This window comes from Sandaracinobacteroides hominis (genome assembly GCF_016464365.1).
Lineage (GTDB): Bacteria > Pseudomonadota > Alphaproteobacteria > Sphingomonadales > Sphingomonadaceae > Sandaracinobacteroides > Sandaracinobacteroides hominis.
Map to the genome: position 1 here is coordinate 447,632 of NZ_JADCUC010000001.1, position 220,595 is coordinate 668,226.

Sequence of the window (220,595 nt, forward strand, 5' to 3'; positions counted from 1 at the left end):
ATCGCGGCGCCAAGCCGGTGATGTGGTCTCCGGTGGAGCAGACGGCGCTGGCCGAAGCCGAAGTCGAGTATGACGACATCACCTCCACGCAGGTGGATGTGGCGTTCGAGATCGTGGAAGCGCCGAATGCGCCGGAGCTGGTGGGGGCGTTTGCGGTTATCTGGACGACAACGCCTTGGACGCTGCCGGTGAACCGGGCTTTGGCGTATGGGGCGGAAATCGAATATGTTGCTAGGCGATATACGCTGTCTACCCTGATTCCTACGCAGCCAAGAAGTTTAACGCACCGGCCGTCTGCACAACCGGATCCGAATATTGTCTATGTTCTCGCATCTGATCGTGTTGCCGAGTTTGACGAGAAGATAGAGTTAGCAGGCTACTTCTTTGACCAGGAGGTGTGGAGAGGCCACGGCCGAAATCTAGAAAATGCCGTCGCTTTACATCCTTGGAATCACCTTGGCGGATTCTTCGCCGAACCGCGCCGGCTGCTCGCTGGCGATTTCGTCACCACGGACGCCGGCACAGGCCTTGTCCACATGGCGCCGGATCATGGCGAGGACGATTTCTATCTGTGCAAGGCGCACGGCATCGACCCGAAATTCGTCGTCGGGCCGGACGGCACCTATCAGGCGGACTGGCCGGTTGTGGGCGGGATGCATGTCTATAAGGTGAATGCGCTGGACGGGCCGGTTTGCTCGGCGCTGCGCGAGGCCGGGGCCTTGCTGGCGGCGTCGGAAGACTACAAGCACAGCTATCCGCATTCGTGGCGATCAAAGGCTAAGCTGATCTATCGCTGCACGCCGCAGTGGTTTGTGGCGATGGACCGCGATCTTGGTGACAGCTCGACGCTGCGCGGGCGGGCGCTGAAGGCGATTTCGGATACCAGCTGGTATCCGAGCCAGGGTGAAAATCGTATCCGGGCGATGGTGGAAGGGCGGCCCGACTGGGTGCTGTCGCGCCAGCGCGCGTGGGGCGTTCCGATCACGCTGTTCGTGAAGAAGGGGACTGGCGATTATCTGCGCGACCCTGAGGTGAACGCGCGGATCAAGGCCGCCATCGAGGCGGACGGCGCGGATGCCTGGTGGACGCGCGACCCGCAGGAGTTCCTCGGCAACGCCTATGCCGCCGACGACTATGACCAGGTGACCGACATCCTCGATGTCTGGTTCGACAGCGGCTCGACCCATGCTTTCGTCACCGAAGCCCGCCTTGGGGCGGAGCAGGCCGATCTGTATCTGGAAGGCTCCGACCAGCATCGGGGCTGGTTCCAGTCCTCGCTGCTGGAAAGCTGCGGCACGCGGGGCAGGGCGCCCTACAAGGGTGTTCTCACCCACGGGATGACGCTGGACGACAAGGGCCGCAAGATGTCCAAGTCGCTGGGCAATGTCGTCGATCCGCAGACGATCATCCGCGAGTCCGGCGTTGATGTGCTAAGGCTGTGGGTGGCCTCCACCGATACGTCGGAGGACCAGCGCTTCGGCAAGCTGGCCATGCAGACGACGGTGGATGCCTATCGCAAGCTACGGAATACGCTGCGCTATCTGCTGGGTGCGCTGCACGGGTTTTCCGCTGATGAGGCGGTGCCGGCGGCCGACATGCCGGAGCTGGAGCGCTATGTGCTGTCGCGGCTGGCAGCGCTGGACGCCGAGGTTCGCGCGGCGGTGCATGTGCATGGCTATAACCGCATGATGGCGGCGATCACGAGCTTCGTGAACCTCGATCTGTCGGCCTTTTATTTCGATGTCCGCAAGGACAGCCTCTATTGCGATGCCCCCGGCAGCCTGACGCGGCGGGCCTATCGGACGGTTCTGGCGACGCTGTTCGATGCGCTGGTGGGATGGCTGGCACCCGTGCTGGTGTTCACCGCCGAAGAGGCGTTTGAGTATCGGCATGGAGCGGAGGCCGGTTCGGTGCATTTCGGCACCTGGCTGGAAATCCCGACCGATTGGCGCGACGAGGCGCTGGAAGCAAAGTTCGAACGGCTGCGCGAATTGCGGTCGGTCGTGACGCAGGCGATCGAGCCGATGCGGCGCGAGAAGCAGGTCGGATCCTCGAACGAGGTGCGCGTGCTGCTGCAGCTGCCGGAAGCGGCGGATGTGGCGCTGGTCAATTCGGTGAATTTCGCCGAGCTGTGCATCGTATCTTCGGTGGAGGCCGTGACCGGGGCCGAGCAGGTGCGGGTGACGATTTCCGATGACGCGCGTTGCGCGCGCTGCTGGCGCTATCTGCCGGATGTCATGCCGGAAACGCAGCTGTGCGGGCGCTGCACCGAAGCTGTCGATGGGAAGGCCGCGGCATGAAGGCGGTTGCCTATATCCTGGCCGCGATCGTGTTCGTGGTGGACCAGCTGGTGAAATATTGGGTGGTGAACATCGTCCAGCTGGAAACCCGGGTGAGTATTCCGGTGCTGCCCTTCTTTTCGCTGACCTGGGTGGAAAACCGCGGCGTTTCCATGGGGATGATGACGGCCGACACTGAGGTAGGCCGCTGGCTGCTGGTGGCGCTGACGGCGCTGATCGCCGTTGTCGTCGCCGTCTGGATCCGCCGGGAAAAGCAGTGGCCCGAGGCGCTGGCGCTGGGGCTGGTGCTGGGCGGCGCGCTGGGCAACATCGTGGACAGGGTGCGTTTCGGCTATGTAGTCGATTTTGTGCACCTCCATGCCGGACGCTGGTCATTCTATGTCTTCAACGTCGCGGATGCTGCCATTACAGTCGGCGTCGCGATCCTGCTGATCCGGGCGTTGTTCGGTCGTTCGGACAGCCCCGGTTCATCGAATTCCAGTGAAAGAGTGCGTGATGCATAAGGCCGTCTTCCTCCTTCTCCCCGCTGTGCTGCTTGCCGGCTGCAAGAGCAGCGATATCGCCGATCGCAAGCGGCCCGACGAATTCGCCATCGGCAAGCAGGCGCCGCTGGTGATCCCGCCGGATTATGCGCTGCAGCCGCCGCGCCCCGGTGCACCCCGTCCGATCGGAGCCGACAGCCAGCAGCAGGCGCTGGAAGCGCTGTTTGGCCCCGGCGTGCAGCTGCCGCCGAAGTCCGAGATCGAGAACAAGATGCTGAGCGATGCGAAGGCAGTTCGTACCGACACAGGCATTCGCTCGACTGCCGACGATGCCCCCGGGCCGAACGGCACGGCCGTCGTCGACAAGGGCAGCTTCCTGCGCGAACTGCTGGATGCCCCCGCCGGCACCCGCAACGCCGACATTGCCCGCGTGACCGTGGGCGGCACCGGCAACTGATCCGGTTGGCCGGGCGGTGATGCCCGGCCCCGATATGCTCAGCGTCGCTTGAAAAGGCTGCCGAGCAGGCCGCGGACCAGGCTGCGGCCGGCCTGTGTTGCCATGGCTGCTGCCGCGCCTACTGCGACCTTCTCCAGCTGGCCCATAGGCGAGGCCTTGTAGGCGCGGGCTGCTGCGGCGTCTTCCTTTGCCTTGGCGACATTTGCCTTGCGGGCTTCAATCTCGGCCTGTTCGGTAGCCTTGGCTTCGGCTGCGGCGTTGGCCTTGGTGGACAGCATTTCAAAGGCGGATTCGCGGTCGACCGTTTCCTCATACTTGCCCGCATATGGCGAGCTGGTGACGATCACCTTGCGCTCGCCATCGACCAGCGGGCCGCAGCGGGAGCAGGGCGGGCGGATCAGCACCCGCTCGACGGGAGAGGGGGCGCCGTCGGCCATCAGCAGCGAAACCAGCGCCTCGCCGGTTTTCAGCTCCAGGATTTCGCGCTCGACATTCACCTGTGGGTTGGGGCGGAAGGTGGTGGCTGCCGCCTTCACGGCCTTCTGGTCGCGCGGGGTGAAGGCGCGGAGCGCGTGCTGGACGCGGTTCCCGAGCTGGCCGGCGATGTCATCGGGGATGTCGATCGGGTTCTGGGTGATGAAATAGACGCCGACGCCCTTGGAGCGGATCAGGCGGACGACCTGCTCGATCTTGTCGAGCAGGGCCCTGGGCGCATCGTCGAAGAGCAGGTGGGCCTCGTCGAAGAAGAAGACCAGCTTGGGCTTGTCCGGGTCGCCGACTTCGGGGAGTTCCTCGAACAGCTCGGAAAGCATCCAGAGCAGGAAGGTGGCGTAGAGCTTGGGGCTGGCCATCAGCTTGTCGGCGGCGAGGATGTTGACCTGGCCGCGGCCGTCTTCGCCGACCGTCAGCAGGTCGGTGATGGCCAGTGCCGGCTCGCCGAAGAATCGGTCGCCGCCTTGCGATTCGAGGCTCAGCAACTGGCGCTGGATGGCGCCGACGGACTGGGCGGTGACATTTCCATAGGCCGTCGCCAGCTCCTTGGCATTGTCGGCGCAATAGACCAGCATCTGCTTCAGGTCCTTCAGGTCCAGCAGCAGCATGCCCTGATCGTCGGCGACCTTGAAGGCGATGGCGAGGACACCCTCCTGCGTTTCGTTGAGGCCGAGCAGGCGGGCGAGCAGCAGAGGCCCCATTTCGGAAACGGTGGTGCGGACAGGGTGGCCCTGTTCGCCGAACAGATCCCAAAAGACGACCGGGTTGTCCACATAGGTAAGTGGCGCGACGCCGAGGTCGGTTGCGCGAGCCTGGAAGGCTTCGTGGGTTTTGGACGTGGGCGAGCCGGGCATCGCCATGCCGGCAAGGTCGCCCTTCACATCGGCCATGAAGACCGGAACGCCATCCTTGCTGAAGCCTTCGGCCAGCACCTGCAACGTCACGGTCTTGCCGGTGCCGGTGGCGCCGGCGATCAGCCCGTGGCGGTTGGCGCGCTTTAACACCAGTGCCTGCGGATTTGCCCCGCCTGACTGTGCGCCGATGAAGAGTGTGTCGGTGTCCGCCAAAATTTGCCTCCGCTGCCTGTATCTTCGGTCAGGCTAGCGGAGGCATGGAACAGATAGAAGTGCTTACTGGATTTTCACGCCGATGAATCGGCCGGGCGTGTTCCCGCGCTGCACGAACATCAGCACCGTGTCGCGGCCGGCCTTGCGGGCGGCGCTGACGGCATTCGCGGCTTCCTGCGGGGTTTTCACCGGCTGCTGGTTCACCGAGACGATAATGTCGCCGCGCTGGATGCCTTCCTCGGCTGCGTTGGACGAGGGGTTCACCTTGGCGACCACCACACCCTGCACTTCGGCAGGCAGGCGGAGCTGCTGACGAATTTCCGGGGTGAGCGACTGCAGCGTCAGGCCGAGCGACTTGCGCGCGGCTTCGGCGCCGGGCTGGTCTCCGGCGGCGGGATCCGACGGCTCTACCTGCTCGGGCTGGCCGAGGAGCGAGGCTTCCGTCGGGCGTTCGCCGATGGTGGCCGTGAGCGTCATCCTCTTGCCGCCGCGCACCACCTCCACCGGCACGCGGGTGCCGATCGGGGTGTTGGCGACGATGTAGGAAAGGCTGTTGTCAGGCGTGACTTCCTGGCCGGCGACCTTCAGCACCACGTCGCCCTGCTGGATACCGGCGGCGCGCGCCGGGCCGGAGGGCTCAACCGCGGCGACGATTTCGCCGCGATCCTTGGGCAGGCCAAGCGAGGAGGCGATGGCCGGCGTCATGTTCTGGATCTGCACGCCCAGATAGCCGCGCTTCACCTTGCCGGTGTTGCGGAGCTGTTCGATGACAGGCTGGGCGAGTTCGGCGGGGATGGCAAAGCCGACGCCGACGTTGCCGCCGGTGGGCGAGAAGATCGCCGTGTTGATGCCGATTACATTGCCATTGAGATCGAACAGCGGGCCGCCGGAATTGCCCTGATTGATGGAGGCGTCCGTCTGGATATAGCGATCATAGGCGCCGCCGCCCTGGATGCCGCGATGCAGGGCCGAGACGATGCCCGCCGTGACGGTGCCAGAGAGGCCGAAGGGGTTGCCGATGGCGATCGCCCAATCGCCGGGACGGATGCCCATCGAATTGCCGAACTGCACATAGGGCAGGTTCTGGCCATCAATCTTCAGCACGGCGAGATCCGAGAGCGGATCGCGGCCGACAACGCGCGCCTTGTATTCGCGACGGTCTGACAGGGTGACGGTGATGGTATCGACCAGCTTCTGCCCGTCGCGGCCGGAAATCACATGGTTGTTGGTGACCACATAGCCGTCGGGCGAGATCAGGAAGCCGGAGCCGAGCGAGTTGGCTTCACGGGTGACGGGCTGGCCGTCCTCCGTCTGCTGCTCCTGGAAGCGGCGGAACAGTTCCTCCAGATTGGTGCCGGGGCCGAAACGCGGGAAGCTGCCGACTTCTACGCGCTGGGTCGTGGAGATGTTCACCACGGCCGGCTGCAGGCGGGCCGTGAGATCGGCAAAGCTGACGGGCGCGCCGCGCGGCGCCATCCCGGCGGGCCCGGCGGTGACCGGCGCGGCGGTGACCGGCCCGGCGGTGACCGGCGCGGCAACCGGGGCAGCAGGCACGGCCTGCGGGGCCGCGGTCTGGGCGAGGACCGGTATGGTGGCAGCGACCAGGGCAGCGACGCCGGCTGACAGGCCGGCCGTCAACCAGCGCGAGCGACTTTCGCCGCGGCCAGTCTGGCCTTCATTCTGCCCGGCAGACCGGTCTTGATTCAGTTGGGGTTCGAGCACCAGCAATCTCCGAAAGGACGAATTAAGTTGTCGCCTGTTGGGCGGAGCCAATTTAATGCCCGCTGAATGGTGCTTCCCACACGACGAGCCGTGTGGGAAGCCCCGTTCAGCTGAGTAGGCCGCGTGCCATCAGCCGCCGCGACGGCCCTGGAACTCGCGCAGGAATTCGTTCGACGGGCTCAGCACAACCGAGCTGTTCCCTTGCGCGAAGCTCTTCCGATAGGCTTCCATCGACCGGTAGAAGGCATAGAAGTCGGGATCCTTGCCAAAGCTTTCCGCATAGACGCGGGCGGCGTCTGCGTCGGCGGTTGCGCGGATGATCTGCGCTTCCTTTGCGCCCTGCGCGCGGATGGTGAGAGCCTCCTGCTGGCGTGCGGTGCGCATCCGCTCGAATGCGGCTTCGAGCGGGGTGCCCGGCGGAAGGTCTGCACGCTTGATGCGCACGTCGATGATTTCAGCTCCATAGGCCTTGGCCGAGCGGTTCACCGCCTCCTGGATATTGTCCATCGAACGGCCGCGTTCCGGCGACAGCAGCAAGTCGAAGCGTTGGGCGCCGAGCTCGTTGCGGATGCGCGAGGAAAGGATGCGCGAAAGCTCTTCCGAGAGGCGCTGCTCGTTTTGCACGGTCTGGTACATGCGGACCGGATCGACGATGCGGAAACGGGCATAGGCATCGACGACGAGGCGCAGCTGATCGGTGGAGAGCACCGTCTGCGGCGCAATGTCGAGGGACATGATGCGCTTGTCGATGAAGATGGCGTTCTGCACGAACGGCTTTTTCAGGACCAGGCCGGCGCCGGTCTGGCCGAAGGTTTCGCCCTTTTCGTAGGTGTTCACGGTCGCGACCGGGCGACCGATCTGCAGGATGATGGCCTGCTTGTCCTCGGGGACGCGGATCACCGAGAAAAACAGGAGGAGCAGGATGAGGGCGAGGCCGGCACCGCCGGCTATCAGGGTGCGCTGGGTCATTTCGCTGCCTCCTGCTCGGCGCGGGCTGCGGCATTTGCCTGTGCCCGGCGCTGCACTTCAGGAAGCGGCAGATAGGCCTGCACGCCCGGGGTCTCGATCACCGTCGTATCCACCTTGCCAAGCACATTTTCCATGGTTTCCAGATACATGCGTTTGCGGGTAACTTCCGGCGCCAAGCGATATTGTTCATACACCTTGTCGAAGGCGGCGGTAGCGCCGCCGGCCTGCGCCTGGATCTGCTGGGCGTAGGCGCGCGCCTGGTTGAGGAATTGCTGGGCGTCCTGCTGGGCGGCCGACACGTCCTTGAACGCTTCGTCGACGGCGCCCGGCGGGTCGGCCTTGTTGATGTCGACGCCCTGCACCAGGATACCGGCGCCATAGCTGTCGAGAATCTCCTGCACCCGTTCGCGCACCTGCTCTGCAATGGCGGCGCGTTCGGGGCCGATGGCGTTGTTGAGCGTGGAGCGGCCGACGACTTCGCGCATGGCGGATTCGGTGGCGTCGCGCACGGTGCCGCTCTGGTCGGCTATCTGGAACAGATAATCCTCGGCGTTCTTGATACGCCAGCGGACGGCATAGGCGATGTTGATGACATTGCCATCGCCGGTGATCATCAGATTTTCCGCGTCGCCCTCTGCATTGCCGATGGGAGTCGTCTGGATATCCTCGAACGGCACCTTGGTCACCAGATCGATGGGAGCAGGCAGCTTCAGATGGAAGCCGGGTGTTGCCGTGTGGGAGAATTTGCCGAGCCGGGTAACCACGGCGCGTTCGCCGGCGCCGACCTGATAGCCCGACGTGAGGGCGAGGAGTGCGAAAACAAGGCCGCCCGCCATCAGCCCCCAGGGAAGGTTGGGCCGGCCGCGTCCGCCGCCGCCACCGCCCGAGCCACCCGTTCCGCCGCCGAGGCCGCGGAGCTTTTCCTGGCTGCGGCGAATGAACTCATCGAAATCCGGGCTGCCGCTGCTGCGCTGGCGATCCTCGCCGCCGTTGCGCGGGCGGGGCGTATCGCCCCATGGGCTGCGCGGGCCGGAGCTGTTCTTGCCGGACTCGGGCTTGCCCGGCTTTCCGGGCTGATTCATGCCACCCCAAGGGTTGCGACGCTTTTCTCCTTCGCCGTCGCGGTCTGAACCATCATCATTGTTCCAGGGCATGTACGCCTTTCCCAAACCCCTCTGGCCGTCAGGCCGTGTACCGACACGCCAACCAGCCGGAAACTGGCCGGATTGCAGCGCTGTAATCCGGGATATAGGGGCATGGCCTTTGGAAAGCGAGGGCTGCAATGACGGATCGGGAGCAGGCGGTGGCCGCGCTGCAGGAAATGACGGATCCGAAGCGGTCTGCAGGGTTGATGCAATCGGGCCGGGTCTCCGGGCTGACGGTGCGCGAGGACGGCACCGCGGGGCTGGTGCTGGCGGTGGACGACCTGACGCGGGCCGAAGCGCAGGCGCTGGAGAGCGCTGTGGGGGCGCGGCTGCGGGCGGCGGGGTTTGCGGCGGTGCGGATCATCCAGACGTCGGAGCGGGGCGCGGCGCCTGTGGCGGACGCCGGGGCGGTGGCGGGCGTGCGGCATGTGATCGGCGTCGGAGCGGGGAAGGGCGGCGTCGGCAAATCGACGGTTGCCGCCGGGCTGGCGCTGGCGCTGAAGCGGCGCGGGCTGGCGGTGGGTCTGCTGGATGGGGATATCCAGGGACCTTCTCTGCATATCCTGCTGGGCGTGAAGGAGCGGGCGAAGGCGACCGCTGACAAGCAACTGCTGCCGGTGGAGGCCCATGGGCTGAAGATGCTGGGGATGGGGCTGATGGCCGATCCCGACAAGGCGGTCGCCTGGCGCGGGCCGATGGTGGCCGGGGCACTGGTGCAGATGGCGACGGTCGCCGATTGGGGCGCTCTGGATGTGCTGGTGGTGGATTTGCCGCCGGGGACGGGTGACGTGCATTTGGCTTTGGCGCAGAAGCTGAAGCCTTCGGGGGCGCTGGTGGTGACAACTCCGCAGGCGCTGGCGACTGCAGACGCGCGGCGCGCGGTTTCCTTCTTTGGCGTGGTGCAGGTGCCGGTGCTGGGCGTGGTGATGAACATGGCCGGGATGCCGGCGCCGGATGGGACGATGCTCTATCCGTTCGGGAAGCCGGATGGGGCAGGGCTGGGCGCCGAGGTGCTGGCGGAACTGCCGCTGGACCCTGCCGTGGTAGAGGCGTCCGATGCCGGGCGGCCTCTGGCGACGGGCGCGGTCGCCGAGGGGCTGGATCTGGTGGCGGCCAGGCTGGCGGCGCAACTGGGGCTTTAGCTCTGGCCTGCGACTGTCATGCCGTCGATGCGGACGGTGGGGGCGTTGGTGGACTGGCGGAATTCCAGGTCGTTGGCCGGGATCAGGGCGCGGAACATGTCGGCGAGGTTGCCGGCGATGGTGGCTTCGCTGATCGGCTCGGCGAGCTGGCCGTTGCGGATGCGGAAACCGCCGGCACCACGGCTGTAATCGCCGGTGAGCGTGTTGACGCCCATGCCGATCAGTTCCGTGACGTAGATGCCGTCCGCTATGTCGGACATCAGATCGTGCGGGCTGGCTGTGCCCGCATCCATCCAGAGGTTTGACGAGGAGACGCCAGGCGGGCCGGCGCTGCCGCGGCTGGCGTGGCCGGTGGGCTGCAGGTTGAGCTGGCGGGCGGACGCGCTCTCGATCAGCCAGCCGGTCAGGTGGCCATCGGCTATGATGTCTCGCGGGGCGGTGGGGAGGCCTTCGCCGTCGAAGGCGCGGGAGCGGAGGCCGCGCGGCAAGTGCGGGTTATCGCGGATGTGGATGCCGGGGGCAAAGAGCTGCTCCTTCTCGCGGCCGAGGAGAAAGCTGGTCTTGCGGGCGATGGAGCTGCCGGTGATCGCCGACAGCAGATGTCCGAGCAGGCTTGGGGAAACGCGCTTGTCGAAGATGACCGGCATGGCGCCGGTGGGGGCGCTGGTGGGCGACAGGCGTTCGAGCGCGCGGCTGGCGGCGCGATAGCCGATTTCGGCCGGCGATTCGAGGTCGGCAAGGTGACGGGCCTGATGCCAGTCGTAGTCGCGCTGCATGGTGGCGCCTTCGCCGGCGATTACGACGGCTGAGGCGGAAACGGAGCTGCCGTAGGCGGCGCCGCGGAAGCCGGTGGAAGTGGCGAGCGCAGAGCTGCTGGTGCCGCAGCTGGCAGAGCCGCCTTCGCTGTTGGTGATGCCCTTGACGGCGAGCGCGGCGTTTTCGGCTTCCAGCGCCATTTCATGCAGGCGCTCGGCGGAGACGTTGGCGGCGGCTTCGTCGTGGAGATCGAAATCGGCGAACGGACCGCGCGAGAGGAGATTTGCAGCGGCAAGGCCCGCGAACGGATCCGGCGTGGCTTCGCGGGCCATCGAGGCGGCTCGCTCGGCGGCTTCGGCGAGGGCGGATGGCGAGAGATCGGAGATGGAGACTTGTGCCGAGCGGTTGCCGAGGAACAGGCGCAGGCCGATTTCCTCGCCTTCGGAGCGGCCGATGTCTTCCAGCTTGCCCAGACGAACGCTGATTCCGGTGGAGGTTTCGCCGAAATAGACGGCGTCGGCGCTGTCGGCCCCGGCCTTCCTTGCAAGCGAGAGGAGGTGGTCGAGGCGATCCAGCGCGGCGTCGGAACTTAGCATGGCAACGACTTAGGCGGCGTGCCGCTGGGCTGCAAGAAGGGCCGGCAGCTACGCTGCAAGAAGGGCGGGCGAGAGTGCTGCAAGGAGGATGGGCAGCACAAGCAGGGCGCCGGCAAGGCGATTGGAGCGGAAACGGCTGAGGGCCGACGGTGTGCTGGCTGGATCGAAGCTGGTGGCCTGCCAGCCGAGATGGGCGGCGGCTGGGATCATGCCGAGAAGGGCGAGGGGGTGGCCCCAGCGCCAGAGGGCGGCACCGAGCAGGAGGATGGTAGCGATATAGAAAAGGCCGACGCCGCTCTTCAGGTTCGGGCCGAGGGCCCGGGCAGAGGATTTGACTCCGGCGAGCGCGTCGTCCTCGATATCCTGCGCTGCGTAGATGCTGTCGTAGCCGAGCGTCCAGGCGATGCAGGCGGCGTAGGCGAGGAGCATGACCGGGAGGTCTGCGCGCAGATTCGGGTCGGCTGCGGCCCAGCCCACCGGGACACCCCAGTTGAAGGTGAGACCGAGCCACGCCTGCGGCCACCAGGTGATGCGTTTCATGAACGGGTAGCCCGCCACGAGGGCGAGTGAGCCGAGGGCGACCAGTTGTGCCTGCAGGGGGAGGGCGAGGAGGACGGCGAGGCCGATCAGCGAGAGGGCGACGAGGAAGGTCCAGGCGTGGCGGACGGGAATTGCACCGCTGGCGACGGGGCGGCTGGCCGTGCGGGTGACTTGGGCGTCGAGGTCGCGGTCGATGATGTCGTTATAGACGCAGCCTGCGGCGCGCATGGCGATGGCACCCACTAGGAACAGCGGCCAGAGCGGCCACCAGCCCGCAGCCGGGCTGAGGAAGGCGCCGATGAGGCAGGGCCAGAACAGCAGCCAGATGCCGGCGGGGCGGTCGAACCGGGCGAGGCGGGCGTATTCGGCGGCTCGCGGTGGCAGGCGATCTACCCAGGTGGCGACGGCGTCGGGGGTCATGTGGCTGGCCTTAGGGGATGTGGGCGCTTCTTGACAGCTGCGGTTTTGGCGACGAGCCTGCCGATATGCCGCTGGGGGATTATCAGCTTTCGGATTTCACCGACGGACCGTGGACGCGGCCGGTTTATCGGCGCGGGAGCGGGCCGGCGGTGATCGTGATGCACGAGATTCCGGGGCTGCATCCGCTGGTGGTGCGGTTTGCCGACCGGCTGGTGGAATCGGGGATGACCGTGTTCATGCCCAGCCTGTTCGGGACGCCGGGGAAGCAGTTGAGCACCGGCTATATGCTGGGGCAGATGTTCCTGAATGTCTGCATCCGACGGGAGTTTTCGACCTGGAAGGGTGGCAAATCGAGCCCGATTGTCGACTGGTTGCGGGCGCTGGCTCGGTTTGCCCATGCTGACTGCGGTGGGCCGGGGGTTGGGGCTGTGGGGATGTGTTTTACCGGTGGGTTTGCGCTGGCGATGATGACGGAGCCCAGTGTCGTTGCTCCGGTACTGTCGCAACCGAGCTTGCCGTTTCGGGATCCGGGTGGATTGGATGCTTCGGAGGCTGAGATCAGTTGTGCCAAGTTGCGGATGGAAGCGGAAGGGCTGACGTTGCTGGGGTTGCGGTTCAAGGGGGACAAGTTTGTGCCGGCGGAGCGGTTTGCGCGGTTGCGCAAGGAATTTGGCGAGCGGTTTGAGGATGTTAGTCTGGAACCTGAGGATGCCCGGCAGGTTCCCGGGATGGCACCGCATTCGGTATTGACGATTCACCTGGCCGAAAGCGGGCCTTCGAAGGAAGCCGAGGTGCGGACCATCGGCTTCTTTCGGGAGCGGTTAGGGATTCACGCCGCTACATCGAAGGGGATGATTTCGCCGGACAGGTAGAGCTGGCGGGCTTTTACCCGGCTGAGCTTGCCCGACGAGGTGCGCGGCAGCGTGCGCGGCGGGACCAGTTCGACGACGCAGTTCATGCCGGTGATGGCGCGGACCTTGGTGCGGATCGCTTCCTTCAGGCGGGCGCGTTCGTCCAGATCGGTGGTGCGGCACTGGACCAGCACCGCGGGGGCTTCCTCGCCCTGCGGGGTGGTGATGGAGAAGGCGGCGATGTCGCCGGCCTTGAAGCCTTCGAGCTGCTCAATCGCCCACTCGATATCCTGCGGCCAATGGTTCTTGCCGTTGAGGATGATCATGTCCTTGGCGCGGCCGACGATGAAGATGTGGCCGTCGACGAGATAGCCCATGTCGCCGGTGTCGAGCCAGCCGTCGGCGGAGAGGCAGGCGGCGGTGGCTTCGGGATCGCGGAAATAGCCCTGCATGATCCCAACGCCCTTTACCAGCACGCGGCCGATCTGGCGATCCGGCAAGGGCTTGCCGTTTTCGCCGCGGATTTCGATGGTGAGGCCTTCGAGCGCGATGCCGCAATCGACGATGGCGCGGTAGCGGACGGGCTTGGAGGCATCTGAAGGACCATCTGCAAAGCCTTCGCCTGCAAGCCTTTTTTCGTCGATCAGATCGCAGACGATGCCCTGGCCGACCGGGGCGACCGAGACCGCGAGCGTGGCTTCGGCGAGGCCGTAGCTGGGGGTGAAGGCTTCAGCGCGGAAGCCTGCCGGGGCGAAGGCATCGACGAAGGCCTGGCAGATGTCCGGGCGGATCATGTCGGCGCCATTGCCGGCGATGCGCCAGCGGGAAAGGTCAAAGCGGCCCTCCACGTCGGTCTGCGTCGAGACGCGGCGGGCACAGATGTCGTAGCCGAAGGTGGGCGAATAGCTGAGGCTGTTGCCCGGATTGCGGCTGATGAGGGTGAGCCACGACAGCGGACGGCGGGCGAAATCGTCTGTCGCGATGTAATCGACCGACATCTGCACCGCCATCGGCGACAGCAGCGTGCCGACGAGGCCCATGTCGTGATACCAGGGCAACCACGAGACGCCGCGGTCTCCGGGCGCGATTTCCATGCTTTTCGCGTGGCCGGCGAGGTTCGCCATGACGGCGCGGTGGGTGACCGCGACGCCGTGCGGGAAGCGGGTGGAGCCGCTGCTGTATTGCAGATAGGCGATCGCGTCCGGATCGGCCTGCGGCAGCCCGGCGGCCGGCGCGGGGAGGGCGGCGAACTCTTCCCAGCCGAGCGTTTCGGCAATGCCTTCAGCGGCTTCGCCGAAGATCGACTTCAAACTGTCTGGTCCGAGCACGAGGGCCGGATCGGAGCTGGTGAGCTGGACGCGGATCTGCTCGACATAGGCCTGGCGGCCGCCGAAGGATGTGGGCAGCGGCAGCGGCACCGGAAGCACGCCGGCATAGAGGGCCGCGAAGAAGGCGGCGCAGAATTCGGCGCCGGTTTCGGCGATGAGGGCTATGCGATCGCCGGGCTGCACGCCCTTCGCGATGAGGCGCAGCGCGCCTTCGCGGGCGTCGGCTGCGAGCATGGAATAGGGGTAGACGCGCACAAGATTTGCCTTGGCGTCGTAAAAGTTGAAACCGGTGGCGCCCGTTGCAGCGTAATCGAGGGCTTCGGTGAGGGTTTGATAGCGGCCGGTGACGAACTCGATTCCCGACATCAGCGGGGTAGCGGCAAGCGTTGCAGGCGCATCGGGAGCATTGGTCCCGCTGGTCTGGTTCGTTTCCACTGCAGTCATCTCTGGCTTACCTTCATGATCAGCGACCTTGCGACACGGATTTCCGCATCATTCGGCCGCCTATCTGGCGTGGATGATGGTTCAAAAGAGGCCCGAACTGTGGCAGCAAGGTGGCAATGGCTGAGAACCGGCAAACAAAGGCCCGCAAAGAGCGCACACGAAAGCCTCCCCCTCCTCTTGATCCTGTCATGCTTGATGCCATCGCCGTCAGATATGTCGAGCGTTTTCAGACAACGCGGGCGAGGTTGGTGCGGCTTCTTCGGCAGAAATTGCGGCAGCGGGGCTGGGAAGAGGGCCTGCCGGCTGCCGATCCGGAGGCGGTGGCCGAGCGGATGGTGCAGTTGGGCTATGTGAACGACCAGGCCTTTGCCGAGGCGCGGACGCGGGGGCTGGTACGGCGCGGGATGGGCGCGGGGCGGGTGAAACAGGCGCTGGCGGCCTATGGGGTGGATAGCGAGCTGGTAGCCGCGGCGGTTTCGGACGTGGATGCGTTGGGCGCGGCGGTGGATTTTGCCCACCGCAAGCGGTTGGGCCCGTTCGGACCGCCGGTGACGGAGCCGAAGGCGCGGATGAAGCAGCTGGGGGCGATGGCGCGAGCCGGGCATGGCTATGAGGTGGCGAAACGGGTGGTGGATGCCCGGAGTGAGGAGGAGCTGGAGGATTGAGCTGGCGTTCCTTCGCCTTTTGGCGGAGGGGGCGCCGCGAAACTTCCCAAACTTCCCAGGGAGTCGCGTGTACGGGCGGGTGCGCGCGTAGCTTTTGGGCTTGGTGTAGGACAGCGGAAATTTCGGAAGCTTTGCTGCTGTTTGCACCTGGCGGGGTTTGGCATGGAATGGGGGTGTAGGACAGGGCTGGAGCGGCCGACGCTTTTGGCGAAGCCAAAACGCGCGAGTCCGCGCAAGCCCGGCCGGCGGGGCGTGGGCGACTGCCCACGAACCCGTCCGACGGGCGGGCTTTGCCCGCAATCTTACTTCTCTTGCTGACTTCAAGCGGACTCGGCGGCTTAGCCGCCGGCCGCTTAGCGCGCTCAATTGCTGACCTTGGCAGACAGTGGAATTCACTGTGGATGGAAGTTCAGCTTAGCGATGCAACGGGTTGCCTGGCTGAGGTCGCGATTTCACTGATCGAGCCGACGATGCTGACGTCATCGCATCGTTGTCAGACTGTTATATTTTTCCAATCTCCATAGAAGCTGGATCCCGGGTCAAGCCCGGGATGACGGGAGGGTTGGGCTTGCGGGGAACGGTTTTGCGGGTCGTTTGCTCTGTGGATCCCAGCTTTCGCTGGGATGACGGTTAGGGTGGACGTGCGGGTTTGCGCTCGGTTGGTTTTTTTGCGGCGCGTCCCCACCCCAACCCTGAGCCGTAGGCCACCGAAGGTGAACGGGAGGGGCGTTTTTTCAGTGATGTCGCCCGAAGTCCGGGTCAGCCGTGTCCTGCCCGGCGTCGATGATCGCGCGGCGGATGTCGCGGCTGCTGGTGAAGCGTTGGAACAGGGTGTCGGCGTCGCCCCAGCGGATGGCGCGTTGGAGGGCAGCCAAATCCTCGGTCACGCGGCCCAAAATCTCCAGCACCGCTTCCTTGTTCGTCAGGAACACATCGCGCCACATCGTCGGGTCGGACGCGGCGATGCGCGTAAAGTCGCGAAAACCCCCGGCGGAATATTTGATGACTTCGCCGCGGGTTACGCCTTCGAGGTCCGCCGCTGTGCCGACGATGGAATAGGCGATGAGGTGGGGGATGTGGCTGGTGACCGCGAGCACCAGATCGTGGTGGCGGGCGTCCATGATTTCGACGCGGGAGCCGAGGCGGGTCCAGAATTCGGCGAGGCGGGTGACGGCGGTTTCGTCTGCGCCTTCCAGTGGTGTCAGGATGCACCAGCGGTCTTCGAAGAGCGTGGGGAAGCCGGCGTCGGGGCCGGAGCGCTCGGTGCCGGCGACCGGGTGGGCCGGGATCAGGTGGACGTTTTCGGGGAGGAGGGGGCGGACGGCGTCGATCACGGTTTGCTTGGCGGAGCCGACGTCGGAGACGATGGCGCCGGGCGAGAGGTCTGCGGCGATGTCGCGGGCGACGACCGCGAAGGCGCCGAGCGGCACGGCCAGGATGACGAGATCGGCGTCGACTACGGCGGCTGCGGGCGTGTCTGCTACGTCGTCGAGGAGGCCGAGGTCTATCACGCGCTGGCGGACGGCCGGGTCTGCGTCGGTTCCGGTAAGGGCGACCGTTGGCATCTTCGCCCGCACCGCGCGGGCGACCGATGAGCCGATGAGGCCGAGGCCGATGATGGCGACGCGGGAGAAAGGCAGCATCAGGCGCTTTCGGCGATCTCTGTCAGCGCGGCGATGACACCGGTGGTTTCTTCCTCGGTGCCGACCGAAATGCGCAGCGCGTTGGCGAGGCCCTGTCCGGGGAGCCAGCGGGTGAGGTATCCGCGCTGGGCGAGGCCGTTGTGGAAGGCCTCTGCCGTGAGCGGGCCGGTTTCCGGGCAGGCCATGAGAACGAAGTTCGCCTCGGACGGGATGGCGCGGAGGCCGCCATTGCCAACGCGGTTGCCGAGGCGGGTGATGGCGTCGGCGAGGCGGGTGCGCTGCTCGCGATTCTTGCGCCGGCAGTCGGCGACGAACTGCTGGTCTTCGAGCGCGGCTTCGGCGGCGGCGAGGGCCGGGACCGAGATGGGGAAGGGGGCGCGGACGCGGTTGATTTCGTCGATGACGGCCTGCGAGCCGGTTGCCCAGCCTACGCGGAGGCCGCCCAGGCCGTAGATCTTGGAGAAGGTGCGGGTGACGAGCACGTTGGGCCGGGTGCGGGCGAGCTCCAGGCCGCCGTCCGGGTCTGCCTCGTCGAGATATTCGGCATAGGCCTGGTCGACGACGAGCAGGATATCGGAGCGCAGGCCCGCGTGCAGGCGCGCGACTTCGCTGGCCGGGATCATCGTGCCGGTGGGGTTGTTGGGGTTGGCGAGATAGACGACGCGCGTGTCTTCGCGGACGGTGGCGAGGAGCGCGTCGATATCGGCGGTGTAGTCGCTGTCGGGCGCGGCGAGGGGTTCGGCGCCGGCGCGGCGGGCGGCGATAGGGTAGACCATGAAGCCGTGGCGGACGTAGGCGACGCTGTCGCCGGGCTTGCAGTAGATGAGCGGCAGGAGCTGCAGGATTTCATCCGAGCCGGTGCCGCAGACGATGCGGTCTGCATCGAGATTGTGGTGGGCGGCGATTTTCTCGCGCAGGCGTTCGGCCGTGCCGTCGGGGTAGCGATTGGAGCCGGCGGCATGGTCCTGCAGCGCCTTGATGGCGTGCGGGCTGGCGCCCCAGGGGTTTTCGTTGGAGGAGAGCTTTACCGGCTTGATGTGCCCGCCGCCCTTTGAAGAGCCGGGCTTGTAGGCTTCGATCGCAGAGATCCAGGGATTGGGGGTGGGCGTTTTCATGGCTGAACCCCCTAGTTATGCGGGGCAGTTGCGGCAAGCGCTTTGCCAATGCTAACGCGGGCGCCCTGTGGCGAAGACTGTTTCCCATAATTTTTTGCGGCTGCCGCATGACCTGCCGCTGGACAGCGGGCAGGTGCTGCCGGCGCCTGCCGTGGCATTCGAGACGCTGGGCGAGCTGAATGCGGACCGGAGCAATGCGATCCTGATCTGCCATGCGCTGACGGGTGACCAGTATGTGGCGACCGAGCAGCCGCTGACGGGGAAGCCCGGTTGGTGGGTGCGGATGGTGGGCGAGGGGAAGCCGATCGATCCCAGGCGGCACTTCATCATCTGCACCAATGTGATCGGCGGCTGCATGGGGAGCGAGGGGCCGGCTTCGCTGCATCCGGTGGATGGGGAGAGCTGGGGGCTGCGCTTTCCGGTGATTACCATTGCCGACATGGTGCGGGCGCAGGCCGGGCTGATGGACCTGCTGGGGATCGAGGTGCTGGCGGCGGTGGTTGGCGGATCGATGGGCGGGATGCAGGCGCTGCAGTGGGCGGCGAGCTATCCGGGGCGGGTGCGCTCGGTGGTGGCGATTGCCTGTGCGCCGCGGCATTCGGCGCAGAATATCGCCTTTCACGAGGTGGGGCGGCAGGCGATCATGGCCGATCCGGCGTGGAAGGGCGGGGCCTATGCGGCGGGGAACGGGCCTTCGAAGGGGTTGGCGGTGGCGCGGATGGCGGCGCACATCACCTATCTGTCGGAAGCGGGGCTGACGGCGAAGTTCGGGCGGCATCTGCAGGAAAAGACCGCGAAGAGCTTTGGCTTTGATGCGGATTTCCAGATCGAGAGCTATTTGCGGCACCAGGGGCTGAGTTTTGTCGACCGGTTCGATGCGAATTCCTATCTGTATATCACCCGGGCGCTGGATTATTTCGATCTTGCAGAGGCTTATGGTGGGCAGCTGGCGGGGGCGTTTGCGGAGACGCGGGCGCGGTTTTGCGTGATCTCGTTTGACAGTGACTGGCTGTATCCGACGGCGGAATCGCGGCGGATCGTGCAGGCGCTGGTGGCGGCGGGGCGGCATGCGAGCTTTGTGGAGCTGAGCAGCCCGTTCGGGCATGATGCGTTTCTGCTGGATACGCCCGGGCTGGATGAGGTGGTGGATGGCTTCCTGAAGGCGGGGGAGGTCGCTTGAACGGGCTTTCCGTGCGGCTGCGGCAGGTGGCGGAACAGGTGCCCGCCGGCGCTTCGGTGCTGGATGTCGGCTGTTCGGACGGGCGGCTGCTGGCGTATTTGCGCGATGCGAAGGGTGTGGACGGGCGCGGGATCGAGATCGATCCGACGCGGGTGGCTGCGGCCGTGGCGCGCGGGCTTTCGGTGGTGCAGGGCGATGCGACCAGCGATCTTTCGGCCTTTCCCGACCAGTCGGTCGACTATGCCATTCTTTCCGAGACGCTGCAGGCGATGGACCGGCCGGCGCTGGTGCTGGGCGAGCTGGTGCGGATCGGGCGGAAGGCCATCGTGGCCTTTCCGAACTTTGGCCACTGGCAGGTTCGGCGGAGCCTGATGTTCACCGGGCGGATGCCGGTGACGAAGAAACTGCCGACCAACTGGCACGACACCGAGAATATCCATCTGTGCACGATCGCCGATTTTCGCGCACTGGCGGCGGAGATGGGGCTGACCATCGAGGGACAGGCCTATCTTTCGGGCGAGACGCCGATCCACGCGTGGCCGAACTTCAGGGCCGACCACGCTCTTTTCATCCTGAGCCGCTGAGCGGCTCGTTCGGCACCGGCCCGCTCCCCCGCCCGACCACCCCCATGCTGTAGCGCAGGGTGTTCAGGCGGGGGAGCGGGCCGATGCCGAAACGCGTCAGACCGTCGCGGTGGCGAGCTTTGCCATAACCGCCTTGTGCAGCCAGATGTTCATTTCGGCGCTGCCGTCCAGCGCGCCGGTGTAGCCCAGCTCCTGCGCGAGCTCCTTGCGGTTGGCTAGCGAGCTGTCCATGCCGACGAGCTTCATCAGATCGACGATGGAGGTCTTGTAGTTGGAGGGCTGGCCCCGCTTTTCCGCCATGTAGGCGAGGGTTTCATCGAGATCGACCGGCTGCGGCACGGGCGGCGGCGGCGGGGTCGCGGCTGCCGGCGGCGGCGGCGGAGCCTTTTTCACGGCCACTTCCTTTGCCTCGGCGCTGCCGAAGATTGCGTCTTTCAGGCTGGAAAAAATCCCCATGTTCGCTTCCTTGCTGTGGTTACCCATCCCGGAGACTGCGACAAATCCGGGTGCGGAACAAGCTGGTGCCGGATGCATATTACGCTCTTGTGACAACGCCACAGCTGGGATAGCTTTCGCGCCGCCCTGGAGGGGAGGTGCTTGATGGCCGTGGGTCGCGACGGTCGCCAGGAGTCGGGTCTTCTGGAACCTGAACGTTTGGCGTGTGCAGTGCTGCAGAAGATCAAGGGCCGGGATCTGCCCGGAGGCATGTTTTTGAAACCCGACAATCTGGCGCCTGTGCTGCAGGCGAGCGTGGCGGACGTTCGCGCGGCGCTGAAGCTGCTGGAGGAGAGGGGCGCCACGGTTCGCGCCGGTGACGGCTGGATGGTGCGATCGGACCGGCGGATGCCGCAGCGCGATTTCCTGATGCGGATTCATCCGTTGATGGGCAATCTGGTGCGATTGGCGGCAACAAACATCACGCCGGAACAGGCGGCCGCCGTGGCGGATGCCTATGACCGCTTTTACCTGCCGTCATCCGGGCTGGACACGGCAGGCCGGAGTGAAGCGTATCGGGAAATGCTGATGCTGATCGCGGAAGCGACCGGCAGCGCCTTTCACCAGACTGCCGTGACGCGGGCGCTGAAGGAAGCCGGCCCGCTGGTCGACATGATCGTGGCCGACGTGATGCGCCTGCCGCTGGAACATGATCCGGACGATGAACTGGCACGACTGGTGAATGCGCTGAAGGCCGGCGACGTGGTCAACGCGGTGCAGGCCGTGGAGGATCATGTGCTGGTGGTGGGCGTGCGGATGGACCGGTTGTTCTGAGTTAGGACGTGAAAGGGCCGGACGCGGAGCGCCAAACCAAGACCGGGCGCAGCCCGCAAGCGCGACCGCGCGCCCGCGCCAATGCGCGGAACCGGCGCGAAGCGCCAAACCAAGACCGGGCGCAGCCCGCAAGCGCGACCGCGCGCCCGCGCCAGTGCGCGGAACCGGCGCGAAGCGCCGAAGGCAAGACCGGGCGCAGCCCGCAAGCGCGACCGCGCGCCCGCGCCAGTGCGCGGAACCGGCGCGAAGCGCCGAAGGCAAGACCGGGCGCGAAGCGCCGCAGGCAAATCAGTTACTGCGCGTCAGGCTGCGCATGGCGCTGTCGAGACCTTCCAGCGTCAGGGGGAACATGCGGTCTTCCATCAGCGTCTTGATCATCTGGATCGACTGGCTGTGGGCCCAGTGCTTTTCCGGGATCGGGTTCAGCCAGGCGGCGGAGTGGTAGACGCCGGTGAGGCGCTTCATCCAGGTTTCGCCGGATTCCTCGTTCCAGTGCTCGACCGAGCCGCCGGCATAGTTGATCTCGTAGGGGCTCATCGAGGCGTCGCCGACGAAGATCAGCTTGTAGTCGTGCGGGTATTTGTGGAGCACGTCGAATACCGGCGTGCGTTCCGACCAGCGGCGCTTGTTGTCCTTCCAGACGGCTTCGTAGGGGCAGTTGTGGAAGTAGAAATATTCCAGATGCTTGAACTCGCTGCGGGCGGCGGAGAACAGCTCTTCCATGACCTTGATGTGCGGGTCCATCGAGCCGCCGACGTCGAGGAACAGCAGCAGTTTGACGGCGTTGTGGCGCTCCGGGCGCATGACGATGTCGAGATAGGCCTTGCGTGCCGTTCCGCGGATGGTTTCGGCAAGATCCAGCTCGTCTGCGGCGCCTTCGCGGGCGAATTTCCGGAGCCGGCGGAGCGCCACCTTGATGTTGCGGGTGCCGAGCTCGACGGTGGCGTCGAGGTTCTTGAACTCGCGCTTGTCCCAGACCTTTACCGCGCGGTTGTGGCGGTTCTTGTCCTGGCCGATGCGGACGCCTTCGGGGTTGTAGCCGTTGGCGCCGAAGGGCGAGGTGCCGCCGGTGCCGATCCACTTGTTGCCGCCCTGATGCCGTTCCTTCTGCTCCTCGAGGCGCTTCTTCAGCGTCTCCATGATTTCCTCCCAGGAGCCGAGCGCCTTGATCTTCTCCATCTCTTCCTCGGAGAGGTAGAGTTCGGAGAGCTTGCGCAGCCATTCCTCGGGGATTTCGGCCGTGCCGGTTTCGATGCTGGTTTCCAGCCCCTTGAAGACTTTGGAGAAAACCTGATCGAAGCGGTCCAGAAGGCCTTCGTCCTTCACATAGACCGAGCGGGCGAGATAATAGAAATCCTCCACCCGGCGGTCGATGACGCCCTTTTCCATCGCCTCCAGCAGAAGCAGATGCTCCTTCAGCGAGGCGGGAATCTTGGCTGCGCGCAGCTCGTCTAGGAAGTGCAGGAACATGGGCGGAGACTAGACCGCGTGGAGGCGGCCCGCCAGCCCGCCAAATGCGGGAGGCGGGCGGCCCGATAGCGGAGCCTTTACTGGAGGCGGGGCATGGGACGTGGAGCGGATTTCCAGTCCTGCCGTTCCCACTGTTTCACTTCCTTTTCGGCGGCGCCGGAAGTGATGACGATCTCGGTGCTCTTGCCATCGTCGGACTTGCTGATGGCGATCAGCGCGCCTTCGGTCTTGTCGCCGCTGTTTCCAGTTCCGAAGATGCGGACGGCGCTGTCGTTGTCGTTGACGACCATGCCGGCCTTCAGGCCCAGTTCCTTTGCCTTTGCATCATAGAAGGCGGCGACCTTGGCGATCGGATCGGCAGTGGAGAAAATGACCAGGCTGCCTTTGGCCTTGCCGTCGGGCGAGGCAGTGTCGCCGATCTGGGTCTTTACCGTGGCGCCCGGATAGGCGGGGGCAAAGGCCGGGAGTTGGGCGGTGAGCTCGAGCGATTCGCCTTCGCCGGCGGTGGAGACGACGGTGCCATTGGAAATGACGGCGCCGTTGGAGACCACGACGGTGCCCTTTCCGTCGGTTTCGGCGACGGCGACATCCTCTGTCTTCTTGCAGGCGGTGAGGAGCGAGCCTGTGGCGACGAGGGCGGGGAGAATCAGCAGGGCGGGCCTGAACATGCGGGCGCGCGAAGGACTGGCGGTCAATGTAATCTCCTGTTCGTCTGGCCGACGCGACGCGTGCAGCCCCTTTCCCAGCGGTTACGCCGGTGGCCGTCCCTCTCTCGGCGGTTTCCATGACGCAGAACCGAATGCACGGCAAGACTTTGCGCCCGCCCTCATTTTTGCCCGCCCTCACTTTCGGCAGTCGCTGGCGGGCGCTTTCCGGCCTTTATCTGGCGCGCAGCAGATAGGGAGTGTGGAAGATGGCGAGCAATTGGCCGGAGTTCAAAGGCAAGCAGGTGCTGGTGACGGGCGGAAGCCAGGGCATCGGCTTTGCGGCGGCGGCGGCGTTTGCCAAGGCGGGCGCAAAGGTGGCGATAACGGGGACGCGGGCCAATGCGTCGGATTACAGCGACGATCTTTCCGCCTTTACCTATGTGCAGGCGGATTTTTCCAAGCCCGGCACCGTCGCTGACGTGGTGGCGAAGGTGGGGCCGCTGGACGTGCTGGTGAACAATGCCGGCATGGGGCATCCGAACGAATTTTCGGACGAGGGCTTTCGCACCGTTATCGAGGTGAACCTGAATTCGGTGATGAGCCTGTGCACGGCGTTTCATTCGGGATTGAAGGAGCGTGGGGGCTGCGTGGTGAACGTCGGATCCTTGGCGAGCTTTCTGGCACTGAAGGATGTGCCGGCCTATACGGCTTCGAAGGCGGGGCTGCTGGGACTGACGCGGGCGCTGGCGGACAAGTGGGCCCCCGACGGTGTCCGGGTGAATCTGGTGGCGCCGGGGTTCATTCGCACGCGGATGACGGAAGTTCAGCGGACGGATACGGATTATGAGAAGCGGCTGCTGAAATCGGTGCCGATGCGGCGCTGGGGGGAGCCGGAGGAAGTGGCGGAGACGATCCTGTTCATGGCTTCGAACCGGGCGCCCTATATTACCGGGCAGTCGATCGCGATCGATGGCGGGTTGATGCTGCGGTAGGTCTGGTTGGGTCGACCCATCCCCGGCCCATCCAGGCCGGGGAGGTCAGCCTTCTATTTCCTCGACCTGCTTTTTGGCGGCCCTGGCGACAGGCTCGGGCTCTTTCACCTTGCCGGTGAGTTCGGAGATGGTCCTGGATTCGACGACCGGGGCTGCGGCGGCAGCGTCTGCGGCGCGGATGTCGGCGACGGAGCGGTCTATGCCGCGCTGAACCGAGGCGTCTGGCGTTTCATCGGATTTCTTGCCGCAGGCAGTGAGTGCGGCGGCGAGGATGAGGAGGGTGGCTGTGCTTCGCATGGGCGCGGCCTTCAGGATTGGGGCTGGGCTGGCGGCGTGGGCTCTGCTGCCGGTTCCGGAGTTTCGGCCGGTGTTTCTGCCGGTGCTGGATCGGCGGCCTGTTCATCCGGTAGCGGCGGGAGCGGCGGGAGGTCTTCGCTGTCGTCCGTCTCGTCGGGCAGGTTGCCGTCGAAGATTTCGTAGCGGCGGTTTTGCAGCCAGGCGGAACGGACGGTGGCATAGGGGTCTGCCGCGCCGACCAGCAGTTGCTCGCCGTTGTCGCGCAGGCTGGCGCGGGTGTCGACGAGGCGGATGCCGAGCTTCACGATCTGTTCGTCGGGGGCGAGGACGCGGCCTTCGACATAGTCCATTGGATCGAGGATGAAATCCACGAAGAAGCCGACGCTGTCGCGCGCGGTGGAGGGCCCGAGGAAGGGGAGCATGACATAGGGGCCGGAGGGGACGTTCCAGACGGCGAGGGTCTGGCCGAAATCATGCTTTTGCACGTCGAGGCCCATGCCGGTTGCGTGGTCTGCGACGCCGAGGCCGAGGACGGTGTTGATCATGATGCGGTCGAGGGCTCGGAAGGCGCTCTTGATCTTGCCCTGCGCGACGGCATTGGCGAGGTAGGTGGGTTCCTGGAAAAGGTCGTAGGCGTTGGAAATGCCGCGCCGGGGCGCCTCTGGCATGGCGAAGCGATAGACATCGGTGACCGGGCGGAGCACTGCCCTGTCGAGCGCCATGCTGACGCCGTAGATTTTGCGGTTGGTCTTTTCCCAGGGGTCGGCGCGTGCGGTATCGGTGATGGCGACGCGATCGAGCTTTTCGCCGCCATGGGCGCAGGCGGAGAGCAGCAGGGCGGCGAGAAGGGGCAGGGCGACACGCGACATTTCCCTGCGCTAGTGGGTGGGCGGGCGCGAGACAAGCTGTCGACGAACGGTTGACCAAATATAAAGACATGTTTAAGTCTTTTATCCATGACGCGCGTGCATGATTTTTTTGCGGCTTTGGCGGACCCTACGCGGGTTCGTATCCTGCTACTGGTGCGCGATCTGCAGCTTTCGGTGGGGGAGCTGGCGGAGACGCTGGACCAGAGCCAGCCGCGGGTTTCCCGGCATGTGCGAATTCTGGCCGAGGCCGGGCTGGTGCGGCGGCACAAGGAAGGCGCTTTTGTGTTCGTGGGCGTCGGGGAAACGCTGCCGGTGAAGACGCTCTATCATCTGGTGGATGAACTGCTGGTGGGGGAGGACCTGATTGCGGGCGACCGGGCGCGGTTGGCGCAGGTGCGGGCCGATCGGCAGAGGGCGGTGGACGAGTGGTTTCGCGCCAATGCCGGCGAGTGGGACATGTTGCGCCGGATGGGCGGGCAGGACCAGGCGGTGGAAGCGGCGCTGGTGGCGGCCGCGCGGGTGCCGGCCGTGGGGCGGTTGCTGGATATCGGCACCGGGACCGGGCGGGTGCTGGAGTTGCTGGCCGATGAGGCCGTGGCGGCTACCGGGATCGACCGGTCGCCGGAAATGCTGCGGCTGGCGCGGGGGAAGCTGGCGGCTGCCGGCAACCAGCAGGCGGCCGTGCAGCAGGCGGATATGCGGCAGCTGCCGTTTGAGCCGGGCAGTTTCGATACGGTGACGCTGAACCATGTGCTCCACTATGCGGATGATCCCGCCGCGGTGATTGCGGAAGCGGCGCGGACGGTGGATGTCGGCGGCAAGCTGCTGGTGGCCGACTATGCGCCGCACAGGCACGAGGAATTGCGCAGCCGTTTTCACCATAGCCGGCTGGGGTTCGAGGATGAGAGCGTGCTGGGATGGATGCAGGCGGCCGGGCTGGAGGCGGCGCGGCTGTCGGTGCATCCGGGGCCGGAGCTGGATGTTGTGATTTGGGAGGGGAGGCGGTGAACGCGGTTCAACTGGAAGCGCAGCGGGCGCATAACAGTCCGCTGTTTGCGGACCTTCCCGGCGATATCGAGGTGAGCTTCGAGTTTTTCCCGCCGAAGACGGAGAAGATGGCGGAGACGCTGTGGAATTCGGTGGAGACTTTGGCGCCGCTGAAGCCGCGCTTTGTTTCCGTGACATATGGGGCGGGCGGATCGACGCGGGAGCGGACGCATTCGACCGTGGAGCGGATCGTGCGGGAGACCGGAATACCGGCTGCCGCCCACCTGACCTGCGTGGGGGCCAGCAAGACCGAGATTGCCGAGGTGGCGGAAGCCTATTGGGATGCGGGCATCCGGCATATCGTGGCGCTGCGCGGCGATCCGCCGGTGAAGGACGGAGTCTTTCAGACGTTTGCGCCGTATCCGGAGGGCTATGCGGATTCGGCGGACCTGGTTGCCGGGCTGGCGAAGCTGCGGCCGTTTGAACTGAGCGTTGGCGCCTATCCGGAGAAGCATCCGGAGGCGGCGAGTGCGGCGGCCGACCTGGCGCATCTGAAGCGGAAGCTGGATGCCGGGGCTTCGCGGGCCATTACGCAGTTCTTTTTCGAGCCGGAGACGTTTTTCCGCTTTCGCGACGCGGCGGCGGGGGCGGGGATTTCCGCCGATATCGTGCCGGGTATCCTGCCGGTTGCGAGCTTCGCCAATGTGCAGCGGATGGCGGCGCAGTGCGGGACCTGCGTGCCGGAGTGGATGGCGCGGCTGTTTGACGGGCTGGATGACAAGCCCGAGGCGCGGCAGCTGGTTTCGGCGACAATTGCCGCCGAAATGGTGCGGCGGCTCTATGCCGGCGGCGTTCGGCATTTCCATTTTTACACGTTGAACCGGGCGGAGCTTGCCTACGCCATTTGTCACCTGCTTGGGGTTCGCCCGAAATGATAGCTGCCTCTGCTGCCGAAACCGCCTTCCGTGCCCTGGCCAACGCGAGAATTCTTGTGAAGGATGGGCCATATGGTACTGCCGTTCAAGCACTTAATCTGGTGGAAGCCGATTATCGTGGAAAGCTGACGACCAACCACGACCAGAAGGGCAACAACGATATCCTGAACCTGACGCGGCCGGATGCGATTGCCGGGATCGGGCGCAGCTATATCGAATCCGGGGCCGATCTGCTGGCGACGAACACGTTCAACGCCAACGCCATCAGCCAGGCGGATTATGGCACCGAGGGGCTGGTCCGCGAGATCAACCTGGCGGCGGCGCGGATCCTGCGGGCGGAAATCGACCGGGCATCCGCCGAGGACGGGCGGCCGCGCTTTCTGGCAGGCGCGTTGGGCCCGACCAACAAGACGCTGTCGTTGAGCCCGAAGGTGGAGGATCCCGGCTATCGGGAAGTCGATTTCGACGGGATGAAGGGCGTTTATCGCGAGCAGATCGACGCGTTGCTGGAAGGCGGCGTGGATTTCATCCTGATCGAGACGGTGTTCGATACGCTGAATGCCAAGGCGGCGGCCTTTGCGGCGATGGAGGCGGAGGAAGCGCTGGGGCGGCGGGTGCCGATCATGCTGTCGATGACGCTGACCGATCTCGCCGGGCGGAATCTCTCCGGGCAGACGGTGGAGGCGTTCTGGGTGTCGCTGGAGCATGTGCGGCCGATCACCATCGGGCTGAACTGCAGCTTTGGGGCGACCGAGCTGAGGCCGCATGTGCAGATCCTGGCGAAATCGGTGGATACGCTGCTGATGGTCTATCCCAATGCCGGATTGCCGAACGAGTTCGGCGGCTATGACGAGCTGCCGGATACGACCGGGCGGCTGATCCGCGATTGGGCGGAGGCCGGGCTGATCAATGCGGTGGGCGGCTGTTGCGGGACTACGCCGGCGCATATTGCGGCGATTGCAGGCGCTGTGGCGGGGTTGCCGCCGCGCGAACCGCCGGTGCGCGAGCCGGCGCTGCGGCTTTCCGGGCTGGAGGCTTCGGTTTTCGTATGAGCGCGACGCAATTCATCAACATCGGTGAGCGGACCAATGTGACCGGCTCTGCCCGGTTCAAGAAGCTGATCGTGGCGGGCGATTATACGGCGGCGCTGGAGGTGGCGCGCGACCAGGTGGCGGCCGGGGCGCAGGTGATCGACGTGAACATGGACGAGGGGCTGCTGGACAGCGAACTGGCCATGGAGACGTTCCTGAAGCTGCTGGCGGCGGAACCGGACATTGCGCGGGTGCCGCTGATGATCGATTCGTCGAAATGGTCGGTGATCGAGGCCGGGCTGAAGTGCACGGCGGGCAAGGCGATCGTGAATTCGATCAGCATGAAGGAAGGCGAAGAGCAGTTCCTGCACCATGCGCGGATCGTGCGGCGCTATGGGGCGGCCGCCGTGGTGATGGCCTTTGATGAAGTGGGGCAGGCCGATACGGCGGAGCGGAAGCTGGAAATCTGCGCGCGGGCCTATGACCTGCTGGTGGCGGATGGTTTCCCGCCATCGGACATCATCTTTGATCCCAATGTGTTTGCCGTGGCGACCGGGATCGAGGAGCATGACCGCTATGCCATCGATTTCATCGAGGCATGCCGGGCGATCAAGGCGCGCTGTCCGCATGCGCGGATTTCGGGCGGGCTTTCGAACCTGAGCTTTGCCTTTCGCGGCAATGAGGCGGTGAGGCGGGCGATGCACTCGGTATTTCTGTATCATGCGATCCCGGCCGGGATGGACATGGCGATCGTGAATGCCGGGCAGCTGGAGGTGTATGACCAGCTGGATCCGGAGCTGCGCGAGGCGTGCGAGGATGTGATCCTGATGCGTCGGCCGGATGCCACCGACCGGCTGATTACGCTCGCATCGCGTTTCAGCAATCAGGTTCAGGTTACCGAAAAACTTACGGAAGAGTGGCGAAATCTGCCGGTGAGTGAGCGGCTTTCGCATGCGCTGGTGAATGGTATCGATGCCTATGTGGTGGCCGATACGGAGGAAGCGCGCCTGCTGGCGGACCGGCCGATTTCGGTGATCGAAGGCCCGTTGATGGACGGGATGAACAAGGTTGGCGACCTGTTTGCCGGCGGCAAGATGTTCCTGCCGCAGGTGGTGAAATCGGCGCGGGTGATGAAGAAGGCGGTCGCGCATCTGGTGCCGTTCATCGAGGACGAGAAGGACGAGGGCGCTGCCCCCAAGGCGCGGATCGTGATGGCGACCGTGAAGGGCGACGTGCACGATATCGGCAAGAACATCGTCGGCGTGGTGCTTCAGTGCAATAATTTCGAGGTGATCGACCTGGGGGTGATGGTGCCCTGGACGAAGATCCTGGAGACGGCGAAGGCGGAGAAGGCCGACATGATCGGCCTTTCCGGGCTGATCACGCCGTCGCTGGACGAGATGGTGACCGTTGCCAGCGAAATGCAGCGGGCCGGGTTCGAGATGCCGCTGCTGATCGGTGGGGCGACGACTTCGAAGGTGCATACGGCGCTGAAGATTGCGCCTGCCTATGCCGGGCCGACGATCCATGTGCTGGATGCGAGCCGGGCGGTGGGGGTGGCCTCTACGCTGGTTTCGGAGACCTTGTCGGACGACTATACCTCTGGAGTTGCCGCGGAATATGCCGATATCCGCGTGAAGCGGGCGGGCGGGCAATCGGCTTTGGCTGCTCTGGACCAGGCGCGCACCAACGGGCTGCATGTCGATTTTGCCGAGCAGCCGCCGGTGAAGCCCGCCGAGACCGGCCATTGGGTGATCGACGATTGGCCGTTGGAGGAGCTGGCCCCCTTCATCGACTGGACTCCGTTTTTCCGGGCGTGGGAGCTGCACGGCAATTATCCGGCGATCCTGGAGGACAAGCTGGTTGGCGAGGCGGCGCGGACGCTGTGGCACGATGCGCAGGTGATGCTGGAGCAGCTGATCGCCGGCAAGTGGCTGACAGCAAAGGCGGTTTCGGCGATCTGGCCGGCGCGGCGCGATGGCGATGATATCCTGGTGTTTGCCGATGAGGCGCGCGGCGAGCCGATTGCGCGCCTGCCGATGCTGCGGCAGCAGGTGGTGAAGCGCGAGGGCAGGGCGAATGCCTGCCTCGCCGATTTCGTATCGCCGGACGCCGACTGGATCGGCGGATTTGCCGTGACGGCAGGGCATGGAATCGAGGCGAAGCTCGCGGAGTTCAAGGCCGAGCATGATGATTTCTCGGACATTTTGCTGAAGGCCCTGGCGGACCGGTTTGCGGAAGCCGCGGCGGAGGCCCTGCATTTCCGGATCCGGACGCAGCAGTGGGGGTATGAGAAGGCGCATGTGCCGGATTATGCGGCGCTGATCCGCGAGCAATATTCGGGGATTCGACCGGCTCCGGGCTATCCGGCCTGCCCGGATCATAGCCTGAAGCCGTTGCTGTTCGATCTGCTGAAGGCGACGGATGCGACCGGGATCACGCTGACGGAGAGCTTTGCGATGCTGCCGACGGCCGCCGTTTCGGGGTTTTACTTCGCGCATCCGGCCAGCCACTATTTCGGCGTGGCGCGGGTGGGGGAAGACCAGCTGGTGGAATATGCGGCGAGGCGCGGCGTCAGCCTGGAGCAGGCGCGGCAATGGCTGCGCCCCAATCTGGACTGACGCCGCGCGCGCGACGGACGGGGATTATTTCGGCGTGTCGCCCTTTGGCGCGGATTCCTTCTTCTCGTCTCTGGGCGCCTCGGCGCTGGAGGGAGCGGAAGTTGTCGGCGCTGCGTTGGCTTCGGGCGGGGGCGGCTGATCGGCCGGGGTGGACTGGCTGCTGGGGGTCGGCGGAGGTTCGGGCGCGGCCTGCGCCAGAACGGGGCCTGCAAGCAACAGGGCACCGGCGGCCAGAAGGCCGTGATTGAATCGAATCATTTCAGGTTTCCAATCCATTGGACGCGACTGCTCATGTGTCGCTGGAACTAATGTTAATGGCGGAAACGGGATTGTCTTGCCGGTGAGGGACGATCCGACCGCTCTGCGCGGCGAAGCGATCGCAGCTGCGATGAACGGAATGGGACGGTGGGACGAGGCGTTTCGCGCTGTGGCGCGAATCCGCGGCGAATCGGGCGTTAGAGGGCGCGGCCGGGCATGTTGCGGGTCCAGCGCCAGAAGGGGGTGGTTTGTGGGCGTTGGCCGGAGATGTGGAGATCCACCACGTCGAGGACGGCGCGGGTTACCGTGGGGAGGTCCAGCTCGCGCGCTTCGGCGGTGGTGAACCAGGCGAGGTCGTTGAGTTCGCGGCTGTCGGTGGGTTCGAGGGTTTGCAGCCCGCTGGCATCTGCGAGGAGGAAGCGGGCGTCGAAGCGCTTGTGCCGGGCCGGCGGGGTGATGGCGCGGGCGATGTAGCTGAGGCCGGAGAGATCCGAGTGGAGCGTTTCGCCGCTCCGGTGGCCGAAGATGAGGCCGGTTTCCTCGAAGGTTTCGCGGACGGCGGTTTGCGCCAGCGCGCGGGCGAGGCGGGCGCCGTCCTGCCGGGAGAGGCGGGCGGTGGCGGCGAGTTCCTCGGCTACTTCGGCGCGGAGTTCGGATAGGGCGGCGGCGCGGTAATCGGCGCGGTCTATGCGGCCGCCGGGGAAGACCCATTTGCCGGGCATGAAATCATGCCCGCCGGAGCGGCGGCCCATGAGGATCGCGGGCTGTGCGCTGTCGCGGCGGACGAGGATGAGCGTGGCGGCGTCTCTGGGGCGGGGAGCTGGCATGGTTTTGGCATGCGCCTGTGCGGCCGAAAGGCCTAGCTGCAGCATATGGGAGTGGCGGATGCGCGCACCCCCTACCGGTGGTCTTGACTGTTTTCGGCCTGTGGATAACTTTCTCCCGCATCCTCAAAGGGGTTAAAGACGTTGGCACAAACCAGCGAACAGACTTCACGGTGGCGGTTCTGGGCGGCCCTGCTTTCGGGCATGGCGACCGGATATGGCGTGTGGCTGCTGACATATCTGGGCTGAGCTGAGGGTTTGCGGCGCATTGCCGTTACGCGCTGAACCGCTTAAGGCCTGACCCCGACATGGCCATTCATTTTCATGAGAACGATCTTCCCGGAGATCCCTTTGCGCCCGGCCCGATTGCGGTCGATACCGAGACGATGGGCCTGAACCCGCTGCGCGATCGGCTGTGCCTGATCCAGCTGTCGGACGGGCAGGGCGATGAGCATCTGGTGCGCTTCCGTGGGGATTATTCGGCGCCGAACCTGCGGAAGGTGCTGGCCGATCCCTCGCGGCTGAAGCTGTATCACTTTGCGCGTTTCGACCTGGCGGTGATCCGCCAGTATCTGCAGACGACCGCGGCGCCGGTTTACTGCACGAAGACGGCCAGCCGGCTGATCCGCACCTATACCGACCGGCATGGGCTGAAGGACCTGGTGCGGGAGCTGCTGGGAGCGGAGATTTCCAAGCAGCAGCAGAGCTCTGACTGGGGCGCGGTGACGCTGTCGGATGCGCAGAAGGATTATGCGGCATCCGACGTGCGGTTCTTGCACCGGATGATGCCGATCCTGAACGAGCGTCTGGCGCGGGAAGGGCGGACGGAGCTGGCGCAGGCCTGCTTTGACTTCCTGCCGTGGCGGGCCGAGCTGGATCTGGCCGGATGGCCCGAAGTGGACATTTTCGCGCATGTCTGAGGCTGCGGCCCGGGAGAGGGAGGCGCGCCGGCGCTCCATGCTGCCGGGTGGGCCGCGCGACGCGCTGGTGGCGATTGCCAAATGGGGGTTTCCGGCGGCTTCGGTGCTGTTGCTGGTGGTGCTGATCGCCTTGCCGCTTTCGTCGACGCAGGAGTTCAGTTTCCTGCTGTCGAAGGACAGTGCGGCAAGGGCCGGCGAGCGGATGCGGATGCAGGAAGCGACCTATCGCGGCGAGACCACGCGTGGGGAGCCGTTCGAGATCCGGGCGGAATCCGGCGTGCAGAAAACCAGTTCCGTGCCGGTGGTGGTGCTTTCGGGCTTGTCGGCGCGGCTGGAGCAGGAAGTGGGGCCGGCGACGGTTACCGCGCCTTCGGGCGAGTTCTTCATCGACGAGAACAAGCTGAGGGTTAACGGGCCTGTGGTGGCACGTTCTGCCTCTGGCTATAGCCTGGACGGCAATTCCATCGATGTGGATATCAACGAGAATCGGGTGACGGCGACGCAGCCGGTATCCGGCACGCTGCCGATGGGGGAATTTTCCGCCAACGCCTTTACCGCCGACATTTCGGGCCGCACGGTGAGCATGACCGGCGGCGTGAAGCTGCGCATCACTCCAAACCGGACGTTCAGATGACCCTTTTTTCCAGAACCTTTGCCGCACTGTTGCTGGCCGGGCTTGCTGCCCCGACGATGGCGCAGGGGATTTCCACCTCTGCCCTGCGCGGGATGGACAGCAAGGCGCCGATTGATGTCGATGCCGACCGCATTGACGTGCTGGACCAGCAGAACCAGGCGATCTTCACCGGCAATGTGCGCGTGCGGCAGGGCAATCTGACGCTGGAGGCAGACCGCATCAAGGTGGCCTATAGCCGACCTGCGAAGGGCGATCCGGTGATCCAGAGGCTGGATGCCGACGGCAATGTGCGGCTGGCGACGCCGACCGAGCGGGCGACCAGCCGCTTTGGCATCTATGACGTGGACAAGCGCGTGCTGACCCTGATCGGCAATGTGGTTCTGACGCAGGGCACGACCAAGGTGAACGGCAACCGGCTGACCATCGATCTGGCGAGCGGGCGTTCGACCCTGGACGGGCGGACTTCGAGCGGGCAGCCGGGCAGCCGGGTTAGCGGCCGGTTTGCGGTGCCCGATCGGAAATAGGCTTGAGGGTGGGTTTGGCGTTCAGGTTCGACCCACCCCCGGCCCCTCCCTGCCCGGGAGGGGAGATTCAGAAGCCTCTTTCGTTTAGCCAGTTCTTCACGGTTTCGACGGCCTGCGCGAGGTGGGCGGGCTGGCGGGCGTAATAGTGGGTGGCGCCCTGTATCGTGATCAGGGTCTTGTCGGTTGCGGCGACGGCGTCGTGCAGGCGATGGGTGTGGGTGGGGGTGCAGGCGTCGTCTGCGGAATTGCCGATGACGAGGGTGGGAATGTGGCAATCGGCGGCGCACAGCGGGCCGTCTGCGTTGGAGGTGTCGATCCCCCATTGCGAGAGCCAGGAGCGGAGCGTGGAGTAGCGACCGAGGCCGCCTGGTGCGTCGTTGATAAGGCGCGGGTCGCCCAGATAGCATTGGCCGGGGACGCGGTCGTTGGGATCGATCGAGGGATCGAGCCAGCGCGGGTCGGCCATGGTGCCGTGGATGATGAAGCTCTGTTCGGCGTTGGGGCCATCCTTGGCCTTCACATGATCGAGGCGCTGCCGAGCCCAGGCTGTGATGCGGCGGTTTCGCGCCTTCTGGCGGTCGCGGAATTCGGCCAGCCAGTCGGCGGAATAGGGCGGGGTGACCGTGCCGGCGTAGAGGTTCCACAGGGGATCGCGGGCATCGGTGGTGGTCTCGTCGGTGATCGACGGATCGAGCCATTCGGTGAGCGTGTGCGCGCGGCTGACGTGGGCGGCGAGCAGCATCATCGCGTCGGCCGGGATGAGATTGCCGAGGTCCACCGGGTCGCCCGACGGGGTTTCGGTGATGCGGGGGCGGACGGCCTGCGAGTGGTAGAAGAGGCTGAGGGAGCCGCCGCCGGACCAGCCGCCGAGCACGATTTTGCTGTAGCCCAGTTTCTCGCGGGCGTGGCGGATCCATTGGCCGAGATCTGCGAGGACCTTTTCCATGAGCAGCGCATTGTCGTTGTTTGGATAGCGGGAGACGGCACTGAGGACGTGGATGCCGGCGCCCGCGAGGCCGACCGGCATCGGCAGATAGTGCATCACCCCCATCGGGTGCATGAAGACGACCAGCGTGTCGGAGGGGGTGTCGGGTTTCAGCAGATGCGCCTGCAACTGGATCATGCCGCCGATGCCGCCATAGGTGGAGCGGACGGTCTGGACTTCGTCGAAAACGATGTGAAGCGGGATGCGCTGGAAGTTGCTCACGCCTGCAGCCTCGCCTTTTCCGTGGCGGTGCGGGCGGTCCAGTCGGCGAGGATGGCCTCTGAATTTGCCTTTTCATGCGCCATGATCGGATCGTGCTGGCTGGTGCGGGCGGTGATTTCGACCTGCAGGCCGTTGGGATCGTACATGTAGATCGATTGCACGAAGTGGTGATCGACCGGGCCGACGCATTCGACGCCCCTGGCCGCGAGGGTGGCCTTCCATTCGTGGAGCTTTTCGACACTGTCGGTTTCGAAGGCGACGTGCCGATCGAAGCCGTGCGCCTTCACGAAATGTTCGGGCCTGGCGCTGCTGGGGGCGTCGAAGAAGGCGATATAGTTGCCGTCGGGCATCTCGAAGAAGATGTGGACATAGGGGTGCGCCTTGCCGCTGCTCGGCTCCTGCTCGATGAAGAGGGCGGCTGCGACCGGCAGACCGAGCTTGCCTTCGTAGAATTCGCGGGTTTCGGCGGCGTCGCGGCAACGGAAGGCCGCGTGGTGAACGCCTTTCAGACTGTTGGTCATGGAACCTCTCCTTCGTTGGAGAGAGAATGCTTCAGTTCCTAAGGGTTTTTCAAGTGCTCGAAAGCGGAGGAGCGGGTCAGGCGTGAACCGCGGTGCCGATATAGTTGATGCGCAGGTCGTTGGAGATATGGAAGCCCCTGGTGGGTGACCAGCTGAGGCCGCTTAGCGTCTCGGTGCGGAGGCCTGCTGCGGCGAGCTTTTGCGTGAGTTCGTCCGGTGTGACGAACTGCTTCCAGTCGTGGCCGTGTTCGGGGATGAGGCGGGTGATCTTTTCGGCGCCTGCAATGAGCACGGCCCAGCTGATGGGGGTGCGGTTCGGGGTGGAGAAGACGAGCAGGCCGTCGGCGGCGAGAAGGCGGGATATCGATGACAAAAATGCTGGTATATCCGTTACATGTTCCATGACCTCAAGACAGGATATGAAGTCAAACCGGGCGGTTTCCTGCGGTTCGAAATCGGAAATCTGGGCGCATTCGTAGCGAATCGGCAGGCCTTGCGCGGCGGCGTGCGCGCGGGCTGCGGCGATGACTTCCGGGCCGGCGTCGAGACCGGTGACGTCTGCGCCCATGCGGGCCAGTGGTTCGGCAACGAGGCCTGCGCCGCAGCCGATATCGAGGGCGCGCAGGCCGGTGAGGGCGCGGCGGGATTTCGGATCGCGATCAAAGTGGGCGACGGCCGCATCGCGGATATAGGCAAGGCGAATCGGGTTGATCCGGTGCAGGAGCCGGGAACTGCCTTCGGGATCCCACCAGTCTGCAGCGAGGGTTCCGAAGAGGGCGATGTTGGCGGCGTCGGCGGTCACGGGATGGCTGTTAGCCCGAAAATGGCGTTCAGTCGATTGGCTCGAGATTGGGCGACGCGGTGGGCTGGGGTGGCAGCAGGCGCCAGCCGTGCGGGGTGAGCATCTCCAGCGGCGAGAAGCGGCGCTTGTAGTCCATGCGCGGCGAACCATCGACCCAGTAGCCGAGATAGACATAGCGCATGCCGACCTGTGCGGCGCGCAGCGCGTGATCGAGGATCATGAAGGTGCCAAGGCCGGGGCGTGCGCCGGGGCCGGTTTCGTAGAAGCTGTAAACCATCGAAAGGCCATCGGATTGCTTGTCGGTGAGGCAGGCGCCGATCAGCTTTCCGGGGCGGCCGTCGGTGGAGCGCTCGCGATATTCGACGACGACGGTATCGACCGGCGAGGTTTCGATCATTTCGGCGAAATCATAACCGTCCATGCTGGCCATGCCGCCGCGCGGGTGGCGATCCTTCAGGTAGCGGCGGAGGAGATCGAACTGTTCCTCTGTGGCCCAGGCATCGCAGGCTGCGACATCGAGATCGGCGTTGCGGCGGATCAGCCTGCGCTGGGACTGGCTGGGGGTGAACTGGCTGGCGACGATGCGCACCGATACGCAGGCGTTGCAGCCTTCGCAACTGGGGCGATAGACGACATTCTGGCTGCGGCGGAACCCGATGCGGCCGAGGCCCTCGCTCATGCGCTGGGCGTCGGCGCCGCGAAGCTCTGCGAAGACCTTTCGTTCGGTGCGGCCCGGAAGATAGGGGCAGGGGCTCTCTGCAGTGACGAAGAATCGGGGGAAGCGTGTTGGCTGGTCGGTCATGGCGCGACCTTTGACTGGAAGGCTTGCGGTGCGCAGGCGGAAGCCTTCGGGGCGGTTGGCCCGACGGTGCTTCTGGTCCTGGTCTGCCGCTGCTGCGCCTTCATATCACCTCACAAGGCCCGCGCCCCGGATCGCCAAGGCGCCGCGGCAAATCATGCACAAGTCGTGGAAGGGGCGCAATGCAGGAGTGTACATGCCGGCCAGCCCCGCGGGGCGGCCGGTGCTGACAAGGCGCAGCCTTATGAGATCGTCCGACAGATCCCGGCAGGCCATTCGACTCCGCACGACCCCTTCCGCCGTGCTCGCTTGCTTTAGCGGGATCGGCTGGTTGCTCCAATCCGGGGAGGAGGAGAAGGAACCGGAACGGCTGTAGTTATGGCATTTGGGATGCGAAAACCCCGCCCGGTTTCCCGGACGGGGTCTCAGTTCCGGCCTGTGCGTGGTTCAGGCGGCGGCGCGGGCGAGGGTGGTGCGCCGGCGGCGCGCGGTGGCGCCGATAAAGCCGAAGCCGAGGATCAGCATCGCCCAGGTGCCGGGTTCCGGAAGGACCGGCGGCGGTTCGGTGCCGAATGGGACGTTCGGATCGAAGTTCTCGAGGTGGACTTCTCCGCCCTGGTTGAAGATCGCGGTGACCAGCGTTCCCTCGATCGGGGTGCGGTTGGCGACCTTCAGGAAGGGGGCGAGGATGGAACCCTGAACCTGCCGGTCGGTGGTGAGGGTGTCGTTCAGATCGTAGCCGCTGGCGAAGTTGAAGAGGACGTTGTCGTTGTAGAGCGTCTTGCTGCCGAAGGCGCCGTCGATCGTGTTGAAGCCCCAATTGTAGTTGACGGCGGCCGCGGGATCGCCGCCGATGCCCTGTATGTTGACGATCGTCACAAGATTGGGATCGAAGTTGTAGCTGATCGCCCGGACCTTGTTGCTGTCGAAGAAGTCGGAGGCGTTGACGTTGAGGACGGCGTAGCCGTCGGCGCCGGCGACTGCCGTCAGCTTGACGTTGTTGCCGTCGCTATAGTCGATGCCGCTGCCGGCGGTGGTGGAAAAGCCGTTCAGGGTCGTCGAAAACAGCGTGAGATCTGCGATCAGCTTGTCGCGCTGGAGGACGAGCGCGTTTTGCAGCGGCACCGAATAGGCTGCGCCGAGGTTCTGGTTGATCACGGCGCCATTGTTGCCGCCGGAGAAGCTGCCGCCGACATTGACCGTCGAGCCGGAGGGCGCGTTGAAACTGGCGTTGCCGCCGATGTTCACGATCATGTTGCCGGGGTTGAGGCTGCCGGAGAAATTGCCGCCGATGGTGAGGGCGGGGGGCGTGCCGATCTGGTTGCCGGTGGTGCCGTCGGGGCCGTTGTTGATGTTGCCGATCGACGTGGCATTGCCGACCACGGTGAGGATGGGCAGGCTGGACGCGAGGCTCTGGCTGTAGGTGGGATTGCCGATGCCGTAGATGCCGGAGCCGCTGAGCGAGCCGCCGACGAAGGTCTTGCCCTCTACGTCGTGGCCGCCGGACATGTCGCCGAAGACGATGACGTTATATTCGTTCATCGCCTTGACCGCGTCTACGACGCTGCCGGTGGCGTTTGAAGGAATGGCGATCGCCATTGCGGCTGCGCCCACCAGAATCCTGGCGAGAATCTTGACGTGCATCTATCTGCCCCTGAACAGAGAGAATTGATATGCGAAGTTCCGATACTTCGCATCTGCAATAGATCAGAAGACGCCAAATTGTCTATCGGGCGCGGAGCCGTTAACCAAAATTGTTACTTAAGGTAACAAGGGGAAACCATAGGCTTTGCGCCGGCGGATCCTATCCCAGTTCGACCTTTGTCACCTCGTAGCCGGCACCGCGCAGCGCCTCGATCAGCCGTTCGAGGTGATCGCCGCCGCGGGTCTCGCACTCGATTTCGGTCATCAGGCCCTTGGCGGGCAGGTTGGTGAAGACGCGGTGGTGCGCGACCTCCAGGATGTTGACCTGCTGCTGGTCGAAGATGCGGGCGACGCCGTAGAGCTGGCCCGGGCGGTCCTTCAGGCGGATGCGCAGGCGGGCGAGGCGGCCCGAGCGCGCGAGATCGCGCAGCAGGACGTTGGCGAGAAGGCGGGTGTCGATGTTGCCGCCGCACAGCACGAGGCCGACGGTGCGGCCGCGGAAGCGGCGCGGGTTGGCGAGGAGGGCGGCGAGGCCGGCGGCGCCAGCGCCCTCCACCACCGTCTTCTCGATGGAGAGGAGCATGGCGACTGCGCGCTCCAGATCGCGTTCGCCGACCAGCAAGACGTCGGAGACGAGCTTGCGGACGACGGGCACGGTGAGCGAGCCGGGCGACTTGACGGCGATGCCTTCGGCCAGCGTATCGCCGTCTGCGACGACGGGTTCGCCCATCAGCGTTGCCTTCATCGACGGGTAGAGTTCGGCCTGGACGCCGACGATGTCGCATTTGGGGGAGAGTTCGGAGGCGATGACCGAGCAGCCGGAGATGAGGCCGCCGCCGCCGATGGGGACGACGAGGGTGTCGATCTCCGGCGCGTCGGTGAGCATTTCGAGCCCGACGGTGCCTTGCCCGGCCATGACGAGCGGATCGTTGAAGGGGTGGACGAAGACGAGGCCGCGCCGCTCGGCGATGAGCTGGGCGTGGGCGGTTGCTTCCTCCAGCTTTTCGCCGTGCAGGATGACTTCGGCGTCGTGGCCCTCGGTCTGCTGCACCTTTATCAGCGGCGTGAAGCGCGGCATGACGATGGTGGCGGGGATGCCGAGGCGCCTGGCGTGATAGGCGAGGCCCTGCGCGTGGTTGCCGGCCGACATGGCGATGACGCCGCGCTGGCGTTCGTCGGGCGTGAGGGCGAGCAGGCGGTTCAGAGCGCCGCGCTCCTTGTAGGCGGCGGTGAACTGCAGATTCTCGAACTTGAGGAAGACGCGGCTGCCGGTGAGCTGGCCGAGCGTCCTGGATTCGAGGGTGGGCGTGCGGACTACCTGGCCGGCAATGGCCTCTGCCGCCCGCATGACGTCGGCCGGCGCGATGGCGAGCGCGGCGTCGGTGGCGAGGTCGGGAGAGGTGGGCAGGCTGGCCATGTCCTTGGGTTCCGTTTGCTGTGAAGCGGAGGGCCTAGAGGATACGGCGGCGCGGCGCAAACCCGGCGTGGCTTGCGCAGGCGGCGGGGGCGCGGCATGGGGGCGACATGGGGAAAGGCGACATGGGGAAAATCGCATTTGTCGGATTGGGCGTGATGGGGTGGCCGATGGCCCGCCATCTGGCTTCGGCGGGCCATGAGTTGCGGCTGTTCAACCGGACTGCGGAGAAGGCCGGGCGTTTTGCGGCTGCCTATGGCGGGCTGCCGTGTGCGACCGTTGCCGAGGCGGCTGACGGCGCCGATGCGCTGGTGACCTGCGTGGGCAATGATGCCGATGTGCGGCAGGTGACGGCGGACGGGTTCCGCACGCTGCCGGATGGCGCCTTGTTCATCGATCACTCGACGATTTCGGCGCGTCTGGCGCTGGAGATTGCCGGGACCAACCCGCGGCTTCGCTGTGTGGATGCGCCGGTTTCCGGCGGGCAGGCCGGGGCCGAGGCCGGGCAGCTGGCTGTCATGTGCGGGGGGACCGACGCGGCTGTGGAAGCGGCGCGGCCGATCGTCGAGGCCTATGGGCGGCGGATCGTGCGGATCGGGCCGGCCGGGCATGGGCAGCTGGCGAAGTGCGTGAACCAGATCGCCATCGCCGGGCTGGTGCAGGGGCTTTCGGAAGCGATGGCCTTTGCGGTGAAGGCCGGGCTCGATACCGAGGCGCTGCTGGACGCCATCGGCAAGGGCGCGGCGCAGAGCTGGCAGATGGACAATCGGGCGCGGACGATGGTGGAGGGGAAGTTCGACTTTGGCTTCGCCGTCGACCTGATGCGGAAGGACCTGGGGCTGGTGCTGGACGAGGCGGCCGGGAATGGCGCGCAGCTGGAGGTGACGCGGCTGGTGGATGGCTATTATGCCGAGGTGCAGGCGATGGGCGGTGGGCGCAACGATACCTCTTCGCTGATCCGGAGGCTGCTGTGATGCGGGCGATGTTGGCGCTGCTGTTGCTGGGCGCTGCGACGTCGGCGGAGGCAGCGAAGACGCTGGTGGTGAACGCCAACGGCTATACGCTGGAAGCGAATGGGGGGTTGCGGCGCTTTTCCGGGCTGCTGGTGGGCGATGACGGCAAGGTTCTGGCGTTGCTGCAGCGCGGGGCGGCCGAGCCGAAGCTGGTGGCGGGCGATTTCCGGCTGGATGCGAAGGGGCGGACGCTGATCCCCGGGCTGATCGATGCGCATGGGCATCTGATGGCGCTGGGGTTGCAGCTGCGCAGCCTGGACCTGAACGCTGCAACCAGCCTTGCCGATGCGCAGGCGAAGACGGCGGCCTATGCGGCGAAGGATACATCGTCTGGCTGGATCCGCGGCGGCGGCTGGAATCAGGTGAGCTGGGGCACTGGCATGCCGACGGCGGCTGATCTGGATGCGGCGCATGCGGCCCGGCCCGTGTGGTTGAGCCGGGTGGACGGGCATGCAGGCTGGGCGAATACGGCGGCGCTGAAGGTGGCGGGGATCACCAGGGCGACGAAGGACCCCGCCGGCGGGCGGATTCTGCGCGACGCGGCGGGGAACCCGACCGGGGTGCTGATCGATGCGGCGATGGACCTGGTGGAGAAGGTGGCGCCACCGCCGTCTGCCGGCGAGATGGAGAAGGCGCTGGAAGCGGCGCTGAAGCATCTGGCGTCTGTCGGCCTGACAGGCGTGCACGACATGGGTGTCGAGCCGCAGGCCTGGGCGCTGTATCGGGCCTTTGGCGACGATGGGCGCCTGAGCCTGCGGATTACCGGCTATGCGGCCGGGATGCCCTCGATGGAGGCGATTGCGCCGCTGCGGCCGACGCCATGGCTGTATGGCGACCGGCTGCGGCTGCAGGGCGTTAAAATCTATGGCGATGGGGCGCTGGGGAGCCGGGGGGCGTGGCTGCTGAAGCCCTATTCCGATGAGCCGGGGTCGCGCGGGCTGCAGTTTCTGGACGACACCAAGGAAAAGAACCTGTTCAGCCGAAGCAACTATCTGGGCTATCAGGTGGCCGTGCATGCGATTGGCGACGCGGCCATCCGGCAGGCGCTGGACAGCTTTGCAGAGATCCGGCCGACCTATGGCGACAAGCTGCGCAACCGGATCGAGCATGCGCAGGTGATCGATCTGGCCGACATCCCACGCTTTGCCGAGCTGAAGATCACCGCCTCGGTACAGCCGACGCATGCGACTTCGGACAAGGCGATGGCGGAAAGCCGGATCGGGCCGGACCGGTTGCAGGGGGCCTATGCCTGGGTGAGCCTGCTGAAGGCGGGCGTGGCGCTGGCGTTGGGATCGGATTTCCCGGTGGAGCCTGCGAACCCCTTTTATGGTCTGCATGCGGCGGTGACCCGGCAGGATCGGCAGGGCCAGCCGCCGGGGGGGTGGCATCCGGAGCAGGCACTGACGCTGCAGCAGGCGTTTTCGGGCTTTACGCTGGATGCGGCGAAGGCGGGGCTGGCCGAGGATAGGGTAGGGACGCTGGAAGTGGGGCGCTGGGCGGACTTCCTGCTGCTGGACCGCGATCCGTTCACGATCGCCCCGGCCGAGCTGCCGCAGGTGGTGGTGCAGGAAACCTGGCTGGGCGGCGCGCGGGTGTTTGTGCGCGGGGCTGCCGGCGGGCAGTGAAGCCGCCGTCTGCGGTGACGGTATCGCGCGGGACCGGGCGCGCGCCTAGGCGGCGGCCGACACTGTTGCTCCGCCGTCCTTTGCGACCCTGAGCCGGGTGAGGCCCTTGCCCAGAGACGGCAGGGCCGCGGCAATGGCGTCGGCGACGGTGTCCGGCGTTTTCAGGGACATGGGATCTTCGCCGGGGAAGGCGCGGGCGCGCATGGTGGTGCGGGTGCCGCCCGGATCGACCAGAAGGACGTTGACGCCGAGCGCCTGCATTTCGGCGGCATAGACGCCGACGAGGTTTTCGAGCGCCGCCTTGGAGGCGGAATAGGCGCCCCAATAGGCCTCGGCGCGGGTGGCGACCGAGGAGGTGACGGCGACGATGGTGCCGCGCGCGCGGCGGAGCATCGGATCGAAGGCGCGGATCATCCGCCACTGGGCGGTGACGTTCAGCGCCATCACGCCCTCGAACTCGCGCGGGCTGGCATGGGCGACCGGCGAGAGGGTGCCGAGCGTGGCGGCGTTCAGGACGAGGAGGTCGAGGCTCTCCCAGCGGCCGGAGATGGCGGCTGCCAGCTTGTCGATTTCGTCGCCCTTCAGGAGGTCCACGGGGGCGATGGTGGCCGTGCCGCCTGCCGCGTGGATCGCATCTTCGGTCTTGATCAGGTCATCCTCTGTCCGGGCGGTGAGGATGACGTGGTAACCCTCTGATGCGAGGCGGATGGCGGTGGCGGCGCCGATGCCGCGGCTGGCGCCGGTGACGAGAGCGAGCCTGGGGGCAGATATCTGATCCGACATCAGGCGTTGGCTTCCGAGACGAGGCGGAGCTGCGGGATAGTCTCGCACTGTTCCTGATCGGTGAGGCGGGTGGGATAATCGCCGGTGAAGCAGGCGTCGCAATATTGCGGGGCGGCGGGTTTGCGGGACTGTTCGCCCAGCGCGCGGTAGAGCCCGTCTATGGAGATGAAGGCGAGGCTGTCGGCGCCGATATAGGCGCGCATCGCCTCCACATCCATTTGTGCCGCGAGCAGCTTGGAACGCTCGGGCGTGTCGACGCCGTAGTAGCAGCTGTTGGTGGTGGGCGGGCTGGCGATGCGGAGATGGACTTCGGCGGCTCCGGCGTCGCGCAGCATCTGCACGATCTTCACGCTGGTGGTGCCGCGCACGACGCTGTCGTCGATGAGGACGAGACGCTTGCCGTGGATCATCGCGCGGTTGGCATTGTGCTTCAGCTTTACGCCGAGGTGGCGGATCTGGTCGCCCGGCTGGATGAAGGTGCGGCCGACATAATGGGAGCGGATGATGCCGAGCTCGAAGGGGATGCCGGCGGCCTGCGCGTAGCCGATGGCGGCCGGCGTGCCGGAATCGGGGACGGGGACGACCATGTCGGCGATGACCGGCGATTCCGCTGCGAGTTCGGCGCCGATCGATTTGCGCACCTGATAGACGGAGAGGCCATCCGAGAAGCTGTCGGGGCGGGAGAAATAGACCTGCTCGAAGATGCAGGGGCGGGCGTTCTGGCGCTCGAACGGCTTCAGCGACTTCAGGCCGTCGTCGTTGATGACGACGAGCTCGCCCGGCTCGATGGAGCGGATGAAGCTGGCGCCGACGATGTCCAGGGCGACGGTTTCGGAGGCGAGAATCCAGCTTTCGCCGAGCTTGCCCAGCACCAGCGGGCGGATGCCGAGCGGATCGCGGCAGGCGATCAGGCCTTCGGGCGTGAGGCAGATGAGCGAGTAGGCGCCTTCGACCTGTTTCAGCGCGTCGATGATGCGATCGAGCAGCGTGCGGAAGGTGGAGGTGGCGACGAGGTGGATGATGACCTCTGTATCGGACGAGGACTGGAAGATGGAGCCGCGGCGGATGAGTTCCGACTTCAGCGTGAAGGCGTTGGAGAGGTTGCCGTTGTGGGCGACGGCGAAACCGCCCGAGGCGAGATCGGCATAGAGCGGCTGGACATTGCGCAGCGCCGTTTCGCCGGTGGTGGAGTAGCGGTTGTGGCCGATGGCCGTGCTGCCGACCAGGCGATCGATCACGTCGGGGCGATCGAAGTTGCCGGCGACATGGCCCATGGCGCGGTGGACGTGGAATTCGCGGCCGTCGTGGCTGACGATGCCGGCGGCTTCCTGGCCGCGATGCTGCAGGGCGTGGAGACCAAGCGCGACCATGGCGGAAGCCTGGGTGGCCCCCCAGACACCGAAGACGCCACATTCTTCGTGGAGCTTGTCATCCTCAAAGGGATCGGTGGAGAGCGGGATCATCCCGTCGCCTGCGATGGAAGCCATATGGGGTCTGCCTGTCTTGTGGGCCGACTGTCTTGTGGGCCGAATACTATTGTGGGGTGGGCGCTGGCCAGCCATGTAGGGGTTTGGGCGCCGTTTGTCGCTAGTTTATGTGTCATTGAAAGGTCATTCTTTTCCGCATGGCTGACATGTTCCAACCGAAATTCGATCTTCAGGGGCTGGTGACGGCGGTGGTGACGCATGCCGAAACAGGCGAGGTGCTGATGGTGGCGCACATGAATGCCGAGGCCATTGCCAGAACGCGGGAGACGGGGCGGGCGCATTTCTGGTCTCGCAGCCGCCAATCGCTGTGGTTGAAGGGCGAGACCTCGGGGCATTTCCTGAATGTGCGGGAGGTGCTGGTGGACTGCGATCAGGACTGTTTGTGGGTGAAAGCGCTGCCGGAGGGGCCGGCGTGCCATACCGGGGCTGACAGTTGCTTCTTCCGCCGGCTGGAGCCCGAGGGTTTGGTGCCGGCGTGACCGTGCTGCTGGCAGGCGGGACGGGGCTTGTGGGCGGGCTGGTGCTGGACAGGTTGCTGGCGCGCGGCGAGGCGGTGGTTTCGGTGGGGCGGCGGAGGAGCGGGAAATCGGGCACGGGCCTGACCGAGCTGCAGGTGGATGTTGCGCAGCTGCCGCCGCTGCCGGCTGCGCGCGCTGCGATTTGTGCGCTGGGCACGACGATGGCGACGGCCGGGAGCCGCCAGGCCTTTCGGGCTGTGGACCAGGTTGCTGTTCTGGCTTTTGCCAGGGCGGCCTTGCGGGCGGGCGCCAGGCAGTTTGTGCTGGTATCGGCCGTTGGCGCGGACCCTGGGGCGGGGGCTTTCTATTCGCGTGTGAAGGGCGAAGTGGAACGGGAAGTTCGCGGCCTGGGATTCGCGCGGGTGGATGTGATCCGGCCGGGGCTGATCCTCGGGCCGCGGAAGGAGCGGCGGCCGGCGGAAGCTGTTTTTCAGTGGCTGGCGCCGAAAATCGATTTTCTGTTGGCCGGGGAGCTTTCGCGGTTTCGTTCGGTTTCGGCTGGAACTGTGGCGGATGCAATTGTTGCCATTCTTCAGGAAGATGAGCCGGGCGTATTCATGCACCACTACAAGGAGTTGGTGCAGACATCAGAGATAGCGGGATTCTAATGGCTTAACCAATGCCAGAATTGATGACTTAAGAATTCTGTGCCATTGTCGTTGCTGGCAGTGTCGGTTCGCCGGCTATTGCCAGAGCTTCCGCACTATTCAGGGTCGGACTCCACCGTCCCGCTGCATCGGATTTATCCGGTGCGGCGGGCGGCAGTGGTTTTCTGCAATATCCTTACCATATCCGTTGTCGTGCTGCCGGCTGGTCCGGCATTCGTTATTGACGTGCACGTAAAGGTAAGAATATGATCCGGGCCATGGGAGAGGGATCAAAAGGGGAGTCGGTTATGGCTCGGGGGAGTGCTGCGGCCGCGGCGAGAGCGGCCACTTTGGGCGGCAGCGATTCGCAGTTCAGCATTACGGATCTGGCGCGGGAGTTTGCCGTTACCTCGCGGACGCTTCGTTTCTATGAGGACGAGGGTCTGATCCATCCGATGCGGCGGGGCACCACCCGCCTCTATTCACGGGCCGACCGTGCGCGGCTGGCGTGGATCCTGCGCGGGCGGGCCGTTGGATTCTCGCTGGCCGATATTCGCGAGCTTCTGGACATGTATGCCCCGGGCGAGGCCCGGCGGGCGCAGCTGGAGGCGACCTTTGCCAAATGCCGGGAGCGGATCGTGGCGCTGGAGGCCCAGCGTGCGGCGATCGACGCCACCATCGCCGAAATTTCCGAATTCTGTCGCAGCATCGACGAAACGATCAACGGAGACTGACGAATGCCGACCACCTATCGCGCCCCGGTGAAGGACACCCAGTTCGTGCTGAAGCATGTGGTGGGGCTGGATCGTTACAGCAATCTGCCGGGCTTTGCCGAAGCGACGCCGGACATGGTGCAGGCGATCCTGGAGGAGGGGGCCAAGTTCGTGGAGGGTGTGCTGCACCCGTTGAACCAGTCGGGCGACCTGGAGGGCTGCACGCGGCATGACGATGGCAGCGTGACGACCCCCAAGGGGTTCAAGGAGGCCTATGCGGCGTTCGTGGAGGGCGGCTGGGGCACGTTGATGTCGCCGAAGCAGTATGGCGGGCAGGGGTTGCCGCATGTGCTGGGGTCTGCGTTCGAGGAGTATCTGGCGTCTTCGAACATGGCCTTTTCCATGTATCCGGGGCTGACGCAGGGGGCGGTGAGCTCCATCTATGTGGCCGGTTCCGACGAGCAGAAGGCGACTTACCTGCCGAACATGATTTCCGGCCGCTGGACGGGGACGATGAACCTGACGGAGCCGCATTGCGGGACCGATCTGGGGCTTATCAAGACCAAGGCCGAGCCGAAGGCCGATGGGTCTTGGAAGGTGACGGGGACGAAGATCTTCATCTCCTCTGGCGAGCATGATCTGGCCGAGAATATCGTGCATCTGGTGCTGGCGAAGACGCCGGGGGCGCCGGACAATGTGAAAGGCATTTCGCTGTTTATCGTGCCGAAGTTCCTGGTGAACGGGGACGGCTCGCTGGGGGCGCGGAACAGCCTGTCGTGCGGATCGATCGAGCACAAGATGGGCATTCACGCCAACAGCACCTGCGTGATGAACTATGATGGCGCGACCGGTTATCTGGTGGGCGAGGAGATGAAGGGCCTGAAGGCCATGTTCATCATGATGAACGTGGCGCGGCTGGGCGTGGGCGGGCAGGGGCTTTCGCAGTCCGAGATCGCCTATCAGAACGCTGTCGCCTATGCGAAGGACCGCTTGCAGGGGCGGTCGCTGACCGGGCCGAAGAACCCCGAAGGCAAGGCTGACAGCATTCTGGTGCACCCGGATGTGCGGCGGATGCTGTTGAATGCGAAGGCCTTTAACGAGGGTGCGCGGGCTTTGTGCCTGTGGGCGGCGCTGCAGGCCGATCTGGCGCATGGGGCGGAGACGCCCGAGGAGCGCGAGGCGGCGGACGATCTGCTGTCTCTGCTGACGCCGGTGATCAAGGGCTATCTGACCGACGAGGGCTATGCGAACGCGACCAACGCCCAGCAGGTGTTTGGCGGGCACGGCTATATCGCCGAGTGGGGCATGGAGCAGTTCGTGCGCGATGCGCGGATTGCGATGATCTATGAGGGTGCGAACGGCATCCAGGCGCTGGATCTTGTCGGCCGGAAGCTGGCGCAGAATGGCGGGCGCGGGCTGCGGGCGTTTTTGGCGCTGGTGGATGGCGGCATTGCCGATGCGCGCGCTATCGAGGCGCTGAAGGGGCAGGCGGATGCGCTGGCGGCGGCCAAGGGCAAGCTGGAGGGGGCGACCTTCTGGCTGATGCAGCATGCGATGGCGAACCCGGACAATGCGGGCGCCGGCTCCACCGCCTATCTGCGGTTGCTGGGGCTGGTGACCTTTGGCCATTTCTGGCTGCTGATGGCGAAGGCGAGCAGCGAGGCGCTGGCCGAGGGGGCTGACGACAAGGCCTTTTATGAAGCCAAGCTGCTTACGGCGAAGCATTTCTTCGAGCGGCAGTTGCCGGATGTTCACAGTCTTGCGGCACAGGTGGAAGCCGGAGCGGAGACGCTGATGGCGATGCCGGCGGACGCTTTCTGACCTTTGCGCCAGCTTGCCGTGCGGGTTGGCAACTGTATCGAGCGATAGACTTATTGGAGGACATCATGGCCGAAGCCTATATTTACGACACCGTCCGCACGCCGCGCGGCAAGGGCCGCAAGGACGGCAAGCTGCATGAGATCACGCCGATCCAGCTGGCGACGCAGATGCTGCAGGCGATCCGCGACCGGAACCAGATCGATACGGCTGATGTCGACGATGTCGTGCTGGGCTGCGTCTCTCCGGTGGCGGAGCAGGGCGCGGATATTGCCCGCGTGGCGGCGCTGAACGCGGATTATGCCGAGACGACGGCCGGCGTGCAGGTGAACCGCTTCTGCGCTTCGGGACTGGAAGCCGTGAACATGGCCGCAGCCAAGGTGATTGCCGGCGAGGCCGAGTTTGCCATCGGCGGCGGGGTGGAGAGCATGAGCCGCATTCCGATGGGCTCGGATGGCGGCGCCTGGCCGATGGACCCGGCGGTGGCGTTCAAGACCTATTTCGTGCCGCAGGGCGTGGGGGCGGACTTGATCGCGACCAAGTTCGGCTTTTCGCGCGATGATGTGGACGCCTATGCGATGGAATCTCAAAAACGGGCTGCAAAGGCTTGGGAAGAAAAGCGCTTTGCGAAGTCCATTGTGCCGGTGAAGGATGTGATCGGCGAAGTGGTGCTGGGGCATGACGAGTATATGCGGCCGGGCACGGACATGCAGTCTCTTGCCAGCCTGCAGCCGGCCTTTGCCGCCATCGGCGAGCAGATGCCGGGCTTCGACGCGATTGCGCTGATGCGCTACCCGGAGATCGAGCGGATCAACCATGTGCACCATGCCGGCAACTCGTCGGGGATTGTCGATGGCGCCTCTGCCGTGCTGGTCGGCAACAAGGAAATCGGGGCGAAATATGGCCTGAAGCCGCGGGCGCGGATCAAGGGCATGGCCTCGATCGGTTCGGAGCCGGCAATCATGCTGACCGGGCCGGCCGATGTGACGACCAAGCTGCTGAAGCGGCTGGGGATGACCGTTGCCGACATCGACCTGTTCGAGCTGAACGAGGCGTTTGCCAGCGTGGTGCTGCGGATGATGCAGGCGCTGGATATCCCGCATGAGAAGATGAACGTGAACGGCGGCGCGATTGCCATGGGCCACCCGCTGGGCGCCACCGGCGGCATGATCCTGGGCACCGTGCTGGACGAGCTGGAGCGGACGGGCAAGCAGACCGCGCTGGTGACACTGTGCGTCGGCGCCGGGATGGGCACCGCAACCGTTATCGAGCGCATCTGAATTAGTTGAGGGACCAAGAACATGACCGATCAAGCCATTCGCCAGGATCTCGACGCCGACGGAATCCTGCTGCTGACCATCGATTGCCCCGGGCTGTCGATGAATGTGATCAATGCCGATCTTTCGCGCGATCTGGCGGCCGCCGTGGAGCGGATCAAGACTGACGCTGCTGTGAAGGGCGCGGTGCTGACGTCGGGCAAGCCGTCCGGGTTTGTGGCTGGCGCCGATCTGAAGGGCATGAACTTTCAGGGGGATGCGGCGGCTGCCGCGAAGAACAGTGGCAAGTCGAAGATGGCGGTGCTGTTCGAAGGCGTTTCCGGCCTGCAGAATCTGCTGCGCTCGCTGGAGACGGCGGGCAAGCCGGTTGCGGTTGCGCTGAACGGGCTTGCGCTGGGGGGTGGGCTGGAGATCGCGCTGGCCTGCCATTACCGCGTGGCTGCGGATAATCCCAGGATCGTGTTTGGCCTTCCGGAAGTGCTGGTTGGGCTGTTCCCCGGTGCGGGTGGGACGCAGCGCTTGCCACGTATCATGGGTGTGCAGCCGGCGTTAATGTATCTGCTGCAGGGCAAGAATATGAGCCCGCAGGAAGCGCTTGGCTTTGGCGTGGTGCAGGAAGTGGCGCCTGCTGCGGAGATCGTCGACCGGGCGAAGGCCTGGGTGAAGGCGAACCCGACGAAGTTCACCCAGCCTTGGGATGAGAAGAGCTTCAAATTCCCCGGTGGCGCCGGTGCGACGAACCCGAACTTTGCCCAGACGTTCATTGGCGGCAATGCCATGGCGCACAAGCAATCCAATGGGAACATGAACCAGATCAAGGCGATATTGAGCGTTGTTTATGAGGGTGCTCAACTTCCCTTTGATACGGCGCTGCGTCTGGAATCGAAATATTTCGCCAAGGTGGTGGCCGATCCGCAATCCTCTAACATGATCCGCTCGCTGTTCGTTTCGAAGCAGGCGGCGGAGAAGGGGGCGCGGCGGCCGAAGAATGTGCCGCCGATGAAGACGAAGAAGGTGGGCATGCTGGGCGCTGGCCTGATGGGGGCAGGCATTGCCATGGTGTCGGCGCAGGCCGGGATCGACGTGGTGCTGCTGGATCGCGATCAGGCGGCTGCCGACAAGGGCAAGCAATATACCGCCGACCGGCTCGCCAAGCGGCGGACGTCGCCGGAGAAGACCGCCGAAGTGCTGGGGCGCATCCATGCGACGACCGACTATGCCGACCTGAAGGGTTGCGACCTGATCATCGAGGCGGTGTTCGAAACGCGCGAGATCAAGGCGGACGTGACCAGGGCGACCGAAGCGGTTGTCGGTGCGGACACGATCTTTGGCTCCAACACGTCGACGCTGCCGATCACCGGGCTGGCGGAAGCGTGGAGCAAGCCGGAGAATTTCATCGGCATCCACTTCTTCTCTCCGGTGGAGAAGATGCCGCTGGTGGAAATCATCGTCGGCAAGAAGACCGGGCCTGAGGCGATTGCCAAGGCGCTGGACTATGTGGCGCAGATCAAGAAGACGCCGATTGTCGTGAACGACAGCCGCGGCTTCTATACCTCGCGCTGCTTTGGCACCTTTGTGCAGGAGGGCCTGGCCATGCTGGGCGAAGGCGTGACGCCTGCGCTGATCGAGAATGTGGCAAAGCAGATGGGCATGCCCGTCGGCCCGCTGGCGGTGAACGACGAAGTCGGGCTCGACCTGTCCTATAAGGTGGGGCAGCAGACGAAGAAGGATCTGGGCGACGCCTACAAGCCCGGCCCGGGCGAGGCTGTTATCGAGAAGATGATGGAGCTGGGCCGGCATGGCCGGAAGAATGGCAAGGGCTTCTATGCCTATCCGGAAGACGGCAGCCCGAAGCATCTGTGGCCCGAGCTGTCGGCCAACTTCCCGGTTTCGGCCGAGCAGCCGACGCCTGCCGACGTGAAGGAGCGGTTGCTCTATCGCCAGCTGGTGGAAACGGCGCGCTGCTTTGCCGAAGGCGTGCTGGAGACGCCGGAAGACGGCGATCTGGGTGCCATTTTCGGTTGGGGGTTCATGCCGCAATCGGGGGGGCCGTTCAGCGCGATGGACACCATCGGACTGCCGACCGTGGTGCAGAATCTGGACCGCCTGACGCAGACATATGGCGAGCGCTTCGCACCGCCGCAGCTGCTGCGCGACATGGCGGAGAAGGACGAGAGTTTTTATGGGAATGCCGCGAAGAAGGCGGCCTGATCTGCGATAATGGTTGGAAGGGGTGGCAGGCGACTGCCGCCCCTTTTTTTTGCGCAATTGGCTAGGTTGCGCGGGCGCCGGGGGCGTGGCTTTTCGAGATGTAGATAATCAATTCGAGGGATGGGGAACATGATCAGGACGCCGCTGTGTGACATGCTTGGTGTGGAGCATCCCATCATGCTGGCCGGGATGGGGGGCGTTTCCTATGCGGAGGTTGTGGCCGCGGTTTCCAATGCCGGCGGTTTCGGCACGCTGGGGATGGCCGGCACCAGCGCGAAGTTCATCGAGGCGCAGATGCAGAAGGTGCGCGAGCTGACGGACAAGCCCTTTGGCGTGGACCTGCTGTCTGCGCAGCCGGAAAGCCTGACGGCTGCCATCGACGTGATCATCGCCAATGGCGCCAAGGCGTTCGTTGCCGGGCTGGGCGTGCCCTATCCGATCGTGAAGCAACTGAAGGACAATGGCGTGCTGGTGTTTGCCGTGATCGGCAAGGTGGATCATGCGGTGAAGGCCGAGCAGGCCGGTTGCGACGGCGTGATCGCGCAGGGCACCGAGGGCGGCGGGCATACGGGGCAGGTGGCATCCGTGGCGCTGTGGCCGCAGGTGGTGGATGCCGTGAAGATCCCGGTGGTGGCCGCCGGCGGGCTGTATGACGGGCGCGGGTTGGCGGCTGCACTGGCGCTTGGCTGTCAGGGCGTGTGGATGGGGACGCGCTTCATTGCCTCGAAGGAGGCGCATGCGGGGCAGCTCTACAAGGACGCCATCGTGGAGATGAACGAGGCGGACACGACGATTTCGCGCGGCTTTACGGGGAAGACGCTGCGGGCGCTGAAGAATGCGACCACCGAGAAGTATGAGAAGGAGGCTACGAAGCCGTTCCCGGCGCAGGCGATGGAATCGGCGCAGCTTAACCGGCTGGGGCCGATTGCCGGCGTGACCGAGAATCTGGACCGCGACACGATGTGCTTTGCCGTGGGGCAGGGCGGTGGCGGTGTCCGCCAGGTGTTGAGCTGTGCGGAGATCGTGACGCAGACGCTGGCGGAGGCGGAGGCGACGCTGGGACGGATCGGGAAGCTGGCCGCCTAGCTGTTCAGTCGACCAGCTTCATCAGTTTGCGGGATACCGGGGCGAGGATGACGGCGAGGTCGTTGCCTCGCTTCAGGGTTGCGCCGATTTCGGAGACGAGGGCGAACTGGCCTTGTCTCAGGCGCAACGATGGGTCTTTGACGACGCGGTACTCCGGGCGCTCCGAGGCGCGGCGGAAGGCGGAGAAGGTGGCGACTTCGCGGCCGAGATCGATGGCATAGTCCCGCCAATGGCCGGCGGCGACCATCCGGCCATAGAGCTGCATGAGCTGATCGAGTTCCTGGCGAACGAAAACGACCTGCCCGGAGTTGCCGAACAGGGGCGTGACGCTGTTCAAGCGGCTTCACCGTCCTTGTTCTGGCGGATTTCCTCGCCGCCTGTCGATTTGCGCGTTTCCCGCTCATAGGCGTCGAGGCGCGCGCGCATCGTTTCCAGTTCGCAGCGCAGAATTTCGTAGCGCTGGGTCACCGGATCGAACTTGTCGCTGCAGGGCGTGCCGTAGGGGATGAAGCTGGGCTCTTCCTTGACGAGCATGGGAACGGGCTTGGCCGGGATGCCGATCATGGTGGCGCCCGCCGGCGCATCCCTGGTGAGGACGGCGTTGGCGCCGATCTTGGCGCCGTCGCCGACGGTGATCGGGCCGAGGACGGCGGCACCCAGCGAGATCACCACATCGTTGCCGATGGTGGGGTGACGTTTGCCGGCGATGCCGTTGGTCGGGTTGGTGCCGCCCAGCGTCGCGCCCTGATAGATGGTGACATTGTCGCCGATCTCGGAGGTTTCGCCGATGACGACAAAGCCGTGGTCGATGAAGAGGTTGCGGCCGATCCTGGCACCCGGATGGATGTCTATCGCGGTGAGGAAGCGGCTGAAATGGTTCACTATCCGGGCGAGCAGGAACAGATCCGCCCGATACAGGCCGTGCGCGATGCGGTGGAAGCCAACCGCCCAGACGCCCGGGTAGGTGAGGATTTCCCAACGCGAGCGCGGCGCCGGATCACGGTCGCGAATGCTCGATAGATAGGTGGTCAACCGTCTGAACATACCCCGGCCCGCATTTCCTGCATGCTTCGCTTGTCTGTCACATAATCCCAAGTGCGGCTCAATTCCAGTGTCCGCGGATTTGCGATTTCCGCCCTTAGTTGCAATGGTGGGTGTGGATGGAATTTGACAGCTTTCTCCTGCTGTTCGTTCTGGTGGGGTTTGTTGCCCAGCTGATCGACAGCTCGCTTGGCGGTGGATTCGGCGTGATCTCCTCGTCGGTGCTGATCGCGACCGGCGTGCCGCCGGCTGCGGCTTCGGCCGGAATCCATGCGGTGAAGGTGGTGACGGCGCCGATTTCCGGGCTGAGCCATGCGCTGGCGGGGAATGTCGACTGGCGCCTGTTCTGGAAGCTGGCCTTGCCGGGGGTGCTGGGGGCGATTGCCGGGGCGTGGCTGCTCACGGGGCTTCCGGTGGAGATGGCAAAGCTGCTGATCCAGATCTACCTTGGAACGCTGGGCGCGGTTCTGTTGCTGCGGCAGCCGATGCGGCACGGGCATCATGGCGAGCCCAAGGTGGTGGGGCCGTTGGGCTTTGCCGCCGGTGCGCTCGATTCGGCGGGCGGCGGTGGCTGGGGGCCGATCGTTACCCCGAACCTGATCCTGCAGGGCGCCTGGCCGCGAAAGGCCGTGGGCACGACCAACATGGCGGAGTTCCTGGTGGCGCTGGCAAGTTCGGTGACGTTCATTTCCGTGCTTGGCTGGGAGTCGCTTGGGAAGGCCGTGCTGGGCCTGCTGGCCGGCGCCGTTGTGGCGGCGCCGCTGGGCGCGCTGTTGGCCAAACGGCTGAAGGGCGCGCATCTGGTGCGGCTGGTGGGCGGGTTGCTGCTGGTGACCAGTCTGGCGGGGCTCGGCTCGCGGTTCTTCTGAGCACCGGCGCAAAGCAATGGTATGGCCTGAAACAGGCCAGCTATCTTGCCCAAAGACAGTTCCGCTGCCAGCTATGCGCACCATGGAGCTTGGGCCGGAATTCTTCACCTTCGTCGCCGTCGGCTTTTTTGCGCAGCTCGTCGATGGCGCGCTGGGCATGGCCTTTGGTGTGATCTCAACGAGCGCGCTGGTGGCTCTGGGCGTGCCACCCGCCGCTGCCTCTGCCGGCGTGCATGCGGTGGAGACGGTGACGACCGCCGTATCGGGCGCCAGCCACGCCATTGCGCGCAACATCGACTGGAAGCTGTTTACGCGCATCGCGGTGCCGGGAATCATCGGGGCGGTGCTGGGGGCGTATCTGCTGACCAGCATTCCGGCGGACAAGGCGAAGCCGCTGATCCAGGCCTATCTGGGGATCCTGGGCATCTGGATCTTCTGGAGAGGGTTCCGCCATATCCATGTGGAGCGCGAGCCCAGGATCGTGGAGCCGCTGGGGCTTGTGGGCGGGTTCATGGACGCGGCCGGTGGCGGCGGGTGGGGGCCGATCGTGACCTCCAACCTGATCGTGCAGGGCAAGGCGCCGCGCCAGACGGTGGGCACGGTGAATGCCGCCGAATTCCTGGTGACGACGAGTGCCGCCATCACCTTCATCTATCACCTTGGCTGGGAAGTTGTGACGACGGCGACGCTGGGGCTGCTGGCAGGCGGCGTGATCGCGGCACCATTCGGGGCGATTCTGGCCAGACGCCTGAAATCGGATGTGCTGATGGTGATGGTGGGCGCCGTGCTGATGCTGACGAGCGCGTTCGGGATCTGGCGCTATTTCGCCTGAGCTGTCTGTCGGGTTGGCGGCATGAGATTGCAGATATCGGCGCCGCCGGCGGGGCGTAGGAAGAAGTCGTCGCGCCGGTTTGCGCGGGCGTCGACCCATGCGGCAAAGCTGGGGGTGTCGCTGCGCATCACCTGATAAGCGGGGCGTTCTGCTGGCGGCAGCGTGGAGGCGAGGATGGCGCGTTGCAGCGGGATTCGTTCGGCTTCGGTCTTGTACATGCCCAGCGCTTCTGTGCCGCGGGGAAGCGACGAGAGCGATTCCATGCCCGAGAGCAAGCGGCCGACGAGGGCTATGTTGCGATCGAGGTGGCGCGGGCCGTGGCCGATGACGACGTAGAGCTCTGCGCCGCTGCCGGTATCCGGCGGCATGTTGCGGCCGACGCCCAGCATTGTGGGGCAATGCGGCAGCCAGTGCGCCGTGCCGTCGGTGGCGACCGGCCAGCCGTCTGCGTGGCCGATGCGGGCGTTATAGGCATCGGCATAGGGAAGGGCGGTGAAGCCTGTCGGTTGCCCCGGTTGTTCATAGCCATCCGGGGGGGATTTCACGACGCCGGCGGGGAGGGGGGCCTTTTCCGTTGGATCGCCCCATTGCACGACATAATTTTCCTGCACGCGGACGATGGCGGCGTGGCGCGGGAACCATCCGTCTGCCACCAGCTTGCGGATGTTGGCAACATGGCCGGGGGCGAAGTGGGGAGCCAGTTCGATTGCGACCTGGCGGCCGCCCGCAAATTCGAGGAGCAGAAGGTTTTCGGGTGCGACGGCGCGCCAGGCGGCTGCAGGGCTCGACGCCAGGATCGCTTGCGGGGACGGAGCCGGGCCGGCGGCGGCAAGCAGGAGGGCCAGGGCTGCGGCTGCGAATTGCTGTTTCATTGGGGCAACCTGCCATGCGGAGGAGCTGTGTTCCATAGGCGCAGTTATCGATTTCCCATGCGAGGGTGGTTGAACAGATTGATTGCGTCGATTACCTGCTCGCCATGATTTACCTGCCTACCATCAAGCAGTTGCAGTATCTGGTGGCGTTGCACCGCTCGCGGCATTTCGGGAAAGCAGCCGAGGCCTGTTATGTGACGCAATCGACGCTGTCGGCTGGATTGCGCGAGCTGGAGACCTTGCTGGGCGTGACGCTGGTGGAGCGGAACCGGCGGGTGGTGCGCTTTACCCCGCTGGGTGAGGCGGTGGTGGAGCGGGCCTGGCGGATCTTGGCCGAGGCGGACGGGATTGCCGAGCTGGCGCGAGCGGCGGGAAAGCCGCTGGCGAGCGAGCTGCGGCTGGGCGTGATACCGACGATTGCGCCGTTTCTGTTGCCGTCTCTGCTGCCCGGTTTGCGGAAGCAATGGCCGGAGCTGAAGCTGTTCCTGCGGGAAGAACAATCCGGGCAGGCGTGCGAGGCGCTGGCGCGGGGGCAGCTGGATTGCCTGTTGCTGGCCCTGCCCTATGCCTGCGGCGAGATCGAGTTTGAGCCGTTGTTCGACGATCCGATCCGTCTGGCGTTTCATCCGGAAGATCTGCCCAATCCGCCGGCCAGCATAGCGCCGGAACGTATCGATGAGTCGCGGCTGCTGCTGCTGGAGGACGGGCACTGCCTGAAGGACCATGCCCTGGCAGCGTGCAGCCGGGCGACGTTCCGCCCGGATCAGTCGGTGCTGGGCACTTCGCTGCATACGCTGGTGCAAATGGTGGACAATCGGATCGGCATGACGCTGTTGCCGCAGATGGCGATCGATGCCGGGATTCTGACGAACACCAGCATCGAGACGCGGCCGCTGGCGAGCCCGAAGGCGATGCGGAGCATTGCGCTGGCGTGGCGGCCGAGCAGCCCGCGTGCTGACGAGTATCGGCTGTTTGCGCGGGCGTTGCGGGATGCGCGGGCAGGCTAGGCTTTGCGCAATTCGGCGAGGAGGGCCGCGGCCTTCAGCGGCGGGGCGCCCTGTTCGGCGGCGCGGACCAGTTCCACGAGTCGGGCATTGACGGGTGCGGCCTTGCCCAGGCGTTGGGCAAGGCGGACGAACTCGCCCTGCAGATAGTCTATCTCGGTGGGGCGACCGCGTTCCAGATCGTCGGCCATGGAAGAGCGGGCGTGTGGATCGACGCGGACCTTGCCGCCGGAGGCTGCGCTGATGACGTAGCGATAGAGGGTGTCGGGCAGGCGCATGATCGACGGCATCAGCTTCAGCGGCATCGGGAGGGGATCGACGGGTTCGATCCCGGCTGTGGCGAGCAGTTTCATGCCTTCCGTCATCGACATGGCCCAGGCGGTGCGATAGCCGCGCTGGCCGAGTTCCCGGGCGAGGCTGATGCCGGACAAGGCGTTGATGGCATTATTTAGGTTTATCAGTAACTTGCCCCACTGTATTCCAATTATGTTAGAAGACAGTTTCAAATCAATTCCAGTGGTTGCGAAGGTTTGTTCATATTGTGTGAGAGCTTCGGCGGCTTCAGCGACCAACCCTCCTCCTGTTCCGCGGTGGAAGTGGGCGGGGCCGCGCTGGGCGACGTTGAAGGGCACCATGCCGGCGAGGACGGTGCGGCCGGGGAGGGCGGCACGCAAGGTATCGCTGTTGGAGACACCGTTCTGGAAGGAAATGATCGGGGTGGAGGGCGGTGCGTGGGCAGCGATGGCTGCTGCTGCCTCTGGAGTTGCCATGCTTTTCACGGTGACGAGGATGAGGTCGGCGCTGGACAGGGCGGATGGGTCGGCCGTGGTTGCATAGGCGCTGGCCGGGAGGTCGATATCCATGCCATCGGAATCCGTGAGGCGGAGGCCGTTTGCGAGCGGATCGAGCATGGAGGGGCGGCCGATCAGCGTGACGTCTGCGGTTTGCGCCAGTTGCCCGCCGAGGAAGATGCCGATCATGCCGGCGCCGAACACGGCAATCCTTGGCGACACTGCATCTGTTGGCGTCGCCTTTGGCGACACTTCAGGCGTTGGCCTCGCCTTTGGCGACACTGCGATTTTTGGGCGGGTAGCCCCCGATTGCGCGCTTTCCATTTCCTGTTCCTCTCCCTCCGGCCTATCTGGCCTTCATAGGCGAGGGAGATACGCATGAAAGCGCTTGTTTGTGTGGAGCACGGGCCTCCGGAAAAGCTGGTGGTTCAGGAGCTTCCTGAACCGGAGCCCGGCAAGGGCGAGGTGCGAATCCGCATGCAGGCGGCAGGGGTGAATTTCCCCGACGTGCTGATCATCCAGAACCTGTATCAGTTCAAACCGCCGCTGCCCTTTTCGCCGGGCGGCGAGGCTTCGGGCTTTGTCGATGCGATCGGCCCTGGCGTTACCCGCTTCAAGGTGGGCGACCGGGTGATCGCGATGATTGGCAACGGCGCGTTCCGCGAGTTTTTCTGCGCCGACGAAAGCCGCGTTCTGCCGATGGTGGACTCTATGCCGTTCGATGTCGCGGCCGGCTTTACCATGACCTATGGCACCTCTCACCACGCGTTGAAGCAGCGGGCGCGGCTGCAGCCGGGCGAGACCTTGCTGGTGCTGGGCGCGGCAGGCGGCGTGGGGCTGACCGCAGTCGAGCTGGGCAAGGTGATGGGGGCGAAGGTGATCGCCGCCGCTTCTTCCGACGAGAAGCTGGCGCTGTGCCGGGAATATGGCGCCGACGAGACGATCAACTATTCGACGGAAGACCTGAAGGAGCGGGTGAAGGCGTTGACGGGAGGCCGGGGCGTCGATGTGATCTACGATCCCGTCGGCGACAAATATGCCGAGCCGGCGTTTCGCTCGATCGCGTGGAACGGGCGCTATCTGGTGATCGGCTTTGCCGCCGGCGAGATCCCGAAGCTGCCGCTGAACCTGCCGCTGATCAAGGGTGCCTCCATCGTGGGGGTGTTCTGGGGGGCCTTCACCGCGCATGAGCCGGTGCTGCATGAGGCCAACATGCGCGAGCTGCTGACCTGGTATGCGGAAGGCAAGTTGAAGCCGCATGTATCGGTGCAGATGCCGCTGGAGCGCGGGGCGGAGGGGATTCGCCTGCTGATGGATCGGAAGGCGAAGGGGAAGGTTATTCTGACGGCCTGAAAATGCTTATGTCGAACTGGGTTATCTAGCGATCTTCCCATTTCGATGCAGCTTGCTCGTCGCTTTCCCTTGCGCTGACCCAGCCATTTGCGTCCTTCTTCCAGAAGGGGGCGCGGGTTTTCAGCCAGTCCATCAGGAATGCTGCGGCCTGGAAGGCTTCGGCGCGATGGCTGCTGGCGGTGAGCACCAGTACGATGGGTGCGCCTGTTTCCAGGCGGCCGTGGCGATGGATCAGGAGGGCGCCCTTGAGCGGCCAGCGGCTGCGGGCTTCTGCCAGCAGCTCTTCCATCTGGCGCTCCGCCATGGCCGGATAATGTTCGAGTTCGAGCGGTTCGTCGCGGACCTGGCCGGTGAAGCTGACGATTGCGCCGACATCCGGGCCGATTGCGGCGAGGCGGGCATGTTCGCTGGCGAGATCGAACATGTGGCGCTGAACTCTTACTTCGAACATTAATTTCCACCTGTAACCGGTGGAAATATGGCGACTTCGTCGCCCGCATTTACCGGCGTATCCCAGCCGGCGAAATTCTGGTTGATGGCCGCTCGCAGCCTTGTTCGATCAGCCAGCGCCTGCTTGTGGCCGGGGCTGAGCGTCTGGAGTTGCCCGAGAAGTGCGCCGAGCGGAACAGGGGTTTCCGCGTCCACCACTTCTTCGCCTAGTCCGACCTGTTCGCGTACCCAGGCGAAATAGAGCAGACGGACCGTCATTCGATGCGGCTCACTCGATTTCGGCAGTCATGTGGCGGATGCCGATGCGCAGATAGTCCCAGCCGGTGATGAGCGTGAGGACGCCGGCGAGCCAGAGGGTGACGAGGCCGACCTCCTGCGAAGGGAGGAAGGGTGCCCAGTGCGCGCTGGCCGGCTCCAGGATGAGGGCGCCGAGCGACACCATCTGAAAGGTGGTTTTCCACTTGGCGAGCTGCGAGACGGGCACGGAAACGCGGGCGGTGGCGAGGAACTCGCGAAGGCCCGACACCGTTATTTCGCGCAGGATGATGACGAGCGCGGGAATCACATGCCAGCCGATGATCTGGTTGTTGTGGATCAGCATGACGATCACGGCGGCCACCATGATCTTGTCTGCGACGGGATCGAGGAACACGCCCAGCTTGGAGACGGTGCCCTGCGCGCGGGCCAGATAGCCATCGATATAGTCGGTGAAGCCGGCCAGGCAGTAGAGCACGAACGCGGCCGTGTAGCCGAGCCAGGTGGCGTTCCACATCAGGATAACGAACAGGGGAACCGCTAGGATCCGGCTGAGGGTCAGCAGATTGGGTAGGCTGGACATATGCCCCCACCCTTAGGCAATCGCGTTGCAGCTAACAACCATGCGGGGTGAAGGATGAACGTCTCTGAAGCTGTTGCCAGCCGCCGGTCTGTTCGGGGCTTTTTGCCGACCCCGGTGGATGGGGAGGTGTTGCGCCGCGTGGTGGAGAAGGCGGGAAGGGCGCCTTCGGGCGGCAATTTGCAGCCCTGGCACATCGATGTGGTGGGCGGCGCGAAGCTGGACGAGCTGAAGGCGATCATGGCGACGCGGGTGATGGAAGCGCCGCGCGGAGAGCCGACCGAATACGACATCTATCCCAAGGAGTTGCCGAGCCCCTATCGCGATTATCGCTTTCAGGTGGGCGAGGATCTCTATGGGGCGCTGGGGATTCCGCGGGAGGACAAGATGGCGCGGATGATGTGGTTTGCGCGGAACTATCAGTTTTTCGGGGCGCCGGTTGCACTGTTCTGCACGGTGGCGCGGACGATGGGACCGCCGCAATGGTCGGATCTGGGGATGTATCTGCAGACGTTGATGCTGCTGTTGCGCGAGGAGGGGCTGGATAGCTGCCCGCAGGAGTGCTGGGCGATCTATCCGGAGACCATCGGCAAGTTTCTGGAAGTGCCGGAAGGACGGATGCTGTTTTGCGGGATGGCCATCGGCTTTGCGGATGAGGGCGACAAGGCGAACCAGTTTGCAGCCAGGCGGGCGCCATTGGAGGCGTTTGTGCGGTTTCAGGGGGTTTGAGGCGCTGCATGGCTGCCCGTGGATTGCCCGCGGGGGTTGAAAACCCTATGTCCCCGGGATGACTGACAGCATGCTTCCTGTGCAGGAACCGGCCGCCAAGCCTGCAGAGCGCGTCCGCAAGCCGGAATGGCTGCGTGTTCGTGCGCCGACTTCGCCTGCCTTTGCCGAGACGCGCAAGCTGATGCGGCGGCTGAACCTGAACACGGTTTGCGAGGAAGCGGCCTGCCCGAACATCGGCGAATGCTGGCAGCAGAAGCATGCGACCGTGATGATTCTGGGCGATACCTGCACCCGGGCCTGCGCGTTCTGCAATGTGAAGACGGGGATGCCGGGCAAGGTGGATCCGCTGGAACCGGCGCATGTCGCCGAGGCGGCGGGCGAGCTGGGGCTGGAGCATATCGTGATAACGTCGGTGGATCGCGATGATCTGCCGGACGGCGGTGCCAGCCATTTCGTGCAGGTGATCCAGGAGCTGCGGCGGCGGACGCCGAAAACGACCATCGAGATCCTGACGCCGGATTTCCGCAACAAGTCGGCAGAAGCGGTCGCGCGGATCGTGGATGCGCGGCCGGATGTGTACAATCACAATCTGGAAACGGTGCCGAGGCTGTATCCGACGATCCGGCCGGGCGCGCGCTATTACCACTCGCTGCGGTTGCTGGAGCAGGTGAAGCGGCTTGATCCGACGATTTTCACCAAGTCCGGCCTGATGGTGGGGTTGGGCGAGGAACGGCAGGAAATGCACCAAGTGATGGACGATATGCGGTCTGCCGACATCGATTTCCTGACCATCGGACAGTATCTGCAGCCGACGCCGCGCCATGCAAAGGTGCTGGAGTTCGTCGAACCGAAGACATTCCAGAGCTATGCGGCGATCGGGCGGGCCAAGGGCTTTTTGCTGGTGGCATCGAGCCCGCTGACGCGGTCGAGCTATCATGCGGGGGCGGATTTCGCCAGGCTGCGCGATGCTCGGATGGCAAAGCATGGCAAGCAGGTGGCGGGTGCCCCGGCATAGCGAAACGCGCGTTCTGCCCTGGACGCCGGCGGAAATGTTCGATCTGGTGGCCGACGTGCGGAGCTATCCGCAGTTTCTGCCGTGGGTAGCGGCCGTGCGTATCCGGGAGAGCAGTCCGACCTTGCTGGTGGCGGATATGTCTGTCGGGTTTCGATCGTTGCGGGAGACATTCACGAGCCGCGTGGGGCTGGATCGACCGGGTCATATCGATGTGGAATATGTTTCCGGGCCTTTGAAACATCTGCACAACGACTGGCATTTCAAGCCGCATGAAAGTGGCGGGACGCGGCTGGAGTTTGACGTCGATTTTGAATTTAAATCGAAGATATTTGAGCGAGTTGCTGGCGCTTTCTTTCATGAAGCATTTAAACGAATGGTCGCCAGCTTCGAGGGGCGGGCGCAGAAGCTCTATGGCAGCAGGAGCCTGAGCGCGACGAGCGCGGCCTGACGGCGGATTTCGCTGCGGCCGAGGTCTCCGAAATGGTGCGTGTCGGCGATGACGGGCGAGTTCCCTGCATCTCTTAAGGCGCGAGCAAAAACTACTGTTCCTACGGGTTTTTTATCCGTACCGCCGCCCGGTCCAGCGATGCCGGAAATGGCGACGCTGATGTCTGCATGGCTGCGCTGCAGGGCGCCCTGCGCCATTGCCCAGGCCGTGGCTTCAGATACGGCGCCAAGAGTCGACAGTATGTCTTGAGAAACGCCCAATAATTCGGATTTGGATTCGTTGGAATAGGTGATGAAGGCGCGGTCGAAAACGTCGGAGGCGCCGGATACTTCTGTGAGAGCGGCGGCGACGAGGCCGCCGGTGCAGCTTTCCGCTGTGGTGATGCGTCTGCCCGCGGCGCGGTTTTCGTCGACCACTTTTACAGCGAGATCAAATAGTTCTTGATCGATGCTCATTTCGAAATCCAGCAAGGAAGCTTGACCGTAGCGATCGCCTGGGCAGCGATGCCTTCGCGGCGGCCGGTGAAGCCCAGACCTTCGGTGGTTGTTGCCTTCACGCTCAGGCGTGGCTGGTGGTCTGCCAGAATCTCGGCGATGCGGGCGACCATCGCCTCGCGGTGTGGGCCGACCTTGGGCGATTCGCAGATCAAGGTGATGTCGCAATGCACGATGCGGCCTCCTGCGGCCTGCACAAGGCTTGCGGCGTGGGCGAGAAATCGGTCGGAGCTTGCGCCCTTCCATCTTGGGTCGCTGGGCGGGAAGTGCGCGCCGATGTCGCCGTCTCCGAGTGCTCCGAGGATGGCGTCGGTGAGGGCGTGCAGGCCGACGTCTGCATCGCTGTGGCCGAGAAGCCCTGCAATATGGGGAACTTTTATTCCGCAGAGCCAGACATGGTCGCCGGGCCCGAAGCGATGCACATCGTAGCCGGTGCCGCTTAGGGTTTCCCAATCGAGCAGACGCTCGGCCATCTCGAAATCTTCGGGAAGGGTGACCTTCATCGCGCGTGCGTCTCCTTCGACCAGCTTCACCCGGTGGCCTGCCGCACGCAAGACCTCAGCATCGTCGGTTGCGCCTTCTGCAGCGGTTTCGTGCGCCTGCAGGAGCAGCGCGAAGTCGAAGCCTTGCGGTGTCTGTACCCGCCACAGCCGGTCGCGGGATACTTCGCCTTCGATTGTTTCGGCGCCGGACCGCAGGCTGTCCACGACGGGGAGGGCAGGGCAGCTGCCGGGCGCTTCGCGGAGGCCGGCGAGGACGCGGTCGATCAATTGGCCCGACAGCAGCGGCCGTGCGGCATCGTGCACCAGCACCGATGCCGGGCGCGATCCTGCAAGTTGCCTGAGGCCGTTCAAAACGGACGCCTGGCGGGTGGCGCCTCCTTCGCCGACGGTGACCGGGAGTTCGGACAGCAGGTCGAGCAGCTGTTCCCGCTGGCCAGGCGCCACGACCACATGCACGCGATCGACGCCGGGGTGCCGGACGAACGCCTCGGCTGCCCAGGCGACGAGCGCCTTTCCGCCGAGCCGCCGGAACTGCTTGGGGATGTCGCCGCCCGCGCGGACGCTTTTCCCTGCCGCGACGATCAGTGCGGCCGTGCCGGAGGGCCTGTTTTCTGGACTGTTGTTGATCACGATGCTGCCATAGGGCGTAGCGCCCTTGCCGAAAAGGGGGGCTTCGCCTATGTCCGTGCCGCATTTTTAGGCAGATTCATGGTCAAACTCTCCCCTCTGTCGATCGGGCCCGTGCATATTCAGGCTCCGGTCGTTCTTGCGCCGATGACGGGCGTGACGGATCGTCCGTTCCGAACGCTGGTAAAGCGCTTCGGTGCCGGGCTGACTGTGACCGAGATGATTGCGTCCGAAGCGATGGTGCGGGAAACCCGCCAGTCGTTGCAAAAGGCGGCGTGGGATCCAAGCGAGGATCCCGTTTCCATGCAGCTGGCGGGTTGTGAGCCGGGCGTGATGGCCGAAGCTGCAAAGCTGAACGAGCAGCGCGGCGCCGCCATCATCGACATCAACATGGGTTGCCCGGTGAAGAAGATCGTCAACGGGCATGCCGGCTCTCATTTGATGCGTGATCTGAAGCTTGCATCGCAGTTGATTGAATCAACTGTGAAAGCTGTTTCAGTTCCGGTGACGTTGAAGATGCGCATGGGTTGGTGCCATGACAGTCTGAACGCGCCGGAACTGGCGCGCATAGCGGAAGATCTGGGCGTGAAGATGATTACGGTTCATGGCCGTACGCGCAACCAGCTCTACTCGGGCACGGCGGACTGGGCATTTGTCGCGCAGGTGAAGCAGGCGGTTTCGCTGCCGGTGATCGTGAACGGCGACATCTGCTCCCCTGAGGATGCGCAGGAAGCCTTGCGGCAATCGGGGGCCGACGGGGTGATGGTGGGGCGTGGCGCCTATGGCAAGCCGTGGCTGCTGGGACAGGTCATGGCCTCGATCGAGGGCGAGGAGGTTCCTGCCGCGCCCGAGCTTGCAGAGCAGCGCGACCTGGTGCTGGAGCATTATGAAGAGATGCTGCTGCTGTATGGGCGAGAGCATGGTGTGGGCATCGCGAGGAAGCATCTTGGATGGTATACCAAGGGCTTGCCTTCATCGGCTGAATTCCGAAATCAGGTTAACATGATTGCCTCGCCCGACAAGGTGCTGGCGATGCTGGCCGATTTCTACGCCATGCAGCTCGATCGGGCGACATCGCTGGCGCAAGCTGCGTGACAGGGGGACTGGCTGAAGTTCCGAGCCTTCGGCCGGCATCGTTTCCGCAGCCTGCCGATATCTGGAATGCGCTGCCGGCGCCGATGTTGCTTCTGGCGCCGGACGGGCGGGTTGCGCTGGCCAACAGCGCCGCGGAAACCTTTCTCAACGTGAGCCAGCCGCAGCTGGTGGAACGGGGTTGGGAGTGGCTGTTTCCGGAGGACAGCCCGGTTCGCTCTCTGGTGCAGGAGTCGCGGGAGAGCCGGAACGACATTGCCGCCTATGATCTGGTGGTCGAGTTCGCCGGCGGGCGGCGCGCCCGTACGGATGTGCTGGTCGGCCGGCTTCCGGACCAGGAGGGCTGGCTGGCGCTCAGCTTTCAGCCACGGGCGGTCACCTCGCTGGTGGAAAAGCAGAAGGGGCAGCAAGGTGCTGCACGCTCTGCGATTGGCGTCGCGGCCATGCTGGCGCATGAAATCAAGAACCCCTTGTCGGGCATACGGGGAGCGGCGCAGTTGCTGGCCGAGGCGGCGGATCGGGACGGCAAGGAATTGACCGGACTGATCATTTCCGAGGTCGATCGCGTTCGGGCGCTCATCGACCGGATGGAGGGGTTTACCGATACCCGTCCGCGCACGTTGCAGCGGGAAAATATTCACTCAGTTCTGGGACATGTGCGGATGCTTGCAGAAGCTGGTTTCGGCAGCGATCTGAAGTTTCGCGAGCGCTATGATCCCTCGCTCCCGCCGGTGATGGGGGATCGCGACGGACTGGTGCAGACGTTCCTGAATCTCATCAAGAACGCGGTCGAGGCATCGCCTGCGGGGGGAACCGTGACGATCACCACGGCTTTCCGCCAGGGCTTCCGGATGCGCGCGCATGGCACGAGTGCGCGGGTTTCGCTGCCGTTGGAGGTATGCATCATCGATGAGGGCGAAGGGGCGCCCCCACAGATCGCGGACCATCTGTTCGAGCCGTTCGTGAGCGCTCGGCGCGGCGGCACCGGGCTTGGATTGGCGCTGGTGGCCAAGATTGTGGGCGACCATGGCGGTATCGTGGAATATGACCGGCGGCAGGGCAGGACGGTTTTCCGTGTGCTGCTGCCGCTGGCGCCGGACGAGGAATGAGCTTGCAAACGCGTACGATAATCGTCGTTGATGATGACAGCGGCATCCGCACCGTCGTGCGGCAGGCGCTGCAGCGGGCCGGCCATGTGGTGCGGACGACCGACAGCGCGGCCGGCCTGTGGAAGCTGATCGACGAAGGCGTAGGCGATGTCCTCGTGACGGACGTGCTGTTGCCCGATGCCAACGGTCTGGACATGATTCCGCTGGTGACCGCACGGCGGCCCGAGTTGCCGGTGATCGTGATGAGCGCGCAGAATACGCTTTCCACGGCGGTGCGGGCGACGGAGCAGGGGGCATTCGACTATCTTCCAAAACCCTTTGATCTGAATGAACTGACGCGTTCTGTTAAGAGCGCGATAGAGAGTGCGGGGAAACCCGTCGTGGCAGGCGAAGTTCGGTCTGATGGCGATTCCCTGCCGATGATCGGTCGCTCCTCAGCGATGCAGGAGGTCTATCGCACACTTGCGCGGGTGATCCCCACGGACCTGACCGTGATGGTGCTGGGCGAGAGCGGGACCGGCAAGGAGCTGGTGGCGCGTGCGCTGCATGAACTGGGGCCGCGGCGGACCGGGCCGTTCGTGGCCATCAACATGGCGGCGATCCCGCGCGAACTGATCGAGACGGAATTGTTCGGCCATGAGCGCGGGGCGTTTACCGGCGCTGCTTCCAGATCGACGGGGCGCTTTGAGCAGGCGCAGGGCGGCACGCTGTTCCTGGACGAGATCGGCGACATGCCGATGGATGCGCAGACCCGGCTGCTCCGCGTGCTGCAATCGGGTGAATTCACGACGGTGGGTGGAACGCGGGCGTTGAAGGCGAATGTGCGGATCGTGGCGGCGACGCACAAGGATCTGCGGCGGCTGATCGATAGCGGGTTGTTCCGCGAGGATCTCTATTACCGGCTGAATGTGGTGCCGATCCGTTTGCCGCCGTTGCGGGCGAGGGTTGAGGACATCCCCGAGCTTGCCCGGCATTTTCTGGATCGGGCAGCATCGGAGGGCTTGCCGCGCAAGCTGCTGGATAGTGGCGCCATCAATTGGCTGATGGAGCAGTCCTGGCCCGGGAATGTGCGCGAGCTGGAAAATGCCATGCGCCGCCTGGCCGCTCTGGCCCGCGACGAAGTTGTGACGGCGGCTGCGGCCGAGCTGTGGATTACCAAGGCCGACGGTGGAATGCTGCCGCCCGAGCGGGCGCAAGGGGCCAAGATCGAAGGCGATGAATCGCTGGAGACCATCATCCTGCAATGGCTTCAGCGGCATCTGGTGCAATCCGGGCGAGAGCCGGAGGACGGCCTGTATAACCGGCTGCTGGCCGAGTTCGAGCGGCCGGTGCTGGAAATCGCGATGCTGCTGACGCGCGGAAACCAGCTGAAGGCGGCGCGCATGCTGGGGGTTAATCGCAACACGCTGCGGAAGATGCTGACAGATCGCGGCGTTGAGCCGGGGACTGGCAGAAGGCAGGGCTGAGCCGCGAAAAGAGTTACAAATGCGACACAGCGTGTCGCAAACTGTGTTCCTAATGCCACTCGGCTCTGCTAGATACTGACGAGATGTCCAATCTTTCCGGGCCATACAGTGAACGTATCGCGATCCGGTGGCGGCTTGCGCGGCGGCGTCTGGGAAGATGGGCTGCAAGTCCGGACCGTTTTCCCAGCCTTGAGATTGGTCTCGCGGCCGTTGCGCTGACGGTCGGGCTGGCGTCCTATGCCATCCTGACCGGTCAGAGGGCCCCGGCAGAGGGGTTTTCTCCGCAGCTGGTGACGCTTTTGCTGATGGCTAACCTGTTGCCGTTGCTGGCATTGCTGATCCTGATCGCGCGGCGTGTCGCGATCCTGATCGCGAACCGGCGTGCCGGACGGGCGGGCGCGCAGCTGCATGTGCGGCTTGTGGCGCTGTTCGCGGGGCTTGCGGCGGCGCCCACCATCCTCGTCGTCATTTTTGCCTCGTTGCTGTTCCAGTTTGGCGTGCAGTTCTGGTTTTCGGAACGCGCCAAGACCGTGCTGGATAATGCGGATCGTGTTGCCCAGGCCTATGTTGATGAAAACAAATCGCGAATCCTGGATGACATCGTTGCGATGGGCCAGGATATCTCGAACTACAGTGTCGATTTCGGGCTGGGTTCGCCGGCTTTCAGGCAGGGGCTGGAGCTGCAGGTCCAGTATCGAAACCTGTCCGAGGCTGCGGTGTTTCGTCCGGGTGCTGCCGGGCCGGACATCGTTGTTGCGGTAAGCCTGGACGCGCCTCCTCTGGCGCAGCGGACTGCTGCCTTGAACCTCTCGAGCATTCGGCCTGGTGAGGCGCTTGCAGTGGCTTCGGCGCGGGATCGTGTGGAGGCGGTGGTGCGGTTGCGGACGCCGACGCCGCTTTTCGTCTATACAAGCCGCAAGGTGGAGCCGCGGGTGCTGGAGCAGGTTGCACGCACCCAGACGGCGCTGACCGACTATAACGCGCTGACGGAGCGCTCGCGCGACCTGCAGTGGCGCTTCAACCTGATCCTGCTGGTCGTGTCGCTGCTGGTGGTGGCGGTTGCGATCTGGTTTGCGATCCTGCTGGCCTCGCGAATCGTTACGCCGATCGGGGAGTTGGCTGAGGCTGCGGAGCGGGTGGGGAAGGGCGATCTGGATGCGCGGGTGAATCCCCAGGGGACTGGTGACGAAATTGGTGTTTTGGCGCGCAGTTTCAACCGGATGACGGCGCAACTTAAGGCGCAGCAAACAGCTCTGATCGGGGCAAACACGCAATCCGAGGTTCGCCGGCGCTTTATGGAGGCTGTGCTTTCCGGGGTTTCGGCGGGGGTGCTGTCGATCGATTCCGATGGTGTCATCCGCCTGGCCAATGCGCGGGCCGAAGCCCTGCTGGATTGCGGACCGCTGGGCCTTTCCGGTCGCCCCCTGGCGGATGCCGTGCCGGAATTTGCCGAGCTGATGGAGACTGCGAGGACGGAGGGGATCGCTGCCGCAGAAATCAGCCGGGCCCGCCCGCATGGGCGCGCCGGGCCGGACACCCAGACGCTTGCGGTGCGACTGACCGCGGATGCCGGGCAGGCCCGCAACTATATCCTGACTTTCGATGACATTACCCAACAGCTGGCGGATCAGCGGCGGGCGGCCTGGTCTGACGTTGCGCGGCGGATTGCGCATGAAATCAAGAACCCACTGACCCCTATTGTGCTTTCAGCGGAGCGGCTGAAGCGTCGGTTCGGGCCGGAAGTGGAACGCGGGCGCGATATTTTCGACGAGCTGACCGACACCATCATCCGGCAGGTGGGGGATTTGCGGCGGATGGTCGACGAGTTTTCCGCCTTTGCGCGGATGCCCACCCCCAGCTTTCAGCCCGAATCGATCACCGACATAGCCCGGCAGGCCATGTTCCTGGCGGAAGTGGCGACGCCCAATGTGAAGTTCCGGCTGCAGGCGATCGACGACCTGCCATCTTTTGTTTGTGACCGGCGGCAGATTGGGCAGGCATTCACGAATTTGCTGAAGAATGCTTCAGAAGCGATTGCTTCGATGTCGGAAACTGCGACCGGCGAAGTCGATGTGCAGATTTTCCTGCAGGCCGGTGATCTGGTCGTGGAGATCGCCGACACGGGCTGTGGCATCCCCGGCGAGCTGCGCGACAGGCTGTTTGAGCCCTATGTTACCACGCGTCAGCGCGGGACTGGGCTGGGCCTCGCCATCGTGAAGCGGATCATCGAGGACCATCACGGCCATCTTGCGCTTGCCAACCGGGCAGGCGGCGGGGCGGTGGCGCGGATGGAATTCAACCTGGCCGCCAATCGCGCGCTCGATTCTCACCCCGAACCAGAACAGGTGCACAGCTAGATGCCGCTCGATATTCTCGTCGTGGACGACGAAGCCGATATCCGTTCCCTGATCGCCGGCGTGCTGGAGGATGAGGGGTATCGCCCGCGAACTGCAGGTGACAGCGATGCCACGCTTGCGGCGCTGGCGGAACGTCGTCCGGCGCTGCTGATCCTGGATATCTGGCTGCAGGGGTCGCGACTTGACGGTCTGGAATTGCTGGATGCGGTGAAGGCGAAGGACCCCGGGCTGCCGGTGCTGATCATTTCCGGGCACGGAAATCTGGATACGGCGGTGGCGGCGATCAAGCGCGGTGCCTGGGATTTCATCGAAAAGCCGTTTCAGGCCGACCAGCTGCTGATGGCGGTGGCGCGAGCGACCGAAACGGAGCGGTTGCGGCGCGAAGTGGACGAACTGCGGAGCATCGCTGGACTGGAAAATGAGCTGACGGGTACGAGCCAGCAGATCAACGCGGTGCGCGCGACGATCAAGCGGGTGGGCGCGACGGGCAGCCGGGTGCTGATCCAGGGGCCGGCGGGTTCGGGCAAGGAAGTTGCCGCGCGGCTGTTGCACCGCTGGTCGAACAGGGCGGACCGGCAGTTCGTGGTGGTTGCGGCCGCGCGGATGGAGCCGAATGATGTGGAGGATGTGCTGTTTGGTGCGGAGCAGGGGGGGGAGCTGATCCGTCCGGGCCTGCTGGAGGTGGCGGACGGCGGCACGCTGTTCATCGACGAAGTGGCCGACATGCCTATGACGACGCAGGCGAAAATCCTGCGCGTGCTGACCGAGCAGAGTTTTCAGCGATCCGGCGGGACGCGATCGATCAAGGTGGATGTGCGGGTGGTTTCGGCGACCGCGCGCGACCTTGCGGCCGAGATCCAGGCGGGACGTTTCCGGGAGGATCTCTATTACCGGCTGAACGTGGTGCCGGTGCGGTTGCCGCCGCTGGTGGAACGGCGCGAGGATATTCCGCATCTGGCCGAATATTTCCTGGCGCGGCTTTCTGCGGAACGGCGGGTGAAGACGCCGAACATTTCCGACGATGCGATGGCGGCGCTGCAGGCCTATGGCTGGCCGGGCAATGTGCGGCAGCTCCGGAATATCGTGGAGAGGACGCTGATTTTGGCGCCGTCCAATGCGACCGAACGGATCGAGCTGGACCATCTGCCGCCGGAACTGACCGTGGAGCCGGCGCGGCTGCTGCCGGATCAGGCGGCGAAATCGATCATGGGAACGCCGCTGCGAGAGGCGCGTGAAGCGTTTGAGCGGGAGTATCTGAAGGTTCAGATTCGTAGATTTTCGGGCAATATCAGTAGGACAGCGGCGTTTATTGGGATGGAACGTTCGGCACTGCACCGGAAATTGAAGGCGCTTGGTATCGCCGAACATGATCGGGACGAGCTGGAATAGATCTGACGCGGCGGCTTCCGTCGCCGAATAGGCAGATAGCGTTGCTTAGCCTGTTGTGCGGTGCGCAAACCCTCCCTACATTCGTGGAAGGCGTGCATGTGCGCGCCGGCCGACGCCGGGCAACGGTGCGGATGCAGGTGCAACTGCCTGCCAAGACTGCTAGAAGGCAACCAGCATGGCCGAAAAGGCGAAGACGACGGACAAGGCGAATAATCTGCAGGACGTGTTCCTGAATGCCGTGCGCAAGCAGAAGATTCCGGTAACCATGTTCTTGGTGAACGGCGTGAAGCTTCAGGGCGTTATTACCTGGTTCGACAACTTCTCGGTCCTGCTTCGGCGCGATGGTCATTCGCAGCTTGTCTATAAGCACGCGATTTCGACTGTAATGCCCGCAGCTCCCGTGCAGCTGTTCGAACCGGAACGGGTGGACGAGGAAGATTGAACAACGATGAGCAACCCGTAGCCGAACTGGATCGGCGCGGGTTCGATCAGGCGCTTGGAACGAGTTTCGGCGCGCCTGCCATAGTCGTGCACCCGGTTTTTCCGGGGCGCCCGGTGGCGAGCGCGCGCTCTCCTGAAGCGAGGCTGGAGGAAATCGCCGGCCTGGCGGCTGCCATTCGACTGGACGTCCGCGGTGCCGAGATCGTGCGCCTGCGGGCCATGGCGCCGGCTACGCTGCTGGGCAAGGGCCAGTTGGAGCGGCTTGCGTCGCTGGTGCAGGCGCATGAGGCGGAAGTTGTGGTGATGGATGCCGCGATCACGCCCATTCAGCAGAAGAATCTGGAAACGGCACTGAAGGCCAAGGTGATCGACCGGACCGGCCTGATCCTGGAGATTTTCGGCGAACGTGCCGCGACGGCCGAAGGCCGGCTGCAGGTGGAGTTGGCGCATCTGGAATATCAGGCCGGGCGGCTTGTACGCAGCTGGACCCACCTGGAGCGGCAAAGGGGCGGCTTCGGCTTTCTGGGTGGCCCCGGTGAAACGCAGATCGAGACCGACCGCCGGCTGCTGCGAGATCGGATCGCGCGGCTGAAGAAGGAACTGGAATCGGTTCGCCGGACGCGCACGCTGCACCGGACCCGGCGGCAGAAGGCGCCCAGCCCGGTGATTGCACTGGTGGGTTATACCAACGCCGGGAAATCCACGCTGTTCAACCGGCTGACCGGTGCAGAGGTGATGGCGCAGGATCTGCTGTTTGCAACGCTGGATCCGACGATGCGCGCCATTCATCTGCCGGGGGCACGGGGTGGAACGAAGGTGATTCTTTCCGATACCGTTGGTTTCATTTCAGACTTGCCGACGGAACTGGTGGCGGCATTCCGGGCGACTCTGGAAGAAGTGATCGAGGCGGACCTGCTGGTGCATGTGCGCGATCTTTCGCATCCGGACACGGAAGCGCAGGCCGCGGACGTGATGGACATTCTGCAATCGCTGGGCGTGTTGGAGGGTGAGGGCAGGGTGCCGATCGTCGAGGTGCTCAACAAGGCTGACAAGCTTGACGTGGAAACGCATGATGCAGCTGTAGAAAGAGCGCAGCGCGATCCAGACGTCATTCTGGTATCCGCGCTGACCGGCGAGGGGGTGTGGGACCTGAAATCGCTGTTGGCGAACCGGCTGCAGGCGCCGGGCGAAGTTCGGGAGATACGGCTGCATCCCTCGGATGGGCAGCGCCTTGCCTGGCTGCATGCGCATGGGGAAGTTGTTTCGCAAGCCGATGATGGCGGGCAGGTGCTGTTGCGGGTGCGGTTGACGAGCGATGCGGAGCGAAGGTTCAAGGCACTCTGAAGTCTGTTTCATAAGTATTTGAAATACAATATTTATGAAAGTTCTATATTAATCTGGATCGCTTTGGGTAACTGCCTGCCGAAGAATTCATGGCGGTATGGAGTTTTACCCTGTCGCTCGCGACTTGTACGACTGCCACAGAGCCTCTTGCTGCTCGAGATTGAGGCTGGAAAAGCCCGGCGTTGCTTCGATGGCGCGAAAGCGGCGTTCGAATTTGCGATTTGCAGCGCGCAGGGCGTCTTCCGGATCTATCTTTAGCTTTCTCAGATAGTTGGCTACTGCAAAGAGCAGATCTCCGGCTTCCTCGTGGCGTTCCGTATCCGTGCCGGCAGCGGCGATCTCGGCAAGTTCTTCATGGATCTTGTCGAGCGGGCCTTGCGCATCCGGCCAGTCGAAGCCGGTGCGGGCTGCCCGGGCGGCGAGCTTTTCGGCGCGGGTGAGGGCGGGCAGGGGCAGGGCGATGCCGTCCAGAGCAGACGCGCGGGGTTTTTCGGCCGCCTTGATGGTTTCCCAATTGGCCTTCACTTCTTCGGCGCACAGCGGAATGTCGGTGCGGAAGATGTGCGGGTGTCGACGCTCCATCTTGTCGCAGATTCCCTGGGCGACGTCGGCGAGGGTGAAATGGCCTGCCTCTGACGCCATCTGCGCGTGAAAGATCACCTGGAGAAGCAGGTCGCCGAGTTCTTCCTGCAGATCCGGTATATTGTTACGAGCTATGGCGTCGGAAACTTCATACGCTTCTTCAAGGGTATAGGGCGCTATGCTCGCGTAGGTTTGGGCGCGATCCCATTCGCAGCCATCGGGACCTCGCAGCCGTTCCATGATGGACGCGAGGCGTGCAATCTGCGCCAGCGCCTGTTCCCTGTCGTCTGCGTTCATGCCACTCTCCTGATGCGTCAGCGCGAGGGAAACTTCATGCCAGAGCCGAAGACGAAGCCAACGGAAATTTCGGTCCCAGCCTTTTTGGATGGCGTGGAGCCGGAGCGGTGGGCCGAGGAGGGAAGGGTGCTGGATGCCCTGTTCCGGCGGGTTACGGGTGGGAAGCGCGGATGTGGGGGCCGACGATCGTTGGCTATGGACGCTATCGCTACAGCTATGCGAGCGGGCACTCGGGTGAGATGTGCGCCACCGGTTTTTCGCCGCGGAAGGCCGAGATCGTTGCTTATGTGATTGGCGAAACGGGGGATTTCGAGCCGTTTCTGGCGCGGCTGGGCAAGTATCGGAGGGGAAAATCCTGCCTGTATTTCAAATCCCTGGCGGATATGGACCTGGCCGTGCTGGGCGAGATCGTTGAACTGAGCGTCGCGGAGCTGGAGAAGCGCTGGCCCGTTTCTGCGACTTAGGCCTGGGCTGCCGCCATCGCCTGCAACTGCGCGCCCATCAGCTGGTGCAGAAGGTTAACGGCCTTCAGCGGGCGAACCATAACCTTGAAATTGGTGATGAGGCCGTCCGTATCGAAGGTGATCATGTCTATGCCGTTGATGCGGATGCCTTCGATCTCGTTGGTGAACTCCAGGATGGCGCCGGTTTCGTTCAGCCATTCGCCCACATATGCAAAGCCAGGGCCGCCGAGCACCTTGTCTGCACTGACGAGATATTTGAAGGTGATGTCGCGGCCGCGCTGGGGCGTATGCACGACCGGGCTTTCGAACACGCAATCGGGGTGCAGCATGTCCCACAAGCTCTGCTTGTCGTGCGAGCGAAGGATATAGTCCTGCCAGCGGTCGAGATTGGCGCGGGTTGTGGCGGTGTTTCCCATGCGTTGAGGCTAGCAGGAATCGGGGTAGGGATTGACTGGCAAAGGGGATGGCTTCGATCTGAGTGTGCAATCCGATAATCCATATTATGTAAAATACGCTTGGAACCCGGGCTTTGATCTCGGCGCGGCTATCCGGATATCAGTCCGGTATCCGTTTCTGAGCCGGCGGGCGATTGATTTGGCGGGATTATCCCTGCAGACCGGGAGAATGGCGCCAAGGGAGATCTGAATGAGCTGGAACAGCCGAAAGAGTTTTGAGGCCGCGGGCGATCTGCACGCGGATCATCGCCTGGTACCAACTCTTGGATGGGTGCATCTGGTGGCGCTGGGTGTTGGCGCGATCGTCGGCACCGGTATCCTGACGCTGATCGGCGTCGGAGCTGACAAGGCCGGGCCTTCCGTCATCTTCTCGTTCGTGATTGCGGGCGCCATCTGCGCCTGCGCGGCGCTTTGCTATGCCGAGATGGCGGTGATGATACCCGCCTCCGGCAGTGCCTATACCTATAGCTATGTGGTGATCGGTGAATTGCTGGCCTGGGTGATCGGGTGGAGCCTCATCCTGGAATACAGCCTGGTTGTCAGCGCCGTGGCTGTTGGATGGTCGGGGTATGCCGCGCCGTTGTTGCAGGCGACCTTTGGCATTCCGATGGAGGTGATGCAGGCCCCCGAACTGGGCGGCGTTGTTAACCTTCCTGCGATATTCATCATCGCGGTGGTTGCCGGATTGCTGATGGTGGGGACCAAGGAAAGCGCCAATCTCAATGCGTTGCTGGTGGTTGTGAAGATCGTTGCGCTGGCGGTGTTCGTGGCAGTCGCCCTGCCCGCGTTCAATGCCGCAAACCTTCAGCCCTTCATGCCGTTCGGCTTTGGCAAAACCGTCTCGCCGGACGGTGTCGAGCGGGGGGTGATGGCGGCCGCTGCCATCATCTTCTTTGCCTTCTATGGCTTCGATGCGATTGCAACCGCTGCCGAGGAGACCAGGGATCCGGCGCGCAACCTGCCTCGGGGCATTGTGGGATCGATGGTGATTTGCGTGCTGATCTATATGGTTGTTGCCGCCGTTGCCGTCGGCGCCTTGCCCTTCAAGGAATTTGCCAACAGCCCCGAGCCACTGGCGCTGATCCTGCGCGAGCTGCAAAGCCCGATGGCGGCAACCTATCTGGCCGGATCGGCCGTAATTGCCTTGCCGACGGTGATCCTGGCCTTCTTCTATGGGCAGAGCCGGATCTTTTTCGTGATGGCCCGCGACGGCCTGCTGCCGCGTGGAATGGCCAAGGTCTCCAGTCGCGGTACGCCGGTTCGCAGCACTATTTTTACGGCGATGGTGGTGGGGCTGGTGGCCGGCTTTTTCCCGCTAGCGGAAATTGCGGCGCTCGCCAATGCGGGGACGCTGGCGGCCTTCGTGGCGGTCGCCGTCTGCATGCTGGTGATGCGCCGGCGGGCTCCTGAGCGGCATCGGCTGTTCCGCGTGCCTGCGGCGCCGCTGGTGGGCGGGATCGCGATCCTGGGCTGTCTCTATCTGTTCTTCAGCCTGCCATCGAAGACGCAGGAATATTTCCTGTTGTGGAATGTGATCGGGCTTCTGCTGTATCTGGTTATTTCTCGGCGGCGTTCTAGAAGCCGAACAGCCTGAGGATCAGGAACAGGGCGGCGATGACGACGCCCCAGATCAGCACCATGCGCAGGATCTGGCCGGAGCCCATTTGCTGAAATCGGTTCCAGTTCAGCGCGAGAATCAACGCCAGACTTGCCAGAACGCTTACCAGTGCAAAGGTCATGCCCTGCCCTCCCATATGCGGCCGTCATAGCCCGGGGTTATGCCGGGCGGCAATTCGGCCGCCAGACTGTCGTGGTCCATCGATTGGTCCATGTGGGTGAGCCAGGCTTCGTGCGGTTTGGCCCGGTCGATCCATTCAAGCGTCTGTGCGAGGTGGCTGTGGGTGGGATGGGGCTGGCGGCGAAGGGCGTCGACGACCCAGAGATCGAGATTGGCGAGCAGCGGCCAGGCGGCTTCGGGAAGTGCGCTCACATCGGTCGAGTAGGCGATCGCCCTGCCCTCTGCCTCGAAGCGGAAGCCGAGCGAGTGAACCGGGCCGTGCTGTTGACGGAACGCCCTTACGCGGATGGAGCCGATCTGCAGGTCACCTTCGATGAGATGCGCCTTTGCCGTTGGCGGGTAGCCGGCGCGGCCGGCGAATACATAGGCGAAACGACTGCGCAGGCCGGCGCGGGTTTCGCGATCCATGTAGCAGTCGATTTCGCGGCGGGCGGCGTGGAATAGCGCGCGCAGGTCGTCGATGCCGTGGCAATGGTCGGCGTGATCGTGGGTGTAGAGGACGGCGGTTATCCAGCCGACATTGGCGTCCAGCAGCTGTTCGCGGAGGTCCGGGCCGGTATCGACGAGCAGGCGCGTGTCTGCGGATTCGACCAGGATGGATACGCGACGGCGGCGATTGCGGGGATTGGCGGGGTCGCAATCGCCCCAGTCTCCCCCGATGCGCGGAACTCCGGACGAGGTGCCGGAGCCGAGCATGGTGAGTTTCATCAGGCGGACAATCTTGTGAACAGTTTCCGTGCGTTGGAGGCGGTAGTTGCGGCAAGTTCCTGCACATCCGTTTCGCGCAGCTTGGCGAGGAAGCTGGCGGTGTGCGCCACATAGGCGGGCTCGCAGACCTTCCCACGCATCGGCACCGGCGCGAGGAATGGCGAATCCGTCTCGATGAGAAGCCGGTCGGTCGGGATGATGCGGGCGGTTTCCTGGAGCTCGCGCGCATTCTTGAAGGTGACGATTCCCGACAGCGAGATATAGGCGCCCAGATCGAGGCAGGCCTCCGCCAGACGGCGGCTTCCGGTGAAGCAGTGGATCACCATCGGAAAGGCGCCGTCGCGGCTCCCCTGCCTCAGCATGTCGATGGTGTCGTCTTCGGCGTCGCGGGTGTGGACGATCAGCGGCAGACCCGTCTGACGGCTTGCACTTATATGTGCATAAAAACTTTTACGTTGTTGGTTTCTATCGGACTTGTCGTAGAAATAGTCTAGGCCGGTTTCGCCGATTCCCACCACTTTCGGGTGCTGCGCGCGGTCCACCAGCTTTGCGGTGTCGATGTCCGGATGCTGGTCTGCCTCGTGCGGGTGGATGCCGACGGTTGCGAACACATCTGCATGACGTTCGGCCCCGGCGATCACATCGTCCCACTCCCGCTCGCGGGTGGAGATGGAGATCATTGCCGAAACCCCAGCCGCCCGGGCGCGCTCGACTACGCCGTCCTCGTCTTCGACCAGGCCGGGATAGTTCAGGTGGCAGTGGGAATCGATCAGCATCGCCTGCATGTGGCGTGGATGCCGCAGGGTTTCAATTACCGATCGTCAGGCTAGAAGAGCCGCATGCTACGCTTGATCAACAAGATTCCGTCGGAGGCCTGGCCCGGCATCGTGCTGCTTGCCTGCGCCGTTGCTGCCATGCTGCTTGCGAATTCGGAGTGGGCGCCGATGCAGACGGAGGTGCTGAAGACAGTCGGCACCTTCAGCTTCGGCTCGCTGTCGATCTCCATGACGACAGCCGAATGGGTGAAGAACCTGCTGATGGCGGTGTTCTTTTTCTATGTGGGGCTGGAGCTGAAGCGGGAGCTGATGGAGGGGGCGCTTTCCAGTGTTTCCACCGCCATGCTGCCTCTGGTGGCGGCGTTGGGGGGCGTGCTGTGCCCTGCCCTCATCTACCTGCTCGTGACCAACGGTACCGGCTTTGAGCATGGTTGGGCCATACCGGCTGCGACCGATATTGCCTTTGCGCTGGGTGTGGTGGCGCTGCTGGGAAGCCGCGTGCCGCCGGCATTGAAGATATTCCTTCTGGCTGTTGCCGTGGTGGACGATCTGATCGCCATTCTGGTGATCGCCTTTTTCTATACCGATACGCTGCACCTGGGCTGGCTTGCCATGGTGGGGGTTTTCTATGCGCCGATGCTGGTGCTGACGCGGCTGAAGAAGAACTGGCATGGCATGTACATGCTGCTGGCGATGCCGATGTGGGCGTGCATGCAGATGAGCGGCGTGAACCCGACCATTGCCGGCGTGCTGGCGGCGCTGGCCATTCCCATGCGGAACGGGGACGGGGAATCGCTGCTGATCGAGCTGGAGCACAAGCTGCGGCCCTATGTGCACTATGGCGTTATGCCGGTGTTTGCGCTGGCAAGTGCGGGGGCTGCCGTGGGCGGTGGGCTTGCGGCGACACTGGGGCACCCCGTTTCGCTGGGCATCATCCTGGGCCTGTTCCTGGGCAAGCCGCTGGGCATCACGATTGGCACGATCCTCGGCAGTTTGCTGATGAAGGCGGAGCGGCCGGGCACCTTGCCCTCGATCGTGGGCGTCGGCTTCGTGGCCGGCATCGGCTTCACCATGAGCCTGTTCATCGGCAAGCTGGCCTTCCACAATGTGGAGGCCGAACTGGCAGTGAAGATCGGTGTCTATGCCGGATCGCTGCTGTCTGCGGTGATCGGCTTGGCGGTACTGGCATTCGTGCACCGGACGCCCAGCGAAGGCACCGATGAATCGGATATCTTCACTGGCGGCGAAGACGCCGATAAGGTTCACTGACGGCAGGGACGTCGACGAGATTCACTGTCGGCGGGGACGCCGACGAGATTCACTGTCGGCGGGGACGCCGACGAGATTCACTGTCGGCGGGGACGCCGACGAGGTGCGACCTAGTCGGCGGTTTCAGGCTCTGCCCAGCGCGGGAAAACGCCTTCGGGTGCCGGGAGCGGCGTGCCGGGGATCAGTCGATTGCCGTAGGTGGCGAAGCTGCGGTCGCCCCCCCCTGTTCCGAGCTGCCCTGTTCCGAGCTGGTCCAGCAGGCGGTTGGCGCTGATGGGCATGGCCGGTTGCACGAGAAGCGCGATACGGCGGATGCATTCGGCGGCATGGTAAAGCACGACGTCGGCGCGGGCCGGATCGGTCTTGCGGAGTGCCCAGGGGGCGTTCTCGTTCAGATAGGCGTTCACCATGCCGACGCGGGCCCAGATCGCATCGAGCGCGATGTCCGGGCGGACGGCTTCATGCGCAGCGCGGGTTTCGTGCAGCATGGGTTCCACCTGCGCCAGAAGTGCGAGGTCTGCTTCGGTTGCCGGTCCATCGGCGGGGACGGCGTTGGCGCAGTTCCTGGCGATCATGCTGAGCGTGCGCTGGGCCAGGTTGCCCAGATCATTGGCGAGATCGGCGTTGATGCGGCGGCCGATGGCCTCGTGGCTCCATTCGCCGTCCTGCCCGAACTGGATCGCGCGCAGCAGATAATAGCGGAGCGGATCGACGCCGAAGGTGTCGGCGAGGCCCATCGGCTCGACGATGTTGCCGAGCGACTTCGACATTTTCTCGCCGCGGTTGAGGACGAAGCCATGGCCAAAGATGCGCCCCGGCAGCGGCAGGTTTGCCGACATCAGGAAGGCGGGCCAGTAGATGGCATGGAAGCGCACCACATCCTTGCCGATCACGTGCAGGTTGGCCGGCCATCGCGCCTCCCAGCCGGCAGCTGGCCAGCCAGACGGCGTCAGATAATTGGTGAGCGCATCCATCCAGACATACATCACATGGCCGGGCGAGCCCGGCACGGGAATGCCCCAATCGAAGCTGGTGCGGCTGATCGACAGATCTTTCAACCCTCTCTCAACAAATGCTCGCATCTCGTTGAGACGATTTGAGGGTTGTACGAAGTCTGGCTGCTCTGCATAGAGCTTCAGCAGCGGTTCCTGGAAACGCGACAGGCGGAAGAACCAGCTCTCCTCGACTGTCCACTGCACTTCGGTTCCGGTCGGGGCGAGCCTGGTGCCATCGTCGGCGACGACCAGATCTTCCTCGTCGTAATAGGCTTCGTCGCGGACGGAGTACCAGCCCTCGTAGCGGTCGAGATAGATGTCGCCGGCGGCTTCCATCTGCGTCCAGAGTGCCTGCGCGGTTGCCTTGTGGTCGGCATCGGTCGTGCGGATGAAGCGGTCGCGGCTGATGTCGAGCCGGTCGCACATGGCGACGAAGTGGGCCGACATGCCGTCGACGAATTCCTTGGGGGAAATATCGGCGGTGCGGGCGGCCTGCGCGATCTTCAGCCCATGTTCGTCGGTGCCGGTGAGAAAATAGGTGTCGCGGCCGTCCAGGCGGGCGAAGCGGGCGAGCCAGTCGGTCGCGATCACTTCATAGGCGTGGCCGATGTGCGGCCGCCCGTTGGGATAGGAAATGGCGGTGGTGACATAGTAGTGGCTCATCGTGCTGGCCCTGAATCCTGTATGCGGCCTGCGCGGGCCATGATGTCGGCCAGCGCCAATGCCACTTGCGCGGGCACATAGGCAAGATGGAGGGCGTCGCGGACGATGATCTGGGCTTCGTCGTAGAGCGCGAACAGCGCAGGCTGCGGGTTGCGGCGGGCGGCTTCGGCCAGGCGGCGCGGTACGAGCGTGAGCAGGGCATCGAAGCGTGGGCCGGCTGCTGCCGTGGAGACGCTGCGGGCGAACTGCAGCGGATCGGCACCGCCGGAGATGCGGCTGAGCGCGGTCTCGAGGCCGGTGAGATCGGCGCCGGCGAGCGCGGCAACGGAACCCGGCGCACCGTTCGCGAGCTGTGCGAGGGAAGCGAGCTCGGCCTGCGGCAGTTCGGGGAATTGCGCCTGGAGCACCGTTTCCGTTTCGCCCGGGCTGAGCGGCGACATGCGCAGCGTGCGGCAGCGCGACCGGATCGTGGGCAGAAGGCGGCCGGGGGAATGGCTGACGAGAAGATAGACCGTTTTTTCGCGCGGCTCCTCAAGTTCTTTCAGGAAGCTATTGCTTGTATTTGTATTCATGTCGTCGATAGAGTCGACTATCAGGGTGCGCCGCGGGGCGATGGCCGGGTAGCTGTGGAGGAACTCGGACAGTTCGCGGACATGATCGATCAGGATCGAATGGGTGGCACTGCCCTTCCCTTCCGTCGGTGGCTCCAGCACGCGATGATCGGGGTGGGAACCTGCCTCTACGAGCGCGCGCGCCACATGATCGGCGGGGCTATCGGCCTGGCCGCTGAGCAGGGTCATGGCGGCCCAATCGGCGAAGGCGCGCTTGCCGATCCCGTGGGGCCCGGCGATCAGCCAGGCGTGGTGCAGGCGCCCGCTATCGAGCGCTTCGAGGAATTGCGCCTTTTGATCTGCGTGGCCGATGAGCATCACCTTGGGTGGCATCTGAACGGCATTGACGCAACCGGCAAAAGCCTTTGCGCATGGGCCGTGGGAAAGCTACACTCGGATCGTACCCCGGGGGGCCGCTTGTGCGCGGCTGAGAGGCAGGCAGCAGCCCGCGACCCGTCGAACCTGATCCGGCTGACACCGGCGTAGGGAGGGAGCGGCACATGCGCCAAACCTTCCGTTGAAAGAGGAGATTTCGCATGGCCGACATTCCGTCTCACCTGGAATCCGCGACCGTGACCACGGGGCCGCTGCCGGCCTCGCGCAAGATTCATGTGCCAGGCACGCTGCATCCGGAGATCCGGGTGCCCATCCGCGAAATCGAGCTGGAAGCATCGGCGCTGGAGCCCCCGGTTCGGGTGTACGACACGACCGGCCCCTATACCGATCCGACGGCACGGATTGATATTTCGGCAGGACTTCCGCGGTTGCGGGAGGCATGGGTCGAGGCGCGGGGCGATGTGGAGCGCTATGACGGGCGACAGGTGAAGCCGGAGGACAATGGGCTGGTGCGGGCAGGTTCGCGCGAGGTTCGGCCCTTTCCTTCGCCGAACGTGCGGCCGTTCCGGGGGACGGGCGCGGCGGTGACGCAGCTTGCCTATGCGCGGCGCGGGATCATCACGCCGGAGATGGAATATGTGGCGATCCGCGAAAATCTGGGCCGGGCGAAGGCGCTGGAAGCGGCGCAGGGCGGAGAATCGTTTGGAGCTTCGATTCCGGCGCATGTGACGCCGGAGTTCGTGCGCGAGGAAATTGCGCGCGGGCGGGCGATCATCCCCTGCAACATCAACCACACGGAGCTGGAGCCGATGATCATCGGCCGCAACTTTCTGGTGAAGATCAACGCCAATATCGGTAATTCGGCCGTCGCGTCTTCGGTGGCGGATGAAGTGGAGAAAATGGTCTGGGCGATCCGCTGGGGCGCCGACACGGTTATGGATCTCTCCACCGGCAAGAATATTCACGACACGCGGGAATGGATCCTGCGCAACTCGCCGGTGCCGATCGGGACGGTGCCGATCTATCAGGCGCTGGAGAAGGTCGGCGGAATTGCCGAGGATCTGACGTGGGAAATCTATCGTGACACGCTGATCGAGCAGGCCGAGCAGGGTGTAGACTATTTCACCATCCACGCAGGGGTTCGGCTGCCCTACATTCCCATGACTGCAAAGCGGGTTACGGGAATTGTTTCGCGCGGTGGATCAATTCTGGCGAAATGGTGCCTGTCGCACCACAAGGAGAATTTCCTCTATACGCATTTCGCGGAAATCTGCGAAATCATGCGGGCTTACGACATTTCTTTCAGTCTTGGTGACGGGTTGCGACCCGGCTCCATCGCCGATGCCAATGACGAGGCGCAGTTTGCGGAGCTGCATACGCTGGGCGAGCTGACCAAGGTGGCCTGGGACATGGATTGCCAGGTGATGATCGAGGGGCCCGGCCATGTGCCGATGCACAAGATCAAGGTGAACATGGAAAAGCAGCTGGAGAGCTGCGGCGAGGCGCCCTTCTATACGCTGGGGCCGCTGACGACCGATATTGCGCCGGGTTACGACCATATCACCTCGGGCATCGGGGCGGCGATGATCGGTTGGTTCGGCTGTGCGATGCTTTGCTATGTGACGCCGAAGGAGCATCTGGGCCTGCCTGACCGGGACGATGTGAAGGTGGGGGTCATTACCTACAAGCTGGCGGCGCACGCGGCCGATCTTGCCAAGGGCCATCCTGCCGCGCAGCTCCGGGACGATGCGCTTTCCCGTGCACGGTTCGACTTCCGCTGGCGCGATCAGTTCAACCTGAGCCTGGATCCGGAAACCGCCGAGCAGTTCCATGATGAAACGCTGCCTGCGGAGGGCGCCAAGACGGCGCATTTCTGTTCCATGTGCGGGCCAAAGTTCTGCTCGATGAAGATCACGCAGGAAGTGCGCGACTTTGCGGCGAGACAGAATAGCGACAGCTTTGTGGCGGCCGATGAAGGGATGGCCCGGAAAGCACAGGAATTCCGGGATCTTGGAAGCGAGATCTATCTGAAACAGTAGGCCTCAGCCGCCCGGTTCCCAACCGGGTGGCGCCAGTTCGAAGCCGCTGAATTCGAAGCCCGGCGCAACGACGCAGGAAACCAGCGCCCAGCCGAAGCTTGCCTGCGCTGCCTGCCAGTGACCGGCGGGAATGACGAGGTGCGATTGTTGCCCTGCCAGCACATCGCCGCCCAGCAGGCATGCGTTCCGTCTTCCATCCGGCGCGGCCCGGAGGAGTTGCAGCGCGCTGCCGGCGTGCCAGGCCCATAGCTCGTCTGCGTCGACCTTGTGCCAGTGCGATCGCTGGCCGGCTTCCAGAAGAAAGTGAATTGCCGTCATCGCGGAACGTTCACCGGGCGCGGCGGGCGATCGCCATGTTTCGCGATACCAGCCTCCCTCCGGGTGCCGCTGCAGGTCCAGCAGCTCGATGATTCCTGTCGGTTCCATGCAAATCCCGACCCCCGCCTGCATTGCCTGCCCTGAAATGTTGGAATAGTCTGAAGGGGATCGAGGGGCCATAGGGGACGATCATGAAATTCTATCTGCTTCAGGCATCCGTGCTTGCGCTTGCTCTTGCCGTGCCTGCGACCGGGCAGTCGCAGAAGGTTTCGCCGCCGAAGACGGTTTACTGGATGTCTGCTGCTACGCAGAGCGGCTTCGGGATGGGGAGCGCGCCTTCCACCAGCGACATGATGCGCATGGCGATGGGTGGCGGCGGAAGCAGTGTGATCAAGACGCTGAACCTGGACCTTGGATCGAAGCTGCCGCCCTCCCCCGCGCCCGGTGCAGCCGATCATGCCGTGCCTCCGGGGATGAACATGGGCGCCAACCTGCCCTTGCGGGCGCCGAAGAAGGGCACGCCATCCCAGGGGACGGAAGAATTCGAGCGGCCGAAGGGCAAGCTGCTGTTGTTCTGGGGATGTGGTGAGACGGCAAAGCCGGGCCAGCCTGTCGTCTTCGATTTTGCCAGGATTGCGGCGGGCGAGATGCCGGCCAATCTTTTCGGCGGCGAGCGGGTTCGGCTGCAGCGCCCGCCCAATGCCTCGACCTGGCCGACCTATGTGTATTGGCCCAATACGGACAAGCAGAACGGCAGCCGACAGGTGCCGTCCAATGCGTCGCTGGTGGGGCCGCACAAGGTGACAGGCAATTTCGCGCCGCAGATGGATTTCAGCCTGCAGCAGGACTGGATGCAGGGCGTGAACATGAAGCAGCAGAAGAATGCGTCAGGTTCGGTCGGGCTGCAGTGGAATGTGGTGCCGGGGGCAACGGCGCATTTTGCACAGATGGTGGCCGGCCGGGATGAGGGTGGCGCACCGGTTATCGTGTTCTGGGCTTCGTCCGAAACGCAGACCTTCTTCTCGGGCATGTCGGACTTCATCTCGCCTTCGGAAGCCTCGCGGCTGGTAGGCAAGAAACTGCTGATGCCGCCGTCGCAGACGAGTTGCGCCATTCCCAAAGAGGCTGTCGCAGCGGCGAAGGATGCCGGGCTGATCCTGCTGACCTCGCATGGCCCGGAGCAGAATATCGTCTATCCGCCGCGTCCGAAGGATCCCAAGGTGGACTGGGTGCAGGAATGGAGCGTGAAGGCGCGATTTGTCTCTCGCACGGGCGCCATCATCGGGATGGAAGACATGGGCGGTGCTGGCGGTGCGACCGCAAGCGGCAAGCCGAAATGCAAGCCCGATGCCGCGACCGAGGCGGGCAAGGCAGCAGGTGGCGGCATCGGCGGCAGCGTCGGTCGGGCGATGGGTGGCGCCCTGGGAGGCCTGATGGGCAAGAAGAAGCCCAAGGAGGATTGCGAGCCCTGACGCGACGGGTTGCGCCGCATCGGATTCCATTTGGGCGGCAGATGCTTTAGCCCATGGGCGATGACTGATGGGAACAATGCGCAGGCTTCCGTTGAAGGCCGCGATTCGACTTCAAAATACGTCCGGCAGTTGAAGGCCTGGCACCGGCGTACGGTTGTTGCGGGGGTGGATCATGCCGCCCTGCTGGACCGGGCCAATGCGGAAGGGGGCTGGTCGGCGCGGTTCGCCTTCATGATTGCCATGTCTGCCGGCATCGCCATCCTGGGCATGCTGCTGTCGTCGCCGGCAGTGGTTATCGGCGCGATGCTGATCTCTCCGTTGATGGCGCCGATCGTGAACGCCGGTTTTTCGCTCGCGACCTTTGACTGGCCGACTGTGCGGTCGAGCTTGCTGGCGCTCGCCGCAGGGACGCTTCTGGCGATTGGATTCACCGCGCTTCTGGTGCTTGCATCCCCCTTGCAGGACCTGACGTCCGAAATCCTGGCGAGGACGCGCCCAAACCTGTTTGACCTGCTGGTGGCGATTTTTTCGGCACTGGCGGGCGGCTACGCGACGGTGCGCGGGCGGGGCGAGACGATTGTGGGTGTGGCGCTTGCGACCTCGCTGATGCCGCCGCTGGCCGCAGTCGGCTATGGGTTGGCGACCTGGAACATGGCGGTTGCCGGTGGCGCATTTGCCCTGTTCCTCACGAACTTCATTGCCATCGCCCTGTGCATGGCGCTGGTTGCGCGCTTCTATGGGTTCGGCGCCTTTCTGACGCCGCGCCAGACGCAGCGGCAGGCCTTTGCGCTGTTGGTCGTGCTGGTCGCCCTTGCCGTTCCGCTGGGCTTTTCCTTGAGGCAGATCGCCTGGGAGGCGTGGGCGACGCGGACCATACGCAATGCCGTCGCGCAGGAATTCGGCCACAACAGCCGGATCGTGGCGCTGGATCCCGACTTTGCCGGCGGCAAGCTGGTTGTCCGCGCGACAGTGCTTTCGGATCGGCTGCACAGCAAGGCGACGGCCGACCTGGAGCGGCGGCTGGGGACGACGCTGAGGCGGCCGGTGCGGATGCAGCTGAGCCAGGTTCTGGTGAATCAGGGGGGCGCGCAGGCGGAGCTGAACCGGGCGCGTGCGGCCGAGGCGGGATCGAGCACGGCAGCGCGGCTGGCGCAGGCCGACCTTGCCGTGCGATTGCAGTTTGTCGCCGGGGTTCCGGCGTCTGCGATAACGGTGGATAGCGCGGCCCGACGGGCGCTGGTGGCTGTGGGTCGCGACCGGCAGATTCCAGAGCTGTTCCTTCTGGAGCAGCGCTTGCGGGAAGAAAACCCGGATTGGGATGTGCAGCTGACGGTGCCGACGATGGCGTTGCCGCCGATCCTGTTCGAGGACGGAAGTGCAGAACTGGATGCACGCGCGCAGGCGCAGATCAAATCCTACCTCTGGGCGCTGCAGAGCTGGGGGATGAACGGTATCGTGCTGGCGGGGGGCCGGGCATCGAACGAACCGCAACGACTGGCGGCGGCACGTATGGACGCGGTTGCCCCGCTGTTCGAGGCTTGCGGCTATCGTGTGGAAGAGCGTGCGGCGCGCGCTTTGGATCGGCGGGAGGAAAGCGAGCTGGGGCGGTCGGCCCTGAGGCGGGTGGAGGTCTCACCGCGTGACGTGGTGGCAGGCCCGGGCGAAGAGAGCGCGCCTGAAAACGCGCAAGCCTGCCTGTTGCCGCGCGGCGGCGGGAACGCGAGCGACCCTGCGCCGGCGGAAGACCAGACGGCGGGCGTTTCGAAGGCGGCTTGAGGTCCGAAGATGCAGCGGGCGGGTTTTCCCCGCACGTAGATACAACGGGCGGGTTTTCACCCGCGATAAGATGCAACGGGCGGGTTTTCACCCGCCCGAAGCACGTCGTTGCGATGTCTTGCGGTCCGCTGGCGTGCGGGCCTCAGGCGGCCTTGTCGGCCCTCAGAAGCTGGATCGGGTTTTTCAGTCCCTTCACGACTTCGCCGTCGATCTGAACTTCATCGACCGTATCCATGCCGGGCAATTCGAACATGGTATCGAGCAGGATCCCCTCCAGGATGGAGCGCAGGCCGCGGGCGCCGGTGCGCCGCTCAATGGCGCGCTTGGCGATCTCGGACAGGGCCTCTTCCGAGAAGGAGAGCTTCACGCCTTCCATCTCGAACAGGCGGGCATATTGCTTGGACAGCGCGTTCTTCGGCTCGGTAAGGATCTTGATGAGCGCAGCCTCGTCCAGATCTTCCAGCGTTGCGATAACCGGGAGGCGGCCGACGAATTCAGGGATCAGCCCGAACTTCAGCAGGTCTTCCGGTTCGCAATTGCGCAGGACCTGGCCCGTACGACGTTCATCCGGAGCTGCAACATGCGCACCGAAGCCTATGGATTTACCTTGCAATCTGTCGGAAATTATCCGGTCCAGACCGGCGAAGGCGCCGCCGCAGATAAAGAGGATATTGGTGGTATCGACCTGCAGGAACTCCTGCTGCGGATGCTTGCGGCCGCCTTGCGGCGGAACGCTGGCGGTCGTTCCTTCCATGATCTTCAGCAGTGCCTGCTGCACCCCTTCGCCCGACACGTCGCGGGTGATGGAGGGATTGTCGGCCTTGCGACTGATCTTGTCGATCTCGTCGATGTAGACAATGCCGCGCTGGGCGCGTTCGACATTATAGTCGCTCGCCTGCAGCAGCTTCAGGATGATGTTCTCGACATCCTCACCGACATAGCCGGCTTCCGTGAGCGTGGTCGCGTCTGCCATGGTGAAAGGCACGTCGAGGATACGAGCCAGGGTCTGCGCGAGAAGCGTCTTGCCGCAGCCGGTGGGGCCGACGAGCAGGATGTTCGACTTTGCGAGCTCGACCTCGGCGCCCTTCGCGCCATGGGCGAGTCGCTTGTAGTGGTTGTGCACGGCAACCGAGAGAACCCGCTTTGCGTGGGTCTGGCCGATTACATAGCTGTCGAGCACGCCCATGATCTCGCGCGGGGGCGGGACACCGTCGCGGGTTTTCACCAGCGCGTTCTTGGTTTCCTCGCGGATGATGTCGTTGCACAGCTCGACACATTCATCGCAGATGAAAACCGTGGGGCCTGCGATCAGCTTCTTCACCTCGTGCTGGCTCTTCCCGCAGAAGGAGCAATAGAGGATATTCTTGCCGTCGCTGCTGCTGACTTTGGTCATAGACTCTCTTTCGGCCGCCCCTGAACCGGTTTGGAAAGCCGGGGCGGCATGGGCACATATTACAAGTTAGCGCAGATTCCCTCTGCCGCAAGTGCGAAAGCCGCCAGCTTGGCACCTTGCAGAGGGTTATTTGCCCCGCAGCGTGCCGGGAGTCCGCTGCGGCCAGGCATTCCGTCAGCCCCGCACATTGCCGGGCAAAAGCGGAATACCGGTACAAAGGGGGAAGGAACGGTGCTGCCGGATCCGGCAGCGCCGAAGCGCGTCAGGCGGCCTTCAGTTCGCCTTCGGCGGGCGTCGGGCGCTTGTCCATCACTTCGTCCACCAGCCCGAAGGCCTTGGATTCCTCGGCCGACATGAACTTGTCCCGCTCCATTGCATGCTCGATCTCCTCGAGCGGCTTGCCGGTGAACTTGGCATAGAGGCTGTTCATGTGGGCGCGGATGCGGATGATCTCTCGGGCCTGGATTTCGATATCGGTTGCCTGGCCCTGTGCGCCGCCGGAGGGCTGGTGCACCATGATGCGGGCGTTGGCGAGCGCCACGCGCATGCCGGGTTCGCCGGCTGCCAGCAGGAAGCTGCCCATGGAGGCGGCCTGGCCGATGCAGACGGTGCCGACCTTGGGGCGGATATATTGCATGGTATCATAGATCGCCATGCCCGAGGTGATCACCCCGCCCGGCGAGTTGATGTACATGAAGATGTCTTTCTTGGGGTTTTCCGCCTCAAGGAAGAGCAGCTGGGCGACGATCAGCGAGGCCATGCTGTCCTCGATCGGGCCGTTCACGAAGACGATACGCTCGCGCAGGAGGCGGGAGAAGATGTCGAACGACCGCTCCCCCCGGCTCGACTGCTCTATGACGATGGGCACGAGCCCCGCCGTCGGATTGATGTGGGCGCCGAATGCGGCGAGAGGGTTCATGATAAACTGGTCGCGGTCCATGCGGGTATAAGTCGGCCCTGCCCTGCCCGCCGTCAAGCCCCGCTTCTGCGATATCCGCAATGCATCCGGAACGGTCCCACTTTCGCACCTGTCGGCGGACACAGTTGCTATCTGTCAAGCATGCGAGGATTGCCTGAAAATCCTGATCTAAGCGTGCGGGGCGCAGGGGCTGCTGTCCTGCCGGCGCTGCGTGCCGCTGCGGAACGGACGGGGGTGGATTTCGGGGCGCTCTATCATACGGCGCGACTGGAATCCGGTTTCAACCCGCAGGCGCGGGCGCGCACTTCCTCGGCTACCGGCCTGTTCCAGTTCGTGGATTCCACCTGGATGTCGACGATCGCGAAGCATGGGGCGCGGCATGGAATTGTGCCGGGCTCGCGGGCGGAAGCGCTGGCGCTGCGCCGGGATCCTGCGGTCGCCAGCCTGATGGCGGCCGAGCATATGGCCGACAACGCTGCGGCTCTGGAGGCCGGGGGCCAGGAAGCATCGGCGACGGGGCTCTACCTTGCGCATTTTCTGGGGGCGGGCGGCGCGGTTCGCTTTCTGAAGGGGATGGCTGCGGCGCCGGGAGCCGCGGCAGCCGAGCTGTTTCCGGCGGCGGCCCGGGCGAACCGCTCGATATTCTATGCCGGCAGCGGCGCCCGCAGCCTGCAGGAGGTGTATGAGCTCTTTGCCCGCAAGCTGGGGGCTGACGAGGGCGGTGGCGCTGGCTTCGCACTGGCGGAAAACGGACATGCGGCCGATCGGCTGCCGGCTGCAGTCGCTGCGTTGATGCCGCCCGAAACTGGTTCGGCACTGGCTGAGCAGCCGCTGCATGCGGCGCGGCTGGCCTATCTGTTGCTTGCCGAGATGGGCGCATGAGGAGCGGCGTACTGACAGCCTGGTTGCCGGCGAAGTCGAACTTCTCTGTTGGCGCCCTGCTGTTGCCGGTGGGCATGCTCACCATTCTGCTGTTGATGGTGGTGCCGATCTCGGCGGTGCTGCTGGACCTGTTCTTTGTCGGCAATATCCTGCTGTCGCTGGTGATGCTGATGATGGTCCTGCAGGCCAATCGTCCGCTGGATTTCTCGACATTTCCGTCCGTGCTGCTGGTGGCGACCCTGTTGCGGTTGGCGTTGAACGTGGCCTCCACCCGGGTGGTGCTGGTTTCCGGGCATGAGGGGCCGCACGCGGCGGGCAAGGTGATCGAGGCATTCGGCAAGGCGATGATCGGGGGCGATTTCATCGTCGGACTCATTGTGTTCGTGATCCTGATGATCGTGAACCTGGCAGTGATTGCGAAAGGCGCCGGGCGGGTTTCGGAGGTCAGCGCGAGATTTACACTGGATGCCCTGCCCGGAAAGCAGATGGCGATCGACGCCGACCTGAACGCCGGGATGCTGACCCCGGACGAAGCGCGGAAACGGCGGGTGGAAGTCGCCTCCGAAGCGGACTTCTATGGCTCGATGGATGGCGCCTCCAAGTTCGTGAAGGGCGATGCGGTTGCCGGAATCCTGATACTTGTCATCAATATAGCGGGCGGCATTCTGATCGGAGTCTTCAGCCATGGGCTGGGGTTGGGAGAGGCCGCCGACTTGTATTTCCTCTTGTCTGTGGGGGATGCGCTGGTCGCGCAGATTCCGGCGCTGATGCTGTCCATCGCGGCCGCCATTCTGGTGACGCGCAGTGCAGAGGACGCCAATCTCTCCGACCAGTTGCGGGGTCAGTTTTCCTCCTCGGCTGCGTGGTGGCCGGCGGCCGCCATCCTGGCGGTTCTTGCCTGTGTGCCGGCCATGCCGAGCTCGATCCTGCTGCCGGTGGCGGCTGTTGCGGGCGCTGTTGCCTGGAAGTTGCGGGCGCGCCCGGAAGTGGTGGCTGAGTCGCCCTCCCCAGCCGCCGCTACCGAGCCGCGAATCGACTGGAACGAGGTTACCGAGAGCGCGCCGGTGTTGCTGGAGATCGGCTATGGCCTGATCCCGCTGGTAGATGGTGACGGGGCACTGATGAACCGAATTACCGGGATCAGGCGTCAGCTGTCGCAGGAACTCGGCTTTGTGCTGCCGATGGTTCGGGTGCGGGACAATCTGGGCCTTGCGCCGCAGGCCTATCGGATAACCGTTGCCGAGGAACTGGCGGGTAGTGGCGAGGCCTGGCCGCATGACGTGCTGGCGCTGGAAGCGGAAGCCATTTTGCAGGAGGTGCCGGGCAGATCGGTACGGGATCCGGCATTCGGCATGGCGGCGCGCTGGATCGATGCGGGGCTGGAGGGGGAAGCGATTGCCAACGGATATACCGTTGTCGACAGTTCCACTGTTATCGGAACACATTTATATAAAATATTGAAAGATAAATCTTTCCTTATATTCGGCGTCGACGATATGCAGGGGTTGATAGATGCGTTGGCCGAACGCTATCCGCAGGCCGCAAACAGCCTCTCCCCCAAGGTCACACCGCTTTCCACAACTACTGCCGTATGCCAGTATCTTCTTGAGGAATCCATTTCACTCAAAGGGTTTCATAGGATTGCTCAAGCAATTTCTCATTATGCCGGTTCGGTGCAGGAGCCTCTGCAGCTCGCCGAGGCGGTTCGTTCCCGTATCGGCGGCTTGATCCTCGCCGGGCTGACGCCCGTTGACGAGCCGCTTCGGGTGATAGCCCTTTCGCCACGTCTGGAGGCGTTGCTGGTTTCCGCGCAGCGGGCCGCTCCCCTGGCCGAGCATCCGTTTGAGCCATCGCTTGGCGCGCGAATTGCCGAGGCGGTCGCGGCCGCTGCCCGCCCTGCCCAATCGGCGGGCCTGCCAGTGGCGCTGGTGACGCAACCCGGGCCGCGGCGCGCCTTGTGGCGGCTGTTGCACCCCCAGGCGTCGATGCCCGTTCTGGCATTCGGCGAACTGCAGGATAGCCGGGCAGTGGAGGTGATCGCCGTTGTCGGGGACGAATTGCTCGAGCCGGCAGCTTTGCCCGAGGCCCGGGGTGTTGAAACCAGCAGGATGGAGGCCGTGTAATGGATGCACGAGCTGCACTGAACATGGGGCTTTATTCCCCGGCCGCCTACACCAGAACCGATCCGGACAGGCTGGTCAGAATGCATCTTGGACTTGTTCGGAAGATCGCCTGGCATACCCATGCGCGGGTCTCGACGGCGCTCGACATCGAGGAGCTGGTGCAGATCGGCATGATTGCGCTGATCGAAGCCGCCCGGACCTTTGAAGATCGGGGCCAGGCCAGTTTTTCCACCTATGCCAGCATTCGGGTTCGGGGCGGCATGATCGATGCGCTGCGCAAGCAGGCTACCTTGTGCAGATCTGCCTTGCGCCGGCGCCGGGAGTTGAACGGCGCACGACAGCGGCTGGAAGCCAGTCTGGGCCGAGCGCCCAGCGACGTGGAGCTGGCGGCGGAAATGGGCATTTCGGCCGCCGAGCTGCGGGAGAGCCTCTCTGCCACGCAGGGGGTTCGCTATGAATCCATCGAGGAGGTCTATTCGGATCACAGCATCTGGTTTGCAGCCGACGAGCCGGACGCCCTCTCCGCGCTTGAATCCCGGGACATGCGCGATGCCATTGCCGGCGCCATCCGCGAACTGCCGGAACGGGAAGCAATGGTTCTGCAGCTCTATTTTGTCGAGGAGCTTAATCTTGAGGAGATCGGCCAGGCGCTTGGGGTTGGGGCGGCCCGCATCTGTCAGATCAAGAAGAGTGCCCTGACCAAGGTCCGCAAGCTGCTGGGAGGATGGGCAGAAGATTAGCGGCCCTGCGCTTCCAAACGTTCAAAGCGACCGACTGCCCCGGGCGACAATGCCCGGGGCATTTTTTTCGTCGTTTGCCCTTCACTGCCGTTTTCGAAACCATTGGGATGGCTGCGGCTTGGGTAGCAAGCGGCGATGCAACCGCTCGAAAACGGGTGCTGCTGTGGGCGCTGGCGGCATCGTCATTGGGGTTGGCGGGGTGAACGGGTGAACTGGCAACGGACCTAATCGAGCGGGGCGATTGGCCGGAGGCAGAGCCGGACGTCTGTCGTCTGCGCGTGACGGATGCTTGCGACCCTGTTCTCGGCAATTTTTCGCTGTTTCGCGCTGGTCGGCACAGCAACCTGCGGCCCTTTTCACACATGTGGCCTGACAGGTGCGGCCTGCCTTGCGTGGGCGGCGCGATACGCCTGGCAATACTGGGGCGTGAAACTCTGAACGAAAGGCATTTTGACGCGGTTTTCAGCCCCGAGACGAGGGAGCAAGCGCAGACAAGCTTGACGGTGGCTGGCAAGCGCAGCGAGCGCTGGATCGGGGCTGAGAACCGCGCCTTCGGTGGATCAGGCAGGCGAAATCACTGCCGTTACGCCGCTCGTCGCTCGCCGCATCTTGCGGTAGAGCCGCCGGGCCGGGGGCAAAGCCCCGCCTTCGCGTCGCGCCAGCAGCGATTTTGCCTGCCTGATCCGTCAAGACGCATTCCTTTCAGGCGGTCACGTGCCAGCCAGTCGTTTGCGCCATTGGCGGCGCATCCCGAGCTGCGCTGCTGGGTATCCTGATGGCAATGGCCGGCATCCGCCGTCCAGCACTGGCTTGGTTCATCCGGCAAGCTGATTGCTGGCGGTGATTCTGTTACCTGTGCGTCTGCTGACGCCGAGGGCGGCGGGCGGCGACGGGTTGCAGAGGCCGGCACCTCCGCTCCATCTTCTTTGAAGGGTACAAGATGCCTGATCCGAGGATATTGATCGTGGGAGCCGGGCCGACCGGATTGGTCCTGGCGCTGATGCTGAGCGAGGCGGGGGTAGCATTCCGGCTGATCGACAAGGCGGACCGGCCTGGCACCGCTTCCCGGGCGTTGGTCGTTCACGCCCGCACGCTGGAATATTATTCCATGCTTGGCATTGCCGATCTGGCTCTCGCGGCGGGCGTGCAGGTGGAGCGGTTGCATTTGCAGGAGGGCGGCAGGGAAGCGGCGCAACTGAATTTCGCCGAGTTCGGGGCCGGGCTGAGCCCCTTCCCCACCCTGTTGAGCCTTGCCCAGGATGCCCATGAAGAGCTGCTTGTGGCGGAACTCGAGCGCCGCGGGCACAAGGTGGAGCGCGGGCTGAGCCTGGAGGAGATTGCGCAGGATCCCGACGGGGCGGATGTTTCGATCAGCGGTGCAGCCGGCATGGAGCGCGCCCGTTTCGATTGGGTGGTCGGAGCGGATGGGGCATCCAGCCGAACCCGGCATGCCCTCGGCATCGGATTTCCCGGCGGTACCTATGCGCAGCGCTTCTTTGTGGCCGATATCGACTTGCGGGCGGCTTCTGCCGGCGAGGCGTATGTCCGGCTGGGTGACAGGAATTTCCTGCTGATGTTGCCGGCGCGGCGGAACGGCAGCTGGCGGCTGGTGGGGATCGTTCCCGGCACGGTGGGAGATCGCGACGACCTTGGCTTTGCAGACGTTGCGCCGGATCTGTTCGAACTGCTGGGCGAAACGCCGGGTCGCGTGAACTGGTTTTCGACCTATCATGTCCATCATCGGGTAGCCGAGGCGTTCCGCCGGGGCCGGGTGTTTCTGGCTGGGGACGCCGGCCATGTGCACAGCCCTGCCAGCGGTCAGGGTATGAATACCGGTATCGGCGATGCAGTGAACCTCGGCTGGAAACTGGCGGAAGTCTCGAGGGGCCGGGCTGCTGCGTCGCTGCTGGACAGCTATGAGCCCGAGCGTATCGCCTTTGCGCGGAAGCTGGTGGCGACCACCGACACCGCCTTCACGCGGATCGTGGACCCGAATTTCGCTGGCAGGCTGTTCAGGACCTTGTTCGCGCCAGGCGTGGCCTCGATCCTGACGCGGATTCCAGCCGTGCAGACGGCGATTTTCCGCATCATTTCGCAGACGCGCATTTCCTATTCCGGTAGTGCGTTGAGCAGCGGCCGGGCCGGCAGCATCAGGGGGGGCGACAGGCTTCCCTATCTGCCTGAAGTGTACAGGCTTCTTCGCGGATTTGGATGGCAGCTTCATGTGCATGGCGAAGCCGGCGAGACGCTCCGAAAGGAGGCGGCCGCTGCGGGGCTCGTGCTGCACTGCCTGGAATGGAGCGATGCGGCGAAGGCGGCTGGCTATGAGCGCAACGCCATCTATCTGGTGCGGCCGGACGGGCACGTCGCCTGTGTGTCGGCGCAACAGGATCTGACGGAGGTCAGACGGCTTCAGGCGCGGTTCGGCCTGAAATTTACGGCATAGAAAAAGGCCGGGCATTGCCGCCCGGCCCTTCCCTTCTTGCAGCCAAGCCAGCTGCGTGTGCCACCTACCGCAGCAGCTGGAGCACGCCCTGCTGGCTCTGGTTGGCCTGCGCCAGCATTGCCTGCGCCGCCTGCGTGAGGATCTGGCCCCGCGCCAGATTGGTGGTTTCCACCGCGAAATCGGCGTCCTGAATCCGCGAGCGCGAGGCGATGGTGTTGGTATTGGCGCTCGTCAGATTGTTGATCGTCGCTTCCAGGCGGTTCTGGACGGCGCCCAGCTCGGCACGGTTGATGGAGATGGACTTCAGCGCTTCGTCGATGGAGCTGAGCGCCGCGGTTGCGCCGTCCTGTGTCGAGATGTCGACATCCTGCACCTTCAGGCCGCCGAGGTCCGCGCCATAGCGGTTTTCCTCGAAGCCGAGCGAGGTGAAGTTGGAAGCCGTGGCGAAACCCTGGCTGCCGGCCCGCACGTCGATCGCCTTGGAGCTGGAAAGCGTGACCTGGGCATAGGCGGTGTTGACGGTGGCAGCCGACACGTCGGTCGGGTCGGTGACACCGGTCACGGTATAGCTGGTGCCCGTGCCGGCAATGGTAGCCGAACCGAGGCCGAAGTTGGCTGCGGTGGCATCGTCGCTGTCCACCCACACCGAGATGTTGCGCCCGTCCGCCGCCGTGAGCGACAGGCCGCCGCGACCGTTGTCGACGGCCGTGACGCCCGTGGAGCCTGTGTAGTTGTTGATGGCGGACACCACGTTTTCGCGCGTTTGCTGGGCACTGTCTGCCGCAGCAAGCGAAACGCTGATCGCCTGACCGTTGATATAGATGTCGGTCGTGGCGTCGGCGCCGATCACCGTCGTCGTCGTTGCATCGAGGGTGAGCGAGCGCGCAGTCGCGGTGACGCCCGTCTGTCCGCTCGATTCATTGATGGCGGCAGCGATGGCGATGGCGCTGGCGGCCTTGTTGCTGGAGCCGGCAGTGGTGTCGGAGAAGGTGTCGTCAGCTGCCTTGGAGGCGCGGATGGCGACCCCGTTCAACACCAGATCGCCGGTGTTCAGGACCTTGGTGTCGGCGCCCGTTGCCGAAGAGGCGACGGCGCGGGCATCGGAGGAGACAGTGGAAACGCCGCGATCAAAGCTGCCGGCGGCAAGACCGGCACGCGAGAGGCGACCGGAGCCGACGGAGTCGACGACGATGGGACCGCCCGATTCCGAAACCAGGCTGAAGGTGCCGGACTGGGCGCCCGTCTTCAGGCCGGTTGCGGCAGCCGTCAGCGTATTGAGCGAGATCTCGATATTGCGACCGTCGGAAGCCTCAAGCCGGATGCCGAGGTTGGAGTCGCCGGTGTCGATGGCGCGCACACCCGTCTGTCCGGAGATGAGGTTGATGGCATCGACGACCGAGGTGCGCGAAGCGGCGGCATTGGCGGTGGTGGTGATCGAGCCGGTGGTGACGCCGTTGATGGTGACCGTGCCGGTAAGTGCGGCAGCCGTCATGGCCGATCCGGTCATCGTGGTGGATCCGACGACGGCGCGGACGCCGGTTTCGGAGGATGCGCGGTTGATGGCGGCTGCCTTGGCGATGGCCGAGGCCTCCTTGCCGACCGACGACAGCGTGTCGTCGATATCGCGCGAACTGGAGATGACGACGCCGTTGATGCGAAGATCGTTGCCCTGCAGCGCCTGGTTGGTGACGAGGTTGGCGGCCGATGTTTCGAAGGCGCCCGTCGAGGTGAGGCCGGGGACGCTGCCGGTGCCGAGATCGCCGGCGCGGGCCGAGCCGATCGACATCGTCACCGTCTGGCCGGCACGCGAACCGGTCTGCAGCGCGAGCTTTGTGGACGAGCCGTCCAGCAGCTTGATGCCATTGAAGTTGGTGCGGTTGGCGACATTGTCGATTTCGCCGACCAGCTGGGTGACTTCGGCCTGCAGCGCCTTGCGGTCGTCAACGGAGATCGTGCCGGTGGCGGCCTGCATCGACAGTTCGCGCATCCGCTGCAGCATGTTGGTGACTTCGCCCATGGCGGTTTCCGCCGTCTGTGCGAGCGAGATGCCGTCTCCGGCGTTGCGGATGGCGACCGAGAGTCCGCGCACATCGGCGGTCATGCGCTGGGCAATGGCGAGGCCGGCGGCGTCGTCCTTGGCGCTGTTGATCCGGAGCCCGGTGGACAGCCGCTCCATCGCGGTGTTCAGGCTCTGCTGGCCGATGCGGCTGCCATTCTGCGCCTTCATCGCCGAGAGATTGGTGTTGATGATGGTCATCGTCTCTGATCCTCTGTCTGAAGCGGGCTTCGGCCCGGGAAGCCCCGGTGTGAAGCCTCGATCCGCCTTCACGGCAGGGACGGGATGCGGTTAAACGTTTGGCAACTTATGGACGCTTCGACCCAACTCCCCCCGATACTTGCCGAAGGGCGCAACTGGCTGGTCATCGACAAGCCGGCCGGGCTGGCAGTCCATCCTGGGCCGGCCACGCCGCACAGCCTGGAGCAACTTCTGCCGGGGTACGCGCCGGGCCGGCCGGCGCCGCAGCCGGTACATCGGCTGGATCGGGATACCTCGGGTTGCCTGCTGCTGGCGCGTCGGCATTCGGCGCTGCGGGCGCTGTCGGCAGCTTTCGCGGGCGGAGAGGTGGGCAAGACCTATTGGGCGGTCGTGGAGAACGCGCCGGTTGAGGAGGGCGGGATCGTCGATGCGCCGCTGCTGAAGGTTTCGACCAAGCAGGATGGCTGGCGGATCGTGCCGGATGACAAGGGGAAGCCTGCGCGTACGCGTTGGCGGATCCTGCAGCGGATGGGAGAACGGGCTCTGATCGAGTTTCGCCCCGAAACGGGCCGGACGCACCAGATCCGCGTGCACGCGACGATGCTGGCGCCCGGCGCCGTGCTGGTGGGTGACGGCGTGTATGGACGTGCCGATGCCCTGGGCATGATGCTGCACGCGCGTGCGCTGGCGTTTCCGGAGCCGGGCTCTACGGAGCGCAACAGGGCAGTCGCGCCGGTGCCGGCGCGCTTTATCGAGCTGGGATTCGGGGAGGAAGGCGGCTGAGTTAGCCGCCCTTCTCCATGCGGATCATGGCGTCGGCGATCCTGGCCGGATCGAGCTTGTAGGAACCCGATGCGATCTGTTCGCGCACGGCGTTTACCTTGGCCGTGTCGACCGGGGCTGTGCTCGCGATATCGCGCGAGACGGCGACGGCGGGCGCCGCAGCGGTGCGGGCTCCGGTTCCCGGTTCGACTGCCTTAGGCTGCCGAGCCTCGCGCACTGCCGAAAGCTGCTTCAAATCCACCTGGGGTTTGGCGCCCCCTGATACTGCATCAACCATTGGTCAAATCCCGATTGCAATGCCCTGCACGGTGCAGGGACACGAGCTTTACGGCGCGTGCAGCAGGGAATTTAGGGCTGATCTGCGCTGCCGGGCAAGATCATCTGGCCATCCGGGCCTGCGACCGCGCTGAAGCTTCGGCCGCTGCGGCTGTTGCGGACGGTGATGTTGCCGTTGGAATCCGATCGGCCCTCGGCGATGACATCCGCGCCCACCCGGAACCCCTGCCCTGCAGCCTCCACACGAACCGTCTGACCCCGCCGGATTGTCAGCGCTGCTGCCTGCAGCGGCAGTATGATGCGCCAGCCCGTGGGCGGGCAGGAGGCCGCCAGCGCGCTGCTCCGCGGGCCGGACCAGGCGAAGGCATAGCCGCCGATGCAATCCGGCACGGTCAGGCGGGGATCGAAGACGACCTCCCGGCCGGCAAAGTTTTCGGCCTGCTGCCGTAACGCATCCATGCCGGCTTGCGCCGGAACGTTCGCTGCGAGCAGCATAGCAATACCGATCGGGAATTTCCGGTTGATGGCCTCTCTCCTGCCAGGTGCAGGAAATGCCGTGCAAGGCGGATGCCAGGCCGGCGCGCGTTGGTTGCAAAGCGCCCCGACCGGCACATCTGTGCCGCTTCTTCTTTCGCGCGCGGCACAGATGTGCCGGCCCCTCAGGCCGCTGACGTGGCGGAGCGGGTTGGCACGGCAATTGCTTCTCCCGACCTGAGGCAGTCGTTCGGATTGCCGCGAACGGAGACAGGCGCCGCCGATGGACAGGCTGGATCGATTTCTGGGGGTACACCGGGATGCGTTGCTGCTGCGCAACGATCGGCTTGCGGTGCTCGCCTCCAACATCGCCAATGCCGCAACGCCCGGATACAAGGCACGCGACCTGGATTTCGGCTCCGTCCTTTCGGAGCGCCAGCCGGATACGCTGGCCCGCACCAATCCGGCGCATCTGTCGGCCAATCGGGCTGCATCGACCGAACTTCTGTATCGCAAGCCGGTCCAGCCTTCTCTGGACGGAAACACCGTCGAGCTGGCGACCGAGCAGCTCCAGTTTGCCGAAACCGCCCTTCGCTATCGGTCGACGCTCAGCATCCTGAACGGCCGGCTGACGACCCTTAGCTCGGCCTTGAAGGGAGAATGACGATGTCGCTGAGCCTCTTCGACATTGCCGGTCGGGCGATGTCTGCCCAGCTGGTCCGGCTGAACAGCGCTGCTTCGAACCTGGCGAATGCCGGCTCGGTTTCCTCCAGCAGTGCAAGTGCATTCAAGGCTTTGAAGCCGATATTTCAAACAGCTTATGAAGGAGCGTCCGGAAAGGCGACGGTGAATGTCCTGGGTGTCGTTCAATCGAATGCCGCCCCGCAGCGCCGCCACGAGCCGGGCCACCCGCTCGCAGATGCGCAGGGGTATGTGCATGTCGCCGCCGTCGACTCCAACGCCGAGCTGGTCGAGGTGGTGGAAACGTCGCGCCAGTATCGCAACAACATCGAAGTGCTGGAGACGGCGAAGTCGCTGACGATGGAAACGCTGAGGATGGGCCGGTGAGCTTTGATTTCAGCGCATTGGGCTTGCGGACCTCCGAGAAGACGGACAGCGCCGCGACGGCCTCGAAGGGCCGTCAGACGCTGGGGCAGCAGGATTTCCTGACCTTGCTGGTCACGCAGCTGAAGAACCAGGACCCCCTGAATCCGATGGAAAACGAGGCCTTCGTCGCCCAGCTCGCACAGTTCTCGACTGTCTCGGGGATCACCGAAATGAACGGTTCGCTGGCCCGTATCTCGGCCCTTGCCGGAAACGACAGCCGTTCGCTGGCGCCGCAATGGCTTGGGCGGACGGTGACCGGGCCGGATGGGATCAGCGGAAAGGTCGCCTCTGTCGCCGTCTCGGAAGACGCCAGCCTGCATCTAACCCTGGAGGACGGCAGCAAGCTTGCCGTCTCCGCTGTCACCTCGCTCGCTTGACGGGAACCCTGCAATGACCTTCTACACCTCGCTCACCGGGCTGAATGCGGCGCAGACGGAACTTTCCGCGCTCAGCAACAATATCGCCAACGTCGGCACTTCGGGCTTCAAGAAAAGCCGGGTGGAATTCGGCGACATCGTCACTCGTTCGGCGACGCAGGCGGCAAACCGGGTGAACGGCGCCGGCGTGGCAGTCGCGGCGGTGAAGCAGCAGTTCACGCAAGGGGGGTATCAGACCAGCACCAACGCCCTCGATCTTTCCATCGGCGGGCAGGGATTCTTTCTGGTGAAGGGCGGCGGCGATGCGGCGGACAGCCTGGCGCTGTCGCGCAATGGCGCCTTCAGTGTGGATGCGGACAGGTGGGTGATCGACAATGAAGGTCGCCGCCTGCAAGTGCTGCCGACCACGACGGATGGTTCGGTAACCGCGATCGGAACCAGCGCCCTGCAGGCGCTGCGCCTGCCGACCAGCTCCGGAGAGCCCCGCGCCACCACTGCCGTCCGCTTTACGGCTAACCTGCCGGCAGGCGCCGCCGCACCGACTTCCAGCTTCGCGCGGGACAATCCGGCCAGCTACAACGGCGCGACCTCGATGGCCGTCTATGACGCAGACGGAAACGCCTCGAGGGTCACCATCTACTACCGGCGCATTGAAAGCCCCGTCGGGGACGTCAACAAATACTGGGAAGTCAGGAGCTTCGTGGGAGATGCGGAAATCACGCCTGTTCCCGGCCCCGGGCCGCAACAGCTGAGTTTCGATCCGGACGGCGTGCTGCTGACGCCCACCGCCCCCGTCACCACATCGGCCGCCTTCACGCTCAGCTATGCCGACAGTACGATGCAGAACCTGCCCTTTGCCGTGCCCTACACCGAGCAGGACGGCTATCAGCCCGGCAGGCTGGAAGGTGTTGGCGTAGATATCTCCGGCGTTGTCCGGGCGAGCTTCTCGAACGGGGAAACCGTCGCCATCGGCAAGCTGGCGCTGGGCAATGTGCCAAATCCCCAGGGGCTTCGGCAGAACGGCAATGTCAGCTGGACGGTTTCGCCCTCTTCGGGCGACCTGATGGTGGGTGAAGGCGCCAGGGACGGATATGGAACGATCAATTCCGGCTCTGTCGAGCGATCGAACGTGGATCTCACGGAGGAACTGGTCGGGCTGATTTCGGCCCAGCGGAACTTTCAGGCGAACGCGAAGGCGATCGACACCTCTTCGTCGCTGCTGCAGACGATCATCCAGCTGCGCAGCTGATGGATCGGCTGGTCTATACCGCCCTGACGGGCCTGCAGCGGGCGGAGGAAGCGCAGGCGGTGACGGCGCACAATCTCGCCAATTCTGCGACGCCCGGCTTCCGGCAGGAGCTTGCGGCACTTTCCGCAGCCTGGCTGACCCCCGGCGGCGCGGCGCTGACAGCAAGGGCGCAATCGGGCGGAGAATCCCCTCACGACCTGATGCGGCCGGGGCGGGTCGAACAAACTGGCGGAGCACTGGATATTGCGATGGACGGCAATGCCTGGCTGGCCGTGGCCGACGACGCTGGCGGCGAGGCGCTGACCCGAAGGGGCGATCTGCGGCTGGATGCGGATGGACGGTTGCTTACCGGCGACGGCAAGCAGGTGATGGGAGCGGATGGCCCGATCCAGATTGCGACCGGCTTTGGCTCGCTGCGGATTGCGCGCGACGGCCGGCTGGAAACGCGCGCTGCGGCCGATGCGCCGTTTGTGGAAGTTGGCCGGTTGAAGCTGGTTTCACCCGATGTGCGCACGTTGGAGCGCGGGGCTGATGGTCTTTTCCGGTCGGACGCTATGGACGCCGACCCCACGGCGACGGTCACTGCAGGTGCGATCGAGCGTTCGAACGTCGAGCCTGTCGCGGCGCTTGTCGAGCTGGTGCAGCAATCCCGCAATTTCGAACTGCAGACCAAGCTGCTGACCGCCGCTCGTGAAATGGACGAGAGCTCGGCCGCGCTGATGCGCCTTGACCCGTAAGGACATACCGGATGCCTTCTGCCCTTCACATCGCTCGTTCTGGTCTGGAAGCGCTGGATGCCCGGCTGCGGACCATTTCCAACAATCTCGCCAACGCCAACACGACAGGGTTCAAGCGGGACCGCGCGACGTTCGAGACGCTGCTCTACCAGACTTCGCGGCCGGCCGGTGCCCCGCAGGGAGCCGACAGCCGCTTTGGAATGGGGCTTTCGACCGGCGCCGGGGTGCGTCTGGCCGGCACCGAGCGGGTGCACAGCCAGGGCGGGTTTACCGTCACCGACAATGCGCTGGACCTGGCGATCGACGGCGAGGGACTGTTTGAAGTGACGCTGCCCGATGGGCGACAGGCCTATACGCGAGCGGGCGCCTTCACGCGCGACAGCGAAGGGCGGATCGTGACGCCGCAGGGGTATCCGCTGAGCCCCGGCCTGCAGATACCGGAGAATGCGACCGGCATTACAGTGGGTTCGGGTGGTATCGTTTCGGCTGTCCTGCCGGGTGAGACCGCCCCGACCGAGGTGGGACAGCTGACGCTGGCGGCATTCATCAATCCTGCCGGGCTGGAGCCGGTCGGGGAGAATCTCTATCTCGAGTCCGGCTCTTCGGGGGCACCGCAGCAGGGGAACCCCGGCGAAAACGGCATCGGACGCATCCGGCAGGGCAGCCTAGAGAGTTCCAACGTCTCGGCAGTGCAGGAGCTGGTCGAGATGATCGAGACCCAGCGCGCCTATGAAATCAATTCCAAGGTGATTTCGGCCGCCGACGAGATGATGCGTTATGTCAACCAGAGCCTCTAATATGTTTTGGAAGCGTATATTTCCTGTTTCCTATGGGTTGATGCTGTCTGCTTGCCTCGCATCGAATCCGTTGAAGGATCAGGTTCCGCCGGTGCCGGCCACCTATGCGCCGCCTCCAGTTGCGGCGCCCGTGACCGGGAGCATCTATGCCGCCAGCCTTTCGGGGCGCCGTTCGCTGCTGCCGGCCGAGGATCGCAAGGCGCGCTATGTGGGCGATATCCTCACGATCTTGCTGGTGGAGCGGCTGCAGGCGGAAAAGTCGACGTCGCAAGATGCCAGCCGGGATGCGCAGCGGTCACTGGATCTGCCGGATGCGCAGCCGTTCAGTTCCATACCGGAGGGGCTGTTCAGCGGCGGGACCAGCAGCAGCTTCAAGGGCACCGGTTCGACGCGGCAGGCCAATCGCCTGTCGGGAGAGATCACGGTCACGGTCGTGCAGGTGCTGCCGAACGGGGCGCTGATGGTGGCAGGGGATCGGCGGATCACGCTGACGCGCGGGGAAGAACAGGCGCAGATCACCGGCATCGTGCGGCCGGAGGATATCAGCCCGGAGAATCGCGTTCTGTCCACGCGCGTGGCCGACGCCCGCCTTCGCTATAGCGGAACCGGGGAGATCGCAGCGCAGTCGCGGCAGGGCTGGCTCAGCCGCTTCTTCGACAGGATCACCCCCTTCTGATGCGGTTCCTCCTCTTCCTCGCGGCAGTCGCCCTCTATTTCGGAGCGCCCGAGCTGCTGTATCCGGCGCAAGCGCAGGCGATGCAGCCGTCGCGGATCAAGGATCTGGCCCGGTTTCAGGGGGTTCGGGCGAACAGCCTTGTCGGATACGGGCTGGTTGTTGGCCTGCCGGGCACGGGCGACGATAATCTTGCCTATACGGTGCAATCGATGCGCTCTGCTGCTTCGGCGATGGGCGTGCAGCTTCCGCCGGGCGTCAATCCGGCGCTCAAGAACGCCGCAGCCGTGATGGTGACGGCGGAACTGCCGCCCTTCGCGAAGCCCGGGCAGCGGATCGATGTGACGATTTCCGCGCTTGGCCGGGCGAAATCCTTGCGTGGGGGAACGCTGCTGCTTGCGCCGTTGAAGGGCGCCGACGCGGAAACCTATGCCCTGGCACAGGGCAATCTGACGGTCGGCGGCTTTGGAGCCGAGGGGGCAGATGGATCGCGCGTTGTGGTGAACACCCCGACTTCTGGCCGGATACCGGGCGGCGCCACAGTAGAGCGCGAAGTCCCCTCCCCGTTCGCCGCGTCCGGGCCGATGCTGCTGGATCTTGTCGCCCCCAGCTTTTCGACGGCGCAGGCCGTGGCCGATGGGGTGAACCAGCAGTTCGGACCGATTGCGCGGGCGGTCGATGCCGTTTCCATCGAAATCACCTCGCCCGAGGGCGTTCGCGAGCGGGTGGCGCTGGCGGCCCGGATCGAGAGCCTGTCGATCGTACCCTCTGCCCCCGCCGCACGGGTGGTCGTGAATGCGCGAACGGGCACGGTCGTGATCAGCGGAGACGTGCGCGTGCTGCCGGCAGCAGTGGCCCATGGAAATCTCACATTAACGGTAAGCGAGAACTGGCAAGTATCTCAGCCAGCGCCATTCAGCCGCCGCGGGGATACGGCCGTGACGCCCCAATCCGACGTGCGAGCCGGGGAATCTCCCGCCCGGATGGCGATGTTCGCGCCCGGTGCGCGTCTGTCCGATATCGTCGATTCGGTGAACCGCCTTGGCGCCGCTCCCGGCGACCTGGTGGCCATATTGGAAGCCTTGAAGGAAGCGGGCGCCCTGCGGGCGGAGCTGGTGGTGATATGACGAACGCAATTGAACTGACCGGGGCCGTCGCGGGGAATGACGGCGAAACGCTGCGCAAGGCCGCTGCAGGCTTCGAAGCGTTGATGCTGGAGAAGATCCTCGCGGCGGCCAGACCGGAGAGCGGTGGACCGATGGCCGATGCGAGATCGATTGCCGATCAGGCGCTTGCGGCAGATTTGTCGAAATCCAATCCGTTCGGGCTTCAGCAGCTGCTGGGCGGCAAATCATGAGCGACCTGCTGGCGATCGCCCAATCCGGCGTGCGCGCCTATTCCCGCGCATTGGAAACCGTGGCCGACAATGTCGCCAATGCCTCGACCCCGGGGCATGTCCGGCGCACATCGACTCTGGCGCCTGCCGTGCTTGGCGGGCTTCCGGGGCCGCTGGAGCTCGATCCCAGGCCGGGAAACGGCGTGAAGCTGGTGGGGGTGGAGCGCGCCATTGACCTGCTGCGGGTGGATACGTTGCGCCGGGCGGATGCGGATGTTTCGGCGCTCGATGCAACGAAACGCTGGCTGACCGCCGTCGAGGCCACGCTGTCCGGGCCGAATGCGTTGGATGCCCCGCTCAGCGATTTGTTCTCCAGCCTGTCGGACCTCGCCAGCGATCCTGCGAATCTCGCCGTGCGCTCGGCATTCCTGGCCAATGCCGATGCCGTTGCGGACCGTTTCAACGACAGCGCCGCAGAGCTGGAAAAGCTGGATTCGAACCTGCAACTGGAAGCGCAGGTGGAGGCGGAGACGCTGACCGACCTTGCCCAGGGCCTTGCCGAGATCAACGGCCAGCTGCGTCGGGCGCCGGCGGGCAGTGGCGCTTCCGTTACCCTGCAGGATGAGCGCGACCGGGTGCTGGCAAAGATCGCCACGATCGTCGGCGTGGACGTGACGATCGACGTGCAGGGGCAGGCGCATGTGCGCATACCGGATGCCGGCGGTCCGCTGCTGGTTTCCGGGACGAGTTCTGCTTCGGCGCGGATCTTGCCCTCCGCCGGTGGCTTCGAATTGCGCATCGGTCCGAAGGGAGCGGACGAACCCGCTACCCTGGTTTCAGGCATACTGGCCGGGCTGTCCGTCTCGCGAACCTATCTCGGGCAGGCCCGCGATCATCTGGATGCGCTTGCGGTGCGGGTGTCAGAGGATTTCAACGCTGTCCACCAGCAAGGCGTCGACCTGTCTGGCGCGGACGGCGGAGACCTGTTTGCGCTGGGAGTGCCGCGCGTCACTGCCGCTACGGCTAACGGCAGCGCTGCCCGGGTGAGCGCATCGGTGGCTGACGGCGCATCGGCGATGGCGATGACGCTGAGCTTTGACGGCACGCAATGGACGCTGGCGCGCGACGATCTGCTGGGCAGCGTTTCAGGCGCCCTCCCCTTGTCGCTGGACGGGACAAGCATCAGCGCCATTGGCGACGCGCGTGCCGGAGACCTGTTCCGCATCGGCGCGGAACGGCCGGCTTCGGCCCTGCACCTTCGGCCTTTGTCTGCGGTTCAGGTTGCGGCTTCTGCCCGCTATACCGCTGAGCCGGCCCAGTCAAATGTCGGGGAAGGCAAGGTCGAGCTGCGGATCGGCAGCGCCTTGGCCGTCCCTGCAACGCCGCCCTTCAACGTTGCGTCGCTTGCCGATGGGTCGCTGCAGCTGAGCGACAGCCTGGGCACGGTTCTGGCAAATGGGCCGGCCGGCGGCTGGATGATCGGGGACGGCTTCGAGGTGCGGGTGACCGGCGCTCTCGTGGACGGTGACAGCTTCTCGATCGACAGGACCGCCCCCGGGTCGGCCGGGAACGGCAACGCGACGGCCTTGCTGGCGCTGAAGGATACCGCGGGGCCGGCAGGAACGCTGGCGGACCAGCATGACCTGATGATCAGCAGCATTGCCGTGCAACTCGCCGCCACGCGCAACAGGGCGACTGTCGCAACCGAGGCGCGCAATCGCGCGGCGGAGGCTCTGACGGACATGTCCGGCGTCGATCTCAATAGCGAAGCAGCCGAAATGCTGCGGCTTCAGCAAGCCTTCCAGGCCAACGCCCGCATCATCCAGATGGCGCGGGAGACCTTCGACGCCATCCTTGCTGCCGCCAACTGAGGAATTCCCCTATGCCGAGCCCGGTCATGGTTAACAGCCGATCCCCTATTCCGGTACAGGCCGGGAGGATGGGGGCGCTGGAAGACCGGCTGTCCCAGTTGAGCAGCCAGATGGCGACGGGCGAGCGCTTCTCCACGCCTTCGGAAGAACCGGCAGCTGCGAACCGGGCTGCCCTGCTGGTGCGGCTGGAGAAGCAGCTGAACTCCGATCAAAGGAGCCTCGATCGTGCGGATTCCCGGCTTTCGCTTGCCGAAACCGCCGTGAATACCGCCGGGGATGCACTGGTTCGGGCGAGAGAGCTGGCGCTGAGCGCGGCAAACGGAACGATCTCGGCAGAAGAACGGCAGATCATCCTGCGGGAAGTTCAGGCGTTGCAGGAGCAGCTGCTTTCGGCGGCGAATGCCCGCGACGAAGCAGGGCGCCATGTCTTTGCCGGCGCCACCAGTTCCGAACCGGCCTATGTGCTGGACGCGGACGGGAATGCGGTATGGCAAGGGAGAGGCACGGCAGCCGGCGCCGAGGGAAGCGGCGTTGCGAGCGCCGCGCCGCTGCGCGGACCGGCGCTGTTCGGCTCGGACACGGACGGCGCATTTGCCAGCCTGAAGAAGCTGGCGGATGCCCTGGTGGAACCGGATGCCGAGCTTCGCAAACAGGGCATGGATGCATCGCTGGGCGGGATGGAGAAGGCCTATGACCAGTTGACGGAAGGACAAGCCCGGCTGGGCTCGGCGCGTGCGCGGCTGGAGGTGGAGGGCAATCGCCTTGCCGCGGCAAAGCTGCAGACGAAGCAAGCGCTGGCAGCTACCAACGGGCTGGATATGACGGCAGCAGTGATGGAGCTGGAAGCGCTCAAGTTGAGCCTCGCAGCGGCGCAGGGCGCCTTTTCCCGCGTGTTCGACGGGACGCTTTTCGACCGCCTCGGCTGACAAGGCCGCTTAATTCCGTTTGCGGCTTAACTGCGCTGCCCGCGGCCCGTAACTGCTAGAGTCTGCCACTGAGTGGACGCGTAACCGGCGTTGACCAACGTCAGCCAGCCCCAACAAGCCCAAGGAGCCAGGGACATGATGGCGATTGCCGGGATCGTCGTGTTGCTGGCGATGGTGTTTGGCGGCTTCGCCCTGACCGGCGGCAATCTTGGCCCGGTGATGCACGCGCTGCCGCACGAAATGCTGATTATCGGCGGCGCGGCAGTGGGGGCGCTGATCGTTTCCAACGACATGACCTCGTTGAAGCAGCTGGGTGGCGGTTTCGGGCGGATCATAAAGGGCCCTCGATTTGGCAAGCAGGAGTATCTTGCCGCCATCTTCCTGACCGTGAAGCTGATGCGCCTGCTGAAGGCTGAAGGTGCGGTCGCCATCGAACAGCATGTCGAGGACCCGAGGGCATCGTCTATCTGGGCGGAGTATCCCGCGCTGCAGAACGATCACTTCTTCGCACATCTGGTCTGCGACACGCTAAGGCTGCTGGTGGTCAGCACCGGCACGGTGAGTTCCGTCGCGATCGAGGATGTGCTGGAGACCGCGATCGAAACCCATCACCACGATGCCATGCGTCCTGCCGAGCAGTTGCAGACGCTGGGGGATGCGCTGCCGGCGCTGGGGATCGTCGCCGCGGTTCTGGGCGTGGTGAAGACGATGGGCTCGATCGATCAGCCGCCGTCAGTGCTGGGCGCGATGATCGGCTCGGCGCTTGTGGGCACCTTTCTGGGCGTGCTGCTGGCCTATGGCATCGTCAGCCCGATGGCCGCCCGCCTGAAGGCCATCATCGACGCGGATTCCGAGATCTATCAGGTCGCCCGGCGGGTGATCCTGGCCTCCATGCGCAATCAACCGCAGCCCATCGTGCTGGAAACCGCGCGAACGGCGATCAGCCCGGCGAACCAGCCCGGCTTCACCGAGGTGTTTGAAGGCGTGAGAGGTCGCTAGTGACGGTGCTCGGGCCGCTTCCGGAGCCGGAAGTCCTTGTAAAGAAGGTGAAGTCAAAAGGTCATGGGGGCCACCATGGCGGCGCATGGAAGGTCGCCTATGCCGATTTCGTGACGGCGATGATGGCCTTTTTTCTGCTGATGTGGCTGCTGGGGGCCACCAATGAGGACCAGCGCAAGGGCATTGCCGACTATTTTGCACCGACGGTGATGCAGTCGGATCGTTCGGGCGGCTCCAACGGCATACTGAACGGTCGGTCGCTGGAGGATCCGGACGGGATTGCGCCGCATACCCGCCGGGCCGGAATAAATCCGGTGGCGCCGTTCCAGACCGCCAATGGGGCACGATCGCCGGCGAAGTCCGATGACGGCCAGCTGCGCAAGGTGGAAAGCGAGATCCGCAAGCGGATGCAGCGCGATCCGGGCCTGAAGGAAATGCAGAAGCAGATCCGGTTCAAGCATGTTCCGGAGGGGCTGCGGATCGAGCTGATCGACAACAGCGACTATTCGATGTTCAAGCCGGGGACTTCCGATCTGGACCCGCGGGCCCGGCAACTGTTGAGGGTGGTGACGGAGGCCATTGACGGGCTGCCGCAGAAGCTGGCCATTCGTGGCCATACGGACTCCCTTCCCTTTCCGTCGGGTGCCTCGAACAACTGGATACTGTCCGCCGCCCGTGCAGAGGCGACACGCGCCCAGTTGTCGGCCGCGGGAATTCCGAATGCGCGATTCTCGCGGCTGGAGGGGGTGGCCGACACCGAACCGCAAATTGCACGCGATCCCTATGACCCACGCAACCGCCGGATGAGCATCACGCTTCTGAACGGGTAGGGCCTTTCACCTGCTGCGCACTTGCCGCGGGCGGGGGTGGAGGGCCATATCGGCGAAGATGTCCCCTCCCGATACCAAACTCCCGGGCTCCCCTGACCGTTTCGCGGAAGATGCGGCTGCCTATGCGGTGAAGGCGAGCCGGCCCGATCTAGAGGCGGGCGTCGCTGCCATTCGCAACACGCTGGCGACTCTGGGCAGTCAGCCGGGCGTTTACCGGATGCTGGATGAGCATGACCAGGTTCTGTATGTTGGCAAGGCGCGGTCTCTGAAGGCGCGGGTGTTCAACTATACGCAGGTTGCGCGGATGCCCCGGCGCTTGCAGCGCATGGTCTCGCAGACGCGCGGCATGACAATCGTCGTGACCAGATCGGAAGCGGAGGCGCTGTTGCTGGAGGCGCAACTGATCAAGCGCTTCAGGCCCGCCTATAATGTGCTGCTGCGGGACGACAAGAGCTTCCCGTTCATTTCTCTCAACGAAGCGCATGCCTTTCCCAGGCTGTCAAAGCATCGCGGCGCGCGGCAGCCGCAAACGCAGTATTTCGGCCCGTTCGCCTCGGCTGGAGCGGTCAACAACACACTTAACGCACTGCAGAAAGTATTCCTTCTAAGGTCATGTTCTGACAGTTATATGTCCAACAGAACGCGCCCTTGTCTCCTGTACCAGATACGGCGTTGCTCGGCCCCCTGTACGGGCCGGATTCAGGAAGACGCCTATGCGGAACTCGTGGAGGATGCGCGCTCTTTCCTCACCGGAAAGAGCCAGCAGGTGCAGAAGAAGCTGGGCGAGCGGATGTCGGAGGCCGCCCAGCAGCGGGATTTCGAGATTGCCGCGGTGTTTCGGGATCGATTGAAGGCGCTGACGGCCATCCAGGGCAGCCAGGCGATTAATGCGGAGACGGATGCCGTTGATGCGGATGTTATCGCCATGGCTTCGCGCGAGGGGGTCGCCTGCGTGCAGATTTTCTTCATACGGAGTGGTCAAAATTGGGGGCATCGTGCTGTTTTTCCAACACATGTGTCTGGAGTTTCGGATGAGGAAATTCTGACGGCATTTCTTGGCCAATTCTATGCGGATCTGGTCCCGGCGCGCCTGATCCTGCTGGATCGCCCGATCGAGGAAGCGGAGCTGGTGGCTGAGGCACTTGGGACCCGTGCCGAACGCAAGGTAGAGATCCGCATTCCGCAGCGGGGGCACCTGAAGCGGCTTGTCGAACAGGCGAGTCGCAATGCGGTCGAGGCGATCGACCGTCGCCTTGCGGAATCGACCACCCAGCTTCGAAATCTTGCAGCGCTGGCGGAGCTGTTTGGGCTTCCGGCTGCCCCCGAACGCATAGAAATCTATGACAACAGCCATGTGCAAGGAAGCAATGCCCTGGGCGCCATGGTCGTTGCTGGGCCAGAGGGATTCCTTAAGTCTCAGTATCGCAAGTATAATATGAAGGGTGCAGCGCTGACGCCCGGCGATGACTTTGCAATGATGCGGGCGATGCTGACGCGACGCTTTGCGCGCCTTCAGGCCGAGACGGAGGCGTCATCGGGGGATGCGCGCGAGGATTGGCCCGATCTGCTGCTGATCGACGGCGGCAAGGGGCAACTGTCGGCCTCGATGGCTGCACTCGCGGAACTGGGTATCGATGATGTGCCGCTGGTTGCGATTTCCAAAGGGCCTGATCGGAACGCCGGACGGGAGACTTTTCACTTGCCCGACGGGCGGGAGGTGAGTTTGCCGCCGAACGATCCACTGCTGTTCTTCCTGCAGCGGCTGCGGGATGAGGCGCATCGTTTTGCCATCGGAGCGCATCGGGGCAAGCGCGGAAAGGCGATGACTGTTTCAACCCTGGATGAAGTGCCCGGTATTGGGCCCGGACGAAAGAAGGCGCTGCTGATGCATTTCGGCACGGCGCGTGCGGTAAAGTCGGCGGCGTTGGAGGATCTGCTGAAGGCGCCTGGCATAAACCGCGCCACCGCTGAGGCAGTCTACGCACATTATCATCCAAGCGGCTGACTCAGCAGGTTTAGTATCGGCACCGCGAGTGAATGTTCTGATTGATAAAATTGTCATAAGTTACGGTATGGAAATTGATTTTTCATTCGTTAACGTGTATTTACCATTGGTTCGCGTAGGCAGATTGCGAACCAATGGGGAGACGGATGATGAGCAACAGGTTCGTCGTTGATCTTGGAGATCTGAAGCTTGATTCGGCTGCGAAGCGCAGCATTGCCAATGCGATCCAGGCTGCGGCCCTTGGGGAGCTCGCCAAGCTGGATACGGCTTCGACCGGCCCCTATGCCGTGTTCGATCCGGTGCGGATACGCGACCCGCGCTGGTATGGAATCTGGATCAAGCAATTGATCCATACGGGCGGCATACCCAGCTGGGAAAAAGAGATGGAAGGGTTCGAGAAGTTCGCGCAGGCCAAGTTCGGCTAGAACTTCGATCCGTTGGTGCATGGGAACGAGAAGCTCGGGCGGGCATGTCCCAGCGCGCGCGCTGAACCCGGGAACCTGCTCTATGGCCGTATAAACGGAGATCGCGTTGAACGATTGGGTACGCCGATCGAACTGGATCAGTCGTTTGTCGATGCGGTTTCCGCGAATGGGCCTCCCGAGCAGCGTTTCCGGTTCGCCGGGAGCTGCGTGGAGGGGGATTGTGCCCAGTGGACCGGCAGCGAATGCGGCGTGATAAAGCGCGTGCTGCGCGATATTGCCCCGGAAGCCGGTAGCACCCCCCTGCCCCGCTGCAGCCTGCGCCCGATCTGCAGGTGGCATGGGCAGGAGGGTGCCCATGCCTGCGCAGCATGTTCCTTCGTCGTTACCGATCGGCGCGAACCCATCGGCGCAACCGCGGTTTGAACCTCGGCTGCAGCTTTGCGCAGAGGCATCCTCGCAGAAATATGTGTTCCGGAGGGTCGTGAATGCGATAGGCTCCTTTCGATCATCGAAAGAGATGTCCCATGATCCAGCTTTACACGTCTGCCACACCCAATGGTTACAAGGTTTCGGTCACGCTGGAGGAGTTGGGGCTCCCCTATCAGGTCCACACGATCGACCTGATGAAAGGTGAGCAGAAATCCCCGGAATTTCTGGGCCTGAACCCGAATGGGCGGATTCCCGTGATCGTCGACGATGGGTTTCCTGTCTTCGAATCTGGCGCCATCTTGTTGTATCTGGCTGAAAAATACGGACAACTTATGCCCACAGACGCAAAGGGCAAGAGCCTTGTGACGCAGTGGCTGATGTTTCAGATGGGCGGGATTGGGCCGATGATGGGGCAAGCGAATGTGTTCTATCGCTATTTTCCGGAACGCATTCAGCCGGCTATCGATCGATATCACGGCGAGGTGAAGCGGCTGTTCGGCGTTTTGGACAAACAATTGGGCCGAAATCAGTGGCTTGCAGGCGATTACTCAATTGCAGATATAGCCAATTGGTGCTGGACGCGGACGGCTCGCTGGTCTGGTGTGGACCCGGAGCCTTACGAGAATATGGCGCGCTGGCATCGGGCGATTTCCGAAAGACCTGCCGTTCAGCGCGGCATCGCCGTGCCACAGACAGCTGAAACCACTTCAAAGGATGAGGCCGCGGTGCGCAAGTTTTCGGAAAGCGCGCGCTCCATGGTCGAGATGGGTCGCAAAAGCTGAATTGAAACACGCGGCTGTCAAAACAGGCTATGCACATGTTTCGCCTGCTGCGCGCTCTGGTTTTCCTCCCCCTTGTCTGGTCTGCTAGCGCCATGTCCGCTTCCCCCATCATCATTGCGCACAGGGGGGCATCAGCGGAGCGGCCCGAACACACGCTGATGGCCTACCGCCTCGCGATCGCTGAGGGGGCGGATTTCATCGAGCCCGATCTGGTGAGCACCAGGGACGGACAGCTTGTAGCACGGCATGAGAATGAGATTGGCTCGACGACCGATGTCGCAAGCCGGCCTGAGTTTGCAGCTCGAAAGACCAGAAAGACGATTGAAGGAACTGAAGTAACCGGCTGGTTTACGGAGGATTTCACGCTCTCGGAGCTCAAGACATTGAAGGCCCGCGAACGGCTCCCGCAGCTTCGCCCGGGAAACGCCAGGTTCGATGGAATGGAAGGGATTCCCACGTTCGAGGAAGTCCTGAGATTGGCACGGGATGCAGGCAAGGCGCGTGGCCGCCCGATAGGTGTGTATCCCGAGACCAAGCATCCCAGCTACTTCCGCTCCATCGGATTGCCGCTGGAGGAGGCGCTGCTGAAGTCCCTCGCCGCGCATGACCTGAACCAGCGGGAAAGCCCGGTCTTCATACAGAGCTTCGAGGTGGGAAATCTGCGGCGGCTGCGGGCGAAAACCTCCGTTCGGCTCGTGCAGCTGATGGCGTCGGACGGAGGCCCGGCCGACCAGCCGGGAAGCACCTACGCGGAGATGGCCAGGCCCGCCGGTCTGAAGGCAATCGCATCCTATGCGGATGCCATTGGCGTGGAGAAGGCCATGCTGTTTCCCAGGCAGGCTGACGGACTGCCGGGGGCACCGACGTCGCTGGTTGCGGATGCGCACAAGGCCGGGCTCTCCGTCCATGTGTGGACATTTCGGCCCGAAAACTACTTCCTGCCGCCGGATATGCGCAAGGGAACCGATCCAGCCGCGCGCGGCGATGCCGTCAAGGAAATCAAGGCGTTCATGGCCATTGGCATCGACGGTATTTTCAGCGATTCCGTTGTCGATGCGGTTGCCGCGAAGGCTGAAGTCGACCCCTGAGCAGGGTCCCACAGATATGGCTCAGGCGCGAACAATCAGGATATTCATCCGGGCGGCTGCGATCACCCGCGCCCTGTCGGCCTGCCAGGCTTCTACCCGCACATTCGCGACCCTGCGGCCCATCCGCATGATGAAGGCCTCGGCGTAGGTGTCCTCGATGGCGCCCTCGCGCAGATAGTCGACCGTTACATTGACCGGCTTCAGCTGCGCGCTGCTGTCGTCCAATGCGTCGCGCACCGTGGCGTTGGCCACAATCTCCATCAGCCCTGCCAGTGCTCCGCCGTGCAAGCGACCGGGCGAACCGATCAGGTGGTAGGAAAACGGCATGCGGAAGCCGCTGCCGTGGCGGCTGAGGCCCAGCATCGTTGCATAGGGGGGCAGCGCGTTCACGATTGGGCTTCCGCAGCGGTGAACATGAACGTGCCCGCGACGTGGGCGATCGGGTGCTCCGGGTCGCCATCGTGGGCAATGCCGCGCACGAAGGCTACCCGCTTGGTCAGCTTGTAACATTCCGCCCGGCCGATCACCGTTTCACCGGGCCGCGCGGGACGCAGATAGTCGCAGCGCAGATCCAGTGTGGCGTGCGGTTCCATGCGACCCCGCGCCACAACCACCGAGAAACCTGCCGCGGAATCCATCAGCGAGAAGATGGCGCCCGAGGCGATGACGCCGGTGTCCGGGTAGGCGACCAGTTGCGGTGCGTAGGGCATCTGCAGTTCGGCCCAGTTCGACCCGCTTGCCACATAGCCGATGCCCAGTGCCTGCAGATGCGGCACGGTTTCCATGAACTTGTTGACGAACCGGCGCATGCGCTCCTCGTCGGTCAACTGCGGCTTTGTCACGCGGCTAGCCGGGAGGCTGCTTCGCGTACCCGTGCGATCATGTTGGGAAGGCCCTGGGTGCGGTTGGAGGATAGATGCTGGCGCAGGCCGAGGCGATCGATCGCGCCTTGGAAATCGGTCGTGAGAACCTGCCCAGGCGTTTTTCCCTCTGCCATCGCGACAACCAGCGCAACGATGCCCTTGGTTATGGCGGCGTCGCTGTCAGCCTGGAAGCGCAAGGTTTCACTGTCGTGGATCGGGTAGACCCAGACGTTCGCCGAACAGCCGGGAACCTTGGTCGCGGCCGTTTTCAGTGCGGCTTCCATCGGCTCCAGGCTGCGGCCGAGCGCAATCAGATAGGCGTAGCGCTCGTCCCAATCGAGGGCGGCGTCCCATTCGGCTTCGATGTCTGAAAAGGCTGGCAACATGGGCCGGGCATAAAGCATGTCCCCGCCGAAAGGAAGTTCCGGCGGGGACATGGCTGCTTGCATGCGGTCAGACGTGCGGGCGTTGTTCGTCCGGGCGGGCGGCCTTTGGAATAGCGCGCAGCCGTTCGATTTCGTCGGAGAGCTGGCGCGACGGATCGACGGCAATCTTTTCCAGCGTGGCGACCCGGTCGTTCAACCTGGCGATTTCCTTGCGCAGAATCGGCACCTCGTCGTTGGCGATGCCGCCCATCCGCGCATAGGGATTGTCAGGGGAATTCTTCTCCCATCGGCGCGTTTCCTTGTTCCAGCGCCCGCCGCTCATCACCCGTCCGATCACCACGATGGCGACGATGAGGACTACGGCTTCCCAGAAATCCATCTTCCTGCTCCCCTGTTGCGGCCTGTCAGTGCCGCAGGTCTTCGATTTCGCGGCTGAGGCGGTTACCGCCGTCGGTGGCGATACGCTCCAGCGTGTGCACGCGATCCTTCAGCGCGCCAAGCTCGGCCTGCAGCTGGGCGTTTTCCGTCGTCAGCAGCTTCAGCCGTTCCATCTGCTCGTTGGTTTGGGTGGGCTTCAATGTCTGCCCCCAGCTGCCTTCCAGTGGATAGCCATGCTTCACCCGCAGCCAGGTGGTGAACACCCATCCGATCATGCCGGCGATACCGACGACCGCGAAGGCGGGAGAGGTGAGGAATTCCATTGCCGTCTATCCTTATTGGTCGAGATGCGGCCGCGCGCTGCTCTTGGTCAGGCGCTCCGTCGCGAGGTTGTCGATTTCGTCGGCGAGCGACAGGCGCTTGTCGGTGGCGATGCGCTCCAGCACGGCGATGCGGGCTTCCAGCTTCTCGATCCGGGCCTGGGCGGCGACCGAAACGTCGGTCGCTGCATTCGCCATGAGATCCATCTTCCGGTCCTGCACATGGCGCCAGTTCTTCATGATGATCGCAACGATCGGGATCATCAGCGCAATGACGGGCACGATGAAGGGCGAGTTGAACATTTCGATATTCCCTGTTTTGTTTCTATCGCTTAGCGAAGTTCATCGATTTCGCGTGCGAGCTTGTGCTGCGGGCTGGTATACTGCAGCTCGATATCGCGCAGGCGGCGATCGATGTCACGGAAGCTGGAACGCACCTCGCGGATGGAGCGACCGGGCGCGGCGCGGGTCTTTTGCCAGAAGCGGCGATCCTCCGGATCGGCATCTTCCTGCGCATAGACACTGCCAGGCTTGCTGTCGGCCACCCAGGCGATGATGAAATAGGCGATCAGCGGGAAGCCACTTCCGAATACGGCTGCAAGAGCAAAGCCAACACGGATCCAGAGTACATCGAAGCCGGTGTAGTCGGCGATCCCGGCGCAGACGCCCAGGAACTTGCCTTCGCGCTTGTCGAGATAGAAACCGGTACGGCGTGCCATTTCGAATATCCTTCCGAATTCAGCTGTTTGTTGTCGTTAGTTGTAATCTTAACTCAGCGAGATGGGTCGAGGCGACGGGCTTGCGGGTGCAGCTCCACATTGCCGTATTCGGGTGCATTCTCGATGAAACGTGGCTCGGGGTAGCGCTCGGCCGGCCGGCCTGGCTCGCTGCGGTCTGCGGCAATGATCCGCTCGATCGTATGCATGCGGCTGTCCAGCGAACGGGCGATATCGTGCAGCTCGTCCAGCAGGTTTTCGTCCTGAATGGTCAGCGTCTTCGCCTGTTTCCACTTGGTCGTGTAGTGCAGGATCAGCCAGGGAAGGCCGATGAACAGCATTCCGACAATCGTCGCGGCGACAAAATAACCAGCTACATCTTCCATGGCTTATACCCCTTTGTTTAGATGTAAGGTTAGTGGCGCTGTTGCATCTTGGCCTTGAGCTCGGCCAGCTCGGCGGCGACGGCATCGGACGAACGAAGCTCGGAAAGCTCTTCTTCCAGCGTCTTCGGAACGGGGGCGAGATCGTAAACCTCTGCCCTGCCCTCCGCCATGTCGACGCGGCGCTCGATCAGCTCGAAGCGCGAGAAGGCTTCCTCGACACGGGCGCCGCGAGTCATGGCGCGGACACGGGCGCGGTTCTGCGCCGACTCCAGGCGGGTGAGGAGAGCGTTCTGCCGCGAGCGGGCTTCGCGCAGCTTGGCTTCCAGCTTGCCGATATCGTCCTCATGGGCGCGGAGCTGCTCTTCCAGCACATCGACTTCCGAGCGGAGCATCAGAGCGGTCTGGCCGACCTTCTGCTTTTCGGTGAGGGCAGCAGCGGCGAGATCTTCGCGGTCCTTGGAAAGCGCCAGCTCAGCCTTTTCCGACCAGTTGGACTGCGCCTGCTCCAGCTTCAGGATGGTGCGGCGCATCTCCTTCTGGTCGGCGATGGTGCGGGCGGCCGAAGCACGGACTTCGACCAGCGTCTCTTCCATTTCCATGATCACGAGGCGGATGGTCTTCGCCGGGTCTTCGGCGCGGTCCAGAAGATCGTTGACGTTGGCCTGGATGATGTCCCGGGCGCGAGAGAAGATACCCATTTTCAACTCCTCAGAATATTCGTTCGGTATAGCGTATTCCGGTTCGGAAATGATCCTGAAAACCGGCTCGGGCGGGGACGCGAGAGAGGGGATAAGCGCCCCGCCCGAACCAGGCTCCGACTGCTCAAAGGACATCGAAGGACGCCTTGGGACTGACTGCAGACGGGGATTGCAACGCAATTGCGGCCGGCCCGGATGCCAGCAGCAGCAAGGCGCTCCCCACGAACATCGCAAGTGCCGCAAACTTCGGCGACTTGAATTGGATGGGTTCGGGGCGGCGCATCTGGTTCCTCCTGTTTCTTCGAGGTTGGTAATGCAGCTTCCGTGCCAATTCGGATGCGGAAATTTCATCCTGTATTTTCAATGGGTTGATCAATGGAAGCATTTCAAGTTGGCGCTGCTTTTTCGCATGAATTGCCAACTATTGGCATTGAATCCCAACATGGCTATCTTCCCCGAATGCCTGAGAAACCTACCCAGCTTATCGGCCAGTCCGGCCCCTTTCTGGATGCCGTCGAACGCGCGAGCGCTGCAGCGCAGCTGAGCCGCCCGGTGCTGGTGGTGGGCGAGCGCGGAACCGGCAAGGAAATGATCGCCGAGCGTCTGCACAGGCTGTCGCCGCGCTGGGAAGAGCCGCTGGTCAGTCTGAATTGCGCCGCCTTGCCGGAAACGCTGCTGGATGCCGAGCTGTTCGGATATGAAGCGGGCGCCTTTACCGGTGCGGTGAAGGCGCGCGCAGGCCGTTTCGAGGAGGCCGATGGCGGAACGCTGTTTCTGGACGAAGTCGGCACGCTGACCGCCGCCGGGCAGGAACGGCTGCTGCGGGTGGTGGAATATGGCGAACTGACCCGGTTGGGCAGCACGCGCATCGTCAATGTGGATGTGCGGGTAGTGGCGGCGACCAACGAGGATCTGCCGCGTCTGGCGGCGACTGGGAAGTTTCGCGCCGATCTTTTGGACCGCCTGTCGTTCGAAGTCATCACGCTGCCCCCGCTGCGGGCCCGGATCGAAGATATCCGGCCGCTTGCGGACTTTTTTGGCAGGCGGATGGCCTCAGAACTGGGCTGGCGCCAGTTTCCAGGTTTTTCCCAACCTTTTCTGGAAGATCTGGAAGCGCATGAGTGGCCGGGCAATGTCCGTGAGCTGAAGAATGCCGTGGAGCGCGCCGTTTACCGCTGGGGCGAACCGGACAGGCCGGTGGGGGCGCTGGACCTCGATCCGTTTGAAAGCCCCTGGAGGCCGAAGGGCGCCTTTACCGGTGAAGCGCCGAAGCCGCCCGTATGGAAGGCAGAGGCGGTGGCGGAAACCGGGCAACAACCCGAAGCCGAAGCGCCAGCCGACTTCCGCGGCGCGGTTGCCATCTATGAACGCAAGCTGCTGGAGCAGGCGCTGGCCGCCAGCCGCCACAACCAGCGGCGGGCGGCACAGGTCTTGGGGCTCAGCTACGATCAGCTTCGGCACGCCATGAAACGGCACAACCTGCTGGCAGGCTAAGCCTCTGCGGCGGCCTGCCCGACTGGCGGGTGCAGCAGCAATTTTTCGACGCGTCGGCCGTCGCTGGCGGCGACCTCGATCGTCCAGCCGTTGCGGTGCTGCAGTTTTTCCCCTGCTTCGGGGACCCGGCCGGCGATCAGGAAGGACAATCCGCCCAGCGTATCGACTTCGTCGCCCAGCTCTTCGTCGATGAAGCTGGTGCCGAGTTCCTTTTCCAGATCGTCGAGATCGAGCCGCGCGTCCGCCTCTATGCGGCCGTCCGGCAGGCGCTCCAGCATCGCCACTTCGGCGTCGTCATGCTCGTCCTCGATATCGCCGACGATTTCCTCGACGATGTCCTCGATGGTGACCAGGCCGTCGGTGCCGCCATATTCGTCGACGACGATGGCCATGTGGGTGCGTTCCCGGCGCATTTCCGTGAGCAGATCCACCACCGGCATCGATGGCGGCACATAGAGAACCGGGCGGATGAGATCCGGAATGGTGGGCAGATCCGGCTGCCTGCCCTTTGCGCCGAAGCGGTCGGCGATAACGGAATAGACATCCTTCACATGCAGCATGCCCACCACCGAATCCAGCTTGCCCGCATAGACCGGCAGGCGGCTGTGGCCAGCTTCGCGGAAGCTGGCGACGATGGCGGCGAAATCGCAATCTTGCGCGATGGCGATGATGTCTGAGCGGGGGACTGCCACATCGCCCACCCGCAGCTCGGAAAGGTGGAGCATGTTCCGCAGCATGGTGCGCTCGTCCTGATCCAGATCGTCGGGATGGGCGTCGTCGCTACGGTGTTCGTCTATGGCTTCTTCGATGGATTCCCGAAGCGTGTTGGACGGCTTCAGGTGCAGGAGGTCGCGGACAGCAGACCAGAAACTGTTGCCGTCCGCGCTTCTAGGGGAGGGGTCGCTCATGATCGTTCATCCACCGGGGCAGGATCATCTGCATAGGGGTCTGCGATCCCCAGCCCGGCGAGGATGCGGGTTTCCAGTGCTTCCATGTCGTCTGCCGTCCTGTCGTCCTGATGGTCGTGTCCCAGAAGGTGCAACGTTCCATGTACCAGAAGATGCGTTACATGGTCCGCGACGCTGATCGATTTCTCCGCTGCTTCCCGGGCGGTGGTTTCCTCTGCCAGCGCCAGGTCGCCAAGGAGAAGGTCGCCCTCCCCTGCCTCGACCCACGCCGACAGTTCCTCCACGCCATGCATGGGGAAGCTGAGGATGTTTGTAGGCTTGTCCTTGCCGCGATAGTCGCGGTTCAGCCGCTGCACTTCCGCGTCGTCGGAGAGGCGCACGGAGACTTCGGCGTGCAGGTCGCTATCGGAGAGCAGGTGCGCATAGCCCGCGCCCGACAGCGCTGCCGAGACGGCGCGAGCCGCCAGACCTTCCCAGTCGAAGCGTTCGTCCCAGTCTCCGGCGACTATGTCGCAATCGACGTCAAGCATTCGGCCCCTCATAGGCGTCGACGATCTTGCCAACGATCGGATGGCGCACGACGTCCTTCGAAGTGAAGCGCTGCACCGCGATGCCCTGGATGCCGTCCAGACGGGCGACGGCGTCGGCCAGCCCGCTCTTGCTCGGATCGGGAAGATCGACCTGGTTGGGGTCTCCGCAGATCACCATCCGGCTGCCTTCGCCGAAGCGGGTGAGGAACATCTTCATCTGCAGGGGCGTGGTGTTCTGCGCTTCATCGAGGATGACGAAGGCGTGCGCCAGCGTGCGCCCGCGCATGAAGGCGATCGGGGCGATCTCGATCTCGCCGCTGGCGATACGCCGCTCCACCTGCTCGGACGGGAGCATGTCGTAAAGCGCATCGTAGAGCGGGCGGAGGTAGGGATCGACCTTTTCCTTCATGTCGCCGGGCAGGAATCCGAGCCGTTCGCCCGCCTCGACCGCCGGGCGTGACAGGATCAGGCGATCCACCGAACCCGCAACCAGCTGGCTGACCGCCTGTGCGACGGCGAGGTAGGTCTTGCCGGTGCCGGCCGGCCCGAGCGCGAAGATCACGTCCGAGCGGCCAAGCTGCTGGATATATTGCGCCTGGGTCGCGGTGCGGGCCATGATGGTCTTGCGGCGGGTGCGGATCATCGCCGGCGGACCGCCGGCTTCCACGGCGAGCCCTTCCGTCGAGGCGTCGGCCGTCATGGTGATCGCCGCTTCGACGTCGCCGCTGTCGACCGCCATGCCGCGCTCGAGACGGGCGTAGAGATCGGTGAGGACGTCGCGGGCGCGGGCGATGCCGGATGGTTCACCCTCCACAGCCACCTTGTTGCCGCGCGCCGCGATATAGACGCCCAGGCGATTTTCCAGCGTGATCAGATTCTGATCGAACTGGCCGAACAGCGCTCCCAGCAGGGCTGGCCTGTCAAACTCCAGTTCGAGCCGCGAACGGCCGGGGGTCTGCGCCTCGCGCTCGGCGATGTCGCTGTGGCGCTTTACCATGCGGGCTCGATCACTGGCGTCAATTCCTGTCCTTCCAGGCTGTTTGGGCCGGCGAAAACCAGCTCCACTTGCACGAGATCACCTATCTTCAATTCCGGATTCGTCACCACCACTGATTGCAGCCAGGGTGATTTTCCGATCCACTGGCCGGCAAACTTTCCGCGGCGTTCAATCAGGATTTCGCAGCGCTGACCGACCATGCGACGGTTGAACGCAAGCGATTTTGCAGAAATCAGCGCCTGCAACCGTTGCAGACGCTCCGCCTTCACCTCTTCCGGCACCTGATCGTTCCGCTCGGCGGCGGGCGTTCCCAGCCGCGGCGAGTATTTGAAGCTGAACGCCTGCGCATACCCGACTTCCTCGACGATGGAGAGCGTGTCGGCAAAATCCTCTTCGGTTTCGCCGGGAAAACCGACGATGAAATCCGACGTGATCGCCAAATCCGGTCGCGCGTCGCGGAAGCGCTGGATGAGCCCCATGTAAAAGGCGCGATCATGCTTGCGGTTCATCGCCGCCAGGATGCGGTTGGAGCCGGACTGCACCGGCAGATGCAGATAGGGCATCATCTGCGGAATATCGGCGTGCGCCCGCACCATCGCTTCCGTCACATCGCGCGGATGACTGGTCGTGTAGCGCACGCGGCTGACGCCATCGATGGCGGCGATGGCGGCCACCATATCGCCGAAATGCCGGTTGCCATCGGCCCAGGCGTTGACGTTCTGGCCCAGCAAGGTGATTTCGCGGGCGCCGCCTTCGGCCAGTTCACGAGCCTCGGACAGGATGGCGTCCAGCGGCCGGGATGCTTCCGCGCCACGGGTGTACGGCACCACGCAGAAGGCGCAGAACTTGTCGCAGCCTTCCTGCACCGTCAGAAAGGCGCTCGGTCCGCGCTTGCGGCGGGCCGGGAGCGCGTCGAACTTCGGGCTGGCCGGCATATCCAGATCGACGATCCCGCGCGCGCCCGCCTCCTGCTGCTTCAGCAGATCGGGCAGGCGATGATAGGCCTGCGGGCCGACGACCAGATCGACCGCCTTGGTGCGCTTCAGGATTTCGGCGCCCTCGGCCTGTGCGACGCAGCCGGTCACGGCAATGACAGGGCGCTTTTCGCCGGCATCGGCTGCGCGCGCGGCTATGCGGCCTATCTCCGAATACAGCTTCTCGGCCGCCTTTTCGCGGATATGGCAGGTGTTGAGCACCAGGATGTCGGCAGAAAGCTCGTCGGATTCGACCATGCCGTCGGCCTGGAGCGCTTCGCCCATCCGTTCGGCATCATAGACATTCATCTGGCATCCAAATGACTTGACTGCGAATGTTCGCATCAAATCTGACCTCGCATCATCTTCCTATATCCTTGCGTTACCACGGCATGGCAGTGGCGTGCGAGTGCTTTGCGATCCCTGAAGTCCGCCCGGTGAACAGGCTCGTGACACTGGATCCGCGCCTCTATCCGGCCAAGCCGCATCAGGTCAAAGGCATGCGCGCCAAGGTCCATGTCGCCGACCCATGCGATGTCCATCATCCGGTGCCGCGTCAACGGCAGACCATTCAGATGGGTATAGGCGATGGAAACCGGCTGGATGCGCACCTGCTCCACATCCGCTCCCTCCACCACGGCAAACAGGCTGCTCTTGAACGGCAGCACATGCACGCCGTCGTTGCTGGTGCCTTCCGGAAAGAGGATGATGTTGTCGCCGGCCTTCAGCCGCTCCTTGATTCCGATGGCCTGGGCGCCGGCCTTTTGCCGCTGCTCGCGCTCGACATAGATGGTCTGCTGGATATCGGCGAGCATGCCGACGATGCCCATTTCCCCCACCTCAGATTTCGCGACGAACGACGCGCGCAGGTGGCTGCCGATCACGGGAATATCCAGCCAGGAGATGTGGTTGGAGACATAGAGAACGGAGCCGTCAGCGGGCTTTCCCGAAAGCTTCGAACGCACGCCCAGCGAACGGCTGAGCGCCTTGTGCCAGAGCATGGGTATGCCGCCGGCGTTCCCATGATCGAGCATCTTGCGCGCGAAGGCAGGGGGCAGGAGCGTGCCGGTAGCCGCCAACGCACCGGCGACCGACTTCAGCGGCCCGAGGCGCTGGAACGGCTCGGTCGTCAGTTTTCGGTGGCCGTAAGGGCGATCAGCGGTCCAGTTGACTGGTGCGAGCTCCCGCATAGGCAGGATCAGTTCTGCCTTTTCAAAGGAACGCCGTAAAGTTCGAGCCGATGGTCGACGAGGCGGTAACCCAGCCGATCGGCGATTTCCTGCTGGAGCTTTTCCAGCGCATCGTCATGGAATTCGACGACATTGCCGGATTCGATGTCGATCAGGTGATCGTGATGCTCTTCCGGCGTCGGCTCATAGCGAGAGCGACCGTCGCGGAAATCGTGCCGCTCCAGGATGCCGGCCTCTTCGAAGAGACGGACGGTGCGATAGACGGTGGCAATGGAAATGCCCTTGTCCACGGCAGAGGCACGGCGGTGCAGCTCCTCTACATCAGGATGATCGCGCGCATCGGACAGCACACGCGCGATGACGCGCCGCTGTTCGGTGATGCGGAGGCCCTTGGCATGGCACAAGGCTTCGATGTCGATTGTACCAGTCATGCTTCCACCTGTCGCTTACCTGCCGGTCTGTCCCCGGGGCAGCCCCGGGCGGCCCGGGAACCGTTCGACGAGAGATAGAGGGTCGGGACTTGCGGGGCAAGGCAAGCCTTGCCGGCCGTTGCGGCCGCGCGCAGCGGCGGAGGGTGGCCCGGCACGACCATGCCGGGCCCTTGAAGGTCACTTCTTCTTGGTTGCCCGGCTGCGGGCAGTGCCGAGACCGATCGACTTCGCCAGCTGGCGACGGGATTCGGCATAGTTGGGCGCGACCATCGGATAGTCTGCGGGCAAGCCCCACTTGGCGCGATAGTCGTCAGGCGTCATGCCATAAGCCGTCATCAAGTGACGTTTCAGCATCTTCAGCTTCTTTCCGTCCTCCAGGCAGACAATATAGTCCGGCTTGATGGACTGGCGCACTGGAACGGCCGGTTCCGGACGCACTTCCGGGGCCTTCTGCGGTGTGGAGAGGCCGGAAAGCGTGGCATACACGTTCTGAATCAGCTGCGGCAAATCGTTCACGGCAACGCTGTTGTTCGCGACATGGCTGGAAACAATGTCGGCGGTTAGCGCCAACAGGTCATTATGCTCGACTTGATCAGTCATCTTGGGTTCCCTGGAACGAAATGAACAGGACGAATCCTGCGGAATGGCGCCGCAAAGCAAACGCACATTTGAATGCTAACCGCGACTGCGACCTTATCCTTATAACGCGGATACGAGCTTCCTTGTCACCCTGTCCTCAGCTTTTCAAGTAGTTCGGTGACGGAAATCGACCAGTTGATTAGATGCAACCGACAAAGCGGAAGCCGCGAAATATTCAAAGCGCCAAAGAGAGCGTTATCGCGTCAATATTGTCGCCACCTTCGGTCCGATAATAGCCGGGCCTGCGTCCGGTCCTGCCGAAGCCTGCGGAAAGGTAAAGCGCGAGCGCCGGGACATTGCCATCGCGAACTTCCAGGAACAGGCGATTCGCGCCCCTGCCCTTGGCTGTCGCTGCCCATTGCCGCACCAGTGTTCGTCCAACGCCATGGCGCCGGAAAGCGGGATCCACGGCACAAAGCAGCAATTCCACTTCGTCGACGACTTGCCGGCACAGGGAAAAGGCAATCAGCTGATCGTTGTGGCGACCAAGATCCAACCAGGAAGAGCCACCCGCCAGCAGGCCAGCCATCTGGCTTTCCGTCCAGGCTTCGCGAAAATGCGGATCAAAGGCCGTCGAAGCCAGAAGGGCCGCTTCCGCGCAGGCTCCGGCATTCCCGATTGCCCAGTCCGGGCTGATCGTATCAGGCTGCTGCACTGTCGGCTGTGCGGACATACAGAAGCTCTGCCTTGCTCAGATAGGAACACGCAAGCCCCGAAACGGCGACAGCACGCGGGCTTTGTTCAAAACAGGGGATGTCGCCACACGTCGCCGTTCCGGCAATCGAGGCGAAATTCCGCGCGAATGCGTCGAAATCCGAGGCTTCCAGCGCTTTGGGAGCGCCCAGACTCTGGAGACCTCCGGCCGCAAATGCCTCCACCCAGACCTGCCCTCGCGGTGCCGTCAGCGCCACGAGCAGCTCTTCGGCGCGGCCGGCATTTCGCGCTGCCGCCGCAACCAGTTGGGTGGAACGAATACCGTGGAGCGCAGCCCCCCAGGCGAGCGCAAGCGCCCTGCCCGCGGCAAGACCGACCCGCAGGCCAGTGAAACTGCCGGGGCCCGTTTCCACCACGACATGATCGCACCTTGCGGCGGCGCCGCCAAATGGCTCAAGAAGGGCCGCAATCGCCGGCATCAGCGCTTCGGCATGCCCGCGCGCCATCGACAGGGAATGGTCTGCTTCCACCTCTCCATCCGACAGCAACGCCAGGGAAAGCTCGTGTCCGGTGGCGATGACGAGCGTACGCCCGGTCAACGTGTCACGTGCTATTCGATCCGGCATGCGTCTTCGAACGACAGGCGCGGCAGCCGAGGAAAGACCTTCTGGCCGGTTCCCACGCCAAGCGAACAGATGAAGTTGGTTTCCACCTTTGTGCCAGCCCAGAAGGCAGCATCGACCTTGGCCTGATCGAAGCCGGACATCGGGCCGGTATCGAGGCCCAGCGCGCGGGCGGCCATGATCAGCCAGGCGCCCTGCAGGCTGGAATTGCGGAACGCCGTCTCGCGGATGTGATCGGGCTTGCCCGCAAACCAGCTCCGTGCATCGGCATGCGGAAACAGCTTGGGAAGCTGCTCATGGAATTCCAGATCCATGCCGATGATGACCGTGCATGGCGCCTGCAGCACCTTGTCGTGGTTGCCCTCGGAAACGCAGTCTGCAAGTTTCTGCCGTGCTTCCGGACTGGTGCAGAAGATGAAACGCGCCGGCGTGCTGTTTGCGGCGGTCGGCCCCATTTTCAGCAGATCGTAAAGCGCGTGCAGCTTCTCGGCGGGAAGGGGCTCGTCGCTCCAGTCATATTGGGTCCGGGCGTTGCGGAAAAGCGCATCGAGGCCGTGTTCGGCAATTGGCTGGTTGGTCATCAGACTGCCCGGACTTCCGTTACTTCGGGAACATAATAGCGCAGGAGGTTTTCGATGCCCCCCTTGAGCGTTGCGGTGGACGAGGGGCAACCTGCGCAGCTCCCCCGCATGTGCAGGTAGACCACGCCCTTCTGGAAGCCACGATAGACGATGTCGCCCCCGTCGTTGGCGACGGCCGGGCGAACTCGCGTGTCCAGCAGGTCGCGAATCTGTTCGACGATCTCGGCGTCTTCCGGATCATCGAACGTTTCCGCTTCGACCGCCTCGCCCACGAGGATCGGCGCGCCGCTGGAGAAATGATCGAGGATCACCCCCAGCACTTCCGGCTTGAGCGCTTCCCATTCGGCACTGCCGGGAGCCTTGGTGACGCTGACGAAATCGGCACCGAAGTAAACCCGCTCCACGTCTCCGAGCGAGAACAGCGTGCGCGCCAGCGGCGAGCGCTCGGCGGCCTCGGGGGAATCGAAATCGATCCCTTCTCCGGCCAGCACTTCCCGCCCAGGCAGGAATTTGAGGGTTGCCGGATTTGGGGTTCGCTCTGTCTCGATCAGCATCTGGACTCCTGCGCCGCAAAGGGGGCGGCGCTGATACCCTCGCAGATGGCGCGAGGCCGATCGTTAATCAAGACTGCGTTTGTTGGATTTACCGTTCAGGTGAGCCGGTCAAGGTCGGAATCGCTGATGCCGCCGGGCACGATCATCACCATGCACGGCAGCGTTCCGGCGCGTTCGCCAGCGAAAAAATCCACCAGCGGGCCAGGCTTCCCCTTGGCGGCGGCCGCCAGCACGAGCGCCCGAATCGACCGATCTCCCGTCAGCAGCTCCAGCACGGCTTCGACCGGCTTTCCGCGCATCAGCCGGAATGTGGGGCGGATCCCCGTCATCGCCTCGACTTCGGCAGCCTTGCCCGCCAGCAAGGCACGGGCCGTATCCTCCGCCTCGGCCTCCATTTCCTTCTGCACGCTGCCCCATTGCAGGAATTGCGTCGGCTTCAGGACGTGCAGCAGAACGACTTGAGCGCCGGTATGCTGTGCCCGCAATGCGGCAAATCGAAGTGCCTTGGAACTTTCCGCCGTGTCGTCGACAACGACCAGGAAAGAGTCCGCCGCTTCGCTCATGACCAATGCCGTGCCATGCGCACAGCCTAGCTGCCGCGAAGGCAGCGGTCTAGGCGGCGGATATCACCGGGCGTCAGGGGTTTACGCGCACTACCTTGCTGCGGGCGGAGGCACCGGGGAAATCGGTGAACAGCGCCGTGACCAGGTTGGGCATGGTGGCAGGCAAGTCGTTCACGCGCGTGGTCGTTTCGGCGCGCCCCTCGAAGAGCGAAACCTTGTCGGCTGTGCGCCGGATGTCGACTTCGAGGAACGAGGGATAGACGGTGAAGCTGTACACCTCGGGCTGGTTCCAGAACGGATCGTAGAAGCTGCTGCCCCACCACATCGGGCGGCCATACCAGCTGCGTCCGTACCAGCCCCAGGTGGAAGCGGTTCCGGGACGCGTATTGATACGCTCCCGACCCGGGCCGGCACCGAAATCGACCAGCACCGTCAGGTCCGAACTGTCAGCGGTGGAGGCTGGCCGGAAGCCCTGCTTCTGCAGCTCCGTGGCTACGAGGCCAGCGTAAGCCGCGAACTCGAGGCTGCCTTCGTGGGCCGGATTGACCGGCTTCACCACAAAGCTCTGCCCCTGCACCGGCGGCATCGACTGGAAGCTCTGCACGCGAGCTTCGAATGGAGTGGTGCAGGCCGCCACCAGCGTCAGCATGGCGAGGGCGAGAACAGGCTTCAGAGCTGGAAAAGCGCGTGGAATCATCGGGTCATCCCAAAGAACAGGTCAGGTACCATATGACATGCTAGGTGAACGCAAGCTTGCGGAAGCGCAAGTGCCCCGCTTGCTCCGCGGAGGCGCGGAAGCTATGGGCGCTTGCTCTGCAGGCGCAGCCTGTCAGATTCCGATGTCTCGGGGAGTGGCGCAGTCTGGTAGCGCATCTGCTTTGGGAGCAGAGGGTCGCAGGTTCGAATCCTGTCTCCCCGACCATCTTTTCAATGGGTTGGACCGACCATCGGCTGGTTCAAGATTGCCCTCTGGCGCATGCCACAGGTTGAGGGCAAAGAACCGGGATGGCGCGGTCGCAACGCAGCAAGAGCAATATCGTCACCATTCGCTCGGTTGCGGAGCGTGCCGGGGTGTCGGCGATGACAGTATCCAATGTCGTCAACAGCCGCGGGCGCGTGGGCGAGGAAACCGCAGCTGCCGTCCGCAAGGCCATCGAGGAGTTGGGCTATACCCCGAATGTGGCCGCGCGGAACCTTGCCAGCGCTGCGCCTACGCGTGTCGGCCTTATATACACCAACGAGCAGACCCCCTTCCTCGACTCCATTCTGGTTGGCGTGCTGAAAGCAACGACCGCGCGCGGTCTGCAACTGATCATCCGGGATTCGCCAAGCTATGCACAGGCCGACGCAGAGAATGCCTTGCGCGGGCTGGTTTACAGCGGCGCCGATGCGCTGCTGCTGATTCCGCCCTATGCGGAAATCGTCGCCAATACGCCGCGAGCTGTCTCGGGCAGATTGCCCGCAGCCGCCATCGCCACCGGGCGGTCGATGGAGGGCATCTTCACCGTGCGCATCGACAACCGCCGGGCCATCCGGGACATGGTGCGCCTGCTGGTCGCGAAAGGCCATCGCCGGATCGGATACATCGGCGGCCATGCGGCGCATTCGGATGCGAGCGAACGGCGGGTGGGTTTTGAGGAAGGCCTTCGCGAGGCCGGCATATCGATGGCGCCAGAGCTGATCTTTCAGGGCGATTTTCTGTATCCGTCCGGCGAGGCTGCCGGCTCGGCCCTGCTTGGGCTGGCCGATCGGCCCACGGCAATCATCTCCGCCAACGACGACATGGCTGCCGGCCTGATCGCCCAGGCGCACCGGATGGGACTTCGGCTGCCGGACGATCTTGCGGTGACCGGATTCGACGACACCGCACCTGCCCGGCGCCTTTGGCCTCCGCTCACCACGATCCGACAACCAGTTGGGGAGATGGCGTTCCGCGCGGCGGAGATGCTGATCGAAGCGCTGCAATCCCCTCGGGGCGAGATCGTCTGTCGCGATGTCGTGATCGAACATGAACTGATCGAGCGCGAATCCACCTCTCGCCCGCCGGCGCGTTAGATCTTCGGGATTGCTGTCCACTTGACGTCCGAGCGGCTGTTTTCGACCATGGCATCGACGAAGGCCATGGTCCGCAGGCCGTCGCCCAGGCCGGGATACCAGCTTGTCTGCGGCTCGCCGCTGCGAATGGCCTGTGCGAACGATCGGTAGATGTTGGCAAAGGCCTCCACATAGCCTTCCGGATGGCCCGACGGTGTGCGTGTCCGCTCCATTGCCTCGGCCGAAAGACCCGGTCCCCCTGCCCTGACCTGCTGTGTCGGCTGATCGAGCCAGCGCAGGGTGAGGGTGTTGGGTTCCATCTGCGACCATTCCAGACCGCCCAGTTCGCCGTGCACGCGGATTTTCAGGCCATTCTCCTCGCCGGCTGCGATCTGGCTCGCCTTCAGGGTTCCCCGCGCTCCGCCTTCGAACCGCAGCAACGCCGAAACGTCGTCGTCCAGGCGCCGCCCCGGAACATGGGTGGTAAGGTCGGCGGAAACCGCCTCTACGCGCAGGCCAGAGACATGTTCGGCCAGCTGGAAGGCGTGCGTACCGATGTCACCCAGGCAGCCACCCATGCCGGCCCGCGCCGGATCGGTGCGCCACTCGGCCTGCTTGTTGCCTTCCGTGTCGATTGCCCGGCTCAGCCAACCCTGGTTATATTCCACCTGCACCAATCGGATGCGGCCGAAGTCGCCCCTCGCCACGCGCAGGCGCGCTTCTGCAACCAGTGGATAGCCGCTGTAGGTGAAGGCCAGCGCATAGCGGCGGCCGCTGCGGCGGACGGCGGCGGCGATGGCCTGCGCTTCGGCAAGATCGAGCGCCATCGGCTTTTCCGAAACCACGTCGAACCCTGCCTCCAGCGCCGAGATAGCCATCGGCGCATGCAGGTGATTCGGGGTGACGATGGCTATCGCCTGGACGCGCTGGTTTTCGGGCAAGGCCAGTTCACCGGCAAGCAGCGTCGCCATGTCGGGATATACACGGCCGGGTTCCAGCCCCAGTGCTGCGCCGCTGCGCGCATTGCGCTGCGAATCGCTGCTGAAACTGCCGCACGCCAATTCCCATTCACCGTCCATGGCCGCCGCCATGCGGTGGATGGCGCCGATGAAGGCCCCTTCCCCGCCGCCGGCCATTCCGTAGCGCAGTTTTTCCCGGCGTTGCTGCATGGTGGCTATCTCCCTTGATCGTGAGTCGCGGACATCGGCTGGAATATGTGCCGCCGCAAGGCCTGTCCGCTTGGCGGACAGCGAAATGCTTGCGTGATGTAACGGTAAAGTATAGCCCGCAACAACATTGTTAGCGCAACCTCGCTTCCTTGCGCAGGAAAGGCTACGAAGGATTCGGGAGCGGCCGCCAGCGCGCGGTCGACTATTTTGAAGGGAGGCCTGCGGGCGATGGATTCGGTCAGTTCCGGAATGCGTGGGCCGGCAATCTTCCTTGCCCAGTTCATGTCCGACGAAGCGCCGTTCGATACCCTGGCATCCGCAGCGAAGTGGATGGCGGACGCCGGATACAAGGGCGTGCAGATCCCCACATGGGACAGCCGCTGCTTCGATCTGGCCAAGGCTGCGGACAGCCAGGACTATTGCGACGAGATCCTCGGCACCTGCCGCGAAGCCGGGGTGGAGGTGAGCGAGCTTTCCACCCACCTGCAGGGGCAGCTGGTCGCCGTGCACCCCGCCTATGACATCGCCTTCGACGGTTTCGCACCCGAGGCCCTGCGCGGAAAGCCGGCCGAGCGGCAGCAATGGGCGGTCGAGCAGTTGCGACTCGCGGCCCGGGCGAGCCGCCGCATGGGCCTGTCCGCCCATGCCAGCTTTTCCGGCGCCCTCGTCTGGCCGTTCCTCTACCCCTGGCCGCAGCGTCCCGCCGGGCTGGTCGAGGAAGCATTTGCGGAGCTTGGCCGGCGCTGGAAGCCTGTTCTGGACGCCTTCGACGAACAGGGCGTCGACGTCTGCTATGAGCTGCATCCCGGCGAGGATCTGCACGACGGCGTGACCTTCGAGCGTTTCCTGGCGGCGACCGGCAACCATGCCCGCGCCAATATCCTCTATGATCCCAGCCACTTCGTGCTGCAGCAACTGGATTATCTGCAGTTCATCGACATCTACCACCCGCGCATCCGCATGTTCCATGTGAAGGACGCGGAGTTCAATCCGACCGGGCGTTCCGGCGTGTACGGCGGTTTTCAGGATTGGGTGGATCGCCCCGGCCGCTTCCGTTCGCTGGGGGACGGGCAGGTCGATTTCACCGGCATTTTCTCGCGCCTGACGCAATATGATTATTCCGGCTGGGCCGTGCTGGAGTGGGAGTGCTGCCTGAAGCACCCCGAGGATGGCGCGCGTGAGGGCGCCCCGTTCATCGCGGCGCATATGATCCGCCGGCCGGAACGCGCCTTTGACGACTTCGCGGGCGGCAGCGACCCTGCGGTGAACCGCAAGCTGCTGGGGCTTTCCTGACCGACGACAATAACAGGCATTGGGGAGATGCAAGTTGAGTGAAGCGCACGCTGTTATCGCCAACCGAAGCCGACTGTTCTGGCTGGGCGTGCTCGCCCTGTTCACGGCCGCCTCCAGCGCCGCAATCCGCGCGGCGATCGCCGGCGACCTGAAGGCGGAGTGGATCGACCCCGTCGCCCCGGTCCATGCCGGCGAACTGATCGGCACGGCACTCGGCTCGGCGTTCCTTGGCTTTGCGCTCACCGTCTTCATCGTCAGCGCCATGCTGGACAAGATCGGCATGCAGCGCGTGCTGTTCGGATGCGGGCTCTGCTTCATAATCGGCACCGGTCTCATCGTCGGCGCCGGCTCCCTCGCGGAAGGTATGCGCATCTATCATGTCGTGCTGGCGGGAATGACGCTCAGCGGTATCGGCTGGGGGCTGGCGGAGGCGGCGATCAACCCGCTGACCGCCCGCCTCTATCCAGAGGACACGACGCACCGGCTGAACGTTCTGCACGCCTGGTATCCCGGCGGGATGATCGTCGGCGGGCTTGCGGGTTTCCTGCTGTCGTCGGTGCTGCCCTGGCAGGGCATCCTGGCGCTGGTGTTCGTGCCGGCCGTTCTGGTCGTGGCGCTCGCCCTCACCACCAGATTCCCGACGCCCGCGAGCACCAACTCCGACACCAGTTTCGGCGAGATGATGGCAGAAATCGTCCGCCGCCCCAGCTTTCTGATCTGGTTCGCGGCCATGTTCCTGACGGCGGCGTCCGAGCTGGCGCCCGGGCAATGGATCGACGTGGCGCTGTCCAATCGTGTCGGTATGCGCGGTATCCTGCTGCTGGTTTATGTCAGCGCGCTGATGTTCGTGTTCCGGCATTTCGTCGGCAAGATTGCCAACCGCATTTCCAACCCCGGATTGCTTTGGGTTTCCAGCTTGCTGGCGGCGATCGGCCTGTTCCTGCTGTCGCAGGCGCAATCGCCGGCGTCGGCCATCCTTGCCTCCACCGTCTGGGGGCTGGGCGTGTGTGCGATGTGGCCGACGATGCTGGCGTCCGTTGCAGAGCGCTACCCGCGCGGCGGGGCGTGGGCGCTGGGGCTGATCGGCTCGGCAGGTGCGCTGTCCAGCTATTTCGTGCTGCCGCAGCTGGGCCGGATGTTCGACGAATATAAGGTACAGTTCGCTGGTGGGCCTGAGGCGTTCAAGGCGCTTGCCGGTGAGGCGCTGCGCGAAGTGGAAGATGCCGCAGCCTCCGCTTCTTTCCAGCGGCTTGCGCTGGTGCCGATCGTGCTTCTCTTCATCTTTGGCGCCGTCTGGCTGATGGACCGCCGCAAGGTGGCGAAGCCGGCATGAGCATCGCCCGTCGCACGGTGCTGGCGGCTGGGGCCGCCGTCGCGCTTGCCCCATCAGTGCGCGCGGCCTCCAATGCCGCGCGCTTCTCGATGCACTTCGCCCCGCATGAAGGCAGTTTTGCCAGCCGCGGCGGGCTGCTGGAGCAGATCGCCTTTGCCGCCGATCAGGGCTTCACCGCCTGGGAAGACAATGACGCCCGCAAGCGCCCGGTCGCCGAACAGGAGGCAATGGCAAAGGCGCTGTCCGCGCGGGGAATGACGATGGGCGTGTTCGTCGCCAACCCGCCGCAATGGGCCGCCTCGCGCCCGGTGCTGGGCGGCAACGACGAGTCGGAGCGGGAGGGCTTCCTCGCCGACGTCCGCGCCTCGGTGGAGGTAGCGAAGCGGCTTGACGCCAAGTGGATGACGGTGGTGCCGGGTTTCCTGGACAAGCGCCTGCCGCTGGATATCCAGACCGGGCGCGTCATCGATGCCATGCGCCGCGCTGGCGACATCCTGGAGCCGCACGGGCTGGTGCTGGTGATGGAGCCGCTGAACACCCGCACCGATCATCCGGGCATGTTCATGCAGACCGTGGCGCAGGGCTATGCCGTGGCGAAGGGCGCGAACAGCCCCTCGGTCAAGGTGCTCGCGGATTTGTATCATGAGCAGATCCAGTCGGGGAACCTGATCCCCACCATGGGCGCCTGCTGGGACGAGATCGCCTATATCCAGGTGGGTGACAATCCGGGGCGCAAGGAACCGGGCACCGGCGAGGTTTCGTATACGAATGTGGTCCGGTGGCTGCGCGGGCAGAAATATGCTGGAGTGATCGGCATGGAGCACGGCAATTCCTTGGCCGGGCGCGTGGGAGAAGAGCGGCTGATAGCCGCCTATCGGGAGATTGACCGGCCATGAGAATGTGCACATTCGTGGCGGCGCTGGCGCTTGCCGGCGCTGCGTCTGCGCAGGAAAAACCGGGCTTCCGCGATACGCCGATGCTGCCGGACGGAACATGGCGCGTGCATGATCCGGATCGGCCTTATCCTGCAGTTGTAACGCCCGGCGCGAAGCCCGGCGACGCGCCATCCGATGCCACCGTGCTGTTCGACGGCACGTCGCTGGATGCCTGGACCTCCGCCCAGCCGTGGAAGCTGCAGGGCGGCGTTCTCACCGTGCCGCCGCGCGCGGTGAAGGGCGTCGGCAACGACCTCGTCTCCCGCCAGTCGTTCGGGGACGTGCAGCTGCACCTGGAATTCCGCACCCCCTCCCCTGTCCAGCACAGCTCGCAGGATCGCGGCAATAGCGGCATCTGGTTCATGCAACGCTATGAGGTGCAGATCCTCGATGGCTATCAGAACCCTACGTACGCCGATGGCACGGTGGGCGCTGTCTATGGCTGGAAGCCGCCGCTGGTGAATGCGGCGCGTCCGCCGGGCGAGTGGCAGAGCTATGACATTGTCTTCGAACGCCCGCGCTTTGCCGCCGACGGCAAGCTGGAAAGCCCGGCCTATGTCACCGTCTTCCTGAACGGCGTGCTGGTGCAGAACCGGCAGGCGATGCTGGGAACCACCATCTGGCGCAAGGTCGCCACCTATCAGCCGCACGGCGATGCAGCGCCGATCCAGCTGCAGGACCATGATTCGCCTGTTTCCTTCCGCAACATCTGGGTGCGGCCGCTGGCCGGCGCCCCTTCGGAGAAGTGACCATGATCGACCGTAGAGACGCGCTGGCAGGGATGGCCGCCATGTTTGGTGCAGCCATCTTCCCGCCCATCGCCCGGGCTGGCGGCTTTGTGCCCGCCGTGCTTCCGCAGATCAGCACGGGCGCACCGAGCGCGCCGGTGTTCACCGCCTCGCAGCGGGCATTGATGACACAGCTGTCCGAACGGGTGATGCCGACGACCGACACGCCCGGCGCGATTGCCGCCGAAGTGCCCGCCTATATCGAGAAGCTGCTGGCAGACTGGTCGTTTCCGGAGGAGCGCAAGCCGATCATCGCCGGCCTGGACGCCATGGATGCCGCCAGCCGCGCCCAGTTCGGCAAGCCTGGCACCGAGGCCTCGGCTGAGCAGCTCGACGCGCTGCTGACGCAGGCGATGAACGACAAGCTGCCCGGGGGTAGCGGCTTTTTCGAGCCGTTCCGGCAGATGGTGCTGACCGGCTATTTCACTTCGGAAATCGGCATCACGCAGGAGCGCGAATATCTGCCGGTGCCCGGCGGATATAACGGCGCCTATCCCGTCTCCGAAATCACGAAGGTGTTTTCCTCATGATCGCTTCCCGCCCCGTCGTCTCAAGACGCGAAACGCTCGCCGCGCTTGCCGCCGGTTCCGCCGCATTGGCTGCCCCCGCGTGGGCAAAAGGGGGGAAGAAGGTGGGTCTGCAGCTCTATACCCTGCGCAATCTGTTCGAGCCCGATCCCGTCGGCACGCTGAAGCAGGTGGCCGCGATCGGCTATAGGGAAGTCGAGTTCGGCGGCGGCGGATACGACAAGATGGATGCGGCCATGCTGCGCAAGGCGATGGAAAGCGTCGGGCTTGTCTCGCCTTCCATCCATGTCGGCTATGATGCGCTGCTCACCAGTCTGGATGCCGAAGCAGACCGCGCGAAAACGCTGGGCGCCGGTACGATCGTGCTCCCCTATATGACGAAGGAGCATTTCACGGCCGAGGCCTGGACAACCGCGGTTGCCAACATGAACCGCTTCGGCGAGCAGCTGAAGAAGAAGGGGCTGGGCTTCGCCTATCACAACCATCATTTCGAGTTCCTGGAGAAGCCGCAGGGCATCAGCCTGTTCGACCGATTCATGAAGGATCGCGATCCGGCAGTCGTGCACTACGAGCTGGACCTGTTTTGGGCGGTGAAGGCCGGCGAGGATCCAAAGGCGCTGATCAAGCGGCTGGCCGGCACAGTTTTCGCCTATCATGTGAAGGACATGAAGGCAGATGGCTCGATGACAAGCGTCGGCGCTGGCACCATCAATTTCGCCGACATCTTCACGCTGAATGCGCTGGCGGGCGTCGAGCATTTCTATGTCGAGAACGACCTGGCCCCCGCGCCCTACCTGCCCGACATCACCGCCAGCTTCGCCGCCACCTCCAAGCTCCTTTCGAAGGCCTGACGACATGACCGCAACAGATCGCTTCGACGCCATCGTCATCGGCTCCGGGATCACCGGCGGCTGGGCCGCCAAGGAGCTTACCGAAAAGGGGCTCAAGGTGCTGATGCTCGACCGCGGACCGATGGTGGAGCACGGCGTCGACTATACCTATGACGGCAAGCCGGCGTTCGAGATCCCGGCGCGCAACACCATGCCGCCGCCGCTGGTGGAGAGCGACTATTTCATCGCGAAGAACGGCTATCCGAAGCCCGCCAACCTCGCCTTCTATAACAATGACCGGCTGAACCCCTATGCCTATGAGGACGGCGACAAATTCTACTGGATCCGCCCCGGTGCGTTCGGCGGCAAATCGCTGATCTGGGGCCGCTGGAGCTTCCGCTGGAGCGAGACGGATTTCGAGGCGAACAAGCGCGAAGGCGTCGCCATCGATTGGCCGATCCGCACTGCCGACATCGCCCCCTGGTACAGCTATGTGGAAAAGTTCGTCGGCGTCTCCGGTTCGCACGAAAACCTGCCCTATCTGCCCGACAGTGAGTTTCAGCCGCCGATCCCGATGAACGTCGCGGAAAAATGGCTGAAAGGCCGGGTGGAAAGCGAATTCCCGGGCCGCAAGCTGATCAGCGCCCGCGTCGTCAACATGACCGAGGACAAGCCCGAACAGGGCCGCAGCAAGTGCCAGTTCCGCAACCAGTGCGACCGCGGCTGCTCGTTCGGGGCCTATTTCTCCACCCAATCCTCCACCCTGCCCGCCGCCATGGCGACGGGTCGGCTGACGGTGAAAGCCGACACCATCGTGACCGGGCTGGATTATGATCCGGTGAAGAAACGCGTGACCGGCGTTCGTGTGGTCAACACCAGGACCGGCGCCGCCGAAACGCTGACTGCCAGGATCGTCTTTCTTTGCGCCTCTGCAATGGCATCCGTGCAGCTGCTGATGAACAGCCGCACCGCCGACGGCGCCAACAGCCATTTCAACAGCAGCGGCACGCTGGGCCGCTATGTGATGGACCATATCTTCCGCGTTGGCATCTCGGGCGAAATCCCGGGCATGACGGAATTCATCGAGTTCGGCCGCAGGCCTGCCGCCGTCTATATCCCCCGCTTCCGCAACCTGAACGGTAACGAGAGCCTCGGTTTCAGCCGGGGCTATGGCTATCAGGGCGGGGCCTCGCGCAGCCCGGCGCATCCCCAGGGCTTCGGCGCCTCGATGAAGCACGGCATGCGCAGCTATGGGCCGTGGTACTATGGGATGGGCGCCTTCGGGGAGTGCCTGCCCTATGAGGACAACCATGTATCGCTGCACCCCGACAAGCGCGACCGCTTTGGGCTTCCGCAGATCAAGTTCAACGTTCGTTTCCGCGACAATGAAATCAAGATGATGGACGACGCGCTGGCGCAGGGCGAACTGATGCTGAAGCAGGCGGGCCTGAAGAATATCCGCAGCAGCCGCAGCGAGCATGTGCCCGGAGACGCCATTCACGAAATGGGCGGCGCGCGCATGGGCAACGATCCGCGCGAATCCGTGTTGAACAAGTGGAGCCAGGCGCACGACGCCTCCAACCTGTTCGTCAGCGACGGGGCGCAGATGGTATCCATCTCGTGCGTGAACCCGTCGCTTACCTTCATGGCGCTGACGGCGCGCGCGGCCGATCACGCCGTCAAGCAGCTGAAGTCAGGCGCTATCTAGGGCTTTTCCGCACTGTCCCCTCCGAGCAGGTCTGCGACCCAGCTGGCGGAGGGGACGACGCGGCAGATCGCCAGGATGACGATCGACATCTGGACGCCGATGAAGGCGCCCGGAATCCCCCAGATGATGGCCCAGAAGAACACCGAGAACAGCACCAGCACGGCCGACATGGAAAGCGCCGATCCGGCCATGCGCGGCTCTATATAGCTGCCCAGAATGAAGTTGATGGCGGTCGTGCCCCCCACCACCACGAATATCATCCACGGCGTACCGAATTGCGCGGCCGCGAACAGGCCCAGGAAAATGCTGACGATCAGCGGACCGATGAAGGGGATGAAGTTCAGCGTTCCCACCAGGATCGCCCAGGCCAGCGGCTCATCCAGTCCGATCAGGCGGAAGAAAAGATAACAGATGATGGCGTCGATGATGCTGACCACCAGCCGCACCTTCATGTAAAGGCCGAACTTCCGCGCGACATCTGTGGCGACGTCGCTGATGCGCAGCCACGGCCGCTCGGCCTCGATACGGGCGAGGCGCTTGCCGGCGCCCTCCAGCTCCGTGAGGCCCAGCACGACAAAAACGAAGATCAACAGTACGAAGCCGCTGATAAGCCGCATCTGCCCGGCCAACGCCGCGGCAGGCCCGATAATCCAGCGCGGGTCGAAGTTGCTGGGCAGCAGCATGTCGATCGGCCAGCCGCGCTGCGCCATCGCCGCATCGAACTCGACATACAGCGTCTCGAACCGCCCCAGGTTTGCAAGCACCCACATTGTCACCTGCCCGGCGCCCCAGAAGACGATGGAAAAGAAGACAAGGACAATGGTGATCGTGACCAGCACCGTGACGACGAGGGCGAGCCCCTTGCCGATCAGCGGCTGCAGCCGGCGCATCAGCGGCGCCGCGAGCGCGATGATGAAGAAGGCGAAGGCCAGGGGTTCAAACACCGCACCTCCGAAATAGAGGGCAGCGACTGCTCCAAGCGCGCCCAGCACGATCAACGCCAGCTGCGGCCCGTTCCGAACTGCCGCCTTGTCTTCCCTCATGCCCTGCCCCCTGCGCAAACTCACTGTCGCGCAGCTTAGACACGCTTTGATTGCGGATTTCCAGAGAGGGTCATGGTGCTGCCGGGGAGGATTGAACTCCCGACCTCAGCCTTACCAAGGATGCGCTCTACCACTGAGCTACGGCAGCAACTACATGACCTCTGCCGGGGTGCGGCGATGCGCTTCCCGGCGGGAGGCCGGGCGCTTGCATTAGCTCGAAGGCGAAGTCAAGCGCCGGCTGGCGATGAAGCTGCACATCAGCCGGATTGTGGGCCGGAATCGCCACAGGCCGGGAGCCGCAGCGAAGCCAGCAATCCGCCGAGCTCCTCGCTTTCCTCCAGTGCGATGCTGCCGCCATAAATGCCGGCCACATCCCGTACGATGGCAAGGCCGAGGCCCGTGCCGGGCTTGCCCGTGTCCAGCCGCGCCCCGCGCTCGAACAGGCCTTCGCGCAGCTTCATCGGGATGCCCTGCCCGTCATCCTCCACGTCGATGTGCACGAACGGCTGCTCGCCGGAAGCCTTGGTGCCGTGCTGCACCGTACTCACCGTCACGAACACGCGCCCGCCGCCATATTTGGCGGCATTGTCGATAAGGTTGCCCGCCATTTCCTCGAGGTCCTGCCGCTCGCCCCGGAACGTGGCGCTCTTGTCGCCGGCAAGGTCTATCACGACCTCCTTTTCGGCATAGATGCGCTCGACAGCGGCCACCAGCCGTTCGAGCGCCGGCCAGACGTCTGCCCGCGCGGTGGAATCCGTCCGGCGTCCCATGGCACGGGCACGTGCCAGGTGGTGATCGATGTGCCGCCGCATCGTGGAAAGCTCGCGGATTACCGCGCGGGAAAGGTCCGGGCTTCCGGCAGCGGCCTCGTTCATCAGCACGCTCATCGGCGTCTTTAACGCGTGGGCCAGATTTCCGGCATGCATCCGCGCTGCCTCGGCTGCCTTCTCGTTATTGTCCAGCAGGGCGTTCAGCTCGTTCACCAGCGGCGCCACTTCTGGCGGAACGTCGTCTGTCGGAGCCCGGCGCGCGCGACCCGAGCGGATGGCCGCGATCGCAGCCGACATTCGTCGCAGCGGCATCAGGCCGATGGTCGCCTGCAACACCCCCAGCAGGAACAGACCCGCCCCCAGCGCCCCCAGAGACCACCACAGGGTGCGACGGACGCCGGCGAGCTGCTCGTCCAGCTGCTGCGTGCTTTGCGCCACCTGGAAGCGCCAGACGACGGGAGAGCCGGGGATTATGCCATCGCGCTCGATGATGCGGAGCGGCTCGTTGCGGAACACCATTGTGCGGGAAATGCAAGGTTCCACGCAGGATTTGTCCAGGTCGGCCGGCAGTTCCCGATCCCAGAGCGATCGCGAGCGGAACGGCGGGCGGTCCCGGCCGCTTACCTGCCAGTAGAGGCCTGAATAGGGTTCGTTGAAGCGCGGATCGACAGGCTGGCGGTTGAAACGCACCTCACCGAACGGATCCAGCTCGGCTGCCCCGATCATCGCGGGCATGGCGACGGACAACTGCGCGTCGAAATTGCGGGTGATGGTTCCGGTAACGATCCGATCGAGTGCGATACCGCCTACAACAAGCAACACGGCGATCCAAACCGCCGACAACAGCAGGATGCGCTGGCTCAGCGAGCCCGGCGTGCGAAGACGCCGGGCAGGCCCACCCGCAGCAGCCGCGTCCGGGCCCTCGCCTATCACCTCAGCTTTCGAGGCTATAGCCGAGACCGCGGATGGTGGTGATAAGATCTGCACCGAGCTTCTTGCGGATACGGGTGATGAACACTTCGATGGTATTGGAATCCCGGTCGAAATCCTGATCATAGATATGCTCGATCAGTTCGGTTCGGGAAACGACCTTGCCCTTGTGGTGCATCAGATAGGACAGCAGCTTGTATTCCTGCGCGGTCATCTTCACCGGCTCGCCGGCCAGCGTAACCCGGCCGGAGCGGGTATCGAGCCGCACATCCCCGGAAACCAGCTCGGACGAGGCATTGCCCGACGAGCGGCGGATCAGAGCCCGCAGGCGGGCAATCAGCTCTTCGGACTGGAATGGCTTGGCGAGATAGTCGTCGGCACCGGCATCGAGCCCGGCGACCTTGTCCGACCAGCTGTCACGCGCGGTGAGAACCAGAACCGGCATCTTGCGGCCAGATTTGCGCCAGCGGTCCAGCACCGTCAGCCCATCGATTTCCGGCAGGCCGAGATCGAGGATCACGGCATCATAGCTTTCGGTTTCGCCCAGAAACTGGCCTTCTTCGCCGTCATGGGCGTTGTCGACGGCATAACCGGCGGATTCGAGTGTCTGGCGCAACTGCCTGGCGAGCGAAGGCTCGTCCTCGACGATCAGGATTCGCATGAACTTTTCAAACTCCTTACCCGGCGCCCCTGCCGGAACGGGTTCCTATTGCCGGGCAGATAATACCCTGCCGGTGCGGCCGTCCATATCGACCCAGACGACCTTGCCATCCGATCGCATGAACTTGAAGCGATAGATGTCGCGCGAAATGTCGGGTTCCACGCCCAGATACTCGCCGCGACCTATTGCACTGGCGCGGCCATACAACTCCTTGAAGGGCCGCATCTGGCCGGATTCCGAACGGTCCTTGGCATGTTCCTGATCGGAAACCTCGCGCGGGCGATTGCGATCCGGGCCCGGAGGATAGGCCTGCGCCGTCCGTTCATAGCCGCGCCGGGAATCGCGCGGCGCACCTTCACCGGGCGAAAAAGCCAACACGGGGGCAGACAGCACCAGCATGGCGGCTGCGGGGAGCATCATCCGGAACGAGCGGCGGCTGGCGAAATACCGTATGTTTATCATGGAGCTAATGTATGTTGCGCCAGATAGGCCCGGGGCACTGAACAGCTTCTGAATAAGGATACACACTGCCGTTCAGTTGCCTCAGCCGGAACGGCATGGCAAGCGCCCGCGCCATGGCAGCCCCGATCATTTCCCTGGAAGACATTCGCCTGCGTCAGGGCGACGGTTTGTTGTTCGACGGCCTTTCCTTGTTCATCGGCGCGCGCGACCGGCTGGCGCTGATCGGGCGCAACGGCGCCGGCAAGACGACGCTGCTGCGACTGATCGCCGGAACGCTGGAGCCGGACGTTGGCCGCCGGTCTGCGCAACCCGGTGCCCGCGTTGTTACGCTACCGCAGGATCCCTCGGTTGCGGGATTTGCCACTCTTGCCGATTTTGCGTTGGCAGAACCGGATGCGCCGCCCCGTCACGAGGTGGAATCCATCGCCACCCAGTTGGGGATCGACCTTTCGACGGACGCGCAGACGGCTTCGGGTGGGGAGCGCCGCCGGGCGGCAATTGCACGGGCGCTGGCACAGGCGCCTGACCTGCTGCTGCTGGATGAGCCTACCAACCACCTCGATCTGGAAGCCATCGACTGGCTGGAGGGCTGGCTGACCCGCTATACCGGGGCCTTCCTCGTCATCAGCCACGACCGCACCTTCCTGACGAAGTTGACGAAGGCCTGCCTGTGGCTGGACCGGGGGGCGCTGAGGCGGCAGGAAGTCGGCTTCGGCGGTTTCGAGGCCTGGAACGAGGCGGTGCTGGCCGAGGAAGCGAAGATCGCCGACAAGCTGGACAGCAAGATCGCGCAGGAGCTGCACTGGCTGCAACGCGGCGTGACCGCCCGCCGTCGTCGCAATCAGGGCAGGCTGGAGCGGCTGCATGTGATGCGCGCCGAACGGAAGTCGATGCTGGGAATGCAGGGCACGGCGAAGCTGGGGCTGGCGACCGACGATGTGAAATCGAAAATGGTGATCGAGGCCATCGGCGTGGGCAAATCCTTCGGCGAGCGCGAGGTGCTGAAGGATTTTTCCATCCGTATCCAGCGCGGCGACCGCATAGGCATTGTCGGGCCGAATGGTGCCGGCAAGACAACATTGCTGAAGCTGCTGACCGGCGAGCTGGAGCCGGACACCGGCACCGTGAACCGGGCGAAGACGCTGAGCGGCATCACCATCGATCAGCAGCGGCGGCTGTTGGACCCGGACAAGCGGGTTCGCGATATTCTGGCGGATGGCGGCGACTGGGTGACGGTTCGCGGCGTGAAGAAACATGTGCAGGGCTATCTGAAGGAATATCTCTTCTCGCCCGGCGTTGCCGACGCGCGGATTGGCGGATTTTCCGGTGGGGAGCGGTCGCGCTTGTTGCTGGCGAGGGAGTTTGCGCGGGAGTCCAATCTGCTGGTGCTGGACGAGCCTACTAACGATCTGGACCTGGAGACGCTGGACCTGCTGCAGGAAGTGATTTCGGACTATGAAGGGACGGTGCTGATCGTTTCGCACGATCGGGATTTTCTGGACCGGACGACGACGATGACCATCGGGCTGGATGGTTCCGGGCGGGCCGACATCGTGGCCGGCGGGTTCCGGGAGCTGGAGGCCTTGCGGGCTGCCCGGGCAGAGGCCCGGCGGCCGGTGAAGCAGGCTTCCACTCCTTCCGAGCGGCCTCGGGAGAGTGTGGCGAAGAAGCTTGGTTTCCGCGATCAGCATGACCTCGACAAGCTGCCGGGGGAGATTGCCCGACTGGAGGCGGAAATCGGCAAGACCGAGGCGGCTATGGCCGATCCGGGCCTGTATGTGCGCTCGCCGCAGACGTTCGAAGCGCTGAGCGGCGAGCTGGACGCGCTTCGCCGCAAGCTGGAGGCCGCCGAGGAGCGGTGGCTGGAGCTTGCGGAGAAGGCGGAGGCCTTGGACTAGGCGAACGCGTTAAGCGAACTCCACGCCCTTGCCCGGTTCCATGTCGATGCTGTGCTTGCCCTCGCCGTGGAGCGGGGCATCCGGGCAGGTGCTGCGGATGAACTGCTCGACCTGGGGGGCGATCATGTCGCGCCATTTCCGGCCATTGAAGATGCCGTAGTGGCCGACGCCGGGAACCATGAAGTAGCTCTTGCGGGATTGATCGAGGTTGACGGCGATATCGAGCGCAGCGCGGGTCTGGCCGAGGCCGGAGATATCGTCGCGCTCGCCCTCGATGGCGAACAGGCTGACGTCGGTTATGGCGCCCGGATCGACGGGGACGCCACGGTGCATCATCTTTCCATCCGGCAGCAGGTGGCGCTGGAAGACGACGTCGATGGTCTGCAGGTAGAATTCGGCGGTCATGTCGCAGACCGAGCGATATTCCTCGTAGAAGGTCTTGGTGGCTTCGGCGGAATCGCCATCGCCCTGCACCAGATGTTTGAACATTTCCCAATGGGAAATCATGTGGTTGCCAAGGTTCATTGACATGAAACCTGCGAGTTGCAGGAAGCCCGGATAGACCTTGCGGCCAGCGCCTTCATAATAGGGCGGCACTTCGGCAATGACATTGTGCTCGAACCAGGCGTGCGGGCGCTGCATCGCCAGCTCGTTGACGGCGGTGGGCGCCTTGCGGGTGTCGATCGGGCCGCCCATCATCGTGAGCGTCGCCGGCAGCGCCGGATGCTTCGAGGCGGACATCAGCGCGACCGCCGCATAGACCGGAACCGAGGGCTGGCAGACGGCGAGGACATGGGCGCGCGGCGAACCGGCGGGCGTGATCGCATCCAGCCAGTCGATGACATAGTCGATATAGTCGTCGAGATCGAAGCTGCCCGCCGACATCGGTGCCAGCTTCGCGTCGCGCCAGTCGGTGACATAGACATCGTGGCTGGGAAGCATCCGCTCCACTGTGCCGCGCAGCAGCGTGGCATAATGGCCCGACATCGGAGCGACGATCAGCAGCTTCGGATCGGCGGGATCGGCGCCTTCGCGGGCGAATCGTTTCAGCTGGCCGAAGGGCTTGCGATCGACGATTTCCTCGGTCACCAGCGCCTGCCTGCCGTCGATCAGGGTCGACTCGAAGCCGAATTCGGGCTTTCCGCGCGGCGCGGCGGCGTGGGAAAAAACATCCAGCGCAGCCGACGCCACTTCCCCGATCTGGCTGTAGGCAAAGGGATTGGCGGGGTTGGACCACCATTCGGAACCGAGTCGGGCGGCGACGCTGGCGCCGGCGAACCAGTTCTTGCCCAACTCGTAGGCGTTATAGAGCATCGCTTCTTATCCTTTGGAATATCTCAACTATGTGGCGGAACCATCATGAGGTGCGGCGCTTTGGCGCAGGGCTGCGGCGCAGGTTCTTTCACCGTTCATGGTTCAACGCTAATCCTCGGCGGTGGCTTGTCCATGGATTTTTTGCACTGCAACAGAGTTAACAGGTTCCACAGGAGAATGAACGAGATGGCAAACGCTCAAAATGGTGCAGCGCCGTTGGCCGGCAGGCGGGCTGCCGTTACCGGATCGACCAGCGGGATCGGGCTTGCCATTGCAAATGCGCTGGCCGCCGCCGGCGCCGATGTGGCGCTGAACGGCTTTGGCGATGCGCAGCCGGCGATTGCGGAGGTTTCCGCGCACGGCACCAGGGTGATCTTCGCCAATGCCGATCTTTCCGACGGCGATGCGGCGGAAGCCTGGGTGCGCGAGGTCCAGGCCGGGCTGGGCGGACTGGACATATTGGTGAACAACGCCGGCATCCAGCATGTGGAAGCGATCGAGACGTTCCCGAATGACAAGTGGAACGCCATCCTCGCCATCAATCTTTCCAGCAATTTCCATACGATGAAGGCCGCGATCCCGGCGATGAAGGCGCAGAACTGGGGGCGTATCGTCAACATCGCCTCGGCGCACGGGCTGGTCGCCTCGCCCTTCAAGTCGGCCTATGTGGCGGCGAAACATGGCGTGCTGGGGCTGACCAAGACCGCTGCGCTGGAGCTGGCGGAGACGCTGATCACGGTGAACGCCATCTGCCCCGGTTTCGTCGATACGCCGCTGGTGCAGGGGCAGATTGCCGACCAGGCGAAGGCCAACAACATGAGCGAGGAACAGGTGATCCGCGATGTGATCCTGGCCTCGCAGCCGAGCAAGCGGTTCGTGCCGCCTGCCGATGTCGCGGCGATGGTGGCCTATCTCTGCTCCGAGGCGGCGGGTGGAATCACCGGGTCCGCGCTTTCCATCGATGGCGGCTGGACGGCCCGTTAGGGCGCGAAACTTCCCAAAGTTCCCACCATATCGTGCGCGTGCGCCCACCCGCGCGTGGCAGAAAATCCCTGTGTAGGACAGGGGTTTATCTGCGGGACGCTTCGCTTCCATCCGTCGTGGATGGCATGGAGTTGCGCTGTAGGACAGGCGGAGGCGCGGCGAGATATTCCCGCGTGATCGGCACCGCGTCGCGCTTGCGGCTGAGCTGCAGCTGGAACACGACATGGTCGTCGAAGAGGAAGGCGTTGGCGGCGCCGCCCAGATAGAATTCCCACATGCGGAAAAACCGCTCGTCGTAGAGGGCGACGATCTCCGCCTTCTTCTCGCGGCAGCGCTTCAGCCAGTGGAGCAGCGTGTAGCCATAGTGCAGGCGCCACACCTCGACATCGTCGACCCAGAGGAAGGCGCGTTCGATGTGCGGCATCATCTCGCTGAGGGCCGGGGTGTAGCCGCCGGGGAAGATGTATTTCGCCGTCCAGGGATCGGTGGCGCCCTTGCCGCTGGAGCGGCCGATGGTGTGGATGAGGGCGACGCCATCCTCTGCCAGCAGCTCGCCGACCTTGTCGAAATAGGTGAAATAGTTGGGGCGGCCGACATGCTCGAACATGCCGACCGAGACGATGCGATCAAAGGGGCCCTTCACGTCGCGATAGTCGATCAGCTCGTAGCGGACCTTGTCGGCGATGCCCATTTCCGCGGCCCTGGCGCGGGCGTATTTCAGCTGTTCCTCGGAAAGCGTGACACCCAGAACCTCGGCGCCTGAAACCTTGTGGATATGGCGGGCCATGCCGCCCCAGCCGCAGCCGATGTCGAGAACCCGCATCCCCGGCTTCAGCAGCAGTTTCTTCGCGATGTGATCGAGCTTGTCGCGCTGGGCCAGTTCCAGATCGCTGTCCGGCCCGTCGTTGCCGGGGCGGAAATAGGCGCAGCTGTACTGGCGCTCGGCGTCGAGGAAGAGATCGTAGAGCTTGTCGTCGAGGTCGTAATGGTGGGCGACGTTGCGCCTGGAGCGCGCCTTTGCGTTCAGTTCGTCCCAGCGGGCCGCCATGCGCTGCTGGTTCCAGAGGCTGACGCGGAGCGCGTTGGAGCGGTCCCATGTGAGGTTGCGGCCGACGAGATCGAGAAGATCCATGATATCGCCGCTCTCGACGATGAGGCGCCCGTCCATGAAGGCTTCGCCGGCGCCGAGTGCCGGATTGGTGGCGATGCGGCGGGCGGTCGAGCGATCCGTGAGCCGTACGCGGACCGGCGTTTCAGTCCGGTCCCCATATTGGTGGACCTTCCCGCGATGGTCGGTGACGTCGATGGCGCCATGGCGGATGGCGCGGCTGAGTAGTCGTGAAAGCAGCCACATGCGCCGCTTTGTGTCGCATCCGCAGGGCAGAAGGCAAGACCGGTTTTGGCGCTGGGCCGGTTCTTTGCCGTGCTGCTTTTTCCGATTTGCGCCATTCCCCCGATTTCCGGCATTCACTTGTGCGGCGTGACCTGCTTGATACGGACGTCATGGAAACTTCCTTCATTCGCCCTGCCCTGCTGGTCGCTGTCGGCCTGGCGCTTTCCACGGTTGCCGCCGCGCAGACGGCGCCGCCGCTGTCCAACCGACCCGGCGATCCGGCGTTTCAGGGCCGCTCGCCTGCGGTTTCGGCGCACGGGATGGCCGCGACCGCCCAGCCGCTGGCGACGCAGGCGGCGGTGGAGATCTTGCAGGCCGGTGGATCGGCCGTGGATGCGGCGATTGCCGCCAATGCCGTGCTGGGGCTGGTGGAGCCGACCGGCAATGGCATTGGCGGAGACCTGTTTGCGCTGGTCTGGGATCCGGTGGCGAAGCAGGTGGTGGGGCTGGATGCCTCGGGCTTTGCGCCGGCGAAGCTGAACGTGACGGCGCTGCGCAGGCGGAGCAAGGACGGCGTGATCAACCCGCTGGGGATGGACGCGGTGACCGTGCCGGGCGCCGTTGCCGGGTGGGAGGCGCTGCACAAGCGCTTTGGCAAGCTGCCGCTGGACCGGGTGCTGGCGCCTGCGGTTCGGCTGGCGAAGGAGGGCTTTCCGCTGACGCCGGTGATTGCGCGCGGCTGGGCGCGGGGCGTGGCGAATTTCCAGAAGAATGAGAAGAGCATTCAGGGCGGGGCGCTGGCGACGGTGCTGTATGCGCCGGGCGGGCAGCCGCCGGTGATGGGGCAGAAATTCACCAATCCCGATCTGGCGGCGACGCTGGAGATGATCGGGACTGGCGGGGCGGCGGCCTTTTATCAGGGCGCGTTTGCCGCCGATCTGGAGGCGCAGTTCCGGCAGTTCGGGCGGGCGATGTCTGCAGCGGACCTTGCGGCGATGAAGGCGGAGTGGGTGACGCCGATTTCGGCGCCCTATCGCAGCGTTCGGCTTTGGCAGATTCCGCCGGCCACGCAGGGGGTTACCACCTTGCAGATGGCGCGGATCGTGGAGCGGTTCCCGATGGGGACTTTATCCGAGGCGGACCGGCTGCATCTGCTGATCGAGGCGAAGAAGCTCGCCTTTGCCGACCGGGCGAAGTTCCTTGCCGACCCGCGGCAGGTGAAGGTGCCGGTGGCCGGGCTGCTGGCCGACAAGTATATCGCCGCGCGTGCCGGGCTGATCCGGATGGACAAGGCGCTGCCGGACGATGTGCCGCCGGGGGATCCGGAAGAACATAGCGACACGACCTATCTGGCGACGGCGGATTCGGCGGGGATGATGGTGTCGCTCATCCAGTCCAACTATCGCGGGATGGGGTCTGGCGTGGTGGTGCCGCGGCGGCAGCCTGTGGCGGGCGGACGCGGCACCTGGGGCTTCATGTTGCAGAACCGGGGGGCGCAGTTTTCGCTGGATGCGAAGGCGGCGAATGTGATCGCGCCGGGGAAGCGGCCCTTCCACACGATCATTCCGGGGATGGTGACGAAGGACGACGGGCCTTTGCTGGCGTTCGGGGTGATGGGCGGGACCATGCAGCCGCAGGGGCAGGTGCAGGTGCTGGTGAACCTTGTCGATCTGGGGATGAATTTGCAGGCGGCGGGCGATGCGCCGCGCGTGCGGCATCTGGGCAGCCCCGATCCGGGGGATGGGCGGGAAACGCCTCCGGGGGTGTTTCTGGAGGGTGGCATTGGGGCGGCGACCCGGGCCGATCTGAAGGCGCGCGGGCATGTGCTGCTGGATACCGCGCAGGATGTGGGCGGCTATCAGGCGGTGATGTGGGATGCCGTGAACCGGGTTTGGTGGGGTGGCACCGAGATGCGCAAGGATGGAGTGGCGTTGGGTTACTGATAGGCTGGCGGTTGCATTGGTTGGCGCTGCCAATGGGCCAGCGAGCGCCATAGCCATTCGAAGGGGCCGTAGCGGAAGTGTTGGAGCCACGGCTTTGACCAGGCGAGTTGCACGGCCCAGACGGCGAGGACTACGCCGTAGACCTGCGGGCGGGTGAGCTGTCCGTAGAGGCTGAGGCCTATGCCGGTGAAGACGAGGTTGGCGAGGATCGAGGCCGTCAGATAGTTGGTGAGCGCCATTCGGCCGCAGGCGGCGAGGCGCGACAGGAGGCGGGGGAAGAGGCCGAGCTTTACGATCGAGATGATCTTGGCGGCATAGCCTATGGCGACGAGGGGGGCGATGAGGACGCGGGCGGCGTCGGTGAAGAAGAAGACGGCGGGGGCGAAGCCGCTGGAATAGAAGCGCCAGCCGAGGAGGGCGCTGATGCCCCAGCCGACGGGCACGAGGATGAGGGCGACCTTCACATAGTGGCGGGTGTCGAAGCTGCCCTGCCACCAGTTGAGGCGATAGAGGCCCATTCCGATCAGCATCAGCCCCACGGTCTCGCTGAAGAATTCGAAGGGGAGGAGGAAGAAGCGGGCGAAGAGCACGGCTTCGTGGCGGATGGCGAGGATTTGCGGGAGGCTGCCGCGATACATGGCGGTTTCGCGGGCGACGTCTGCCGGATCGGATTGGGTGACGCTGCGCAGGCTGTTCCAGGCTTCGATGGCGGCCTTACCTGGGTTGGGGGCGTGGATGGCTGCCTCTGCGGCTAGGGCCTGCAGGCCGAAGCTGAGGTTGATTGCCGCCTGTGCGCCGAGCGCGATTACGCCGAACAGGAACAGGCGGTTGGCGGGGATGTGGCGGAGCGGGAAGACGGCGAGGCCGGCGAGCGCGAAGGGGAGCAATATGTCTCCGGACCAGAGCAGCGAGGCGTGGACCATGCCGAAGAGGAAGAGAACTGCCATGCGGGCGACGTGGCGGCTGGTTTCGTTGCCGGCGGAGCCTTCGGCCATCAGCAGCATGGAGGCGCCGAAGAGCATGGCGAAGAGCGAGCGCATCTTGCCGTCGAAGGCGACGTAAGCGACGGCCCACAGGCTGAGGTTGGAGCTGGTTTCGCCGCCTGTGTATTGCGGGTTGAGGTAGGCGGCGCCGGCGTAGGCGAAGCCGATGATATTCATCACCAGGATGCCGAGGACGGCGACGCCCCGGATGGTGTCGATGCTGGTGACGCGATCCGGCTGCATTTGCAGGAAACTGGCACAGGCCGTGGCGCGACGCCAGCCGCGATTCAGCGCCTCTTTCGCCTGCCCAAGCGAAGCTATTTTGCGCCGGGTGCCGGATTGCGCCACCCATGGGCGATGGCAAGCGAACCGATCCGCATCGAGCGCACCCGCAGTGGCAGCCAGGGGCTGGATCGTGTGGTTACCGCGATTGCGCTGCTGGCGACCGTGCTGCTGATCCTGTTTTCGCCGCTGGGTGGCTGACGCTTCTAGAAGAAGACTTTCCGGAAGCTGATTTCCACGCGGCGGCCGATCGGGTCGATCAGATCCGGCTGATAGTTGATGGGGGTCAGGCCGGCGCGGTCGCGGACGTCGATCCTGTCGTCGAACAGATTGTCGATGCCGAGGCTGATGCGGGCGCCGCGCAGGAACGGATGCTTGATGGCTAGGCCGGGCCGCTGGCCGAGATCGGCGAAGAAGCGCAGGCCGACGGTCGTGAGGGGCGAGAAGCTGAGATCGTCGGCGCTGGGCGGGCCTGAGGGATCGACCAGCACCCTGGTGCCGCTTTGCCAGTTGAGCGACAGGCGGGCGCCGAGGCCGTTCTTGTTCACGCCGGCGCGCACCTCGACGATGTGGCGGGGGCTGCCACCGGAGCTGCCGGTAGCGGAGCCGTTCAGCAGATCGAGTTCGGGCACGCCTTCGCGGATGAGGATCGTATCCTCGAGGCGGAAGATGTGGAAGACGGAGAGCTGGAAGCGGCCTTCGCCGGGGTTCATGCGGCCGGGGCCGCCGAAGCCGCCGCCGGGCCGTTGACCGGGACCGCCGCCAGCTGCCTGCAGGCCGGGGATGTTGGGAACGGACTTGCCGGCGGCTTCTGCCGCCTTGCGCCTTTCCATGAACTCGGCGCGGCGCTTTTCCATCGCCAGCTTTTCCGACTTTGTGGGTTCCAGCTTCTCGGAGAAGTTGAAGCCCCAGCGCAGTTCGCGGCGGTTGGATTGCTGGAAGTTGATCGGGCGGTTGTCGATCTGCAGCAGGCGGCCGTCGGCGTCGCGCAGGAAGCGCTGCGGGAAGGCGACCTCTATCTCTGCCGTGGCGGTGGGGAAGCCGGAGACCGGATCGCTGATCCTGGTGGTGACATAGTCGGCCTGGATGCTGAAATCGGTGTCGGTGATCGGCGAGATGCGGCCGCCGATCTTCAGCACCCGGCGCTTGTCGGCGGACAGCTGCGCGTTGCCGCCGTCGATGCGGGTGATCTCGACCGTTTCGCCCTGCACATAGTCGAAGACGCGGACATTGGGGGTGGACTGCAGCGGATCGCCCAGCTGCGAGATGCTGGGGGCGCCTTCCTCGGAGGTGAAGGAGGCGAGGATCTGCATCTTCGAGGTTGGGCGCCAGGTTGCGCCGCCGCCCCAGGTGACGAGATCGCCGAAGTCGGAGAAATGCTCGCCCTCCACGTTGAGGTTCAGGCTGAGGTCGCCTATGGCGGCGAGCACGTCGTTGCGGGTGCTGGTGAGGGGGATGTCCAGGCTGACGGAGCCCCTGCCCTCTTCGCGCTGCAAGTCGCGCGGGATGCTGATGAGATTCCGGGTGGTTTCGCCCTGCAGGTCGCGGCGGACGGCACCGGCCTTGAAGGTGGTGGAGACGCGGCCGGCCGGGATTTCGAACAGCGCCCCGTTCATCACCGCGTTGAGTTCGGTGATGTCGTTGTTGCTGGTGACGACATCGCGGCTGAGCGGGCCGTTGATGGCATTTTCGGCGAACGGGTTGAAGGCGGGATCCAGCGCGTTGATGCGGGCCTGCACGTCGGAGACGTCCATCGAGCGGTCTGTGGTGGTGCGGCTGTCGGAATGGTCGTGGCTGGCGGTGAAGCTCCAGCGCCAGCTGCCGGAGAACTGGCCGTTCAGGGCTGCGGCCAGACGGCCTGTCCATCCCTTGGCATCGCGGATCAGGGCGCCGGGCGCGCTGGCGCTGCGTAGCAGGGTGACGTCGGTGCCGAAGGGCGAAAAGGGGTTTGCGGCGGGCAGCAGCAATTGGGTGTCGGGCAGGCCGAGCCAGGATTCGCTGCTGGTGGACCCGAAGCGGGCGCTGAAGGTGGCCTGCACCGAATCCGACAGCGGCCGGGTGAGGCTGGCGCCGATCGAGACTTCGCTGGTCTGCGGCAGGAGCGTCCGGTAGCGGGCTTCGTCGGACGGGTTGGGGTTGTTGGCGCCGGCCACGAAATCGCCGAGTTGCGGGGCGCTGGTGGCGGCGGACGCCGGCACGCCGGCTACGGTGACGGGCTGGCCGACGAGGGCGCTGAGCGCCGGGTCGATTTCGCCGCCGTCCGTCGGCGAGACGATGTTGCCGGCGATGGAGAAAGGCTGGCTGGTGGGCGTGGGGATGATGTCGCGCTGGCTTTCGAGCAGACGGCTCGCCTGCTCCACCTTGACGTCGATCAGCATCCGGCTGTCGCCGTTCACGTGGAACTGATTGCCTTCGATCTCGAGATCGTGGCGGCCACCGGCGGTCGGCGCGCCGAGTTCGATGTCGGTGGTGATGGCGCGGAAACGCTGGCGCAGGACGAAGTTCACCACCCGCTGGTCGGCCCGATAGCCGTAGGCGATGGCGGCCTCTTCGGGGAGGATGTCGACGCGCTCGATGGCTTCGGGCGGGATGCTGCGGATTTCCTGGAAGCCGGAGATGCGCTTGCCATTGACCAGCACGACCGGCATTTCGCCGCCGCGGCCCCGGCTGCTGCCGGTTTGCGGGGAGAGCTGGTTGAGGAGGTCTTCGATGCTGCTGGCGCCATAGGCGCGGATGTCGGCCGCATTCAGCTGCAGCTCGGGCTGGACGTCGCTGATCACCGCGCCGCGCTGGATGCCGGCGGTGACGACGATGTCCTCGCCCGGATCCATGTCCTCCGGGGCCGGCGTGGCCGGGGTTGCGCCCGTCTGCGGGGCTTGCTGATCGTCCACTGCGGGAGATTGCTGGGCGAAGGCGGCGGTTGCATTGGCTGCAAGGAGCATGGCCGCAATGGCGACGGAACTGGTATACATCATCACCCCTGGCTTACGCTGGTGCAGCACGAAATCCCCCGCGCCTTTCACGGGGCGCTGCTGACAGGGACAGGATGAACCTGCGCTGTCTTTTCCCCGAGAGTCCGAGCGGGGCAACAGCCCAAGGTTGGGCGCTTGCTGCACGCGCGATGCGTTAGCGCGTGGGCATCTTTGGCGGGAGGGATGGATGAGCGAAACGCATCACAGGGCAGCGCGGCCGACCGATCTTGGCGCCTTGCGGACGGTGATGGCCGCCGACCGGACGCTGATGGCGTGGATCCGCACGGCGCTGTCGATGTTCAGCTTTGGCTTCACCATCTATAAGGTGCTGGACACCATGGCGGAATCCGGTGCCATTGCCGACAGCGCAGCGCCCCGCCAGATCGGGATGTTCCTGGCGGTACTGGGCACGGTTTCGATGCTGTTCGGAACGATCGGCTATTGGGCGACGCTGCGGGAGATGCAGATGAGCGAGCAGTTCCGGATCGGACGGCCGGTGCTGATCATGGCGCTGATCATGATCGTTACCGGGCTTGGCCTGATCGTGGGGATAGCCGGGCGCTTCGTTTAGCGGTTGCTAGAAGCTGGCATCTACGGCGATGCGGAGCGTTCCGGGACGTTGCGGCGTGATGAAGCGCCTCGTCGCCGTTTCGAAGGGGGTCCCGAGCGCGAAGCGGTTGCCCTGGCTGTCAAACAGGTTGGTGAGGGTGAAGGTGACGCCTCGCCGCTCGTTTCCGAGGCGGGCGGCGACGCCTGTATCGAGATAGTCGCCCTGGCTGTCGCCCAGCAGCGGGCCGATGCCGAGGCGGGAGGGGCCGAGGCGGGAGGGGCCGAGGCGGGAGGGGCCGAGATATTTGAGCCAGCCCGAGAGGCGCAGCTCCTGGCTGTGGAGAAGGTGGCTGTAATCGAAGCTGGTGTTCACGGCGTAATCGGCGACATTGGGGATGCGGCCGGGGCTGGATGCCGGGCCGAGCTGGCCGAGTTCGCCGATCGCCGGGAGGCTGGAGGCAACGCCTGTGATCGGCAGCGCGAAGCCCGCTGCAGCCGCGAGGCGGGCGAGGGGGTCAGGGCGACGACGCGGCTGTCGTTATACGTGGCGCCTATGTCCACGCGCAGGCCGGTGACGGGGCGGAGCGCGATGCTGCCGGTGCTGGTGATCCTGACATCGTCCGCCGCGCCCTGATTGGCGGTAGCGGTGCGGACGGGCGTGGTGACCTTTGTGGTGAGGCTGGTTTCGGCGCTGGCGGCCGACGCAAGGGTGACGATGCAGGTCGAGGCAAGCAGGAAGGCGCGCATGAAGTCTCCGTCGGGTGAAGTCGGCGGGATTTCACTGCCATCGGGACTTCAGACGGAGACGTTCTGCGGAAACCTTGGCTGGCTGGCGTATTTTTTCAGAACTGGAAGCGCACACCCGCTGTCGGCCCGAAGGTGAGCACGTCGTAGGAGAAGCGCTGCAGGCCTTCGCCGGATTCATATTTGGTGTAGACCGCGCGGTAGCCGAGCTTGATCCGGGTCTTGTCGGAGAGGCGGAAGCCGATCGACGGCCAGACCTGGACGCTGATATCGGAGCTGATGCCGAAGCCGCCGACATCGACCAGGGTGGTGAGATCGGTGGTGCGCGAGAATGGCAAAGTTACCCGCAGGCCGACGATTGGATCGACCCATGTTTTCGATCCACTGGCGGAGCGCGGATTGCCTAGCGGGCCGGTGGCGGAGAGGTTGACGCCCAGATCGTTGACGCGGACGCCGGCATAGAGCTCTGCATGTTTTTCGATGCGCATCAGCGCGCCGAACGTGTAGGCGCCCTGATGGCCGCCGATGCTGTCGAGGAAGCGCCGGTCTGACGTGCTTTCGAGGTTCATGTAGGTGCCGTCGAAGTTGAGGCCGAAGCGGCCGTTGTTGACTTCGAGCTGGCCCATGACGCCCCAGTTGAGGTTGCTGAAGATGTCGGACGGGTTGGCGGAGACGCGTGCGGTGAGCGGGCCGACGCCGGAACTGCCGTCCATGTTGGGGGCCATGAAATAAGGTTCGAAGACGATGTGCCAGCTGCCGGAGCCCGGCTCTTGCTGTGCCAGCACGGGGGCCGCGAGGGTTGCGGCAACGAGGATGGGCAGCATCCTGATTACGTGCATGGTTGGTCTCCTCTTTGGGCTGGGTTCACGTCCTAGATCCTGACGAGAATGAGGCCGATCGCCATCACGCCGATAAGGAGCAGCAGGATCGCCGCGGCGACGATCATCGAGCGGTTCATCGGTTCGAAGCCTTCGCCCAGCGGCGTCCGTGCGAGGTGGGCGTGCTGGCGGCGGAGCCTGGCCATGTAGCGCATGTCGCCGATGATCCCGGCGATGAGCAGCAAGACGCCCAGCACCACCAGCATCAGCCCGAAGCGCCCGGGCGCCTCGTCGGGGACGGCGTGGCCGATGACGTCGGACGAGGCCATGGTGTTGAAGAAGGAGAAGATGGTAAAGCCGAAGCTGATCATCGACAACGAAGTGCGCATGACCGCCATCATCGTCCGGTCGGCGGCAAAGCGGTTGCGCTGCATGGCGAGCTCGGTGCGCTGGGCTGCCAGGATCTCGCCCGTGCCGGGTGCGGGCGTTGCGGCGACAGGCGATGGGTTGGGCGTCATTCGGGTCTCCTGCTGCAGCCCCCATCCGGGCGGCTATGGATATTGTGCCATTCGACTTCAGCCGGTGCGGCGGGCCAGCGTGGTGCTGGGAAGCTCGCCGAACTGCTCGTTGTAGCGGGCGGCCAGCCAGCCGAGCTCTGCTATTCCCCACCGATGCGAGACTGTTGTGACCGTTCGCCGGGCTTCCTTCGGCGAGGCGAGTTCCTGCCGGATGCGGTTGAGGCGAAGCTTCAGGACATAGCCCTGCGGGGTTTCGCCGAGCACCTCGAGAAAGGCGCGGTGCAGGGTACGGCGGGAGGTGACGGCGGATGCCACCAGATCGTCGATCGCGATGGGCTGGCCGAGATGCGCCTCTATGTAGGCGCGTGCCCGTGCCACAATCCGGCAATAGGCGGCTTGCGAGAGCTGCGGCTCGGCCTGTCCCGCCGCGAGATGGCCGAGCGTGGCGGCGAGGATCATGTGGCTCAGCTGTACGCCGGGCGGGAGCGAGATGGGCTGGCCGTTGTGCAGGTGGCCGACGTGACAGGCGATGCGGGCGAGCGGCGCTGCGCCGACGCGGCCGGGTGCCACGCCGCTGCTGTTCACGCGCTCTGCGGGGATGACGAGACCTTCGCGGTCTGCTTCGCGTTCGAGTTCCGCGCGCGGGATATCGATGACCACGAAGCTGACGCTATCGCGGTTGATGACGTCGACGTCGGTGCCGGGTTGATAGACACCGACCATCCCTGCCCCCACCGGCTGCATCCAATGCAGCCCTGTGGTCGGGAAATGCAGCGCCAGCGACAGGGCAAGGTTGGTGCGCGACACCGGGCCCTTCATTTCATAGCTGCCGCGCATCGCCGAGCAGGTGACGGCAAAGCGCGGCCCGCGGTGGGCAATTGCCGTGCCCTCGATCCTGCCCGGCGTCAGCTGGCGCGAGGTCCAGGCGAGATCCGGGCGCAGGCGCTTCATCGTGGCATAATGCTGATCGAGCGACGTGAAGAGCTGGCGGTTCCAGCCATTGCTGCTGCTGCGGGAAACGTGTGAAGGCATTTTCCACCCCGATCAGCAGGTCTTTGCCAGCTGGACGGGAAGGTATATCCTGCGGGGCTTGTGAAACGTCAAGCAGTGGAGCTGTGCTTCTGCCGATGGGTCTGCCGGGCTCTGGATCGGCCGGCCTTGATTGCCATTGCGCCATACATTCCCAGCGTTGAAATCAGCTGTGCAGCAGCGGCCCCAGTCGCCCCCCAGCCGGGCACCAACGCAAGCAGCAGCAGCAACTGCAGAAGGGCGCCGGCCGCCATCACCCGATAGAGGAGACGGCTTTCGCCCAGATACTTCAGTCTGGTGGGGGCGAGCGCCAGCAGCATGGCGACGGCCGTGGATATTGCCAGCAGCCGTAGCGGCAGGATGCCGACCTCCACGAATTCCGGCCGGAACAGCCGCAGCCATTGCGCGGAGAAGGCGAAGATGGCGATGAGGAACAGGGCCAATGCCGGCAGCATCCAGCGCCGACGGTCGCGGTGCATCCGCGCCAGACCCGCTGCGTCTCCGGCCTCCAGCAGCAAGCCCATCTGCTTGCCGTAGATGCGGTTGGTGGCCGTCACCAGAACCACGGCGAGCCCCACCGTCCCGACGGCTGCTGCATAGGCGCCGACTTCCGCGCTGTCGCTGCCCAGCAACTCCAGCGCCAGCACGCCTGCCTGCGCCAGCAGCGCCGCTACCAGCCGGTGTACCAGGAAGGGACGCGCCGCGAGGCGCCAGCCGGCTGCGTCCGCCTGCGGCGTCGCGGCCCTCCAGACGGCGCCCTTCAGGCTTAGCCACATGGCGGCCATCGCCACCAGCCAGCCGAGGCCCCAGCAGGCAACCGCCATCGCCGCGCTGAGCCCGAGCGGCAGCAGCAGCAGGGCCAGCGCAAGCGCGATCGACGGGACCAGCAGCCGGAACAGCAGCAGCGCCCGTGTCGGCTGCCCCATCGCGGTCAGGATCTCGACACCCAGATGTGCGAGCGCGCCGGCGGGCAGCGACAGGCAGGTGACCAGCACGGCGTTGCGCAACGGTTGTTCGGCCGCGGCCATCACGGCACCGACGGCGAGCCCGCTGGCGACGGCAACGATCAATGTCCGCCGCGCCGCGAAGCGAACATAGCCATGCGCTGTGCCAGGTTCGCCGCGAGCCAGCAGGCCGGGCAGCAGGCGCAACGCGTATTTCTCGCTCCCCAGCGGCGCGATGCTGGCCATCAGGATGAAGAGTGCGGAGGCAACGGCATAGGCCTCGAAGCCGTCGACCCCCAGTTCGCGCGCCAGCAGAACCGATAGCAGCCAGCCCAAAAGCTGGCCCGCAACGGCAATCGCCACCAGCCTCCCCGGCCGCGCGTTCAAGAAACTACGACCAACCGTTTGCTCCACTGCATTGCGCCCAGATCAGCTGAAACCTATTGGGGCGCAATATCGAATAGCCGATCAGGGGGCAGGCGCATGGATTTTTCGCGGCGGGACTTTATCGAAACCGCTGGCATGGCTGCCGCGGGGGCCGCTGTTTCCAGCGCCATCCCCGCCACGGCCGCGCCTGACAGCTTCAACCTGATGCAGACCTTCGCCGGTTTCATGCGCGACATCGGCGGCGCCGTCGGTGATGCCGGTGGCAAGGTCAGCTTCACCGGCGCAGACCCGATCATCCGCAGCCACTTCCGCGTCGGTTCGGCGATGGCGATTCCGGCGATGGGCGCGGGGCTGGGTGCCGCCGCCATCTGGCGCGAGCGGACCGGGCAGACACAGGATCTGACGGTCGACCTGCGCGAGAGCGTCTATAATGTGAACCCGCTGATCGGGGCCATCAAGCTGATGGCGCAGCGCGACGGGCTGATCCCGGCAGCCGACGAGATCCCGCGCGATTTCATCATCCCCACGGTGAACGGGCTGATGCTTCAGGCGCCGCTCGGCCTTGGCAATCCGGTGTCTTTCGTCCCCTTCGAAACGAAGGACGGCCGCTTCTTCAACCTGACCGGAATCTATCCCCACCTGATGGACCGCGCGCTTCTTACGCTGAAGTCGTTGCCGGGGCAGGACAATATCCGCGCCGCCTTCAAGAAGGTGAACGCTTTCGAGTTCGAGGACGAGCTGGCGGCCGCCGGCGGCGTCGGGGTCGTTCACCGCACCCGCGCCGAGTGGATGGCCCACCCGGAGGGCAAGGTGCTTGCCGCCACGCCGCTGATCGAGATCGTGAAGATCGCCGACGGCGCCCCGGTGCCGTGGAGCGCCGACCCGACGCAGCCGCTCTCGGGCCTGAAGGTGCTGTCCAACACCCATGTCATCGCCGGCACCTGCTCGTCGCGGACGCTGGCCGAATATGGCGCCGAGGTTCTGCACATCGCCCGGGACCAGGCTTTCGAGCATGAAGCGCTGGTGATCGACGTCAATGTGGGCATGCGCTCCACCTTCGTCGACCTGCGCAACCCGGAGCAGAACAAGCGGCTGAAGGGCCTTGTGCCGCAGGCCGACGTGTTCGTTGAAAACTATCGCCTCGGCACGCTGGACCGCCTCGGCTTCGGCGCCGAGGAGCTGGCGAACGGCCACAGACCGGATGGACGGGGGATCATCTACCTCTCCTGCAACGCCAACAGCATGACCGGCCCCTGGACCAATCGCGGCGGCTTCGACATGGAGGGGCTATCCACCTCGGGCTTCACCATCGAGGAGGGCGCAGGGGGCCCGCCCCGCTTCCCGCCGACCCTGGTGATGAACGACTATATCGCCGGCTATCTCGGCGCTGCCGGCGTCATTGCCGCGCTTCGTCGCCGGGCGCGCGAAGGCGGCAGCTACCATGTCCGCGTCAGCCTGACGCGGGCGGCCATGTGGTATGCGAGCCTCGGCAAGTTCCCCAACGTCAACTTCGATCTGTCCGGGCCATCGAACCGCATGATCTCGCCCGAAATCCTTGTAGCCCAGTCGCCCTATGGCGAAATCCGCCGGGTCGGGCCGCAGGTGAAACTCTCCCGGACGCCGGGCAAGTGGCGTTCGCCGCTGGTTGCCGTGCGCGGCGGCGACAAGGTCGAGTGGGCTTCCTGATGCGGTCTGTCTTGCTTGCCGCCTTGCTTGCCAGCCCTGCCCTCGCCCAGGAACCGGCGCCCCCGCCCACGGTAGAGGACGCCTATCCGTCGCTTCTGGACGGCACGCTCTCGGTGGAGGGCGATCTGGCCGACGACGAGACTCCGCAGACGACGATCACCAATGCCCAGCCCGCGCTGCCGGCCTGGTTCGCCTTCAAGCAGCGCTTCCGGGAGCGCACCGGAATCAATTTCGGCGGCTCCTATGGCGTGCTGGTGCAGAATTATTCCAACACGCTGACGGGCGAGGACACCGCGTTTGGCGGCAAGTTCACCTTCAACGCCGATGTCGCCCTGCTGAACCGCGGCAAGCCCAACCAGCTGTCGTTCGACATCGCCATCGAGGATCGTCGCCCCATCGGCACCGATTTCGCGCCGTTGCAGGCCGGCATTCTGGCCGGCTCGGGCCTGCCGACCGCCGCCACCTGGGGCGATTTCTCGCTGGGCATCACCCAGGCCTATATCCGCCAGACCGTTGCCGGCGGGAAGTTCCAGTATACGATCGGCAAGATCTTTGCGCCGAACTTCGTCAATGCCTATCCCTTCTTCGACGACAACCGCCAGTTCCTCAGCCTCGCCTTCTCCACCAGCCCCACCATCGCCTCGCCGTTGCGCGGCGCCGGCTTCGTGGTGGCCGGCTATCCCGGCGGTGCGGCCGGCAGCCTCTATGTGAAGGCCGGCATGTTTACCGCCAACAGCGATGACACCGGCTGGACGGTCGACGACTTCTTCAACCGCAACGAACATTTCTATTTCGTGGAGGTCGGCAGCAGCTCGTTTGCCGCCCGGCCGATTCCGATTCATGCCCGCGGCCCGATGGACCGCAACAACATGCACGTGACGCTGTGGTATCGCGATCCGCTGAAGCCGCGCGGCCCCGGCGACATCACCCGCCCGCAGGACGAAGCCTATGGCATCGCCTTCAACATCAACCGCATGGCGAACGACAATCTGATGTGGTTCCTGCGCGGTGGTCTGGGCACCGGTGGCTTTGCCGAAATCAACCTGACGGGCGGCTTCGGCTATCGCCCCTCCAGCCGCACTGCAGACCTGTTCGGGCTGGGCGTCGGCTGGTCGAAACCGGACGACGCACAGATCCCCGTGCCGCTGCCGTTCAACCTGCCCGATCAGGTCACGAGCGAGGTGTTCTACCGGCTTGCGATCACGCCGAATTTCGCGGTGACCCCGGTTTATCAGTTCATCATCAGCCCCAGCCTGAACCCGGGTGTGGACACGCTGTCGGTGCTCAGCTTCCGCGCGCGACTGGCATTCTGACCGCTCGCCGATGTCGGCGGGATAGCTGCCCCGGCGCGTGGGCGCGTAGCGGGCGGCGGACAGATTGGGTCAGGAGCCGCGACCGGAACCTCTGTGCAGCTGGTCGGTTCTCCGATGCATGGCTACCGATCCGCTTGTTGCCGCCCAGCATGCCGCGCGCAGCGCCGGTCTGCTCTATGTCTCCGACGAGCAGCCCGGGATCACGCGCAAGCGGGCCGGGAGGAGTTTCAGCTATCGCGGTGCAGACGGGCAGCTGATCCGCCAGCGCGAACAGCTGGCGCGCATTCGCCGGCTGGCGATCCCGCCCGCCTATGCCGATGTCTGGATCTGCGCGGACGATCGCGGGCATCTGCAGGCAACGGGCCGCGATGCGAAAGGCCGCAAGCAGTATCGCTATCATGAGCGGTTCCGCGAAGTCCGCGACGCGACGAAATACGATCATATGTTCGAGTTTGCATCGGTGCTGCCACGCGTACGGGCAGCTGTGGACCGGCATCTGGGCCTGAAGGGCCTGCCGCGCGAGAAGGTTCTGGCGACGGTGGTGCGGCTGCTGGAAACGACGATGATCCGCGTCGGCAACGCCGACTATGCGAAACAGAACAAGAGCTATGGCCTGACCACGCTGCGCGACAGGCATGTGCAGGTGGAGGGTTCCGAGCTGCGCTTCCGGTTCAAGGGCAAGAGCGGCAAGGAATGGCGGCTGACCACCAGCGATCGGCGGATCGCGAAGATCGTCAAGGCGAGCCAGGATCTGCCGGGCCAGCATCTCTTCCAGTATCTCGACGAGGATGGCGCCCGCTGTGAGGTGACCTCGGGCGACATCAATCTCTACCTCAAGGAAATTTCCGGAGCCGACATCACGGCGAAGGATTTCCGCACCTGGACTGGCACCGTCCTCGCGGCGATGGCGCTGAGCGAATATGAAATGGTGGACAGCGAAGCCGCCGCCAAACGCAATGTCCGCTCCGCCATCGAGGCCGTCGCGAGGCGGCTGGGGAATACGCCTACCGTCTGCCGCAAATGCTATGTGCACCCGGAAATCGTCGACAGCTACCTGTCGGCGGAGCTTGTGCTGGAAGCCCGGCAGCAGGTGGAGGACGCGTTGCGTGGCGATCTCTCGGGCCTGCGTGCCGAGGAAGCTTTGGTGCTTTCCTTCCTGCACCGCCGGCTGGAGCAGCGGCAGAAGCGCTAGAAATCGGGCAGCGCCTGTTCGGCAAAGCCCCAACCGGAGAGCTGTTTGGAGCCCGCTCGTTCCAGTAGCGCGTCGGCATCGGTGATGCGGAACGGGTGCGCATCGTTGAAACCCTTCAGCTCGTTCCAGGCGATCGGGATCGCCACTGGCATGCCGGGCCGGGCGCGGGCGGAATAGGGCGTAACCGCCGTCGAGCCGCGCTGGTTGCGCAGCCAGTCGATGAAGATGCGCCCCTTGCGTTTCGCCTTGCGCATCGTCGCTACGAAACGGTCGGGCTCTGCCGCGGTCAGCGCCTCGGCAAAGCGCCTGCTGAAATCCTTGTGCACATCCCAGCTGTGCCCCGGCGTCAGCGGCACCACCACATGCACACCCTTGCCGCCGGACAGCATGGCGAAACTGATGAGGCCGAGATCGGCCAGCCGCTCGCGGATTTCCACGGCAGCCTTCTTCACCTCCTCGAAGCCGAGGCCTTCGTCCGGGTCGAGATCGAAGATCATGCGATCGGGCTTCTCCACGTCGGCGGCGCGCGAACCCCAGGCATGGAACTCGATGGCGTTCATCTGCACGCAGGCAAGGATGCCTGCGACGCTCTCGACATAAAGATACTCCTCGGCGCCGCCGTCCTTCTCGACGATGGGCACATGGCGGACATGTTCGCCGAAACTGCCGCTGTCGTGCTTCTGGAAGAAGCATTGCTTCGCCCGGCCCTGCGGGCAGCGGACCAGACTGATGGGGCGGCCGCCGAGATAGGGGAGCGCCAGGGCGGCAACGGCGGCATAATAGTCTGCCAGCGCGCCTTTGGTGAGGCCGCTCGACGGGTCGATCACCCGTTCGCGGCTGCTGATCCTGATGGTTTCGACGGGCGGCGGGGGTGCCGCCGTTTCCGGCCTGACTGCGTTTGCCGGCCTGACTGCGTTTGCCGGCCTGACTGCCTCTGCCGGCTTGTTTGGGCGCAATCCAACGAAGCTGGCGTGGCGCACCCTTCCCTCTGCCGTGAATTCGGCAAAGGCGATTTCGGCAACCAGTATGGGCTTCAGCCAGGTGGCGCCGCGGGCTTCCAGCCGGGGCACCTCTGCAGGCGGCGATTTCGCCTCCAGCGGCGCCATGCTCTGGCGGAGCTGCTCTTGCATGGTCGCGTCGAAGCCCGTTCCGACCTTGCCCTTGTAGACCAGCTTTCCGCCCTGCTGCTGCCCCAGCAGCAGCGAAGCGAACGGCCGCCCCCGGGCGTTGCTTTTGGTCCAGCCCAGAATCACGAACGCCCGCCGGGCGACGCACTTTACCTTGAGCCAGTTGCGGGTGCGGCGGCCGGCATAGGGCGCGTCGCTCCGTTTGGAGATGATGCCTTCCTGCCCGGCCGCGCACATCGCGGAAAACAGCTTCTCCCCCGCGCCGATCACATGATCTGCGACATGGATCGGCGGCGGGGCGCCGGCCAGCAGCGCCTCCAGCCGTTCCTTGCGCTCGATGTTCGGGCGAGGTTTCAGATCCTCGCCCGAGAGGCTGAGAAGATCGAAGGCATGAAAGGACAGCGCATCGGCTGCGCCCTGCGATCCGTGTCCGCGCTTCAGCACCGCCTGCAGGGCGGAGAAATCCGGATTGCCGGAAGCATCGGTGGCGATGATCTCGCCGTCGATCAGGCAGGGGGGCAGGTCCAGCGCTGCAAAGGCCTGGACAAGCGGCTCGAATTTCTCCGTCCAGTCCAGCCCGTTTCGGGTATGGACACGCACGTCGCCACCCTTTGCGGCCACCAGCGCCCGATAGCCGTCGAACTTGATCTCGTGCATCCAGCCATTGCCGGAGGGAACATCATCGACCAGCGTGGCCAGCTGCACCGGATGGAACGCGGGCAGCTTTGCGGATGACTTTCGGCGCGGCGCCGCATCGGCGTTGTGGCGGGCGGCGGCCGCCATCGCCGCGTTGAAATCGGCGCCCTTCTTGCCCTTCAGCGATTGCAAGCCGGCCTTGTCGGCAGCGATCTGGGCCATCGTCCGCCCGGTCAGCACGCTGGTCAGCCCATGCTCGACCAGCTCGTCGCCGGGGCTGACATGGCTATCCTCCACCTTGCGCAGCAGCCAGTTCTCGCGCTTTTCGCCCGCACGGGGCTTCATCCGCACCAGCAGCCACTCGCCGTTCATGCGCTGCCCGTGCAGCCGGAAATGCAAATGCCCCCTGGCGATGTCCTCGGCGCTCTTGCCCGGCACTGGCTCCCAGCTGCCCCTGTCCCACAGCATCACCGTGCCGCCGCCATATTCGCCCTTGGGGATACTGCCCTCGAACTCTGCGTAGGACATCGGATGGTCCTCCGTTCGGACCGCCAGGCGCTTGATCTCGGGATCGGCGCTGGGGCCCCTGGTCACCGCCCAGCTTTTCAGCACGCCGTCCACTTCCAGCCGGAAATCCCAGTGCAGACGAGTGGCGTCATGCTTCTGCACGATGAAGACATTCCCCGCCGGCTTTTTCGAGCGCGTGCCGACAGGTTCGGCCGTGCGCCGGAAATCGCGCCGGGCATTATATTCGGCCAGCGAGTCCGGAGCGGCGCGAGCCATCGGTCAGGCGCTCTTGCGGGCGGGCTTTTTTGCCGGCGGCGCCTTGCGCGCGGGGTTTTCGTCGCCCAGGGATTTCTTCAGCGCCGCCATCAGATCGATCACATTGCCGCCGCGTCCGCTCGCCGGCTCTTCCACATCCTCCAAGATGCGCTTCCCCTTCGCCTTGCTCTTCTTCTCGATAAGACGATGCAGCGCGTCGACATACCGGTCGTGGAAGCTGGCCGGCTGGAACGGCGCCGTCTTCTTTTCGATCAGCGACGTCGCCAGCTCCAGCAGGTCTGCATCTGGCTTGGCGTCGCCGATGTCGCGGAAAAAGCCCTGCGCCTTCTGCACCTCGTCGGCATAGCGCAGCACTTCCAGCACCAGCCCGCGCCCGCAGGGTTTCAGCGAAACCAGCTGTTCGCGTCCGCGCACCGACAGCTGCCCCAGCCCGACCTTGCGCGTTGCCTTCAGCGCCTCGCGCAGCACGCCATAGGCCTCTTCGGCCAGATCGTCGGCGGGCACGACATAATAGGGCTTTTCGAAATAAAGGACGTCGATTTCCTCGGCGCCGACGAACTGCACGAGCTCCAGAGTCTTGCGGCTTTCGATCTTCACCGCCTCGATCTCGGCGTCGTCCAGCAGCACATAATTGCCCCTGGAGATTTCGAAGCCCTTCACGATCTCGTCGCGGTCCACCGGGCCGACGCCAGACGCCACCTTCTCATAGTGGATGGGCTTGCCGCTGGGCTCGTGAATTTGCCGAAAGCTGATGGCTGCCCCCGAACGGGTGGCCGGATAGATTTCAACCGGGATCGAGACGAGGGCCAGACGGATCTGCCCCTGCCAATATGCGCGCGCCGCCATCCACAAACCTCCAGCTGACAGGAACGGATTTTAAAGGCGATTGTTCCGCCTTGCCCATCTATATAGCAAGGCCGGGCGACGGCTGGTGCGCTGGATTGGGCGGATGCGCAGTCGCCCTCTAGCCGAAGCGGTAGGGGCTGAAGCAGTCAGCATCGCCATCCCGATCCCCAGCGAATTCGGCCGTCAGCAGTTCTGCTCCCAGCGCCGCGAAGGTGACCCCGTTGCCGCCGAAGCCATAGGCCAGCCAGACCCTGTCATGATTGGCGGCCTGGCCGATTGCCGGCAAGCCATCGGGCGAGCCGCCAAACGCCGCCGCCCATGCACAATCGACAGCGATGTCCTCTACCGCGATCATTGCGGCCAGCTTTGCCGCGATCGTACCGGATTTGGCGCTGATCAAGGCGTCACGTTTGCTGGCGTCGGAGAAGTCCTCATCCTCGCCGCCGGCGATCACGCGACCATCAGCGGTTGCCCGCGTGTAGAGATAGGGTGAGGAAGCCTCCCAGATCATGGCATTCTCCCGCCACATCGGGGCCGTTCCGGGGCGCGTGGCGATCGCGAAACTGGAACTGAGCCTGAAGGCAGGCGGCAGAAACCACGGCGAGCGTTCATAGCCCGTCGCCAGGATGATCCGCTTCGCCTTCACGGTCCGACCATCGTTCAGGGTGACGATTACACCATCGGTGACTTCCGAAAGCGCCACGGCATCGATTGGAAAGCAGGCCTTTGCCCCCCGATCCCGTGCCCTTGCCAGCAGGGCAAGCGTCAGCTTCACCGGATCGACCTCGTAGCTGCCGGCAGAAAGGAGTGCGGGGCGCGCATGAATATCAAAGCGCTCCGCCACCGCATCCGCCGCGATGAACTCCGATGGAAGCCCATTTGTGCGCCGCATATCGCCTTCTGCCCGAAGCGCTTTTTCATCGAGCAGCGTGCCCGCGAGATAGAGCTCCGGCCTGTCGATCCGCGCGCAATCGATCCCCTCGCTGTCGATATAGCGGGCGAGATTGCCGGCGGCGGCATGCACTCGTTTCCAGCGACGCACGGCCTCTTTTTCGCCTATCTTCTCCGAAAGCAGCGACAGGGGCGTGTCGGCCCCCCACATGACAAGCGCGGTGGAGGCAGCAGTTGCGCCCTGCGCGGGCGGACGGCGATCCAGCAGCAGAAGCTGCAGTCCCTGCGCGGACAGGCGATCTGCAAGCATCGCACCCATGATGCCGGCGCCGATGATGAGGACGTCGATCTGGCTGGCGGGCAACGTATCGGAAGCGAACGCATGCGACGCGTTGGGAACCCAGCAGGGGTTGCCGCCCCGAAGGTCGCGGCTCTCGCTCAATTCCATTTCGGCTGTCTGTCAGATGAAACGCCCGGCTGCCACTGAATCGCCTCGGGTTCAGCGGGTGTGGGATATGTGGTTCGCATGTTCGGTGGAGTGGATTTTCCGGCCATCGGTTGAAAGCTCCTTGCCTGACCGCTCCGTTCCGGACAGCCAGATCGTCAACAAGGATCGGACCGCTTTGTTGCGCCGTGTGTTTGCTTTGGTTTGAGTTTGGTTTGCAGGCCGCCTGATAAGCCAGGTCACTAACGGGAGAAGCTGGGGCGCTTCGACCTCAACACCATTCGAGAGCTTCTCGGCCACAGCGACTATAAGATGACGCTGCGGTATGCGCACCTGGCTCCCAATCACAAACGCAAGGCGGTTGACATGCTTTGTGCAGCGTAATCCATTCTGCGGCAGTAGGACACGAGGCGAATTTGGTTCGGATTGTGGACTATGTCCTTGAAGTGGAGGTGGCAAAATGCTACCTCTCACGGCAGAGGTGATATATGGCCCAATCCATCAAGCTTGCCGATGACATCATGACGATCGTGCGGCGTGAATCCGAATTGCAAAGCCGGTCCGTCGCAGGACAGGTTGCCCATTGGGTGCGGATCGGCCGCGCGATCGAGAAGTCCGGCAATTTCGACCATGCCCGGATCACGGCCGCCCTTGCGGGGGAAATCGGCACGACCGAACTCACCGGCGAGGAAAAGGACGTCTGGCTCGACAGCTTCGTCGAAAAGATGGGCCAACCCGGGCCTGAAGAAGAAGCCTGGTTTGCCCGGCGACGGAAGCTTGGCCTTGGCCTTGGTCTCGATAGTGGCGGCAACCTAGTACGCGAGAAGACCGCACGGCAGGGATGACGCCGACAATGATTGTGCTTGCCGGGCCAAATGGTGCCGGCAAATCCACGCTCTATGCCGCCCGCGTCGCTCCCAGCTTCGCAGGGCCGTTCATCAACGCCGATATCATCCAGCGCGACGAACTGCGCGATGCCTCGCCAGAGGCGTCCTATGAAGCAGCCCGTATCGCCTCCTCGCGGCGCGCCGAGTGTCTCGCGCAGGGGCGGGATTTCGTCACCGAGACGGTGTTTTCGCATCCTTCCAAGCTGGACCTGATCGATGAGGCCCGGACCAATGGGTTTACCGTCATTGTAATGCACGTCGGGATCGACAGCGCCGAACTCTCCGTAGCTCGTGTTGGGGCGAGAGTAGAAGAAGGCGGGCATATCGTGCCGGAAGACAAAATCCGTGCGCGTTACGAACGAGGCGCGCCGTTCATTCGCGAAGCTGTTCTCCGAGCCGGCCGCGGTCTGGTGTTCGATAACTCCAGACTCAATCAGCCGCCACGCCATTGCCTGACCTTCGCGAACGGGCGATTGATCTTCGCCCTGCCCCACCTTCCCTCATGGATTAGATCAATCTATGCGGCAGACCTTATCGTCTAAGGTCTGTGGGGGTTCATCGTGAGTTGATGACGGCGGCGGCGAGATAGATGATTGCCTGGAAGCTCTGATCGGTTTTGTCGGCGCGCATGGCGATGCGCTTGAACTCTTTGAGTTTGCAGAAGAAGTTTTCGATCAGGTGGCGCCATTTGTACATCTCCGGATCGATGGCGATCGGCTGAGCGCGACGCGGATGCTGAGAGATGACCACCCTGGCGCCGCGCTGGTTGAGGTCAGCGATGATGGTGTTGCTGTCAAAAGCCTTGTCGCCGAGCAAGGCGCCGAACTCGATCCCTTCGATTAGCGGTGCGACGCCGACAGTATCGAAGCGCTGCCCTGGCAAGAGAAGGAAGCGCACAAGGTTGCCGAGTGCGTCCGTCAGCGCCAGGATCTTGGTCGTCATGCCGCCTTTGGAGCGGCCTATGGCCTGGCTCTTAGTCCCCCTTTTGCGCCCTGCCCGTGGCGGTGAACCTTGATGATCGTCGCATCGACCATGGCGTATTCCATGTCGGGTTCCTCTGACAGAGCGTCGAAAATTCTCTTGAAAACATCGGCTTGGCGCCAGTCTCTGAACCGCCGGAATGCGGTGCTCCAGTTGCCGAACATCGCGGGAAGGTCGCGCCACGGGCTGCCGGTTCGGACAATCCACAGCACCGCCTCCAAGAACAGCCGATTGTCACGTCCGCTGCGCCCAGGGTCCGTCGGCTTGCCCAGACAATGCGGCTCCATCTTCGCCCATTGGGCGTCCGTCAGCACAAAACGTTCCATCCAAAGCGTGAAGCACATCCACGCTCAAAAGAGAACCCTAAATCCCCACAGACCTTAAACCAGCATGTGCTGCAAGAGCAGCGTTTCAAGCCAGTCCGTGAAGACCTGTAGTCGGGGCGAGAGATGTTGTCTGTGCGGGTATAGCAGTGTCATTGGCATTGGCTCCGCAAGATAGCCGGGCATGACCTCGATCAGTTCGCCGCCTGCGAGATGGGGCCGCACATCATACGCAGGAATCTGGATCAGCCCCATACCCGCAAGGCAGCAGGCGATATAGGCCTCTGCGCTGTTCACCGTCACGCGGCCGCGCAGGGGCATAGTATGCAGGATGCCATGTTCAACCCACTCCCAGTCCTGAACCCGGCCGTTGGAAGGGGAAGCGTAATTGACGGCCCAGTGGTTTTCGAGCTCGCCCGGCAGGCTGGGTGTTCCATAACGTTCCAGATAGGCGGGACTGGCGACATTGATGAGGTGCAGCTTGCCGATCGGCCGCGCAATCAGACCGGAATCGGTGAGAGGCCCTACACGCACGACACAATCAACGCTGTCCTCCACCAGATTGACCGCGCGGTCGGTGACACCAAGATCAATGTCGATCTGCGGATAGAGATCGAGAAATGCAGGCAATGCCGGGGCGATGATCAGCCGCCCGATCCGTCCCGGAACATCGACACGCAACCTGCCCGATGGTTGCGCAGCCGTATGCCGGAATAGGTTTTCCGCGCTCTCGACCTCTGCGATCACGCTCTGACAACGCTCATAGAAGGCGGCACCATCCTGCGTCGGCGCGACCTTGCGCGTGGTGCGATGTAGCAGTCGCGCGCCTACGCGCCGTTCCAGTTCCTGCACCGCCGCCGACACGGAAGAACGCGGCATGCCAAGCGTGTCTGCCGCGCGCGTGAAGTTCGAACATTCGACAACCCGGGTGAAAATGCGGAACAGGTCGATGCGGTCCAACTGGGAGTCCTAAATTGTGCACCATTTCTGACAGGTGATGTCAGAATGGTCGTCTTTATCGTTCAATAGCAGGCGTTATGATCTTTGACGACAGCGACCGGCGCAGCGGTCGCCTTCCGGCAAAGGAACCCGCTTAATGACCGATCACAGCATTCAGGGCAAAACTGTCATCATCGCCGGCGGAGGCAAGAATCTTGGCGGATTGATTGCGCGCGATCTCGCCGCCCATGGCGCGAAGGCTATCGCCATCCACTATAACAGCCCCGCTTCGAAGGCAGAAGCCGAGGAGACGGTGGCAGCGGTCCGGGCCGCCGGTGCCGAAGCCGTTGCCCTGCAAGGCGATCTGACCAGTGCGGGTGCGGTCGAGAAGCTGTTCGCCGATGCGGTCGCTGCCACCGGACGGCCGGATATCGCCATCAACACCGTGGGCAAGGTGCTGAAGAAGCCGATCCTCGAAATCTCCGAAGCTGAATATGACGAGATGAGCGCGGTCAACGCCAAGAGTGCCTTCTTCTTCATCAAGGAAGCGGGCCGACATCTGAATGATAATGGCAAACTGGTGACGATCGTCACCTCGCTGCTCGGCGCCTACACGCCTTTCTATGCGAGCTATGCCGGGACCAAGGCGCCGGTCGAGCATTTCACGCGGGCTGCCTCGAAGGAGTTCGGCGAACGGGGGATTTCGGTGACGGCGATCGGGCCGGGTCCGATGGACACGCCGTTCTTCTATCCGGCCGAGGGCGAAGATGCTGTCGCCTATCACAAGACCGCCGCTGCCCTGTCCGCTTTCTCGAAGACCGGGCTGACCGACATCGAGGATATCGTACCCTATATCCGCTTCATGGTATCGGACGGCTGGTGGATGACCGGACAGACCATTCTCGTGAACGGCGGCTACACCACGAAATGACGGCAGGAGGGTGGCCCGCGAGCATAGCGGGCTGCCCTTCGACCATCTGGGAGGGGCGCTTCGCAGCAGCCGCAGCTTTTCGAAGACAGGGATCATCCACCATGCCCGCATCTGACCTGAAAGTCGAAACGTGCATTGGCATGCGCCGCAAGCCCCGCCGTAGCGCGCTGACCGCCGACCTCGTCCTGGAGGCGCTCGACGAATAATGACTATGACTTGGTAGGGACGAGCTTGCTGATGCTTGCTCATTGGGGCTGCCAGAGGGGGCTGGATTACGTAAAATGCCGCTGAATGAACGGCAGGTATCGAAGCGATCAATTGATGCCCCGAATGACCGCTCTGTCAGCGGTGGGCGACTGACCGAACAGCCGATTGGGCCGACGCCTTCCCCAAAGCAGCTTGAATGGGGCCAGCCCCCAAACGCTCAGTGCACTCTCAGCGTATACGACAAAGGGGCAGAACAGTCGCATCTATGTCCGCTGGTGAGTTCTACCCGAGGCATTTCCCGCTGAAAGCCGGGGTTTTTTGCTGTCATCACGGCCAAAGCTGGTGAGTTTCGGGTTTGGCGGGAGAGCTTGCAGGAGAGGCGTTTCGCTCTCAAAGTGTTTATTTCATTGGGGATTTTTGGCGCACCCAAGAGGATTCGAACCTCTGACCTCTGCCTTCGGAGGGCAGCGCTCTATCCAGCTGAGCTATGGGTGCGTATGGCGTGAAGCCGTATGATTTGCGCCGAAGAAGTCAATCCGCGATCAAATTCGGCAGTCCGAACGCGGTGAGATTTTGGTGAGTTTTTTCGTCAGTCCTTTCTTCTGCCTTCCTAAATCCTCGCAAATCCGGCATAAAATTGCTGCTCTCGCGTCGGACATAAGCCTTCGGAGGGCAACGCTCTATCCAGCTGAGCTACGGGTGCTGCGGGGCGGGCTAGTGCGGGGTTGAGGGGTGAAAGTCAAGCTGGGCGCGGTGGGGTTTCCACTGCCAGCTGTTGGCCGGCTTCCAGCCTGGGCAGGATTTCCAGCATGGCTTCGCGGTCTATCGCTATGCAGCCTTCGGTTGGCCGCCAGTCTGGTTGGGCCAGGTGCCAGAAGATGGCGCTGCCGGCGCCGGGGACTGGCGGGTGGCTGTTGTGGTCCAGCAGGAGGATGATGTCGTAGGCGTTGTCCTCGCGCCAGAGGCGCTCTGCCGAGAAGGCGTGCGGGTGGGTTATCGGGCGGTTGTAGCCGGGATCGTGGATGTCGTCGCTCCAGCCATCGGCGGGGCGGAGCCAGCGCCATGGGAGGCTTGTTTCGGGAGCGGAAATCCTGTCCGGGCGGAACAGTGCGCCTTGCAGGCGCCAGGTGCCGATGGGAGTGGCGCCATCCCCTTCCCTCTTCGCGCTGGCCGGAACGGCGCCGCCCCGGCCGATGGCGGCGCGATAGCTGTTGCCGAAAGCGTGCAGCGTGGCGGTGGACACATCGAGGCGGATCATTAATCTTCTGGGCGGCGATTCCGGCTGCGCTGTCAAGCTTGGCGATAATCTGGGGGTGAGTGCGATGGGTTTCAGCACGTTTCGCGAGATCGACGACTATGCCGATCGCGGCATCTTCGGGCCGTCGCGACAGCCGGCGGTGGTGGCGCCGACGCGCTATGCGGGGCCGGACGGAAGCGACATATGGCTGCCGACCTTCGAGTTCGGGCTGGTGCTGGCGGGAGCGGTTTCGGCCGGCGCCTACTCGGCCGGGGTGCTGGACTATCTGATCGAGGTGCTGGACGGCTGGGAAGAAGCGAAGATCGCCAATGCGCTGGAGCATGGCGATGATTTCGCGAAGTGGAGCGTGCCGCCGCATGCCGTTCGGCTGACGGCGGTGGCGGGGGCTTCCGCGGGGAGCGTCTGTTCCTCCATTCTGGCTGTCACCGGCACCGGCAAATTTCCCTCGGGCGCGGATCTGACGCCGGATGTGGTGCCACCCCGGCCGTCCTATCCCCGGCCGCCGCATCCCAATCCGCTGTATGATGTGTGGGTGAGGCGGCTGGACATCGTGCCGATGCTGGATACCGCCGACCTCCGGATCAAGGGGCTGACGCTGGCGCAGGTGGAATCGCTGCTGAACACGCAGCCGCTGGACGATGCGGCCGCGCATATCGTGCAGCTGAAGCTTCCGGCGGGGCCGCGGCGGCCCTGGCTGGAGAAGGGGCTGGAGTTCGGCTTTACCATCGGCAACCTGACGGGCGTTCCCTATCGCTATCAGCTGCTGGGGCTGGATGGGGCGGACTTCGGGACGACGCGACATGCCGACATGTATACCTTCAGCGTGGCCGGCCACGGGCAGCCGCCCGAGCTGATGCCGCCCGGTTGTGCGGATGGCGGACCGTTTGCGCGGCGCATGGCCGGCATGGTGCATCTGGACTGGAAGGAGGTTGCAAACGCGGCGCTGGCGAGCGCCGCCTTCCCGGTTGCGCTGAAGCCGCGCAAGCTGACGAAGGAAGTGCATCTGTATGACAAGCTGCCGATCCTGAGTTCGCGATACCTGGATCAGATGGGACCGACACCCTACCCCAAGGATCCCCACACCGGCATCCCGCCGGTGGAGAGATGGTCGCAGGGGGCGAACGTGGTGGCGGGAACGGTGAACACCACGCTGGCGAAGGAGGTGCTGCCGTTCACGGCCGTTGACGGCGGCACGATGAACAACCAGCCCTTCGAGTTCGTGCGGCGGGCCGTGGCGGGGCCGATGGGCAACAATGAGCGCGACGGGAGCAAGGCGAACCGGGCAGTGATGCTGATCGATCCGTTTCCGGCGCCGAAGGAAAGCGATGTCAGCGCTTCCTCTGCAAATGCGGAAGCCGAGGCTGCGACATCGGACAGTTCCGACATGCTGCCCGTGGGCGTGCTGGATGTGATCCCCCGGCTGCTGGCGGCCTACAAGAACCAGGCCCGATATGATGCGAACGACCTGACGCTCGCCGCCGATCCGAACGTGTATAGCCGCTTCATGCTGTCGCCGCTGCGGGCGGCGGCGGATGGATCGACGCTGACCGGCGGCGATGCGCTGGCTTCCGGCGGGATGGCGGCGTTCGCTGGCTTTCTGTCCGAAAGCTATCGGCACCATGATTTTCTGCTGGGACGGCGCAACGCGGAGTATTTCCTGCGCACCTATTTTTCGCTGCCCGAAACCAATCCGCTGTTTGACAAGGAGTATTGGGGAAAGCTGGGCACGGCGAAGAACCCGACCGGGCCATATTGGACGATGATCAGCAACCCCGACGGCCTGCATGAGCGGCAGATCATTCCGGTGCTGATTCCGGCATCGGAGCCCGCAGGCAGGCATGAGCCGGCGGTGGGAGTGACCGATCCGATGCAGCGGCTGGCGGAGGCGCGCAAACGGCTGATGTGCAGGCACCCGATCTGGCCCGGATCGGCGCAGGGGCTGGATGAGCTGATGGAGGGGTTGAACGATCCGATCCGCGGGCGGGTGGATGCGCTGGTGGACCTGGTGATCAAGCTGATCCCGAGCAAGATCGGCGAATGGTTTGTCGGCGTGTTTGCCGGCGGGCTGAAGAAGTCTGCCGTGAAGAAGCTGACAGGCAAGATCGAGGCGGAGTTGCGGGCCTCCGGGCTGGGCGCGCCGGCGCAGCTGCCGCCGGAGGCGCGGAACTAGAGCCAGATCTAGAGCCAGATCTAGAGTTTGTGGCCCTGACGGTCGCGTTTGGTTTCGAGATAGTGACGGTTGTGGGGGTTTTCGCCGAAGCTGTGGGGAACGAGCTCGGTTACCTCGACGCCTTGTGCGTTCAGGGCGTCGGCCTTGGCGGGGTTGTTGGATAGCAGGCGGACGCGGTTGACTCCGAGTTGCTTCAGCATGGCGCCGGCGAGGTCGAAATCGCGCTCGTCCTCGCCGAAGCCGAGGCGCAGGTTGGCGTCGACGGTGTCGAAGCCCTGATCCTGCAGCTGGTAGGCGCGGAGCTTGTTGAGGAGGCCTATGCCGCGACCTTCCTGCTGCAGGTAGAGGAGGATGCCGCCCTCTGCGGCGATGCGCTGGACGGCGGCGCGCAGCTGCGGGCCGCAATCGCATTTCAGGCTGCCGAGCACGTCGCCGGTGAGGCAGGCGCTGTGCAGGCGGATGAGGGGTGTGGGGCCGGGTTCACCGATGATCAGGGCCAGATGCTCGTCGCCGCCGTCGCGCGGGCGGAAGGCGACCACGCTGGTATTTTCGGCGCCGTCCAGCGGCAGGCGGGCGCGGCTGACGATCTGCAGCCGCGGCGCGCGGCGCCAGCTGAGGATGGCAGCGGCGTCTGCCTGCAGCCGGTCTGGCGTGGGGGCGGTGATTTCGATGGCGAAGAGGGCCGGCAGCAGCGTGGCGCGCTTGGCGAGGGACAGGCCGGCTGCTGCGGCGCGGGCGAGCGGACCGAGATCTCGCGTCGGGAACGGGCCTTTGAACGGGGTGGAGAGATCGTCGACCGGGTCTGCGGTTGCGAGGCTGGTGACGAGATCGAGCCAGGGCATGCGGTTGATGGCGATGGCCTCGGCACCGGCGGCCGGGCGCTGGTTCAGGATGTTCAGGGTCTGTGCGCGTTCGGGCGTGAGCAGGAGGTCGGCGCGGCCGCTCTGCTCCAGCTGGGCGAGGCGATCTGCGGTTGCGAGTTCGGCGGCGAGAATATCGAGCTGGCGGCCGTTATCGGTGATGCGGACGATTTCACCGCGGCGCAGGTCGTCGCGAGCGCGGGCGAGGGCGATATCGGAGGACGCGTCCGTCACAGGTCGAACTCTGCAATCAGCGGCACATGGTCGGAGGGGCGCTGCCATCCGCGCGCCGGGACGAGTGTGGTGAGCGAGCGGGCGGTGGGCAACAGCTCTGGCGAACACCAGACATGATCGAGGCGGCGGCCACGGTTGGAGGCCTCCCAGTCGTTCGCGCGGTAGCTCCACCAGGTGTAGAGGCGCTGCGGCGCGGGCACGAAATGGCGGCCGAGATCGACCCAGTTGTGGCTTTTCTGCAGGGCGTTGAGGGCGGCGACCTCCACGGGGGTGTGGCTGACGACGTTGAGCAGGGCCTTGTGGTCCCAGACGTCCTCGGGGAGCGGGGCGATGTTGAAATCGCCGAGGATGATCGAGGGTTCGCGGATGGCGGCCGACCAGTCTGTCATGCGCTGCAGGAAATCGAGCTTCTGGCCGAACTTCGGGTTGAGCGTCCGGTCCGGGATGTCTCCGCCGGCGGGCACATAGACATTGTGCAGGGCGACGCCGGACGGGAGGCGGACTGCGATATGGCGGGCCTCTCCATTTGCCTGCCAGTCGTGGCGGCAATCCAGCTCAAGCGGGATTCGCGACAGGATGGCGACTCCGTGGTGCATGCGCTGGCCGGTGGTGAAGATGTGGCGGAAGCCCAGCTCGTTCACGGACGCGAGCGGGAAGCTGTTATCCTCGCACTTGGTTTCCTGCAGGCAGAGGATATCGATGGCGTAGGTATCGAGCAGCTGCTCGAGGAGGTGGGGCCGGGCGCGGATGCTGTTGATGTTCCAGCTGGCTATTCGAAGCGACATCCGGGCGGAATAGGACGCAGCGCGCGGCAGGTCACGCGCATATTGTGGGAGGGAAGGGATATGGGGACGGCCACATATAAGTTGGCCCCCGCTCCGGGGGCATGGAGCGGGGGCCGTTTATGCGTTCGTCACGCAGTTGGCGTGCCATACTACCGGGCAACAGGGGGCAAATCCCGATAGTCGACCTTCACCAACACCCAGACACTAGCAGAGTAAATCTTGCCTGCGCCTGAATGAAGCCTATTTCCTGCTGTGAACATAAATTGTCAAACAATTTTCCAGCAAATGGGCCCGAATCGGCTGGGTTTCGGCACAATGCGGGCGATTCACGCGGCAGGCGGAATAGCTTAGCCTGTCTTGCCCGGAGGGCGGTTTTTCGGCCTTGGGTCGCGAAACGCAAAGGCCGAATCGGAAATGGCAACATTCGTGCGAATATTTTTGAGCTCAACCGAGGTCAGATTGTTCTGCGCGTCGGTGACCCGCCAGCCTTTCAGGCGATAGCCACCCGGCGAGGCAGAATCCGGAGCCAGAAAGAAGAGGATACGGCCGATTTCGGGCCGCTTTGGATCCTGCGCGAGGACGGCGATCTGGCCCGGAAACGGGCTTTCCGATTCGGGAAGCACGCGGGCGATTCGGCTGAGGTCTGCCTTTGGGTCGAGGAGGACGCCCAGCGGAGTCGACCGAACGGGCCATTGCGAGACCTGCGAGACCTTGTAGTCGACGAAGGAGAGGTATCTGCCGTCGGCGACGACCAGCCAGGGCACGTCCTTGCCGTAGTCGAAACGGATTCGGCCGGGGCGCTTCAGCAACATGGTGCCGCGCGCGATCTTGCCGTCGGCAGCGGTCTGCTCGAAATCGGCGGTCATCGTGGTGGTGGCGACCAGAGCGCGCTGGATATCCTGCAATGAGGCGGTTGCGGCGACAGCCGGTGCCGAGAGGAAGGCGAAGGCGCCAAGGGCGAGGAAATGGTTCATGCCATCATGCCTTGCCCGCTGGCCATGAACTGCCTTTGAATGTCGGCAATCGCCGGACAAAGCTCGTCGAAATGGTGGATCAGCCTGTCGGTGCGCAGCTCTGCGACAGGTTCGGCGGAATAGCCGAAGGATACCAGCACCAGCGGGACGCCGGCGGCGTGGGCCGTGTCGGCGTCCGTCTTGCTGTCGCCGACGAAGATGCAGCGGGTGCCGCCGGCCTCTGCAAGCGTGTCGGTGAGGTGGCGCGGATCGGGCTTGCGGTAGGGTCGGGAATCGGCGCCGAGGATGGCGGCAAAGCGCCCTTCCCAGCCGAGGGCTTCCACCAGGGCCCGGGCGAGCGCGACGGGCTTGTTGGTGCAGATGGCGAGCTTCAGTCCTTGTCCGGCGAGGGTGTCGAGCGCCTGCTCGACGCCGGCGAACGGGTGGCTGTGGTCGGCGATATGGGCGCCATAATAGTCGAGGAAGGGCTGCACCCCTGCCTCTACCAGATCGGGCGTCCACTCGCCGCTGTGGGCAAGCCCGCGTTCGAGCAGCTTGCGGGCGCCGTGGCCGACCATCTGGCGGACGGCGGACGGATCCACAGGCGGGCGGCCGAGCGCGCCGAGGGCGTGGTTGAGGCTGGCGGTGAGGTCGCCGGCGGTTTCGACGAGGGTGCCGTCGAGGTCGAAGAGGATGCTGTCGAATTCCATGCGCCCTGCCCTAGCGGCGTGCGCGTGGCTTTTCTATCGCCTTGCGGTGTGGCAGGGCGCGGCCATGCTTTCGGAACTTCACCGGCCTGTCGCCGCGATCGTCCTTGCTGCCGGCAAGGGAACCCGCATGCGTTCCGATCTGCACAAGGTGCTGCACCCGGTGGGCGGGCGGCCGATGCTGATGCATCTGCTGGCCAGCCTGGCGCCGTTGCAGCCGCAGCGGACCGTGGTTGTGGTGGGCGATCGTGCCGAGCAACTGGAACGGGCGCTGAAAGGGCGCGAGGTTGCGCTGGTGACGCAATCGCCGCAGCTGGGGACCGGGCATGCGGTGCTGCAGGCGGAGGCGGCGCTGGCCGGCTTTTCGGGGACGGTGCTGATCCTGTTTGGCGATGTGCCGCTGGTGACGACGGCGACCATGCAACGTCTGGTGGCGGCGGTGGACGGCGATGGCCCGGCGATTGCCGTGCTGGGTTTCCGGCCGGCGAATCCGGGCGCTTATGGGCGGATCCTGGCGCATGCCGACGGGCGCATTGCGAAGATGGTGGAGGCGAAGGACGCGAGCGCGGCGGAGCTGGCGGAGCGGCTGTGCAATTCCGGGCTGATGGCGGTGCGGTCGGAAGTCTTGTTTGCGCTGCTGCACCAGGTGGGCAATGCGAATGCGGCCGGGGAATATTATCTGCCCGATATCGTGATGCTGGCGGCGGGCGCCGGGCTGGTGAGCGTGGTGCAGGAAGGTTCGGCTGACGAGGTTATCGGCGTGAACAGCCGGGGCGAGCTGGCGATGGCGGAGGCGCTGTTTCAGGCGGCGCGGCGGGCCGAGGTGATGGAGGCGGGGGTGTCGCTGGTTGCGCCGGAGACGGTGTTCCTGTCGCATGATACGGTGCTGGGGCATGACTGCCTGGTGGAGCCGAATGTCGTGTTTGCGCCGGGCGTGACGGTGGCGGATGGGGTGAAGATCCGCGCCTTTTCGCATCTGGAGGGGGCGACCGTCGCGGCGGGTTGCGAGGTGGGGCCTTATGCCCGGCTGCGGCCCGGAACGGTGCTGGAGGCCGGCGCCAAAGTCGGCAATTTTGTCGAGACGAAGAATGTGCGGATGGGCGCGGGGGCGAAGGCCAATCACCTGACCTATCTGGGCGATGCGTCGGTGGGGGCTGGATCGAACATCGGCGCGGGGACGATCACCTGCAACTATGACGGATACTTCAAATATCGCACCGAGATCGGCGAAGGGGCGTTCATCGGCTCCAACTCGGCGCTGGTCGCTCCGGTGACGATCGGCGCGGGCGCCATCGTGGGGGCGGGCAGTACGGTCACGCGGGATGTTGCCGCCGATGCGCTGGTGCTGGTGCGGCCGGAACAGGCAGAAAAAAGGGGTTGGGCCGCGCGCTTTCGCTCGGCGATGAAGGCCCGGAAGGAAAAGCCATAAGATGTGCGGGATCGTGGGGATATTGGGCCAGGCCGATGTGGCGCGCGAGCTGGTGGATGGGCTGAAACGGCTGGAATATCGCGGCTATGACTCCGCCGGCATCTGCACGATCGTGGATGGGCAGTTCGGGAGGCGGCGGGCGGAAGGGAAGCTGAAGAACCTGACGGCGCGGCTGGATGCCGAGCCGCTGAAGGGGCGTTCGGGCATTGCCCACACCCGCTGGGCAACCCATGGTGCGCCGACGGTGGATAATGCGCATCCGCATATCGTGGGCGACGTGGCGGTGGTGCACAACGGCATCATCGAGAATTTCAAGCCGCTGCGCGACATGCTGCTGGCCGAGGGCCGCGTGTTTCTATCGGAGACCGATACCGAAGTGGTGGGGCATCTGGTGGCGCGTGAGCTGGAGGCGGGGAAATCGCCGACCGAAGCTGTCGCGGAGGTGTTGCCGAAGCTGCATGGGGCCTTTGCGCTGGCGCTGCTGTTCCGCAACGACCCCGACCTGCTGATCGGGGCGCGGCTTGGGGCTCCGCTGACCGTTGGTTACGGCGACGGCGAGAATTATCTGGGTTCGGATGCGCTGGCGCTGGCGGGACTGACGCAGCGGATTGCCTATCTGGAGGAAGGCGACTGGGTGGTTGTGCGGCGCGCGAGCGTCGAGGTTTTCGACCGCGACAATCGGCCGGCGCAGCGCCCGGTGGTGTCTTCCGGGGTTTCGGCGACGATCACCGAGAAGGGCAACTATCGGCACTTCATGCAGAAGGAGATCTTCGAGCAGCCGCTGGTGGTGGCGCAGACGCTGCATTCCTATCTGAAGCCGCTGCAGGGCCAGGTGGCGCTGCCGATTCCGGATTTCGATTTTTCCGGTGTGAAGCGGGTGCAGATCGTCGCCTGCGGCACGAGCTATTATGCCGGGATGGTGGCGAGCTATTGGCTGGAGAAGTTCGCGCGAATTCCGGTGGAAATCGATTACGCCTCGGAGTTTCGCTATCGCGAGCCGGTGCTGGAGCCGGGGGGGCTGGCGCTGTTCATCAGCCAGTCCGGAGAAACGGCGGACACGCTGGCGGCGCTGCGGCATGCCAAGGCCGAGGGGCAGAAGATCGCCGCAGTGGTGAATGTGCCGACCAGTTCGATGGCGCGGGAAGCGGACCTGCTGCTCCCCACGCATGCGGGGACGGAGATCGGCGTTGCCTCTACCAAGGCCTTTACCTGCCAGCTGGCGGTGCTGGCGGCCCTGGCGGCGAATCTGGCCCGGGTGCGGGGGAAATTTTCCGCTGATGACGAGCGCGAGATCGTTAGCCATCTGGCGGAAGTGCCGGCGGCGCTGAACGCGGCGCTGAACCATGACGAGGCGATTGCCGAGATCGCCCCGCTGATCGCGAAGGCGCGCGACGTGCTCTATCTGGGACGCGGGCCGGAGTTTGCGATGGCGATGGAAGGGGCGCTGAAGCTGAAGGAAATCAGCTATATCCACGCCGAGGGCTATGCCGCCGGCGAGATGAAGCATGGGCCGATTGCCTTGATCGACGAGGATGTGCCGGTGATCGTGCTGGCGCCCTCTGGCCCGTTGTTCGAGAAGACGGTTTCCAACATGCAGGAAGTGCGGGCGCGGGGTGGGCGCATTATCCTGATTTCGGATGCCGAAGGGATCCGGCAGGCGGGCGAAGGCACGGTTGCGACCATCGAAATGCCGCAGGTGCATCCGCTGATTGCGCCCATCGTCTATGCCGTGCCGGTGCAGCTGCTCGCCTATCATGTGGCGGTGGCGAAGGGGACCGACGTGGACCAGCCCCGGAACCTCGCGAAATCGGTGACGGTGGAATGAGGCGGCTGCGGTGAGGCATGGTGACAATCCGCACCGGGTGAACCGGATCGGCTGGCTGCGGGCCGGCGTGCTGGGGGCGAATGACGGGATTGTCTCGACGGCGGCGCTGATCGTGGGGATCGCGGCGGCCTCGACCGATCGCCACGGAATCATATTGGCGGGGACTGCGGCGCTGGTGGCGGGCGCGATGTCGATGGCGGCCGGTGAATATGTGTCGGTCAGTTCGCAGGCCGATACCGAAAAGGCCGATCTGGAACTGGAGAAGCGGCATCTGGCCGACGACCCGGCTGCCGAGCTGGAGGAGCTGGCGGGCATCTGGCGGGATCGCGGGTTGAGCGCGGGCCTGGCGCTGGAGGTGGCGAAGGAATTTACCGCAAAGGATGCGCTGGCGGCGCATGCGCGGGATGAGCTGGGGCTTTCGGACGAGTTTGTGGCGCGGCCGGTGCAGGCGGCAGTGACCTCTGCCCTCACCTTCTCGGCCGGGGCAGCGCTGCCGCTGGCCGCCGCCTTGCTGGCGCCTCCGCAGGCGATCATTCTGGCGGTTTCGGTCGCTTCTTTGCTCTTTCTGGCCGGGCTGGGGGCGGTCGGGGCGGCATTGGGCGGTGCGCCGCGGTTGAAAGCCTCGGTCCGGGTTGCGTTCTGGGGGGCGGTGGCGCTGGGCGCTACGGCTCTTGTGGGGCGCTTGTTTGGAGCGGCCGTATGAAGCTTTCCGGCGGATGCCATTGCGGAGCGGTGCGCTTCGAAGCGGAGGCGGCCGACGATGTGCGGCTGCTCGATTGCAACTGCTCGGTCTGCAGCATGACCGGATTCCTGCACCTGATCGTGGACAAGGCGGACTTCCGGCTGCTGTCGGGCGAGGCCGAGCTGACCGCATATCGCTTTGGCACAGGGGCCGCGCTGCATCTGTTCTGCAGGGTTTGCGGGGTCAAGAGTTTCTATCATCCGCGCTCGCACCCGGATGGAATCAGTATCAACGCCCATGCGCTTGACGGCGATGGCTGGCGCGAGCTGCCGGTGGACGCATTCGACGGGCGGAACTGGGAACAGGCGCGAGCCGCTCTCTGACGCTTATCGAGAGGCTGAATTGGCGGTGCCGGGCCTCTAATCCTATCTGCCACACGAAAGGTGGGCCTTATGGCATTCGACTTTGACTATTTCGTAATCGGCGCGGGCTCTGGCGGGGTGCGGTCTTCGCGGATCGCCGCCGGGCATGGGGCGAAGGTGGCGATTGCCGAGGAGTTCCGCGTGGGGGGCACCTGCGTGATACGCGGCTGTGTGCCGAAGAAGCTGCTGGTGATCGGGGCGCATTTTGCCGAAGATCTGGAAGATGCGCGTCGCTTTGGCTGGACCATCGGCGAAAAGAGCTTCGACTGGGCGACGCTGCGAGACAATGTGCTGGACGATGTGACCCGGATCAGCGGCGCCTATCAATCGACGCTGGATACGCACCAGGTGGAGACGTTCCGCACGCGCGCCACCATCAGCGCTCCGAATGAAGTGACGGTGGATGGGCGCAAGGTGACGGCGAAGCATGTGCTGGTGGCGACCGGCGCGCGGCCGCTGGTGCCGGACATTCCGGGCGCGGAATTCGGGATTACGTCGAACGAGGTGTTCAACCTGCCCGAGCTGCCCAAACGCGCCGTGATCTGCGGCGCCGGCTATATCGCCAACGAGCTGGCGGGCATCCTGCACGAGCTGGGGGTGGACGTGACGCTGATTGTGCGGTCCGACACGTTGCTGCGGGGGTGGGATCGATCGCTTGCGGATCGGTTGCTGGCGATTTCGACCGAGAAGGGGATCCAGTTCCGCTTCAACATGAAGCCCGAACGGGTGGAAAAGCGCGAAGACGGCAAGCTGGAGATTTTCTGCGCCAATGGCCGTTCGATGGAAACCGACATGCTGCTGTGGGCGGTTGGACGGCAGCCGAACAGCGAGGGCCTGGGGCTGGAGGCGCTGGGCATCGAGCTGAAGCCGAATGGCGCCATCCCGGTGGATGCGGACAGCCATACGTCGCTGCCCTGGTTGCATGCGGTGGGCGACGTGACCGACCGGCTGCAGCTGACGCCGATTGCCATCCGCGAAGGGCATGCGCTGGCCGACGGACTTTTTGGGGACAAGCACTGGCAGGTGGATCATTCGATGGTGCCGTCGGCCGTCTTCAGCCACCCGCCGCTGGCGAGCGTGGGGATGACCGAGGGCGAGGCCCGTAACAAGCTGGGCGATGCCTGCGTGTATACCAGTGATTTCAGGCCGATGAAGAATGTGCTTGCCGGCCGGAACGAGCGTTCGCTGTACAAGCTGGTGACGGATCGGGCGACAGGCCGGCTGGTGGGCGCGCATATGATCGGGCCGGACGCGCCGGAAATCCTGCAGGCGCTGGCAATTGCGGTGAAGGCCGGGCTGACCAAGGAGCAGCTGGATTCCACGGTGGCGTTGCACCCGACTATGGCGGAGGAGCTGGTTCTCATGCGATAGTGCGGCCTTTCATCGCCTTCGGGGAGGTTGGCATGGCCAGTGTGGAGACGTTGATCCGGAGCGCGGTGATGAAAGGCGTGATGGCAGTTGCCGATTTCAATCGCAACCGGATGGACGAGGCGCCGAACCCGTATCTGGAAGGGGTACATGCGCCGCTGCCGCATGAGCAGATGTTCGAAGAGCTGGTGGTGGAAGGGGACATCCCGGCCGCGCTGAACGGCCTGTATGCGCGAAACGGGCCGAACCCGATCGGCACCGAACATGCCGCAAGCTATCACTGGTTTCTGGGCGATGCGATGGTGCATGGCGTGCGGCTGCAGGGCGGCAAGGCGCTGTGGTATCGCAACCGCTGGGTGCGCTCCGCCAAGGTCAGCGAGGCGCTGCACGAGCCCCCTGCCCCCGGGCCGCGGCATCCGCGCGCCGATACGGCCAACACCAATGTCTTTTCCGTGGATGGGCGGATTTTCGCCATCGTCGAGGCGGGTGCGCATCCCGTGGAGCTGGGGCCGGAGCTGCAGACGATTGCGCACAATCCCTTCGACGGGACGCTGAAGGGTGCCTTTTCCGCACATCCGCATCGCGATCCCGAAACCGGGCTGCATCACGCCATCTGCTATGATGCAGGGCCGGATGGGCCGGTGCGGCATGTGGTACTGGGGCCGGACGCGCATGTGCTGCGCGAGGAGCCGATTGCGCTCGCGGACGGGCCCTCCATCCATGACTGCGCGATCACTGCGAAGAATATTCTGGTGTTCGACCTGCCCGTCACCTTCTCGAAGGAGCGGGCGATCAAGGGGTTCCGCTTTCCGTTCGGCTGGAATCCGGGCCATGGATCGCGCGTGGGGGTGCTGGGGCTGGATGCGCCGGGCAGTTCGATCCGCTGGTCCGACGTGGAGCCCTGCTATGTGTTTCATCCGGCCAATGCCTTTGAGACCGGGGATGGGCGGATCATTGCCGATGTGGTGACACATGCGCGCATGTTCGCCGACAGCACCAAGGGTCCGGACAGTCCGGCGATCCGCTTCGAGCGCTGGACCATCGATCCCGAAGGCGGGCGCGTGGAGCGCCGGGTGATCGACGACGCGCCGCAGGAGTTTCCGCGGCTGGACGAACGACTGACGGGGCGCGCCTATCGCTATGCCTGGACGGCAGCGGCCGAGACGGGCGAGAATCTGGTGGAGAATGCGAGCCGTCTGTATCGGCACGATCTGGAGACGGGCGCGCGGGAAGTGCGCGAATTCGGAACGGGCTGGCTGGCCGGGGAGTTTGTGCATGTTCCCTATGGACCGGACGAGCTGGACGGCTGGCTGATCGGGCTGGTGAGCCATGACGAGGCGAACGAAAGTGCGCTGGTGATCCTGGATGCGAAGGATTTCACCGGGCCGGAAGTGGCCCGCGTACGCATCCCGACGCGGATACCGCCCGGTTTTCACGGCAACTGGATTGCAGCGCGAGAAGTTTAGCTGTCTTGCCAAAATGACGGATGCGAGCCATGAGCGCCCCCTTATGAGCAGGAAATGGACCCCCGATAGCTGGCGCAAGGCTGAAGCACGGCAATTGCCGCTGTGGCCCGACGCCGCCAAGGCAACCGCGGTCGAGACGGAAATGCGCAGCTTTCCGCCGCTGGTTTTTGCCGGCGAAGCGCGCGACCTGAAGGCGCGGCTGGCCGATGTGGTGCACGGCAAGGCTTTCCTGCTGCAGGGCGGCGACTGTGCCGAGAGCTTTGCGGAATTCCATCCGAACAACATCCGCGACACCTTCCGCGTGTTGCTGCAGATGGCGGTGACGCTGACCTTTGCCAGCCACATGCCGGTGGTGAAGGTGGGGCGCATGGCCGGGCAGTTTGCCAAGCCGCGTTCGGCCGACACCGAGGAAGTCGGCGGTGTCTCGCTGCCGAGCTATCGCGGTGACATCGTCAACGACATCGCCTTTGACGAAGCCTCGCGCATTCCGGACCCGGAGCGGCAGAAGCGCGCCTATATGCAGGCGGCCTCCACGCTGAACCTGCTGCGGGCGTTTGCGCATGGCGGCTATGCGAACCTGCATCAGGTGAACAAGTGGAACCTGGATTTCGTGGCGCGCTCGCCCTGGGCGGAGCGCTATGCGGAAGTGGCCGGGCGGATCGGCGAGGCGCTGGCCTTCATGGAGGCCTGCGGGATTTCGCCGGATACCGTGCCGCAGCTGAAGGGCACGGAATTCTATACCAGCCACGAAGCGCTGCTTTTGGGCTATGAGGAAGCCATGACCCGTCAGGACAGCCTGACCGGGGATTGGGTCGATACCTCGGCGCACATGCTGTGGATCGGTGATCGTACGCGGTTCGAGGGCTCGGCGCATGTCGAGTTTCTGCGTGGCGTGCTGAACCCGATCGGGCTGAAGTGCGGGCCGTCGATCAAGCCGGACGAGCTGCTGCGGCTGATCGACCAGCTGAACCCGACGAACGAGGCCGGACGCCTGACGCTGATCAGCCGTTTCGGTGCGGACAAGGTGGAGGCACATCTGCCGGCTTTGGTGCGCGCCGTGCAGCGCGAGGGGCGGAATGTGATCTGGTCTTGCGACCCCATGCACGGGAATACCGTGAAGGCGGGTTCGGGCTACAAGACGCGGCCGTTCGAACGTATCCTTGCCGAAGTGCGGCAGGTGTTTGCCGTGCATCGCGCCGAGGGCAGCTATGCCGGCGGCATCCATGTGGAGATGACGGGCCAGAATGTGACCGAGTGCACGGGCGGCGCCGTCGCCGTGACCGACGAGGCGCTGGCAGACCGGTACCACACCCATTGCGATCCGCGTCTTAACGCGTCGCAGGCGCTGGAGCTGGCATTCCTGCTGGCCGAGGAACTGGCGGCGGTGCGCAAGGGACAGATTCAGGCGGCAGCGGCCGCCTGAATCGGGCGCCGGGCGCCAGGCGTTTGCCGGGCGCCTTCGGCGGATTGCCGACCCGGCAAGAGCGGCCCGACAAGAGCGGATAGTTAGTCATGGGCGGGCCGGTCTTGCCTGAAGTCCCTGTTGCGGGCCGACTATATTCTGCGTATGAAAACTCCGCAAAATAGACGTTCGGAGGGAATATGAACGCGCCTGTGAACCCGAAGGATCTTTACCCGGCGGACCTGAAGCCGGTCGGATTTGAGGATCTGCAGCATGTCCCGGGGCCGGTTCCGGGCGGGTCGAAGACGCTTCGGACGATCAAATTCCTCCGCGATCCGCGCAAGACCATCGGCGACATGGCCGAGAAGTTCGGGCCTGTGTTCCGTCGGCAGGACTATATGGGCTGGGGGGTGACGCTGCTGGGGCCTGAGGCGAACGAGCTGGTATTGTTCAACAAGGACAAGGTCTTCTCGTCGAAGCTGGGCTGGGATCCGGTGCTGGAGCTGGTGTTCCCCAACGGCCTGATGATGATGGATTTCGAGCATCACCGTTCGCAGCGCAAGACGCTGTCGGTGGCGTTCAAGCCGGCGCCGATGAAGGTGTATCTGAACGGACTGAACGAGGGGATCGAGCGGGTTGCGAGCACATGGAGCGCGACCGAGCAGTTCAAATTCTATCCGGCGATCAAGAACCTGACGCTGGATCTGGCGGCGGGATCTTTTCTGGGGCTGCCATGGGGGCCGGAAGCGCAAAAGATCAACCAGGCCTTTACCGACATGGTGCTGGCTTCCGTTGCCATCGTGCGCCGTCCCCTGCCCTTCACGCAGATGCGCCGGGGGGTGAAGGGGCGAGAATATCTGTGCGAGTTTTTCGGCGCGGAGATCCCGAAGCGGCGTGGCAAGGAAGGGGATGATTTCTTCACCCAGTTCTGCAATGCCGAGGACGACGACGGCAACCCTTTGACGCCGCAGGAAATTGTGGACCACATGAACTTCCTGATGATGGCAGCGCACGACACGCTGACCTCGTCGATCAGTTCGATGGTCTATTATCTGGGCGTCAATCCGGAGTGGCAGGAGAAGTTGCGCGAGGAGGTTGATGGCGTCCGATCGCGGCACGGCGATGTGCTGACCTATGAGGCGCTGAACGAGCTTGAGCTGGTTGAGATGGCGTTCAAGGAATCGCTGCGGCTGGTGCCGCCGGTGCCGATGATTCCGCGCCGCGCCGTCAAGGATTTCGAGTTTCAGGGCTACAAGATACCCGCCGGCGCCGGTGTCGGCATCAACACGCTCTATACGCACCATATGGAAGAGCATTGGCCCGATCCCGAGCGGTTCGATCCGCTGCGCTTCACCACCCAGCTTTCGGCCAACCGGCACAAATATGCCTGGGTGCCGTTCGGCGGCGGCGCGCACATGTGCCTGGGGCTGCACTTTGCCTATATGCAGGCGAAAGCCTTCTTCTTTTATCTGCTGTCGAACCGGCGAATCGTGCTGCCTGACGGCTATCAGGGCGCGTTCCACATGGTGCCGATCCCGCGCCCGAAGGACGGGCTGCCGGTTACGATGGCGGCGCGCCAGGGATGAGTTTGACGATGGCTGCGCGATATTCGCGCGCCATTATTTGATAGCCTTCGTGCGTGGGGTGGACTCCGTCGGCTGCGAGGCCGGGCTTCATGCCGCCGTCGGGGCCGGCCATCGCGCTGTGGTAGTCGACGAACACATGGCCTTCGCTTGCCGCCCATGTCTTCAGGCGGCGGTTCAGTTCCACGATTTGCGGTGACGGCTGCAGTCCTGGCCGCCATGGGAAGGTGGCGGCCGGCGGAACGGAGCCGATCAGAACCTTGATGCCGTGGGCACGGGCAAGCTCGGCCATGCTGTGGATATGCCCTTCCACCGCCTCCATGGTGGAGGGGCCGGTGTTGCCGGCGATGTCGTTGGTGCCGGCCATGATGTGCACGGCTGTCGGTTGCAGCGACAGCACGTCCTGCCGGAAGCGCACCAGCATCTGCGGCGTCGTCTGGCCGCCAATGCCGCGGCCGACCGTGCCCGCCGTGAACAGGTCGGGGGAGTTTTCCGGCCAGCCTTCGGTGATGGAATCGCCGATGAACACCACCCGCACCGGGCGCGGAACCGCACGGTTGGCGGCGGCATAGCGGCAGAGGTGCCCGAAGTCTTCGAGGATGGAGCGCCTGAACCAGTCGGACCATTGTTCGGGCGTCGGTCGGCTTTGATCGGCGGCACAGGGATTTTCGACGAGGCCGCCGCGAAAGCTGTCCTCGGCCAATGCGGGGGTGGCGATCAGGGCCAGGATCACGGCGGCTCGCAGCATCATATTCCTCCAATTATCATATTTATCGGAGGCTGGTTTACGCCTTCGCGTCGCCGCTTTCCAGCCTGTGGAGGCGTTCCTTGGCGAATGCCTCGACTGTGCCGCTGGCGATGTTGTCGCGCAGGCCCTGCATCAGCTGCTGATAGTGCCAGATATTGTGCTGGGTAAGCAGCATGGGGCCGAGGATTTCGTCCGTTTTTACAAGGTGATGGATATAGGCGCGGCTGTAGTTGGCGCAGGTGGGGCATGGGCATTCGGGATCGATCGGGCCCATGTCTTCGGCGTGTCGGGCGTTGCGCATGTTGAGCGTGCCGTCGAGCGTGAAGGCCTGTGCGGTGCGGCCGGAGCGGGTGGGGAGCACGCAATCGAACATGTCGACGCCGCGCAGGACGGCGCCGATGATGTCGGAGGGCTTGCCGACGCCCATGAGGTAGCGGGGCCGGTCAGTGGGCAGCATCTGAGGCGCATAGTCCAAGACGTCGAACATGGCGCCCTGCCCTTCGCCGACGGCGAGGCCGCCGATGGCATAGCCTTCGAAGCCGATCTCCATCAGCTTTTCGGCGGATTCGCGGCGCAGATCCTGGAACATGCTGCCCTGCTGGATGCCGAACAGGGCGGGCGCGGGGTTTTCGAGGAAGGCGTCGCGGGAGCGTTTGGCCCAGCGCATGGAGAGGCGCATCGATTGTTCGGCGCGGTCGCGGGTGGCCGGGAACGGCGTGCATTCATCGAAGGCCATGACGATATCGGAGCCGAGCAGGCGCTGGATTTCGATGGAACGCTCGGGGCTGACGAAATGCTTCGACCCGTCGACATGGCTCTGGAAGCTGACGCCCTCCTCCTTCATTTTCACCAGCGCGCCGAGGCTCATGACCTGATAGCCGCCACTGTCGGTGAGGATCGGGCGCTGCCAGTTCATGAAGCGGTGCAGGCCGCCCAGGCGGGCCATGCGCTTGGCGCCGGGGCGGAGCATCAAATGGTAGGTGTTGCCGAGGATGATGTCGGCACCGGCGGCGCGGACGGCCTCCGGGTGCATCGCTTTGACCGTGGCGGCGGTGCCGACGGGCATGAAGGCGGGCGTACGGATTTCGCCGCGATCGGTGGCGATCACGCCGGTGCGGGCGCGGCCGTCGGTGGCGTGGATCTCGAAGCTGAAGCGGTTCACTCTTGTCACTCCAGATGGTCGCGAAGGGCAAGCCAGGCGTCGCGTTTGGCCTCGAACGCCATCGCTGCATAGGCCGGACTGCTGGATGGCAGGCGGATGGCGGGTAGCCCCTGTGCCGTAAGCTGCCCCATCAGCTGCCTGGTGCCGATGCTGTGCGCTGTCCCGCCGTTGAAGGCAATGGCCCGGAGATCGGGGAGGCTGGCGATGAGGGTGGCGAGATCGTTGTTTTCCGCGTTGCGGATCGCGGAATCGAGGCTGCCCCGGCGGTGGGCGGATTTCACCACGTCCCACAGACCGATGCGGTGTGCGGCCAGAGTTTCGAGCCGTTTCGGGTAGGGGATCGTGGCCAGTTCTTGCCCGATGGCGCTGCCCAGCAGGCGCCAGAACTGGTTGCGGGGGTGGGCGTAATATTGCCGGGCGGCGAGCGATGCCGTGCCCGGCAGGCTGCCGAGAATGAGAAGCCGGGTGTCTGTGTGGACATGTGGCGCGAAGGAAGCCGACGCCGTCACGGCAGGAGCAGCGAGCTGTCGCCGTAGCTGTAGAAGCGGTAGCCGGTATCGATGGCGTGCCGGTAGGCGCTGCGCATGGTGTCGAGGCCCATCAGGGCGCTGACGAGCATGAAGAGCGTGCTCTTGGGCAGGTGGAAGTTGGTCATCAGGCCGTCGACGGTGTTGAACCGGTAGCCGGGCGTGATGAAGATGTCGGTAGGGCCGGTGAAGGCCTTGAGCTTCGCGCTTTCGAGCAGGCGGAGCGACGTGGTGCCGACGGGGATGATGCGGCGGCCTTCGCTTTTGGCGGTGTGCAGGCGGGCGGCGACTTCGGCGGGGACGTGGCCCCATTCGCTGTGCATGCGGTGGTCTTCGGTGCGATCGACCTTTACCGGCAGGAACGTGCCGGCACCGACATGCAGGGTGACCGTTTCCGTGGTGATGCCGGCGGCGGCCACTGCGGCAAGAAGCTCTGGCGTGAAGTGCAGGCCCGCGGTGGGGGCGGCGACGGCACCGGGATCGCGCGCATAGATGGTCTGGTAGTCGCTGAGGTCCTGCGCATCGATGCCGCGCTTGCGGGCGATATAGGGCGGCAGCGGCATCCGCCCTGCCCGCTGCAGCGCGACTTCCAGCGGATCCTTGCTTTCGAAGCGCCAGTGGATCTGGCCTTCGTCCAGCTTTTCGATGACGATGCCATCCAGATCGGCGCCGAACTGCACGCGGTCGGCCGGTTTCAGGCGGCGGCTGTTGCGGACGAAGGCGAGCCACTCCATCGGGCCGAGGCGCATGTGCAAGGTGACATCGATGGCCGCCTCGCCCTTGCGGCCGGAAAGCTGGGCCGGGATGACGCGGGTGTCGTTGAAGACCAGCGTGTCGCCGGCGCGCAGCAGCGTGGGGAGGTCGCGAACGATGTGATCGGAAAGGCCGCCCGGGCGTACCTGCAGCAGGCGTGCGGAATCGCGCGGGTGCGCCGGGCGCAGGGCGATCCGCTCTTCGGGCAGGGTGAAATCGAAATCCTCGACCAGCATCGGCCGGCCGATGTCAGGGTTTGGGCTGGGGCGCCAGCAGTTTCGCCGCTTCGGCGGCGACCGGATCTTCCGCAGCCTTAGGCGCCGGGAAGGCCGGCGGCGGCTTGTTGTCGGCCGCGATCGAGGCCTGCAGGATGCGTGAGGGGTTCGCCGGCGGCTCGCCGCGCGCGATGGCGTCGACCCACTGCATGCCCGAAATCACCCGCCCGAAGATGGTGTAGGTGCGATCGAGCCGCAGCATGGGCTGGAACATGATGAAGAACTGGCTGTTCGCCGAGTTCGGATCCTGCGTGCGGGCCATGGAAACGGCGCCGCGCACGTGCGGCAGGTCGTTGAACTCGGCCGGCAGGTCGGGAAGATCGGAGCCGCCCTCACCCGTGCCCTTCGGGTCGCCGGTCTGCGCCATGAAGCCGTCGATCACGCGGTGGAAGACGAGGCCGTTGTAGAAGCCCTTGCGGGTCAGCAGCTTGATGCGCTCGACATGCTTGGGTGCAACGGCCGGGCGCAGCAGGATGGTGACGCGGCCGCCGGTGGAGAGATCCAGGTAGAGGATATTCTCGGGGTCCAGAACGGGCGTCGCCTGCGGCACGGCCAGCACCTTGCCTTCCGGTTGCGGTGCGGCGGGTTGATCGCCAGTCGCCTGCGCAAACGCGGGAGCCCCGAACATCAGGGCGGCGGAAACAAGTGCCAGACGAATCATATACACAGCCCTATGCGGGCAACTGCTTGCGGCAAGCTGAACATCCTCAGGATCGGGATTTTCCGGAGACGCGGGCGCCGACTTCTCTGGCGATGGCGGGCGATACAAATTTGTCGATCGTGCCGCCGTAGCTGGCGATTTCCTTCACCAGACGCGAGGCGATGGGCTGCAGCGCCACATCGGCCATCAGGAAGACGGTTTCGATCTGGTCGTTCAGCTGCTGGTTCATCCCGGCCATCTGGAACTCATATTCGAAATCGGCGACGGCGCGCAGCCCGCGGACGATGACGGAGGCCTTCTGCTGCTCGGCGAAATGCATCAACAGGGCGTCGAAGGAAACCACCTCCACATTGCCGATCTCCGCCGTTTCGCGGCGGACATGGCCGACACGTTCGTCGAGCGTGAACATGGGAGATTTGGACGGGTTGGTGGCCACCCCGATGATGAGCTTGTCCACCAGGCGCGCGCCACGGCGGATGATGTCCATGTGCCCCAAGGTGATGGGATCGAACGTGCCCGGATAGACCCCGATGCGCATCAACGATCCCTTTCGATGGCAAAGCGGGCGATGGCCCGCAGCAGATCAGCCTCCGGGCCGAAGCCCTGCAGGTGGTGGATGGCCTGATCGATCAGCATTTCGGCCTGTGCGCGGGCACGCTCCACGCCCAGGAGCGAGACGAAGGTGGATTTGCCGGCCTCGCCGTCCTTGCGGAGCGCCTTGCCGGCGAGTTCCGGATCGCCCTCCACGTCGAGCAGATCGTCGGCGATCTGGAAGGCGAGACCCAGGTCGCGCGCGTAGCCCTTCAGCTTCAGGCGGGTTGCCGGGCCGACCTTGCCCATGATGGCGCCGGCCTCGACAGAGAAGCCGATGAGGGCGCCGGTCTTCAGCTGCTGCAGCCGGGTGGTGGTGGGGAGATCGAAGGTCTGGGTTTCGGCGGCTATGTCCATCACCTGCCCGCCTGCCATCCCGGCGGGGCCGGAAGCGCGGGCAAGTTCCAGCACCAGTTCCGAGCGGACGAAAGGATCTTCGTGCGTGGCTTCATCGGCCAGCAGCTCGAAGGCGACGGCGAACAGGCTGTCTCCGGTGAGGACGGCCATGGCTTCGTCGTAGACCTTGTGCACGGTGGGCTTGCCGCGGCGCAGGTCGTCGTCGTCCATACAGGGCAGATCGTCGTGGACGAGGCTGTAGACATGCACGGCCTCGATCGCGAGGGCGACGCGCATGGCACGCTCTCGGTCGACGTTGAAGAGATCGCAGGAGGCCACCACCAGCAAGGGCCGCATGCGCTTGCCGCCGCCCATCAGCGCATAGCACATCGCCTCGTAGAGGGTGGCGCGCGGATCGTTGGGGACCGCCAGCAGACGGTCGAAGCGGGCATCTACCGCTTCACCGATGGCATCGATCGCCGGCTTCAGGCTCAGGCTTGCTTGCATCTTTCCCCGTGGCTCAGCTTGCAAAGGGCGTTTCGGAGACGGGCTTGCCGTCCTGGTCGAGTTGCAGCTGCGCGATGCGGGCTTCCGCGGCAGACAGTTTCGATTCGCAATGCGACCGGAGCGCCTGGGCCTCTTCATAGAGGCCAATGGCTGCATCGAGAGGCGCATCGCCGGATTCCAGCTGGCGCACAATGGCTTCGAGCCGCTGCAACGCCGCTTCGAAGCTGAGGCCGGAAATGTCTTCGCTGAATGCCATGCTCTCTCCCGAATGGCCTGCCCTTTGGACGGGGGCGCAACCATGGTCAAGCGGCTGGCGGCTTGCGGGCGCGGGGACTGCGCCCTAGCCTTGCAGAAATTGCCTGGGAGACTGACATTTGCGCGCGCTGATCCTTGCCTCGCTGCTGGCCTCTTCGCCGGTGTTCGCCGCCGTTCCGCTGGCAACCATCGAGCAGCGAGCCGATACGCTGGAGCCGAAGGTGATCGCCTGGCGGCGGGACATCCACCAGCATCCGGAGCTGGGGAACCGAGAGGTACGGACGGCTGCGCTGGTTGCCGCGCACCTGAGGTCGCTGGGGATCGAGGTGCGCGAGAAGGTGGGCGTGACGGGTGTGGTGGGCGTGCTGAGGGGTGGCAAGCCCGGCGGTGTCGTGGCGCTGAGAGCCGACATGGATGCGCTGCCGGTCAGGGAGGCGACCGGCCTGCCCTTCGCCTCGACGGCGACCGGCACCTATAACGGGCAGACGGTGCCGGTGGCGCACGCCTGCGGCCATGATGCGCATGTGGCGATGCTGATGGGCGCGGCGGAAATGCTGGCCGGCATGAAGGCGGAGCTTCCGGGCACTGTCGTCTTCCTCTTCCAGCCTGCGGAGGAAGGGCCGCCTCCGGGTGAAAGAGGCGGCGCGCAGCTGATGAAGGAGGAGGGAGCCATCTCCTCGCCCGTGCCGGACGCGGTCTTTGGCATCCATGTCTGGCCGGCACGCGCCGGCACGCTGAGCTGGCGGCCGAAGGGGATGATGGCGGAAGCGCGGCAGGTGAAGATCACCATCGACGGCAGCCAGACCCATGGTGCGCAGCCGTGGCGCGGGATCGACATCATTTCGCAGGCGGCGACGACAATCCAGGAAGTGAACCGCCTGACCGCCCGGACGACCGACCCTACACAGTTTCCGACGGTACTGACTATCGCCACCGTGAACGCGGGCGTGCGCTATAATATCATCCCCGATCAGCTGGTTATGGGCGGGACGATGCGCACCTTCGATGTGGCGCAGCGCGACAGGCTGATGGCCGACCTGACGAAGACGGTCGACGCGATTGCGCTCGCCTATGGCAGCAAGGCGAAGACCGAGCTGACGCTTTCGGGGCCGCTGACCTATAACGAACCGGCGCTTGCGGAATGGCTGCAGGGGCCGGCGACGGAGGCTGCTGGCGCCGGGAACATCAATCCGGCGGCGGCTCCGGTAACGCCTTCTGAGGATGTGAGCGTCTTCATGCAGGCGGTGGGCGGGGTCTATTATTTCCTCGGCATCAGCCCGGATGGGGTGGAGGTGAAGGATACGCCGCCGAACCACAGCCCCTATTTCACCGTCAACGAGAAGGCGCTGAAGGTGGGGATGAAGGCGCATGTGCTGAGCGCCTTGCGGTTCCTGGAGCAGAAGCCGGAGCGGACGCATATGGCGCAGGGTTCGTAGCGCCTATTTAGGTTTCTGCTTCCTTGCCAGCAGTTCGGCGGCTTGCCGCTGCATGTCTTCCGTCATCTGCTTGCTGGAAAAGCTGGCGGGCGGCGGTGCGGGGGTGAAAACCGTCTGGCCATTGTGCGGCGCGGGGGCGCTGTAGGCGGGGGCCGCATAGGCCGGCGCATCGTAGGCCGGCGTTGGCTCAGGATCGGGCAGTTTCCAGCGGATGCTTCTGGCGATGATAGAGGGAACTGCATTGCCGTTTGCGTCCTGGGCGGGGATGAAGCGGGCGCGCCGCAGGATCAGGAAGCAGGTCTGGTTATCGAGATCGGCATGGCTGCTGGAGGATATGACCCCGCAATCCGACACGCGCCCGGTGGCATCGATGCTGATCCGGGCGGTAACGCGCCCTTCCCGGCGCTCGCTTGCGGCCAGCGGGGGATAATCGTCGGTGGTGATCCATGTGGATGGATCGCCGCGAGACTTTGGGCCGGTTTGCGCATGGGCGGTGGCGAACAGGATGAACGCCACGCAGGGCGCGGCCAGAATTGCATGTGCGGATTTCATATGCTGCCCCCCGGCAATATGGTGAAGGGGCAGTGTTCGCGCTTGTCGTGGCGGGCGCAAGGGCGAAATTGAGAGGCAGATGAGCAAAGTGGTTCAAAGCAGGCTTGTGCAGAACAGAAGGGACGTGTTGGCCGGGATCGGCGCGATGGGGCTGGCGGGCTGCGCGCCGCGCGTGGCCGGGCAGGCCGTGCTGGCGCCGGGATTTGTGAAGCCGCCGCTGGTGCCGATCGACGTGCGGGCGGAGCGTATTGCGAAGATTACCGTCTGTCTGCGGCCGTTTCGCGCCGCCGGGCCACGGATCGAGGCGGAGACTGTGGCGGCCAAGCGGGTGGTGCACAATTATGGCCATGGCGGAAGCGGGTGGTCGCTTTCCTGGGGTTCCGCCGAGGTGGCGGCAGGATTGGCGCTGGAAGGCGGCGCGCGGGACATTGCCGTTATCGGATGTGGCGCGATCGGGCTGACCACGGCACTGACGCTGCAACGTGCCGGCGCGCGCGTGACGATCTATGCAAAGGAGCGGGCGCCGGAGACTCGGTCTGCGCGGGCGACCGGCACATGGTCGCCGGATTCGCGGGTGGCGGATCGGGCAAGGGTCTCGGCGGATTTTCCCGACCGGTGGGAGCGGATGGCGCGAGCCTCCTGGGCGACGCATCTGGGCTATGTGGGGACTGCGGGAAACCCGGTTTTCTGGAGCGATTTCTATATCTTGCGTGACAAGGAAGAGCAGCAGCAGGCCTATGCGCCGCCGGCAAATGCGATCGACTTTGCGCACTATGGCGGGCGGCTGCGGGATCTGGCGCCGCGTTCCCGACCCTTGACCCGGGCGGAGCACCCGTTTCCGGTGGCGGAGGCGCGGTTGATGCCGTCGCTGACCTTCAACGTCGCCGAGCTTTCACACCGGCTGATGGCGGATTTCCTGCTGGAAGGCGGGCGGATCGAACAGATGATTTTCGAAACGCCGGCAGATCTGGCGCGGCTGAAGCAGCCGGTGGTCGTGAACTGCACGGGCTATGGCGCGCGGGCGTTGTGGAAGGACGAGACGATCACGCCGGTGCGCGGACAGATCGCCTGGCTGCCGCCACAGCGGGGGGTGGACTATTCGCTCTATTATCGCGGCGTGAGCCTGCTGCCGCGGCCGGACGGAATCGTGGTGCAGGCGGTGGGGCCGAGCGAGATGTTCGGATATGGCGATGCAAGCGAGGTGGCGGACCGGGCCGAGGCTGAAGCGGCGCTGGCGGCGGTTGCGCCCCTGTTCACGTCCTAAGCCGCTTTTGCCCTCTCCTCTTCCTCCAGTTCCTTGCGGCTGAGCTTGCCGATCATGGTCTTGGGGAGGGTGTCGCGGACTTCGACGGCGACGGCGCGTTCGTGCTTGCCGACATGGCCGTTCAGCCATTTGCAGAGGGTTTCGCCGGTTTCGGTTGCGCCTTCGTTCAGCGTCACGAAGGCCTTGGGTCGTTCGCCGAGATACGGGTCGGGGATGCCGATGACGATTGCCTCCTTCACCGCGGGGTTGGTGTAGAGGATGTCTTCCAACTGGCTGGGGAAGACCTTGAAGCCGCCGACGATGATCATGTCCTTCAGGCGATCGACGATGAAGAGATAGCCGTCTTCGTCGCGCTCGGCGACGTCGCCGGTGCGCAGGAAGCCGTCCTGGAAGACGCCTGTGTTGTCCCGCTTCCAGTAGCCGAGCATCATCTGGGGGCCTCGAAAGGCGAGCTCGCCCGAGGTGCCAGGGGCGGCCAGTCTTGTCGGGTCGTCCTTGTCCAGCAGTCGGATCTCGGTGCCCGGGACCGGTTGGCCGATGGAGCCTTTCTTGCCGCCCGTGCTGTAGGGGTTGGCGCTGACCACGCCGGAGCTTTCGGTGAGGCCATAGCCTTCGACCAGTTCCGCATGCGACCTGGCGATGAACGCCTCTTTCAACGGCTCCGGCAGCGGTGCACCGCCTGAAATGCACATGCGGATGCTGGTGAGGTCGTGGCGGGCGATGTCCGGGCTGTCGAGCAGGGCGCGGTACATGGTGGGAACGCCGGGGAGCGCTGTGATCTTCGTGCGCTCGATGGCGGCAAGGGCCGCCTTCACCTCGAACTTCGGGAGCATGACCATCAGCCCGCCGCGCAGGATGGTGCGGTTCATGATGCAGGTGTGGGCGAAGATGTGGAACAGCGGGAGCGCCGCCAGAATGCGGTCCGGCGCATCCGGATCATCGTCTATGCTGTTCACCTGCTGGGCGTTTATCGACAGATTGGCATGGGTGAGCATGGCGCCCTTTGGCGCGCCGGTTGTGCCGCCGGTATATTGCAGCAACGCGACTTCGGAGGTGGGCGGCGCCTCCGCCGGGCGCGGCAGTTCGCCATGGGTGTAGAGGCTGGCGAAGGGGATGTGGCGCGCATCTGGCGTGAAGGGGGTGCGCTCCTTGCCCTTGAACAGGCGGTAGAGGATGGATTTCACCGGCGGCAGAACTTCCGCGACGCTGCCGATGAGGAGACCCTTCAGCCGACTGTTGGCCAGCACCTTCTCTATCGTGGGGAGAAGCGCGGTTGCATCCAGCGTCACCATGAAATCGGCTTCGCTGTCCTCCACCTGATGGCGCAGTTCCTCGGCGGTGTAGAGCGGCGAGAAGTTGGCGAGGCGGGCGCCGGTGAGCCAGGTGGCATAGGCGGCGATCACATAGTGCGGGCAGTTGGGCAGATAGAGACCGACGGTGCAGCCCGGGCCGATGCCAAGCGCACGCATGCCGGCTGCTGCCCTGCGGACGAGCGCCGCCGTTTCCGCGTAGCTTGTTACCTGCCCCATGAAGTCCATCAGCGGCGCGTCCGGCACGCGTTCGGCGGTGCGAAACAGCAGGTCTGGCATCCAGCAGGGCTGGAATATCGTGTCGAACGGTACCGGGTGATCGTAGGGCATCGGAAAGCGGAACTACTTCTGGCGGGTGGCTGTGATCCGCACCTTAACAGGAACCTTGAAGCCGACCCAAGTGCCGGACGCGTCGCTGTCGTTTCCGATCTTGAAGCTGCGGCGATCGAGCACGGCCTGGCCCTGCATGGTTGCCGTGTCGCCCTTGATGGCGAGCGTGAAGGGCAAGGCCACGGGAACCGCCAGCCCGCGCATGGTGAGCGTGCCCCTGGCGAGATACTGGCCGCGCTTTACCTGCGTGATCGAGCTGCTGGTGAAGCGGGCAGTGGGGCTCTTCTTCACATCGAACCAGTCTGCCGTGGGGAGGCTGGCATTCACCGTCTTGTCTGGCGTGGTGGCGGCGGCGAGGTCTATCACCGCATCGACCTTCGCCTCGGTCAGCTTCGCCGGATCGAAACGGATGCTGGCGCTGAACTTCGGGAAGCGGCCATCGAGTGCCTGCCCGTTCCATTCCGGGGCGAATGAAAGGCTGGATTGCGCAGGGACCAGGTTCCACTGGCTGGCGGCCGCAGGCGTTGCCAGCAGCATAAGGGCGAGCGCACGGATCATCCCTGCCCCTTCCGGATCAGCGGCAGCATGCGGGCGAGCACATCGTCGCGATCCCAGAAATGATGCTTCAGAGCTGCGGCGACATGGAGCACCACAAGCGCGGCTGCCGAGAAGGCGAGGATTTCATGCGCCTCGCTGGCGGCATCCGCGCCCTGCTTGCCGGGCGTGATCGGCAGGTGCGGCCATTCGAACAGGCCGAACCACATCGTCGGGAAGCCGAGCGGGCTGGCCGAGACCATCGCCCAGCCGGAGAGAGGGATCAGGATCATCAGGGCATAGAAGGTCCCGTGCGTTACCCTGGAAAGCAGCCGCTCGATGCGGGTCATGTGGGCCGGCAGCGGCGGCGGTGGCGAGACGAGGCGGACCGCAAGGCGCAGCAGGGTGAGGGTGAGCACGGTGAGGCCGATGCTCTTGTGCAGTTGCACCACTGTGAAGCCGAGCCGGCGTGTGCCGGCATCGGGCGAGTTGAACAGATCGTCGAGCAGCAGGCCGCCGAGGAAATTGCCAATGAGGAGGAGCGCGATCAGCCAGTGAAGGGTGATCGCGATCCGGCTGTAGCTGCTGCGCTGGACGTCCGTCTGGCTCATTTCTTGCGGAACTCGGCTTCGATCAGCAGCTTGATTTCATCGCCCAGCGGCCCCTGCAGCGCTGTCATCCCGAAATCGGAGCGCTTGAAGGTGCCAACGGCGGAGAAGCCGAGCACCGGCACCTTGAGCATCGGGTGCACCATTGCCCCGTTCAGCGTCACGTCGAGCGTGACCGGCTTGGTGACGCCGAGGAAGGTGAGATTGCCGGTGAGCTTGCCGGTCTTGGCGCCGGTGGCCTTGAGGCCGGTCGACTGGAAGGTGATGGTCGGATACTGGCCCGCCTGCAGGAACTTGTCGGCGATGACCTTGTCGAAATCCTCCTTCTCGGGGAAGGGGAAGTCGGTCTTTACCGACTTCGGATCGATGGTAACGGTGACGGACGATTTCGTCACGTCCTTGGGATCGAGGTTGATCGTTGCATCGATGCTGGTGAAGCGGGCGGTATAATCCGACAGGCCGAGGTGGCGGATCTTCCAGTTGAGGCTGACGTGGGTCTTGTCCACGACATATTCGCCGGCGGGCACGTCCAATGGAGCTGCCTGTGCAAGGACCGGGGTGGCAAAGGCGAACGCCGCTGCCGCCAGGATGATCGCCGAAGTTGTTCGAATTGCCCGCATTTGCCCGCTCCTTCGAGATTAACGAATCTGTCAAACGGACAATATGCGGCGCCCGCCCGCGCTACAAGCACGGACGGGCGACAAAAGCTCTGCAGGTGCGAAAGCGGGAAGAGGCTTACGCCGCCTTCTGCTCGGGCACCATCATGCCATAGAGGACGCGCATCTGCGACAGCGAGAAGAGGTGCGCGTAGACCAGCCCGAGCATGCCGTTCTGCACCATCTTGCGGGCCTGATCGCCGCGCAGGTTCTGCAGCTTCTGCTCGTCGATCATCTTGAAGCCGGCGAAGGTGGCGGGCTGCTCCATGCCGGGGTTCTGGATCTGGGCCTGACCGTCCATCAGCAGGTTGAGCTTGGTCAGCTCTTCCATGAAGCTCTTGGTGCGGGCGACGGCCTGTTCGAACTGTTCGCAGAAGGCGAGGATGTTCCTGGTGGTTTCGGTCGGCTGCTTTTCCGCGTCGAACATCTTGTTGTCGGAGTCGGCCGAGAGGATGCCGGACTTGTCGTCGAACACCAGGCTCAGCACCTGCGCGTCGGGCGTCAGGCGGGCCAGCATGAAGGGGTAGCGGCGGACATAGGCGGGGACATAGGCATCGCCCACCCAGTTGCCGTTGGCGTCCATGAACAGGTTTTCGCCTTCCTTCAGGCCAACCAGGGCGAGTGGCACGCCTTCGGCGCCATCGGAAAACACGATCGGATAGTGGCGCTGGGCCATCACGAACTCGTCTACCGTGATGGGAATTGCGTGGGTGGCGCGGGCGAACTCGACGTTCTGGCGCTCGACGAGGCCATCGCTGGCGTGCAGATCCGAAGTGAGCGGGATCAGGTTCTGGTAGAAGAGCGGAAGTTGAACGGGGGGTTGGCTTGCCATCTGGGTTCCCTGAAATCCTGGAAGTGCGCGGGCGGGCCAGCGCGTGGTAGACGGGGCGGCTCTAGCGCGAGCGGCAAGCCGGCGCAAGCAAGCGGCATCCCCGATGACGGGATATCAGGCGAAGAGCTTGCCGGGGTTCATGATTCCGAGCGGATCGAGCGCCGACTTGATGGCGCGCATGGCCGCGAGCTTGCCGGGATTGCCCAGGCGCCCGAGTTCGGCTGCCTTCAACGTGCCGATTCCATGCTCGGCAGAGATGGAGCCGCGATAGCGCATGAGGAGATCGTGGAGGCTGATCCGCGCCGCCTCCCCTTCCGTCGCCAGCCAGCCTTCAGGTGCGTCGACCGGAACCCGGATGTTCCAGTGCAGATTGCCGTCGCCCAGATGGCCGAAGACAAACGGACGGGCGCCGGGGTATTTCTGCTGCAGCAGGGCCAGAGCTTCGGCGTGAAAGGCCGGGAGATCTGCGACGGCTATGGAAATATCGTTCTTGATTGTCTTGCCCTGGCGCTTTTCCGCTTCGGGGATGGTTTCGCGGATCGACCAGAAAGCTTCGCCCTGCGTTTCGGACTGGGCGATGGTTGCATCCTGCACCTCGCCCGCCTCGATGGCGGCGGCGAGCACGGATTCGAGGACGGAAGCCTTTGCGCCGAGTTCGATCAGGACGTGGTAATCGTGCGCGCCGGCAAGCGGAGGGCGGATGTTGGGGGCGTGATCGAAGGTCAGCTCCACCGCGGCGCCCGCCATCAGCTCGAAGCTTTCGACCACCTCGCCGGCGGCGGCGCGCAGACGCTTCAGCAGGGCGAGGGCCTCCTTTGGCGAGGCAAGGCCTGCCCAGCCGATGCTGCGGTGCGCGAGAGCAGGCGAGAGCTTCAGGGCGACGCGGGTGACGACGCCAAGCGTGCCTTCGGCGCCGATCAGCAGCTGCTTGATGTCATAGCCCGTGTTGTCCTTGCGGAGCGCGGTGAGCTGATCGAGGATGCTGCCGTCTGGCAGGACGGCCTCGAGACCGAGGACGAGGCTGCGCATGTTGCCGTGGCGGAGCACCTGCACGCCGCCGGCATTTGTCGAGACGAGGCCGCCGACCGTGGCGCTGCCGCGGGCGCCGAGCGACAGCGGGAAGCGGCAGCCTGCGGCTTCGGCCGCGGTATGGACGTTGGCGAGGATCGCGCCCGCTTCGGCGACCATCGACAGGCCAGCCGGGTCTGCCGGCGAGATTGCGTCCATCCGCCGAAGCGACAGCACGGCGACAGGCCCCGACGGGTCCGGCTCCGGAACGCTGCCGCCGACGAGGCCGGTATTGCCGCCCTGCGGCACCAGCCCGACCCTGTTGGCAGCGGCCCAGCGGACGATTTCCACCACGTCCGACGTGTTGCGGGGCAGCAGCAGCATTTCTGCCCTGCCCTGCTTTGCCCCGCGCCAGTCGGTCAGGTGGGAAGCGAGATCCTCTGGCGCCGTGCGGACGATGTCCGCCGGAAGACCCGAGAGCCGCTTTTCGAGCGCGCCCATCAGTTGGCCAGCTTGTCGATCTTTGCCTGGAGGGCCTGAAGTTCCGCCTTGAGGGCCTTCACGTCGTCGCCGCCTTCGGGCCGGGTTTCTTGCTTCAGATCTGGCTGCGGGATTCCGGTGCCCCACATGTCGGCGGCGGCCTTCATCATCGCCATGTTCTGGCGGGCAAGCGCTTCGAACGGATTCGAGCCGCCGGCCATCATCCCCATCATCGTGCTGCGCACCTGTTCCTGGTTGCGGCGGAAAGCCTCCATCGAGGCTTCGAGATAATGCGGCACCATCGCCTGCATCTGGTCGCCGTACATGGAGATCAGCTGGCGCAGGAAGCTGACCGGCAGCAGCGTGGTGCCGCGGTTCTCTTCCTCGACGATGATCTGGGTGAGCACGCTGTGGGTGATATCGTCACCCGACTTGGCATCCACCACCTTGAACTCGCGGCCGGCGCGGGTCATCACCGAGAGATGGTCCAGCGTGATGTAGCTGCTGCTCTCGGTGTCGTAGAGGCGGCGATTCGCGTATTTCTTGATGATGACCGGGGCGGCTTCGCCTCCGGCCTGCTGCGTCCCCTGTTGTGGTTGTTGCTTGCTTGGCATCTAGATCCGTTCCGGACTGGAGTGCTGGAAAGACTTTGCTGCGCATGGCTTAGCATGTGCAACATTGTGCCGCAAATCTCTGGTGCTGCGCAGCATGGCTGATCGTCGCGCAAAGGGTCGGGGTCCGCATCCGCTGCCCCTGTTCCTGTCGCTCGCAACGCGGGTGGCGGGGAATGAGCCGGATCGGCTGCAGGCGTTTCTGGAGGGGTTGAAGCGCTATCAGACGGCGCCTCCGGCCATGCCGATGCCGGCGCTGGACGAGATTGGGCGAATTGGGGGCGTGCGGCTGCTGCGGGTGGGGGGCGCGGGCAAGCCGCTGGTGATCGTGCCTTCGCTGATCAATGCGCCGGCGGTTCTGGATCTGGCGCCCGGCCGGTCGCTGGTGCGGTTCCTGGCCGGGCAAGGGCATGCGGTTTTCCTGCTGGACTGGGGGCCGATGGCGGCGAGCGAGCGTCGGCTCGGGCTTGCGGGGCTGGTGTCGGCGCGGCTGCTGCCGCTGCTGAGGCGATTCGATGCGCCGGTTCGACTGATGGGCTATTGTCTTGGCGGCACGCTGGCGATTGCCGCCGGGCAACTGCTGGGAGAGAGGCTGGAGCGGTTGGCGCTGCTGGCTGCCCCCTGGCACTATGGCGGCTTTGGCGAGGACGCGCGGGAGCGGGCGCAGGAAATCTGGAGGGCGATCGAGCCGGTGGGCCAATCGCTGGGCGCCGTCCCGGTCTCTTTGCTGAATCCGATGTTCTGGGCGCTGGACGAGGAAGCCGTTGTCCGCAAGTTCGAGGCGCTGTCGCGCCGGCCCGAGGGTGACCCGCATCTGGGCTGGTTCGCCTCTGTGGAGGATTGGGCGAACAGTGGCGCACCGCTGACCATGCCGGCGGCCAGAGACTTGTTCGTGAAGGCATTCGGCAGGGATCTGATGGGGGCTGGACGCTGGGTGGTCAGAGGCGAGCGGATTTCGCCCGACGCGATCCGGGCGCCGGTGCTGGATATCGGTGCGCTGCGGGACCGCATTGTACCGCCCGAAGCCCGCATCCGGACCGCGGGCACGGACCGGCGGGATGTCGATTCCGGGCATGTCGGGATGGTGGTTGGAAACGGCGCACAGGCAAGCCTGTGGGAGCCGCTTTCCCTGTGGTTGCACGGCTTTCAAACTGACACCGCCGGGCGTAGAGGGGCGGCGAAGCGAGCTTGAAGGAACAGCCATGACCGATGTTGTGATCGCATCTGCCCGTCGTACCCCCGTTGGAAGCTTTCTGGGCAGTTTTGCGGGGACGCCCGCGCATGAACTGGGGCGCGTGGCGCTGCTGGCGGCGATGGCGGATGCAGGCGTGGAGGGCAGCGATGTCGATGAAGTGATCCTGGGGCAGGTATTGACTGCGGGACAGGGGCAGAACCCGGCGCGGCAGGCTGCGATTGCGGCGGGGATAGCGCAGGATGCACCGGCCTGGGGCGTGAACCAGGTTTGCGGTTCGGGTTTGCGGGCGGTGGCGCTGGCGGCACAGGCGATCCGCAACGGCGATGCCTCGGTGATGCTGGCTGGAGGTCAGGAAAACATGTCGCTTTCGATGCATGCGCAGGCTTTGCGCGCCGGGCAGAAGATGGGGGCGCTGGAACTGGTCGACACCATGATCAAGGACGGCCTGTGGGATGCCTTCAACGGCTATCACATGGGTGTCACGGCAGAAAATGTCGCCGAGCGTTACCAGATCGGGCGCGAAGCGCAGGATGCGTTTGCCGTCGGTTCCCAGAACAAGGCCGAAGAAGCGAAGAAGGCGGGGCGATTCGTCGACGAAATCGCGCCGGTGACGCTGAAGACCCGCAAGGGCGATGTGGTGGTCGATACCGACGAATATATCCGGGACGGTGCGACGGTGGAGGCGATGTCCGGGCTGAAGCCCGCCTTCAAGAAGGACGGCACGGTGACGGCCGCCAATGCGTCCGGGCTGAACGATGGCGCTGCGGCGCTGGTGCTGATGTCGGCCGGGGAAGCCGCCCGGCGGGGCGCGACGGTGCTGGCGCATGTGAAGAGCTGGGCCTCTGTAGGGGTGGACCCGGCGGTTATGGGGATCGGGCCTGTTCCGGCGTCGAAGAAGGCCCTGGAAAAGGCCGGATGGTCTGTGGGCGATCTGGACCTGGTGGAAGCGAACGAGGCCTTTGCGGCACAGGCGCTGGCCGTGGGGCAGGAGCTGGGGCTGGATCCGGCCAGGCTGAACGTGAATGGCGGCGCTATCGCCATCGGCCATCCGATCGGCGCTTCGGGCGCGCGGGTGCTGGTGACGTTGCTGCACGAAATGCGGCGCCGCGATGCGCGCAAGGGCCTGGCGACGCTGTGCATCGGCGGCGGAATGGGCATTGCCCTTACCGTTGAGCGTTGATGCGTAGTCAGATGGCTTCCGGGGAGGCAGTGGCGGACGGCGCGGTGGATGTTGCCGAAGCGCGCACGATGCGGCCGCAGCGCCCCGGAGAGGGCGAGACGATCCTGTGGCAGGGGCGGCCGGCGATGCTGGTGCGCAAACTGTGGGAGCTGGTCGGGTTCCTGCTGCTGCTTGGGCTGTTGAGCTGGCTGGCGCTGGCTCTGATCGAACCGCATTTCGCGGGGTCTTCCTTTGCCGGTTCTCCCAATGCATCCGCCCTGCCGCTGGTGCTGGCGATGGTGGCGGGGATGGTGCTGATCATTGCCCTTCCCGTCTGGCTCAGGTCCAACGGCCGCGCGCGGGCGCGATATATGCTGACCAATCGTCGCGCGCTGGTGTGGATCGGCGACAGGATCGCCGGCGAAGCGCTGCTGTTCGGTGCTGAAATGCAGGCCGATGCCACCGAGGTTCGCTTCGAGACCCCCGGGCTTTGGCTCAGCTGGCGGCTGAAGGACGAAGGCGCGGACATGCTCCGCTTTGAGCAGATCGGCGAGGCGCTGGCGGTGGCGGCGCTTGCCGAGGAGCATGGCGCGCGCTGGGTGAACCGGCCCGCCGAGGATCAGGATGACGCGAACGCCCCTGCCTGAGGCCGGCGCACGGGGCTTTCAATTTGGCCATGGCGTTGCTATACGCCGCGCCACCATGCGGAAACTTGCGCTGAAACGACAGATTCGACGCGGCTGACCGCCGTGCGCCCCGGCCCTGCAACAGGGTGTGTTGGGGCAGGCACGGCGGGCGGGTGGCTGGCGGCCATCCGGTCCTCGCCAGTGGCGAGGAACTTCATTGAGGTTTCCTTTCCTCGACACTTTTCCGAAACAAGTATGCTGCATGGACCTGCCCGTGGATTTTCTCTCGCACTCTGAAACGGCCCCCGACGCGGTGGGCAATTTGCTGGACCTCTGCTTTGGCCCTGCCAGACAGAAGCGGACGGCCTCGATCCTGCGCAAGGGCGCCGAACGCATCGAGGATGCGAGCTTTGTGGCGATGGACGGCGTGAATCTGATCGGCAGCGTGGAGACATGGCTGCTGGACCTGCAGCACGCATCTGGCCGGCGGCCGATCGCGCTACTGGGGCCGCTGGTGAGCCATCCGGAGCGGCGCGGCGAGCGGATCGGCATGCGACTGATGGACCTGGCGCTGGCCGAGCTCGACAAGCTGAAGCTTCCCGTCTTGCTGATCGGCGACGAGCCCTATTACGGGCGCTGGGGCTTTTCCGCGACGCACACCGGCAAGTGGCAGCTGCCCGGGCCGGTGGATCGGCATCGGCTGCTGCTGAGGGCGCGCGATGCGCAGCGGCTGGGCGGCCATGCCTCGCTCGCCTCTCCTGTCACAACCGAGCGGGCGGCCTGAACGACAGCTTGACCACCCGTTGGGGCGGCCCCATGTCGGTCTGATGGTGTCGACTGCAGAACCGATCCGGCCCGACGGGCCCGACCTTGCGACCGCGAGCCTGGCGGAGATCGCCAAGGCGGTGGCGGAGAAGCGCCTGCCGCCCGTGGAGCAGTGGAACCCCACCCATTGCGGGGACAGCGACATGCGAATCGCAGCCGACGGCACCTGGTTTCACATGGGAACGCCGATCGGACGGATGGCGCTGGTAAAGCTGTTCTCCACCGTTCTCCGGCGGGAAGCGGACGGCAGCTTCGTGCTGGTGACCCCGGTCGAGAAGCTGGATATCGCGGTGGAGGATGCACCGTTCCTGGCGGTTGAGGTGACAAGCAAGGGCGACGGACGGGAGCGGCAGCTGGCCTTCCGGCTGCTGACCGACGATATCGTGCTGGCGGGGCCGGAGCATCCGCTGCGGCTGGAGACGGCGGCGGACGGCACGCCGCGGCCGTATCTGCATGTGCGCGGGGGAACGGACCGCCCGCTGGAGGCGCTGGTGAACCGCGCGGTTTTCTATGAGCTGGCGGATCTGGCGCTGGCCGAGCAGGCACGCGATGGCGGGCCGCTGGGGCTGTGGAGCGGGGGCGCCTTCTTTGCCTTCGCTGGTTGACCGCCTTCGCCTGAGCCTGTCGTCCGATCGGAAGCCGGTGCTGGCGGGCGACCAGGATTTCGGCGTCTTTGGCACCGATGCGAAGCTGGATTTCGTGCCCGCTGCGGTGTTGATGCCGGTGGTGCGCCGGCCGGAGCCGGGCCTGTTGCTGACGACGCGGACGGCGAACATGCGCAACCATGCCGGGCAGGTTGCCTTTCCGGGCGGCCGGGTGGACGATGTCGATGACGGCCCGGTGGCGGCGGCGTTGCGCGAGGCACAGGAAGAGATCGGGCTGCGGCCGGATCAGGTGGAGATCATCGGCCTTGCAGACCGTTACCAGACGGGAACCGGCTATGCGGTGGACCCGGTGGTGGGGCTGATCGATCCCGGGCTGGAGTTTGTGCCTAACCCGTTCGAGGTGGCCGATCTGTTTGAGGTGCCGCTGGCCTTTGCGCTGGATCCGGCGAACCAGCAGATCCGCGAGGCGGAGTGGAAGGGGCGGATGCGGCGCTTCTATGTGATCGAATGGGAAGGCCGGATGATCTGGGGCGCGACCGCCGGGATGCTGGTGAACCTGACGGCGCGGCTGGCATGACGCGGCTGGACCCCGGATTGTGGATGGAACGGCCGGGTTTTCGGAAGTTGCTGGCGGCGCTTTCGGGCGACGATGGCGCAACGCGACTTGTCGGTGGGGCCGTGCGCGACTGGCTGCTGGGGGCGCAGGTGGCGGATATCGATCTGGCAACGCGGCTGGCGCCGCCGCAGGTTATCGCAGCGCTGGAGGAGGCAGGCATTCGAGCCGTGCCCACCGGGCTTGCGCACGGCACGGTGACGGCGGTTGTCGGCGGCACGCCTTATGAAGTGACGACGTTGCGGCGTGATGTGCAGAGCTTTGGCCGGCATGCCGAAGTGGCGTTCACCGACGACTGGCAGGAAGATGCAGCGCGGCGGGATTTCACCATGAATGCGCTCTATGCGGACCCTGTTTCGGGCGAGGTGCTGGATTGGTTCGGCGGGCTGGACGATCTGTCCGCCCGGCGAGTGCGCTTCATCGGGGAGCCGCTGGCGCGGATCGGCGAGGATCATCTGCGCATCCTGCGCTTCTTCCGCTTTTCGGCGCGGTTTGCACCCGAACTGGATGCCGCGGGTCTGGCGGCATGTGCGGCGCGGGCGAATGACCTGATGGCGCTCTCGCGCGAGCGTATTCGCGACGAACTGCTGAAATTGCTCGCCCTGCCCTCGCCTGCTTCCACCGTCGAGGCGATGGTCGGGAACGCTATCCTGCGCCCGGTGCTGCCGGAAATCGGGATGGCAGGTGTCGCACAGTTGCGGCTGCTGATCGATGCCGAAACGGCGGCGCGGGTTTCAGCGGACGGGCTCCGACGGCTGTCGGCGCTGCTGCCGGCCGACGCAGCGCTTGCAGCCGATGTCGGGGCGCGGCTGAAGCTCTCCAACGCCGACCGGAACCGGCTGTCGCTCGACGCGGACCGGTCTCCGGCTCCGGACGATCCCCGCGCGCTTGCCTATGCCGTGGGGCCGGCTGCCGCGCTGGATCTGCTGCTGCTGACGGGCGATGCGCGCGCCGGGCAATGGGCCGGGGCGCTCAGCAGTTGGGCGCGGCCGCGCCTGCCTATCTCGGGCAAGGACCTGATCGCGATGGGGTTGCCGCCCGGCCCCCAGGTTTCGCGGCGGCTGGGCGAGGTGGAAAGGCGCTGGGTGGAGGCCGGATTTCCGGCCGACCGCAACCGGGTGATGGCGATCGCCCGCGAACTTCTGGGGATGAAATAGATGCGTCTGTCCGTGCTCGACCAGTCGCCCATTCCGGAAGGTGGAAGCGGTGGGCAATCGCTGAAGAACAGCATCGAGCTGGCGCAACTGGCCGACCGGCTTGGCTATCACCGCTTCTGGATGGCTGAGCATCATGCGACGCCGTCGCTGGCGTCGGCCTCGCCGGAGATCATGCTGGCGGCGGTCGGGCTGGCGACGCAGAAGATCCGGCTGGGCACCGGCGGCATCATGCTGCCGCACTATTCGCCGCTGAAGGTAGCGGAGAGCTTCTCCATGCTGGCGGGGCTGCTGCCCGGACGGATCGACCTGGGGCTGGGCCGCGCGCCCGGCTCAGACCAGATCACGGCCTATGCCCTGCAGCAGGATCGGCGGACTCGGGCGCCGAACGATTTCCCGCAGCAGTTGCAGGAATTGCTTGCCTATCTGGATGATGCCCTGCCTGTGGAGCACCCGTTCCGCAAGCTGGGCGGTTCGCTGCCCGGCGGCGCCGAGAAGCCGGACATCTGGGTGCTGGGATCGAGCGCCGACAGTGCCCTGCTGGCCGGTGCGCTGGGCCTGCCCTATTGCATTGCCGATTTCATCGCGGGCGAGGTGCCTGAGCTGGCCGAGAGCTATCGTTCGTCGTTTCGTCCGTCTGCGCGGGCGGCCGAGCCGGAGGTGATGGTGGCATGCTGGACGGTCGCGGCCGAAGATGACGAGCAGGCCGCCTGGATCGCGGGATCGTCGCGGATGATGTTCGCGAAGATGATGATGGGCGAGCTTATCCCGGTGCCGTCGCCGGAAAAGGCGGCGCAATGGCTGGCTGAAAACCATGCGCCGATGCCTGCGAACCGGCGGCCGATCATCGGAACGGCGGCGCGATGCTGCGACGCCATCCGGGAAAAGGCGCGGCTGTATGGCGCCTCCGACGTGATGTTGGTGAACATCCTGTACGACCATGCCGCGCGCCTGCGCAGCTATCGGTTGATCGCGGAGAGCTTCACGTCCTAGCCGCCGCGCGGCACCTTGCGCACCAGAACTACGTCGGCAACGGCAAACACATGCGTCCATTGCCCCTGCACGGTCGATGCTTCTGCGACGGCGCCGTCTATGCGCAGATCGAGCGCGCCGGCGACCAGCTGGCCGGATCTCAGGTGGATGTCGACCCGCTCGACATGGGCGGATGCCAGTGCCGCCCAGCCGTTGGCGAGCAGGGACAGGCCGGGAACTCTCGGCTCGCTGGTGCGGAATCGTTCGTGGCCGCCGAGGTCCATGGCAGGAGGAATAACGGCGGCGGTCGGGATGGCTGAAGTCGGAGATTCTACCGCGCGCGTGCTGCCACGTCGGCGGCGGCTTCGACCGGCCGGAGACGATAGCCGATGCCAAGCTCGTTGCGGATCAGCTGCGGACGTTGCGGATCGTCTTCGAGCTTCTGGCGAAGGCTGCGGACGAGCACGCGCAGATATTCGACGTGATGATCATGCTCGTTGGGCCAGACGCGCGCCATGATCTGCTTGTGGGTCACGACCCTGCCCGGAAAGCGCGCCAGCTGTTCCAGCACGGCATATTCCTTGGGCGTAAGGTGAACCTCTTCGCCGCCCCGCGTAACCCTGTGGGCCAGCAGATCGATCGTCACGTCCCCCGCCGACAGGCTGGCGAGGCCACCGTCGCGCGTGGCCCGGTTGCGCAATGCAACCCGCACCCGCGCCAGCAGTTCGTCGGTGTCGAAGGGCTTGGTCAGATAGTCGTCGGCGCCAAGATCGAGTGCGGTCACTTTCTCTTCGGTGGCGTCTCGTGCTGAGACCACGATCAGGGTCGATTCCGTCTGCGCCTTTATCAACGGCACAAGTTCCAGCCCGTCCCGGTCCGGCAGGCCGAGGTCGAGCAAGGTGATGTCGGGGCGTTCGCGGCGGATCAGCTCCATCGCCTCCTGCGCATTTCCGGCTTCCAGGACATGATAGTCGGCGCGTGCCAGTGCGGCCTGGATCAGCCGCCGGATGTGCGGCTCGTCGTCGATCACCAGCAGTTTGTGGCGCAGCTTCATTCGAGCCCTCCGCCCTGAGGTTGCGCCACGATCAGGGTGGCGGGAATACGGATGGTGAAGCAGGCGCCGCTCGGCTGCTCGATATTGCGGGCGTCGACGGACATGCCCATGGCCTCGGCGAATCCCTTCACGATGGCAAGCCCCAGCCCGGTGCCGTGGCGGACCCGGTCCGATCCTTCAAGCCGGGTGAACGTTTCGAAGACCCGCGATTCCTGCCCGGGGGGAATGCCGGGCCCCTGATCGATCACCGAGAGAAGCAAGGCATCGGGGATGCGTCGCCCTTCGACGGTTATCGGCGTGCCGGCATCGCCATAGCGGCCGGCATTGTCGAGCAGGTTGATCAGGCAATGATGCAGCAGCACCGGGTCTACGTGGACAAGCGGGACGTTGGCCGGAATGTCCAGCTTCACCTCGTGCCCCGCCAGCGCAGCGCGGCTGTCGTGCACGGCACTGGCGACGGCATCGAACAGATCTGTCGCCTCCGGTTTCATGGGCAGGGCGCCGGCCTCCACACGCGCCATGTCGAGCAGGTTGGCGACAAAGCGGTTGAGGCGCTGGGCTTCGGTTTCGATGGTATCGGCCAGCTCGGCCGATGGGTGGACCTGCATTTCCTGCGCCGCCGACAGGATGGTGGTGAGCGGGGTGCGCAGATCGTGGCTTACCGAGGACAGCAAGGCCGAGCGAAGGCGGTCGCGCTCGCCCAGCTGGCGAGCCTTCAGGGCATCTTCCTCCAGCGCCATCCGGTCCATCGCGATGGAGGCCTGATCGATCAGGCTCATCAGCAGCGCCAGCTGATCGGAGCGAATGGCATCGCCTGCGTCGTCGCGCGCCAGTCCCAGAACACCCAGCACGCCGCGCGAGGTCCGCAGCGGGTAGAACAGCCAGTCGGATGCGGTGAGTGTTGCCGAGCCGCGGCCGGCCGGCTGTTCATTGTCGATCGCCCATTGTGCGGCCGCCTGCTCGATCTGTTCCAGCCGGTCTTCCGGGGGGTTGGCGGCGCGCAGCACCGGGCCATCGGGCGACGGCAGCAACAGCACGGTGCGGACATCGAGCAGGCGGGCCACTTCGGCGCAGATCGCCTGCATCAGCTCCTCCTGCGTGACGGCGACCGTGAGCTGGCGTGAAAAGCTGGCGAGCGAAGCGTTCTGGCGGGCGCTGGAACCGGCGAGATTGGCCTGCGCGCGAACGCGGGCCGCGAACTGGCTGGTGACGATGGCGACGCCCAGCAGCACGAGGATGCTGACGATATTCTCGGGATTGTTGACGGTGAGGGTGCCGGTGGGGGGCAGGAAGAAGAAGTTGTAGGCCAAGCTGGAAGCGATGCCGGCGAACAGCCCCGCTCGCAGGCCGAAGGAGGCGGCGGCAAACATCACCGGCACAAGATAGAGAAGCGCGACATTGCCGAGGTCGATCACCTCCAGCAGCAGTCGACCGAGCACCGTCATCGCGGCGACCATCAGCAGCGACAGGACATAGTCGGCGGGGCGGCCCCACACCCCTCGCCTTGGCTGCGGCGCCGATTTCGCGTTGCCCTCTTCGCTGCCGGCCGGCAGCACGTGGATGGCGGCATCGTCGGTGGTGCGCACCAGCCGATCCACCACCGAGCCGTGGCGCAGTTCGAACCAGCGGGAACGTTGCGACTTGCCGACGAGGATCTGGGTGGCGCGGGCGTCGCGGGCAAAGGTGCCAAGGCCCTCCACCACGTCAACGGCGGGGATGCTGGCGGTGGTGGCGCCCAGCCGCGAGGCGAGCGCCAGCGTATCGGCCAGCTGGCGGCGATCGATGTCGGTGAATTGCTGGTCGCGCCGGGTTTCGATGTGCACGACGGTCCAGGGTGCCCGCAGCGCGTCTGCAAGGCGCTTGCCGGCGCGGACGAGGCCGGTGGACACGGGCTGCTCACTGATGGCGACGAGGATCCGGTCGCCGACGGCAAAGCTGCCTGCCAACGCATTGGCCCGGATGTGATCCAGCATCTGCGCGTCGACCGCCTGCGCGGCGCGCCGCAGCGCCAGCTCGCGCAGCGCGGTGAGATTGGATTTGGAGAAGAAGTGGCTGAGCGCGCGCGTCGCTTCTTGCGGGATGTAGACCTTGCCCTCTTTCAGCCGCTCGATCAGCTCGTCGGGCGGGATATCCACCACTTCGATTTCGGCCTGTTCGAGGATGCGGTCGGGCACCGTTTCCCGCACGCGGACGCGGGTGAACGAGGCGACGATGTCGTTCAGGCTTTCGACGTGCTGGATGTTGAGCGTGGAATAGACGTCGATTCCGGCATCGAGCAGCTCTTCGACATCCTGATAGCGCTTGGGGTGGCGGCTGCCGGGCGCGTTGGTGTGGGCGAGCTCATCGACCAGCACCAGCGCGGGCGCGCGGGCGAGGATGGCGTCGAGGTCCATCTCGCCGAGGCTGTGGCCGGCGTGATCGACCTGGCGGCGGGGGACGATCTCATGGCCGTGGACAAGTGCCTCGGTTTCGCGGCGGCCGTGCGTTTCGACGATGCCGACGACGACGTCGATGCCGGCCTCTTTCAGCCGGCGGCCGTCGGTCAGCATTTCCCAGGTCTTGCCGACACCGGGGGCCGCCCCAAGAAACAGCTTGAGGCGGCCACGCCCCTCCTGCGCCGCCTGGCGCAACAGGGCTTCCGGGGATGGGCGGTTTTCTTCCGTCACGCGGCCGGTTTAGCGCGAAGGGCATCCAGCCGTCGATTGAGTTCGAAGAGATTGACGCGCGGCTCGCCGAAGAAGCCGAGCAGCGGTTGTTCGACGGTGGAATCGACCAGTGCGCGAACGTCGGCCGGGGAAAGGTTGCGAACGCGGGCGATCCGATCGACCTGATAGCGGGCAGCCTCCGGGCTGATGTGCGGATCGAGGCCCGAGGCCGAGGCGGTGACGAGATCGGCCGGGATGGCCTTCCCGGGCTCGGCGCGGCGCAGGCTTTCCACCTGCCCTGCCACGCGATCGACCAGCGCCTTCGACGTGGGGCCGAGGTTGGATCCGGAGGAGGCTAGGCCATCGTAGCCGCTGCCCGCCGCCGAGGGGCGGCTGTTGAAATATCGTTCCGAGGTGAAGGCTTGCCCGGCGACGGTGGAGCCAACCACCCTGCCCCCTTCGGAGACGAGGCTGCCGTTCGCCTGCCGGGGAAACAGCAGCTGCCCCAGCCCGGTCAGCGCCAGCGGATAGGCAAGCCCCAGCAGCAGCGCAAACAACAATGTCATCACCAGTGCCGGGCGCAGCGACGAAAGAATATCCTTGTTCATTTCCATGCCTCCTCAGGCAAGACCCAGGCCGTTGACGGCCAGATCGATGAGCTTGATGCCGATGAATGGCGCGATCAGGCCGCCCAGCCCGTAAACCGCCAGATTGCGGCCCAGCAGAGCCCCCGCGCCCATCGGCCGATAGCGAACGCCCTTCAGCGCCAGCGGCACCAGACAGGGGATGATCAGCGCGTTGAAGATGATCGCCGAGAGGATCGCGCTTTCCGGCGTCGCGAGGCCCATGACATTCAGGACCCCGAGACCGGGATAGAGCACCACGAACATCGCCGGGATGATGGCGAAATATTTGGCGACGTCGTTCGCGACCGAGAAGGTGGTAAGCGCGCCGCGGGTCATCAGCAGCTGCTTGCCCAGGCCAACCACCTCGATCAGCTTGGTGGGGTCGCTGTCGAGATCGACCATGTTGCCGGCCTCGCGCGCAGCCTGGGTGCCGGTGTTCATGGCGACGCCGACATCGGCCTGCGCGAGCGCCGGGGCGTCGTTGGTGCCGTCGCCGCACATGGCGACGAGGCGGCCGCCCTGCTGTTCCTTGCGGATCAGCTCCAGCTTGTCCTCCGGGGTGGCCTGGGCGAGGAAATCGTCGACGCCGGCTTCGGCAGCGATGGAGGCCGCCGTCAGCGGGTTGTCGCCGGTGATCATCACCGTGCGGATGCCCATCTGCCTGAGTTCGCCGAAACGCTCGCGGATGCCGGCCTTGACGATGTCCTTCAGGAAGATGGCGCCCAGCATGCGGCCGTCCCGGGCCACCGCAAGCGGGGTGCCGCCGGCGCGGGCGATCTCGTCTGTGATGCGGGTCAGTTCGGTGGCGGCTGCCGTCTTCTCGGCGCCGGGATTGGCGCGGAGCACGGAATCGACCGCGCCCTTCTGGATAACCGATCCGCCTGCCTTCACACCGGATATCCGTGTTTGCGCGGTAAAGGGGATTATCTCTGCTCCGTCCGGGAGGGCGGTTGCTGTCTGGCCGAACTTTTCCCGTGCGAGCACGACGATCGAGCGGCCCTCGGGCGTTTCATCGGCAAGGCTTGCCAGCAGTGCGGCATCGACAAGCTCTGCCTGCGTCGCC

General features: G+C 64.7%; 221 protein-coding genes, 3 tRNA genes, 1 pseudogene and 1 riboswitch (2 of these 226 running past the window's edge). Of the genes and pseudogenes, 108 read left to right on the plus strand and 117 right to left on the minus strand.

What is annotated here, in order from left to right:
- The 3 genes in view from ileS to IM784_RS02305 are tightly spaced (each overlapping or abutting the next) and all read left to right on the plus strand, a layout consistent with a single transcriptional unit that may run on beyond the window.
- Nucleotides 1-2,300: the 3' portion of an isoleucine--tRNA ligase gene (gene ileS, locus IM784_RS02295; protein WP_199553655.1), read on the plus strand. 562 nt of this gene lie to the left of the window's left edge; the window shows 2,300 of its 2,862 coding nt (coding positions 563-2,862); the start codon falls outside the window, past its left edge; the stop codon is at nt 2,298-2,300.
- Nucleotides 2,297-2,803: a signal peptidase II gene (lspA, locus tag IM784_RS02300; protein WP_199553656.1), complete on the plus strand. Its 507-nt coding sequence runs from the start codon at nt 2,297-2,299 to the stop codon at nt 2,801-2,803. Before ileS ends, lspA begins: the two co-directional genes overlap by 4 nt.
- The gene (locus IM784_RS02305; protein WP_199553657.1) at nt 2,796-3,239 is read left to right on the plus strand and encodes a DUF3035 domain-containing protein; all 444 of its coding nucleotides are present in this window, start codon (nt 2,796-2,798) and stop codon (nt 3,237-3,239) included. Before lspA ends, IM784_RS02305 begins: the two co-directional genes overlap by 8 nt.
- Before the next feature lie 38 nt (nt 3,240-3,277).
- On the opposite strand, the gene IM784_RS02310 is transcribed toward IM784_RS02305, so the two are convergent.
- The 4 genes from IM784_RS02310 to hflK all read right to left on the minus strand — a co-directional run bounded on the left by IM784_RS02310 (nt 3,278) and on the right by hflK (nt 8,571).
- Complete coding sequence (locus IM784_RS02310; RefSeq protein ID WP_199553658.1) at nt 3,278-4,798, minus strand: helicase HerA-like domain-containing protein; 1,521 nt, start codon at nt 4,796-4,798, stop codon at nt 3,278-3,280.
- Between the two features lie 63 nt (nt 4,799-4,861).
- On the minus strand, nt 4,862-6,403 hold the full coding sequence (locus IM784_RS02315; RefSeq protein WP_408015274.1) for a DegQ family serine endoprotease: 1,542 nt from the start codon (nt 6,401-6,403) through the stop codon (nt 4,862-4,864).
- Nucleotides 6,404-6,649: 246 nt separating this feature from the next.
- Nucleotides 6,650-7,489 (minus strand): protease modulator HflC, encoded by an 840-nt coding sequence (gene hflC / locus IM784_RS02320; protein ID WP_199553659.1) that lies wholly within the window; start codon nt 7,487-7,489, stop codon nt 6,650-6,652.
- Complete coding sequence (gene hflK / locus IM784_RS02325) at nt 7,486-8,571, minus strand: FtsH protease activity modulator HflK (protein ID WP_199553660.1); 1,086 nt, start codon at nt 8,569-8,571, stop codon at nt 7,486-7,488. The genes hflC and hflK overlap by 4 nt, the downstream gene beginning before the upstream one ends.
- Nucleotides 8,572-8,771: 200 nt before the next feature.
- On the opposite strand from hflK, the gene IM784_RS02330 reads away from it, so the two are divergent.
- Complete coding sequence (locus IM784_RS02330) at nt 8,772-9,776, plus strand: P-loop NTPase (protein ID WP_199553661.1); 1,005 nt, start codon at nt 8,772-8,774, stop codon at nt 9,774-9,776.
- On the opposite strand, the gene IM784_RS02335 is transcribed toward IM784_RS02330, so the two are convergent.
- Nucleotides 9,773-11,128: a TldD/PmbA family protein gene (locus tag IM784_RS02335; RefSeq protein ID WP_199553662.1), complete on the minus strand. Its 1,356-nt coding sequence runs from the start codon at nt 11,126-11,128 to the stop codon at nt 9,773-9,775. The genes IM784_RS02330 and IM784_RS02335 overlap by 4 nt on opposite strands.
- 48 nt (nt 11,129-11,176) lie before the next feature.
- Nucleotides 11,177-12,088 carry a 4-hydroxybenzoate octaprenyltransferase gene (gene ubiA, locus IM784_RS02340; RefSeq protein ID WP_199553663.1) on the minus strand — a complete coding sequence of 304 codons (912 nt, stop codon included), beginning with the start codon at nt 12,086-12,088 and terminating at the stop codon, nt 11,177-11,179.
- Between the two features lie 17 nt (nt 12,089-12,105).
- Between ubiA and IM784_RS02345 the strand changes: the two genes are divergently transcribed.
- Complete coding sequence (locus IM784_RS02345) at nt 12,106-12,960, plus strand: dienelactone hydrolase family protein (protein WP_235976483.1); 855 nt, start codon at nt 12,106-12,108, stop codon at nt 12,958-12,960.
- Here the strand turns inward: IM784_RS02345 and IM784_RS02350 are convergent.
- Entirely contained in the window at nt 12,918-14,711 is a 1,794-nt protein-coding gene (locus tag IM784_RS02350) for a fatty acyl-AMP ligase (RefSeq protein WP_408015270.1), read from the minus strand. The two genes, IM784_RS02345 and IM784_RS02350, sit on opposite strands and share 43 nt — an antisense overlap.
- Nucleotides 14,712-14,899: 188 nt before the next feature.
- Here IM784_RS02350 and IM784_RS02355 point away from each other — a divergent pair, with 188 nt between their 5' ends.
- Nucleotides 14,900-15,376, plus strand: coding sequence for a regulatory protein RecX (locus IM784_RS02355; protein ID WP_235976484.1), 477 nt, complete (start codon nt 14,900-14,902; stop codon nt 15,374-15,376).
- Between the two features lie 734 nt (nt 15,377-16,110).
- On the opposite strand, the gene IM784_RS02360 is transcribed toward IM784_RS02355, so the two are convergent.
- Both IM784_RS02360 and hisC read right to left on the minus strand, forming a co-directional pair.
- A complete protein-coding gene (locus IM784_RS02360; protein ID WP_199553666.1) occupies nt 16,111-17,019 on the minus strand; it encodes a prephenate/arogenate dehydrogenase family protein in 909 nt (302 codons plus the stop codon).
- Complete coding sequence (gene hisC / locus IM784_RS02365; protein WP_199553667.1) at nt 17,019-18,134, minus strand: histidinol-phosphate transaminase; 1,116 nt, start codon at nt 18,132-18,134, stop codon at nt 17,019-17,021. Before hisC ends, IM784_RS02360 begins: the two co-directional genes overlap by 1 nt.
- A 67-nt stretch (nt 18,135-18,201) precedes the next feature.
- Between hisC and metX the strand changes: the two genes are divergently transcribed.
- Nucleotides 18,202-19,314 carry a homoserine O-acetyltransferase MetX gene (metX, locus tag IM784_RS02370; protein WP_199553668.1) on the plus strand — a complete coding sequence of 371 codons (1,113 nt, stop codon included), beginning with the start codon at nt 18,202-18,204 and terminating at the stop codon, nt 19,312-19,314.
- Nucleotides 19,311-19,898: a methionine biosynthesis protein MetW gene (gene metW / locus IM784_RS02375; protein ID WP_199553669.1), complete on the plus strand. Its 588-nt coding sequence runs from the start codon at nt 19,311-19,313 to the stop codon at nt 19,896-19,898. Before metX ends, metW begins: the two co-directional genes overlap by 4 nt.
- Nucleotides 19,899-19,994: 96 nt before the next feature.
- Here the strand turns inward: metW and IM784_RS02380 are convergent, their stop codons facing one another.
- A complete protein-coding gene (locus IM784_RS02380; RefSeq protein ID WP_199553670.1) occupies nt 19,995-20,354 on the minus strand; it encodes a DUF3597 domain-containing protein in 360 nt (119 codons plus the stop codon).
- Between the two features lie 249 nt (nt 20,355-20,603).
- On the opposite strand from IM784_RS02380, the gene IM784_RS02385 reads away from it, so the two are divergent.
- Nucleotides 20,604-21,167 (plus strand): FCD domain-containing protein, encoded by a 564-nt coding sequence (locus IM784_RS02385; RefSeq protein WP_199553671.1) that lies wholly within the window; start codon nt 20,604-20,606, stop codon nt 21,165-21,167.
- 288 nt (nt 21,168-21,455) lie between these two features.
- Here IM784_RS02385 and IM784_RS02390 read toward each other — a convergent pair whose 3' ends face one another.
- Entirely contained in the window at nt 21,456-22,637 is a 1,182-nt protein-coding gene (locus IM784_RS02390; protein WP_199553672.1) for a vWA domain-containing protein, read from the minus strand.
- A 77-nt stretch (nt 22,638-22,714) separates the two neighbouring features.
- Nucleotides 22,715-23,332 carry a hypothetical protein gene (locus IM784_RS02395; protein WP_199553673.1) on the minus strand — a complete coding sequence of 206 codons (618 nt, stop codon included), beginning with the start codon at nt 23,330-23,332 and terminating at the stop codon, nt 22,715-22,717.
- Nucleotides 23,333-23,550: 218 nt separating this feature from the next.
- On the opposite strand from IM784_RS02395, the gene IM784_RS02400 reads away from it, so the two are divergent.
- Nucleotides 23,551-24,276 (plus strand): SDR family NAD(P)-dependent oxidoreductase, encoded by a 726-nt coding sequence (locus IM784_RS02400; protein ID WP_199553674.1) that lies wholly within the window; start codon nt 23,551-23,553, stop codon nt 24,274-24,276.
- A gap of 45 nt (nt 24,277-24,321) precedes the next feature.
- On the opposite strand, the gene IM784_RS02405 is transcribed toward IM784_RS02400, so the two are convergent.
- Together IM784_RS02405 and IM784_RS02410 are read right to left on the minus strand one after the other, a co-directional pair.
- Complete coding sequence (locus tag IM784_RS02405) at nt 24,322-24,573, minus strand: hypothetical protein (RefSeq protein WP_199553675.1); 252 nt, start codon at nt 24,571-24,573, stop codon at nt 24,322-24,324.
- Between the two features lie 11 nt (nt 24,574-24,584).
- Entirely contained in the window at nt 24,585-25,442 is an 858-nt protein-coding gene (locus tag IM784_RS02410; protein ID WP_199553676.1) for an MlaA family lipoprotein, read from the minus strand.
- 87 nt (nt 25,443-25,529) lie between these two features.
- Here IM784_RS02410 and IM784_RS02415 point away from each other — a divergent pair, with 87 nt between their 5' ends.
- Genes IM784_RS02415 through metH form a run of 4 tightly spaced genes read left to right on the plus strand, consistent with a single transcriptional unit; the run spans nt 25,530 to nt 31,016 of the window.
- Entirely contained in the window at nt 25,530-26,450 is a 921-nt protein-coding gene (locus IM784_RS02415) for an ArsR/SmtB family transcription factor (protein WP_199553677.1), read from the plus strand.
- The gene (gene metF, locus IM784_RS02420; protein ID WP_328799418.1) at nt 26,447-27,364 is read left to right on the plus strand and encodes a methylenetetrahydrofolate reductase; all 918 of its coding nucleotides are present in this window, start codon (nt 26,447-26,449) and stop codon (nt 27,362-27,364) included. The genes IM784_RS02415 and metF overlap by 4 nt, the downstream gene beginning before the upstream one ends.
- Nucleotides 27,361-28,416, plus strand: a complete 1,056-nt coding sequence (locus IM784_RS02425; RefSeq protein ID WP_199553679.1) for a homocysteine S-methyltransferase family protein — start codon at nt 27,361-27,363, stop codon at nt 28,414-28,416. Before metF ends, IM784_RS02425 begins: the two co-directional genes overlap by 4 nt.
- Nucleotides 28,413-31,016, plus strand: coding sequence for a methionine synthase (gene metH, locus IM784_RS02430; protein ID WP_199553680.1), 2,604 nt, complete (start codon nt 28,413-28,415; stop codon nt 31,014-31,016). Before IM784_RS02425 ends, metH begins: the two co-directional genes overlap by 4 nt.
- A 24-nt stretch (nt 31,017-31,040) precedes the next feature.
- Here metH and IM784_RS02435 read toward each other — a convergent pair whose 3' ends face one another.
- Nucleotides 31,041-31,274, minus strand: coding sequence for a hypothetical protein (locus IM784_RS02435; RefSeq protein WP_199553681.1), 234 nt, complete (start codon nt 31,272-31,274; stop codon nt 31,041-31,043).
- A gap of 197 nt (nt 31,275-31,471) precedes the next feature.
- A complete protein-coding gene (locus IM784_RS02440; protein WP_199553682.1) occupies nt 31,472-32,101 on the minus strand; it encodes an NUDIX hydrolase in 630 nt (209 codons plus the stop codon).
- A 305-nt stretch (nt 32,102-32,406) separates the two neighbouring features.
- Between IM784_RS02440 and IM784_RS02445 the strand changes: the two genes are divergently transcribed.
- Genes IM784_RS02445 through lptA form a run of 3 tightly spaced genes read left to right on the plus strand, consistent with a single transcriptional unit; the run spans nt 32,407 to nt 34,176 of the window.
- Complete coding sequence (locus tag IM784_RS02445) at nt 32,407-33,018, plus strand: ribonuclease D (RefSeq protein WP_199553683.1); 612 nt, start codon at nt 32,407-32,409, stop codon at nt 33,016-33,018.
- Nucleotides 33,011-33,652 carry an LPS export ABC transporter periplasmic protein LptC gene (gene lptC / locus IM784_RS02450; protein ID WP_199553684.1) on the plus strand — a complete coding sequence of 214 codons (642 nt, stop codon included), beginning with the start codon at nt 33,011-33,013 and terminating at the stop codon, nt 33,650-33,652. The genes IM784_RS02445 and lptC overlap by 8 nt, the downstream gene beginning before the upstream one ends.
- The gene (gene lptA, locus IM784_RS02455) at nt 33,649-34,176 is read left to right on the plus strand and encodes a lipopolysaccharide transport periplasmic protein LptA (RefSeq protein WP_199553685.1); all 528 of its coding nucleotides are present in this window, start codon (nt 33,649-33,651) and stop codon (nt 34,174-34,176) included. Before lptC ends, lptA begins: the two co-directional genes overlap by 4 nt.
- A gap of 67 nt (nt 34,177-34,243) precedes the next feature.
- Here the strand turns inward: lptA and IM784_RS02460 are convergent, their stop codons facing one another.
- From IM784_RS02460 to IM784_RS02485, 6 genes are all read right to left on the minus strand, one after another.
- A complete protein-coding gene (locus IM784_RS02460) occupies nt 34,244-35,383 on the minus strand; it encodes an alpha/beta hydrolase family protein (protein WP_199553686.1) in 1,140 nt (379 codons plus the stop codon).
- Nucleotides 35,380-35,904, minus strand: a complete 525-nt coding sequence (locus IM784_RS02465) for a VOC family protein (RefSeq protein ID WP_199553687.1) — start codon at nt 35,902-35,904, stop codon at nt 35,380-35,382. The genes IM784_RS02460 and IM784_RS02465 overlap by 4 nt, the downstream gene beginning before the upstream one ends.
- A 76-nt stretch (nt 35,905-35,980) precedes the next feature.
- Nucleotides 35,981-36,706, minus strand: coding sequence for a bifunctional 2-polyprenyl-6-hydroxyphenol methylase/3-demethylubiquinol 3-O-methyltransferase UbiG (gene ubiG, locus IM784_RS02470; protein ID WP_199554172.1), 726 nt, complete (start codon nt 36,704-36,706; stop codon nt 35,981-35,983).
- A 28-nt stretch (nt 36,707-36,734) separates the two neighbouring features.
- Entirely contained in the window at nt 36,735-37,508 is a 774-nt protein-coding gene (locus tag IM784_RS02475; protein ID WP_199553688.1) for an arginyltransferase, read from the minus strand.
- 444 nt (nt 37,509-37,952) lie between these two features.
- Entirely contained in the window at nt 37,953-39,149 is a 1,197-nt protein-coding gene (locus IM784_RS02480; protein ID WP_199553689.1) for a collagen-binding domain-containing protein, read from the minus strand.
- A 160-nt stretch (nt 39,150-39,309) separates the two neighbouring features.
- Complete coding sequence (locus IM784_RS02485; protein WP_199553690.1) at nt 39,310-40,566, minus strand: threonine ammonia-lyase; 1,257 nt, start codon at nt 40,564-40,566, stop codon at nt 39,310-39,312.
- 122 nt (nt 40,567-40,688) lie between these two features.
- On the opposite strand from IM784_RS02485, the gene IM784_RS02490 reads away from it, so the two are divergent.
- Entirely contained in the window at nt 40,689-41,537 is an 849-nt protein-coding gene (locus tag IM784_RS02490) for an NAD(P)-dependent oxidoreductase (protein ID WP_199554128.1), read from the plus strand.
- Nucleotides 41,537-43,201 carry an amidohydrolase gene (locus tag IM784_RS02495; protein ID WP_199553691.1) on the plus strand — a complete coding sequence of 555 codons (1,665 nt, stop codon included), beginning with the start codon at nt 41,537-41,539 and terminating at the stop codon, nt 43,199-43,201. The genes IM784_RS02490 and IM784_RS02495 overlap by 1 nt, the downstream gene beginning before the upstream one ends.
- A gap of 45 nt (nt 43,202-43,246) precedes the next feature.
- Here the strand turns inward: IM784_RS02495 and IM784_RS02500 are convergent, their stop codons facing one another.
- Together IM784_RS02500 and purF are read right to left on the minus strand one after the other, a co-directional pair.
- Nucleotides 43,247-43,984, minus strand: coding sequence for an SDR family NAD(P)-dependent oxidoreductase (locus IM784_RS02500; protein WP_199553692.1), 738 nt, complete (start codon nt 43,982-43,984; stop codon nt 43,247-43,249).
- A complete protein-coding gene (gene purF, locus IM784_RS02505) occupies nt 43,984-45,471 on the minus strand; it encodes an amidophosphoribosyltransferase (protein ID WP_199553693.1) in 1,488 nt (495 codons plus the stop codon). Before purF ends, IM784_RS02500 begins: the two co-directional genes overlap by 1 nt.
- 137 nt (nt 45,472-45,608) lie before the next feature.
- Here purF and hisI point away from each other — a divergent pair, with 137 nt between their 5' ends.
- From hisI to IM784_RS02540, 7 genes are all read left to right on the plus strand, one after another.
- Nucleotides 45,609-45,950, plus strand: a complete 342-nt coding sequence (gene hisI, locus IM784_RS02510) for a phosphoribosyl-AMP cyclohydrolase (RefSeq protein WP_199553694.1) — start codon at nt 45,609-45,611, stop codon at nt 45,948-45,950.
- Nucleotides 45,947-46,597: a Rossmann-fold NAD(P)-binding domain-containing protein gene (locus IM784_RS02515; protein ID WP_199553695.1), complete on the plus strand. Its 651-nt coding sequence runs from the start codon at nt 45,947-45,949 to the stop codon at nt 46,595-46,597. Before hisI ends, IM784_RS02515 begins: the two co-directional genes overlap by 4 nt.
- Nucleotides 46,598-46,884: 287 nt before the next feature.
- Entirely contained in the window at nt 46,885-47,310 is a 426-nt protein-coding gene (locus IM784_RS02520) for a MerR family transcriptional regulator (RefSeq protein ID WP_199553696.1), read from the plus strand.
- A gap of 3 nt (nt 47,311-47,313) precedes the next feature.
- Nucleotides 47,314-49,110 carry an acyl-CoA dehydrogenase C-terminal domain-containing protein gene (locus IM784_RS02525; protein ID WP_199553697.1) on the plus strand — a complete coding sequence of 599 codons (1,797 nt, stop codon included), beginning with the start codon at nt 47,314-47,316 and terminating at the stop codon, nt 49,108-49,110.
- 65 nt (nt 49,111-49,175) lie between these two features.
- Nucleotides 49,176-50,387 carry an acetyl-CoA C-acetyltransferase gene (locus IM784_RS02530; RefSeq protein WP_199553698.1) on the plus strand — a complete coding sequence of 404 codons (1,212 nt, stop codon included), beginning with the start codon at nt 49,176-49,178 and terminating at the stop codon, nt 50,385-50,387.
- Nucleotides 50,388-50,408: 21 nt separating this feature from the next.
- On the plus strand, nt 50,409-52,595 hold the full coding sequence (locus tag IM784_RS02535; RefSeq protein ID WP_199553699.1) for a 3-hydroxyacyl-CoA dehydrogenase NAD-binding domain-containing protein: 2,187 nt from the start codon (nt 50,409-50,411) through the stop codon (nt 52,593-52,595).
- A 129-nt stretch (nt 52,596-52,724) separates the two neighbouring features.
- Complete coding sequence (locus IM784_RS02540; RefSeq protein ID WP_199553700.1) at nt 52,725-53,681, plus strand: NAD(P)H-dependent flavin oxidoreductase; 957 nt, start codon at nt 52,725-52,727, stop codon at nt 53,679-53,681.
- 4 nt (nt 53,682-53,685) lie between these two features.
- On the opposite strand, the gene IM784_RS02545 is transcribed toward IM784_RS02540, so the two are convergent.
- Entirely contained in the window at nt 53,686-54,018 is a 333-nt protein-coding gene (locus tag IM784_RS02545; protein WP_199553701.1) for a DUF2794 domain-containing protein, read from the minus strand.
- Nucleotides 54,015-54,725, minus strand: a complete 711-nt coding sequence (epsC, locus tag IM784_RS02550) for a serine O-acetyltransferase EpsC (protein ID WP_199553702.1) — start codon at nt 54,723-54,725, stop codon at nt 54,015-54,017. The genes IM784_RS02545 and epsC overlap by 4 nt, the downstream gene beginning before the upstream one ends.
- A gap of 116 nt (nt 54,726-54,841) precedes the next feature.
- Here epsC and IM784_RS02555 point away from each other — a divergent pair, with 116 nt between their 5' ends.
- Both IM784_RS02555 and IM784_RS02560 read left to right on the plus strand, forming a co-directional pair.
- Nucleotides 54,842-55,591, plus strand: coding sequence for a sulfite exporter TauE/SafE family protein (locus IM784_RS02555; protein ID WP_199553703.1), 750 nt, complete (start codon nt 54,842-54,844; stop codon nt 55,589-55,591).
- Between the two features lie 82 nt (nt 55,592-55,673).
- Nucleotides 55,674-56,423, plus strand: coding sequence for a sulfite exporter TauE/SafE family protein (locus tag IM784_RS02560; RefSeq protein ID WP_235976486.1), 750 nt, complete (start codon nt 55,674-55,676; stop codon nt 56,421-56,423).
- Here IM784_RS02560 and IM784_RS02565 read toward each other — a convergent pair.
- Nucleotides 56,411-57,295, minus strand: coding sequence for a peptidylprolyl isomerase (locus IM784_RS02565; RefSeq protein WP_199553705.1), 885 nt, complete (start codon nt 57,293-57,295; stop codon nt 56,411-56,413). The two genes, IM784_RS02560 and IM784_RS02565, sit on opposite strands and share 13 nt — an antisense overlap.
- Before the next feature lie 104 nt (nt 57,296-57,399).
- Between IM784_RS02565 and IM784_RS02570 the strand changes: the two genes are divergently transcribed.
- Entirely contained in the window at nt 57,400-58,302 is a 903-nt protein-coding gene (locus tag IM784_RS02570) for a hydrogen peroxide-inducible genes activator (RefSeq protein ID WP_199553706.1), read from the plus strand.
- On the opposite strand, the gene IM784_RS02575 is transcribed toward IM784_RS02570, so the two are convergent.
- A complete protein-coding gene (locus tag IM784_RS02575; protein WP_199553707.1) occupies nt 58,299-59,312 on the minus strand; it encodes a 2-dehydropantoate 2-reductase in 1,014 nt (337 codons plus the stop codon). The genes IM784_RS02570 and IM784_RS02575 overlap by 4 nt on opposite strands.
- A 156-nt stretch (nt 59,313-59,468) precedes the next feature.
- Here IM784_RS02575 and IM784_RS02580 point away from each other — a divergent pair, with 156 nt between their 5' ends.
- Complete coding sequence (locus IM784_RS02580) at nt 59,469-60,443, plus strand: NADPH:quinone oxidoreductase family protein (protein WP_199553708.1); 975 nt, start codon at nt 59,469-59,471, stop codon at nt 60,441-60,443.
- A gap of 25 nt (nt 60,444-60,468) precedes the next feature.
- Here IM784_RS02580 and IM784_RS02585 read toward each other — a convergent pair whose 3' ends face one another.
- From IM784_RS02585 to pgsA, 3 genes are read right to left on the minus strand one after another with little or no spacing between them, the layout of a single operon-like run.
- Entirely contained in the window at nt 60,469-60,894 is a 426-nt protein-coding gene (locus IM784_RS02585; protein ID WP_199553709.1) for a molybdenum cofactor biosynthesis protein MoaE, read from the minus strand.
- A complete protein-coding gene (moaD, locus tag IM784_RS02590) occupies nt 60,894-61,151 on the minus strand; it encodes a molybdopterin converting factor subunit 1 (protein ID WP_199553710.1) in 258 nt (85 codons plus the stop codon). Before moaD ends, IM784_RS02585 begins: the two co-directional genes overlap by 1 nt.
- A gap of 10 nt (nt 61,152-61,161) precedes the next feature.
- Nucleotides 61,162-61,731 carry a CDP-diacylglycerol--glycerol-3-phosphate 3-phosphatidyltransferase gene (gene pgsA / locus IM784_RS02595; RefSeq protein WP_199553711.1) on the minus strand — a complete coding sequence of 190 codons (570 nt, stop codon included), beginning with the start codon at nt 61,729-61,731 and terminating at the stop codon, nt 61,162-61,164.
- A 54-nt stretch (nt 61,732-61,785) separates the two neighbouring features.
- Here pgsA and IM784_RS02600 point away from each other — a divergent pair, with 54 nt between their 5' ends.
- From IM784_RS02600 to IM784_RS02610, 3 genes are read left to right on the plus strand one after another with little or no spacing between them, the layout of a single operon-like run.
- Nucleotides 61,786-62,457: a nitroreductase gene (locus tag IM784_RS02600; protein ID WP_199553712.1), complete on the plus strand. Its 672-nt coding sequence runs from the start codon at nt 61,786-61,788 to the stop codon at nt 62,455-62,457.
- A gap of 58 nt (nt 62,458-62,515) precedes the next feature.
- Nucleotides 62,516-63,472, plus strand: a complete 957-nt coding sequence (lipA, locus tag IM784_RS02605) for a lipoyl synthase (RefSeq protein WP_235976487.1) — start codon at nt 62,516-62,518, stop codon at nt 63,470-63,472.
- Complete coding sequence (locus IM784_RS02610; protein WP_199554130.1) at nt 63,459-63,920, plus strand: type II toxin-antitoxin system RatA family toxin; 462 nt, start codon at nt 63,459-63,461, stop codon at nt 63,918-63,920. The genes lipA and IM784_RS02610 overlap by 14 nt, the downstream gene beginning before the upstream one ends.
- On the opposite strand, the gene IM784_RS02615 is transcribed toward IM784_RS02610, so the two are convergent.
- Entirely contained in the window at nt 63,881-64,375 is a 495-nt protein-coding gene (locus IM784_RS02615) for a CinA family protein (RefSeq protein ID WP_199553713.1), read from the minus strand. The two genes, IM784_RS02610 and IM784_RS02615, sit on opposite strands and share 40 nt — an antisense overlap.
- On the minus strand, nt 64,372-65,547 hold the full coding sequence (locus IM784_RS02620; protein WP_328799419.1) for a bifunctional 2-C-methyl-D-erythritol 4-phosphate cytidylyltransferase/2-C-methyl-D-erythritol 2,4-cyclodiphosphate synthase: 1,176 nt from the start codon (nt 65,545-65,547) through the stop codon (nt 64,372-64,374). The genes IM784_RS02615 and IM784_RS02620 overlap by 4 nt, the downstream gene beginning before the upstream one ends.
- A 78-nt stretch (nt 65,548-65,625) precedes the next feature.
- Here IM784_RS02620 and dusB point away from each other — a divergent pair, with 78 nt between their 5' ends.
- The 7 genes and pseudogenes from dusB to hflX all read left to right on the plus strand — a co-directional run bounded on the left by dusB (nt 65,626) and on the right by hflX (nt 74,742).
- Nucleotides 65,626-66,639 (plus strand): tRNA dihydrouridine synthase DusB, encoded by a 1,014-nt coding sequence (gene dusB, locus IM784_RS02625; RefSeq protein WP_199553714.1) that lies wholly within the window; start codon nt 65,626-65,628, stop codon nt 66,637-66,639.
- Nucleotides 66,636-67,745, plus strand: coding sequence for a two-component system sensor histidine kinase NtrB (locus IM784_RS02630; RefSeq protein ID WP_328799420.1), 1,110 nt, complete (start codon nt 66,636-66,638; stop codon nt 67,743-67,745). The genes dusB and IM784_RS02630 overlap by 4 nt, the downstream gene beginning before the upstream one ends.
- Entirely contained in the window at nt 67,742-69,211 is a 1,470-nt protein-coding gene (gene ntrC, locus IM784_RS02635) for a nitrogen regulation protein NR(I) (RefSeq protein WP_199553716.1), read from the plus strand. Before IM784_RS02630 ends, ntrC begins: the two co-directional genes overlap by 4 nt.
- 149 nt (nt 69,212-69,360) lie before the next feature.
- Nucleotides 69,361-71,568: a sensor histidine kinase NtrY-like gene (locus tag IM784_RS02640; protein WP_408015275.1), complete on the plus strand. Its 2,208-nt coding sequence runs from the start codon at nt 69,361-69,363 to the stop codon at nt 71,566-71,568.
- Nucleotides 71,569-72,957 carry a nitrogen assimilation response regulator NtrX gene (gene ntrX / locus IM784_RS02645; protein ID WP_199553718.1) on the plus strand — a complete coding sequence of 463 codons (1,389 nt, stop codon included), beginning with the start codon at nt 71,569-71,571 and terminating at the stop codon, nt 72,955-72,957.
- A gap of 175 nt (nt 72,958-73,132) precedes the next feature.
- Nucleotides 73,133-73,378 (plus strand): annotated as a pseudogene (hfq, locus tag IM784_RS02650) (RNA chaperone Hfq); the annotation flags it as partial.
- A 47-nt stretch (nt 73,379-73,425) separates the two neighbouring features.
- Nucleotides 73,426-74,742, plus strand: a complete 1,317-nt coding sequence (gene hflX, locus IM784_RS02655) for a GTPase HflX (RefSeq protein ID WP_199554132.1) — start codon at nt 73,426-73,428, stop codon at nt 74,740-74,742.
- A gap of 105 nt (nt 74,743-74,847) precedes the next feature.
- Here the strand turns inward: hflX and mazG are convergent, their stop codons facing one another.
- Nucleotides 74,848-75,621, minus strand: coding sequence for a nucleoside triphosphate pyrophosphohydrolase (gene mazG / locus IM784_RS02660; protein WP_199553720.1), 774 nt, complete (start codon nt 75,619-75,621; stop codon nt 74,848-74,850).
- Between the two features lie 170 nt (nt 75,622-75,791).
- Here mazG and IM784_RS02665 point away from each other — a divergent pair, with 170 nt between their 5' ends.
- Entirely contained in the window at nt 75,792-76,085 is a 294-nt protein-coding gene (locus IM784_RS02665) for a DUF1801 domain-containing protein (RefSeq protein ID WP_235976491.1), read from the plus strand.
- On the opposite strand, the gene IM784_RS02670 is transcribed toward IM784_RS02665, so the two are convergent.
- Nucleotides 76,082-76,501 carry a nuclear transport factor 2-like protein gene (locus IM784_RS02670; protein WP_199553721.1) on the minus strand — a complete coding sequence of 140 codons (420 nt, stop codon included), beginning with the start codon at nt 76,499-76,501 and terminating at the stop codon, nt 76,082-76,084. The genes IM784_RS02665 and IM784_RS02670 overlap by 4 nt on opposite strands.
- A gap of 229 nt (nt 76,502-76,730) precedes the next feature.
- On the opposite strand from IM784_RS02670, the gene IM784_RS02675 reads away from it, so the two are divergent.
- The gene (locus IM784_RS02675) at nt 76,731-78,134 is read left to right on the plus strand and encodes an amino acid permease (protein WP_199553722.1); all 1,404 of its coding nucleotides are present in this window, start codon (nt 76,731-76,733) and stop codon (nt 78,132-78,134) included.
- On the opposite strand, the gene IM784_RS02680 is transcribed toward IM784_RS02675, so the two are convergent.
- The 3 genes from IM784_RS02680 to IM784_RS02690 are packed head-to-tail and all read right to left on the minus strand — an operon-like array spanning nt 78,115 to nt 79,822.
- Nucleotides 78,115-78,279 carry a hypothetical protein gene (locus IM784_RS02680; RefSeq protein ID WP_199553723.1) on the minus strand — a complete coding sequence of 55 codons (165 nt, stop codon included), beginning with the start codon at nt 78,277-78,279 and terminating at the stop codon, nt 78,115-78,117. The two genes, IM784_RS02675 and IM784_RS02680, sit on opposite strands and share 20 nt — an antisense overlap.
- Nucleotides 78,276-79,046 carry an MBL fold metallo-hydrolase gene (locus tag IM784_RS02685; RefSeq protein ID WP_199553724.1) on the minus strand — a complete coding sequence of 257 codons (771 nt, stop codon included), beginning with the start codon at nt 79,044-79,046 and terminating at the stop codon, nt 78,276-78,278. Before IM784_RS02685 ends, IM784_RS02680 begins: the two co-directional genes overlap by 4 nt.
- Entirely contained in the window at nt 79,046-79,822 is a 777-nt protein-coding gene (locus IM784_RS02690; protein ID WP_199553725.1) for a TatD family hydrolase, read from the minus strand. The genes IM784_RS02685 and IM784_RS02690 overlap by 1 nt, the downstream gene beginning before the upstream one ends.
- A 63-nt stretch (nt 79,823-79,885) precedes the next feature.
- Here IM784_RS02690 and nhaA point away from each other — a divergent pair, with 63 nt between their 5' ends.
- Entirely contained in the window at nt 79,886-81,091 is a 1,206-nt protein-coding gene (nhaA, locus tag IM784_RS02695) for a Na+/H+ antiporter NhaA (protein WP_199553726.1), read from the plus strand.
- A gap of 110 nt (nt 81,092-81,201) precedes the next feature.
- Here nhaA and metG read toward each other — a convergent pair whose 3' ends face one another.
- On the minus strand, nt 81,202-82,749 hold the full coding sequence (metG, locus tag IM784_RS02700; RefSeq protein ID WP_199553727.1) for a methionine--tRNA ligase: 1,548 nt from the start codon (nt 82,747-82,749) through the stop codon (nt 81,202-81,204).
- Nucleotides 82,746-83,693 (minus strand): DNA polymerase III subunit delta', encoded by a 948-nt coding sequence (locus IM784_RS02705; RefSeq protein WP_199553728.1) that lies wholly within the window; start codon nt 83,691-83,693, stop codon nt 82,746-82,748. Before IM784_RS02705 ends, metG begins: the two co-directional genes overlap by 4 nt.
- Before the next feature lie 63 nt (nt 83,694-83,756).
- A riboswitch (TPP riboswitch) is annotated at nt 83,757-83,866 on the plus strand.
- Between the two features lie 30 nt (nt 83,867-83,896).
- Here IM784_RS02705 and thiC point away from each other — a divergent pair.
- The gene (gene thiC, locus IM784_RS02710; RefSeq protein WP_199553729.1) at nt 83,897-85,735 is read left to right on the plus strand and encodes a phosphomethylpyrimidine synthase ThiC; all 1,839 of its coding nucleotides are present in this window, start codon (nt 83,897-83,899) and stop codon (nt 85,733-85,735) included.
- Nucleotides 85,736-85,738: 3 nt separating this feature from the next.
- Here thiC and IM784_RS02715 read toward each other — a convergent pair whose 3' ends face one another.
- Nucleotides 85,739-86,161: a cupin domain-containing protein gene (locus tag IM784_RS02715; protein WP_199553730.1), complete on the minus strand. Its 423-nt coding sequence runs from the start codon at nt 86,159-86,161 to the stop codon at nt 85,739-85,741.
- An 83-nt stretch (nt 86,162-86,244) separates the two neighbouring features.
- Here IM784_RS02715 and IM784_RS02720 point away from each other — a divergent pair, with 83 nt between their 5' ends.
- Nucleotides 86,245-87,525, plus strand: coding sequence for a hypothetical protein (locus IM784_RS02720; protein ID WP_199553731.1), 1,281 nt, complete (start codon nt 86,245-86,247; stop codon nt 87,523-87,525).
- A gap of 60 nt (nt 87,526-87,585) precedes the next feature.
- On the plus strand, nt 87,586-89,301 hold the full coding sequence (locus IM784_RS02725) for a DUF389 domain-containing protein (RefSeq protein WP_199553732.1): 1,716 nt from the start codon (nt 87,586-87,588) through the stop codon (nt 89,299-89,301).
- A gap of 142 nt (nt 89,302-89,443) precedes the next feature.
- On the opposite strand, the gene clpX is transcribed toward IM784_RS02725, so the two are convergent.
- Nucleotides 89,444-90,694, minus strand: coding sequence for an ATP-dependent Clp protease ATP-binding subunit ClpX (clpX, locus tag IM784_RS02730; protein WP_199553733.1), 1,251 nt, complete (start codon nt 90,692-90,694; stop codon nt 89,444-89,446).
- Between the two features lie 262 nt (nt 90,695-90,956).
- The gene (clpP, locus tag IM784_RS02735; protein ID WP_408015271.1) at nt 90,957-91,634 is read right to left on the minus strand and encodes an ATP-dependent Clp endopeptidase proteolytic subunit ClpP; all 678 of its coding nucleotides are present in this window, start codon (nt 91,632-91,634) and stop codon (nt 90,957-90,959) included.
- Nucleotides 91,635-91,787: 153 nt separating this feature from the next.
- Between clpP and IM784_RS02740 the strand changes: the two genes are divergently transcribed.
- The 4 genes from IM784_RS02740 to IM784_RS02755 all read left to right on the plus strand — a co-directional run bounded on the left by IM784_RS02740 (nt 91,788) and on the right by IM784_RS02755 (nt 97,804).
- On the plus strand, nt 91,788-92,495 hold the full coding sequence (locus tag IM784_RS02740) for a transglycosylase SLT domain-containing protein (RefSeq protein ID WP_328799421.1): 708 nt from the start codon (nt 91,788-91,790) through the stop codon (nt 92,493-92,495).
- The gene (locus IM784_RS02745; protein ID WP_199553735.1) at nt 92,492-94,618 is read left to right on the plus strand and encodes a flagellar biosynthesis protein FlhA; all 2,127 of its coding nucleotides are present in this window, start codon (nt 92,492-92,494) and stop codon (nt 94,616-94,618) included. The genes IM784_RS02740 and IM784_RS02745 overlap by 4 nt, the downstream gene beginning before the upstream one ends.
- Nucleotides 94,618-95,358 (plus strand): sigma-70 family RNA polymerase sigma factor, encoded by a 741-nt coding sequence (locus IM784_RS02750; RefSeq protein ID WP_199553736.1) that lies wholly within the window; start codon nt 94,618-94,620, stop codon nt 95,356-95,358. The genes IM784_RS02745 and IM784_RS02750 overlap by 1 nt, the downstream gene beginning before the upstream one ends.
- A gap of 940 nt (nt 95,359-96,298) precedes the next feature.
- The gene (locus IM784_RS02755) at nt 96,299-97,804 is read left to right on the plus strand and encodes an FAD-dependent monooxygenase (RefSeq protein ID WP_199553737.1); all 1,506 of its coding nucleotides are present in this window, start codon (nt 96,299-96,301) and stop codon (nt 97,802-97,804) included.
- Nucleotides 97,805-97,868: 64 nt separating this feature from the next.
- Here IM784_RS02755 and IM784_RS17525 read toward each other — a convergent pair whose 3' ends face one another.
- Nucleotides 97,869-100,061: a flagellin N-terminal helical domain-containing protein gene (locus IM784_RS17525; protein ID WP_328799422.1), complete on the minus strand. Its 2,193-nt coding sequence runs from the start codon at nt 100,059-100,061 to the stop codon at nt 97,869-97,871.
- A gap of 108 nt (nt 100,062-100,169) precedes the next feature.
- On the opposite strand from IM784_RS17525, the gene IM784_RS02770 reads away from it, so the two are divergent.
- The gene (locus IM784_RS02770) at nt 100,170-100,844 is read left to right on the plus strand and encodes an RluA family pseudouridine synthase (RefSeq protein WP_199553738.1); all 675 of its coding nucleotides are present in this window, start codon (nt 100,170-100,172) and stop codon (nt 100,842-100,844) included.
- A 1-nt stretch (nt 100,845) separates the two neighbouring features.
- On the opposite strand, the gene flgM is transcribed toward IM784_RS02770, so the two are convergent.
- Both flgM and IM784_RS02780 read right to left on the minus strand, forming a co-directional pair.
- Nucleotides 100,846-101,085 (minus strand): flagellar biosynthesis anti-sigma factor FlgM, encoded by a 240-nt coding sequence (flgM, locus tag IM784_RS02775; RefSeq protein WP_207791638.1) that lies wholly within the window; start codon nt 101,083-101,085, stop codon nt 100,846-100,848.
- 107 nt (nt 101,086-101,192) lie between these two features.
- Nucleotides 101,193-101,579: a flagella basal body P-ring formation protein FlgA gene (locus IM784_RS02780; RefSeq protein WP_199553740.1), complete on the minus strand. Its 387-nt coding sequence runs from the start codon at nt 101,577-101,579 to the stop codon at nt 101,193-101,195.
- A gap of 298 nt (nt 101,580-101,877) precedes the next feature.
- On the opposite strand from IM784_RS02780, the gene flgB reads away from it, so the two are divergent.
- From flgB to IM784_RS02865, 17 genes are all read left to right on the plus strand, one after another.
- Entirely contained in the window at nt 101,878-102,258 is a 381-nt protein-coding gene (flgB, locus tag IM784_RS02785; protein ID WP_199553741.1) for a flagellar basal body rod protein FlgB, read from the plus strand.
- Nucleotides 102,255-102,662, plus strand: a complete 408-nt coding sequence (flgC, locus tag IM784_RS02790; RefSeq protein ID WP_199553742.1) for a flagellar basal body rod protein FlgC — start codon at nt 102,255-102,257, stop codon at nt 102,660-102,662. The genes flgB and flgC overlap by 4 nt, the downstream gene beginning before the upstream one ends.
- Nucleotides 102,659-103,078 (plus strand): flagellar hook assembly protein FlgD, encoded by a 420-nt coding sequence (locus tag IM784_RS02795; protein ID WP_328799423.1) that lies wholly within the window; start codon nt 102,659-102,661, stop codon nt 103,076-103,078. Before flgC ends, IM784_RS02795 begins: the two co-directional genes overlap by 4 nt.
- Nucleotides 103,079-103,091: 13 nt before the next feature.
- Nucleotides 103,092-104,327 (plus strand): flagellar hook protein FlgE, encoded by a 1,236-nt coding sequence (locus IM784_RS02800; protein ID WP_199553743.1) that lies wholly within the window; start codon nt 103,092-103,094, stop codon nt 104,325-104,327.
- Complete coding sequence (locus IM784_RS02805) at nt 104,327-105,064, plus strand: flagellar basal body rod protein FlgF (protein ID WP_199553744.1); 738 nt, start codon at nt 104,327-104,329, stop codon at nt 105,062-105,064. Before IM784_RS02800 ends, IM784_RS02805 begins: the two co-directional genes overlap by 1 nt.
- An 11-nt stretch (nt 105,065-105,075) precedes the next feature.
- Nucleotides 105,076-105,861: a flagellar basal-body rod protein FlgG gene (gene flgG / locus IM784_RS02810; protein ID WP_199553745.1), complete on the plus strand. Its 786-nt coding sequence runs from the start codon at nt 105,076-105,078 to the stop codon at nt 105,859-105,861.
- 70 nt (nt 105,862-105,931) lie between these two features.
- Nucleotides 105,932-106,537: a flagellar basal body L-ring protein FlgH gene (locus IM784_RS02815; protein WP_199553746.1), complete on the plus strand. Its 606-nt coding sequence runs from the start codon at nt 105,932-105,934 to the stop codon at nt 106,535-106,537.
- A gap of 80 nt (nt 106,538-106,617) precedes the next feature.
- A complete protein-coding gene (locus IM784_RS02820; protein ID WP_408015276.1) occupies nt 106,618-107,661 on the plus strand; it encodes a flagellar basal body P-ring protein FlgI in 1,044 nt (347 codons plus the stop codon).
- Nucleotides 107,658-107,891, plus strand: a complete 234-nt coding sequence (locus IM784_RS02825; RefSeq protein ID WP_199553748.1) for a hypothetical protein — start codon at nt 107,658-107,660, stop codon at nt 107,889-107,891. Before IM784_RS02820 ends, IM784_RS02825 begins: the two co-directional genes overlap by 4 nt.
- Nucleotides 107,888-109,741: a flagellar hook-associated protein FlgK gene (locus IM784_RS02830; protein WP_199553749.1), complete on the plus strand. Its 1,854-nt coding sequence runs from the start codon at nt 107,888-107,890 to the stop codon at nt 109,739-109,741. The genes IM784_RS02825 and IM784_RS02830 overlap by 4 nt, the downstream gene beginning before the upstream one ends.
- Nucleotides 109,742-109,752: 11 nt before the next feature.
- Nucleotides 109,753-110,667, plus strand: coding sequence for a flagellin N-terminal helical domain-containing protein (locus IM784_RS02835; RefSeq protein WP_199553750.1), 915 nt, complete (start codon nt 109,753-109,755; stop codon nt 110,665-110,667).
- Between the two features lie 135 nt (nt 110,668-110,802).
- A complete protein-coding gene (gene motA / locus IM784_RS02840) occupies nt 110,803-111,666 on the plus strand; it encodes a flagellar motor stator protein MotA (protein WP_199553751.1) in 864 nt (287 codons plus the stop codon).
- Nucleotides 111,666-112,496, plus strand: coding sequence for a flagellar motor protein MotB (locus IM784_RS17530; protein WP_328799425.1), 831 nt, complete (start codon nt 111,666-111,668; stop codon nt 112,494-112,496). The genes motA and IM784_RS17530 overlap by 1 nt, the downstream gene beginning before the upstream one ends.
- Before the next feature lie 58 nt (nt 112,497-112,554).
- Nucleotides 112,555-114,501, plus strand: coding sequence for an excinuclease ABC subunit UvrC (uvrC, locus tag IM784_RS02850; protein WP_199553752.1), 1,947 nt, complete (start codon nt 112,555-112,557; stop codon nt 114,499-114,501).
- Nucleotides 114,502-114,647: 146 nt separating this feature from the next.
- Nucleotides 114,648-114,926 (plus strand): hypothetical protein, encoded by a 279-nt coding sequence (locus tag IM784_RS02855; protein ID WP_199553753.1) that lies wholly within the window; start codon nt 114,648-114,650, stop codon nt 114,924-114,926.
- A gap of 524 nt (nt 114,927-115,450) precedes the next feature.
- A complete protein-coding gene (locus tag IM784_RS02860) occupies nt 115,451-116,137 on the plus strand; it encodes a glutathione S-transferase family protein (protein ID WP_199553754.1) in 687 nt (228 codons plus the stop codon).
- 29 nt (nt 116,138-116,166) lie between these two features.
- Nucleotides 116,167-117,225: a glycerophosphodiester phosphodiesterase gene (locus tag IM784_RS02865; RefSeq protein WP_199553755.1), complete on the plus strand. Its 1,059-nt coding sequence runs from the start codon at nt 116,167-116,169 to the stop codon at nt 117,223-117,225.
- A gap of 21 nt (nt 117,226-117,246) precedes the next feature.
- Here IM784_RS02865 and IM784_RS02870 read toward each other — a convergent pair whose 3' ends face one another.
- The 10 genes from IM784_RS02870 to IM784_RS02915 form a co-directional block, all read right to left on the minus strand.
- Nucleotides 117,247-117,615, minus strand: a complete 369-nt coding sequence (locus IM784_RS02870) for a PaaI family thioesterase (RefSeq protein WP_328799426.1) — start codon at nt 117,613-117,615, stop codon at nt 117,247-117,249.
- Complete coding sequence (locus IM784_RS02875) at nt 117,612-118,052, minus strand: PaaI family thioesterase (protein WP_328799427.1); 441 nt, start codon at nt 118,050-118,052, stop codon at nt 117,612-117,614. Before IM784_RS02875 ends, IM784_RS02870 begins: the two co-directional genes overlap by 4 nt.
- An 11-nt stretch (nt 118,053-118,063) precedes the next feature.
- Nucleotides 118,064-118,525 (minus strand): SufE family protein, encoded by a 462-nt coding sequence (locus tag IM784_RS02880; RefSeq protein WP_199553756.1) that lies wholly within the window; start codon nt 118,523-118,525, stop codon nt 118,064-118,066.
- 16 nt (nt 118,526-118,541) lie between these two features.
- Nucleotides 118,542-118,853 carry a hypothetical protein gene (locus IM784_RS02885; protein WP_199553757.1) on the minus strand — a complete coding sequence of 104 codons (312 nt, stop codon included), beginning with the start codon at nt 118,851-118,853 and terminating at the stop codon, nt 118,542-118,544.
- Between the two features lie 25 nt (nt 118,854-118,878).
- Nucleotides 118,879-119,175 (minus strand): hypothetical protein, encoded by a 297-nt coding sequence (locus IM784_RS02890; protein ID WP_199553758.1) that lies wholly within the window; start codon nt 119,173-119,175, stop codon nt 118,879-118,881.
- Between the two features lie 12 nt (nt 119,176-119,187).
- A complete protein-coding gene (locus IM784_RS02895; RefSeq protein ID WP_199553759.1) occupies nt 119,188-119,475 on the minus strand; it encodes a hypothetical protein in 288 nt (95 codons plus the stop codon).
- Nucleotides 119,476-119,504: 29 nt separating this feature from the next.
- The gene (pspC, locus tag IM784_RS02900) at nt 119,505-119,891 is read right to left on the minus strand and encodes an envelope stress response membrane protein PspC (protein ID WP_199553760.1); all 387 of its coding nucleotides are present in this window, start codon (nt 119,889-119,891) and stop codon (nt 119,505-119,507) included.
- A gap of 53 nt (nt 119,892-119,944) precedes the next feature.
- A complete protein-coding gene (pspB, locus tag IM784_RS02905) occupies nt 119,945-120,274 on the minus strand; it encodes an envelope stress response membrane protein PspB (protein ID WP_199553761.1) in 330 nt (109 codons plus the stop codon).
- 29 nt (nt 120,275-120,303) lie between these two features.
- Nucleotides 120,304-120,972, minus strand: a complete 669-nt coding sequence (gene pspA, locus IM784_RS02910; protein ID WP_199553762.1) for a phage shock protein PspA — start codon at nt 120,970-120,972, stop codon at nt 120,304-120,306.
- Nucleotides 120,973-121,096: 124 nt separating this feature from the next.
- Nucleotides 121,097-121,357 carry a hypothetical protein gene (locus tag IM784_RS02915; RefSeq protein WP_207791639.1) on the minus strand — a complete coding sequence of 87 codons (261 nt, stop codon included), beginning with the start codon at nt 121,355-121,357 and terminating at the stop codon, nt 121,097-121,099.
- 74 nt (nt 121,358-121,431) lie between these two features.
- On the opposite strand from IM784_RS02915, the gene pspF reads away from it, so the two are divergent.
- Complete coding sequence (gene pspF, locus IM784_RS02920; protein ID WP_199553764.1) at nt 121,432-122,466, plus strand: phage shock protein operon transcriptional activator; 1,035 nt, start codon at nt 121,432-121,434, stop codon at nt 122,464-122,466.
- Here pspF and IM784_RS02925 read toward each other — a convergent pair.
- The 13 genes from IM784_RS02925 to IM784_RS02985 form a co-directional block, all read right to left on the minus strand.
- Entirely contained in the window at nt 122,463-123,374 is a 912-nt protein-coding gene (locus IM784_RS02925; RefSeq protein ID WP_199553765.1) for a hemolysin family protein, read from the minus strand. The genes pspF and IM784_RS02925 overlap by 4 nt on opposite strands.
- Complete coding sequence (gene ybeY, locus IM784_RS02930; RefSeq protein ID WP_199553766.1) at nt 123,371-123,904, minus strand: rRNA maturation RNase YbeY; 534 nt, start codon at nt 123,902-123,904, stop codon at nt 123,371-123,373. Before ybeY ends, IM784_RS02925 begins: the two co-directional genes overlap by 4 nt.
- Nucleotides 123,897-124,901: a PhoH family protein gene (locus IM784_RS02935; RefSeq protein WP_199553767.1), complete on the minus strand. Its 1,005-nt coding sequence runs from the start codon at nt 124,899-124,901 to the stop codon at nt 123,897-123,899. Before IM784_RS02935 ends, ybeY begins: the two co-directional genes overlap by 8 nt.
- The gene (gene miaB, locus IM784_RS02940; protein ID WP_199553768.1) at nt 124,895-126,220 is read right to left on the minus strand and encodes a tRNA (N6-isopentenyl adenosine(37)-C2)-methylthiotransferase MiaB; all 1,326 of its coding nucleotides are present in this window, start codon (nt 126,218-126,220) and stop codon (nt 124,895-124,897) included. Before miaB ends, IM784_RS02935 begins: the two co-directional genes overlap by 7 nt.
- Nucleotides 126,220-127,065 (minus strand): lysophospholipid acyltransferase family protein, encoded by an 846-nt coding sequence (locus IM784_RS02945; protein WP_199553769.1) that lies wholly within the window; start codon nt 127,063-127,065, stop codon nt 126,220-126,222. Before IM784_RS02945 ends, miaB begins: the two co-directional genes overlap by 1 nt.
- Before the next feature lie 8 nt (nt 127,066-127,073).
- Nucleotides 127,074-127,496 carry a Fur family transcriptional regulator gene (locus IM784_RS02950; protein ID WP_199553770.1) on the minus strand — a complete coding sequence of 141 codons (423 nt, stop codon included), beginning with the start codon at nt 127,494-127,496 and terminating at the stop codon, nt 127,074-127,076.
- Nucleotides 127,497-127,673: 177 nt separating this feature from the next.
- Nucleotides 127,674-128,096 carry a MucR family transcriptional regulator gene (locus IM784_RS02955; RefSeq protein ID WP_199553771.1) on the minus strand — a complete coding sequence of 141 codons (423 nt, stop codon included), beginning with the start codon at nt 128,094-128,096 and terminating at the stop codon, nt 127,674-127,676.
- Between the two features lie 214 nt (nt 128,097-128,310).
- Nucleotides 128,311-128,808, minus strand: coding sequence for a ribosomal protein S18-alanine N-acetyltransferase (rimI, locus tag IM784_RS02960; protein WP_268920796.1), 498 nt, complete (start codon nt 128,806-128,808; stop codon nt 128,311-128,313).
- Nucleotides 128,777-129,415 (minus strand): tRNA (adenosine(37)-N6)-threonylcarbamoyltransferase complex dimerization subunit type 1 TsaB, encoded by a 639-nt coding sequence (gene tsaB, locus IM784_RS02965; RefSeq protein WP_199553773.1) that lies wholly within the window; start codon nt 129,413-129,415, stop codon nt 128,777-128,779. The genes rimI and tsaB overlap by 32 nt, the downstream gene beginning before the upstream one ends.
- A complete protein-coding gene (locus IM784_RS02970) occupies nt 129,400-129,993 on the minus strand; it encodes a malonic semialdehyde reductase (protein WP_199553774.1) in 594 nt (197 codons plus the stop codon). The genes tsaB and IM784_RS02970 overlap by 16 nt, the downstream gene beginning before the upstream one ends.
- Entirely contained in the window at nt 129,993-130,547 is a 555-nt protein-coding gene (locus IM784_RS02975; protein WP_199553775.1) for a NifU family protein, read from the minus strand. The genes IM784_RS02970 and IM784_RS02975 overlap by 1 nt, the downstream gene beginning before the upstream one ends.
- A gap of 95 nt (nt 130,548-130,642) precedes the next feature.
- On the minus strand, nt 130,643-131,110 hold the full coding sequence (locus IM784_RS02980; protein WP_199553776.1) for a universal stress protein: 468 nt from the start codon (nt 131,108-131,110) through the stop codon (nt 130,643-130,645).
- A gap of 73 nt (nt 131,111-131,183) precedes the next feature.
- Nucleotides 131,184-131,807, minus strand: coding sequence for a DUF4136 domain-containing protein (locus tag IM784_RS02985; protein WP_199553777.1), 624 nt, complete (start codon nt 131,805-131,807; stop codon nt 131,184-131,186).
- Nucleotides 131,808-131,955: 148 nt separating this feature from the next.
- On the opposite strand from IM784_RS02985, the gene IM784_RS02990 reads away from it, so the two are divergent.
- Nucleotides 131,956-132,032, plus strand: a tRNA-Pro gene (locus IM784_RS02990).
- 83 nt (nt 132,033-132,115) lie between these two features.
- On the plus strand, nt 132,116-133,165 hold the full coding sequence (locus IM784_RS02995; protein ID WP_199553778.1) for a LacI family DNA-binding transcriptional regulator: 1,050 nt from the start codon (nt 132,116-132,118) through the stop codon (nt 133,163-133,165).
- Here the strand turns inward: IM784_RS02995 and IM784_RS03000 are convergent.
- Complete coding sequence (locus IM784_RS03000; RefSeq protein ID WP_199553779.1) at nt 133,162-134,313, minus strand: Gfo/Idh/MocA family protein; 1,152 nt, start codon at nt 134,311-134,313, stop codon at nt 133,162-133,164. The two genes, IM784_RS02995 and IM784_RS03000, sit on opposite strands and share 4 nt — an antisense overlap.
- A gap of 228 nt (nt 134,314-134,541) precedes the next feature.
- Here IM784_RS03000 and IM784_RS03005 point away from each other — a divergent pair, with 228 nt between their 5' ends.
- Genes IM784_RS03005 through IM784_RS03035 form a run of 7 tightly spaced genes read left to right on the plus strand, consistent with a single transcriptional unit; the run spans nt 134,542 to nt 141,727 of the window.
- Nucleotides 134,542-135,606, plus strand: a complete 1,065-nt coding sequence (locus tag IM784_RS03005) for a sugar phosphate isomerase/epimerase family protein (RefSeq protein ID WP_235976492.1) — start codon at nt 134,542-134,544, stop codon at nt 135,604-135,606.
- A 34-nt stretch (nt 135,607-135,640) separates the two neighbouring features.
- Nucleotides 135,641-136,939, plus strand: a complete 1,299-nt coding sequence (locus tag IM784_RS03010) for an MFS transporter (protein WP_207791640.1) — start codon at nt 135,641-135,643, stop codon at nt 136,937-136,939.
- The gene (locus tag IM784_RS03015; protein ID WP_199553780.1) at nt 136,936-137,835 is read left to right on the plus strand and encodes a hydroxypyruvate isomerase family protein; all 900 of its coding nucleotides are present in this window, start codon (nt 136,936-136,938) and stop codon (nt 137,833-137,835) included. Before IM784_RS03010 ends, IM784_RS03015 begins: the two co-directional genes overlap by 4 nt.
- Nucleotides 137,832-138,623, plus strand: a complete 792-nt coding sequence (locus tag IM784_RS03020; RefSeq protein ID WP_235976493.1) for a 3-keto-disaccharide hydrolase — start codon at nt 137,832-137,834, stop codon at nt 138,621-138,623. Before IM784_RS03015 ends, IM784_RS03020 begins: the two co-directional genes overlap by 4 nt.
- 2 nt (nt 138,624-138,625) lie before the next feature.
- Nucleotides 138,626-139,192 carry a gluconate 2-dehydrogenase subunit 3 family protein gene (locus tag IM784_RS03025; protein ID WP_199553781.1) on the plus strand — a complete coding sequence of 189 codons (567 nt, stop codon included), beginning with the start codon at nt 138,626-138,628 and terminating at the stop codon, nt 139,190-139,192.
- Nucleotides 139,189-140,040: a sugar phosphate isomerase/epimerase family protein gene (locus tag IM784_RS03030; protein ID WP_199553782.1), complete on the plus strand. Its 852-nt coding sequence runs from the start codon at nt 139,189-139,191 to the stop codon at nt 140,038-140,040. Before IM784_RS03025 ends, IM784_RS03030 begins: the two co-directional genes overlap by 4 nt.
- Before the next feature lie 4 nt (nt 140,041-140,044).
- A complete protein-coding gene (locus IM784_RS03035) occupies nt 140,045-141,727 on the plus strand; it encodes a GMC family oxidoreductase (RefSeq protein WP_199553783.1) in 1,683 nt (560 codons plus the stop codon).
- Here IM784_RS03035 and IM784_RS03040 read toward each other — a convergent pair.
- From IM784_RS03040 to IM784_RS16960, 5 genes are all read right to left on the minus strand, one after another.
- Complete coding sequence (locus IM784_RS03040) at nt 141,724-142,770, minus strand: AI-2E family transporter (protein WP_199553784.1); 1,047 nt, start codon at nt 142,768-142,770, stop codon at nt 141,724-141,726. The genes IM784_RS03035 and IM784_RS03040 overlap by 4 nt on opposite strands.
- A 73-nt stretch (nt 142,771-142,843) precedes the next feature.
- Nucleotides 142,844-142,918, minus strand: a tRNA-Thr gene (locus tag IM784_RS03045).
- A 109-nt stretch (nt 142,919-143,027) separates the two neighbouring features.
- The gene (locus IM784_RS03050; protein WP_199554173.1) at nt 143,028-144,362 is read right to left on the minus strand and encodes a sensor histidine kinase; all 1,335 of its coding nucleotides are present in this window, start codon (nt 144,360-144,362) and stop codon (nt 143,028-143,030) included.
- A gap of 112 nt (nt 144,363-144,474) precedes the next feature.
- Complete coding sequence (locus IM784_RS03055) at nt 144,475-145,131, minus strand: response regulator transcription factor (protein ID WP_199553785.1); 657 nt, start codon at nt 145,129-145,131, stop codon at nt 144,475-144,477.
- 45 nt (nt 145,132-145,176) lie between these two features.
- Entirely contained in the window at nt 145,177-145,593 is a 417-nt protein-coding gene (locus tag IM784_RS16960; RefSeq protein WP_235976494.1) for a PepSY domain-containing protein, read from the minus strand.
- Nucleotides 145,594-145,706: 113 nt separating this feature from the next.
- On the opposite strand from IM784_RS16960, the gene IM784_RS03065 reads away from it, so the two are divergent.
- Nucleotides 145,707-147,491 carry an ABC-F family ATP-binding cassette domain-containing protein gene (locus IM784_RS03065; RefSeq protein WP_199553786.1) on the plus strand — a complete coding sequence of 595 codons (1,785 nt, stop codon included), beginning with the start codon at nt 145,707-145,709 and terminating at the stop codon, nt 147,489-147,491.
- Nucleotides 147,492-147,500: 9 nt separating this feature from the next.
- Here the strand turns inward: IM784_RS03065 and IM784_RS03070 are convergent, their stop codons facing one another.
- Nucleotides 147,501-148,805, minus strand: a complete 1,305-nt coding sequence (locus IM784_RS03070; protein ID WP_199553787.1) for a polyhydroxyalkanoate depolymerase — start codon at nt 148,803-148,805, stop codon at nt 147,501-147,503.
- 177 nt (nt 148,806-148,982) lie between these two features.
- On the opposite strand from IM784_RS03070, the gene IM784_RS03075 reads away from it, so the two are divergent.
- A complete protein-coding gene (locus tag IM784_RS03075; RefSeq protein ID WP_199553788.1) occupies nt 148,983-149,789 on the plus strand; it encodes a 3-hydroxybutyrate dehydrogenase in 807 nt (268 codons plus the stop codon).
- A gap of 85 nt (nt 149,790-149,874) precedes the next feature.
- On the opposite strand, the gene IM784_RS03080 is transcribed toward IM784_RS03075, so the two are convergent.
- Complete coding sequence (locus IM784_RS03080; protein WP_199553789.1) at nt 149,875-151,143, minus strand: SAM-dependent methyltransferase; 1,269 nt, start codon at nt 151,141-151,143, stop codon at nt 149,875-149,877.
- Between the two features lie 149 nt (nt 151,144-151,292).
- Here IM784_RS03080 and IM784_RS03085 point away from each other — a divergent pair, with 149 nt between their 5' ends.
- Nucleotides 151,293-153,065 carry a gamma-glutamyltransferase family protein gene (locus IM784_RS03085; RefSeq protein WP_235976495.1) on the plus strand — a complete coding sequence of 591 codons (1,773 nt, stop codon included), beginning with the start codon at nt 151,293-151,295 and terminating at the stop codon, nt 153,063-153,065.
- Here the strand turns inward: IM784_RS03085 and IM784_RS03090 are convergent.
- A complete protein-coding gene (locus IM784_RS03090; RefSeq protein ID WP_199553790.1) occupies nt 153,059-154,291 on the minus strand; it encodes a DUF418 domain-containing protein in 1,233 nt (410 codons plus the stop codon). The two genes, IM784_RS03085 and IM784_RS03090, sit on opposite strands and share 7 nt — an antisense overlap.
- 114 nt (nt 154,292-154,405) lie before the next feature.
- Here IM784_RS03090 and IM784_RS17375 point away from each other — a divergent pair, with 114 nt between their 5' ends.
- Nucleotides 154,406-154,531 carry a hypothetical protein gene (locus IM784_RS17375; protein ID WP_268920797.1) on the plus strand — a complete coding sequence of 42 codons (126 nt, stop codon included), beginning with the start codon at nt 154,406-154,408 and terminating at the stop codon, nt 154,529-154,531.
- A 5-nt stretch (nt 154,532-154,536) separates the two neighbouring features.
- On the opposite strand, the gene IM784_RS03095 is transcribed toward IM784_RS17375, so the two are convergent.
- Entirely contained in the window at nt 154,537-157,305 is a 2,769-nt protein-coding gene (locus IM784_RS03095) for a TonB-dependent receptor plug domain-containing protein (RefSeq protein WP_199553791.1), read from the minus strand.
- A gap of 184 nt (nt 157,306-157,489) precedes the next feature.
- Here IM784_RS03095 and IM784_RS03100 point away from each other — a divergent pair, with 184 nt between their 5' ends.
- On the plus strand, nt 157,490-157,873 hold the full coding sequence (locus tag IM784_RS03100; protein WP_199553792.1) for a YidH family protein: 384 nt from the start codon (nt 157,490-157,492) through the stop codon (nt 157,871-157,873).
- A gap of 6 nt (nt 157,874-157,879) precedes the next feature.
- On the opposite strand, the gene IM784_RS03105 is transcribed toward IM784_RS03100, so the two are convergent.
- From IM784_RS03105 to IM784_RS17535, 6 genes are all read right to left on the minus strand, one after another.
- Nucleotides 157,880-158,224 carry a hypothetical protein gene (locus tag IM784_RS03105; protein WP_199553793.1) on the minus strand — a complete coding sequence of 115 codons (345 nt, stop codon included), beginning with the start codon at nt 158,222-158,224 and terminating at the stop codon, nt 157,880-157,882.
- Nucleotides 158,221-158,598, minus strand: a complete 378-nt coding sequence (locus IM784_RS03110; RefSeq protein ID WP_199553794.1) for a hypothetical protein — start codon at nt 158,596-158,598, stop codon at nt 158,221-158,223. The genes IM784_RS03105 and IM784_RS03110 overlap by 4 nt, the downstream gene beginning before the upstream one ends.
- Nucleotides 158,599-158,693: 95 nt before the next feature.
- A complete protein-coding gene (locus tag IM784_RS03115) occupies nt 158,694-159,434 on the minus strand; it encodes a hypothetical protein (protein WP_199553795.1) in 741 nt (246 codons plus the stop codon).
- Nucleotides 159,435-159,466: 32 nt separating this feature from the next.
- Nucleotides 159,467-159,931 (minus strand): DUF202 domain-containing protein, encoded by a 465-nt coding sequence (locus tag IM784_RS03120; RefSeq protein WP_199553796.1) that lies wholly within the window; start codon nt 159,929-159,931, stop codon nt 159,467-159,469.
- A gap of 57 nt (nt 159,932-159,988) precedes the next feature.
- Complete coding sequence (locus IM784_RS03125; RefSeq protein WP_199553797.1) at nt 159,989-160,963, minus strand: helix-turn-helix domain-containing protein; 975 nt, start codon at nt 160,961-160,963, stop codon at nt 159,989-159,991.
- 68 nt (nt 160,964-161,031) lie between these two features.
- Nucleotides 161,032-162,267 carry a lipopolysaccharide biosynthesis protein gene (locus IM784_RS17535; RefSeq protein WP_199553798.1) on the minus strand — a complete coding sequence of 412 codons (1,236 nt, stop codon included), beginning with the start codon at nt 162,265-162,267 and terminating at the stop codon, nt 161,032-161,034.
- A 120-nt stretch (nt 162,268-162,387) separates the two neighbouring features.
- Here IM784_RS17535 and IM784_RS03135 point away from each other — a divergent pair, with 120 nt between their 5' ends.
- From IM784_RS03135 to IM784_RS03145, 3 genes are all read left to right on the plus strand, one after another.
- Nucleotides 162,388-163,977 carry a CoA transferase gene (locus IM784_RS03135; RefSeq protein WP_199553799.1) on the plus strand — a complete coding sequence of 530 codons (1,590 nt, stop codon included), beginning with the start codon at nt 162,388-162,390 and terminating at the stop codon, nt 163,975-163,977.
- On the plus strand, nt 163,977-165,290 hold the full coding sequence (locus tag IM784_RS03140; protein WP_199553800.1) for a carbohydrate porin: 1,314 nt from the start codon (nt 163,977-163,979) through the stop codon (nt 165,288-165,290). The genes IM784_RS03135 and IM784_RS03140 overlap by 1 nt, the downstream gene beginning before the upstream one ends.
- A gap of 118 nt (nt 165,291-165,408) precedes the next feature.
- Nucleotides 165,409-166,482: a DNA topoisomerase IB gene (locus tag IM784_RS03145; RefSeq protein ID WP_199553801.1), complete on the plus strand. Its 1,074-nt coding sequence runs from the start codon at nt 165,409-165,411 to the stop codon at nt 166,480-166,482.
- Here IM784_RS03145 and ligD read toward each other — a convergent pair.
- From ligD to IM784_RS03160, 3 genes are all read right to left on the minus strand, one after another.
- Nucleotides 166,479-169,028: a DNA ligase D gene (ligD, locus tag IM784_RS03150; protein ID WP_199553802.1), complete on the minus strand. Its 2,550-nt coding sequence runs from the start codon at nt 169,026-169,028 to the stop codon at nt 166,479-166,481. The two genes, IM784_RS03145 and ligD, sit on opposite strands and share 4 nt — an antisense overlap.
- 3 nt (nt 169,029-169,031) lie before the next feature.
- On the minus strand, nt 169,032-169,874 hold the full coding sequence (gene ku / locus IM784_RS03155; protein ID WP_199553803.1) for a non-homologous end joining protein Ku: 843 nt from the start codon (nt 169,872-169,874) through the stop codon (nt 169,032-169,034).
- 118 nt (nt 169,875-169,992) lie between these two features.
- The gene (locus IM784_RS03160) at nt 169,993-171,213 is read right to left on the minus strand and encodes an NAD(P)/FAD-dependent oxidoreductase (protein ID WP_199553804.1); all 1,221 of its coding nucleotides are present in this window, start codon (nt 171,211-171,213) and stop codon (nt 169,993-169,995) included.
- Nucleotides 171,214-171,698: 485 nt separating this feature from the next.
- Here IM784_RS03160 and IM784_RS03165 point away from each other — a divergent pair, with 485 nt between their 5' ends.
- Nucleotides 171,699-172,055 (plus strand): ParD-like family protein, encoded by a 357-nt coding sequence (locus IM784_RS03165; protein ID WP_199553805.1) that lies wholly within the window; start codon nt 171,699-171,701, stop codon nt 172,053-172,055.
- 8 nt (nt 172,056-172,063) lie between these two features.
- On the plus strand, nt 172,064-172,639 hold the full coding sequence (locus IM784_RS03170; RefSeq protein WP_235976496.1) for a zeta toxin family protein: 576 nt from the start codon (nt 172,064-172,066) through the stop codon (nt 172,637-172,639).
- A 13-nt stretch (nt 172,640-172,652) separates the two neighbouring features.
- Here the strand turns inward: IM784_RS03170 and IM784_RS03175 are convergent.
- Both IM784_RS03175 and IM784_RS03180 read right to left on the minus strand, forming a co-directional pair.
- Nucleotides 172,653-173,404, minus strand: a protein-coding gene (locus tag IM784_RS03175) for an IS5 family transposase (protein ID WP_199553807.1) whose coding sequence is annotated in 2 segments (ribosomal slippage) — nt 172,653-173,074 and nt 173,074-173,404 — 753 coding nt in all. Because the reading frame shifts where the segments join, the coding sequence is not laid out codon by codon here.
- Between the two features lie 54 nt (nt 173,405-173,458).
- On the minus strand, nt 173,459-174,361 hold the full coding sequence (locus tag IM784_RS03180; RefSeq protein WP_199553808.1) for a LysR family transcriptional regulator: 903 nt from the start codon (nt 174,359-174,361) through the stop codon (nt 173,459-173,461).
- Between the two features lie 136 nt (nt 174,362-174,497).
- On the opposite strand from IM784_RS03180, the gene IM784_RS03185 reads away from it, so the two are divergent.
- Complete coding sequence (locus tag IM784_RS03185) at nt 174,498-175,271, plus strand: SDR family oxidoreductase (RefSeq protein ID WP_199553809.1); 774 nt, start codon at nt 174,498-174,500, stop codon at nt 175,269-175,271.
- Nucleotides 175,272-175,896: 625 nt separating this feature from the next.
- Here the strand turns inward: IM784_RS03185 and IM784_RS03190 are convergent.
- Both IM784_RS03190 and IM784_RS03195 read right to left on the minus strand, forming a co-directional pair.
- A tRNA-Arg gene (locus IM784_RS03190) sits at nt 175,897-175,973 on the minus strand.
- Between the two features lie 244 nt (nt 175,974-176,217).
- Entirely contained in the window at nt 176,218-176,736 is a 519-nt protein-coding gene (locus IM784_RS03195; RefSeq protein ID WP_199553810.1) for a L,D-transpeptidase family protein, read from the minus strand.
- Between the two features lie 64 nt (nt 176,737-176,800).
- Between IM784_RS03195 and IM784_RS03200 the strand changes: the two genes are divergently transcribed.
- Nucleotides 176,801-178,906 (plus strand): patatin-like phospholipase family protein, encoded by a 2,106-nt coding sequence (locus tag IM784_RS03200; protein ID WP_199553811.1) that lies wholly within the window; start codon nt 176,801-176,803, stop codon nt 178,904-178,906.
- A 20-nt stretch (nt 178,907-178,926) separates the two neighbouring features.
- Here the strand turns inward: IM784_RS03200 and ribA are convergent, their stop codons facing one another.
- The 4 genes from ribA to IM784_RS03220 form a co-directional block, all read right to left on the minus strand.
- Nucleotides 178,927-180,000, minus strand: a complete 1,074-nt coding sequence (gene ribA, locus IM784_RS03205) for a GTP cyclohydrolase II (protein WP_328799429.1) — start codon at nt 179,998-180,000, stop codon at nt 178,927-178,929.
- Entirely contained in the window at nt 179,997-180,785 is a 789-nt protein-coding gene (locus IM784_RS03210; protein ID WP_199553813.1) for an exodeoxyribonuclease III, read from the minus strand. Before IM784_RS03210 ends, ribA begins: the two co-directional genes overlap by 4 nt.
- Nucleotides 180,786-181,132: 347 nt before the next feature.
- Nucleotides 181,133-181,759, minus strand: a complete 627-nt coding sequence (locus IM784_RS03215) for a LolA family protein (protein WP_199553814.1) — start codon at nt 181,757-181,759, stop codon at nt 181,133-181,135.
- Nucleotides 181,756-182,448, minus strand: coding sequence for an HAD family hydrolase (locus IM784_RS03220; protein WP_199553815.1), 693 nt, complete (start codon nt 182,446-182,448; stop codon nt 181,756-181,758). Before IM784_RS03220 ends, IM784_RS03215 begins: the two co-directional genes overlap by 4 nt.
- Before the next feature lie 64 nt (nt 182,449-182,512).
- Here IM784_RS03220 and glmU point away from each other — a divergent pair, with 64 nt between their 5' ends.
- The 8 genes from glmU to IM784_RS03260 all read left to right on the plus strand — a co-directional run bounded on the left by glmU (nt 182,513) and on the right by IM784_RS03260 (nt 192,625).
- Nucleotides 182,513-183,874, plus strand: coding sequence for a bifunctional UDP-N-acetylglucosamine diphosphorylase/glucosamine-1-phosphate N-acetyltransferase GlmU (gene glmU, locus IM784_RS03225; RefSeq protein ID WP_199553816.1), 1,362 nt, complete (start codon nt 182,513-182,515; stop codon nt 183,872-183,874).
- Between the two features lies 1 nt (nt 183,875).
- A complete protein-coding gene (gene glmS / locus IM784_RS03230; RefSeq protein WP_199553817.1) occupies nt 183,876-185,699 on the plus strand; it encodes a glutamine--fructose-6-phosphate transaminase (isomerizing) in 1,824 nt (607 codons plus the stop codon).
- 10 nt (nt 185,700-185,709) lie between these two features.
- Nucleotides 185,710-186,402: a VIT1/CCC1 transporter family protein gene (locus tag IM784_RS03235; RefSeq protein WP_199553818.1), complete on the plus strand. Its 693-nt coding sequence runs from the start codon at nt 185,710-185,712 to the stop codon at nt 186,400-186,402.
- The gene (locus IM784_RS03240) at nt 186,399-186,764 is read left to right on the plus strand and encodes a GFA family protein (RefSeq protein WP_199553819.1); all 366 of its coding nucleotides are present in this window, start codon (nt 186,399-186,401) and stop codon (nt 186,762-186,764) included. Before IM784_RS03235 ends, IM784_RS03240 begins: the two co-directional genes overlap by 4 nt.
- Nucleotides 186,765-186,833: 69 nt before the next feature.
- On the plus strand, nt 186,834-188,174 hold the full coding sequence (gene gorA, locus IM784_RS03245) for a glutathione-disulfide reductase (protein WP_199553820.1): 1,341 nt from the start codon (nt 186,834-186,836) through the stop codon (nt 188,172-188,174).
- Between the two features lie 32 nt (nt 188,175-188,206).
- Entirely contained in the window at nt 188,207-189,637 is a 1,431-nt protein-coding gene (locus IM784_RS03250; RefSeq protein WP_199553821.1) for an 8'-apo-carotenoid 13,14-cleaving dioxygenase, read from the plus strand.
- A 43-nt stretch (nt 189,638-189,680) separates the two neighbouring features.
- Entirely contained in the window at nt 189,681-191,060 is a 1,380-nt protein-coding gene (locus IM784_RS03255) for a class II 3-deoxy-7-phosphoheptulonate synthase (RefSeq protein WP_199553822.1), read from the plus strand.
- A 179-nt stretch (nt 191,061-191,239) separates the two neighbouring features.
- Entirely contained in the window at nt 191,240-192,625 is a 1,386-nt protein-coding gene (locus tag IM784_RS03260) for a cytochrome P450 (protein WP_199553823.1), read from the plus strand.
- Here IM784_RS03260 and IM784_RS03265 read toward each other — a convergent pair.
- The 8 genes from IM784_RS03265 to IM784_RS03300 are packed head-to-tail and all read right to left on the minus strand — an operon-like array spanning nt 192,600 to nt 198,438.
- Nucleotides 192,600-193,373 (minus strand): SGNH/GDSL hydrolase family protein, encoded by a 774-nt coding sequence (locus IM784_RS03265; RefSeq protein WP_199553824.1) that lies wholly within the window; start codon nt 193,371-193,373, stop codon nt 192,600-192,602. The two genes, IM784_RS03260 and IM784_RS03265, sit on opposite strands and share 26 nt — an antisense overlap.
- A gap of 34 nt (nt 193,374-193,407) precedes the next feature.
- Nucleotides 193,408-194,541, minus strand: a complete 1,134-nt coding sequence (gene tgt, locus IM784_RS03270) for a tRNA guanosine(34) transglycosylase Tgt (RefSeq protein ID WP_199553825.1) — start codon at nt 194,539-194,541, stop codon at nt 193,408-193,410.
- Nucleotides 194,538-195,041: a DNA-deoxyinosine glycosylase gene (locus IM784_RS03275; protein WP_199553826.1), complete on the minus strand. Its 504-nt coding sequence runs from the start codon at nt 195,039-195,041 to the stop codon at nt 194,538-194,540. The genes tgt and IM784_RS03275 overlap by 4 nt, the downstream gene beginning before the upstream one ends.
- Nucleotides 195,038-196,048: a tRNA preQ1(34) S-adenosylmethionine ribosyltransferase-isomerase QueA gene (queA, locus tag IM784_RS03280; RefSeq protein ID WP_199553827.1), complete on the minus strand. Its 1,011-nt coding sequence runs from the start codon at nt 196,046-196,048 to the stop codon at nt 195,038-195,040. Before queA ends, IM784_RS03275 begins: the two co-directional genes overlap by 4 nt.
- A 13-nt stretch (nt 196,049-196,061) precedes the next feature.
- Nucleotides 196,062-196,748, minus strand: coding sequence for a peptidylprolyl isomerase (locus tag IM784_RS03285; protein WP_199553828.1), 687 nt, complete (start codon nt 196,746-196,748; stop codon nt 196,062-196,064).
- Nucleotides 196,749-196,794: 46 nt separating this feature from the next.
- On the minus strand, nt 196,795-197,286 hold the full coding sequence (gene coaD / locus IM784_RS03290; protein WP_199553829.1) for a pantetheine-phosphate adenylyltransferase: 492 nt from the start codon (nt 197,284-197,286) through the stop codon (nt 196,795-196,797).
- A complete protein-coding gene (locus IM784_RS03295; RefSeq protein ID WP_199553830.1) occupies nt 197,286-198,182 on the minus strand; it encodes a polyprenyl synthetase family protein in 897 nt (298 codons plus the stop codon). Before IM784_RS03295 ends, coaD begins: the two co-directional genes overlap by 1 nt.
- 13 nt (nt 198,183-198,195) lie before the next feature.
- A complete protein-coding gene (locus IM784_RS03300; RefSeq protein ID WP_199553831.1) occupies nt 198,196-198,438 on the minus strand; it encodes an exodeoxyribonuclease VII small subunit in 243 nt (80 codons plus the stop codon).
- Between the two features lie 118 nt (nt 198,439-198,556).
- On the opposite strand from IM784_RS03300, the gene IM784_RS03305 reads away from it, so the two are divergent.
- Nucleotides 198,557-199,873, plus strand: coding sequence for an amidohydrolase (locus IM784_RS03305; RefSeq protein ID WP_199553832.1), 1,317 nt, complete (start codon nt 198,557-198,559; stop codon nt 199,871-199,873).
- Nucleotides 199,874-199,876: 3 nt separating this feature from the next.
- On the opposite strand, the gene IM784_RS03310 is transcribed toward IM784_RS03305, so the two are convergent.
- The gene (locus tag IM784_RS03310) at nt 199,877-200,425 is read right to left on the minus strand and encodes an energy transducer TonB (RefSeq protein ID WP_199553833.1); all 549 of its coding nucleotides are present in this window, start codon (nt 200,423-200,425) and stop codon (nt 199,877-199,879) included.
- Nucleotides 200,426-200,504: 79 nt separating this feature from the next.
- On the opposite strand from IM784_RS03310, the gene IM784_RS03315 reads away from it, so the two are divergent.
- The gene (locus tag IM784_RS03315) at nt 200,505-201,689 is read left to right on the plus strand and encodes an FAD-dependent oxidoreductase (RefSeq protein ID WP_199553834.1); all 1,185 of its coding nucleotides are present in this window, start codon (nt 200,505-200,507) and stop codon (nt 201,687-201,689) included.
- Here IM784_RS03315 and IM784_RS03320 read toward each other — a convergent pair.
- The 7 genes from IM784_RS03320 to phaR form a co-directional block, all read right to left on the minus strand.
- Nucleotides 201,686-203,329 carry a long-chain-fatty-acid--CoA ligase gene (locus tag IM784_RS03320; protein ID WP_199553835.1) on the minus strand — a complete coding sequence of 548 codons (1,644 nt, stop codon included), beginning with the start codon at nt 203,327-203,329 and terminating at the stop codon, nt 201,686-201,688. The two genes, IM784_RS03315 and IM784_RS03320, sit on opposite strands and share 4 nt — an antisense overlap.
- Before the next feature lie 12 nt (nt 203,330-203,341).
- On the minus strand, nt 203,342-203,887 hold the full coding sequence (locus IM784_RS03325) for a YceI family protein (RefSeq protein ID WP_199553836.1): 546 nt from the start codon (nt 203,885-203,887) through the stop codon (nt 203,342-203,344).
- The gene (locus tag IM784_RS03330; RefSeq protein ID WP_199553837.1) at nt 203,884-204,474 is read right to left on the minus strand and encodes a cytochrome b; all 591 of its coding nucleotides are present in this window, start codon (nt 204,472-204,474) and stop codon (nt 203,884-203,886) included. Before IM784_RS03330 ends, IM784_RS03325 begins: the two co-directional genes overlap by 4 nt.
- Nucleotides 204,471-205,091, minus strand: coding sequence for a YceI family protein (locus tag IM784_RS03335; protein ID WP_199553838.1), 621 nt, complete (start codon nt 205,089-205,091; stop codon nt 204,471-204,473). Before IM784_RS03335 ends, IM784_RS03330 begins: the two co-directional genes overlap by 4 nt.
- Before the next feature lie 115 nt (nt 205,092-205,206).
- Nucleotides 205,207-205,959: a SapC family protein gene (locus tag IM784_RS03340; RefSeq protein ID WP_199553839.1), complete on the minus strand. Its 753-nt coding sequence runs from the start codon at nt 205,957-205,959 to the stop codon at nt 205,207-205,209.
- Between the two features lie 114 nt (nt 205,960-206,073).
- Nucleotides 206,074-207,468 carry an FAD-binding oxidoreductase gene (locus tag IM784_RS03345; protein WP_199553840.1) on the minus strand — a complete coding sequence of 465 codons (1,395 nt, stop codon included), beginning with the start codon at nt 207,466-207,468 and terminating at the stop codon, nt 206,074-206,076.
- The gene (gene phaR / locus IM784_RS03350; protein ID WP_199553841.1) at nt 207,468-208,061 is read right to left on the minus strand and encodes a polyhydroxyalkanoate synthesis repressor PhaR; all 594 of its coding nucleotides are present in this window, start codon (nt 208,059-208,061) and stop codon (nt 207,468-207,470) included. The genes IM784_RS03345 and phaR overlap by 1 nt, the downstream gene beginning before the upstream one ends.
- A gap of 94 nt (nt 208,062-208,155) precedes the next feature.
- Here phaR and IM784_RS03355 point away from each other — a divergent pair, with 94 nt between their 5' ends.
- The 8 genes from IM784_RS03355 to IM784_RS03390 all read left to right on the plus strand — a co-directional run bounded on the left by IM784_RS03355 (nt 208,156) and on the right by IM784_RS03390 (nt 215,228).
- Nucleotides 208,156-209,250, plus strand: a complete 1,095-nt coding sequence (locus IM784_RS03355) for an alpha/beta hydrolase (RefSeq protein WP_199553842.1) — start codon at nt 208,156-208,158, stop codon at nt 209,248-209,250.
- A 10-nt stretch (nt 209,251-209,260) separates the two neighbouring features.
- Nucleotides 209,261-210,433 carry an acetyl-CoA C-acetyltransferase gene (locus IM784_RS03360; protein ID WP_199553843.1) on the plus strand — a complete coding sequence of 391 codons (1,173 nt, stop codon included), beginning with the start codon at nt 209,261-209,263 and terminating at the stop codon, nt 210,431-210,433.
- An 11-nt stretch (nt 210,434-210,444) separates the two neighbouring features.
- Nucleotides 210,445-211,059, plus strand: coding sequence for a proline-rich nuclear receptor coactivator motif-containing protein (locus IM784_RS03365; RefSeq protein WP_199553844.1), 615 nt, complete (start codon nt 210,445-210,447; stop codon nt 211,057-211,059).
- A 241-nt stretch (nt 211,060-211,300) separates the two neighbouring features.
- Nucleotides 211,301-211,822, plus strand: coding sequence for a GNAT family N-acetyltransferase (locus IM784_RS03370; RefSeq protein WP_199553845.1), 522 nt, complete (start codon nt 211,301-211,303; stop codon nt 211,820-211,822).
- A 43-nt stretch (nt 211,823-211,865) separates the two neighbouring features.
- Entirely contained in the window at nt 211,866-212,468 is a 603-nt protein-coding gene (locus IM784_RS03375) for a DUF1285 domain-containing protein (protein ID WP_199553846.1), read from the plus strand.
- Complete coding sequence (locus tag IM784_RS03380; RefSeq protein WP_235976497.1) at nt 212,452-213,045, plus strand: CoA pyrophosphatase; 594 nt, start codon at nt 212,452-212,454, stop codon at nt 213,043-213,045. Before IM784_RS03375 ends, IM784_RS03380 begins: the two co-directional genes overlap by 17 nt.
- Nucleotides 213,042-214,238, plus strand: a complete 1,197-nt coding sequence (locus IM784_RS03385; protein WP_199553848.1) for a CCA tRNA nucleotidyltransferase — start codon at nt 213,042-213,044, stop codon at nt 214,236-214,238. Before IM784_RS03380 ends, IM784_RS03385 begins: the two co-directional genes overlap by 4 nt.
- Nucleotides 214,239-215,228, plus strand: a complete 990-nt coding sequence (locus IM784_RS03390) for an LLM class flavin-dependent oxidoreductase (protein WP_199553849.1) — start codon at nt 214,239-214,241, stop codon at nt 215,226-215,228.
- Here the strand turns inward: IM784_RS03390 and IM784_RS03395 are convergent.
- The 5 genes in view from IM784_RS03395 to kdpB are tightly spaced (at most 47 nt apart) and all read right to left on the minus strand, a layout consistent with a single transcriptional unit that may run on beyond the window.
- On the minus strand, nt 215,225-215,491 hold the full coding sequence (locus IM784_RS03395; protein WP_199553850.1) for a hypothetical protein: 267 nt from the start codon (nt 215,489-215,491) through the stop codon (nt 215,225-215,227). The genes IM784_RS03390 and IM784_RS03395 overlap by 4 nt on opposite strands.
- A 47-nt stretch (nt 215,492-215,538) precedes the next feature.
- Nucleotides 215,539-216,261, minus strand: coding sequence for a response regulator transcription factor (locus IM784_RS03400; protein WP_199553851.1), 723 nt, complete (start codon nt 216,259-216,261; stop codon nt 215,539-215,541).
- Nucleotides 216,258-218,927, minus strand: a complete 2,670-nt coding sequence (locus IM784_RS03405) for a DUF4118 domain-containing protein (protein WP_199553852.1) — start codon at nt 218,925-218,927, stop codon at nt 216,258-216,260. The genes IM784_RS03400 and IM784_RS03405 overlap by 4 nt, the downstream gene beginning before the upstream one ends.
- Nucleotides 218,924-219,514, minus strand: coding sequence for a potassium-transporting ATPase subunit KdpC (gene kdpC, locus IM784_RS03410; RefSeq protein WP_199553853.1), 591 nt, complete (start codon nt 219,512-219,514; stop codon nt 218,924-218,926). The genes IM784_RS03405 and kdpC overlap by 4 nt, the downstream gene beginning before the upstream one ends.
- Nucleotides 219,515-219,526: 12 nt before the next feature.
- On the minus strand, nt 219,527-220,595 hold the 3' portion of the coding sequence (gene kdpB / locus IM784_RS03415; RefSeq protein ID WP_199553854.1) for a potassium-transporting ATPase subunit KdpB. It continues 962 nt past the right edge of the window; the window shows 1,069 of its 2,031 coding nt (coding positions 963-2,031); its start codon lies beyond the right edge, outside the window — the gene reads right to left on this strand; the stop codon is at nt 219,527-219,529.

Excerpts from the sequence above, each read along its gene's own strand:
- lspA (WP_199553656.1), top strand. The coding sequence starts at position 2,297 with ATGAAGGCGGTTGCCTATATCCTGGCCGCGATCGTGTTCGTGGTGGAC.
- IM784_RS02305 (WP_199553657.1), top strand. The coding sequence starts at position 2,796 with ATGCATAAGGCCGTCTTCCTCCTTCTCCCCGCTGTGCTGCTTGCCGGC.
- hflC (WP_199553659.1), bottom strand. The coding sequence starts at position 7,489 with ATGACCCAGCGCACCCTGATAGCCGGCGGTGCCGGCCTCGCCCTCATC.
- hflK (WP_199553660.1), bottom strand. The coding sequence starts at position 8,571 with ATGAATCAGCCCGGAAAGCCGGGCAAGCCCGAGTCCGGCAAGAACAGC.
- IM784_RS02330 (WP_199553661.1), top strand. The coding sequence starts at position 8,772 with ATGACGGATCGGGAGCAGGCGGTGGCCGCGCTGCAGGAAATGACGGAT.
- IM784_RS02335 (WP_199553662.1), bottom strand. The coding sequence starts at position 11,128 with ATGCTAAGTTCCGACGCCGCGCTGGATCGCCTCGACCACCTCCTCTCG.
- ubiA (WP_199553663.1), bottom strand. The coding sequence starts at position 12,088 with ATGACCCCCGACGCCGTCGCCACCTGGGTAGATCGCCTGCCACCGCGA.
- IM784_RS02345 (WP_235976483.1), top strand. The coding sequence starts at position 12,106 with ATGTGGGCGCTTCTTGACAGCTGCGGTTTTGGCGACGAGCCTGCCGAT.
- IM784_RS02350 (WP_408015270.1), bottom strand. The coding sequence starts at position 14,711 with ATGACTGCAGTGGAAACGAACCAGACCAGCGGGACCAATGCTCCCGAT.
- IM784_RS02355 (WP_235976484.1), top strand. The coding sequence starts at position 14,900 with ATGCTTGATGCCATCGCCGTCAGATATGTCGAGCGTTTTCAGACAACG.
- IM784_RS02360 (WP_199553666.1), bottom strand. The coding sequence starts at position 17,019 with ATGCTGCCTTTCTCCCGCGTCGCCATCATCGGCCTCGGCCTCATCGGC.
- hisC (WP_199553667.1), bottom strand. The coding sequence starts at position 18,134 with ATGAAAACGCCCACCCCCAATCCCTGGATCTCTGCGATCGAAGCCTAC.
- IM784_RS02380 (WP_199553670.1), bottom strand. The coding sequence starts at position 20,354 with ATGGGGATTTTTTCCAGCCTGAAAGACGCAATCTTCGGCAGCGCCGAG.
- IM784_RS02385 (WP_199553671.1), top strand. The coding sequence starts at position 20,604 with ATGTTTTTGAAACCCGACAATCTGGCGCCTGTGCTGCAGGCGAGCGTG.
- IM784_RS02390 (WP_199553672.1), bottom strand. The coding sequence starts at position 22,637 with ATGTTCCTGCACTTCCTAGACGAGCTGCGCGCAGCCAAGATTCCCGCC.
- IM784_RS02400 (WP_199553674.1), top strand. The coding sequence starts at position 23,551 with ATGGCGAGCAATTGGCCGGAGTTCAAAGGCAAGCAGGTGCTGGTGACG.
- IM784_RS02405 (WP_199553675.1), bottom strand. The coding sequence starts at position 24,573 with ATGCGAAGCACAGCCACCCTCCTCATCCTCGCCGCCGCACTCACTGCC.
- IM784_RS02410 (WP_199553676.1), bottom strand. The coding sequence starts at position 25,442 with ATGTCGCGTGTCGCCCTGCCCCTTCTCGCCGCCCTGCTGCTCTCCGCC.
- IM784_RS02415 (WP_199553677.1), top strand. The coding sequence starts at position 25,530 with ATGACGCGCGTGCATGATTTTTTTGCGGCTTTGGCGGACCCTACGCGG.
- IM784_RS02425 (WP_199553679.1), top strand. The coding sequence starts at position 27,361 with ATGATAGCTGCCTCTGCTGCCGAAACCGCCTTCCGTGCCCTGGCCAAC.
- metH (WP_199553680.1), top strand. The coding sequence starts at position 28,413 with ATGAGCGCGACGCAATTCATCAACATCGGTGAGCGGACCAATGTGACC.
- IM784_RS02435 (WP_199553681.1), bottom strand. The coding sequence starts at position 31,274 with ATGATTCGATTCAATCACGGCCTTCTGGCCGCCGGTGCCCTGTTGCTT.
- IM784_RS02440 (WP_199553682.1), bottom strand. The coding sequence starts at position 32,101 with ATGCCAGCTCCCCGCCCCAGAGACGCCGCCACGCTCATCCTCGTCCGC.
- IM784_RS02445 (WP_199553683.1), top strand. The coding sequence starts at position 32,407 with ATGGCCATTCATTTTCATGAGAACGATCTTCCCGGAGATCCCTTTGCG.
- lptC (WP_199553684.1), top strand. The coding sequence starts at position 33,011 with ATGTCTGAGGCTGCGGCCCGGGAGAGGGAGGCGCGCCGGCGCTCCATG.
- lptA (WP_199553685.1), top strand. The coding sequence starts at position 33,649 with ATGACCCTTTTTTCCAGAACCTTTGCCGCACTGTTGCTGGCCGGGCTT.
- IM784_RS02465 (WP_199553687.1), bottom strand. The coding sequence starts at position 35,904 with ATGACCAACAGTCTGAAAGGCGTTCACCACGCGGCCTTCCGTTGCCGC.
- IM784_RS02475 (WP_199553688.1), bottom strand. The coding sequence starts at position 37,508 with ATGACCGACCAGCCAACACGCTTCCCCCGATTCTTCGTCACTGCAGAG.
- IM784_RS02480 (WP_199553689.1), bottom strand. The coding sequence starts at position 39,149 with ATGCACGTCAAGATTCTCGCCAGGATTCTGGTGGGCGCAGCCGCAATG.
- IM784_RS02485 (WP_199553690.1), bottom strand. The coding sequence starts at position 40,566 with ATGGCCAGCCTGCCCACCTCTCCCGACCTCGCCACCGACGCCGCGCTC.
- IM784_RS02490 (WP_199554128.1), top strand. The coding sequence starts at position 40,689 with ATGGGGAAAATCGCATTTGTCGGATTGGGCGTGATGGGGTGGCCGATG.
- IM784_RS02495 (WP_199553691.1), top strand. The coding sequence starts at position 41,537 with ATGCGGGCGATGTTGGCGCTGCTGTTGCTGGGCGCTGCGACGTCGGCG.
- IM784_RS02500 (WP_199553692.1), bottom strand. The coding sequence starts at position 43,984 with ATGTCGGATCAGATATCTGCCCCCAGGCTCGCTCTCGTCACCGGCGCC.
- purF (WP_199553693.1), bottom strand. The coding sequence starts at position 45,471 with ATGGCTTCCATCGCAGGCGACGGGATGATCCCGCTCTCCACCGATCCC.
- hisI (WP_199553694.1), top strand. The coding sequence starts at position 45,609 with ATGGCTGACATGTTCCAACCGAAATTCGATCTTCAGGGGCTGGTGACG.
- IM784_RS02520 (WP_199553696.1), top strand. The coding sequence starts at position 46,885 with ATGGCTCGGGGGAGTGCTGCGGCCGCGGCGAGAGCGGCCACTTTGGGC.
- IM784_RS02525 (WP_199553697.1), top strand. The coding sequence starts at position 47,314 with ATGCCGACCACCTATCGCGCCCCGGTGAAGGACACCCAGTTCGTGCTG.
- IM784_RS02530 (WP_199553698.1), top strand. The coding sequence starts at position 49,176 with ATGGCCGAAGCCTATATTTACGACACCGTCCGCACGCCGCGCGGCAAG.
- IM784_RS02535 (WP_199553699.1), top strand. The coding sequence starts at position 50,409 with ATGACCGATCAAGCCATTCGCCAGGATCTCGACGCCGACGGAATCCTG.
- IM784_RS02540 (WP_199553700.1), top strand. The coding sequence starts at position 52,725 with ATGATCAGGACGCCGCTGTGTGACATGCTTGGTGTGGAGCATCCCATC.
- epsC (WP_199553702.1), bottom strand. The coding sequence starts at position 54,725 with ATGTTCAGACGGTTGACCACCTATCTATCGAGCATTCGCGACCGTGAT.
- IM784_RS02555 (WP_199553703.1), top strand. The coding sequence starts at position 54,842 with ATGGAATTTGACAGCTTTCTCCTGCTGTTCGTTCTGGTGGGGTTTGTT.
- IM784_RS02560 (WP_235976486.1), top strand. The coding sequence starts at position 55,674 with ATGGAGCTTGGGCCGGAATTCTTCACCTTCGTCGCCGTCGGCTTTTTT.
- IM784_RS02565 (WP_199553705.1), bottom strand. The coding sequence starts at position 57,295 with ATGAAACAGCAATTCGCAGCCGCAGCCCTGGCCCTCCTGCTTGCCGCC.
- IM784_RS02570 (WP_199553706.1), top strand. The coding sequence starts at position 57,400 with ATGATTTACCTGCCTACCATCAAGCAGTTGCAGTATCTGGTGGCGTTG.
- IM784_RS02580 (WP_199553708.1), top strand. The coding sequence starts at position 59,469 with ATGAAAGCGCTTGTTTGTGTGGAGCACGGGCCTCCGGAAAAGCTGGTG.
- IM784_RS02585 (WP_199553709.1), bottom strand. The coding sequence starts at position 60,894 with ATGTTCGAAGTAAGAGTTCAGCGCCACATGTTCGATCTCGCCAGCGAA.
- moaD (WP_199553710.1), bottom strand. The coding sequence starts at position 61,151 with ATGACGGTCCGTCTGCTCTATTTCGCCTGGGTACGCGAACAGGTCGGA.
- pgsA (WP_199553711.1), bottom strand. The coding sequence starts at position 61,731 with ATGTCCAGCCTACCCAATCTGCTGACCCTCAGCCGGATCCTAGCGGTT.
- IM784_RS02600 (WP_199553712.1), top strand. The coding sequence starts at position 61,786 with ATGAACGTCTCTGAAGCTGTTGCCAGCCGCCGGTCTGTTCGGGGCTTT.
- lipA (WP_235976487.1), top strand. The coding sequence starts at position 62,516 with ATGACTGACAGCATGCTTCCTGTGCAGGAACCGGCCGCCAAGCCTGCA.
- IM784_RS02615 (WP_199553713.1), bottom strand. The coding sequence starts at position 64,375 with ATGAGCATCGATCAAGAACTATTTGATCTCGCTGTAAAAGTGGTCGAC.
- dusB (WP_199553714.1), top strand. The coding sequence starts at position 65,626 with ATGGTCAAACTCTCCCCTCTGTCGATCGGGCCCGTGCATATTCAGGCT.
- ntrC (WP_199553716.1), top strand. The coding sequence starts at position 67,742 with ATGAGCTTGCAAACGCGTACGATAATCGTCGTTGATGATGACAGCGGC.
- ntrX (WP_199553718.1), top strand. The coding sequence starts at position 71,569 with ATGCCGCTCGATATTCTCGTCGTGGACGACGAAGCCGATATCCGTTCC.
- mazG (WP_199553720.1), bottom strand. The coding sequence starts at position 75,621 with ATGAACGCAGACGACAGGGAACAGGCGCTGGCGCAGATTGCACGCCTC.
- IM784_RS02665 (WP_235976491.1), top strand. The coding sequence starts at position 75,792 with ATGTGGGGGCCGACGATCGTTGGCTATGGACGCTATCGCTACAGCTAT.
- IM784_RS02670 (WP_199553721.1), bottom strand. The coding sequence starts at position 76,501 with ATGGGAAACACCGCCACAACCCGCGCCAATCTCGACCGCTGGCAGGAC.
- IM784_RS02675 (WP_199553722.1), top strand. The coding sequence starts at position 76,731 with ATGAGCTGGAACAGCCGAAAGAGTTTTGAGGCCGCGGGCGATCTGCAC.
- IM784_RS02680 (WP_199553723.1), bottom strand. The coding sequence starts at position 78,279 with ATGACCTTTGCACTGGTAAGCGTTCTGGCAAGTCTGGCGTTGATTCTC.
- IM784_RS02685 (WP_199553724.1), bottom strand. The coding sequence starts at position 79,046 with ATGAAACTCACCATGCTCGGCTCCGGCACCTCGTCCGGAGTTCCGCGC.
- IM784_RS02690 (WP_199553725.1), bottom strand. The coding sequence starts at position 79,822 with ATGCTGATCGATTCCCACTGCCACCTGAACTATCCCGGCCTGGTCGAA.
- nhaA (WP_199553726.1), top strand. The coding sequence starts at position 79,886 with ATGCTACGCTTGATCAACAAGATTCCGTCGGAGGCCTGGCCCGGCATC.
- metG (WP_199553727.1), bottom strand. The coding sequence starts at position 82,749 with ATGAGCCACTACTATGTCACCACCGCCATTTCCTATCCCAACGGGCGG.
- IM784_RS02705 (WP_199553728.1), bottom strand. The coding sequence starts at position 83,693 with ATGCCACCCAAGGTGATGCTCATCGGCCACGCAGATCAAAAGGCGCAA.
- thiC (WP_199553729.1), top strand. The coding sequence starts at position 83,897 with ATGGCCGACATTCCGTCTCACCTGGAATCCGCGACCGTGACCACGGGG.
- IM784_RS02715 (WP_199553730.1), bottom strand. The coding sequence starts at position 86,161 with ATGGAACCGACAGGAATCATCGAGCTGCTGGACCTGCAGCGGCACCCG.
- IM784_RS02720 (WP_199553731.1), top strand. The coding sequence starts at position 86,245 with ATGAAATTCTATCTGCTTCAGGCATCCGTGCTTGCGCTTGCTCTTGCC.
- IM784_RS02725 (WP_199553732.1), top strand. The coding sequence starts at position 87,586 with ATGACTGATGGGAACAATGCGCAGGCTTCCGTTGAAGGCCGCGATTCG.
- clpX (WP_199553733.1), bottom strand. The coding sequence starts at position 90,694 with ATGACCAAAGTCAGCAGCAGCGACGGCAAGAATATCCTCTATTGCTCC.
- clpP (WP_408015271.1), bottom strand. The coding sequence starts at position 91,634 with ATGGACCGCGACCAGTTTATCATGAACCCTCTCGCCGCATTCGGCGCC.
- IM784_RS02745 (WP_199553735.1), top strand. The coding sequence starts at position 92,492 with ATGAGGAGCGGCGTACTGACAGCCTGGTTGCCGGCGAAGTCGAACTTC.
- IM784_RS02750 (WP_199553736.1), top strand. The coding sequence starts at position 94,618 with ATGGATGCACGAGCTGCACTGAACATGGGGCTTTATTCCCCGGCCGCC.
- IM784_RS02755 (WP_199553737.1), top strand. The coding sequence starts at position 96,299 with ATGCCTGATCCGAGGATATTGATCGTGGGAGCCGGGCCGACCGGATTG.
- IM784_RS17525 (WP_328799422.1), bottom strand. The coding sequence starts at position 100,061 with ATGACCATCATCAACACCAATCTCTCGGCGATGAAGGCGCAGAATGGC.
- IM784_RS02770 (WP_199553738.1), top strand. The coding sequence starts at position 100,170 with ATGGACGCTTCGACCCAACTCCCCCCGATACTTGCCGAAGGGCGCAAC.
- IM784_RS02780 (WP_199553740.1), bottom strand. The coding sequence starts at position 101,579 with ATGGATGCGTTACGGCAGCAGGCCGAAAACTTTGCCGGCCGGGAGGTC.
- flgB (WP_199553741.1), top strand. The coding sequence starts at position 101,878 with ATGGACAGGCTGGATCGATTTCTGGGGGTACACCGGGATGCGTTGCTG.
- flgC (WP_199553742.1), top strand. The coding sequence starts at position 102,255 with ATGACGATGTCGCTGAGCCTCTTCGACATTGCCGGTCGGGCGATGTCT.
- IM784_RS02800 (WP_199553743.1), top strand. The coding sequence starts at position 103,092 with ATGACCTTCTACACCTCGCTCACCGGGCTGAATGCGGCGCAGACGGAA.
- IM784_RS02805 (WP_199553744.1), top strand. The coding sequence starts at position 104,327 with ATGGATCGGCTGGTCTATACCGCCCTGACGGGCCTGCAGCGGGCGGAG.
- flgG (WP_199553745.1), top strand. The coding sequence starts at position 105,076 with ATGCCTTCTGCCCTTCACATCGCTCGTTCTGGTCTGGAAGCGCTGGAT.
- IM784_RS02820 (WP_408015276.1), top strand. The coding sequence starts at position 106,618 with ATGCAGCCGTCGCGGATCAAGGATCTGGCCCGGTTTCAGGGGGTTCGG.
- IM784_RS02825 (WP_199553748.1), top strand. The coding sequence starts at position 107,658 with ATGACGAACGCAATTGAACTGACCGGGGCCGTCGCGGGGAATGACGGC.
- IM784_RS02830 (WP_199553749.1), top strand. The coding sequence starts at position 107,888 with ATGAGCGACCTGCTGGCGATCGCCCAATCCGGCGTGCGCGCCTATTCC.
- IM784_RS02835 (WP_199553750.1), top strand. The coding sequence starts at position 109,753 with ATGCCGAGCCCGGTCATGGTTAACAGCCGATCCCCTATTCCGGTACAG.
- motA (WP_199553751.1), top strand. The coding sequence starts at position 110,803 with ATGATGGCGATTGCCGGGATCGTCGTGTTGCTGGCGATGGTGTTTGGC.
- uvrC (WP_199553752.1), top strand. The coding sequence starts at position 112,555 with ATGTCCCCTCCCGATACCAAACTCCCGGGCTCCCCTGACCGTTTCGCG.
- IM784_RS02855 (WP_199553753.1), top strand. The coding sequence starts at position 114,648 with ATGATGAGCAACAGGTTCGTCGTTGATCTTGGAGATCTGAAGCTTGAT.
- IM784_RS02860 (WP_199553754.1), top strand. The coding sequence starts at position 115,451 with ATGATCCAGCTTTACACGTCTGCCACACCCAATGGTTACAAGGTTTCG.
- IM784_RS02865 (WP_199553755.1), top strand. The coding sequence starts at position 116,167 with ATGCACATGTTTCGCCTGCTGCGCGCTCTGGTTTTCCTCCCCCTTGTC.
- IM784_RS02880 (WP_199553756.1), bottom strand. The coding sequence starts at position 118,525 with ATGTCCCCGCCGGAACTTCCTTTCGGCGGGGACATGCTTTATGCCCGG.
- IM784_RS02885 (WP_199553757.1), bottom strand. The coding sequence starts at position 118,853 with ATGGATTTCTGGGAAGCCGTAGTCCTCATCGTCGCCATCGTGGTGATC.
- IM784_RS02890 (WP_199553758.1), bottom strand. The coding sequence starts at position 119,175 with ATGGAATTCCTCACCTCTCCCGCCTTCGCGGTCGTCGGTATCGCCGGC.
- IM784_RS02895 (WP_199553759.1), bottom strand. The coding sequence starts at position 119,475 with ATGTTCAACTCGCCCTTCATCGTGCCCGTCATTGCGCTGATGATCCCG.
- pspC (WP_199553760.1), bottom strand. The coding sequence starts at position 119,891 with ATGGCACGCCGTACCGGTTTCTATCTCGACAAGCGCGAAGGCAAGTTC.
- pspB (WP_199553761.1), bottom strand. The coding sequence starts at position 120,274 with ATGGAAGATGTAGCTGGTTATTTTGTCGCCGCGACGATTGTCGGAATG.
- pspA (WP_199553762.1), bottom strand. The coding sequence starts at position 120,972 with ATGGGTATCTTCTCTCGCGCCCGGGACATCATCCAGGCCAACGTCAAC.
- IM784_RS02915 (WP_207791639.1), bottom strand. The coding sequence starts at position 121,357 with ATGCTTCCATTGATCAACCCATTGAAAATACAGGATGAAATTTCCGCA.
- pspF (WP_199553764.1), top strand. The coding sequence starts at position 121,432 with ATGCCTGAGAAACCTACCCAGCTTATCGGCCAGTCCGGCCCCTTTCTG.
- IM784_RS02925 (WP_199553765.1), bottom strand. The coding sequence starts at position 123,374 with ATGAGCGACCCCTCCCCTAGAAGCGCGGACGGCAACAGTTTCTGGTCT.
- ybeY (WP_199553766.1), bottom strand. The coding sequence starts at position 123,904 with ATGCTTGACGTCGATTGCGACATAGTCGCCGGAGACTGGGACGAACGC.
- IM784_RS02935 (WP_199553767.1), bottom strand. The coding sequence starts at position 124,901 with ATGGTAAAGCGCCACAGCGACATCGCCGAGCGCGAGGCGCAGACCCCC.
- miaB (WP_199553768.1), bottom strand. The coding sequence starts at position 126,220 with ATGCGAACATTCGCAGTCAAGTCATTTGGATGCCAGATGAATGTCTAT.
- IM784_RS02945 (WP_199553769.1), bottom strand. The coding sequence starts at position 127,065 with ATGCGGGAGCTCGCACCAGTCAACTGGACCGCTGATCGCCCTTACGGC.
- IM784_RS02950 (WP_199553770.1), bottom strand. The coding sequence starts at position 127,496 with ATGACTGGTACAATCGACATCGAAGCCTTGTGCCATGCCAAGGGCCTC.
- IM784_RS02955 (WP_199553771.1), bottom strand. The coding sequence starts at position 128,096 with ATGACTGATCAAGTCGAGCATAATGACCTGTTGGCGCTAACCGCCGAC.
- rimI (WP_268920796.1), bottom strand. The coding sequence starts at position 128,808 with ATGTCCGCACAGCCGACAGTGCAGCAGCCTGATACGATCAGCCCGGAC.
- tsaB (WP_199553773.1), bottom strand. The coding sequence starts at position 129,415 with ATGCCGGATCGAATAGCACGTGACACGTTGACCGGGCGTACGCTCGTC.
- IM784_RS02970 (WP_199553774.1), bottom strand. The coding sequence starts at position 129,993 with ATGACCAACCAGCCAATTGCCGAACACGGCCTCGATGCGCTTTTCCGC.
- IM784_RS02975 (WP_199553775.1), bottom strand. The coding sequence starts at position 130,547 with ATGCTGATCGAGACAGAGCGAACCCCAAATCCGGCAACCCTCAAATTC.
- IM784_RS02980 (WP_199553776.1), bottom strand. The coding sequence starts at position 131,110 with ATGAGCGAAGCGGCGGACTCTTTCCTGGTCGTTGTCGACGACACGGCG.
- IM784_RS02985 (WP_199553777.1), bottom strand. The coding sequence starts at position 131,807 with ATGATTCCACGCGCTTTTCCAGCTCTGAAGCCTGTTCTCGCCCTCGCC.
- IM784_RS02995 (WP_199553778.1), top strand. The coding sequence starts at position 132,116 with ATGGCGCGGTCGCAACGCAGCAAGAGCAATATCGTCACCATTCGCTCG.
- IM784_RS03000 (WP_199553779.1), bottom strand. The coding sequence starts at position 134,313 with ATGCAGCAACGCCGGGAAAAACTGCGCTACGGAATGGCCGGCGGCGGG.
- IM784_RS03005 (WP_235976492.1), top strand. The coding sequence starts at position 134,542 with ATGGATTCGGTCAGTTCCGGAATGCGTGGGCCGGCAATCTTCCTTGCC.
- IM784_RS03015 (WP_199553780.1), top strand. The coding sequence starts at position 136,936 with ATGAGCATCGCCCGTCGCACGGTGCTGGCGGCTGGGGCCGCCGTCGCG.
- IM784_RS03020 (WP_235976493.1), top strand. The coding sequence starts at position 137,832 with ATGAGAATGTGCACATTCGTGGCGGCGCTGGCGCTTGCCGGCGCTGCG.
- IM784_RS03025 (WP_199553781.1), top strand. The coding sequence starts at position 138,626 with ATGATCGACCGTAGAGACGCGCTGGCAGGGATGGCCGCCATGTTTGGT.
- IM784_RS03030 (WP_199553782.1), top strand. The coding sequence starts at position 139,189 with ATGATCGCTTCCCGCCCCGTCGTCTCAAGACGCGAAACGCTCGCCGCG.
- IM784_RS03035 (WP_199553783.1), top strand. The coding sequence starts at position 140,045 with ATGACCGCAACAGATCGCTTCGACGCCATCGTCATCGGCTCCGGGATC.
- IM784_RS03040 (WP_199553784.1), bottom strand. The coding sequence starts at position 142,770 with ATGAGGGAAGACAAGGCGGCAGTTCGGAACGGGCCGCAGCTGGCGTTG.
- IM784_RS03055 (WP_199553785.1), bottom strand. The coding sequence starts at position 145,131 with ATGCGAATCCTGATCGTCGAGGACGAGCCTTCGCTCGCCAGGCAGTTG.
- IM784_RS16960 (WP_235976494.1), bottom strand. The coding sequence starts at position 145,593 with ATGATAAACATACGGTATTTCGCCAGCCGCCGCTCGTTCCGGATGATG.
- IM784_RS03065 (WP_199553786.1), top strand. The coding sequence starts at position 145,707 with ATGGCAGCCCCGATCATTTCCCTGGAAGACATTCGCCTGCGTCAGGGC.
- IM784_RS03070 (WP_199553787.1), bottom strand. The coding sequence starts at position 148,805 with ATGCTCTATAACGCCTACGAGTTGGGCAAGAACTGGTTCGCCGGCGCC.
- IM784_RS03075 (WP_199553788.1), top strand. The coding sequence starts at position 148,983 with ATGAACGAGATGGCAAACGCTCAAAATGGTGCAGCGCCGTTGGCCGGC.
- IM784_RS03080 (WP_199553789.1), bottom strand. The coding sequence starts at position 151,143 with ATGTGGCTGCTTTCACGACTACTCAGCCGCGCCATCCGCCATGGCGCC.
- IM784_RS03085 (WP_235976495.1), top strand. The coding sequence starts at position 151,293 with ATGGAAACTTCCTTCATTCGCCCTGCCCTGCTGGTCGCTGTCGGCCTG.
- IM784_RS03090 (WP_199553790.1), bottom strand. The coding sequence starts at position 154,291 with ATGCAGCCGGATCGCGTCACCAGCATCGACACCATCCGGGGCGTCGCC.
- IM784_RS17375 (WP_268920797.1), top strand. The coding sequence starts at position 154,406 with ATGGCAAGCGAACCGATCCGCATCGAGCGCACCCGCAGTGGCAGCCAG.
- IM784_RS03095 (WP_199553791.1), bottom strand. The coding sequence starts at position 157,305 with ATGATGTATACCAGTTCCGTCGCCATTGCGGCCATGCTCCTTGCAGCC.
- IM784_RS03100 (WP_199553792.1), top strand. The coding sequence starts at position 157,490 with ATGAGCGAAACGCATCACAGGGCAGCGCGGCCGACCGATCTTGGCGCC.
- IM784_RS03110 (WP_199553794.1), bottom strand. The coding sequence starts at position 158,598 with ATGCGCGCCTTCCTGCTTGCCTCGACCTGCATCGTCACCCTTGCGTCG.
- IM784_RS03115 (WP_199553795.1), bottom strand. The coding sequence starts at position 159,434 with ATGCACGTAATCAGGATGCTGCCCATCCTCGTTGCCGCAACCCTCGCG.
- IM784_RS03120 (WP_199553796.1), bottom strand. The coding sequence starts at position 159,931 with ATGACGCCCAACCCATCGCCTGTCGCCGCAACGCCCGCACCCGGCACG.
- IM784_RS03125 (WP_199553797.1), bottom strand. The coding sequence starts at position 160,963 with ATGCCTTCACACGTTTCCCGCAGCAGCAGCAATGGCTGGAACCGCCAG.
- IM784_RS03135 (WP_199553799.1), top strand. The coding sequence starts at position 162,388 with ATGGATTTTTCGCGGCGGGACTTTATCGAAACCGCTGGCATGGCTGCC.
- IM784_RS03140 (WP_199553800.1), top strand. The coding sequence starts at position 163,977 with ATGCGGTCTGTCTTGCTTGCCGCCTTGCTTGCCAGCCCTGCCCTCGCC.
- IM784_RS03145 (WP_199553801.1), top strand. The coding sequence starts at position 165,409 with ATGGCTACCGATCCGCTTGTTGCCGCCCAGCATGCCGCGCGCAGCGCC.
- ligD (WP_199553802.1), bottom strand. The coding sequence starts at position 169,028 with ATGGCTCGCGCCGCTCCGGACTCGCTGGCCGAATATAATGCCCGGCGC.
- ku (WP_199553803.1), bottom strand. The coding sequence starts at position 169,874 with ATGGCGGCGCGCGCATATTGGCAGGGGCAGATCCGTCTGGCCCTCGTC.
- IM784_RS03160 (WP_199553804.1), bottom strand. The coding sequence starts at position 171,213 with ATGGAATTGAGCGAGAGCCGCGACCTTCGGGGCGGCAACCCCTGCTGG.
- IM784_RS03165 (WP_199553805.1), top strand. The coding sequence starts at position 171,699 with ATGGCCCAATCCATCAAGCTTGCCGATGACATCATGACGATCGTGCGG.
- IM784_RS03170 (WP_235976496.1), top strand. The coding sequence starts at position 172,064 with ATGATTGTGCTTGCCGGGCCAAATGGTGCCGGCAAATCCACGCTCTAT.
- IM784_RS03185 (WP_199553809.1), top strand. The coding sequence starts at position 174,498 with ATGACCGATCACAGCATTCAGGGCAAAACTGTCATCATCGCCGGCGGA.
- IM784_RS03195 (WP_199553810.1), bottom strand. The coding sequence starts at position 176,736 with ATGATCCGCCTCGATGTGTCCACCGCCACGCTGCACGCTTTCGGCAAC.
- IM784_RS03200 (WP_199553811.1), top strand. The coding sequence starts at position 176,801 with ATGGGTTTCAGCACGTTTCGCGAGATCGACGACTATGCCGATCGCGGC.
- IM784_RS03210 (WP_199553813.1), bottom strand. The coding sequence starts at position 180,785 with ATGTCGCTTCGAATAGCCAGCTGGAACATCAACAGCATCCGCGCCCGG.
- IM784_RS03215 (WP_199553814.1), bottom strand. The coding sequence starts at position 181,759 with ATGAACCATTTCCTCGCCCTTGGCGCCTTCGCCTTCCTCTCGGCACCG.
- IM784_RS03220 (WP_199553815.1), bottom strand. The coding sequence starts at position 182,448 with ATGGAATTCGACAGCATCCTCTTCGACCTCGACGGCACCCTCGTCGAA.
- glmU (WP_199553816.1), top strand. The coding sequence starts at position 182,513 with ATGCTTTCGGAACTTCACCGGCCTGTCGCCGCGATCGTCCTTGCTGCC.
- glmS (WP_199553817.1), top strand. The coding sequence starts at position 183,876 with ATGTGCGGGATCGTGGGGATATTGGGCCAGGCCGATGTGGCGCGCGAG.
- IM784_RS03240 (WP_199553819.1), top strand. The coding sequence starts at position 186,399 with ATGAAGCTTTCCGGCGGATGCCATTGCGGAGCGGTGCGCTTCGAAGCG.
- gorA (WP_199553820.1), top strand. The coding sequence starts at position 186,834 with ATGGCATTCGACTTTGACTATTTCGTAATCGGCGCGGGCTCTGGCGGG.
- IM784_RS03250 (WP_199553821.1), top strand. The coding sequence starts at position 188,207 with ATGGCCAGTGTGGAGACGTTGATCCGGAGCGCGGTGATGAAAGGCGTG.
- IM784_RS03255 (WP_199553822.1), top strand. The coding sequence starts at position 189,681 with ATGAGCAGGAAATGGACCCCCGATAGCTGGCGCAAGGCTGAAGCACGG.
- IM784_RS03260 (WP_199553823.1), top strand. The coding sequence starts at position 191,240 with ATGAACGCGCCTGTGAACCCGAAGGATCTTTACCCGGCGGACCTGAAG.
- IM784_RS03265 (WP_199553824.1), bottom strand. The coding sequence starts at position 193,373 with ATGATGCTGCGAGCCGCCGTGATCCTGGCCCTGATCGCCACCCCCGCA.
- queA (WP_199553827.1), bottom strand. The coding sequence starts at position 196,048 with ATGCTGGTCGAGGATTTCGATTTCACCCTGCCCGAAGAGCGGATCGCC.
- IM784_RS03285 (WP_199553828.1), bottom strand. The coding sequence starts at position 196,748 with ATGATTCGTCTGGCACTTGTTTCCGCCGCCCTGATGTTCGGGGCTCCC.
- coaD (WP_199553829.1), bottom strand. The coding sequence starts at position 197,286 with ATGCGCATCGGGGTCTATCCGGGCACGTTCGATCCCATCACCTTGGGG.
- IM784_RS03295 (WP_199553830.1), bottom strand. The coding sequence starts at position 198,182 with ATGCAAGCAAGCCTGAGCCTGAAGCCGGCGATCGATGCCATCGGTGAA.
- IM784_RS03300 (WP_199553831.1), bottom strand. The coding sequence starts at position 198,438 with ATGGCATTCAGCGAAGACATTTCCGGCCTCAGCTTCGAAGCGGCGTTG.
- IM784_RS03310 (WP_199553833.1), bottom strand. The coding sequence starts at position 200,425 with ATGAAATCCGCACATGCAATTCTGGCCGCGCCCTGCGTGGCGTTCATC.
- IM784_RS03315 (WP_199553834.1), top strand. The coding sequence starts at position 200,505 with ATGAGCAAAGTGGTTCAAAGCAGGCTTGTGCAGAACAGAAGGGACGTG.
- IM784_RS03320 (WP_199553835.1), bottom strand. The coding sequence starts at position 203,329 with ATGCCCTACGATCACCCGGTACCGTTCGACACGATATTCCAGCCCTGC.
- IM784_RS03325 (WP_199553836.1), bottom strand. The coding sequence starts at position 203,887 with ATGATCCGTGCGCTCGCCCTTATGCTGCTGGCAACGCCTGCGGCCGCC.
- IM784_RS03330 (WP_199553837.1), bottom strand. The coding sequence starts at position 204,474 with ATGAGCCAGACGGACGTCCAGCGCAGCAGCTACAGCCGGATCGCGATC.
- IM784_RS03335 (WP_199553838.1), bottom strand. The coding sequence starts at position 205,091 with ATGCGGGCAATTCGAACAACTTCGGCGATCATCCTGGCGGCAGCGGCG.
- IM784_RS03340 (WP_199553839.1), bottom strand. The coding sequence starts at position 205,959 with ATGGCAAGCCAACCCCCCGTTCAACTTCCGCTCTTCTACCAGAACCTG.
- IM784_RS03345 (WP_199553840.1), bottom strand. The coding sequence starts at position 207,468 with ATGGGCGCGCTCGAAAAGCGGCTCTCGGGTCTTCCGGCGGACATCGTC.
- phaR (WP_199553841.1), bottom strand. The coding sequence starts at position 208,061 with ATGCCAAGCAAGCAACAACCACAACAGGGGACGCAGCAGGCCGGAGGC.
- IM784_RS03355 (WP_199553842.1), top strand. The coding sequence starts at position 208,156 with ATGGCTGATCGTCGCGCAAAGGGTCGGGGTCCGCATCCGCTGCCCCTG.
- IM784_RS03360 (WP_199553843.1), top strand. The coding sequence starts at position 209,261 with ATGACCGATGTTGTGATCGCATCTGCCCGTCGTACCCCCGTTGGAAGC.
- IM784_RS03365 (WP_199553844.1), top strand. The coding sequence starts at position 210,445 with ATGGCTTCCGGGGAGGCAGTGGCGGACGGCGCGGTGGATGTTGCCGAA.
- IM784_RS03370 (WP_199553845.1), top strand. The coding sequence starts at position 211,301 with ATGGACCTGCCCGTGGATTTTCTCTCGCACTCTGAAACGGCCCCCGAC.
- IM784_RS03375 (WP_199553846.1), top strand. The coding sequence starts at position 211,866 with ATGGTGTCGACTGCAGAACCGATCCGGCCCGACGGGCCCGACCTTGCG.
- IM784_RS03385 (WP_199553848.1), top strand. The coding sequence starts at position 213,042 with ATGACGCGGCTGGACCCCGGATTGTGGATGGAACGGCCGGGTTTTCGG.
- IM784_RS03390 (WP_199553849.1), top strand. The coding sequence starts at position 214,239 with ATGCGTCTGTCCGTGCTCGACCAGTCGCCCATTCCGGAAGGTGGAAGC.
- IM784_RS03395 (WP_199553850.1), bottom strand. The coding sequence starts at position 215,491 with ATGGACCTCGGCGGCCACGAACGATTCCGCACCAGCGAGCCGAGAGTT.
- IM784_RS03400 (WP_199553851.1), bottom strand. The coding sequence starts at position 216,261 with ATGAAGCTGCGCCACAAACTGCTGGTGATCGACGACGAGCCGCACATC.
- kdpC (WP_199553853.1), bottom strand. The coding sequence starts at position 219,514 with ATGAACAAGGATATTCTTTCGTCGCTGCGCCCGGCACTGGTGATGACA.